General features: G+C 57.3%; 224 protein-coding genes and 2 tRNA genes (1 of these 226 running past the window's edge). 115 read left to right on the top strand and 111 right to left on the bottom strand.

From position 1 onward, the window contains the following. On the top strand, window positions 1-972 hold the 3' portion of the coding sequence (locus ACR0DK_RS15030) for a quinone oxidoreductase family protein (RefSeq protein WP_170423639.1). 12 nt of this gene lie to the left of the window's left edge; only the last 972 of its 984 coding nucleotides appear in the window; its start codon lies off the left edge, out of view; it ends in the stop codon at window positions 970-972. Between the two features lie 41 nt (window positions 973-1013). On the opposite strand, the gene ACR0DK_RS15035 is transcribed toward ACR0DK_RS15030, so the two are convergent. The 8 genes from ACR0DK_RS15035 to ACR0DK_RS15070 form a co-directional block, all read right to left on the bottom strand. Continuing rightward, window positions 1014-1547 carry an outer membrane protein gene (locus tag ACR0DK_RS15035; protein WP_170465891.1) on the bottom strand — a complete coding sequence of 178 codons (534 nt, stop codon included), beginning with the start codon at window positions 1545-1547 and terminating at the stop codon, window positions 1014-1016. A 261-nt stretch (window positions 1548-1808) separates the two neighbouring features. Further along, entirely contained in the window at window positions 1809-2282 is a 474-nt protein-coding gene (locus ACR0DK_RS15040; RefSeq protein WP_170395661.1) for a YHS domain-containing (seleno)protein, read from the bottom strand. Between the two features lie 172 nt (window positions 2283-2454). After that, the gene (locus ACR0DK_RS15045; RefSeq protein WP_223117515.1) at window positions 2455-2730 is read right to left on the bottom strand and encodes a hypothetical protein; all 276 of its coding nucleotides are present in this window, start codon (window positions 2728-2730) and stop codon (window positions 2455-2457) included. Continuing rightward, window positions 2727-3332, bottom strand: coding sequence for a glycerol-3-phosphate 1-O-acyltransferase PlsY (gene plsY, locus ACR0DK_RS15050; RefSeq protein ID WP_480736864.1), 606 nt, complete (start codon window positions 3330-3332; stop codon window positions 2727-2729). The genes ACR0DK_RS15045 and plsY overlap by 4 nt, the downstream gene beginning before the upstream one ends. Further along, window positions 3332-4612, bottom strand: a complete 1281-nt coding sequence (gene pyrC, locus ACR0DK_RS15055) for a dihydroorotase (protein WP_480736866.1) — start codon at window positions 4610-4612, stop codon at window positions 3332-3334. The genes plsY and pyrC overlap by 1 nt, the downstream gene beginning before the upstream one ends. Next, on the bottom strand, window positions 4609-4995 hold the full coding sequence (locus tag ACR0DK_RS15060; protein ID WP_480454241.1) for a hypothetical protein: 387 nt from the start codon (window positions 4993-4995) through the stop codon (window positions 4609-4611). The genes pyrC and ACR0DK_RS15060 overlap by 4 nt, the downstream gene beginning before the upstream one ends. Then, window positions 4980-5498 carry a hypothetical protein gene (locus tag ACR0DK_RS15065; RefSeq protein WP_480736869.1) on the bottom strand — a complete coding sequence of 173 codons (519 nt, stop codon included), beginning with the start codon at window positions 5496-5498 and terminating at the stop codon, window positions 4980-4982. The genes ACR0DK_RS15060 and ACR0DK_RS15065 overlap by 16 nt, the downstream gene beginning before the upstream one ends. Further along, window positions 5495-6430: an aspartate carbamoyltransferase catalytic subunit gene (locus tag ACR0DK_RS15070; protein ID WP_170566212.1), complete on the bottom strand. Its 936-nt coding sequence runs from the start codon at window positions 6428-6430 to the stop codon at window positions 5495-5497. Before ACR0DK_RS15070 ends, ACR0DK_RS15065 begins: the two co-directional genes overlap by 4 nt. Before the next feature lie 758 nt (window positions 6431-7188). Here ACR0DK_RS15070 and ACR0DK_RS15075 point away from each other — a divergent pair. The 6 genes from ACR0DK_RS15075 (at window position 7189) to ACR0DK_RS15100 (ending at window position 14685) form a co-directional block, all read left to right on the top strand. Beyond that, on the top strand, window positions 7189-7953 hold the full coding sequence (locus tag ACR0DK_RS15075; RefSeq protein WP_480736871.1) for a uracil-DNA glycosylase: 765 nt from the start codon (window positions 7189-7191) through the stop codon (window positions 7951-7953). Further along, window positions 7950-8549 carry a metallophosphoesterase family protein gene (locus ACR0DK_RS15080; protein WP_170395679.1) on the top strand — a complete coding sequence of 200 codons (600 nt, stop codon included), beginning with the start codon at window positions 7950-7952 and terminating at the stop codon, window positions 8547-8549. The genes ACR0DK_RS15075 and ACR0DK_RS15080 overlap by 4 nt, the downstream gene beginning before the upstream one ends. Continuing rightward, the gene (locus tag ACR0DK_RS15085) at window positions 8546-9166 is read left to right on the top strand and encodes a LysE family translocator (protein WP_170423650.1); all 621 of its coding nucleotides are present in this window, start codon (window positions 8546-8548) and stop codon (window positions 9164-9166) included. Before ACR0DK_RS15080 ends, ACR0DK_RS15085 begins: the two co-directional genes overlap by 4 nt. 6 nt (window positions 9167-9172) lie before the next feature. After that, window positions 9173-9715 (top strand): molybdenum cofactor biosynthesis protein B, encoded by a 543-nt coding sequence (gene moaB / locus ACR0DK_RS15090; protein WP_170408382.1) that lies wholly within the window; start codon window positions 9173-9175, stop codon window positions 9713-9715. Window positions 9716-9820: 105 nt separating this feature from the next. Beyond that, the gene (locus ACR0DK_RS15095; RefSeq protein WP_170566222.1) at window positions 9821-11278 is read left to right on the top strand and encodes an RND family efflux transporter; all 1458 of its coding nucleotides are present in this window, start codon (window positions 9821-9823) and stop codon (window positions 11276-11278) included. Between the two features lie 5 nt (window positions 11279-11283). Then, a complete protein-coding gene (locus ACR0DK_RS15100; protein WP_223117519.1) occupies window positions 11284-14685 on the top strand; it encodes an efflux RND transporter permease subunit in 3402 nt (1133 codons plus the stop codon). Here the strand turns inward: ACR0DK_RS15100 and ACR0DK_RS15105 are convergent. Both ACR0DK_RS15105 and ACR0DK_RS15110 read right to left on the bottom strand, forming a co-directional pair. Beyond that, window positions 14652-15101, bottom strand: coding sequence for an NUDIX hydrolase (locus tag ACR0DK_RS15105; RefSeq protein WP_170612826.1), 450 nt, complete (start codon window positions 15099-15101; stop codon window positions 14652-14654). The genes ACR0DK_RS15100 and ACR0DK_RS15105 overlap by 34 nt on opposite strands. Before the next feature lie 4 nt (window positions 15102-15105). Beyond that, a complete protein-coding gene (locus ACR0DK_RS15110; RefSeq protein WP_480736878.1) occupies window positions 15106-15918 on the bottom strand; it encodes a protein-disulfide reductase DsbD domain-containing protein in 813 nt (270 codons plus the stop codon). 148 nt (window positions 15919-16066) lie between these two features. Here ACR0DK_RS15110 and ACR0DK_RS15115 point away from each other — a divergent pair, with 148 nt between their 5' ends. Then, the gene (locus tag ACR0DK_RS15115; RefSeq protein ID WP_170395693.1) at window positions 16067-16621 is read left to right on the top strand and encodes a YqgE/AlgH family protein; all 555 of its coding nucleotides are present in this window, start codon (window positions 16067-16069) and stop codon (window positions 16619-16621) included. On the opposite strand, the gene ACR0DK_RS15120 is transcribed toward ACR0DK_RS15115, so the two are convergent. Then, entirely contained in the window at window positions 16618-17565 is a 948-nt protein-coding gene (locus tag ACR0DK_RS15120) for an L-threonylcarbamoyladenylate synthase (protein ID WP_223117521.1), read from the bottom strand. The two genes, ACR0DK_RS15115 and ACR0DK_RS15120, sit on opposite strands and share 4 nt — an antisense overlap. Window positions 17566-17697: 132 nt before the next feature. Between ACR0DK_RS15120 and ACR0DK_RS15125 the strand changes: the two genes are divergently transcribed. From ACR0DK_RS15125 to ACR0DK_RS15155, 7 genes are all read left to right on the top strand, one after another. Next, a complete protein-coding gene (locus ACR0DK_RS15125; RefSeq protein WP_480736879.1) occupies window positions 17698-19401 on the top strand; it encodes an acyl-CoA dehydrogenase family protein in 1704 nt (567 codons plus the stop codon). Then, window positions 19401-20447 (top strand): MBL fold metallo-hydrolase, encoded by a 1047-nt coding sequence (locus tag ACR0DK_RS15130; protein ID WP_480736883.1) that lies wholly within the window; start codon window positions 19401-19403, stop codon window positions 20445-20447. The genes ACR0DK_RS15125 and ACR0DK_RS15130 overlap by 1 nt, the downstream gene beginning before the upstream one ends. Before the next feature lie 4 nt (window positions 20448-20451). Beyond that, window positions 20452-20901, top strand: a complete 450-nt coding sequence (locus tag ACR0DK_RS15135) for a DUF6173 family protein (RefSeq protein ID WP_480736885.1) — start codon at window positions 20452-20454, stop codon at window positions 20899-20901. Window positions 20902-20965: 64 nt separating this feature from the next. Next, the gene (locus ACR0DK_RS15140; RefSeq protein ID WP_480736886.1) at window positions 20966-22804 is read left to right on the top strand and encodes a glycerophosphodiester phosphodiesterase family protein; all 1839 of its coding nucleotides are present in this window, start codon (window positions 20966-20968) and stop codon (window positions 22802-22804) included. Beyond that, on the top strand, window positions 22791-23345 hold the full coding sequence (locus ACR0DK_RS15145; RefSeq protein ID WP_170423670.1) for a hypothetical protein: 555 nt from the start codon (window positions 22791-22793) through the stop codon (window positions 23343-23345). Before ACR0DK_RS15140 ends, ACR0DK_RS15145 begins: the two co-directional genes overlap by 14 nt. A 68-nt stretch (window positions 23346-23413) precedes the next feature. Continuing rightward, window positions 23414-23548, top strand: coding sequence for an aa3-type cytochrome c oxidase subunit IV (locus ACR0DK_RS15150; RefSeq protein ID WP_170395707.1), 135 nt, complete (start codon window positions 23414-23416; stop codon window positions 23546-23548). Window positions 23549-23569: 21 nt separating this feature from the next. Further along, a complete protein-coding gene (locus ACR0DK_RS15155) occupies window positions 23570-24202 on the top strand; it encodes a hypothetical protein (RefSeq protein WP_170395709.1) in 633 nt (210 codons plus the stop codon). Here ACR0DK_RS15155 and ACR0DK_RS15160 read toward each other — a convergent pair. Together ACR0DK_RS15160 and ACR0DK_RS15165 are read right to left on the bottom strand one after the other, a co-directional pair. Further along, window positions 24191-24523 (bottom strand): AzlD domain-containing protein, encoded by a 333-nt coding sequence (locus ACR0DK_RS15160; RefSeq protein ID WP_170395711.1) that lies wholly within the window; start codon window positions 24521-24523, stop codon window positions 24191-24193. The two genes, ACR0DK_RS15155 and ACR0DK_RS15160, sit on opposite strands and share 12 nt — an antisense overlap. Then, window positions 24520-25230, bottom strand: coding sequence for an AzlC family ABC transporter permease (locus tag ACR0DK_RS15165; protein ID WP_170408370.1), 711 nt, complete (start codon window positions 25228-25230; stop codon window positions 24520-24522). The genes ACR0DK_RS15160 and ACR0DK_RS15165 overlap by 4 nt, the downstream gene beginning before the upstream one ends. On the opposite strand from ACR0DK_RS15165, the gene ACR0DK_RS15170 reads away from it, so the two are divergent. The 4 genes from ACR0DK_RS15170 to ACR0DK_RS15185 all read left to right on the top strand — a co-directional run bounded on the left by ACR0DK_RS15170 (window position 25229) and on the right by ACR0DK_RS15185 (window position 29006). Continuing rightward, window positions 25229-26170 (top strand): formate dehydrogenase accessory sulfurtransferase FdhD, encoded by a 942-nt coding sequence (locus ACR0DK_RS15170; RefSeq protein ID WP_480736890.1) that lies wholly within the window; start codon window positions 25229-25231, stop codon window positions 26168-26170. The genes ACR0DK_RS15165 and ACR0DK_RS15170 overlap by 2 nt on opposite strands. Window positions 26171-26605: 435 nt before the next feature. Then, window positions 26606-27256 carry a molybdenum cofactor guanylyltransferase MobA gene (mobA, locus tag ACR0DK_RS15175; RefSeq protein WP_480736892.1) on the top strand — a complete coding sequence of 217 codons (651 nt, stop codon included), beginning with the start codon at window positions 26606-26608 and terminating at the stop codon, window positions 27254-27256. After that, window positions 27253-27744, top strand: a complete 492-nt coding sequence (mobB, locus tag ACR0DK_RS15180) for a molybdopterin-guanine dinucleotide biosynthesis protein B (RefSeq protein WP_480736894.1) — start codon at window positions 27253-27255, stop codon at window positions 27742-27744. Before mobA ends, mobB begins: the two co-directional genes overlap by 4 nt. Then, window positions 27741-29006: a molybdenum cofactor synthesis domain-containing protein gene (locus ACR0DK_RS15185; RefSeq protein ID WP_480736897.1), complete on the top strand. Its 1266-nt coding sequence runs from the start codon at window positions 27741-27743 to the stop codon at window positions 29004-29006. Before mobB ends, ACR0DK_RS15185 begins: the two co-directional genes overlap by 4 nt. Here the strand turns inward: ACR0DK_RS15185 and ACR0DK_RS15190 are convergent. From ACR0DK_RS15190 to ACR0DK_RS15200, 3 genes are all read right to left on the bottom strand, one after another. Next, window positions 29003-29995, bottom strand: coding sequence for a hypothetical protein (locus tag ACR0DK_RS15190; RefSeq protein ID WP_170513856.1), 993 nt, complete (start codon window positions 29993-29995; stop codon window positions 29003-29005). The two genes, ACR0DK_RS15185 and ACR0DK_RS15190, sit on opposite strands and share 4 nt — an antisense overlap. 14 nt (window positions 29996-30009) lie before the next feature. Beyond that, window positions 30010-30480, bottom strand: coding sequence for a transcription elongation factor GreA (greA, locus tag ACR0DK_RS15195; protein WP_170395722.1), 471 nt, complete (start codon window positions 30478-30480; stop codon window positions 30010-30012). A 234-nt stretch (window positions 30481-30714) separates the two neighbouring features. Beyond that, the gene (locus ACR0DK_RS15200; protein WP_170408363.1) at window positions 30715-31095 is read right to left on the bottom strand and encodes a VOC family protein; all 381 of its coding nucleotides are present in this window, start codon (window positions 31093-31095) and stop codon (window positions 30715-30717) included. A gap of 89 nt (window positions 31096-31184) precedes the next feature. Here ACR0DK_RS15200 and soxR point away from each other — a divergent pair, with 89 nt between their 5' ends. From soxR to ACR0DK_RS15220, 4 genes are all read left to right on the top strand, one after another. Continuing rightward, complete coding sequence (gene soxR, locus ACR0DK_RS15205; protein ID WP_170395726.1) at window positions 31185-31640, top strand: redox-sensitive transcriptional activator SoxR; 456 nt, start codon at window positions 31185-31187, stop codon at window positions 31638-31640. Between the two features lie 136 nt (window positions 31641-31776). Next, window positions 31777-33423 (top strand): electron transfer flavoprotein-ubiquinone oxidoreductase, encoded by a 1647-nt coding sequence (locus ACR0DK_RS15210; protein WP_170395728.1) that lies wholly within the window; start codon window positions 31777-31779, stop codon window positions 33421-33423. A 104-nt stretch (window positions 33424-33527) separates the two neighbouring features. Beyond that, window positions 33528-35240 carry a tetratricopeptide repeat protein gene (locus ACR0DK_RS15215; RefSeq protein WP_170395730.1) on the top strand — a complete coding sequence of 571 codons (1713 nt, stop codon included), beginning with the start codon at window positions 33528-33530 and terminating at the stop codon, window positions 35238-35240. After that, window positions 35230-36048, top strand: coding sequence for a 4-(cytidine 5'-diphospho)-2-C-methyl-D-erythritol kinase (locus ACR0DK_RS15220; RefSeq protein WP_480736903.1), 819 nt, complete (start codon window positions 35230-35232; stop codon window positions 36046-36048). The genes ACR0DK_RS15215 and ACR0DK_RS15220 overlap by 11 nt, the downstream gene beginning before the upstream one ends. Here ACR0DK_RS15220 and ACR0DK_RS15225 read toward each other — a convergent pair. After that, window positions 36041-37039 carry a polyprenyl synthetase family protein gene (locus tag ACR0DK_RS15225; protein ID WP_170513874.1) on the bottom strand — a complete coding sequence of 333 codons (999 nt, stop codon included), beginning with the start codon at window positions 37037-37039 and terminating at the stop codon, window positions 36041-36043. The two genes, ACR0DK_RS15220 and ACR0DK_RS15225, sit on opposite strands and share 8 nt — an antisense overlap. A 56-nt stretch (window positions 37040-37095) precedes the next feature. Between ACR0DK_RS15225 and ACR0DK_RS15230 the strand changes: the two genes are divergently transcribed. From ACR0DK_RS15230 to ACR0DK_RS15240, 3 genes are all read left to right on the top strand, one after another. Further along, complete coding sequence (locus ACR0DK_RS15230) at window positions 37096-37311, top strand: putative signal transducing protein (RefSeq protein ID WP_008755664.1); 216 nt, start codon at window positions 37096-37098, stop codon at window positions 37309-37311. Next, complete coding sequence (locus ACR0DK_RS15235; RefSeq protein ID WP_170395736.1) at window positions 37308-38075, top strand: methyltransferase; 768 nt, start codon at window positions 37308-37310, stop codon at window positions 38073-38075. Before ACR0DK_RS15230 ends, ACR0DK_RS15235 begins: the two co-directional genes overlap by 4 nt. Before the next feature lie 124 nt (window positions 38076-38199). Continuing rightward, window positions 38200-38364 carry a YdcH family protein gene (locus tag ACR0DK_RS15240; RefSeq protein WP_170395738.1) on the top strand — a complete coding sequence of 55 codons (165 nt, stop codon included), beginning with the start codon at window positions 38200-38202 and terminating at the stop codon, window positions 38362-38364. A gap of 4 nt (window positions 38365-38368) precedes the next feature. Here ACR0DK_RS15240 and yddG read toward each other — a convergent pair whose 3' ends face one another. From yddG to ACR0DK_RS15290, 10 genes are all read right to left on the bottom strand, one after another. Further along, window positions 38369-39235 (bottom strand): aromatic amino acid exporter YddG, encoded by an 867-nt coding sequence (gene yddG, locus ACR0DK_RS15245; RefSeq protein ID WP_480736908.1) that lies wholly within the window; start codon window positions 39233-39235, stop codon window positions 38369-38371. Beyond that, window positions 39232-40179 (bottom strand): transcriptional regulator GcvA, encoded by a 948-nt coding sequence (locus tag ACR0DK_RS15250; protein ID WP_170513880.1) that lies wholly within the window; start codon window positions 40177-40179, stop codon window positions 39232-39234. Before ACR0DK_RS15250 ends, yddG begins: the two co-directional genes overlap by 4 nt. Before the next feature lie 303 nt (window positions 40180-40482). Further along, complete coding sequence (gene phbB, locus ACR0DK_RS15255; RefSeq protein WP_170513883.1) at window positions 40483-41205, bottom strand: acetoacetyl-CoA reductase; 723 nt, start codon at window positions 41203-41205, stop codon at window positions 40483-40485. Between the two features lie 187 nt (window positions 41206-41392). Then, window positions 41393-42568 carry an acetyl-CoA C-acetyltransferase gene (locus ACR0DK_RS15260; protein WP_170395746.1) on the bottom strand — a complete coding sequence of 392 codons (1176 nt, stop codon included), beginning with the start codon at window positions 42566-42568 and terminating at the stop codon, window positions 41393-41395. A gap of 194 nt (window positions 42569-42762) precedes the next feature. Further along, the gene (locus tag ACR0DK_RS15265) at window positions 42763-43596 is read right to left on the bottom strand and encodes an EAL domain-containing protein (protein WP_480736913.1); all 834 of its coding nucleotides are present in this window, start codon (window positions 43594-43596) and stop codon (window positions 42763-42765) included. Between the two features lie 110 nt (window positions 43597-43706). Next, the gene (locus ACR0DK_RS15270) at window positions 43707-43895 is read right to left on the bottom strand and encodes a hypothetical protein (RefSeq protein WP_223117534.1); all 189 of its coding nucleotides are present in this window, start codon (window positions 43893-43895) and stop codon (window positions 43707-43709) included. A 90-nt stretch (window positions 43896-43985) separates the two neighbouring features. Then, window positions 43986-44957 (bottom strand): sterol desaturase family protein, encoded by a 972-nt coding sequence (locus ACR0DK_RS15275; protein ID WP_480736916.1) that lies wholly within the window; start codon window positions 44955-44957, stop codon window positions 43986-43988. Next, window positions 44954-45340, bottom strand: coding sequence for a hypothetical protein (locus ACR0DK_RS15280; RefSeq protein ID WP_170395754.1), 387 nt, complete (start codon window positions 45338-45340; stop codon window positions 44954-44956). The genes ACR0DK_RS15275 and ACR0DK_RS15280 overlap by 4 nt, the downstream gene beginning before the upstream one ends. Before the next feature lie 59 nt (window positions 45341-45399). Then, window positions 45400-45729 (bottom strand): hypothetical protein, encoded by a 330-nt coding sequence (locus ACR0DK_RS15285; protein WP_170395756.1) that lies wholly within the window; start codon window positions 45727-45729, stop codon window positions 45400-45402. A gap of 93 nt (window positions 45730-45822) precedes the next feature. Next, window positions 45823-46389, bottom strand: a complete 567-nt coding sequence (locus tag ACR0DK_RS15290) for a TlpA disulfide reductase family protein (RefSeq protein ID WP_170395758.1) — start codon at window positions 46387-46389, stop codon at window positions 45823-45825. Window positions 46390-46410: 21 nt separating this feature from the next. Between ACR0DK_RS15290 and argH the strand changes: the two genes are divergently transcribed. The 4 genes from argH to ACR0DK_RS15310 all read left to right on the top strand — a co-directional run bounded on the left by argH (window position 46411) and on the right by ACR0DK_RS15310 (window position 52124). Further along, window positions 46411-47799 carry an argininosuccinate lyase gene (gene argH, locus ACR0DK_RS15295; RefSeq protein ID WP_170395760.1) on the top strand — a complete coding sequence of 463 codons (1389 nt, stop codon included), beginning with the start codon at window positions 46411-46413 and terminating at the stop codon, window positions 47797-47799. Continuing rightward, on the top strand, window positions 47799-47981 hold the full coding sequence (locus ACR0DK_RS15300) for an argininosuccinate lyase (protein ID WP_170395762.1): 183 nt from the start codon (window positions 47799-47801) through the stop codon (window positions 47979-47981). Before argH ends, ACR0DK_RS15300 begins: the two co-directional genes overlap by 1 nt. A gap of 294 nt (window positions 47982-48275) precedes the next feature. Then, the gene (gene lysA / locus ACR0DK_RS15305; protein WP_170395764.1) at window positions 48276-49541 is read left to right on the top strand and encodes a diaminopimelate decarboxylase; all 1266 of its coding nucleotides are present in this window, start codon (window positions 48276-48278) and stop codon (window positions 49539-49541) included. 36 nt (window positions 49542-49577) lie between these two features. Beyond that, window positions 49578-52124, top strand: coding sequence for a TIGR02302 family protein (locus ACR0DK_RS15310; protein WP_480736919.1), 2547 nt, complete (start codon window positions 49578-49580; stop codon window positions 52122-52124). Here ACR0DK_RS15310 and ACR0DK_RS15315 read toward each other — a convergent pair. Further along, a complete protein-coding gene (locus ACR0DK_RS15315) occupies window positions 52121-52888 on the bottom strand; it encodes a zinc-ribbon domain-containing protein (RefSeq protein ID WP_170636708.1) in 768 nt (255 codons plus the stop codon). The two genes, ACR0DK_RS15310 and ACR0DK_RS15315, sit on opposite strands and share 4 nt — an antisense overlap. 182 nt (window positions 52889-53070) lie before the next feature. Between ACR0DK_RS15315 and ACR0DK_RS15320 the strand changes: the two genes are divergently transcribed. From ACR0DK_RS15320 to ACR0DK_RS15335, 4 genes are read left to right on the top strand one after another with little or no spacing between them, the layout of a single operon-like run. Continuing rightward, window positions 53071-53748 carry a cell division ATP-binding protein FtsE gene (locus ACR0DK_RS15320; protein WP_480737094.1) on the top strand — a complete coding sequence of 226 codons (678 nt, stop codon included), beginning with the start codon at window positions 53071-53073 and terminating at the stop codon, window positions 53746-53748. Next, window positions 53745-54644, top strand: coding sequence for an FtsX-like permease family protein (locus ACR0DK_RS15325; RefSeq protein ID WP_170408348.1), 900 nt, complete (start codon window positions 53745-53747; stop codon window positions 54642-54644). Before ACR0DK_RS15320 ends, ACR0DK_RS15325 begins: the two co-directional genes overlap by 4 nt. After that, entirely contained in the window at window positions 54644-55384 is a 741-nt protein-coding gene (locus tag ACR0DK_RS15330) for a lysophospholipid acyltransferase family protein (protein WP_170395772.1), read from the top strand. Before ACR0DK_RS15325 ends, ACR0DK_RS15330 begins: the two co-directional genes overlap by 1 nt. Further along, entirely contained in the window at window positions 55371-55976 is a 606-nt protein-coding gene (locus ACR0DK_RS15335) for a pyridoxamine 5'-phosphate oxidase family protein (protein WP_170513907.1), read from the top strand. Before ACR0DK_RS15330 ends, ACR0DK_RS15335 begins: the two co-directional genes overlap by 14 nt. 17 nt (window positions 55977-55993) lie before the next feature. Here ACR0DK_RS15335 and ACR0DK_RS15340 read toward each other — a convergent pair whose 3' ends face one another. From ACR0DK_RS15340 to mdh, 9 genes are all read right to left on the bottom strand, one after another. Next, window positions 55994-56302 (bottom strand): EthD family reductase, encoded by a 309-nt coding sequence (locus tag ACR0DK_RS15340; protein ID WP_480736923.1) that lies wholly within the window; start codon window positions 56300-56302, stop codon window positions 55994-55996. 121 nt (window positions 56303-56423) lie between these two features. Continuing rightward, the gene (gene lpdA, locus ACR0DK_RS15345; RefSeq protein ID WP_170423709.1) at window positions 56424-57812 is read right to left on the bottom strand and encodes a dihydrolipoyl dehydrogenase; all 1389 of its coding nucleotides are present in this window, start codon (window positions 57810-57812) and stop codon (window positions 56424-56426) included. Window positions 57813-57883: 71 nt separating this feature from the next. Further along, window positions 57884-58153, bottom strand: coding sequence for a hypothetical protein (locus ACR0DK_RS15350; protein WP_170395780.1), 270 nt, complete (start codon window positions 58151-58153; stop codon window positions 57884-57886). A 1-nt stretch (window position 58154) separates the two neighbouring features. Further along, window positions 58155-59669, bottom strand: coding sequence for a 2-oxoglutarate dehydrogenase complex dihydrolipoyllysine-residue succinyltransferase (odhB, locus tag ACR0DK_RS15355; RefSeq protein ID WP_480736926.1), 1515 nt, complete (start codon window positions 59667-59669; stop codon window positions 58155-58157). A gap of 3 nt (window positions 59670-59672) precedes the next feature. Continuing rightward, window positions 59673-62630 carry a 2-oxoglutarate dehydrogenase E1 component gene (locus ACR0DK_RS15360; protein ID WP_170513076.1) on the bottom strand — a complete coding sequence of 986 codons (2958 nt, stop codon included), beginning with the start codon at window positions 62628-62630 and terminating at the stop codon, window positions 59673-59675. Beyond that, window positions 62627-63166 carry a DUF805 domain-containing protein gene (locus ACR0DK_RS15365; RefSeq protein ID WP_170408341.1) on the bottom strand — a complete coding sequence of 180 codons (540 nt, stop codon included), beginning with the start codon at window positions 63164-63166 and terminating at the stop codon, window positions 62627-62629. The genes ACR0DK_RS15360 and ACR0DK_RS15365 overlap by 4 nt, the downstream gene beginning before the upstream one ends. Before the next feature lie 34 nt (window positions 63167-63200). Beyond that, on the bottom strand, window positions 63201-64082 hold the full coding sequence (gene sucD, locus ACR0DK_RS15370) for a succinate--CoA ligase subunit alpha (RefSeq protein WP_010443702.1): 882 nt from the start codon (window positions 64080-64082) through the stop codon (window positions 63201-63203). Window positions 64083-64165: 83 nt separating this feature from the next. Further along, window positions 64166-65359 carry an ADP-forming succinate--CoA ligase subunit beta gene (sucC, locus tag ACR0DK_RS15375; protein ID WP_170395786.1) on the bottom strand — a complete coding sequence of 398 codons (1194 nt, stop codon included), beginning with the start codon at window positions 65357-65359 and terminating at the stop codon, window positions 64166-64168. Between the two features lie 309 nt (window positions 65360-65668). Then, window positions 65669-66631, bottom strand: a complete 963-nt coding sequence (gene mdh / locus ACR0DK_RS15380) for a malate dehydrogenase (RefSeq protein WP_480736930.1) — start codon at window positions 66629-66631, stop codon at window positions 65669-65671. Window positions 66632-66792: 161 nt separating this feature from the next. Here mdh and ACR0DK_RS15385 point away from each other — a divergent pair, with 161 nt between their 5' ends. Next, the gene (locus ACR0DK_RS15385) at window positions 66793-67548 is read left to right on the top strand and encodes a sulfite exporter TauE/SafE family protein (RefSeq protein ID WP_480736932.1); all 756 of its coding nucleotides are present in this window, start codon (window positions 66793-66795) and stop codon (window positions 67546-67548) included. Here ACR0DK_RS15385 and ACR0DK_RS15390 read toward each other — a convergent pair. After that, a complete protein-coding gene (locus tag ACR0DK_RS15390) occupies window positions 67545-67844 on the bottom strand; it encodes a hypothetical protein (protein WP_170513929.1) in 300 nt (99 codons plus the stop codon). The two genes, ACR0DK_RS15385 and ACR0DK_RS15390, sit on opposite strands and share 4 nt — an antisense overlap. Window positions 67845-68019: 175 nt before the next feature. Between ACR0DK_RS15390 and ACR0DK_RS15395 the strand changes: the two genes are divergently transcribed. The 11 genes from ACR0DK_RS15395 (at window position 68020) to ACR0DK_RS15445 (ending at window position 76452) form a co-directional block, all read left to right on the top strand. Beyond that, on the top strand, window positions 68020-68877 hold the full coding sequence (locus tag ACR0DK_RS15395) for an HpcH/HpaI aldolase/citrate lyase family protein (protein WP_480736934.1): 858 nt from the start codon (window positions 68020-68022) through the stop codon (window positions 68875-68877). Window positions 68878-68883: 6 nt separating this feature from the next. Further along, window positions 68884-69438, top strand: a complete 555-nt coding sequence (locus ACR0DK_RS15400) for an NnrU family protein (RefSeq protein WP_480736936.1) — start codon at window positions 68884-68886, stop codon at window positions 69436-69438. A gap of 12 nt (window positions 69439-69450) precedes the next feature. Further along, window positions 69451-69657 (top strand): DUF1737 domain-containing protein, encoded by a 207-nt coding sequence (locus ACR0DK_RS15405; protein ID WP_170408336.1) that lies wholly within the window; start codon window positions 69451-69453, stop codon window positions 69655-69657. After that, on the top strand, window positions 69657-70685 hold the full coding sequence (locus ACR0DK_RS15410; RefSeq protein ID WP_480736938.1) for a MaoC family dehydratase: 1029 nt from the start codon (window positions 69657-69659) through the stop codon (window positions 70683-70685). Before ACR0DK_RS15405 ends, ACR0DK_RS15410 begins: the two co-directional genes overlap by 1 nt. 66 nt (window positions 70686-70751) lie before the next feature. Further along, on the top strand, window positions 70752-71423 hold the full coding sequence (locus ACR0DK_RS15415) for a DUF1194 domain-containing protein (protein ID WP_480571519.1): 672 nt from the start codon (window positions 70752-70754) through the stop codon (window positions 71421-71423). Between the two features lie 207 nt (window positions 71424-71630). After that, window positions 71631-72014, top strand: coding sequence for a succinate dehydrogenase, cytochrome b556 subunit (sdhC, locus tag ACR0DK_RS15420; protein WP_170395798.1), 384 nt, complete (start codon window positions 71631-71633; stop codon window positions 72012-72014). A gap of 13 nt (window positions 72015-72027) precedes the next feature. After that, window positions 72028-72411: a succinate dehydrogenase, hydrophobic membrane anchor protein gene (locus ACR0DK_RS15425; protein ID WP_170395800.1), complete on the top strand. Its 384-nt coding sequence runs from the start codon at window positions 72028-72030 to the stop codon at window positions 72409-72411. A 12-nt stretch (window positions 72412-72423) separates the two neighbouring features. Beyond that, window positions 72424-74232 carry a succinate dehydrogenase flavoprotein subunit gene (gene sdhA / locus ACR0DK_RS15430; protein WP_480736941.1) on the top strand — a complete coding sequence of 603 codons (1809 nt, stop codon included), beginning with the start codon at window positions 72424-72426 and terminating at the stop codon, window positions 74230-74232. Window positions 74233-74244: 12 nt separating this feature from the next. Further along, entirely contained in the window at window positions 74245-75024 is a 780-nt protein-coding gene (locus tag ACR0DK_RS15435; protein ID WP_170408332.1) for a succinate dehydrogenase iron-sulfur subunit, read from the top strand. Between the two features lie 137 nt (window positions 75025-75161). Continuing rightward, entirely contained in the window at window positions 75162-75302 is a 141-nt protein-coding gene (locus ACR0DK_RS15440; RefSeq protein ID WP_170395806.1) for a hypothetical protein, read from the top strand. A 286-nt stretch (window positions 75303-75588) separates the two neighbouring features. Further along, complete coding sequence (locus tag ACR0DK_RS15445; protein ID WP_170636871.1) at window positions 75589-76452, top strand: DUF1989 domain-containing protein; 864 nt, start codon at window positions 75589-75591, stop codon at window positions 76450-76452. A gap of 12 nt (window positions 76453-76464) precedes the next feature. On the opposite strand, the gene deoD is transcribed toward ACR0DK_RS15445, so the two are convergent. The 3 genes from deoD to ACR0DK_RS15460 all read right to left on the bottom strand — a co-directional run bounded on the left by deoD (window position 76465) and on the right by ACR0DK_RS15460 (window position 79588). After that, window positions 76465-77175, bottom strand: coding sequence for a purine-nucleoside phosphorylase (gene deoD, locus ACR0DK_RS15450; RefSeq protein ID WP_170395810.1), 711 nt, complete (start codon window positions 77173-77175; stop codon window positions 76465-76467). 18 nt (window positions 77176-77193) lie between these two features. After that, window positions 77194-77505, bottom strand: coding sequence for an H-NS histone family protein (locus tag ACR0DK_RS15455; RefSeq protein WP_170395811.1), 312 nt, complete (start codon window positions 77503-77505; stop codon window positions 77194-77196). A gap of 115 nt (window positions 77506-77620) precedes the next feature. Further along, the gene (locus ACR0DK_RS15460; RefSeq protein ID WP_170626168.1) at window positions 77621-79588 is read right to left on the bottom strand and encodes a protein meaA; all 1968 of its coding nucleotides are present in this window, start codon (window positions 79586-79588) and stop codon (window positions 77621-77623) included. Window positions 79589-79733: 145 nt separating this feature from the next. On the opposite strand from ACR0DK_RS15460, the gene ACR0DK_RS15465 reads away from it, so the two are divergent. From ACR0DK_RS15465 to ACR0DK_RS15495, 7 genes are all read left to right on the top strand, one after another. Then, window positions 79734-81116: a 1-acyl-sn-glycerol-3-phosphate acyltransferase gene (locus tag ACR0DK_RS15465; protein ID WP_223117550.1), complete on the top strand. Its 1383-nt coding sequence runs from the start codon at window positions 79734-79736 to the stop codon at window positions 81114-81116. Window positions 81117-81227: 111 nt separating this feature from the next. Next, a complete protein-coding gene (gene ccrA / locus ACR0DK_RS15470) occupies window positions 81228-82514 on the top strand; it encodes a crotonyl-CoA carboxylase/reductase (protein ID WP_170395824.1) in 1287 nt (428 codons plus the stop codon). Window positions 82515-82724: 210 nt separating this feature from the next. Next, on the top strand, window positions 82725-82943 hold the full coding sequence (locus tag ACR0DK_RS15475) for a hypothetical protein (protein ID WP_152610760.1): 219 nt from the start codon (window positions 82725-82727) through the stop codon (window positions 82941-82943). Beyond that, a complete protein-coding gene (locus ACR0DK_RS15480) occupies window positions 82882-83601 on the top strand; it encodes a helix-turn-helix transcriptional regulator (RefSeq protein WP_170395826.1) in 720 nt (239 codons plus the stop codon). Before ACR0DK_RS15475 ends, ACR0DK_RS15480 begins: the two co-directional genes overlap by 62 nt. 83 nt (window positions 83602-83684) lie before the next feature. Continuing rightward, a complete protein-coding gene (locus ACR0DK_RS15485; protein ID WP_170423735.1) occupies window positions 83685-84323 on the top strand; it encodes an acyl-homoserine-lactone synthase in 639 nt (212 codons plus the stop codon). A gap of 60 nt (window positions 84324-84383) precedes the next feature. Beyond that, on the top strand, window positions 84384-85916 hold the full coding sequence (locus ACR0DK_RS15490; protein ID WP_170513040.1) for an AAA family ATPase: 1533 nt from the start codon (window positions 84384-84386) through the stop codon (window positions 85914-85916). After that, window positions 85913-86641, top strand: a complete 729-nt coding sequence (locus ACR0DK_RS15495; protein WP_480736946.1) for an SDR family oxidoreductase — start codon at window positions 85913-85915, stop codon at window positions 86639-86641. The genes ACR0DK_RS15490 and ACR0DK_RS15495 overlap by 4 nt, the downstream gene beginning before the upstream one ends. A gap of 3 nt (window positions 86642-86644) precedes the next feature. Here the strand turns inward: ACR0DK_RS15495 and ACR0DK_RS15500 are convergent, their stop codons facing one another. The 13 genes from ACR0DK_RS15500 to ACR0DK_RS15560 form a co-directional block, all read right to left on the bottom strand. Beyond that, window positions 86645-87409, bottom strand: a complete 765-nt coding sequence (locus ACR0DK_RS15500; protein ID WP_170597281.1) for a TIGR02186 family protein — start codon at window positions 87407-87409, stop codon at window positions 86645-86647. Between the two features lies 1 nt (window position 87410). Next, window positions 87411-88331 (bottom strand): sulfite exporter TauE/SafE family protein, encoded by a 921-nt coding sequence (locus ACR0DK_RS15505; protein ID WP_170395834.1) that lies wholly within the window; start codon window positions 88329-88331, stop codon window positions 87411-87413. 260 nt (window positions 88332-88591) lie between these two features. Then, on the bottom strand, window positions 88592-89602 hold the full coding sequence (locus ACR0DK_RS15510; protein WP_480736950.1) for an ABC transporter permease: 1011 nt from the start codon (window positions 89600-89602) through the stop codon (window positions 88592-88594). Continuing rightward, the gene (locus ACR0DK_RS15515; RefSeq protein ID WP_170513031.1) at window positions 89602-90696 is read right to left on the bottom strand and encodes an ABC transporter permease; all 1095 of its coding nucleotides are present in this window, start codon (window positions 90694-90696) and stop codon (window positions 89602-89604) included. The genes ACR0DK_RS15510 and ACR0DK_RS15515 overlap by 1 nt, the downstream gene beginning before the upstream one ends. Window positions 90697-90699: 3 nt before the next feature. Further along, window positions 90700-92229, bottom strand: coding sequence for an ABC transporter ATP-binding protein (locus ACR0DK_RS15520; protein WP_480736952.1), 1530 nt, complete (start codon window positions 92227-92229; stop codon window positions 90700-90702). Between the two features lie 81 nt (window positions 92230-92310). Continuing rightward, window positions 92311-93309: a BMP family lipoprotein gene (locus ACR0DK_RS15525; protein WP_170395841.1), complete on the bottom strand. Its 999-nt coding sequence runs from the start codon at window positions 93307-93309 to the stop codon at window positions 92311-92313. A gap of 135 nt (window positions 93310-93444) precedes the next feature. After that, the gene (locus ACR0DK_RS15530) at window positions 93445-93861 is read right to left on the bottom strand and encodes a GNAT family N-acetyltransferase (RefSeq protein ID WP_255612006.1); all 417 of its coding nucleotides are present in this window, start codon (window positions 93859-93861) and stop codon (window positions 93445-93447) included. 11 nt (window positions 93862-93872) lie between these two features. After that, on the bottom strand, window positions 93873-94463 hold the full coding sequence (gene tsaB, locus ACR0DK_RS15535) for a tRNA (adenosine(37)-N6)-threonylcarbamoyltransferase complex dimerization subunit type 1 TsaB (RefSeq protein WP_170423745.1): 591 nt from the start codon (window positions 94461-94463) through the stop codon (window positions 93873-93875). Continuing rightward, window positions 94453-95016 (bottom strand): NifU family protein, encoded by a 564-nt coding sequence (locus ACR0DK_RS15540; RefSeq protein WP_170733587.1) that lies wholly within the window; start codon window positions 95014-95016, stop codon window positions 94453-94455. The genes tsaB and ACR0DK_RS15540 overlap by 11 nt, the downstream gene beginning before the upstream one ends. A 69-nt stretch (window positions 95017-95085) precedes the next feature. Next, the gene (locus ACR0DK_RS15545; RefSeq protein WP_223117553.1) at window positions 95086-95679 is read right to left on the bottom strand and encodes a 2-hydroxychromene-2-carboxylate isomerase; all 594 of its coding nucleotides are present in this window, start codon (window positions 95677-95679) and stop codon (window positions 95086-95088) included. 9 nt (window positions 95680-95688) lie between these two features. Further along, window positions 95689-96144 (bottom strand): universal stress protein, encoded by a 456-nt coding sequence (locus tag ACR0DK_RS15550; RefSeq protein ID WP_074736907.1) that lies wholly within the window; start codon window positions 96142-96144, stop codon window positions 95689-95691. Window positions 96145-96217: 73 nt separating this feature from the next. Then, on the bottom strand, window positions 96218-97081 hold the full coding sequence (locus tag ACR0DK_RS15555; RefSeq protein ID WP_480736957.1) for a branched-chain amino acid aminotransferase: 864 nt from the start codon (window positions 97079-97081) through the stop codon (window positions 96218-96220). 59 nt (window positions 97082-97140) lie between these two features. Then, window positions 97141-97602 (bottom strand): Lrp/AsnC family transcriptional regulator, encoded by a 462-nt coding sequence (locus ACR0DK_RS15560; RefSeq protein ID WP_170395853.1) that lies wholly within the window; start codon window positions 97600-97602, stop codon window positions 97141-97143. 129 nt (window positions 97603-97731) lie between these two features. Here ACR0DK_RS15560 and ACR0DK_RS15565 point away from each other — a divergent pair, with 129 nt between their 5' ends. Beyond that, entirely contained in the window at window positions 97732-98781 is a 1050-nt protein-coding gene (locus ACR0DK_RS15565; protein WP_170395855.1) for a Glu/Leu/Phe/Val dehydrogenase dimerization domain-containing protein, read from the top strand. 67 nt (window positions 98782-98848) lie between these two features. Here ACR0DK_RS15565 and trpS read toward each other — a convergent pair whose 3' ends face one another. Then, window positions 98849-99877 carry a tryptophan--tRNA ligase gene (trpS, locus tag ACR0DK_RS15570; RefSeq protein ID WP_480736959.1) on the bottom strand — a complete coding sequence of 343 codons (1029 nt, stop codon included), beginning with the start codon at window positions 99875-99877 and terminating at the stop codon, window positions 98849-98851. An 86-nt stretch (window positions 99878-99963) separates the two neighbouring features. Here trpS and ACR0DK_RS15575 point away from each other — a divergent pair, with 86 nt between their 5' ends. Beyond that, window positions 99964-100650: a rhomboid family intramembrane serine protease gene (locus ACR0DK_RS15575; RefSeq protein ID WP_170691154.1), complete on the top strand. Its 687-nt coding sequence runs from the start codon at window positions 99964-99966 to the stop codon at window positions 100648-100650. Between the two features lie 6 nt (window positions 100651-100656). Here ACR0DK_RS15575 and murJ read toward each other — a convergent pair whose 3' ends face one another. From murJ to ACR0DK_RS15590, 3 genes are read right to left on the bottom strand one after another with little or no spacing between them, the layout of a single operon-like run. Beyond that, window positions 100657-102198 carry a murein biosynthesis integral membrane protein MurJ gene (gene murJ, locus ACR0DK_RS15580; RefSeq protein WP_480736962.1) on the bottom strand — a complete coding sequence of 514 codons (1542 nt, stop codon included), beginning with the start codon at window positions 102196-102198 and terminating at the stop codon, window positions 100657-100659. Next, window positions 102195-105014 carry a [protein-PII] uridylyltransferase gene (locus tag ACR0DK_RS15585; RefSeq protein ID WP_480736964.1) on the bottom strand — a complete coding sequence of 940 codons (2820 nt, stop codon included), beginning with the start codon at window positions 105012-105014 and terminating at the stop codon, window positions 102195-102197. The genes murJ and ACR0DK_RS15585 overlap by 4 nt, the downstream gene beginning before the upstream one ends. Then, window positions 104974-106146: a penicillin-binding protein activator gene (locus ACR0DK_RS15590; protein ID WP_480736965.1), complete on the bottom strand. Its 1173-nt coding sequence runs from the start codon at window positions 106144-106146 to the stop codon at window positions 104974-104976. Before ACR0DK_RS15590 ends, ACR0DK_RS15585 begins: the two co-directional genes overlap by 41 nt. 87 nt (window positions 106147-106233) lie before the next feature. Here ACR0DK_RS15590 and rsmI point away from each other — a divergent pair, with 87 nt between their 5' ends. From rsmI to gshB, 3 genes are all read left to right on the top strand, one after another. Continuing rightward, on the top strand, window positions 106234-107091 hold the full coding sequence (gene rsmI / locus ACR0DK_RS15595; protein ID WP_170395867.1) for a 16S rRNA (cytidine(1402)-2'-O)-methyltransferase: 858 nt from the start codon (window positions 106234-106236) through the stop codon (window positions 107089-107091). A gap of 1 nt (window position 107092) precedes the next feature. Further along, window positions 107093-107464 (top strand): YraN family protein, encoded by a 372-nt coding sequence (locus ACR0DK_RS15600; RefSeq protein ID WP_223117558.1) that lies wholly within the window; start codon window positions 107093-107095, stop codon window positions 107462-107464. Between the two features lie 61 nt (window positions 107465-107525). Then, a complete protein-coding gene (gene gshB, locus ACR0DK_RS15605) occupies window positions 107526-108458 on the top strand; it encodes a glutathione synthase (protein WP_480707143.1) in 933 nt (310 codons plus the stop codon). Here gshB and ACR0DK_RS15610 read toward each other — a convergent pair. Genes ACR0DK_RS15610 through cobU form a run of 4 tightly spaced genes read right to left on the bottom strand, consistent with a single transcriptional unit; the run spans window position 108455 to window position 112056 of the window. Next, window positions 108455-109969: a YifB family Mg chelatase-like AAA ATPase gene (locus ACR0DK_RS15610; RefSeq protein WP_170513000.1), complete on the bottom strand. Its 1515-nt coding sequence runs from the start codon at window positions 109967-109969 to the stop codon at window positions 108455-108457. The genes gshB and ACR0DK_RS15610 overlap by 4 nt on opposite strands. Window positions 109970-110016: 47 nt before the next feature. After that, window positions 110017-110901, bottom strand: coding sequence for a glutathione S-transferase N-terminal domain-containing protein (locus ACR0DK_RS15615; protein WP_480736970.1), 885 nt, complete (start codon window positions 110899-110901; stop codon window positions 110017-110019). A 58-nt stretch (window positions 110902-110959) separates the two neighbouring features. Then, window positions 110960-111538: a histidine phosphatase family protein gene (locus ACR0DK_RS15620; protein WP_480736972.1), complete on the bottom strand. Its 579-nt coding sequence runs from the start codon at window positions 111536-111538 to the stop codon at window positions 110960-110962. Next, window positions 111535-112056, bottom strand: a complete 522-nt coding sequence (cobU, locus tag ACR0DK_RS15625) for a bifunctional adenosylcobinamide kinase/adenosylcobinamide-phosphate guanylyltransferase (RefSeq protein ID WP_223118247.1) — start codon at window positions 112054-112056, stop codon at window positions 111535-111537. The genes ACR0DK_RS15620 and cobU overlap by 4 nt, the downstream gene beginning before the upstream one ends. A 103-nt stretch (window positions 112057-112159) precedes the next feature. On the opposite strand from cobU, the gene ACR0DK_RS15630 reads away from it, so the two are divergent. The 6 genes from ACR0DK_RS15630 (at window position 112160) to ACR0DK_RS15655 (ending at window position 118735) form a co-directional block, all read left to right on the top strand. Continuing rightward, window positions 112160-113038, top strand: a complete 879-nt coding sequence (locus ACR0DK_RS15630) for an RNA polymerase factor sigma-32 (RefSeq protein ID WP_170423772.1) — start codon at window positions 112160-112162, stop codon at window positions 113036-113038. Further along, window positions 113035-113856 (top strand): ChaN family lipoprotein, encoded by an 822-nt coding sequence (locus tag ACR0DK_RS15635; protein WP_170395880.1) that lies wholly within the window; start codon window positions 113035-113037, stop codon window positions 113854-113856. The genes ACR0DK_RS15630 and ACR0DK_RS15635 overlap by 4 nt, the downstream gene beginning before the upstream one ends. A gap of 63 nt (window positions 113857-113919) precedes the next feature. Then, window positions 113920-115116 (top strand): bifunctional phosphopantothenoylcysteine decarboxylase/phosphopantothenate--cysteine ligase CoaBC, encoded by a 1197-nt coding sequence (gene coaBC / locus ACR0DK_RS15640; protein WP_480736975.1) that lies wholly within the window; start codon window positions 113920-113922, stop codon window positions 115114-115116. A gap of 26 nt (window positions 115117-115142) precedes the next feature. Next, window positions 115143-115598, top strand: coding sequence for a dUTP diphosphatase (dut, locus tag ACR0DK_RS15645; RefSeq protein ID WP_480736977.1), 456 nt, complete (start codon window positions 115143-115145; stop codon window positions 115596-115598). After that, entirely contained in the window at window positions 115598-116644 is a 1047-nt protein-coding gene (locus tag ACR0DK_RS15650; protein WP_223117562.1) for a HesA/MoeB/ThiF family protein, read from the top strand. The genes dut and ACR0DK_RS15650 overlap by 1 nt, the downstream gene beginning before the upstream one ends. A 75-nt stretch (window positions 116645-116719) precedes the next feature. Next, entirely contained in the window at window positions 116720-118735 is a 2016-nt protein-coding gene (locus tag ACR0DK_RS15655) for a M3 family metallopeptidase (RefSeq protein ID WP_480736979.1), read from the top strand. Here the strand turns inward: ACR0DK_RS15655 and ACR0DK_RS15660 are convergent. Genes ACR0DK_RS15660 through ACR0DK_RS15685 form a run of 6 tightly spaced genes read right to left on the bottom strand, consistent with a single transcriptional unit; the run spans window position 118732 to window position 125291 of the window. After that, window positions 118732-119664, bottom strand: a complete 933-nt coding sequence (locus tag ACR0DK_RS15660) for a 2-hydroxyacid dehydrogenase (protein ID WP_480736981.1) — start codon at window positions 119662-119664, stop codon at window positions 118732-118734. The two genes, ACR0DK_RS15655 and ACR0DK_RS15660, sit on opposite strands and share 4 nt — an antisense overlap. A gap of 10 nt (window positions 119665-119674) precedes the next feature. After that, a complete protein-coding gene (gene rodA / locus ACR0DK_RS15665; protein ID WP_170395892.1) occupies window positions 119675-120814 on the bottom strand; it encodes a rod shape-determining protein RodA in 1140 nt (379 codons plus the stop codon). Then, window positions 120811-122760 carry a penicillin-binding protein 2 gene (mrdA, locus tag ACR0DK_RS15670; RefSeq protein WP_480736983.1) on the bottom strand — a complete coding sequence of 650 codons (1950 nt, stop codon included), beginning with the start codon at window positions 122758-122760 and terminating at the stop codon, window positions 120811-120813. The genes rodA and mrdA overlap by 4 nt, the downstream gene beginning before the upstream one ends. After that, on the bottom strand, window positions 122757-123293 hold the full coding sequence (locus ACR0DK_RS15675) for a rod shape-determining protein MreD (protein ID WP_170566373.1): 537 nt from the start codon (window positions 123291-123293) through the stop codon (window positions 122757-122759). The genes mrdA and ACR0DK_RS15675 overlap by 4 nt, the downstream gene beginning before the upstream one ends. Then, window positions 123286-124188 carry a rod shape-determining protein MreC gene (gene mreC, locus ACR0DK_RS15680; protein WP_170395896.1) on the bottom strand — a complete coding sequence of 301 codons (903 nt, stop codon included), beginning with the start codon at window positions 124186-124188 and terminating at the stop codon, window positions 123286-123288. Before mreC ends, ACR0DK_RS15675 begins: the two co-directional genes overlap by 8 nt. 56 nt (window positions 124189-124244) lie before the next feature. Further along, the gene (locus ACR0DK_RS15685) at window positions 124245-125291 is read right to left on the bottom strand and encodes a rod shape-determining protein (protein WP_039523195.1); all 1047 of its coding nucleotides are present in this window, start codon (window positions 125289-125291) and stop codon (window positions 124245-124247) included. Window positions 125292-125445: 154 nt separating this feature from the next. Between ACR0DK_RS15685 and ACR0DK_RS15690 the strand changes: the two genes are divergently transcribed. Then, window positions 125446-126231: a 23S rRNA (adenine(2030)-N(6))-methyltransferase RlmJ gene (locus tag ACR0DK_RS15690; RefSeq protein WP_170408295.1), complete on the top strand. Its 786-nt coding sequence runs from the start codon at window positions 125446-125448 to the stop codon at window positions 126229-126231. Window positions 126232-126403: 172 nt separating this feature from the next. On the opposite strand, the gene ACR0DK_RS15695 is transcribed toward ACR0DK_RS15690, so the two are convergent. Together ACR0DK_RS15695 and ACR0DK_RS15700 are read right to left on the bottom strand one after the other, a co-directional pair. Next, window positions 126404-127975 carry a 2-isopropylmalate synthase gene (locus tag ACR0DK_RS15695; RefSeq protein ID WP_480736986.1) on the bottom strand — a complete coding sequence of 524 codons (1572 nt, stop codon included), beginning with the start codon at window positions 127973-127975 and terminating at the stop codon, window positions 126404-126406. Between the two features lie 80 nt (window positions 127976-128055). Then, window positions 128056-128271 (bottom strand): hypothetical protein, encoded by a 216-nt coding sequence (locus tag ACR0DK_RS15700; protein ID WP_170423793.1) that lies wholly within the window; start codon window positions 128269-128271, stop codon window positions 128056-128058. On the opposite strand from ACR0DK_RS15700, the gene ACR0DK_RS15705 reads away from it, so the two are divergent. Beyond that, the gene (locus ACR0DK_RS15705) at window positions 128252-128917 is read left to right on the top strand and encodes an SDR family NAD(P)-dependent oxidoreductase (protein ID WP_170514164.1); all 666 of its coding nucleotides are present in this window, start codon (window positions 128252-128254) and stop codon (window positions 128915-128917) included. The two genes, ACR0DK_RS15700 and ACR0DK_RS15705, sit on opposite strands and share 20 nt — an antisense overlap. A gap of 7 nt (window positions 128918-128924) precedes the next feature. Here the strand turns inward: ACR0DK_RS15705 and ACR0DK_RS15710 are convergent, their stop codons facing one another. After that, window positions 128925-130430 carry an MORN repeat-containing protein gene (locus ACR0DK_RS15710; protein WP_480736989.1) on the bottom strand — a complete coding sequence of 502 codons (1506 nt, stop codon included), beginning with the start codon at window positions 130428-130430 and terminating at the stop codon, window positions 128925-128927. A 141-nt stretch (window positions 130431-130571) separates the two neighbouring features. On the opposite strand from ACR0DK_RS15710, the gene ACR0DK_RS15715 reads away from it, so the two are divergent. From ACR0DK_RS15715 to ACR0DK_RS15725, 3 genes are all read left to right on the top strand, one after another. Then, window positions 130572-132230: an NAD+ synthase gene (locus tag ACR0DK_RS15715; protein ID WP_170818624.1), complete on the top strand. Its 1659-nt coding sequence runs from the start codon at window positions 130572-130574 to the stop codon at window positions 132228-132230. A gap of 218 nt (window positions 132231-132448) precedes the next feature. Further along, window positions 132449-132790, top strand: coding sequence for a hypothetical protein (locus tag ACR0DK_RS15720; protein ID WP_170423801.1), 342 nt, complete (start codon window positions 132449-132451; stop codon window positions 132788-132790). Between the two features lie 149 nt (window positions 132791-132939). Further along, window positions 132940-134271: an NAD(P)/FAD-dependent oxidoreductase gene (locus ACR0DK_RS15725; protein WP_480736991.1), complete on the top strand. Its 1332-nt coding sequence runs from the start codon at window positions 132940-132942 to the stop codon at window positions 134269-134271. Window positions 134272-134274: 3 nt separating this feature from the next. Here the strand turns inward: ACR0DK_RS15725 and ACR0DK_RS15730 are convergent, their stop codons facing one another. Further along, a complete protein-coding gene (locus ACR0DK_RS15730; RefSeq protein ID WP_170395914.1) occupies window positions 134275-135207 on the bottom strand; it encodes an MBL fold metallo-hydrolase in 933 nt (310 codons plus the stop codon). Between the two features lie 212 nt (window positions 135208-135419). Here ACR0DK_RS15730 and ACR0DK_RS15735 point away from each other — a divergent pair, with 212 nt between their 5' ends. Both ACR0DK_RS15735 and gltX read left to right on the top strand, forming a co-directional pair. Further along, on the top strand, window positions 135420-135758 hold the full coding sequence (locus tag ACR0DK_RS15735; protein ID WP_480437718.1) for a DUF1801 domain-containing protein: 339 nt from the start codon (window positions 135420-135422) through the stop codon (window positions 135756-135758). Window positions 135759-135818: 60 nt separating this feature from the next. Continuing rightward, window positions 135819-137144: a glutamate--tRNA ligase gene (gene gltX / locus ACR0DK_RS15740; protein ID WP_170395918.1), complete on the top strand. Its 1326-nt coding sequence runs from the start codon at window positions 135819-135821 to the stop codon at window positions 137142-137144. Window positions 137145-137159: 15 nt separating this feature from the next. Here gltX and ACR0DK_RS15745 read toward each other — a convergent pair whose 3' ends face one another. Then, window positions 137160-137771: a gamma-glutamylcyclotransferase family protein gene (locus ACR0DK_RS15745; protein WP_480736994.1), complete on the bottom strand. Its 612-nt coding sequence runs from the start codon at window positions 137769-137771 to the stop codon at window positions 137160-137162. A 94-nt stretch (window positions 137772-137865) separates the two neighbouring features. Between ACR0DK_RS15745 and ACR0DK_RS15750 the strand changes: the two genes are divergently transcribed. Continuing rightward, window positions 137866-138312 (top strand): RrF2 family transcriptional regulator, encoded by a 447-nt coding sequence (locus ACR0DK_RS15750; protein ID WP_170395922.1) that lies wholly within the window; start codon window positions 137866-137868, stop codon window positions 138310-138312. A gap of 2 nt (window positions 138313-138314) precedes the next feature. Here ACR0DK_RS15750 and ACR0DK_RS15755 read toward each other — a convergent pair whose 3' ends face one another. Both ACR0DK_RS15755 and ACR0DK_RS15760 read right to left on the bottom strand, forming a co-directional pair. After that, entirely contained in the window at window positions 138315-140843 is a 2529-nt protein-coding gene (locus tag ACR0DK_RS15755) for an ABC transporter permease (RefSeq protein ID WP_480736997.1), read from the bottom strand. Beyond that, on the bottom strand, window positions 140840-141535 hold the full coding sequence (locus ACR0DK_RS15760; protein ID WP_170395925.1) for an ATP-binding cassette domain-containing protein: 696 nt from the start codon (window positions 141533-141535) through the stop codon (window positions 140840-140842). The genes ACR0DK_RS15755 and ACR0DK_RS15760 overlap by 4 nt, the downstream gene beginning before the upstream one ends. A 69-nt stretch (window positions 141536-141604) precedes the next feature. Between ACR0DK_RS15760 and ACR0DK_RS15765 the strand changes: the two genes are divergently transcribed. Continuing rightward, a complete protein-coding gene (locus ACR0DK_RS15765) occupies window positions 141605-142225 on the top strand; it encodes an arylesterase (protein ID WP_223117571.1) in 621 nt (206 codons plus the stop codon). Between the two features lie 9 nt (window positions 142226-142234). Continuing rightward, entirely contained in the window at window positions 142235-142849 is a 615-nt protein-coding gene (locus ACR0DK_RS15770; protein ID WP_170423818.1) for an SOS response-associated peptidase, read from the top strand. Here ACR0DK_RS15770 and ACR0DK_RS15775 read toward each other — a convergent pair. Together ACR0DK_RS15775 and ACR0DK_RS15780 are read right to left on the bottom strand one after the other, a co-directional pair. Then, on the bottom strand, window positions 142846-143400 hold the full coding sequence (locus tag ACR0DK_RS15775; protein WP_170395928.1) for a L,D-transpeptidase: 555 nt from the start codon (window positions 143398-143400) through the stop codon (window positions 142846-142848). The genes ACR0DK_RS15770 and ACR0DK_RS15775 overlap by 4 nt on opposite strands. Before the next feature lie 167 nt (window positions 143401-143567). After that, a complete protein-coding gene (locus tag ACR0DK_RS15780; protein WP_010442474.1) occupies window positions 143568-143774 on the bottom strand; it encodes a cold-shock protein in 207 nt (68 codons plus the stop codon). A gap of 327 nt (window positions 143775-144101) precedes the next feature. Between ACR0DK_RS15780 and ACR0DK_RS15785 the strand changes: the two genes are divergently transcribed. Further along, window positions 144102-144650 carry an REP-associated tyrosine transposase gene (locus tag ACR0DK_RS15785; RefSeq protein ID WP_480737003.1) on the top strand — a complete coding sequence of 183 codons (549 nt, stop codon included), beginning with the start codon at window positions 144102-144104 and terminating at the stop codon, window positions 144648-144650. Between the two features lie 217 nt (window positions 144651-144867). Here ACR0DK_RS15785 and ACR0DK_RS15790 read toward each other — a convergent pair whose 3' ends face one another. Beyond that, the gene (locus ACR0DK_RS15790; protein WP_480737005.1) at window positions 144868-145443 is read right to left on the bottom strand and encodes a hypothetical protein; all 576 of its coding nucleotides are present in this window, start codon (window positions 145441-145443) and stop codon (window positions 144868-144870) included. 3 nt (window positions 145444-145446) lie between these two features. Further along, the gene (gene ettA, locus ACR0DK_RS15795) at window positions 145447-147114 is read right to left on the bottom strand and encodes an energy-dependent translational throttle protein EttA (RefSeq protein WP_010442471.1); all 1668 of its coding nucleotides are present in this window, start codon (window positions 147112-147114) and stop codon (window positions 145447-145449) included. A 138-nt stretch (window positions 147115-147252) separates the two neighbouring features. Here ettA and ACR0DK_RS15800 point away from each other — a divergent pair, with 138 nt between their 5' ends. The 3 genes from ACR0DK_RS15800 (at window position 147253) to dacB (ending at window position 149922) form a co-directional block, all read left to right on the top strand. Next, a complete protein-coding gene (locus ACR0DK_RS15800) occupies window positions 147253-147723 on the top strand; it encodes an MOSC domain-containing protein (RefSeq protein WP_480737007.1) in 471 nt (156 codons plus the stop codon). Window positions 147724-147755: 32 nt separating this feature from the next. Next, complete coding sequence (locus ACR0DK_RS15805; RefSeq protein ID WP_480737009.1) at window positions 147756-148376, top strand: nicotinate-nucleotide adenylyltransferase; 621 nt, start codon at window positions 147756-147758, stop codon at window positions 148374-148376. A 67-nt stretch (window positions 148377-148443) separates the two neighbouring features. Beyond that, entirely contained in the window at window positions 148444-149922 is a 1479-nt protein-coding gene (gene dacB / locus ACR0DK_RS15810; RefSeq protein WP_480737011.1) for a D-alanyl-D-alanine carboxypeptidase/D-alanyl-D-alanine endopeptidase, read from the top strand. Here dacB and ACR0DK_RS15815 read toward each other — a convergent pair. Both ACR0DK_RS15815 and ACR0DK_RS15820 read right to left on the bottom strand, forming a co-directional pair. Continuing rightward, complete coding sequence (locus ACR0DK_RS15815) at window positions 149919-150341, bottom strand: tellurite resistance TerB family protein (protein ID WP_170395941.1); 423 nt, start codon at window positions 150339-150341, stop codon at window positions 149919-149921. The genes dacB and ACR0DK_RS15815 overlap by 4 nt on opposite strands. Before the next feature lie 325 nt (window positions 150342-150666). Then, a complete protein-coding gene (locus ACR0DK_RS15820; RefSeq protein ID WP_480737016.1) occupies window positions 150667-151566 on the bottom strand; it encodes a LysR family transcriptional regulator in 900 nt (299 codons plus the stop codon). A gap of 157 nt (window positions 151567-151723) precedes the next feature. Here ACR0DK_RS15820 and ACR0DK_RS15825 point away from each other — a divergent pair, with 157 nt between their 5' ends. Further along, window positions 151724-153298 carry an arylsulfatase gene (locus ACR0DK_RS15825; protein ID WP_480737019.1) on the top strand — a complete coding sequence of 525 codons (1575 nt, stop codon included), beginning with the start codon at window positions 151724-151726 and terminating at the stop codon, window positions 153296-153298. Between the two features lie 93 nt (window positions 153299-153391). Here ACR0DK_RS15825 and ACR0DK_RS15830 read toward each other — a convergent pair whose 3' ends face one another. Then, complete coding sequence (locus tag ACR0DK_RS15830; RefSeq protein ID WP_480563042.1) at window positions 153392-154141, bottom strand: SDR family oxidoreductase; 750 nt, start codon at window positions 154139-154141, stop codon at window positions 153392-153394. Window positions 154142-154259: 118 nt separating this feature from the next. Between ACR0DK_RS15830 and ACR0DK_RS15835 the strand changes: the two genes are divergently transcribed. The 4 genes from ACR0DK_RS15835 to ACR0DK_RS15850 all read left to right on the top strand — a co-directional run bounded on the left by ACR0DK_RS15835 (window position 154260) and on the right by ACR0DK_RS15850 (window position 159902). Continuing rightward, entirely contained in the window at window positions 154260-155138 is an 879-nt protein-coding gene (locus tag ACR0DK_RS15835) for a LysR substrate-binding domain-containing protein (protein ID WP_480563041.1), read from the top strand. A 236-nt stretch (window positions 155139-155374) separates the two neighbouring features. Next, complete coding sequence (locus ACR0DK_RS15840) at window positions 155375-156997, top strand: lysine--tRNA ligase (protein ID WP_480737022.1); 1623 nt, start codon at window positions 155375-155377, stop codon at window positions 156995-156997. An 81-nt stretch (window positions 156998-157078) separates the two neighbouring features. Beyond that, entirely contained in the window at window positions 157079-157480 is a 402-nt protein-coding gene (locus ACR0DK_RS15845; RefSeq protein WP_170514055.1) for a DUF4864 domain-containing protein, read from the top strand. Between the two features lie 136 nt (window positions 157481-157616). Further along, window positions 157617-159902, top strand: coding sequence for a glycosyl hydrolase family 28-related protein (locus tag ACR0DK_RS15850; RefSeq protein ID WP_480737024.1), 2286 nt, complete (start codon window positions 157617-157619; stop codon window positions 159900-159902). A gap of 38 nt (window positions 159903-159940) precedes the next feature. Here ACR0DK_RS15850 and ACR0DK_RS15855 read toward each other — a convergent pair whose 3' ends face one another. After that, window positions 159941-160624: a hypothetical protein gene (locus ACR0DK_RS15855; RefSeq protein WP_480737026.1), complete on the bottom strand. Its 684-nt coding sequence runs from the start codon at window positions 160622-160624 to the stop codon at window positions 159941-159943. Between the two features lie 134 nt (window positions 160625-160758). Between ACR0DK_RS15855 and ACR0DK_RS15860 the strand changes: the two genes are divergently transcribed. The 3 genes from ACR0DK_RS15860 (at window position 160759) to ACR0DK_RS15870 (ending at window position 162074) form a co-directional block, all read left to right on the top strand. Next, window positions 160759-161085, top strand: coding sequence for an antibiotic biosynthesis monooxygenase family protein (locus ACR0DK_RS15860; RefSeq protein ID WP_170395957.1), 327 nt, complete (start codon window positions 160759-160761; stop codon window positions 161083-161085). 65 nt (window positions 161086-161150) lie between these two features. Continuing rightward, complete coding sequence (locus ACR0DK_RS15865; protein ID WP_170395959.1) at window positions 161151-161558, top strand: universal stress protein; 408 nt, start codon at window positions 161151-161153, stop codon at window positions 161556-161558. Between the two features lie 72 nt (window positions 161559-161630). After that, the gene (locus ACR0DK_RS15870) at window positions 161631-162074 is read left to right on the top strand and encodes an excalibur calcium-binding domain-containing protein (protein ID WP_255612008.1); all 444 of its coding nucleotides are present in this window, start codon (window positions 161631-161633) and stop codon (window positions 162072-162074) included. 66 nt (window positions 162075-162140) lie between these two features. On the opposite strand, the gene ACR0DK_RS15875 is transcribed toward ACR0DK_RS15870, so the two are convergent. Beyond that, window positions 162141-162371, bottom strand: coding sequence for an aspartate aminotransferase (locus ACR0DK_RS15875; protein ID WP_170396104.1), 231 nt, complete (start codon window positions 162369-162371; stop codon window positions 162141-162143). A 100-nt stretch (window positions 162372-162471) separates the two neighbouring features. Here ACR0DK_RS15875 and ACR0DK_RS15880 point away from each other — a divergent pair, with 100 nt between their 5' ends. Beyond that, window positions 162472-162825 (top strand): MmcQ/YjbR family DNA-binding protein, encoded by a 354-nt coding sequence (locus tag ACR0DK_RS15880; RefSeq protein ID WP_170423840.1) that lies wholly within the window; start codon window positions 162472-162474, stop codon window positions 162823-162825. A gap of 5 nt (window positions 162826-162830) precedes the next feature. Here the strand turns inward: ACR0DK_RS15880 and ACR0DK_RS15885 are convergent, their stop codons facing one another. Then, entirely contained in the window at window positions 162831-163538 is a 708-nt protein-coding gene (locus ACR0DK_RS15885; RefSeq protein WP_170514072.1) for an ORF6N domain-containing protein, read from the bottom strand. 214 nt (window positions 163539-163752) lie between these two features. Between ACR0DK_RS15885 and ACR0DK_RS15890 the strand changes: the two genes are divergently transcribed. Then, window positions 163753-163830: transfer RNA gene (locus ACR0DK_RS15890), tRNA-Arg, on the top strand. Window positions 163831-163932: 102 nt separating this feature from the next. Here the strand turns inward: ACR0DK_RS15890 and ACR0DK_RS15895 are convergent. Both ACR0DK_RS15895 and ACR0DK_RS15900 read right to left on the bottom strand, forming a co-directional pair. Next, the gene (locus tag ACR0DK_RS15895; protein WP_170408263.1) at window positions 163933-164415 is read right to left on the bottom strand and encodes a GNAT family N-acetyltransferase; all 483 of its coding nucleotides are present in this window, start codon (window positions 164413-164415) and stop codon (window positions 163933-163935) included. A 13-nt stretch (window positions 164416-164428) separates the two neighbouring features. Beyond that, window positions 164429-164740, bottom strand: a complete 312-nt coding sequence (locus ACR0DK_RS15900; RefSeq protein ID WP_480737031.1) for an ETC complex I subunit — start codon at window positions 164738-164740, stop codon at window positions 164429-164431. 154 nt (window positions 164741-164894) lie between these two features. Here ACR0DK_RS15900 and ACR0DK_RS15905 point away from each other — a divergent pair, with 154 nt between their 5' ends. After that, window positions 164895-165365, top strand: a complete 471-nt coding sequence (locus ACR0DK_RS15905; protein WP_480737033.1) for an SRPBCC family protein — start codon at window positions 164895-164897, stop codon at window positions 165363-165365. A gap of 77 nt (window positions 165366-165442) precedes the next feature. Then, window positions 165443-167629 (top strand): excinuclease ABC subunit UvrB, encoded by a 2187-nt coding sequence (gene uvrB / locus ACR0DK_RS15910; RefSeq protein WP_480737035.1) that lies wholly within the window; start codon window positions 165443-165445, stop codon window positions 167627-167629. A 7-nt stretch (window positions 167630-167636) separates the two neighbouring features. Here the strand turns inward: uvrB and ACR0DK_RS15915 are convergent, their stop codons facing one another. Then, window positions 167637-168602 carry a hypothetical protein gene (locus ACR0DK_RS15915; RefSeq protein WP_480737037.1) on the bottom strand — a complete coding sequence of 322 codons (966 nt, stop codon included), beginning with the start codon at window positions 168600-168602 and terminating at the stop codon, window positions 167637-167639. A gap of 105 nt (window positions 168603-168707) precedes the next feature. Next, window positions 168708-168950, bottom strand: coding sequence for a TFIIB-type zinc ribbon-containing protein (locus ACR0DK_RS15920; protein ID WP_170408258.1), 243 nt, complete (start codon window positions 168948-168950; stop codon window positions 168708-168710). Window positions 168951-169390: 440 nt separating this feature from the next. Here ACR0DK_RS15920 and ACR0DK_RS15925 point away from each other — a divergent pair, with 440 nt between their 5' ends. Continuing rightward, a complete protein-coding gene (locus ACR0DK_RS15925; RefSeq protein WP_170514092.1) occupies window positions 169391-169726 on the top strand; it encodes a hypothetical protein in 336 nt (111 codons plus the stop codon). Window positions 169727-169837: 111 nt separating this feature from the next. On the opposite strand, the gene ACR0DK_RS15930 is transcribed toward ACR0DK_RS15925, so the two are convergent. Continuing rightward, window positions 169838-170905, bottom strand: coding sequence for a helix-turn-helix domain-containing protein (locus tag ACR0DK_RS15930; protein WP_480737040.1), 1068 nt, complete (start codon window positions 170903-170905; stop codon window positions 169838-169840). Between the two features lie 76 nt (window positions 170906-170981). Between ACR0DK_RS15930 and ACR0DK_RS15935 the strand changes: the two genes are divergently transcribed. The 4 genes from ACR0DK_RS15935 to ACR0DK_RS15950 all read left to right on the top strand — a co-directional run bounded on the left by ACR0DK_RS15935 (window position 170982) and on the right by ACR0DK_RS15950 (window position 175638). Further along, window positions 170982-172379, top strand: coding sequence for an amidohydrolase family protein (locus ACR0DK_RS15935; protein WP_480737042.1), 1398 nt, complete (start codon window positions 170982-170984; stop codon window positions 172377-172379). 86 nt (window positions 172380-172465) lie between these two features. Continuing rightward, window positions 172466-173170: a DUF3299 domain-containing protein gene (locus ACR0DK_RS15940; RefSeq protein ID WP_480737043.1), complete on the top strand. Its 705-nt coding sequence runs from the start codon at window positions 172466-172468 to the stop codon at window positions 173168-173170. Continuing rightward, complete coding sequence (locus ACR0DK_RS15945; protein ID WP_223117587.1) at window positions 173167-174345, top strand: carbohydrate porin; 1179 nt, start codon at window positions 173167-173169, stop codon at window positions 174343-174345. Before ACR0DK_RS15940 ends, ACR0DK_RS15945 begins: the two co-directional genes overlap by 4 nt. A gap of 51 nt (window positions 174346-174396) precedes the next feature. Beyond that, the gene (locus ACR0DK_RS15950; protein ID WP_170626120.1) at window positions 174397-175638 is read left to right on the top strand and encodes a dipeptidase; all 1242 of its coding nucleotides are present in this window, start codon (window positions 174397-174399) and stop codon (window positions 175636-175638) included. A gap of 197 nt (window positions 175639-175835) precedes the next feature. On the opposite strand, the gene ACR0DK_RS15955 is transcribed toward ACR0DK_RS15950, so the two are convergent. Beyond that, window positions 175836-177782: a DUF3604 domain-containing protein gene (locus tag ACR0DK_RS15955; protein ID WP_480737047.1), complete on the bottom strand. Its 1947-nt coding sequence runs from the start codon at window positions 177780-177782 to the stop codon at window positions 175836-175838. A gap of 252 nt (window positions 177783-178034) precedes the next feature. On the opposite strand from ACR0DK_RS15955, the gene ACR0DK_RS15960 reads away from it, so the two are divergent. Beyond that, complete coding sequence (locus ACR0DK_RS15960) at window positions 178035-179471, top strand: arylsulfatase (RefSeq protein WP_170626119.1); 1437 nt, start codon at window positions 178035-178037, stop codon at window positions 179469-179471. Between the two features lie 238 nt (window positions 179472-179709). Here the strand turns inward: ACR0DK_RS15960 and ACR0DK_RS15965 are convergent, their stop codons facing one another. Continuing rightward, window positions 179710-180096, bottom strand: a complete 387-nt coding sequence (locus tag ACR0DK_RS15965; protein ID WP_255612012.1) for an excinuclease ABC subunit A — start codon at window positions 180094-180096, stop codon at window positions 179710-179712. A gap of 329 nt (window positions 180097-180425) precedes the next feature. Between ACR0DK_RS15965 and ACR0DK_RS15970 the strand changes: the two genes are divergently transcribed. Beyond that, window positions 180426-180614 carry a hypothetical protein gene (locus ACR0DK_RS15970; RefSeq protein WP_170395992.1) on the top strand — a complete coding sequence of 63 codons (189 nt, stop codon included), beginning with the start codon at window positions 180426-180428 and terminating at the stop codon, window positions 180612-180614. Window positions 180615-180867: 253 nt separating this feature from the next. On the opposite strand, the gene ACR0DK_RS15975 is transcribed toward ACR0DK_RS15970, so the two are convergent. After that, entirely contained in the window at window positions 180868-181431 is a 564-nt protein-coding gene (locus ACR0DK_RS15975; RefSeq protein ID WP_223117591.1) for a hypothetical protein, read from the bottom strand. Between the two features lie 31 nt (window positions 181432-181462). Here ACR0DK_RS15975 and ACR0DK_RS15980 point away from each other — a divergent pair, with 31 nt between their 5' ends. The 9 genes from ACR0DK_RS15980 (at window position 181463) to ACR0DK_RS16020 (ending at window position 190276) form a co-directional block, all read left to right on the top strand. After that, complete coding sequence (locus ACR0DK_RS15980; protein ID WP_480737051.1) at window positions 181463-182038, top strand: hypothetical protein; 576 nt, start codon at window positions 181463-181465, stop codon at window positions 182036-182038. Between the two features lie 134 nt (window positions 182039-182172). Next, entirely contained in the window at window positions 182173-182817 is a 645-nt protein-coding gene (locus ACR0DK_RS15985; RefSeq protein WP_480707300.1) for a PepSY domain-containing protein, read from the top strand. Window positions 182818-182855: 38 nt separating this feature from the next. Then, the gene (locus ACR0DK_RS15990; protein WP_170395997.1) at window positions 182856-183515 is read left to right on the top strand and encodes a response regulator transcription factor; all 660 of its coding nucleotides are present in this window, start codon (window positions 182856-182858) and stop codon (window positions 183513-183515) included. Further along, window positions 183515-184843, top strand: coding sequence for an ATP-binding protein (locus ACR0DK_RS15995; RefSeq protein ID WP_480737053.1), 1329 nt, complete (start codon window positions 183515-183517; stop codon window positions 184841-184843). Before ACR0DK_RS15990 ends, ACR0DK_RS15995 begins: the two co-directional genes overlap by 1 nt. A gap of 421 nt (window positions 184844-185264) precedes the next feature. Next, the gene (locus ACR0DK_RS16000; RefSeq protein ID WP_480737056.1) at window positions 185265-186779 is read left to right on the top strand and encodes a cryptochrome/deoxyribodipyrimidine photo-lyase family protein; all 1515 of its coding nucleotides are present in this window, start codon (window positions 185265-185267) and stop codon (window positions 186777-186779) included. A gap of 2 nt (window positions 186780-186781) precedes the next feature. Further along, window positions 186782-186913, top strand: coding sequence for a DUF2256 domain-containing protein (locus tag ACR0DK_RS16005; protein WP_480537249.1), 132 nt, complete (start codon window positions 186782-186784; stop codon window positions 186911-186913). Then, window positions 186910-188151, top strand: a complete 1242-nt coding sequence (locus ACR0DK_RS16010; protein WP_480737058.1) for an FAD-binding domain-containing protein — start codon at window positions 186910-186912, stop codon at window positions 188149-188151. The genes ACR0DK_RS16005 and ACR0DK_RS16010 overlap by 4 nt, the downstream gene beginning before the upstream one ends. A gap of 9 nt (window positions 188152-188160) precedes the next feature. Continuing rightward, window positions 188161-189654: a cryptochrome/photolyase family protein gene (locus ACR0DK_RS16015; protein ID WP_480737060.1), complete on the top strand. Its 1494-nt coding sequence runs from the start codon at window positions 188161-188163 to the stop codon at window positions 189652-189654. A gap of 187 nt (window positions 189655-189841) precedes the next feature. Continuing rightward, entirely contained in the window at window positions 189842-190276 is a 435-nt protein-coding gene (locus tag ACR0DK_RS16020; protein WP_223117598.1) for a DUF2306 domain-containing protein, read from the top strand. Here ACR0DK_RS16020 and ACR0DK_RS16025 read toward each other — a convergent pair. Genes ACR0DK_RS16025 through ACR0DK_RS16035 form a run of 3 tightly spaced genes read right to left on the bottom strand, consistent with a single transcriptional unit; the run spans window position 190267 to window position 196339 of the window. Continuing rightward, window positions 190267-191586 carry an aspartate aminotransferase family protein gene (locus ACR0DK_RS16025; RefSeq protein ID WP_480737064.1) on the bottom strand — a complete coding sequence of 440 codons (1320 nt, stop codon included), beginning with the start codon at window positions 191584-191586 and terminating at the stop codon, window positions 190267-190269. The two genes, ACR0DK_RS16020 and ACR0DK_RS16025, sit on opposite strands and share 10 nt — an antisense overlap. Continuing rightward, on the bottom strand, window positions 191583-193964 hold the full coding sequence (locus ACR0DK_RS16030; RefSeq protein WP_480737066.1) for a GcvT family protein: 2382 nt from the start codon (window positions 193962-193964) through the stop codon (window positions 191583-191585). Before ACR0DK_RS16030 ends, ACR0DK_RS16025 begins: the two co-directional genes overlap by 4 nt. Continuing rightward, window positions 193961-196339, bottom strand: a complete 2379-nt coding sequence (locus ACR0DK_RS16035; RefSeq protein WP_480737068.1) for a GcvT family protein — start codon at window positions 196337-196339, stop codon at window positions 193961-193963. The genes ACR0DK_RS16030 and ACR0DK_RS16035 overlap by 4 nt, the downstream gene beginning before the upstream one ends. A gap of 47 nt (window positions 196340-196386) precedes the next feature. Here ACR0DK_RS16035 and ACR0DK_RS16040 point away from each other — a divergent pair, with 47 nt between their 5' ends. Beyond that, window positions 196387-197139 (top strand): sulfotransferase-like domain-containing protein, encoded by a 753-nt coding sequence (locus ACR0DK_RS16040; RefSeq protein WP_170396015.1) that lies wholly within the window; start codon window positions 196387-196389, stop codon window positions 197137-197139. On the opposite strand, the gene ACR0DK_RS16045 is transcribed toward ACR0DK_RS16040, so the two are convergent. After that, a complete protein-coding gene (locus ACR0DK_RS16045) occupies window positions 197124-198647 on the bottom strand; it encodes a trimethylamine methyltransferase family protein (protein ID WP_170566487.1) in 1524 nt (507 codons plus the stop codon). The two genes, ACR0DK_RS16040 and ACR0DK_RS16045, sit on opposite strands and share 16 nt — an antisense overlap. Window positions 198648-198726: 79 nt before the next feature. Between ACR0DK_RS16045 and ACR0DK_RS16050 the strand changes: the two genes are divergently transcribed. Beyond that, on the top strand, window positions 198727-199713 hold the full coding sequence (locus ACR0DK_RS16050) for a LysR family transcriptional regulator (RefSeq protein ID WP_480437742.1): 987 nt from the start codon (window positions 198727-198729) through the stop codon (window positions 199711-199713). Window positions 199714-199942: 229 nt separating this feature from the next. Here ACR0DK_RS16050 and ACR0DK_RS16055 read toward each other — a convergent pair whose 3' ends face one another. Continuing rightward, window positions 199943-200827 (bottom strand): hypothetical protein, encoded by an 885-nt coding sequence (locus ACR0DK_RS16055; protein WP_480615532.1) that lies wholly within the window; start codon window positions 200825-200827, stop codon window positions 199943-199945. Between the two features lie 447 nt (window positions 200828-201274). Beyond that, window positions 201275-202219: an alpha/beta hydrolase gene (locus ACR0DK_RS16060; RefSeq protein ID WP_170566494.1), complete on the bottom strand. Its 945-nt coding sequence runs from the start codon at window positions 202217-202219 to the stop codon at window positions 201275-201277. 119 nt (window positions 202220-202338) lie between these two features. Here ACR0DK_RS16060 and ACR0DK_RS16065 point away from each other — a divergent pair, with 119 nt between their 5' ends. Then, complete coding sequence (locus ACR0DK_RS16065; RefSeq protein WP_223117602.1) at window positions 202339-202929, top strand: TetR/AcrR family transcriptional regulator; 591 nt, start codon at window positions 202339-202341, stop codon at window positions 202927-202929. A gap of 536 nt (window positions 202930-203465) precedes the next feature. Here ACR0DK_RS16065 and ACR0DK_RS16070 read toward each other — a convergent pair. After that, window positions 203466-203541: transfer RNA gene (locus ACR0DK_RS16070), tRNA-Val, on the bottom strand. 408 nt (window positions 203542-203949) lie between these two features. Here ACR0DK_RS16070 and modA point away from each other — a divergent pair. From modA to modC, 3 genes are read left to right on the top strand one after another with little or no spacing between them, the layout of a single operon-like run. Further along, complete coding sequence (gene modA / locus ACR0DK_RS16075) at window positions 203950-204714, top strand: molybdate ABC transporter substrate-binding protein (RefSeq protein WP_480737071.1); 765 nt, start codon at window positions 203950-203952, stop codon at window positions 204712-204714. 4 nt (window positions 204715-204718) lie between these two features. Further along, a complete protein-coding gene (gene modB, locus ACR0DK_RS16080) occupies window positions 204719-205411 on the top strand; it encodes a molybdate ABC transporter permease subunit (RefSeq protein WP_480737074.1) in 693 nt (230 codons plus the stop codon). Continuing rightward, window positions 205408-206499: a molybdenum ABC transporter ATP-binding protein gene (gene modC, locus ACR0DK_RS16085; RefSeq protein WP_480737075.1), complete on the top strand. Its 1092-nt coding sequence runs from the start codon at window positions 205408-205410 to the stop codon at window positions 206497-206499. Before modB ends, modC begins: the two co-directional genes overlap by 4 nt. A gap of 3 nt (window positions 206500-206502) precedes the next feature. On the opposite strand, the gene ACR0DK_RS16090 is transcribed toward modC, so the two are convergent. Both ACR0DK_RS16090 and ACR0DK_RS16095 read right to left on the bottom strand, forming a co-directional pair. Beyond that, on the bottom strand, window positions 206503-207426 hold the full coding sequence (locus tag ACR0DK_RS16090) for a Hint domain-containing protein (RefSeq protein WP_223117604.1): 924 nt from the start codon (window positions 207424-207426) through the stop codon (window positions 206503-206505). Continuing rightward, window positions 207423-207935: a toxin-activating lysine-acyltransferase gene (locus ACR0DK_RS16095; protein ID WP_170408881.1), complete on the bottom strand. Its 513-nt coding sequence runs from the start codon at window positions 207933-207935 to the stop codon at window positions 207423-207425. Before ACR0DK_RS16095 ends, ACR0DK_RS16090 begins: the two co-directional genes overlap by 4 nt. Window positions 207936-208123: 188 nt before the next feature. Here ACR0DK_RS16095 and ACR0DK_RS16100 point away from each other — a divergent pair, with 188 nt between their 5' ends. Beyond that, window positions 208124-208540 (top strand): hypothetical protein, encoded by a 417-nt coding sequence (locus ACR0DK_RS16100; RefSeq protein WP_170396038.1) that lies wholly within the window; start codon window positions 208124-208126, stop codon window positions 208538-208540. 3 nt (window positions 208541-208543) lie between these two features. On the opposite strand, the gene hemF is transcribed toward ACR0DK_RS16100, so the two are convergent. Genes hemF through clpS form a run of 4 tightly spaced genes read right to left on the bottom strand, consistent with a single transcriptional unit; the run spans window position 208544 to window position 211585 of the window. After that, the gene (gene hemF, locus ACR0DK_RS16105; protein ID WP_480737079.1) at window positions 208544-209428 is read right to left on the bottom strand and encodes an oxygen-dependent coproporphyrinogen oxidase; all 885 of its coding nucleotides are present in this window, start codon (window positions 209426-209428) and stop codon (window positions 208544-208546) included. A 5-nt stretch (window positions 209429-209433) separates the two neighbouring features. Beyond that, window positions 209434-210234: an SDR family NAD(P)-dependent oxidoreductase gene (locus tag ACR0DK_RS16110; RefSeq protein ID WP_170408883.1), complete on the bottom strand. Its 801-nt coding sequence runs from the start codon at window positions 210232-210234 to the stop codon at window positions 209434-209436. Between the two features lie 37 nt (window positions 210235-210271). Next, on the bottom strand, window positions 210272-211234 hold the full coding sequence (locus ACR0DK_RS16115) for a class I SAM-dependent methyltransferase (protein ID WP_480737081.1): 963 nt from the start codon (window positions 211232-211234) through the stop codon (window positions 210272-210274). A 9-nt stretch (window positions 211235-211243) separates the two neighbouring features. Beyond that, complete coding sequence (clpS, locus tag ACR0DK_RS16120) at window positions 211244-211585, bottom strand: ATP-dependent Clp protease adapter ClpS (protein WP_170396046.1); 342 nt, start codon at window positions 211583-211585, stop codon at window positions 211244-211246. 94 nt (window positions 211586-211679) lie between these two features. Here clpS and ACR0DK_RS16125 point away from each other — a divergent pair, with 94 nt between their 5' ends. Then, window positions 211680-212381 (top strand): HAD family hydrolase, encoded by a 702-nt coding sequence (locus tag ACR0DK_RS16125; protein WP_170423897.1) that lies wholly within the window; start codon window positions 211680-211682, stop codon window positions 212379-212381. A gap of 281 nt (window positions 212382-212662) precedes the next feature. Continuing rightward, window positions 212663-214033, top strand: coding sequence for a D-alanyl-D-alanine carboxypeptidase family protein (locus ACR0DK_RS16130; RefSeq protein ID WP_170396050.1), 1371 nt, complete (start codon window positions 212663-212665; stop codon window positions 214031-214033). 66 nt (window positions 214034-214099) lie between these two features. Here the strand turns inward: ACR0DK_RS16130 and ACR0DK_RS16135 are convergent, their stop codons facing one another. The 5 genes from ACR0DK_RS16135 to ACR0DK_RS16155 form a co-directional block, all read right to left on the bottom strand. Then, window positions 214100-215347, bottom strand: a complete 1248-nt coding sequence (locus ACR0DK_RS16135) for a hypothetical protein (RefSeq protein ID WP_480737084.1) — start codon at window positions 215345-215347, stop codon at window positions 214100-214102. 164 nt (window positions 215348-215511) lie between these two features. Beyond that, window positions 215512-216297, bottom strand: a complete 786-nt coding sequence (locus ACR0DK_RS16140) for a hypothetical protein (RefSeq protein ID WP_480737086.1) — start codon at window positions 216295-216297, stop codon at window positions 215512-215514. 206 nt (window positions 216298-216503) lie between these two features. Next, window positions 216504-217265: a LamB/YcsF family protein gene (locus tag ACR0DK_RS16145; protein WP_480737087.1), complete on the bottom strand. Its 762-nt coding sequence runs from the start codon at window positions 217263-217265 to the stop codon at window positions 216504-216506. 12 nt (window positions 217266-217277) lie between these two features. Continuing rightward, entirely contained in the window at window positions 217278-218273 is a 996-nt protein-coding gene (locus ACR0DK_RS16150) for a 5-oxoprolinase subunit C family protein (protein ID WP_480737089.1), read from the bottom strand. After that, on the bottom strand, window positions 218270-219019 hold the full coding sequence (locus ACR0DK_RS16155) for a 5-oxoprolinase subunit B family protein (protein ID WP_480563013.1): 750 nt from the start codon (window positions 219017-219019) through the stop codon (window positions 218270-218272). Before ACR0DK_RS16155 ends, ACR0DK_RS16150 begins: the two co-directional genes overlap by 4 nt. Between the last annotated feature and the right edge of the window lie 499 nt (window positions 219020-219518).

Here is a 219518-nt window from a genome sequence, read left to right on the forward strand (position 1 = left end):
GCACGCACAGTCGTCATACACGAATCCGGCGGCCCCGAGGTTCTTCGGATTGAGGATCGCCCGCTTGGCGATCCCGGCCCGGGTGAGGTGCGCATTCGCCATCATGCCTGCGGATTGAATTTCATCGATGTGTACCAGCGTACCGGCCTTTATCCGCTGGAGTTGCCTCATGCGTTGGGAATGGAAGCGGCCGGAGTCGTTGAGGCGGTAGGCGAAGGCGTTACGCATCTTGCTCCCGGCCAACGCGCGGCCTATGCCGCAGGACCATCGGGAGCATATTCCGAAGCGCGCGTGATGCCTGCAGCACAGGTTTGTCCGCTGCCCGAGAGTATCTCGTTCCGCACCGCAGCGGCCATGATGCTAAAGGGCATGACGGTTGAATACCTGTTTCACCGCACAACGCCGCTGCGGCGCGGAGATACCGTGTTGTTCCACGCGGCTGCCGGAGGTGTGGGACTGATCGCCTGCCAATGGGCGAAATCCGAAGGCATCAAACTGATCGGGACAGCGGGAACGGATGAGAAATGCAGCCTGGCGCAGTTCAATGGCGCGTCACATTGCATCAACTACCGGACCGAGAATTTTGTCGAGCGTGTGGCCGAGATCACCGGAGGCAAAGGGGTTGATGTGGTGATGGACTCCATCGGTGCGGACACGTTTGAGGGATCGCTGGATTGCCTGAAACCCTTGGGCATGATGATTTCATTCGGAAACGCTTCGGGGCCAGTGCCGCCTGTCGATTTGGGAATGCTTGCGCAGCGGGGATCTCTGAAGGTGACACGGCCAACCTTGTTCACGCATATCTCGGATCACGCCACCTGTCAGGCGATGGCGCGACGCTTGTTTGGCAAAGTGGACGGGCGCGAGGTCAAGATCCATGTCGATCAGGAGTTTCCGTTGGATCAAGTTGCTGATGCGCATCGTGCTTTGGAAGCACGACAAACCACCGGCAGCACAGTCTTGGTGCCCTAGCGGCACGGGCCCGGCGCAAATAGCCGGGCCCTACTTTCTCATCAAAACCGATATGCGACGCGCAGTTGAACTGTAGTTGCGTCAACATCGACGCCCGATGAGTTGAAGTCGTCGAACTCATGATACAGAATCTCGCCTCCAACGCTGATATTGGGGGCTACGATCTGCTCATAGCCTGCGCCGATGAACCAGCCATCGTCACTGCCCAGATTATCGGTATCCGCATCGGCATAACCGGCGGTGCCATAAAGCAGGCCCTGCGGGTTCAACTTGTAGCCCGCGCGCGCTTTGAGCCGCCAGACATTCTCGACCGTGGCGGCGCCGGAAAGGTCTACGTCGCTCCAGTCATAGTCGAAGCCACCTCCGACGACCCAATCGCCCAGATCGTAATCATATCCAAGGATGATACCGCCGATCGCACCATCGCCGTCGACGCCTGATACGTTTGTGTCGATGTCCGCATAACCAAACTGCGCACCGCCGTAGAATCCAGTCCAGTTGCCTGAGGATTGCGCCATGGCGGATCCCGCAGCCAATACGGCGACCGAGGTGATCAGTGCCAATCTTCCTGTCATCGTCTCATTCCTTTCGCTCGAAACCTGCTGCCAATCAAATCTAATGGCAGCGTTATGATTGAATCTACGTTCCGGCCCTTAGGCCGGATCAGTGATGTTTTGACTGTCCCGAACAACTTTATTCTGGCCGGTGCCCCGGCGTGGGCCCACTCAGGTTGGGCTCTTTTCTCATATGCTAGATAGGGTGAAACATGATGCCTTCAAACGAAGATCGGCGGCAGATACGATCTGCCGCCGATGCACAAAGGTCTTGTCAGCGAATTATTGCTGTAGTTCAGCCGGGTCTTTGTCGGCGATGTCTTCCCAGTTCGCGCTGGCTTTCTCAACAAAGCCCGGAATGTCGCCTTCCCAACGCTCCTGAATGTCTTGTGACAGGTTCAGATACAGCTTGTTGTCGACGATTTTCCAGTAGTTCGGGTCACCATCGAACTTGAAGCCCATTGCGGTGCCAAATGCGCAGTAGCCGCCGTAAGCAGGCAGATAGGCCTCTGGGTTCGCCTCAAAAGCGGCTTTGTTCTCTTCCGATGCAAAACGGTACAGGGCGTCGTTGTGCAGCGTGGTGATTTTGTAATCACCCTTGGTTGCTTCGCCAACGGTGAAATAGGCAACCGGGTCATAGCCCTGCATTGCCAATCCGGTCGAGCTTGCGTTGATTTCGACGCCAGCCGCCATTGCTGAGCTTGCGATCGCAACAGACAGCGCGACTCCGCTGATGATGGATTTGAACGTGTTCATGACTTCACCTTTCGTGAATAGGCTCGCTGGAGAGCACTGTAATTTTGCCCGGGCGAACCGGATTTGATTGTCGCGACGCCTGTAATTGGCCGTCACAAAATCCCAGTTGGGGAATGGCCCGATCACGTTCAAAGCAATCAATTGTGATTGTGCAATCACAAAGACCGGTTGTTTATTCCTGCACGTCAGGCGCCAGCGCCAGGACAAAATCCACCACCTTTTCCGCAGGCATTTCGCAGGGGCGAAGCAATGCGCCGCTTTTCTGTGTGAGATAAAGGTTCAGGCTGATGTAATCCGGCCCGCCCAATTGATGAGCCACCAGTTTGTGAGATTTCCCGCAGGCCATGATCTGATGCGATACCAAATATCGATGCGGCCCAACGGAACCGGTGAACGTGCCGACCGGCAGATCATGGAACGCTTTCAGAAACGCGCTGGGCGCTGTCACGATTTCCCGATTTTCGGTTCTGTCCCCGCCTTGATCCGCGCTAGGTTGGCGCTGTGCCGCCAGTAGAGCAGCAAGGTCAGAGCAATTCCAAGAACGAAGGTACTGCCATCTGTCAGCACCATGATCCAGGTGGTGGATAGGGCGGCGGCGGCCAGCGCACCAACGGATGAAATACGCCAGATCAGCGCCGCGACCAGCCATGTCAAGCAGCAGGCGACACCCACGCGCCAGTCAAGTGCCAGCCAAAGGCCCAGAAAAGTCGCAACGCCTTTGCCGCCTTTGAAACCCAGCCAGACCGGAAAGCAATGCCCTAGGAACGCGGCCAATGCGGCGATCTGCGCGGCATCTTCACCAGCCAAAGCGCGTGCCAGCAGAACAGCAACGGCACCCTTGGCTGCATCAAACAGCAATGTCAGCGCTGCCGCTACCTTATTGCCGGTTCGCAGGACGTTGGTTGCGCCGATATTGCCCGACCCGATTTGCCGCAGATTTCCCAGACCCATCACGCGCGCGACGATCATGCCAAAGGGTATGGACCCAAGCAGGTATCCTAACGCGGCCCACAGGATGAGCTGAGTCATTGTGCTGTCGATCAGGGGCATCAGGCTCTCCGGTACACTTCTTGTCCAGCGACAAAGGTTGCGGTGACCTTACCCTGCATCCGCTGACCGTCAAACGGTGTGTTCTGCGATTTCGATTTCAGCGTAAATCGGTCCAGAACAAAGGGAACATCCGGGTCGAACTGCACCAGATCGGCAGGCGCGCCTAGGGACAGGCGACCGCTCTCCAACCCCAGCCGTTTGGCCGGATTGAGGGCCATGGCGCGGAACAGGGTCGGCAAGTCCAGCTGTTCGGAATGATACAGCCGAAGCGCAGCAGGCAGCAGTGTTTCCAGCGCTACCGCGCCCGAGGCCGCCTCTTCAAACGGCAGACGCTTGCTTTCCTCATCCTGCGGCGTGTGCATGGAACTGATCGTGTCTATCAGACCGGTTCGCACTGCTTCGATCACGGCTTGCCGGTCATCTTCGGATCGCAGCGGGGGCTTGATCTTGAAGAAGGTGCGATAATCGGACACGTCCAATTCGTTCAACGTCAGATGGTGGATTGACGTGCCTGCTGTGATGTCCAGCCCGTTGCGCTTGGCGCGCTCCAGTGCAGGCAGGGCGCGGGCGGTGGTGATCTGATCGGCGTGATAGGCGGCCCCGGTCATTTCAAGCAGGGCGATGTCGCGGTCCAACCCCATACGCTCGGCCATAGGCGATACGGCAGGCAAGCCTCGCAGTGCGGCGAATTTGCCGCTGGTGGCCGCGGCACCACTGCTCAGACCCGGCTCTTGCGGGTGGGCAATCACAAGCGCGCTGCAGGATTTGGCGTAGGTCAGCGCGCGTGAGAACACCTTGGTATTGGTGATGACATGATCGCAATCGGTGAAGGCCACAGCTCCCGCGTCTTGCAGGAACCCGATCTCGGTCATCTCACGCCCTTCGCGTTCTTTGGTCAGGGCGGCCATTGGCAAAACGTTGACCGGAGCGTCCGCTTGCGCGCGGCGGGTGGCGAACTCCAGCGTCTCGGGTGTGTCGACGGCAGGCAGAGTATCGGGACGGGTGACGATGGTTGTCACACCCCCTGCAGCCGCAGCCAGACCTGCGGATTTATAGCTTTCTTTGTGCCGCTCACCGGGCTCACAGACCTTGACGCCAATGTCGACAATGCCGGGAGCGAGGCACTGCCCACCGCAATCGACCACCCGCGTGTCAGCGTCTGGGGCCGTGCCTTCATCAAGCGCTGCGATCCGACCATCGGCAATCTGCAGCCAGCCGATGCTATCTGTGCCAGCTTCGGGGTCGATCAGGCGAGCGTTAGTAAAAATCAGATTGCTCATGCCATGGCCCTTTCGATTGCAGCTTTGGTGGCGGCAGGGTCCGCCTGGTATTTGATAAGGTGCTTGTCGCCGCCTTTTGTGACGATCTGGACAAAGCTGCCAATGGTATTGACCGCCTGAATTTGGTTCAGCGCCACCTTACGCGGACCAGGACCAGTGAGAGTGGTGCCCGTCATTTCCCACTTGGCGACCAGTTCTTCCGAAGCCAAATACCAAGCGCGGATGGTGATGGCGGCCAACCCTGCGGGTGCGCCGGTCCAGACGTAAGGATTGCCGATCAACCATAGCACGACCATTGCGGCCGCCATTGCAAAGGCGGCGAGCCATGCGTTGGTGCGGACATAAGCGCCCTTGTCTGAGGAGAAGGTCACAGGATCAGCCACAAGGCACCTCCGACGGCGATCAGAATCAGCAAGGCAATGACGGCTGAACCGATGCGGCTTGGTTTATTATCCACTGGCGGGCATTGCGCGGCCGAGAACGGTTTTGCGCTTTCGGTCTCAATCGTGCCGCCGGACCAGTTGGTAGCCTCTTCGGTGAACAGGTCAATCAGATGCAGGCGGGGATCGAGGGAAAGGGTTGCAGATCGACCACCCAGCGCCGCACTGCGCAGGACCATCACCCAGCCTTCGATGGCCTCCAATTTCGTGCTGTCCAACTGGTCTTCCGAGACACCGCAGCCTTCGCTGAGATAGCCATAAAGCCCGAGATCTTCGAGGTCGGATACCGGAAAAATGTCGATCTGTTCTGGATCCAGCCCCTCGACACCCAACACCTGATCAACAGCACCCGGTTCGCGCAGGAATTTCGCCTCTTCCGGGCGCATGTCCAGCGAGAACAGGCGGATCACGCCGCGCTCATGGGGGGCGATGGCCAGATCGTTCATGCGGCTTCTCGCACGTTGCGCGCCAGCAGGTCCATGGCGGCCATGCGGACGGCAACGCCCATCTCGACCTGTTCCTGAATGACGGACCGGTTGATGTCATCGGCCAGAGTGCCGTCGATCTCGACCCCGCGGTTCATTGGACCGGGGTGCATCACGATGGCGTCTGGCTTGGCCAGCGCCAGCTTTTCAGCGTTCAGACCGTAGCGGTGATAATATTCGCGTTCCGAGGGGATAAAACCGCCGTCCATCCGTTCCTTCTGAAGGCGCAGCATCATCACAACGTCGACGTCTTTCAGACCCTCATTTATATCATCATAGATCTCGGCCCCGAATTCCGCGAATTGCGACGGCACCAGCGTCGGCGGGCCGATCAGACGGATGCGGTTTTCCATCTTGCCCAGCAGGATCAGGTTCGATCGCGCCACGCGCGAATGCGCCACGTCTCCGCAAATCGCGATGTTCAGCCGGTGTAGGCGGCCTTTGGCACGGCGGATGGTCAGCGCGTCCAGCAGGGCTTGCGTCGGGTGCTCATGCCGCCCGTCACCTGCGTTCAGCACGGCGCAGTTTACCTTCTGCGCCAGCAGGTCCACGGCGCCGGAATGAGGATGCCGCACCACCAGCAGATCGGGATGCATTGCGTTCAGCGTCATTGCTGTATCAATCAGCGTCTCGCCCTTTTTGATCGAACTGGCCTGCATCGCCATGTTCATCACATCCGCGCCCAATCGCTTGCCCGCAATTTCGAAACTCGCCTGCGTACGGGTCGAGTTTTCAAAGAACATGTTGATTTGAGTCAGGCCCGACAGCACATCGGAATGCTTAGCCGATTGCCGGTTCAGATCGACATAGGTTTCGGCCAGATCAAGGATAGCGGTGATATCGGATTGCGACAGATGCTCGATGCCAAGAAGGTGACGATGGGCGAAACGCATGGGCGGGCTCCTGTCTGACAATCGGACCGCTTATAGGAAGCCATGCAGGCCAAGGCAACCTAAGGTTCCGACCCTTCGGTTAGTTTCTCACATCCGCCTTCGGGCAGGCATTGTTCCCCTGGTTTGCACCACTTGCCATAGCCACAATCAATGGCCTTGATCGGAACACAGCCCTGATAAGCCGAGCATTTAAAGCCGGGTCGGCATTGCGAACCGGTTTCTTCACACAGAAACCAGCCGGGGCGCGAACATCCGCCGCCCGGCAAGCAGGATGAACCGGCTCCGCAACTCCTGCCATCGGCGCAGGTTGTGGATGGAGCGGGGACCAAATCCGGTCTGCTGCGCTCGCATTCACCGCGTCCGTTGCAGAAGCTACCACCGGGGCAATCCAAGCGCGAGGTGCACTTATTCGCCCCAGCAGGGGCGCAACGGGTTCCTCCTGCCACGCAGCGCTCGAACGGGCCGCAGGTGCGCCCACCTCCACAATAGGTGTGTCCCGGCGGGATACAGCGGCCATCAAAGCTGCAGCGCTGGCCTGCGGGGCAACAACCGCGCCCGCATTGCAACTGTCCGGCGCGGCATTGTGTATCCCGATCAAACAGCTGCGCACTCACCGAACCGCCAGAGGTTGCCAGCAATAGAGCAATCAGAAGGAATCGCAGAAATGACAGCATGACCCTGCCATGGTCGGTGCGACCCTGTGCCATGGCAAGGTCTATTCGCTTTCCCTCGGTCAAAAGCTGGTTAGATTGAGGGTTATGGAATCGGGTTTGGACCATCATACCGCGCGGGCGCTGCTGGAATGGCAGATCGAGCTGGGCGCAACCGAGGCGATCGGCGACGCGCCGGTGGATCGCTATGCGTTGCCGGACAAAGCGGCCAAGGCTAAGAAACCAGCTGCGGTTGAACCTGCGAAAAAACCAGAACCGGTCGATACCGCAGCTGTTGCAAAACAGGCGGCGAAAACCGCTGGATCGCTCGTCGAGTTGCGTGCGGCGATGGAGGCGTTTGATCTTTGCGACCTCAAACGCGGCGCGCGGCAGTTGGTGTTTTCCGATGGCAACCCCGGCGCACGGGTAATGATCATCGGCGAAGCGCCCGGCCGTGATGAGGATCGCGAAGGTAAGCCCTTTGTCGGGCGCGCTGGGCAATTGCTGGACCGGATGCTGGCCGCGATTGATCTGGATCGGCGCGAGAATGTCTACATTACCAACGTGTTGCCGTGGCGGCCCCCGCAGAATCGCGATCCCAAGCCGGAAGAGATTGGCATGATGAAGCCGTTTCTGGAGCGGCATGTGGCGTTGGCCAAGCCCGAGGTGCTGGTGGTGATGGGCAATATTAGCTGTCAGGCCTTGCTGGGCAAACGCGGTATCACGCGGCTGCGCGGGAAATGGGATCAGGCGCTGAACCTGCCGGTCATCCCGATGTTCCACCCGGCCTACCTGCTGCGTCAACCGCAGATGAAGCGACAGGCCTGGGCCGATCTGCTGGACCTGCAAGCACGGCTGAGGGGCGCGGGATGAGAGTTCTGGCGTTTTCCGATCTTCATATGGCGCGCAACCGGGCCGCTGATCTGGTGGTCGCTAGCGCCGAGGCTGATCTTGTCATCGGTGCGGGGGACTTTTGCAATGCGCGGCGGGGCCTGAAAGAAGCGATGCAGATGCTGTCGGGCATTGCAGCGCCGCTGATCCTGGTGCCGGGCAACGCTGAGAGCGCCGAGGAACTGACAGCCGCTGCGCCCGAAGGCGCGCATGTTCTGCACGGGACGGGCATGACATTGGATGGTCTGCGCCTGTTCGGGCTGGGTTACGGTGTGCCGGTGACGCCTTTCGGAGACTGGTCCTGCGATCTTACTGAAGCTGAAGCATCGGAACTGCTGGACCGGTGCGAGGCTGCGGATGTTCTGATCGCGCACTCTCCGCCAAAAGGATATGGGGATGTGACATCGCAAGATGTGTCGGTCGGCTCGACCGCAGTTCGGGACGCGGTTGAACGCATCCAGCCCGATTTTGTCTTTTGCGGTCATATCCACGACAGCTGGGGATATCGCGGCATGCTGGGGCGGTCTCAGATTGCCAATCTGGGTCCGAAACCACATTGGTTCGAGGTAACAACGTGATCGAGACAGTGACATTGATGGCCTTCATCCCAGCCGCACTGGTGCTGAATTTTACACCCGGCGCTGATATGATGTTCTGTTTCGGGCAAGGGTTACGGTCCGGGTCACGCCCAGCGATGATGGCCAGCCTCGGTGTTTCGACGGGTCTGATGGTGCAAGTTTTGCTGGCGGGGCTTGGACTTGGGGCGTTGGTATCAGCCGTGCCTTGGCTGTTTGACGTTATCCGGTGGATGGGTGTTGCTTATCTGTTGGTTCTTGCATGGGGCGCAATCCGGAAAGGGGCAGTGTCGGACGATGCAGCAATCAAGCCTGCTCATTTCGCGTTTCGCGAGGGGTTGCTGGTGAACCTGACCAATCCCAAGGTCATTCTGTTTGTTTTGGCCTTTATCCCTCAGTTCGTGGACCCAGCAAACGGCCCGGTTCTGCTGCAATTCCTAACCTTTGGTGCAATTATCACCTTGGGCAGCATTCTGGTGAACGGGGTGGTCGGTATCTTTGCGGGCGGAGCAGGGCGCATTTTGATCTCAAACCCACGCGCTTCACGTATCATTGGATGGGTCACGGGCGGGATATTCGCGGCTCTTGCCATCCGGCTTGCCATTATGGAAAGGGCTTGACGACATATGTCGCGCATTGATGAAAGCATTGAGTTCATCCCCGTCCGCATTGCGGTTCTGACTGTGTCGGATACTCGCTCGCTGGACGACGACCGCTCGGGCCAGACGCTTGTCGACCGGATCGAAACGGCTGGACATTCAGTGGCGGACCGCAAGATCATTCAGGACGAACGCGCCCAGATTGCCGAGCAATTGCGCAGTTGGATCGCGGATCCTGAAATCGACGTCGTGATCTCGACCGGCGGCACAGGTCTGACGGGTCGCGATGTTACAGTCGAGGCGCACCGGGACGTTTATGAAAAAGAGATCGAAGCGTTTGGCACCGTTTTCACCATCGTGTCTATGGAAAAGATAGGTACTTCTGCCGTGCAGTCCCGCGCTACAGGCGGAGTTGCAGGCGGAACCTATCTGTTTGCGTTGCCGGGCAGCCCGGGTGCCTGCAAAGACGCTTGGGATGCGATTCTGGAGAAACAGTTCGATTATCGCCACCGGCCCTGTAATTTCGTTGAAATAATGCCCAGATTGGACGAACACCTGCGACGGAAGTAGACTGGTTCTGCGTTTAACGGATCATAACCGCTTTGTGGCTTGGCATTTTTTGCGACCCGGCTACCTTTGCGGAAGGCAGCATGTGCGACCAAAGGTGAGTGACCGATGCGATTTCTGCGGCAAAGCCTTGTTGGGGTGTTCCTGGCGTTTCTGACGCTGGGCCTGCTGATCGTTGCCGCACAGATGATCTCGGGCGCGGTGCAGGATGTGCTGACGCGGGACAATCAGGCACCTGAGGCGCGGGAACGCATATTCGCCGTTACCGTACGAACCGCCGAGCCGGAAACCATTACTCCTTATCTGGAAGCGTTTGGCCAGATTCAAAGCCGCCGCCGGTTAGAGCTGCGCGCGGCCTTGGGTGGGCGCGTTGTATCACTGGCCGAAGATTTTGAAGATGGCGGTACTGTAACGGCGGGAGAATTGCTGGTCGAACTGGACCCAGCCGATATGCAATCTGCTCTGGACCGTGCCAAATCCGATCTTCTGGATGCCCAGTTTGAAGAGCGGGACGCCGAACGCTCGCTGCTGTTGGCGCAGGATGAGTTGAAATCAGCCGAGGCACAGGCCGAACTGCGTGACCGGGCGCTGCAGCGCCAGCAGGACCTGCAGACGCGAGGTGTCGGGGCTGCTGCAAGCGTCGAAGAAGCGGAACTGGCCGCAACATCGGCTCATCAGGCAGTTCTCGCGCGCAGGATCGCTTTGGCGCAGGCCGAATCCCGGGTGGATCAGGCAACAACCCTGTTTGCGCGGGCTCGTATCGCGTTGGAAGGGGCCGAGCGTGACCTGGAGGATATGACGATCCATGCCGGGTTCGATGGTACGCTGACCGAGGTCACTTTGGTTGAAGGCAGGTTGGTCGCGGCCAACGAAAAGCTGGCCGAACTCGTCGACCCCAATGCGCTTGAGGTCGCGTTTCGGGTTTCCACCGCGCAATTCGTGCGGTTGCTGGACGCGCAGGGTGATCTGATCTCAGCCCCGGTGACTGTATCGCTTGAGGTCACGGGGACCGATCTCACTGCCACCGGCCGGATCAGTCGCGATAGCGGCGCGGCGGGTGAAGGGCAAACCGGGCGTCTGATCTATGCGCGTCTCGACGACGCGCCGGGATTCAAGCCGGGGGATTTTGTCACCGTTTCGATTGAAGAACAGCCGCTCGATAATGTGGTCCGTCTGCCATCCTCGGTTCTGGACGCCACGGGCAACGTGCTTGTTCTCGGCCCCGATGACCGGCTGGAACCGTTGGCTGTGCAATTGATCCGTCGTCAGGGCGATGAGGTGCTTTTGCGTGGTGAAGGCCTGGAAGGCCGCGAGGTTGTGATTGGCCGGACGCCTCTGCTGGGTTCGGGTGTACGTGTGCGGCCCCTACGGATTGAGGCGAACGCTGAAACTGATCCGGGCATGGTCGAGCTTTCGGACGAAAAGCGCGCTCAGCTTGTGGCTCAGGTCGAGGCCAGTGATGCAATGTCTCAGGAAGACAAAGCCCAAGTATTGGGCCAGTTGAGCGAGGCCAAAGTGCCCGCCACCCTAATACGCCGTCTTGATGACAATCGGGCCGGGGGCTAAGCGCGATGATCCGCGACATTCCCAACGCGGCGGGCGGTATCCTCAGCTATTTCACCCGGCACCGGACTGCGGCCAATCTGTTGCTGCTGATCATGCTGGTGCTGGGGGCCGCCGCGATCCCCAACATGCGTGCACAGTTCTTTCCTGATGTGATTCTCGAACGCGTCGATGTGAACGTTCAATGGGACGGCGCAGGCCCCGAGGATGTCGACAATGGCATCGTCCAATTGCTGGAACCTGCGTTACTGGCGGTTGAGGGTGTTGCCAGTACTGAATCGACCTCACGTGAGGGAACTGCGCAGGTCCGGCTGGAGTTTGAGCCGAACTGGGACATGTCTCGCGCGGTTGAGGAGGTCCGGACCGCCGTCGATAGCGTCACCAACCTGCCCGAAGACGCCGAGGAACCAACCATCAGGCGCGGCGCTTGGCGGGATCGTGTCACGGATGTTGTCATAACAGGGCCCATAGAAGCTGAACAACTGGCCAAATTCACCGATGAATTGATCAGCCGCCTATTCGCGGTTGGTGTCACGCGCACCACGATCCGGGGACTGGCCGCGCCGCGTGTGGTGGTCGAAGTCCCCACCGCACAGTTGATCGCCAATGATATCTCGCTTTCGGACATTGCCGAGGCCATCGCGGCAGAAGTCACCGCGAACCCTGCGGGCGATGTCACAGGTGCCAATGCGCGTATTCGGACAGGCGTTGAGAAACGCACCCCGGAAGAGATCGAGGGTATCGCCCTGCGCAACTTTGCCGATGGTTCAAAGCTGGTTGTGGGCGATGTGGCTGAAATTCGGGTCGAGGGGGTCACGCGCAACCGCAGCTATTTCGTGGGTGACAATCCGGCGATGTCGATCCGCGTCGACCGGTCCAATTTGGGCGATGCCATCGGAATTCAGCGCGATGTCGAGGATGTCGTGGCCGAGATGCAGGCCAGCCTGCCCGAAGGTATCACGATTGAGCTGATCCGCACCCGCGCACAAGCGATCACCGACCGGCTGGATATTCTGGTCGACAATGGGCTGGTCGGGCTTGGGCTGGTGGTTTGTCTACTCTTCTTGTTTCTGAACGCCCGCATCGCTTTCTGGGTGGCTGCCGGTATTCCGGTGGCAATGTCTGCGGCGATTGCGCTGATGTATCTGGGCGGGTTGTCGCTGAACATGGTGTCTCTGTTCGGTTTGATTATTACCTTGGGCATCGTGGTTGATGACGCCATCGTCGTGGGAGAGCACGCCGATTTCCGTGCCCGCCGTTTGGGCGAAGCGCCAATCGTCGCCGCAGAACGCGCTGCCCGCCGAATGGCGATGCCGGTGTTTGCTGCAACAGTGACCACGGTCATCGCCTTCTTTGGTCTCACCGCCATCGGTGGCCGCTTCGGAGAGCTGATCCGAGACATCCCGTTCACCGTTATCGCTGTCCTGATTGCCTCACTGATCGAATGCTTCCTGATCCTGCCGAACCATATGGCCCATGCCATCGCGCATTCGGCTAAGGAGCATTGGTATGACTGGCCCAACCGGGTTGTGAACAAGGGCTTCCGCTGGGTGCGCGACCACCTGTTCCGCCCATTGGTCGCGTGGGTGGTCTGGGCACGGTATGTGGTTGTTGCACTGATGGTGGTGATACTGGCCAGTCAGATCGCTCTGTTCATTCGGGGTGATGTGAATTGGCGGTTCTTCAACGCACCGGAACGCGGCTCGGTCACGGGCAATTTCATCATGGTCGAAGGGGCGACGCGCGCTGAGACGCTGGAAATGATGCGCATGGTCCAGGAAGCCACGGAAGAACTGGGTCAGGTTTACGAAGAACGCCATGGCCGCAATCCAATCGAATACGTTCTAGCCGAGGTTGGCGGTTCGGCCGGATGGGGGCTGCGCGCGGCGGATGGCAAGGATGACGATTTGCTGGGCGGCATCTCGATCGAGCTGATCGATGCCGACTTGCGCCCCTATTCCAGCTTTGAATTTGTGGGCGAGCTGCAGGATTTCGTGCCGCGCCACCCGAAGGTCGAGCTGCTTAGCTTCCGTGGTTGGCGTTCAGGGCCCGGTGGCGACGCGATTGACGTGCAGTTCTATGGTGCGGATGTGAACACGTTGAAATCTGCATCCGAGGACCTCCAGGCGGAACTTGCGAAATACCCGGAAGTTTCAGCGCTCGAGGATAACCTCGCCTATGACAAGGAAGAGTTCATTCTGGACCTCACCGCGCAGGGTCAGGCGCTGGGTTTCCGCATCGAAACACTGGGCCGCGTGTTGCGAAACCGGCTGAACGGGATTGAGGCCGCGACCTTCCCGGATGGTCCGCGTAGCACCGAGATTCGGATCGAACTGCCTGAGGGCGAACTGACTGCTGATTTCCTCGAACGCACATTGATGCGGACTCCGGATGGCGTTTATGTCCCGCTCGCCGATATCGTCTCGGTCGAGCGTAAATCGGGTTTCTCGACCGTCCGGCGCGAAAATGGTCTGCGGGTCATCTCGGTGAATGGTGATATTTCCGAGGACGACCCGGCGCAGGCTGCCGAAATCGCCCGCGCCATGCGCGAAGAGATATTGCCAAACATCGCCGCCGAACGGCAGGTCGAATGGCGCATGGCTGGCCTGAGTGAGCAAGAGGATGAATTCCTGTCCGAGGCCCGCACAGGCCTGATCCTGTGTCTGACCGGAATTTATCTGGTATTGGCTTGGGTCTTTGCCAGTTGGACAAGGCCCTTGGTGGTCATGGCGATCATTCCCTTTGGCCTCGTGGGCGCGATCTGGGGGCATTACCTGTGGGGCGTGCCGTTAAGCATGTTCACCGTCGTCGGCCTGTTGGGCATGACCGGGATCATAATCAACGACTCGATTGTTCTGGTGACCACAATCGACGGATACCGGAAAGAGCGCGGGTTGGTGCCGTCAATCGTCGAAGGCACGGCAGATCGATTGCGGCCTGTGATGCTGACCACGCTGACCACGGTACTCGGGCTGACGCCCTTGATGTACGAAAGCTCGCAGCAGGCGCAGTTTTTGAAACCGACCGTGATCACACTGGTCTATGGGCTGGGCTTTGGCATGGCCCTGATCCTGCTGCTAGTGCCTGCATTGCTGGCCATCCTAAACGACATCTCACGCCCGATGACATCGATGAGACGGGCCTTGCGAGCGCCGGACAGGGTGGTGCGCAATGCCGTGCGCGCAACGGGCGCAGCGTTGGCGATCTGGCTGGGGGCCTCGATGATCTGGCCCGTAGTGACAGGTGCGCCGTTGGCGCTGCTCTCGGGTCTCTACCCAGCCGCCGAAGGTCCAAGTGTGTTGCAAATGGGTTTTGGCGTTTTCGTAGCGGGTGCGACCGTGATCCTGCTGGTAGGTGTCGTGCTGTCCAGCGTGCTTTATGCACGCTTGTCGGATCGGGTCGAGGCTTGATCCATCTCTAAAGCACGCCGCAAAAGATCGGGAACGCGGTCGCTCATTGGCAGGTCGCCGCTGGTGATCTGGTCCACCGGAAACCACTGAGCGTCCTGCGCGTCGTCTGCAGCGACAGGCGTGCCGGTTACATAGCGACACGCAACTCCGACCAGCAGGTAGTGCGCCCGGGTCTGCCCGCTATCATCGCGCAGCAAAAGGTCGAGATTGTCGAGATAGACCAAAGGCTCAGCAATCACACCGGTCTCTTCCCGCAGCTCGCGGGTGGCGGCGTCCAGAACCGTTTCACCCCATTCCACATGGCCGCCTGGAAAGCCCCACAACCCCTGATCGGGTTGCTTGCTGCGTTGCACCAAAAGTACCTGGCCATCGTGCAGCACGACAGCCAAGGCACCGATCTTTGGGGTCTGGCTCATCCGGTCAGCCTGCGCTGCATCCTTGGATATCGACAGCGTGGTTTGCCCCCAGAACCGTGATGCGCACTTCGGACCGATCCAGCGCAAATGGCCCGCCGGAGGCACCGATAATCTCCGAGCTTGCGATCAGGGTGTTGCCCTGACGGCGTGTATCGGGCTGCGATGCCCAGAGTGCCGGGTTTCCTGGTTCAATGACGGCGAATTCGGACCCGCCCGCTGAAGGCATGGTGATACGCGCCTCGATCCGCATTCCGTCTGCAGTGGGAGTCAATTGGCACGTCGCATCCGCCACGCCTGCTTCGCGTTCGGAAAACGGGCGCTGGGCGAGGGCTGCGGCGATGGCCGGATTGCGTGCAGCGTCGGCATCCATTGTGTGATCGAATTGCAACCGACCCGGCACGCAGACATCCTTACACACGCCCAAGTCCATCTCGCCGCGCAAACGCACGGGTTTGGCAGGGTTCTTAGGCGTGATTTCGACGGGCAGTACAAGTTGATCCTCATACCCGACCGAGCGCAGCCCGTTCTGATCAAACACATGCGGCGCGGGCCACGTGAAGGCTATGTCTGCAATATTGTGAGAGCCTTTCCAATCAAACTGTGGCGGAATGCCCGCATCGCCGGGTGCGCGCCAATAGGTCTTCCACCCGTCCTTGAGCTTTAGACGCAAGGCCCCCTGATAGGTACCTTCGGCGGTTTTGCCGCCGTCCAACACCTCAATCTGAACCAGATTATCAACCCCCTGCGCAATGGCGGGGGCACCAAAACAAAGGCTAACGGCCAACACGGCTGCAGCAGATTTGCAAAGCGCATTCATATGCAGAACATGCGCATTCCGGTCGTGATTGCCAAGTCACGTTCCGGTCACTTCTGTGAAATGCACGGAAATCCCGGCTGATCCCTTGCCATTCCCCGGTTCACAGGGTCATTCTAGGGATATCCTATGGCGCAAGAGATATCTGCTGATGGACCTTACGGGAAAACTGTTGATTGCGATGCCCGGAATGGGCGACCCGCGATTCGAGCATTCGGTCGTCTATATCTGCAGCCATGGTGATGACGGCGCGATGGGATTGATCGTGAATAAGCCTTCGGACTTGCGGATCAAGACCTTGCTGGAACAGCTCAACATCCCGTGTCGGATACCCGTAATTGGCGAACGGCTGGTGCAGTTTGGCGGCCCGGTCGAGATGTCGCGTGGCTTTGTCCTGCATAGCGCAGATTACGAGGCGAATCTGCATTCAATGCAGATTTCCGAAGATTTCAGCATGACCGCAACGCTGGATGTGCTCGAGGATCTGGCCTCGGGCAAGGGGCCGCTGAATTCGATGCTGACTTTAGGTTATTCCGGCTGGGGGCCGGGTCAGTTGGAAGATGAGATCGCGATGAATGGTTGGTTAACGACTGATGCGTCGTCGAAACTGGTCTTTGATGTCCCTGATGACGAGAAATGGGAGGCGGCTTTGGCTACGCTTGGTGTTGATCCGCTGACCCTATCAGCCAGTGCAGGCCGCGCCTAATCGCGAGGGGCTGCTGCGCGGCGTAGACGGTCGTTGATGGCCGCACCTAATCCGTGATGGGGAATTGGTGATACGGCGATTGGCCGACCGGTATCGTTAAGTTTGTGAAGGGCGGCAAACAGGCTGGCGGCGGCCTCGGGCAGGTTGCAGGTGCTGGAGAGGTTCAGATCACAATCAACAGGGCCAAAACCCAGCAACACCTCGTCCCCCTGCCGTGACCGGGCGTTCAGCCGCACCGGCGCGTCCGGCGCGTAATGGGATTGCAACTGCCCCGGCGCAGTAAGCAGATCGCCGGGTTGGTGGTGATGCAGTTCTGCCTTTAGAACCTCTTCGATTTGTTCCAATGCGACACCACCTGGACGCAACAAGGCAGGGGTGCCGGCCAGACCCACAATAGTGGACTCAAGCCCGACACCGCACGGCCCATCGTCCAGAACTGCGGCTATGCGTCCCTCCAGCCCCGCTCGGACATGGGCCGCCGTCGTTGGGCTGATCTGACCAGAGGGGTTGGCCGATGGCGCTGCCACAGGACCGTCAAAAGCGGTCAGTAAAGCCTGCGCTGTGGGATGCGCAGGCACGCGAACGGCCAGAGTATCCAAGCCAGCTGTGACCAGCGACGAAATCCCGTGATCGGGGCACAGAGGAAGAACCAGAGTTAACGGTCCGGGCCAGAAGGCATCAGCCAACAAATCAGCCTGATCGGTCCATTGGACAAACCGTTTGGCGGTCTCGGTTGAGGCGACATGGGCGATCAGTGGGTTAAAACTGGGTCGCCCCTTGGCTTCATAGATCGCGGCCACAGCCTTGCCGTTCCGTGCATCGCCACCCAGTCCATAGACGGTCTCGGTCGGGAAAGCGACCAGCAGCCCCTGTCGCAACAGGTCAGCGGCCTTGGCGAGCCCGTCGGCGTTTGCTGGTAAGTCTTGAGTGCCGAGAAGGGTCATGGATCGTGACGCCGCGTTTTGGTTGCTTGCAGTTCAGGTAACGGTAGGTAATCGTGCCAGCCCAGATGAATACCGGCGTGGGGCCGGGATTCCAACCCCACGCTGACAACTTGCCAGAACCAGAGGGAAACCATGCCCTATCGCGCCCCGATCTCAGACTATGAATTCCTGTTCCGCAACGTGATCGGCTTTGACCAGATCGCCGCGACCGAAAAGTTCTCGGAAGCCAGCGAGGATGTGGTCAGCGCCATTCTGACCGAAGCCGGAAAGCTGTGCGAAGAGGTCATGGCCCCGCTGCAGCGCCCCGGCGATCTGGAACCGGCCCGATTGGAAAACGGCGTGCTGCGAACGTCTCCAGGCTATGCCGAAGGTTGGAAAGCAATTGCCGAAGGCGGCTGGATCGGGATGAGCGGCGATCCCGAATATGGCGGTATGGGTCTGCCCATGACCATGACCACTGCCGTGAATGAGATGATGAGCGCGGCCTGCCTGTCGCTGCAACTGGCCCCGCTGATGACCCAAGGCCAGATCGAGGCGCTGGAGCATCACGCAAGCGATGCGTTGAAGGCGCTCTATCTGCCCAAGATGATGGCGGGTGAATGGTCAGGCACCATGAACCTAACCGAACCGCAGGCCGGATCGGATGTGGGCGCGCTGACCTCGAAGGCCGAAGACAATGGCGACGGCACCTATTCGGTGACCGGGCAGAAGATCTATATCTCTTGGGGCGACAACGACTTTGCCGAGAATGTCTGCCATCTTGTTCTGGCCCGCCTGCCAGACGGTGTTCCGGGAACCAAAGGGATTTCGCTGTTTCTGGTGCCGAAATACATACCCGACGAGAACGGCAACCCCGGCGTGGCCAATGACCTCAAGGTGGTCTCGCTGGAACACAAGATGGGTCTGCACGGCTCGCCCACCTGCGTGATGCAGTATGACGGGGCCAAGGGTTGGCTGGTCGGCAAGGAACATGGCGGCATGGCCGCGATGTTCACCATGATGAACAACGCGCGTTTGGGCGTTGGTGGCGAAGGTGTGGGCGTCGCCGAGGGCGCTTATCAACACGCGTTGGCCTATGCGTTGGAGCGTAAGCAGGGCAAGACGCCCTCGGGCACGATCATCGACCATGCGGATGTGCGGCGGATGCTGATGTCGATGCGCGCGGATGTGTTTGCGGCGCGGGCGATCATGCTGGCCAATGCAGCTGCAATCGACATGGCGCAGGCCACGGGTGAGGCCGATTGGGCGGCACGTGCGGCGCTGCTGACGCCGATCTGCAAGGCTTTTGGCACCGAGACCGGCATGCGCGTTTCCGAGACCGGCGTTCAAGTGCATGGTGGCATGGGCTTCATCGAAGAAACTGGTGCTGCACAATATTATCGCGATGTCCGTGTGACCGCGATCTACGAGGGCACCAATGGTATTCAGGCCATGGACCTCGTAGCGCGCAAGATGATGGATGGGGGTGAGGCGGCCTCGAACCTTCTGGATGAGATCGAGGATCAAGCTGAGAAGGCGCGCGCCACGATGCCTGAACTTGCTGGTCCTGTTTGGGAAGCTTCCGAGTCGCTGCGGGAAGCGACGGAGTGGCTCGTTGCTCAATCGGATATGAACAACCGGTTTGCTGGCGCGGCTTCGTATCTAAAAGCGTTCGCGCGGGTTCTGGGCGGGCATTACCATCTGTCAGCGGCGCTAGCCGATCCCGATGGACCGCGCGCCAAGTTGGCACGTTATTATATTAATGTGCTGCTGCCTGAACATACGGGCTTGCTTGCGCAGGCGCAGAACGGGGCGGATGACCTCTATGCCCTCAGCCCAGAGGAACTGGCGGTTTGATGGATGGCGAGGCTCCGCAAGTGATGCGATATCCGTGGGAGGAACCACCCGCTCCTGGCGAATGGGTCGAAGTTGCAGAAAGAGTTCTGTGGATTAGGCTGCCTTTGCCGATGGCGCTGGATCATGTGAATGTCTATGCACTTGATGATGGCGACGGCTGGACCATAGTCGACACAGGGCTTTCTTCAAAGAAAACACGGGGAATCTGGCAGGCCCTGATGGAAGGGCCATTGGCTGGCAAACCCGTCCGTCGCGTTGTCGTGACTCATCACCATCCTGACCATGTCGGCAATGCGGGCTGGTTCCAGTCCGAGCATGGTGCAGAACTGGTCACCAGTCGTACCGCATGGTTGTTCGCACGTATGCTGACGCTGGATGTGCAAGAGAATTGGCCGAAGGAAACGTTGGATTATTACCGCAGCGCGGGGATGGATCCGGACGTGCTGGCCGGTCGGATGGCCGAGCGTCCGTTCAACTTTGCCGACGCCGTGTACCCTATGCCGCTGGGATTTACCCGTGTCAAACAGGGCGACGTGATCCGCATGGGTGGCCGCGACTGGGATGTTCACATGGGCAACGGCCATGCGCCCGAGCATTGCACCTTCTGGAGCCGCGAGGACAATCTGGTGCTGACCGGTGATCAGATCCTCAGTTCGATCAGTTCCAACTTGGGCGTCTATGCCACCGAGCCGATGGCCGATCCGGTGGCCGACTGGTTGGAGGCGTGCGAACGCCTGCAACCGCTGGCCCGGCCCGATCATTTGGTTTTGGGCGGGCACAAACTGCCGTTCACCGGGTTGCCGATCCGCATGCGGCAGTTGATCGATAACCACCACGGCGCGCTTGAGCGTCTGCTGAACGATCTCGATCAACCCAAAACCGCCGCCGAGTGCTTTGCCCCGCTGTTCAAGCGCCAGATCAGGGGCGGGGAATACGGCCTCGCGCTGGTCGAGGCGGTTGCACATATGAACCATCTCTACCACATTGGAGCGGTCACCCGGACGCGGCGCGCGGACGGAGCTTGGGAATATCAGCGCAAAGGGTAGAGCAATGGACAAGATCGAAACCTCAGCCGAGGCAGCGGAATCTGCGGCGTTGCCGCGGTGCTATGAGGTACACGCCAACCCTGAAGCGTCATCGGGGAACAAGGATTTGCCCAAGCCATTGCAAAAGCCGGTCGAAAGCAAAAGCCCTGCTCAATGGGCCTATGAGCGGCTGATCATGTATATTCAGAATTTCGAGAAGACTCTGGATGGCGATCACGAGGTTGCCATGGGATTCACCGGTGGTGATGCCGGTGTAATGCGGATCGAGGGCATGGGCTATTTCGATCCGGATGTGATCACCTTCTATGGCTCGGACGGAGGCGGCGCCAAAACGCAGCTCGTCCAGCATGTCAGCCAGTTGAATGTGATGCTGCGTGCCTTGCCGAAATCGATCGAGGATAAACCAGCCAACCGCATTGGTTTCCGGCTGGCGGCTGATCTGGAAGAAAGCTGACGCCGACTCTTGCAATTCACACTTACGCAGCCTTGAATGGATAGACTATTCAGGAGGCAACCGCGTGACCAATTTCTCAGCCGTTACAACTGCCTACCGGGGCGCATGGGCGCGGCGGCGCGTGTTTGTGCCTGTTTATGTCGCTGTCCGGTTGCTGCTGGTTGCACTGATCGCTCCGGGCGTTGCCATCGCCGTCAATCTTGCTGTTTCATTGTCTGATCAATCGGCGCTGACGGATCAGGACATTGCGATGTTCCTGCTGTCACCAGCGGGCTTCATCGCTGCGGTTGTAGTTCTCAGCCTGTTCTTACTGGCCGAGGTCTTTGTCTTCTCGGTCATGGCCGGATCATTGCGGATGGGTGAGCGTGACCCTTGGCGCGCGGGCAGTGCTTCCATCCGGTTGATCCTGACGCGTTTACCTGCGCTTTTCGGCTTTGCCGCACGGTTCATTTTGCGTGTGCTGGTACTTGCGCTGCCTTTTGTCGCCGTGGCTGGCCTGATCGCCTGGTGGATGCTGACTGAATACGACATCAACTATTACCTCACCTTCCACCCGCCTTCATTCTGGGTCGCAGTGGTGCTGATCGGATTTGTGGTGCTGTGTCTGGCTTGGGTTCTGATCCGCAGGCTCTCGGCCTGGGCGCTGTCGCTGCATCTTGTATTATTTGAGGGCTGCAAACCCGCCGAGGCCTTCTCCGCCAGCACGGATCGAATGGAAGGCAAACGCGGTCGCCTCAAGATCGAGCTTGGCCTTTGGCTTGCGATGCGTCTCGTGATCGCCGCACTGATTGCCTTTGTGGCCGGACTGTTGTTCGATCTGGTACCGTTGCAGGAAAGCACGAACCTGCGCTTTGCGCTGATCTTCAGTATGATCGTAGCGGGCCTCTGGTCGCTGGCTGGGCTTGTGCTTGCAGCCGTCGCTCTGGGAGCATTGGCGGTTCTGCTGGATGGGTTCTTCGACACACAAGGCCGAGAGGTCCCTCATCCCGAACCAGGCAACCTGCGCGCGCCGCTTTACGCTGTGGTCGGTGGCGCGGCAATCGCCCTGCTGATCGGGCTCTGGTCCGGGCAGGAGTTGCTGGTCCGCATTCAGGCCCCCGATCATGCGGATGTCATTGGTCATAGAGGTGCGGCGGCGATAAGGCCGGAAAATACCATGGCGGCAGTGTTGAAGGCTATCGAAGATGGCGCCGATTGGGTTGAGATCGACGTTCAGGAGACCGCGGATGGTGTGGTCATCATCGCGCATGACAGCGATTTCATGAAACTGGCTGGTGTGCCGCTCAAGGTCTGGGACGCGACCATGGAGGATGTGGCCGAGATCGATATCGGCAGTTGGTTCGGCCCCGAATATGCCTCGGAACGGACGCCCACGCTGCGCGATGTTCTGGAAGCTGCGAAGGGCAAATCCAAGGTCATCATCGAGCTGAAATACTATGGCCATGACGTCGACCTGGAAAACCGAGTTGCCACGATTGTCGAGGAGCTGGATATGCAGGATGACATCGCCACCATGTCATTGAAATATCCGGCCGTGCAGAAGATGAAAGCGCTGCGCCCCGATTGGCGGGCAGGCGTTCTGGCCGCGACCGCCATCGGCAATCTGTCGGGGCTTGAGGGCGATTTTGTGGCCGTAAATGCGGCGACGGTGTCTCCGGGTCTGATCCGCTCGGTCCATGAGGCGGGCAAAGACATCTATGTCTGGACGGTGAATGACCCGTTGCAGATGTCGGCGATGGCATCGATGGGGGTCGACGGGCTGATCACTGACCGCCCGGCCATGGCCCGTGAAGTGCTGCGTGTTCGTGCCGAGATGGGACCGGGCGAACGCCTGATGCTTTGGTTGGCGACGACGTTCGGATTGTCTATCGATACTGCCGAGATGCGCGATGCGAACCCGTGAACTCACCCTCATTCTGGCCTGTTGCGCGCTGCCTGCAGCCGCGCAGGACCTGATGCGTAGCGTGGAAATGCCCGCTCACCGGGCGTTGGCCGACACGATAGAAGGCGCTGAACTGACCCCCTTTGAAACGGACGGCTGTTCGGGCGGATTATCTTCCAGCTGGCGTATGGTTGCCGAGACCTTTCCGAAGTTCAGTCTGCTTTATGAAGAACACCCGCCATGGGAGTACTGCTGCGTTACCCACGATCGCGCCTATTACAACGCAGGCGGCGCATCGCAGGCCGAGGCCAGCTTTGACGCCCGGCTCGCTGCCGATGACGCGTTGCGCACCTGTGTCAAAACCCACGGCGAAAGCCACGCTGATGAATACGCCGAACGTTATGACATGACGCCGGATCAGATCCGCTCGGTTCATTCGATCACCTCCGAGGCGATGTTTCTGGCCGTGCGTTTTGGGGGTGGTCCCTGCAGCGGGTTGCCCTGGCGCTGGGGGTTTGGTTATCCAGGCTGCACGATTTTTGGACCAACTGCGCGCGAATGACGTCGTGACAGGCCCTGAATTTTGCATTATCCAACATTTCAAATACGCGAATTGGGATTCTAATAAACATGGCTGATCACAAGCACGGCGAGATGGACATCACCGTTCAAACAAAAACCTTTGACGGTTTCATCAAATTCACCACGTGGTGCGTGGTAGCAATTGTACTCCTTTGCCTGTTCCTGGCGGTCTTTGCGGCCTAAACGGTACACGAGGCGCATCTCTTGTTCAGGATTCTGATTGCCTGCCTGCTGGCAGTGACAGTTGCGGGTTGCGCGGGATCGCAGCGCCCGCAGGCTGATCCCTCGGAAATCGTGGCCCGGTCCTATCGTGATCCGGGGCCATCGACACTGACGCTCTATACGATGATCAGCACGCGCACCGGGTCGGGGGCACACACGTCGCTGATGATCAGCGGCAGCGAGCGGGTCATATTTGACCCTGCCGGATCGTTCCGGGCGGATGTGGTGCCGATCAAGAATGATGTCCTTTATGGCATCACGCCAAATGTCGAACGCGCTTATCGTAGCAGTCATGCGCGCGAGACGCATTATGCCCGTATTCAGACGATCGAAGTGACGCCACAGCAGGCCGAGATCGCGCTGCAATTGGCCAAGCAGATGGGCCCGGTTTCGCAGGCTTTTTGTGCAAATTCGACCTCGCAATTGCTGCAACAGGTCCCGGGGTTCGAGCAAATCAAAACAACATTCTACCCGGTGAAGCTATCCGATCAGTTTGGTCAGATTCCAGGCGTTGTCACCACGGACTATCGTGAGAATGACTCGGCTGATCTTCAGCAGGGGCTGGCGGAAAACAATGCGCGCCTCAATCAGCTTGAAGCGGTCTCAACCAACTAGGTACAGCAGACCGTAAAGCGTGGCGGCCCCTGAAAAGATGGCCGCTATGACGTTTTTCGTTACAATTCCCACCGTCAACGCAACTGCCGCAGCCGCCATGCGCGGCATATCCGGTTGTCCTTCGGTGGCCGTGGGCCAGACTACCAAAGGTGCGATCAGGGCAGGCAGAATCGCCACTGCTGTGTACCTCAGGTGCCGCAGAAGCCAGGGCGGCATCGGGCGGTCGCCAACCAGCCCGATAAAGGTAAAGCGCAGAAGGTAGCTGCCTATCGCCAGACCTACGATGATGATCCACATGGTTGTCGGGTCGATCTGCGTCATGACTTTTTCCGCTCTAACATCAATTCAGCCCGTGCACCTGCCATCATCCCGGCTATCCCTGCGATCAACAGTCCAAGATTGAACGGCACTGCCACGCAGAGCAGGGCGACAACAATCGCCACCAGCGCGGCTACAACATGCGCCATGGTGCGCATCATCGGTCCGATCATGGACAAGAACGTGATCGGCAGCGCAAAATCCAGAGCCCAGCTTTCCGGAATCTGCGCCCCCAGAACAGCACCCAGATAAGTGGCGAGTATCCAAAGCGGCGTGATCGGCGTGACCGAGCCGACAAAGTACGCCATGCGCTGAGGCACGGACATATCCGGTTCTTTCTCGAACCGGACAATCGAACAGGCGTAAGACTGATCAACAATAAGATAGGCTCCAAGTGCCCGTTGCCACAGCGGAGCCGCCCCCAGATATGGGGTCAGTGAAGCCGAATACATGGCCACCCGCAGGTTCACAGCCAGGGCCGAGATCAGAACGATAACCGTTGGTGTATTGTCCTGCAGCAATTGCAATGCGGTGAACTGAGCGGCGCCGGCAAACACCGTGGCGGAAAAGGCCATCGTCTGGATGATATCCAGCCCTGCTTCTGTGGCAAAAACACCAAACAGAAGGCCAAAGGGCATGGCGACGAAGATAAACGGCGTCCCGTCGCGAAAACCTTTCCAGAAGTATGACTTGGATGTGGCGGAGGCCATGGCTAGATCCTATGGTGACGCGAGCAGCAGTAGCCGTCTTGTGAAAGGGTTGCAATTGGCCACGGAAGTCGACCTGTCAGAGTACATCATCGCACCTGATCCAGGTGCTGCCCGGCTGACTCGTGCAGTTGAGGGCGTGGATCAGAATGGTGAGGTCAGCCAGATCTCGGTGGTCGAGGAGCGTCCGCTGACCATTTTCCTCAACTCGCAGGAAATCGTCACGGCAATGACCATCGGCGATTATCCCGAATACCTTGCGCTGGGGTTTCTGCGCAATCAGGGCATGCTGTTGGCCGACGATGAGATTACGCGGGTCGACTATGACGACGATCTGGAAACCGTGATCGTGCGTACCGCGCGTGAAACCTCATACGAGGACAAGCTGAAGAAAAAGACCCGTACCAGCGGTTGCGCTGTCGGCACTGTATTCGGCGACATGATGGAGGGGCTAGAGGACGTGCGCCTGCCGCAGGTCTCGGTGCGCACCTCGTGGCTGTATGAGTTGGCGTCCAAGATCAACCGCACCCCGTCCCTGTACCTTGAGGCGGGTGCGATCCACGGCACAGTCCTTTGCCATGAAAGCCGCCCGCTGGTCTATATGGAGGACGTGGGCCGCCATAACGCAGTCGACAAGATCGCAGGCTGGATGCTGTCCGAGGGTGCGAGCGCCGCGGACAAGATCTTGTATACGACCGGTCGTTTGACTTCGGAAATGGTGATCAAAACGGCGATGATGGGCATCCCGGTTCTCGCTTCGCGATCAGGTTTCACAGCATGGGGTGTTGAGATCGCCCGCGAGGTCGGCCTGACCCTGATTGGTCGCATGCGTGGACAGCGGTTTGTGTGTCTGTCAGGTGAGGACCGACTGGTGCGAGATATTGATCCGGCGACCGTGGTTGCCGAGGATAAAAAGCATCGCAGGAAGAGTGCAGAACATTGATTGATCCTTGGTGGATCGTGCTTGGTGTTTCTGGGTGGATTGGTTTGGGTATCTTTGGGTTGACGGTGTTTTGGAAGACATGGACGGGGCTAAGTCGGTACTTCGGGCTGATGTATGCCAACCATTTGGTGGAGTTGCGAAAGCTTGGGTTTCCCGCCGAAAACCCCATGCCCGTTCCAATGAGGTTGTCAAAAGACTACGGACGGGCGCGAGTTTTTCTCAGACTTCTGATTTGGGGCGCGCCTCCAATTTCTGAAACGCCGAAAGAGGCGTATATGGCGATCAGGTCAGCCCAAATCTGGTCGGCTATTGGCATGGCTTTCTGGGTTTTGGCTTTTATTGGGCTGAGTTTCTTAGCCATCGAGTTCCTATATCTATTCATTGCAGGTAACGTATTCTATCTGGTAATTCTGAGGCCTTCCCCATGGAGATGATATGTCTACAACCAAACCTCTCGGAGTGATCCTTGCAGGTGGCCTAGCAACCCGCATGGGGGGAGGCGATAAGGGGCTGCTGCAGATCGGTGGGGCAAGCCTGCTGGATCGCGTGATAGAAAGGCTGCGCTCTCAGGTTAATGGCCTTGCGCTGAATGCCAACGGGGATGCTGCGCGATTTTCTGAATTGAAACTGCCGGTCATTCCGGACTCGATTGAGGGGTTCGCTGGTCCTCTTGCGGGCGTATTAGCAGGGCTTGATTGGGCCGCTGAACAGGGCGCGGATGCTATCGTTACTGCCGCAGCAGATACGCCGTTCTTTCCGCGCGATCTTGTGAAACAATTGGTGCTGGCCTCTGAGGGGCAGAAACACCCACTTGTTATGGCGACCACGCCGCACACCGGGGATGAAGCGCTGAAATCAGGCGGAGGCAAGCGCGTGAATCGGCACCCGACCTTCGGTCTCTGGCCGGTCGCTTTGCGTGATGATCTTCGGGCTGCGCTCAACGATGGGCTGCGAAAGGTCGTTTTGTGGACTGATCAGCATGACGGGCGTGAGGCGCTTTTCTCCGCTGATCCTTTTGATCCGTTCTTCAACGTGAATACGCCCGATGATCTGGCGCGCGCCGAAACCCTGTTGGAGCAAGCATGAGGGTTTACGGCGTCACAGGCTGGAAGAATGCAGGCAAAACCGGACTGATGGAACGGCTGGTGGCCGAAATCACCGCGCGCGGTTTCACCGTTTCCACCATCAAACACGCCCATCACAGCGTCGATGTTGACCAGCCCGGTACCGACAGCTACCGGCATCGCGTGGCCGGTGCATCCGAAGTGGTGCTGGCGTCAGGCCAACGCGTCGCCATCATGCAGGAGTTGCGCGGCGCGCCGGAACCATCTTTAGACACCTTGCTGGCCCGTTTGACGCCCGTCGATCTGGTGTTGATCGAAGGATTCAAGCGTGAGCGCCATCCGAAGGTTGAGGCTTTTCGCGCCGAAACCGGCAATCCGTTGATTGCCACAGAAGATGACTCGATCCGATGCATTGCCAGCGATACGCCGTTGAACCTGAACCGCCCAGTTTTCGATCTGGATGATACGGTCGCGATTGCTGATTTTATCCTCGGTGAGGTAGGGCTATGAGCAAACCGGATATCGCACCTCCACCGCTACGTGATGATTGCTTTGCCCTGCCCGCAGGTGTGAACTGGACGCCCGTCGACGACGCATTGGCGCTCTTGCGGGATAGATTGAGGGTGGTGACCGGTGTTGAAAGCGTGCCGTTGATGCAAGCATCGGGCCGTATTTTGGCTACGGATGTATTTGCCCGGCGCTCAAGCCCACCACAGCCAAATACGGCGGTAGATGGGTACGGCTTTGCCGGGCCGGTGCCCGAAGGGCCATGCGTGTTGCCATTGGTCGAGGGCCGGGCTGCTGCGGGTGTTCCGTTCGACGGTGAGGTTCCACAGGGGCACGCCATTCGTGTTCTGACCGGGGCTGCCCTGCCACAAGGCGTCGAAACGGTCATACTGGAAGAGGATGTGACCCTTGAGCAAGGGCACATCGCGTTCCATGGGCCGTTGAAAAATGGGGCAAATACGCGAAAAGCAGGTGAAGACGTGGTTAAGGGCGCGCCGGCGTTGCTTGCTGGCCGGCGATTGACACCTGCGGACTTGGCGCTTTTATCCGCGGTTGGTGTCGCCGAAGTCTCTGTGCGTAAGGCCTTGCGCGTTGGGGTGTTGTCGACCGGGGATGAATTGGTTGAACCGGGTGAGATTGCCGGGTCTGGTCAAATCTATGATGCCAATCGTCCGATGCTGTTGTCTTTGCTCGAACGGACCGGGTTTGGGGCTCTTGATCTGGGTCGCGCAGAGGATGACCGCGCGACATTGAAACAGCATCTGGATCATGCGGCGCAGCATGTAGATGTGATCCTGACCAGTGGCGGTGCTTCTGCAGGTGATGAAGATCACGTCTCGGCCTTGTTGCGAGAGACCGGGGCGATGCACGAATGGCGCATTGCTTTAAAGCCCGGCCGGCCTTTGGCGCTGGGCATGTGGGATCGAACGCCCGTATTCGGGTTGCCGGGCAATCCGGTGGCAGCGATGGTCTGCACTTTGATCTTTGCCCGCCCTGCGCTGAGCCTGATGGCCGGTGCAGGCTGGCAAGAGCCGCAAGGCTTCGACGTGCCCGCCGCTTTCGAAAAGCGCAAGAAACCGGGGCGTCGCGAATATCTGCGGGCACGAATCCGTGAAGGACGGGCCGAGGTGTTCCATTCGGAAGGATCAGGCCGGATCAGCGGGCTGAGCTGGGCCGAAGGCTTGGTCGAAATCGAGGACGGTGCCCGCGATATCAAGCCCGGCGATCTGGTGAGGTTCATACCCTACGGGAGTTTTGGGCTTTAATCGAACGTCCCTGCGACACGCCCCACCAGCATGAAGGCACGCGCTGTGCGGGTTTCGCCCAGGGCTGTAAGCTCGGCATCGCTGGCATTAGGTTCGAACTCGACGATCATATGGTCAAAGCGGCGCAGGAAATGGTGTGCGGCATCGCGAAAGATCGGATCCTGTTTCATCCGTGCCGCAGTCAGCGCCAGTGACGAACGGTCCCGAATGCCACCCAAGGCTGCCACCGACCGCCCGCGCGCGCCTTGGGCAAATTGCCGCCAGACTTCGGGTCGCGCCATATCGGGGCGCAGGTCATCCATATAGATGCCTTCCTGGCTGAGAAGGGTCAGAACATCTTGTGAGGCCTGCACAAGTTTCGAGGTCTTGCGATCTTTCAATGCGAGACGCAGCGCGTTAAATCCCTCGGCATCGCTTTGCGTCTCGGGGAAGTTCAGGGCGCGGATAAAGATGTCGGTGGGCAATGGGGGCGCAATTTCTTCCGCTGAGGTGCCAAGTTCCAACGAAGTCTGATTGGCCATGTCCGGCGCGGGCCTTTGGGTGCGCCCGGGTTCACCGCGATTGGTCGAGAATGTCGCCAGCGCGCTCTCGGTCTTTTTTGCGCTTTCGGCGATTTCATCCAGTTTCTTGCCGACCGTCGGTTCATACGTGCTGGCCGCGCGTTGTTGCTGAACGACATAGCTGTTGCGGATCGCATCGATGGCTGTCTGCAGGCGGGCGCTTTCTTCGCGCATCACCCGGCTGGCGCGCATCGCGAGGGCTGCGACCCAGATCATTGCAACCGGCATGAACACCGCCAGGAAGGTGACGATGAACCCTCCTTGTTGCCCGCCGGGCAGTACCAGAAACACGACCGACACCACCAGCCAGATTAGGCTGAGAACAACTGCTGCAATCTCGATCTCGGTGACCGAACGGTGCGCCGGACGGTCGTAGATACCCAGCGAGGTGGGTTTCTCGGGTTCTTGCTCAGGTTCAGACCCTGACATGACAAACGCTCCGGTCAGGCGTATTCGATACTCAGAACTTCATAAGAGCGCACGCCTCCGGGGGTGCGGACCTCGACACTGTCGCCTTCTTCTTTGCCAATCAGGGCGCGGGCGATGGGGGATTTGATGTTCAGAAGGCCCGCTTCGATATTGGCCTCATACTCACCCACGATCTGCCAGGTCTTTTCTTCGTCGGTATCTTCATCCACCAACGTGACCTTCGCGCCGAACTTGATGGCCCCTGACAGTTTGGCCGGATCAATGACATCTGCCAGCGACAGGATGCCTTCAAGCTCTTTGATGCGGCCTTCGATAAAGCCCTGCTTTTCGCGCGCCGAGTGGTATTCGGCGTTTTCTTTCAGGTCGCCCAGTTCGCGGGCTGAGGCAATCGCCTCGATGATCGCCGGGCGCTCGACGGATTTCAGATTCTTCAGCTCTGCCTCGAGCGCGGCATTGCCCGAAGGCGTCATGGGGATCTTTTCCATTGTTTTGTCGTCCACGCAGAAATTGTTACGCCCCGCCGCACAATAGCGTCGGGGCGAAGGATGGGTTGGCATTTACCTGACCCAAATGAGGCGTGAATTGCAAGAGGGGAGGTGTGCGTTGTCAGTAAACTCGCAACTTAGCGCCGCCGTTCCGGGGGGCGGGTGCGCCTGTGGCGCTGTCCCAACAATTCTCCACTTCGCCAACGGCTGGCTTCGTGCCCCAGCCACAGCATCTCAATCATACTGAACCACTTCGAATTCGATGCCATTGTCATCTTCGAAATAGAACCGCTTGCCTGGCTCATAGTCTGCGTGGTTGTGCGGTTCAAATCCCGCTTTGCGGACCTTTTCCTCGGTGGCGTCGATATCCTCGACCAGCACACCTACATGGTTCAAGCCGCCCACGAAATCATAGCTGTTTTCGCCTGATGGCTTGGGATCGCCGGGGGCGTAGAGTGCCAGATAGGTATGTGGGCTGCCCACATGCACCGTATAGCCACCGGCAATGGCAGGGCCTTCCCAGCGTGTTTTCCAGTCGAAGACTTTCTGCATCCACGCCGCAGATGCCTTTGGGTCGCGGACCGTGAAATTAGTATGTTCCAGCGTCGCCATCATGGGATTCTCCTTCCAATTTGAGGCTTGTCCCGACTCACTGTAATTTCTAAACCTAACTTTAGGTCAAGAGATTTCTTTGGGAGGATGTAATGGTTGTTTCGGAAGGTCTGGCGATTGGAGCATTGGCCCGGCGCACCGGGTTGGCGGTGTCGGCGATCCGATACTACGAGGCGCAAGGTTTGATATCTCCATGGCGTAACGCGGGTGGGCAGCGGCGTTATCAGCGCGCCGATATCCGACGGCTAAGCTTTGTGATGATCGCGCAGCAATTCGGTCTGACTTTGCCCGAGATCCGCGAGGTATTGTCGGGCTTGCCAGGAAACCGCACACCGACGCCTCAGGACTGGAAGAGTATCAGCGAACGGCTGCGCACGCATCTGGATCAGCGAATCGATACGCTGATGCGACTGCGCGACAATCTGGATGGATGTATTGGTTGCGGCTGCCTCAGCCTGCCGAAATGCAAGCTTTACAACCCCGATGACAGGGCCAAATCCCATGGTAGCGGTCCCAGATACCTTATGGGGGACGCACCCGAAGCCTGAAGTGTCGAATAGCGGCGTTGTTACGCCGTGTTTCGATTGACCAAAGTCTTTATGACCATGTAATCAGCCGTGAAACAATATTGCGCCGACCGCATGAAGAAAGCGCCAATTCGGAAAGTTAGCTAAGGAGCCCGCGATGGCCGAGATTGAACGCGAAGCGATGGAATATGACGTGGTGATCGTGGGTGCTGGCCCTGCGGGCCTGTCTGCGGCCATCCGTCTGAAACAGCTGGATGCCGACCTGAACGTCGTGGTTCTGGAGAAGGGTTCGGAAGTGGGTGCGCATATCCTGTCGGGTGCGGTGCTGGACCCTTGTGGTCTGGATGCTCTGATCCCCGATTGGAAGGAAAAGGGTGCCCCGCTGAACGTGCCGGTGCATGAAGACAATTTCTACATGCTGGGCGAGGCTGGCAAGATTCGCATCCCCAATTTCCCGATGCCGCCGCTGATGAACAACCACGGCAACTACATCGTCTCGATGGGCAATGTCTGCCGCTGGATGGCAGAGCAGGCCGAAGAACTGGGCGTCGAAATCTTCCCCGGCATGGCCTGTTCCGAGCTGGTCTACGGTGAGAACGGCGAAGTCAAAGGCGTTGTTGCCGGTGTATTTGGTCTGGAGCCAGACGGATCCTACGGTCCCAACACCGAACCGGGCATGGAACTGCATGGTAAATATGTCTTTCTGTCGGAAGGCGTGCGCGGCTCACTGTCCAAGGAAGTCATCGCCAAATACGACCTGTCTGCCGGTAAAGAGCCGCAGAAATACGGCGTTGGCATGAAAGAGATCTGGGAGATCGACCCGGCCAAGCACAAAGAAGGCAGCGTCACGCACACCATGGGCTGGCCGCTGGGCAGCAACGCGGGTGGCGGGTCGTTCATCTATCACCTTGAAAATAATCAGGTCTATGTCGGTTTTGTGGTCCACCTTAACTACAAGAACCCGCACCTGTACCCCTACATGGAATTCCAGCGTTTCAAGCACCACCCGATGGTGGCCGAGCTGCTGAAAGGCGGCAAGCGTGTGGCTTACGGCGCCCGCGCGATCACCGAGGGTGGCTACCAGTCGATGCCGAAACTGGTCGCACCGGGTGTTGCGCTGTTGGGTTGCTCGGCCGGCATGGTCAACGTGCCGCGCATCAAGGGCAACCACAACGCGATGCTGTCAGGCAAGGCCGCGGCCGAGGCCGCCTATGACGCCATCAAGGCCGAGCGTTCGGGTGATGAGCTGACCGCTTATGAGGCCAACGTTCGCGATGGTGCAATCGGCTCGGATCTGAAGAAGGTGCGCAACGTCAAACCGCTGTGGTCGAAATACGGCCTGACCGCCAGCCTGGTACTGGGCGGTATGGACATGTGGACCAACACGCTGGGCTTCTCGCTGCTGGGCACGCTGGGCCACGGCAAGAACGACGCGGAATCGACCGAAGATGCCAGCAAGCATCAACCCATCGACTATCCGAAACCCGATGGCACACTGTCCTTTGACCGCCTGACGAACGTATCGTTTGCGGCCACCAACCACGAGGAAAGCCAGCCTTGCCATCTGAAACTGGCCGACCCGGACATCCCGGTTAAGGTCAACCTGCCCAAATTCGACGAGCCGGCACAGCGTTACTGCCCCGCAGGCGTCTATGAGATGGTCGAGGATGAAGACGGGCCGCGATTCGTGATCAACTTCCAGAACTGTGTTCACTGCAAAACCTGTGACATCAAGGATCCCAGCCAGAACATCACCTGGACTACACCGCAGGGCGGCGACGGGCCGAACTACCCCAATATGTAGGCAAGAACACGGGCGTTGGCAGGGTCGTGAAGGCTCTGCCATTGCCTCTCGCCCAGCAAAGCCCTAGCTTGTCGGTCAGTCAACGACAGCAAGGCAGATTATCAGTGGTTTCCCTGGTTCGACGCGCGGCTCTGGCCGTGATCCTCAGTTCTTCAATCGCGTTTCCTGCGGTATCGGATACCGGATCGGGGTCGTATCTGGCCGGGCGTCAGGCGATTTATGAGAGCGACTATCCCGCTGCCGAGCGTTACTATGCGCAGGCGCTTCGCGCTGATCCCCAAAATCCGAAACTGCTGGAAAACGTGGTCGTCGCCCGGCTCGCCTTGGGTGAGATTGAGCGGGCCCTGACCGTCGCCGAAGTTATCGAGGAAAATGAACTGCCCAGCCAGGCCGCTCGGATGGTGATCGCCGCCAATCTGGTGGCAGATGGCAAGCTGGATGAATTTCTGGCCCGCGATCCTGAAACGCAAGGGGTTGGACCGCTGGTTGATGGCCTGATGATTGCTTGGGCTCATATGGGGCAAGGCGCCATGACCAAAGCGATGGAACAATTTGACGTTGTTACCACGCAGGAAGGGCTGAAAGAATTTGCACTTTATCACAAGGCCATGGCGTTGGCGTCAGTCGGAGACTTTGAGGGGGCCGAGGCGATCCTTGCCGCAGATGATGGCCTGGTCGCCCGTTTTTCACGCCGGGCTGCGCTGGCGCGTGCCGAAGTGCTGTCGCAGCTGGATCGCAACGACGATGCGCTGGAATTTCTGGATAACGTCTTTGCCGCCGGCAGTGATCCGACCATCGAAGGTTACGTCACCCGGCTGTCTGATGGCGAAACGCTGCCCTTTACCCATGTCCGTTCTGCACAGGATGGCATGGCCGAGGTTTTCTTCACCGTTGGCGCTGCGCTGAGTGCCGAGGCCGCGCAGGATTATGTTCTGCTATATGCCCGCGTCGCGGCCTTTCTGCGGCCTGACCATATTGATGCGCTTTTGCTAAGCGCTGAGTTGTTGGATGGGCTGGAACAATATGATCTGGCGGTTGATGTCTATCGGCAGGTGCCTCCGGACAGCAGCGATTATCACGCCGCCGAGCTGGGGCGCGCCGAGGTGCTAAGTCGCTCTGACAGAAAAGAAGCTGCCGCCGAGGTCCTGCAAAACCTTGCCGCTCAAAGCCCTGATTTGCCCGGTGTGCATGTAGCTTTGGCCGACCTGCGGCGCCAGCAAGAGGATTACGCGGCAGCGGTCACCTCTTACGACAAGGCGATTGGCCTGACGGAAGAGGGTGCAGGCGGAAACTGGTTCCTGCATTATGCCCGCGGGATATCGCATGAACGTCTGAAGAACTGGGACGAGGCCGAGGCCGATTTCCGCCGCGCGCTTGAGTTGAACCCGGACCAACCACAGGTGCTGAACTATCTCGGGTATTCGCTGGTCGAGCGGCGCGAGAAATTGGACGAAGCGTTGAATATGATCGAACGCGCCGTCGCAGCGCGCCCTGACAGCGGCTATATCGTTGACAGCTTGGGCTGGGTGTTGTTCCGCCTGGGCCGGTACGACGAAGCAGTCGACCACATGGAGCGCGCCGTTGAACTGATGCCGGTCGATCCGGTGGTAAATGATCATCTGGGCGATGTTTACTGGGCCGTAGGTCGCGGGCGTGAAGCCGAGTTCCAGTGGAAACGAGCCCTGTCTTTCATTGATCCTGAAGATACCGACGGCGAAGCCGATCCTGAACGCATTCGCCGCAAGATTGAAGTCGGATTGGATGCGGTTCTGGCCGAGGAAGGCGCCGAACCCCTGAAGGTCGCCAATGAAGGCTGAGGCATTTGCCCCCGCCAAGATCAACCTGACCCTGCATGTGACCGGCCAACGCGCGGATGGCTATCATCTGCTTGATTCGTTGGTTGCCTTTGCCGATGTTGGGGATCAGTTGAGCCTCAGTTCCGGCCCCGAGCTGTCTCTGTCGGTCACGGGTGAGTTTTCGGATGGCGTACCGACCGATGATCGCAATCTGGTCTGGCAGGCCGCCGAGGCCGCAGGCTGGACCGGTCGCATTCATCTGAACAAACAACTGCCGCACGGTGGCGGTGTCGGGGGCGGCTCCTCGGATGCTGCGGCGCTATTGCGCACTGCGACGAAGGGGGGAGAGTGGCCCGATAGCGTGCCGCTGTCGCTTGGCGCGGATGTCCCGGTATGCATACATGCTGCTGCAGCGCGTATGCGCGGGATTGGTGAACAGATTGAGCCGATGGCGTTGCCGCCCCTCCCGGCGCTTTTGGTCAATCCGGGTATTGAAGTTCCCACCGGCCCGGTGTTTTCCGCTTTGCACAGCAGAGACAACGCACCGATGCCTGCTGAGATCCCTGCATTCAAAACTCCGGAAGACTGCGCCACGTGGTTGCAGGTTCAGCGGAATGATTTAGAGGCACCTGCAATATCTGTAGCGCCGGATATTGCGGAGGTCATAGCGGCGTTGGAAGACACCCGAGACGCGTTGATGGTTCGTATGTCGGGTTCAGGCTCAACCTGTTTCGCACTTTATCCAACGCTCAAAGCAGCCCATTTTGCCGCCTATGAGATCGGCGCGGTCCAACCCGGCTGGTGGTGCCGCGCAACGACGCTCAGTTAAGGCGCGATACGACGTAATCGGCCAGATCGCCTAACAGGGTGCGGATTTCGTGATCCGGAAGAGGCGCCAGCGCAGCCTTGGCCTTGGCCGCCCAACCAAACGCATCCGTGCGGGTTGCGTCCAGCGTGCTGTATTTGGCCATCAGTGACAAAGCGTGATCCAGATCGCCCTCTTCCTGCCGTCCGCGACCGATCGTCCGTTCCCAAAACGCGTGTTCCTCGGCAGTTGCCTGAGCCACGGCTTTGATCACTGGCAGGGTCAATTTGCGTTCACGGAAGTCGTCGCCGACGTTTTTGCCTGTGGCCGCACTATCGCCTTGATAATCCAAAAGATCATCTGCGATCTGGAACGCGATTCCAAGCGCATCGCCATAGTCATACAGCGCCTTGACCTGAGCCTCAGTCGCGCCTGCGATCACACCACCCACTTCGGTTGCAGCAGAAAACAGCGCCGCTGTCTTGCCGCGCACAACCTGCAGGTAGACACTTTCATCCGTGCCCAGATCGGTGGCCGCTGTCATCTGCAGCACCTCGCCTTCGGCGATTGTGGCCGACGCATTTGCAAGGATATCCAGAACCCGCAACGAACCGGTTTCGACCATCAACTGGAAGCTGCGGGAAAACAGGTAATCGCCAACCAGAACACTGGATTTATTGTCCCATAGCAGGTTTGCCGTGGGTCGCCCGCGCCGCTGCCCGCTTTCATCGACGACATCGTCATGCAGCAGGGTTGCGGTATGAATGAACTCGACCGTTGCAGCCAGCTTGACGTGATGGTCGCCTGAATAGCCGAACAGCTGCGCCGCCGCCAGGGTCAGCATCGGGCGCAGACGCTTACCGCCCGCCTCGACCAGGTGCGCGGTCACTTCGGGAATGCGCGGGGCATGTTCCGACGCCATACGCGTCCGAATCAGCGTATTTACTGCTGCCATTTCGCCCGCAAGCATCTCTGCCAGACGCTCATGCGGTTTCGAGATCGTGCTGACGTTCATCACTCTCCTGATACAAGGCTCGACATCCCTGTCACCTTGCCCTTACATCCATCCCCATGAAAGAACTATTGCGCAGCACCGATCCGACAATCCTAGCCTTTGCAACGGCTCTCCTTGAGGGCGAGGATATAGACTGCTTTCAGATGGACGTAAATATGAGCATCCTAGAAGGCGGCATCGGAATCTTTCCCCGTCGCCTGATGGTGCGGGCAGATGATCTGACTCGCGCCGAACGGGTCATGCGCGATAACGAGATCCCGCTGGGGCGATGAGCAGCTTTTCCGACAGTGATCTGACCTGCAATGATTTTCTGGGCGGGCGTGTGCGTCTGTGGCAGCCGCGCTCAGGATATCGTGCAGGGGTCGATCCGGTCTTACTGGCGGCATCGGTCCCGGCACAAGCTGGCCAGTCGGTGCTGGAATTGGGCTGCGGGGCAGGGGCTGCTATTCAGTGCCTAATGGCGCGAGTGCCGCACCTGAAGGCAACTGGGGTTGAACTGCAGGCTGGCTATGCAGATCTGGCCCGCCGCAATTCGGAACAAAACGCAGCGATCACCGTGGTTGAGGCGGATTTGAACGCACTACCGAATGATCTGCGACAAGAACAGTTCGATCATGTGATCGCCAATCCGCCCTACTACCGGGCAGGCGCGCATAGCCCTGCCACCGACGCGGGTCGGCAGATCGCACTGGGTGAAGACACGCCGCTTGAGGACTGGATCAATGTCGCCGCCCGACGTCTGGCGCCGCGCGGTTATCTTCACATGATCCAGAGGGCAGACCGGCTGCCCGATATGCTTGCGGGGTGCGCGGGCCGCTTGGGCTCGATTCAGGTGCTACCTCTGGCCCCCCGTGTGGATCGCGGGGCTGAGCTAGTGGTTTTGCGCGCCAGAAAGGGCGGACGCGCCGCATTTCGGCTGCACGCTCCGCTGATTCTGCACCTCGGTGAACAGCACGTAGAAGACGGTGAAAGCTATACTCCTGTGGTTTCGGCGGTGTTGCGCGATGCGGCGGATTTGACAGGGCACTTTGCCTGATCGGCAATGACCAGCCGAATTTGTCGGATTTATTATAGATTTCGTGCGTCTGCAGCGTGACAGGCTGGAAATGATGTGATCAACTTCTTACGTGACACTTACAAACCAGAGAAGGAGGACCGCCATGAGCGTGAGCGCACATCTGACGGAGTTGAAGAAAAAACACGAAATTCTCGGTCTTGAAGTGGAAGAAGCGCAACGCTCACCTGGTATTGACGATCTCCATATCGCACAGCTGAAGAAGCAAAAGCTGAAGCTAAAAGAAGAGATCGAGCGCCTGTCGACCTAAGGTTCTAGGCCTTCAGGCTGGCGCGGGCCGCGATGGCAGCGCCACCGGTGACAAACAAGGCCGCGATCGCCAGACCCCAGGACGGGGCGGCGATCCCGGCCAGAACCAACACAAGCGTCGATAACAAAGGTGCCGCGTATGAGGCGGTGCCCAGGATTTGAATGTCTCCGCGCTTGACCCCGATATCCCAGACATAGAATGCCAGCCCCACAGGCCCGAGGCCGAGCGCAAGGGTCGAGGCCCAGCCGAATGCGCCTTGCGGCCAGATCGTTTCTTCCACCGCGAAATGCAGGCCCCATGAGGCGATGGCCGTCAGGACGCAGAACACCGCGACCGAGCTTGTGGGCACATCGCCCAGCCGACGCGACAGTACTGAATAGCTGGACCATGTCAGCGCGCAGAGCAAAGCCAGCCCGTAACCGGGCAAGTGTTGAATCTGGAAGCCAGCGCTGCCTCCACCGGTGATGATGACGGCGGCTCCGGCAAAACCAAGGCAGGCTCCGATAAGGTGGCCCGGTTTCAGATGCTCTCCGGGCAGCAGGCCTGACAGAAGAACGATCAGTAAGGGCCAGAGATAGGCGATCAGCCCGGCCTCGGCCGCGGGGGCCATGCGTAAGGCGGAAAAATACAGCGCGTGGTAGCCGAAAAGACCAATCGCGCCAAACAAATATGTCGTCCACGCGACTTGGCGCAGTTGCCCCAGCCCACCGCTCGACATGGTCCAGATCAGGCCCAACGTGCCGCCGATGGTAAAACAGATCGCGTTCAACAACAAAGGCGGCGTCGGGGCCGAGCCCACAGTGAACAGCGCCAGAAGAGACCACAGCAAAACCGCGACAAAGCCGACTGCGGTCGCGCCCATTCTGCTCATTCACCAGCTACCTTCTCAACAGGGATGATTTCAAACTCATCCGATATATGCGCGGTCTTTTCAATCTCGGATATGAACCAGTCGCGGAACGCTGCGATCTGCGGTCGCTTCTCTGCCCCTTGCAGGCAGAGGAAACGAAATCGCCCGGCGGTCTCCAGTGCCACTTTGAACGGCGCGACCAGTCGCCCTTCGGTCAGGTCTTTCAGGATCATGGCGCGCCGCCCCAGAACCACGCCCACCCCGGCCACGGCAGCGTCGATGGCGTGATCGGCGTTCGAAAAATGCGCCCCATGGGTCGGAGTGAAATCCAATCCAACCGCACGGAACCACGCGGGCCAGTCGCAACGCGGCTTGAGGAAACTGATCGAATCGTCATGGATCAGGGGGGCGTCGCGCAACGACGCTGGCGTGGGGAATTGTTCGGCCAGCTCCGGGGTCATAACCGGTGTCAGCCATTCCTTGCGGACGGGAACGGAATAGAGCCCCTCATCCGGCCCATAGCCAAAGCGGATCGCCACGTCCACGTCATCCCGTTCAAGGTCCATGTTGCGCAGAGTGGCCGAGAATTTCAGGTCAATCCCCGGATTTGCACGGGCGAATTCATAAAGGCGCGGTGCCAGCCATTTCGCCGTCAGGGCAGGACCTGCTGTAACCGTGAGGCTTGTTTCATCCTGCAGCCTCCGCGTCGCTTGCCACGCGGCTTGCAGGGCGGCAAAGCCATCTGCGGTTCCGGGTGCCAATGTGCGCCCGGCTTCGGTCAGTTCGACGGCGCGATTGAGCCGGCGAAACACGGGGTGGCCCAGATGCTCTTCTAACGACTTGATTTGAAAGGACAGGGCCGCAGGTGTCACATTCAGCTCCTCCGCCGCCTTGGCAAACGACATATGTCGTGCGGCGGCATCGAAGGCGCGCAAAGCAGTCAGCGGAGGCAGGCGGTCGGTCATGGCGGTTAAGTTTTTCTGAACTGAAGGATCGAAAACTCTCGTTTGTGTAATTTAAAATCAAAGGCCATGTTGATGGCAAGACAAATCCAACTTGATTGAGAAGGGTTCAGCATGATCGAGATGACAACAAACCCAGCCATTCAGAACGCCATTCACCGCGCGCATGAAGAGCGCGGCAAGGCGGTTGTAGGATTCTGGTCCTGGCTATTCGGTTCCCGCTGATCGCAGCGCGCGTGATCTTACGGGATAAAAGAAGGGCCGGTCCTTGATGGACCGGCCCGTTTTCATTCTCAGATCGTCGGTTTAGACGAAGAACTGTGCACCGTTTGCGGAAATGGTCGAGCCGTTGATGAACTGCGAATCGTCCGACGCCAGGAAGGCCACGCAACGCGCGATTTCTTCCGGTTCACCCAGACGACCAGCCGGGATTTGACCGATGATCGATTCGCGCACTTTTTCCGGCACGGCCATGACCATTTCGGTCGCGATGTAGCCGGGGCAGATCGCGTTGGCCGTGATACCGGCCCGCGCACCTTCCTGCGCCAGAGATTTCACGATGCCCAGATCGCCCGCTTTGGTTGCGGCATAGTTGACCTGCGCAAACTGGCCTTTCTGACCGTTGATCGAGCTGATCACGATGATACGACCAAATTTACGCTCGCGCATACCCGGCCATACCGGGTGCACGGTGTTGAAAACACCAGTCAGATTGGTGTCGATGACCTGATGCCACTGTTCAGGTGTCATCTTGTGGAACGGTGCGTCGCGGGTGATACCGGCGTTGGCGACCACGATGTCGATCGGGCCAACCTCGGTCTCGACTTTTTCGATGCCCGCTTTGGATTCGTCGTAATCCGCAACATTCCATTTATAAGTTTTGATACCGGTTTCGTCGGTGAACTTTGCGGCGGCTTCGTCATTGCCTGCATAAGTGGCGGCAACATTGTATCCTTCGGCCTTCAGCGCCTTGGAAATTGCTGCGCCGATGCCGCGGGAACCGCCGGTTACGAGTGCTGTACGTGCCATTTAGGACTCCTCCAAATTTAGTCGCCTTGGTAATTCTGTTACTCTGAGCGTTAAGGGTGCGCAATATCGTTTCGTGATCGATCTTGTCTTTCTGTCCGGCGATATTGTCGCATCTAAGGGGTATGATCCGATTGTAACAAAAAAGGGCGCCCAGTGGACGCCCTTTTGTATTTAGTTTTCAGCGCACTTAGTCACGCTCCACACACAGGGCGACACCCATGCCGCCGCCGATGCAGAGGGTCGCGAGACCTTTCTTGGCATCCCGGCGCTTCATTTCGAACAGCAGGGTGTTCAGAACCCGGCAGCCGGACGCGCCGATTGGGTGTCCGATGGCAATTGCACCACCGTTGACGTTTACGATCGACGGATCCCAACCCATGTCTTTGTTTACAGCGCAGGCTTGCGCTGCGAAGGCTTCGTTTGCTTCGACAAGATCCAGATCATCGACCGACCATCCAGCTTTCTCCAGAGCCTTGCGCGAAGCGTAGATCGGGCCAACGCCCATGATCGACGGGTCAAGTCCGGCGGTCGCGTAGGATGCAATTCGGGCCAAGGGCTCAATCCCACGCTTTTCGGCATTCTCAGCCGACATCAGCAGGGTGGCTGCGGCACCGTCATTCAGGCCCGAAGCGTTTGCGGCCGTGACAGAACCGTCCTTGGCGAAGGCGGGGCGCAGTTTGCCCATGGCTTCGATTGTCGCGCCGTGGCGGATGTATTCGTCCTTGTCCATCACGATGTCGCCCTTGCGGGTCTTGATGGTGAAGGGCACGATTTCATCGGCGAACTTGCCAGCGTTTTGGGCCGCTTCGGCTTTGTTTTGCGAGGCGACCGCAAATTCATCCTGCATATCGCGGCTGATCTGCCATTTCTCGGCGACGTTCTCAGCCGTTTGACCCATGTGATAGCCGTTGAAGGCATCCCACAGACCATCGCGGATCATCGTGTCGATGTATTTCATGTCACCCATTTTATGACCGGCGCGCAGGGCGGCGGCATGGGGCGACAGGGTCATGTTTTCTTGTCCACCAGCCGCAACGATGTCGGCATCGCCCAATTGGATATGCTGTGCACCCAGAGCAACAGCACGCAGACCCGAACCGCAGACCTGGTTGATGCCCCAAGCCGCGCTTTCCTGCGGCAGGCCCGCATTTATATGCGCCTGGCGCGCTGGGTTCTGACCTTGGGCGGCAGTCAGGACCTGGCCCATGATGGTTTCGCTTACTTCGCCCTTGTCGATCCCGGCACGTTCGACAACTGCTTCAAGGACGGCAGCGCCCAGATCATGTGCGGGGGTGTTCGCAAACGAACCGCTAAAGCTACCGACGCCCGTACGTGCGGCGGATGCGATTACTACGTTGGTCATAAAGTCAATCCTTTACCGTCATGGTCCTGTGGGAAATCTGACGGCGCGGTTTGAGGAGAAGTCTTCTCCGGGTGCAAGAGCGCCTCGTGATCCCCCGCTCAAGCATCTTCTGCAATAGCGCAATGCTGCATCTGCAGCAACGGACAGCTTGTCTCAGAGTGAGCCTTGGCGGTGTTCCGCGCGACAAGCTGCTATCAACTGCCCGTTTTTGCAGCTTTTTCCGAGCTCCAGGGCGGAGTGACTGAAGGCGCTCCATACAGAAAGCCCTGCAGACAATCGACACCATTTGCGATCAGGAAATGAGCATCTTCGTCACTTTCGACCGATTCGGCGGTGACAAGAATTTCGAATTCCCGCGCAACTGCAATCAGTGCGCGCGCCAGCGATTGATTGTCGGGATTGCTGCTGATGCCCCTGATGAACTGCCCATCGATCTTGGCGGCATCGAACAGAAATTCACGAAAGTGGCGAAAGCCAAAGTTACTGGCCCCAAAATCATCCAGCGCAAAGGCGATACCGCGGGCTTGTTGGCGATCCATGAAATCTACCACCAGTTCGGGCACCTGCATCGCCGAAGATTCTGAGATTTCCAGAATCAACCTTTCGCCCAAGCTTGTGTCTTTTTTCAGAAACCTATCCAGCACACGCGACCAGTTGGAATAACCGATGGACCGCGCGGACATGTTGATCGACAGGCGGATGCCAGGGTTGCGGATCAGAGTGCGCAGCCCCATTTCAAGCGCGACGCAATCAAGGTCCCGGCCAATTGGCGTGTTCTCAACCTGTGGCATGAACTCGCGCGCGGGGATGACGCGGCCGGTTTCATCCAATACACGGATGAACCCTTCGTAGAACGCGATTCCCTGAGGAGGATGTGCTTGAACGACAGGCTGGAACGCCAGCCTGCATTGTCTATGCTTTACGGCTTCGGTCGCCATCTGTACCACCGATCGATCCCGTGAAGTGACGGCGGCGCTCAAAGGGTCGTCCGATCCCTCGGGCAGGTCTGCGCGTTTCCTGTTTCCCATGACGTACCGTTCCCCTGATCCCGATGATTTTGGCCGGGGCCAGTTTCAGGGAAGACAGGTAAAACCGGGGTTAACGCTCAAAATTTTATCGCAGGTGGTGGGGCGGAAGATCAGTGTGTTGATTGCCATGCATGACGCAGCGAAGCAGCTGCACCGATAAGCGCTCCTAAAAGTCCCAGCGCGGCCATGACAAATCCCAACCCCAATAGCGCGGGCATTGCTCCGTTGAGTGCGACGGTCATTGTGATGACGAGGCCCAGCAAACCTGTGATCGTAGAAATTCTCATCAGCTTTGACATGCGGACCTCCGGAAATGCACTCTTAAAACATCTCAGGGGATATGGAGCGCTTGTGCCAAATTTCAAGCAAAGAAAAGGTCTTTTTGAGACCTAGACCCGCTTGGCTGTGGAAGCAGGTGATTTGGTGCCGAACTGCTCGAATCCCGGTGTGCCGTGATCTTGCGGATGGCGGACAAGGTGCTTGGCCTTGATCTGTTGGGAATTGTCGCGGCTGCCATCGTGGCTATAGCCCGGAGGGGCAAAACAATAAGCCAGACGTTGGCGCAAGGTCAGGCCCGGTTGGGTGGCGTCCCGCCAGATTCCAACCCATTCATGAAACGCCACGCGCAGCGGATTGAACGTGCCGATATTGTGGACAAGCCCATAGTCGACCTTGTCATCTTCTTGCTCGGGGACAAATGTGCCGAACATCTTGTCCCAGATGATAAAGACACCCGCATAGTTGCAATCAAGATATCGCGCATTTCGCCCATGATGGGCGCGGTGGTGACTGGGCGTATTCATGACGGCTTCGAACCAGCGCGGCATTTTGCCGATCGCTTCGGTATGGATCCAGAATTGGTAGATCAGGTTCAGACCTCCGACGAACAGCACCATCGCCGGGTGAAAGCCTAGTAAGATTAGCGGCGCACGTACCACCATCATAAAGGTGAATGTATAGGTCCAGGTCTGCCGCAGCGCCGTTGTCAGGTTGTAATGCTGTGAGCTGTGGTGGTTCACATGACTGGCCCAGACCCAGCGAATGCGGTGCCCAAAGCGGTGCACCCAGTAATACCGCAGATCGTCCAGTACAAAGCACAAGATGATGACCGGGATCGAGGTCCCTAGGTTGAGCGGTGTTATCTGCCACAGCCACATGAAAAACGCATATGCGATGAAGCCCAGCAAAAAGCCCGAGGCGATATTGCCTGCCCCCATGATCAGCGAGGTCAAGGCATCGCGGGTTTCGTACCTACCGCCCCGGCCTTTGATCGCGATCCAAAGGAATTCGGCCAGAATGGCCGCGATGAAGAAGGGCACGGCCCATTGCACCGCGTCGGGAAAGCTCACGTGATCGGTCATGCGGGATCCATCAGATATTGCCAGTGCTGGCGTTCGGTCTCATCAAGGTGGACGATGACCCGAGGAGTGCTGAAATCGTGGAACAGGACTTCAAAGCCTTCGGGATGATCCAGCCAATCGAAATCCCGTAAATGGCGGGCCACGGTATCGGCACCAAAGGACCACAGCAGACCGGCTCCGGTTTCGGTTCGGATAAGGGCGGCGTGACTATCATGGGCAACGGTTACGTCAATGATTGAATCATCTGGAAAGTGACGCAGCCACTGTTCCTGTGCTGTCTTGGGCGTCAGCACTTGCAAGCGTGATTTGCCCGTCAGATGCAGCAGCAAGGCGACCCCGGCAATGCCGCCGACGACGAGGATCAATAGTATTTCCAGCGGCATTCCATCCTCCTGCAGATAACCTGCAAGCGGGCGATTTGTCTGTCAAAGGTGGCGTGGCGTCAGCCGCTTTCCAGGCTTTCCAGAATCTCATGCTGGACGATGCGTGCGACAAACGGCATTAACCCGTCAGGGCCAGAGGCCCGATCTTTGAGATGGATGCAGATATCGGGCCTTCGCGCGGCGATGATGCCAACCATTTCTCCGCGTATCTTGTCATCAAGACCCGCGCCCATGATCGCACAGGCGATGCGCGGTTCCGCGTCCAGCTGCCGCCGCACCTCATCCTGATCATGCGCGCCCAGCCACTGAATCGGCAGGTGATCCAGTTGTTGTGCCACGTTGCCGATTACATTCGGCAACCGCCCAATCAACAGAACTACCGGTTTCATCGGAGTCTCCCTTTCTTCCGGTCGCAAACGAAAACCGGCCCGTTGGGGCCGGTCTCATTCTAACACAGATTTTCTGCAAGAGCGCGCGGGACCTCAGCTATTGCCTTCGACAAGCGCTGAAATTATCGCCTTGGCACTGTCCGAGTTCCATTCTGCATCACCGATCAGGCGTGCGATCTCATTGCCATCGGGGTCGATGATCACAGTGATCGGCAGGCCAATCACTCCCATTTCGCGTGCAACCGCCTGTTTCGGATCCTGATGGCGCGGCAAGTTGTCGATGCCGTTTTCGTCAAAGAACTTCTTGATCCCGGCAGGTGTGTTGCGACCGGTCGCCAGGGTCAGAACCTCGAATTTGTCACCGCCAAACTCCTGTTGCAGTTCAGCGATCTGAGGCATTTCTTTGCGGCACGGCGCACACCATGTGGCCCAGAAGTTCAGCAGCACATACTTGCCTTTGTAGTCGGCCAGCGATCCGGTGCCACCATCATCTTCTAGTTCAAAATCGACCACTTTGACCGGCTTGGGCTCACTATGCAGTATCAGCCGCTTCAGGCTGCCCTCACGCAATGGGCCAAGCGTTGCCGCATCTGTTGCCAAAGCGGCGTTTGCACCCAGCGCTAGGGCCATATAAAGGGGGATCAGACGTAACAGGCGCATATCAACTCCGGGTTTTCTTTCATGACCGATCAATCTTCGAACCAGATGTGGGGCGGCCGCTTTGCCGCTGGTCCAGACGCGATCATGGAGGCGATAAATGCCTCGATCGGGTTCGATCAGCGGATGGCAGCCCAGGACATCGCAGGCTCGCGCGCCCATGCCGCCATGCTGGCTGCCACAGGCGTTATTACTGATAGTGATGCGCACGCCATTCGGGAAGGCCTGCTCACCGTTTTGTCAGAAATTCAGAACGGAGAATTTCAGTTCTCGACTGCGCTGGAAGACATTCACATGAATGTCGAGGCGCGACTGAAAGAGGTGATCGGAGAACCCGCAGGCCGTCTGCACACTGGCCGGTCGCGAAACGACCAGGTGGCGACCGATTTCAAACTCTGGGTTCGCGACCAGCTAGATGCCGCAGAATCCGGTCTTCTGGCCCTGATCCGCGCGCTTTTGGCGCAGGCCGAGGCCGGGGCAGACTGGGTCATGCCCGGTTTCACCCACCTGCAAACCGCGCAGCCGGTAACCTGGGGTCACCACATGATGGCCTATGTCGAGATGTTTGGCCGCGATCTGTCCCGCGTGCGCGACGCCCGTGCCCGGATGAACGAATCCCCCTTGGGCGCAGCCGCGTTGGCCGGGACCTCTTTCCCAATCGACCGCCAGATGACAGCCGAGGCGCTGGGCTTCGACCGCCCCGCAGCCAACTCACTGGACGCTGTCAGCGACCGCGACTTCGCATTGGAGTTCCTGTCGACCGCCTCGATTTGCGCCATGCACTTGTCGCGCTTTGCCGAGGAACTGGTAATCTGGTCCTCGGCCCAATTCCGGTTTGTATCACTGTCTGATCGCTTCTCGACTGGTTCATCAATCATGCCGCAAAAGAAGAACCCCGATGCAGCTGAGCTCATCCGCGCCAAGGTTGGCCGCATATTTGGTGCGAATACTGGCCTGATGATGGTGATGAAGGGGCTGCCGCTGACCTATTCCAAGGACATGCAGGAAGACAAAGAACAGGTATTTGATGCGGCAGATAACTGGATGCTGGCACTTGCCGCGATGGAAGGCATGATCAAGGACATGACCGCCAATCGCGAAAGCCTGGCTGCCGCTGCAGGGTCTGGCTTTTCAACTGCGACCGACCTGGCCGACTGGTTGGTCCGCGTGCTGGGCCTGCCCTTCCGCGACGCGCACCATGTCACTGGATCGCTGGTGGCCATGGCTGAAAGCAAGGGCTGCGACCTACCGGATCTGACGCTGGAGGACATGCAATCGGTCCACGCGGACATCACCGACGACGTCTATTCTGTTCTTACCGTCGAAAATTCGGTAAACTCTCGCCAATCCTATGGCGGCACCGCACCGGATCAGGTGCGGGCCCAGATCAAGCGATGGAAGGCGCTGGTGTAATGCAGATACGACGGGTGGTGCTATTGATTGCGGTCGCAGCGGCCTTGGCCGGGTGTGGTGCAGATGGCGAACCCATACAGCCCACCATGAGCGCAAGCGTCGGCGTAGGCAGCAGCGGCACCTATGGCGGTGTTGGCGTTGGTCTCAGACGCGGTGGGCTGGGCGTTTATCTGGGGCTCTGAACTCCAAAATTGCAATTTACTGATCGCACACCCATCTGCATCTGACACGTCCTGAATGACAAAGAGAAAATGCATGAGACCTGTCGGCCTGATCCTCTGCCTCGCCGTACTTGCAGCTTGCGACCCGACAGGCGCACCCCGAACGGAACCAACGGCCGCACCCAGCGGGTCCGGGGTCTCGGTTTCAGGATATGCGAGGGTTGGCGCGTCAAAGACGTTCTGAACCGCGACGGTGACCACAACCCTACCGGAATCATTTGATCCACATACCTCTTTTGGTCTAAGCGCGCAGGCATGGATCATTTTCTCTACCGCGACGGCGCGCTTTTCGCCGAGGATGTGCCAATCTCCGAAATCGCAGCCGCGGTCGGAACCCCGTTCTATGTCTATTCGACGGCGACGCTGCAGCGGCATTTCAAGCTGTTCGATGACGCGCTTGAGGGCACTGATCACCTGGTCTGCTATGCGATGAAAGCGGCCAGCAATCAGGCGATCCTGAAGACGCTGGCGCAGGCAGGTGCGGGAATGGATGTGGTTTCGGGCGGGGAATATCTGCGCGCCAAAGCCGCGGGCGTGCCCGGAGACAAGATTGTCTTTTCGGGCGTCGGCAAGACAGCGGATGAGATTCGTACCGCTCTGACCGGTGGAATTCGTCAGTTCAACGTCGAATCCGAGCCCGAAATGCAGGTGATCAATGCGGTTGCACTGGAATTGGGCAAGGTTGCGCCGATCACTGTTCGGGTGAATCCGGACGTGGATGCAAAAACCCACGCCAAGATCGCCACCGGCAAGTCCGAGAACAAGTTCGGCATCCCAATCTCGCGTGCGTCCGAGGTTTATGCACTGGCCGCAAGCCTTCCGGGACTGGAGGTGATTGGGATCGACGTTCATATCGGCTCACAACTGACCGAGTTGGAACCGTTTGAGCTGGCTTATAACAAGGTTGCGGAACTGACAGAGCGCCTACGCGCAGAGGGGCATAACATCCGCCGCCTCGATCTGGGCGGTGGTTTGGGTATTCCTTATGCCCGTTCCAACGACGCGCCTCCGCTGCCGGTTGAATATGGTGCGATGGTCAAGAAAACACTGGGCCATCTGGGCTGCGAGATCGAGATTGAGCCTGGTCGGCTGATCGCTGGCAATGCGGGTCTGATGGTGTCCAAGGTCATCTATGTCAAATCCGGCGAAGACCGCGATTTCCTGATCCTCGATGGCGCGATGAACGACCTGATCCGCCCCGCGATGTATGAGGCGTATCATGATATTGTGGCGGTCGAAGAACCTGCCGCCGGGGTCGAACAACGCCCTTATGACATCGTTGGTCCGGTCTGTGAATCCGGGGATACCTTTGCAAAACAACGCAACATGCCCCCTCTGAAATCGGGCGATCTTATCGCATTCCGCAGTGCAGGTGCCTACGGTGCAGTCATGTCTAGCGAATACAATACGCGGCCCCTGATCCCTGAGGTTCTGGTGAACGGGGATCAATTTGCCGTAATTCGTGAACGCCCAAGCTTTGACGAAATCATAAACCGCGATACCATACCAGAGTGGCTTTGACGCGATAGGCGCGTCGGGCCGATCAGGAGGCCCGCCTTGCGCGACAACCAGACCTTGCCAATTCCAAGACTGTCCCTGTGGCTGACGCACGCGGGTATGCTGGCTGAGCAGGTGATGCGCGCCTTCTGGCCGTTCTTTTCTATTCTCATGGCGCTGCTGGCCGCCCTGATGCTGGGTCTGCACGATCTTGTGCGCATTGAAGCCGTTTGGATTTCTGCAGCGGTCGGATTGATTGCTTTGATTGCGACAGCGGTTTTCGGAATAAAACGGTTCCATCTGCCAACCCGGGCCGAGGCGTTGGTTCGGCTGGATGAAACCCTGCCCGGACGCCCGATACAAGCACTGATGGACGATCAGGCAATCGGTGCGATGGATGCGGATTCGGTGGCACTGTGGCATGCGCACCAGACGCGCATGGCAGATCGTGCATCAAAGGCCGATCCGGTGAAACCCGACTTGCGGCTGGCGTCTCGCGATCCCTATGCGCTTCGCTATGCTGCCTTATTGGCACTCGTCGTTGCGGCTCTGTTCGGCTCGTTCTGGCGGATAGGCTCGGTCGCTGACATGACGCCGGGGACCGCTCAGGCGGGGCAGGGCCCGACTTGGGAGGGTTGGGTTGAACCGCCGCGCTACACCGGACTGCCAACGCTCTATCTGGCCGATCAGACCGATCCAACATTGACAGTGCCCAAAGGCAGCCGCATCACGCTTCGATTTTATGGCGAGGTCGGCGCACATAGTCTGACGGAAACTTCGACGCCTCTGGGCACCGAAGCCGCGACGGACCCGGAACAGGAATTTGTTGCCGAACGCTCGGGTCAGATGCGGATTGATGGCCCGGCAGGGCGCGATTGGGCGCTTGAGATCCTTCCAGACACTGCCCCCAGGATCGCGACGGCAGGAGTGGCGCAATCAGAGGCTGGCGGACAGATGAAGCTGCCCTTCGCTGCTGCGGATGACTATGGAATCGTCTCCGGCACAGCCCGGATCGAATTGGACCTGCCAGCGGTCAACCGTCAATTCGGTCTTGCGACCGAGCCAGAACCGCGCGAGATCATTACGGTCGAGTTGCCAATGCCGATTACGGGCGATCGGACCGATTTCACCGAAGACTTGATCGAGGATTTCTCGCAGCACCCTTGGGCACATTTGCCGGTGAAAATAACCCTCATGGCCATCGACGCGGCGGATCAAGAGACGGTGGCAGAACCTTATCTGACAGAACTGCCGGCCCGTAGGTTCTTTGACCCATTGGCTGCTGCGGTGATCGAACAGCGGCGCGATCTGCTCTGGTCGCGCGAAAACGCGCTGCGTGTATCGCAATTGCTGCGTGCGGTTTCGCACCTACCCGAGGACCTGTTCCGCTCAGATACAGCGTATCTGCGTCTGCGTGTGATCCTGCGGCGGCTGGAGACCTTCGACAAATACGGCGCACTGAACGTCAAACAGCAGGAAGAAATTGCGCAAGCGCTGTGGGATCTGGCGGTTCTGATCGAGGATGGCACGCTGGCCGACGCATTGGAACGGATGCGCCGTGCGCAAGAGCGTCTGACCGAAGCGATGCAGAACGGTGCCAGCGACGAAGAGATTGCCGAACTGATGCAGGAGCTGCGCGAAGCGACACAGGATTACATGCGGCAACTCCAGCGTCTGGCGCAGGAAAACGGTGAGACGCAGCAAGGACAGCAGGGCCAGAACGGCGAAACCCTGCAGATGACGCAGGATGACCTGCAGCGAATGATGGACCGCATTCAGGAGCTCATGGAACAAGGCCGCATGGCCGAAGCGCAGCAGGCATTGGAAGAGTTCCAGCAAATGATGGAAAACATGCGCGTCACACAAGGGCAGGGCCAAGGTGGCCAGTCCGAAGGACAGCAGGCCATGGAAGGGCTGGCAGAAACCCTGCGCGAACAACAGGGCCTCAGCGATCAGGCATTCCGCGACCTGCAGGAACAGTTCAACCCCGGAGCGCAAGCGGGCGAAAGTCAGGGCAATGAGGGCCGCAACGGTGGTCTGGGACGCGGCCAGAGCCATGAAGGCCAGGGCGGTCAGGGCCAGGGTCAGGATGAGGCTGGTGAAGGCCAGCAAGGTCAGGGGACACTGGCGGATCGGCAGCAGGCGCTGAGGGATGAGTTGAGACGGCAACAACAAGGTCTGCCCGGCGGTGGTACACCCGAAGGCGACGCTGCGCGCGAAGCATTGGGCCGTGCGGGCCGGGCCATGGACGACGCCGAAGAAGCCTTGCGCAGCGATGATCTGGCCGAGGCGATTGACCGTCAATCCGAGGCGATGGAAGCCTTGCGCGAAGGCATGCGTTCACTGGGCGAAGCCCTGGCGCAGAACCAGCAGAACCAGCCGGGTCAAGGGACCGAGGCCGGCGACATGCAGGCCAATAACCGCGATCCATTGGGTCGTACGCCAGGTTCCGCGGGATCAATCTCGACCGACGACAACCTGCTGCAAGGCGAAGATGTATATCGCCGTGCGCGCGAGTTGCTGGATGAAATCCGCCGTAGGACCGGTGAACAGGATCGGCCTCAGATCGAGTTGGAATACCTCAAGCGATTGCTCGAAAGGTTCTAGTTCTGCCCTGCGCCCCCGGTCTGTGTCTCAAGCCAAAGGCGCGCTTGATCGACCAGTGAGACATATGATTTCAACATCGGATCAGCCTGAGGAACCGCCTCGCTGATCTGATTGGCATTGCCATATATCAGAAACAGAATGACGCCGATGATAATGATCAAGGCAAAGCCACGCAGAAACCCACCGGATTTGCGGGCCGGAGCAACGGCTTCAGCTTCGTCCGATGTCAAGTCGCTGCGCAGACCCGAGTTGATCGCCTCAACATCCGGCAGCTCATCTTTCTGACCTGCGTCAGCGGCGGTTTCAGTGGCCGAGGGCCGTTTCGGTTTGACCTTGGGCTCTTCAGGCGGATCCAATGCCAGATCAGGTTGGCTTTCCAGATTGCTGCCTTCACGCTCGCGCAGCTCTGCCTCGCGTGCAGCCTCTTCCTTGAGGATGCTGGATACCGCCGGGTCAACGTTTCCAACACTCAATTCCTCGGGCGCATCGGGTTCTGGTGTGTCTTCTGCCTTAATCTTTTCTGGCTCGGCCTTGGCCGCATCGGGTTCTGGCGCATCCTCTGACTTAACATCTTCCGGTTCGGCAAAGGCTGCCTGGATTGCAGTTGCAGATTTCGCTTCCGGCTCTGCTTTGCTGGCGACTGGATACTTTTCCTGAAACCAGGTCTCTTCGCAAGCCGAGCATTGAACTTCGCGCCCGTCCTCGGGGATCACTTCGTCCGGGACTTCGTACTGGGCGCTGCAATTCGGACACGTTAAACGCATTCTGCCTCCTGGCCTTCAAGGCTGGCCTGATAATAGTTTTTTCAGGGATGATATTCCGTTAAGACCCAACAGCAAAGCGTGTTTTCGGTTTCGCGGGCCAAGTGTCGCCAATTGGCCCCGCCCGAGGCATTGAATCCACCGCTGCGCTCGGGCAAGAGGTGAGCAGAACAAAGGGGGCAGGCGTGATCGAGCTGGAGAATATCAGCTATACCTACGGCGGTGGTGAGTTGCTGAGCGATGTTTCGCTGCAATTGCAGCCCGGATCGTTCCACTTTCTGACCGGGCCTTCGGGTGTGGGCAAGACCACATTGCTGAAACTCTGTTATGGCGCGTTGTTGCCAACCTCGGGCAGGTTGATGGCCTTTGGCGAGGATATCGCCCGCATGGACCGTGATCAGATGGCGCTGCTGCGCCGCCGAATTGGCGTGGTGCATCAGGATTGCCGATTTTTGGATCACATGACGCTGGCCGAGAATGTCGCGTTGCCGCTGATGGTCTCGGGGCGCTCTGAAAATGGGCAGCAGGACGATCTGACCGAACTGCTTGGCTGGGTCGGGCTTGGCAGCAGGCTTGAGGCGCACCCGCCTGAACTATCGGGGGGCGAACGCCAGCGTGCCGCATTGGCCCGCGCAGTCATCCTATCGCCCGATGTGGTGCTTGCGGATGAACCCACCGGCAATGTGGACTGGGAGATGTCGCAACGACTTCTGCGCCTGTTGGTCGAATTGAACAGGATGGGAAAAACCGTGCTGATCGCCACCCATGACCTAAGCCTGATCCGCGCCGCCAAAAGCCAGGTTCAGGCTCGCGTACTGCGTATCGCGCAGCGCCGGGTGCAGCTTGCGGGGGCGGATCTATGAGCAAGGGCACGATCCGCAATTTGCTGCGCCGTGACAGCCGCGCCGACCGGGTGGTGCCACCCACGGGCTTTACGGCGCAATTGACCCTGTTCGTGTCTGGCGCAATGGCCTTTCTGGCGGTGTTTGCGCTGGCTCTTTCGTTAGCCTCGGGCCGTGTGGCGGATCGTTGGGCTTCAGAGTTGGCGGGGGCAGCGACCTTGCGGATCAATGCCCCTGCAGATCAACGTGCGGCGCAAACCGAGGCTGCTTTGAATGTCCTCCAGCAAACGCCGGGTGTGGCTTCGGCTCGCGCGTTGACGAGCGAAGAGCAGGCCACACTGCTGTCACCCTGGTTCGGACCGGACTTGCCTCTGGACACTTTACCAATCCCGCAGCTGATAGAGATTATCGAAGGTGAGCCGGGTCTTGATGCGGCTGGCCTGCGGCTGCGGCTAGGGGCTGAGGTGCCGGGCGCAGTGCTGGATGATCACACTCGCTGGCGCGAGCCATTGGTTGATGCGGCCAATTCACTGCGGCGTCTGGGCTGGATTTCGATCCTGCTGATCGGTGGCGCCACTGCCGCTATGATCACGCTTGCCGCCAACGCCTCGCTTGCCGCCAACGCGCAGATAATCGAGGTTCTGCGTCAGGTCGGCGCGCGGGACCGGTTCATCGCCGGAGCGTTCGTGCGCCGCTTTACGTTCCGGGCGCTGTTTGGAGCAGCAGTTGGCACTTTGCTGGGTATGACGGGTGTATTGTTGCTCCCCGAAGCCTCGGATGCGGGTGGTTTTCTCACTGGCCTTGGGTTTCAGGGTATCGGTTGGATCCTGCCCGTGCTGATCCCGGTATTGGGCGCGGCCGTTGCGTTTCTGGCCACATGGTCAGCCGCGCAGCGCAAGTTGAAGGAGCTTTCGTGATGTTCATGGCTATTCAATGGGTCCGGTCGCTGATCTTTATGATCACCATCTATGCCTGGATGCTGGTGCTGGGGCTTGTCTTTGCCCCCTATGCGCTGTTCGCCAAGCGTGGCGCATTGCGAGCATGCAAAACCTATGCGCGCACAACCAAGTGGTTGGCCCGCTGGATGGTTGGTATTCGCTGCGAAGTGCGCGGGGAAGTCCCACATGGCGAGGTTGTGATCGGCGCCAAGCACCAGTCGTTTCTGGACATCATCATAATCTTCGACGCCATCCCGCACGGCAAGTTCATCATGAAGCGAGAGCTTCTGTGGACGCCGGTCATTGGCATGTATGCGCGCCGTCTGGGATGTATCCCGGTCAATCGCGGAAAACGAGGGGCGGCGGTTGCCAAAATGGTCAAGGATGTTGCGCGCGAGTTCAGCGAACCCGGTCAGTTGGTGATCTACCCGCAAGGTACGCGCGTCGCGCCAGGGGTACACAAGCCTTACAAGGTTGGAACGGCGGTTCTGTATGAAGGGCTCGGGTTCCCGTGCGTGCCAGTTGCCACCAATGCGGGCGTCTTCTGGCCCAGAACCGGTGTCATGCGCAAGCCAGGCACCGCGATTGTCGATTTCCTTAATCCGATTGAACCCGGCGTTGCGCGGAATGCCTTTCTTGAGCAGCTGGAAAACGTGATTGAGACACGCTCGAACGAATTGATGAGAGAAGTGGGGTTTGACCCGGATGGAATTCGTTAAGGATATCACTGCCCTTGAGGCTCTGTATGGCACGCCCGGAGCAGCCTCGATCCGCAAAGTGGCGCGGCGGCTAACACCGCTCTACCGCAAATGGATTATGGCCTCACGCTTGTGTATCCTCAGCACCGTCGGCTCCGAAGGTGTCGATGGCAGCCCGCGTGGAGATGAAGGGCCAGTTGTGTTGGAACTGGACCAAGGCACCCTGGCACTGCCGGATTGGCGGGGAAACAACCGCTTGGATTCCCTGCGAAATATCGTACTCGATCCACGCGTCTCATTGTTGTTCATGGTGCCCGGTTCGAACAATGTGGTTCGGGTAAATGGGAACGCTCAACTGACTGCTGATGAAGCCCTGCGCGCCCGGTTCGAGAAAAACGGGAAGCGCCCCGCGACCGTCATCGTGATCGAAATTTCCGAAATCTACACCCAATGTGCCCGCGCCTTGATGCGCGCGCAAACATGGAGCGGGCGGGATGAATCCGATGGGCTGCCAACCGTCGGCGAGATCCTCTCGGAGATGACGTCAGGAGAAGAAGGCGGCGCACAATATGATCAGGAATGGGGTGCCCGCGCCGCTAAAACCATGTGGTAGTCAAGGATGGCTCTGATTCAGCCGATCACCTCACCGATCAGCATCTGCGGATTGACATTGGTGAAATTTGGCAGATCGGCCAGGACAGGTCCCGCCTTGGACATAGCGTCGTTCATGGCGTCCTGATCTTCAAATATGATCGTTGCGATCGCGTAGTGACCCGCCGCCTCATCCGGGCCTCCCGCAATGCCTTTGGTTACGACCGTACGTTCGATATGTGACCCCATGTGCTCGCCGACAAGCGGAAGATGTGTGTCGACATAATAGTCGAAATCGAAATGTGTTTCTGTACCTATGGGATAGATCACCTGTAAACTGACGCTCATCTGACTTCCTTTCCAAAAGCAATGGAGTCAGTAAACCGCGTCTGATCACCTGCCGCAAATGGTTTTGAGCGACACGGGGTGCCGCTCAAGGGGACTAGGTAGCGGACCTGCTCAGGTTGGGTCAGCTATGAATTGGCCCGTCACCACAGGCGAGCGCCGCCTCGCGCACTGCTTCGGAATAGGTCGGGTGAGCGTGACAGGTCAGGGCCAGATCTTCGGCTGATGCGCCGAATTCCATGGCGACGCAAACCTCGTGGATCAGGTCTCCGGCCGCGGGGCCGATGATATGCGCGCCCAGAATGCGATCGGTTTCTTTGTCTGCCAGAATCTTAACGAACCCGTCGGCTGCGAAATTCGCCTTGGCCCGGCCATTGCCCATGAACATGAACTTGCCGACCTTGTAGGCGCGGCCCTGTTCTTTGAGTGTCGCTTCGGTCTCACCCACATTGGCCACTTCGGGCCAAGTGTAGATGACCCCAGGAATGACACCATAGTTCACATGACCATGCTTGCCTGCAACCTGCTCGGCTGCGGCCATGCCCTCGTCTTCAGCCTTGTGGGCCAGCATCGGGCCTTCGGTCACGTCGCCGATGGCGTAGATGCCCGGCACGTTGGTCTGCCAATCACTACCGACCTTGATCTGGCCGCGCGGGGTCATCTCGACGCCCAAAGCGTCCAGCCCCAGCCCATCCGAATATGGCTTGCGCCCGGTGGCCACCAGTACGGTATCAGCATCGATGACGTGCTCGCTGTCATCCTTGAGCAGCTTGTACGTTACCTTGGCTTTGGTCTTGGTGGCTTCGGTCTTTTGCACCGCAGCGCCCATGACGAATTTCAAACCCTGTTTCTTCAGGATGCGCTGGAAAGTCTTCTGAACCTCGGGGTCCATACCCGGCGTGATTTCCTTGAGGAATTCGATCACCGTCACCTCTGCGCCCAAACGGCTGTAGACCGAGCCCAATTCAAGCCCGATCACACCGGCACCGATCACAATCATTTTCTTGGGAACTTTGCCCAGAGACAACGCGCCGGTCGAAGTCACCACGACCTTTTCGTCAACCTCGACGCCAGGCAGCGCCGACGGCTCAGAGCCCGATGCGATGATGATGTTCTTGGCCTCATGTACCTCATCGCCAACCTTGACCTTGCCCGCAGCGGGGATCGAGCCCCAGCCTTTAAGCCAGTCGATCTTGTTCTTCTTGAACAGAAACTCGATGCCCTTGGTGTTGCCATCGATCACCTCGTCCTTGTAGGCCTGCATCTGCTTCCAATCGACCGAAGGTGACTTCCCCTTCAGACCCATCTTTGCAAAGTTGTGTTCGGCCTCGTGCAACTGATGGCTGGCATGTAACAATGCTTTCGAGGGGATGCAGCCCACGTTCAGGCAAGTCCCACCCAGCGTCTCGCGCCCCTCGACAACTGCGGTTTTAAGGCCCAGTTGGGCGCAACGGATGGCGCAGACATAGCCGCCGGGTCCGGCGCCGATTACGATGACGTCATAATTTGCCATTACATTCTCCTAAATCGACCGGGTGATCCGGCAGCGTCCCGATCCGGTATGGCGGGTCGGGTACCTATATTTCAAACGGGTTCCAGCAGCTTGATTGATATATGCGCAATGCCGCCGCGTTCATGGTGCATCGCCAGTTCTTCGGACCCAAAAAAGGCTTTGGCCTTATCCAGATTCATAACCTCGAACATCGCTATCGCATGATCCCGCTGATCTGGATCGCGCCAGACATGCAGGTCGCGGATACCCGCGGCCTTGCGCATCGGTTGATCCTCGCGGAACACTTTCAGCCAGGCATCGAAATCGGCCACATCGGCTTGCCACAGTACATGAGTCGCCATCTTAAAGATCCATCAGCAGACGGCGCGGGTCTTCCAGCGCCTCTTTTACGCGGACAAGGAATGTCACAGCACCCTTGCCGTCCACAATACGGTGATCATAGGACAGCGCCAGATACATCATCGGGCGGATTTTGATCTCACCATTGATGACCATGGGACGATCCTGGATCTTGTGCATGCCCAGAATGCCCGATTGCGGCGGGTTCAGGATCGGTGAAGACATCAGCGAGCCGTAGACGCCTCCGTTCGAGATCGTGAACGTGCCGCCCTGCATTTCCGCCATCGAGAGTTTACCATCACGGGCGCGCTTGCCCTTTTCGGCGATGGCTTTCTCGATCGCTGCGAAAGACATCGAGTCCGCATCCCGGATGACTGGAACCACCAGCCCTTGCGGCGTACCTGCGGCCACACCCATATGCACGAAGTTCTTGTAGACGATGTCATTGCCGTCGATCTCGGCATTCACTTCGGGCACTTCTTTCAGCGCATGACAGCAGGCCTTGGTGAAAAAGGACATAAAGCCCAGACGTACGCCATGCTTCTTCTCGAACTGGTCCTTGTACTGGTTGCGCAGGGCCATCACCTCAGTCATGTCCACCTCGTTATAGGTGGTCAGGATCGCGGCGGTGTTCTGCGCGTCTTTCAGGCGCTTGGCGATGGTCTGGCGCAGACGGGTCATGCGCACGCGCTCTTCGCGGCTCGCATCCTCGGCAGCCACAGGCGCGCGCGGAGCTTGGGCAGCGGGGGCGGGCACAGCTGCCGCAGGCGCTGGGGCCGTAGCTGCTGCAACTGCCTTTGCCACGTCTTCTTTCATGATACGACCATCGCGTCCGGTGCCAGTGACCTGATCCGCAGACAGACCAGCTTCGGCCATCGCTTTCTCAGCCGATGGAGCGTTGGACACGTCTTTACCTGTGCTGGCTGCAGCCGGAGCGGCGACGGCCGCCACCGGAGCCGCTGCCGCACCTGCGGCTGCGCCCGAGATCACCGCCAATTTGGCAGAAGCATCGACCGTGCTGCCTTCAGGCGCAACGATTTCAGCCAGAACGCCTGCCGCCGGGGCAGGGACCTCGACCGAGACCTTGTCGGTTTCCAGTTCGCACAGCATTTCATCCTGTGCAACGCTGTCGCCGACCTGTTTGAACCATGTCGAGACTGTAGCCTCGGTGACGGATTCACCCAATGTCGGCACCATCACATCTACACTGCCGTCTGATGCTGCGGGTGCCGCTGCCGCCGGGGCCGGGGCCGCCGCTGCCGGAGCAGGCGCAGCCCCTTCGCCCGCCGCTATCGTGGCAAGCAGGGCATCGACGCCCACGGTCTCACCTTCGGCTGCAACGATCTCGCCCATCACGCCAGCAGCGGGTGAGGGCACCTCGACCGTGACCTTGTCGGTCTCAAGTTCACATAGCATCTCATCTACGGCGACTGCATCGCCGGGTTTTTTGAACCAAGTCGCAACGGTGGCTTCGGTGACAGACTCGCCCAGCGTGGGAACACGAACTTCAATCGTCATCGTTTACTTTCCTTCAATGCTCAGCGCTTCGTTCACCAGCGCTTCTTGTTGGGCTTTGTGTTGGCTGGCCAGACCCGTCGCGGGCGAGGCCGAAGTTGCGCGACCGGCATAGACCGGACGAGTGTGTTTTGCGCCAATGCGGGTCAGAACCCATTCGATATTGGGCTCAATAAAGGTCCAAGCCCCCTGGTTCTTGGGTTCTTCCTGACACCAGACCATCTCGGCCCCCTTGAAGCGCTCAAGCTCGTTGATCAGCGAATGCGCGGGGAAAGGATAGTATTGCTCGATCCGCATTAAGTAGATGTCGTCGATGCCGCGCGCATCGCGTTCCTCAAGCAGATCAAAATAGACCTTGCCCGAGCACATGACGACCCGCTTGATCTTGTCATCTGCCACCAGTTTAGTGTCCGAGTTGCCCTGTTGAGCATCATCCCACAGCACCCTATGGAAGCTCGAGCCTGTGGTGAATTCCTCGGCCTTGCTGACCGCCAGCTTATGGCGCAGCAGCGACTTTGGCGTCACCAGGATAAGCGGCTTGCGGAAGGTCCGGTGCAATTGACGGCGCAGGATGTGGAAATAGTTCGCAGGCGTTGTGCAGTTCGCCACGATCCAGTTGTCCTGACCGCACATTTGCAGAAACCGCTCAAGCCGTGCAGATGAGTGTTCTGGGCCTTGCCCTTCGAACCCATGTGGCAGCAGCGTGACCAGACCAGACATCCGCAGCCACTTCGATTCACCCGAACTGATGAACTGATCGAACATGATCTGCGCCCCGTTGGCGAAATCGCCAAACTGTGCCTCCCAGAGAACAAGCGCGTTGGGCTCGGCCAGTGAATAGCCATATTCGAACCCAAGCACCGCGTATTCGGACAGCATCGAGTCAATCACGTCATAATGTGATTGGCCTTTGCGGATATTGTTCAGCGGGTAATACCGTTCCTCGGTTTCCTGATGGACAAATCCGGAATGGCGTTGGCTGAATGTGCCACGCGTCGCGTCCTGTCCGGCCAAACGTACGGGGTAGCCTTCAGTCAGCAGAGAGCCAAACGCCAGAGCCTCGCCCGTTGCCCAGTCAAAGCCGGTTCCGTTTTCGAACATCTGTTTCTTGTGGTCCAGCAACCGGCCCACGGTTTTGTGCATCGCAAAACCTTCGGGGGCGCTGGTCAGAGCGGTGCCGATCTCGGCCAGCGTCTCTGGTGTAATTGCGGTTTCACCGCGCATGTATTCGTCTTTGTGCTTGTCCAGATGCGACCAGCGCCCATCCAGCCAGTCGGCTTTGTTTGGCTTGTAGTCTTTCCCGGCATCGAACTCTTCATTCAGATGTGCCTGAAAGGCCGCCTTCATGTCTTCAATCTCGCCTTCGGGGATAAGCCCGTCCCTGACAAGGCGCTCGGTATACAACGACAACGTGGTCTTATGCGTCTTGATCTTCTTGTACATGATCGGGTTGGTGAACATGGGTTCGTCACCCTCGTTATGACCAAACCGGCGGTAGCAGAAGATATCCAGCACCACGTCCTTGTGGAACTTCTGGCGGAACTCGGTCGCCACCTTGGCGGCATGCACCACCGCCTCGGGGTCGTCGCCATTCACGTGGAAGATGGGAGCTTCAACCATCAGCGCGATATCCGTTGGATAAGGGCTGGAACGGCTGAAATGTGGCGCGGTGGTAAAGCCGATCTGGTTGTTTACCACGATATGCATGGTGCCGCCGGTCTTGTGCCCTTTCAGACCCGACAGGCCGAAGCCTTCGGCGACAACACCCTGACCGGCAAAGGCCGCATCACCGTGCAGGAGGATGCCCATCACCTTGGTGCGGTCTTCGTCGTTCAACTGGTCCTGCTTGGCGCGGACCTTACCCAGAACCACCGGGTTCACTGCCTCAAGGTGCGAGGGGTTTGCGGTCAGCGACAGGTGAACGCTATTGCCATCGAACTCTCGGTCGCTTGACGCGCCGAGGTGATATTTCACGTCGCCTGATCCATCCACGTCTTCGGGCTTGAAGCTGCCGCCCTGAAACTCGTTGAAGATCGCGCGATAGGGCTTGCCCATCACATTGGCCAGAATGTTCAGACGACCCCGGTGTGGCATACCGATGACGATATCGCTGAGGCCCAAGGCGCCGCCGCGCTTGATGATCTGTTCCATCGCGGGGATCAGTGCCTCGCCACCGTCCAGACCAAACCGCTTGGTGCCCATGTATTTCACATGCAGGAATTTCTCGAAACCCTCGGCCTCGACCATCTTGTTCAGGATCGCCTTGCGGCCTTCCTTGGTGAAGGCGATTTCCTTACCGAACCCCTCGATGCGTTCCTTCAGCCACGCGGCCTCTTCCGGGTTCGAGATATGCATGTATTGCAGCGCGAAGGTGCCGCAATAGGTCCTCTTCACGATCTCGACGATTTGGCGCATGCTGGCCATCTGCAGGCCCAGCACGTTGTCAATAAAGATCGGTCGATCCATGTCAGCATCGGTGAACCCGTAAGTCTTCGGGTCCAGCTCGGGATGCGTACTGGCGGCGCGCATGCCCAGCGGGTCCAGATCAGCTGCCAGATGGCCCCGGATACGATAGGCCCTGATCAGCATCAGCGCCCGCAGGCTGTCCAGCACCGCGCGCTTGATCTGGTCATCACTGACCTCAACACCCTTGGCCGCCGCCTTGTCCTTGATTTTGTTGCCCGCTGCTTTGGCGTCGATCTCGGCCCACTCGCCAGTCAACGCACCGGTCAGATCATCCGCAGGCATCGGAGGCCAATCGCTGCGTGCCCACGAAGGCCCCTCGGCCTCGCGCTGCACATCCGGCGCGTCATCGCCCATGGCCTTGAAGAACTCGACCCAGGCTGCGTCGACCGCACCGGGGTTCTTGGTGTACTGGGCATAAAGCTGCTCCAGATATTCGGCATTATGCCCCTGCATGAAGCTTGAGGCATGAAAGGCGGTGTTGGGCGAGTGTTCGGTCATTGGGCTACCTCATATGGGTTGGGACCGTATTGGTTGGTGCCTGGTTCGCTGGGGCGGGTCAGCCACCACAGAACTAGGAGGGGCGACACAAACAGGACAAGAAGTGTCGGAATGACAATAAGAAGAGTTGCGCGGGTGAACAGGATATCCAACGTGCCGCCATGGAACTGGCTGGCAAGGCCGATGCCAAAGATCAGGACGGCAAGCGCACCAAGTATCAGCAGGATCGGCAGCAGAGCATAAAGCCCGCTGCGCCCGGTATCATGCATCCGCCGCCATGCAACGGCCAGATGCGGGAAGAAGACAATCAGGCTGACGATGCTTTGGACCGGGCCTGTTGAGGTGGCCGTGACGGATTTGGATGTTTCGGTTTCAGTCACTGCGACCTGAGTGAAGAACTGCCAGTCGATGATCCCGGCGATGATGCTCCAGATCACGATGAACAGGAAAAAAAACCAGTATTCGGGCCGCGAGGCACGGCCCGAAAAGGTGAAAAACTTGGAGAAACAGGTTTTAATGGCTTCGCCGAAAGTCATGTTTACCGCTCCTCCCAAAGCAGTCAAATTCTGGTCAACCGATGGCTTCCAGCACAGCCTCACCCAGCTGCGCCGGGCTTTCGGCCACGACGATACCAGCCGAGCGCATGGCTTCGATCTTGTCCTCGGCGCCGCCTTTGCCGCCGGCGACGATGGCGCCCGCGTGGCCCATGCGGCGGCCAGGAGGGGCCGTGCGGCCCGCGATGAACCCTGCCGTGGGCTTCTTGCGGCCTTTCTTGGCCTCATCCGCCAGGAACTGTGCAGCTTCTTCCTCGGCCGAGCCACCGATTTCACCGATCATGATGATCGACTCGGTTTCGTCATCCGCCAGGAACCATTCCAGCACGTCGATATGCTCGGTCCCTTTGATCGGGTCGCCGCCGATGCCCACGCAGGTGGACTGGCCCAGACCCACATCGGTGGTCTGTTTGACGGCCTCATAAGTCAGGGTACCCGAACGAGACACAACACCGACCGAGCCGCGCTTGTGGATGTGGCCGGGCATGATGCCGATCTTGCAGGCGTCGGGCGTGATGACACCGGGGCAGTTCGGGCCGATCAGGCGCGAGTTCGACCCTTCCAGCGCACGCTTCACCTTCATCATGTCCAGAACGGGGATGCCTTCAGTGATGCAGACGATCACTTCCATCTCGGCATCAATCGCCTCGAGGATCGAATCCGCTGCAAACGGCGGCGGCACGTAGATCACGCTGGCATTGGCTTCGGTCACATGCTTGGCCTCGTGGACCGAGTTGAACACGGGCAGGTCAAGATGTGTCATCCCGCCTTTGCCGGGGGTCACGCCGCCGACCATCTTGGTGCCATAGGCGATGGCCTGTTCGCTGTGGAATGTGCCCTGCGAGCCGGTAAAGCCCTGACAGATCACTTTGGTATTTTCGTCGATGAGGACTGCCATCTGGCGTTCTCCTTTATACGGCAGGCTTCTGCCCGCCAAAATCTTGGGAAAGGCGGGCTGAAGCCCACCCTACGGGATGACACTCAGCCTTTGACGGCCTTCACGATTTTCTCGGCACCGTCTTTCAGATTGTCCGCTGCGATCACATCGAGGCCCGAGGTGTTGATGATCTCTTTGCCCTTCTCGACATTCGTGCCTTCCAGACGCACGACCAGCGGGACCTGCAGGCCCACCTCTTTCACCGCGGCAACGACGCCCTCGGCAATCACATCACAGCGCATGATGCCGCCGAAGATGTTGACCAGAATGCCTTTGACGTTGGGGTCCGAGGTGATGATCTTGAACGCCTCGGTTACTTTCTCTTTGGTCGCGCCACCGCCCACATCCAGGAAGTTGGCAGGCTCGGCACCGTAAAGCTTGATGATGTCCATCGTGGCCATCGCAAGACCGGCACCGTTGACCATGCAGCCGATCTCACCGTCCAGCGCGATGTAGTTCAGGTCGTATTTGGACGCTTCCAGTTCCTTGGGGTCTTCCTCGGTCGTGTCGCGCAACTCGGCAATATCCGGGTGGCGGTATACCGCGTTACCATCAAAGCCGACTTTTGCGTCCAGTACTTTCAGGTCGCCCTTGTCCGAGACGATCAGCGGGTTGATCTCCAGCATCTCCATGTCCTTCTCGACGAAGGCATTGTAGAGCTGGTTCATCAGCTTGACGCATTGTTTGACCTGCGCGCCTTCCAGTCCCAACGAGAACGCGATGCGGCGGCCGTGATAGGGCTGATAACCAGTGGCGGGATCAACCGAGAAGGACAGGATTTTCTCAGGCGTCGCAGCGGCCACCTCTTCGATGTCCATGCCGCCTTCGGTCGAGCATACGAATGAGATACGGCTGGTCTGGCGGTCCACCAGCAGGGCCAGGTAAAGTTCACGTTCGATGCCCGAACCGGCTTCGATGTAGATGCGGTTCACCTGCTTGCCTGCGGGGCCGGTCTGATGGGTGACCAGCGTGCGGCCCAGCATCTTTTTGGCTTCTTCGGCGGCTTCTTCCACCGATTTGGTCAGACGGACACCGCCTTTTTCACCGGCGTCGGCCTCTTTAAAGGAACCCTTGCCGCGACCACCCGCGTGGATTTGCGCCTTGACGACCCAAAGCGGCCCGTCCAATTCACCGGCTGCGGTTTTGGCTTCCTCGGCGCGCAGAACTGCGCGACCATCGGAGACCGGAGCGCCATAGCTGCGAAGAAGCGCTTTGGCTTGATATTCGTGAATGTTCATCGAAATTGTCCCGTCTGACTACGATTACACCGTTATAGGGGTGTCTAAGCGCCAAAATTAAAGAGTTTTTTGACGGGTCACGGGAAATTGTCGAAGATTTTCAGTATTTGTGATCACAGGTTTTTGGGGTGTGATCACAAAAATTGCGGGGCGTGGAAATTGATTCGATGATCCGGGATCATGCCCACAAAACACATTCATAGATGAGTTTTGCGACGTTTGCGCGAACATCTTTTAGCCAGCTTGGCACCGTGTAAAAGAAAACCGGCCCGTGAAGAGGGCCGGTTCATTGGTTCTAGGGTTCGTGACTTAGGCCAGCGAGCGGTCGATGCCCTTGCATGCTTCGATCAGGCCCTTAACGGCATTGACCGAATTGTCGAAACCGGCCTGTTCTTCTTCGTTCAGCTTGATGTCGACGACGCGCTCGATGCCACCTGCACCGATTACGGTAGGCACGCCGACATACATGCCGTCGACACCCAGTTCGCCGTTGCAATAGGCAGCACAGGGCAGAACGCGTTTCTGGTCTTTCAGGTAGGCTTCGGCCATTTCGATCGCCGAAGTCGCTGGTGCATAGAAAGCCGAGCCGGTCTTCAGCAGGCCAACGATTTCTGCGCCGCCGTCACGGGTGCGCTGAACGATGGCGTCCAGTTTTTCCTGCGTGGTCCAGCCCATCTCAACCAGATCGGGCAGCGGGATACCGGCAACGGTCGAGTAGCGCACCGAAGGCACCATCGTGTCGCCATGGCCGCCCAGAACAAAGGCGGTGACGTCGCGCATGGACACATTGAACTCTTCCGACAAGAAGTGTGCGAAACGGCCCGAGTCCAGAACGCCCGCCATGCCGCAGACTTTGTTGTGCGGCAGGCCCGAGAATTCACGCAGCGCCCAAACCATCGCGTCCAGCGGGTTGGTGATGCAGATGACGAACGCATCCGGAGCGTTTGCGGCGATGCCTTCACCGACCGATTTCATGACCTTCAGGTTGATGCCCAGCAGGTCGTCGCGGCTCATGCCCGGCTTGCGCGGCACACCAGCGGTGACGATGCAGACGTCGGCACCGGCGATATCCTCATAGGACTGGGTGCCCTTCAGTTTGGCGTCGAAGCCTTCCGAGGGGCCGGATTCGGCGATGTCCAGCGCCTTTCCTTCCGGGGTGCCTTCGGCGATGTCGAACAGCACGACGTCACCAAGTTCTTTCATTGCAGCGAGGTGGGCGAGCGTGCCGCCGATCTGACCTGCGCCGATCAGCGCGATCTTGGGTCTGGCCATTTGGAATATCTCCGGTCGGTTTTGAAATCGCGGTTGTGCTAGTCGCAAAAGCGGCGTCACGCAAGCCTTCTGCGGCGCGGCATGCCACCGCATACCGTTTGCACCCACCCCGCCGATTGCGCTAAACCGCCTGTGAATCATGCATATTTCCGGGGTGCCTGATGTTCGAGATGAACCTGATGTTTTTTACAGTGGCGATCCCGGCGGTGATCTTCGCGGGCATCTCGAAAGGTGGGTTCGGCTCGGGAGTGGCGTTTGCATCTTCGTCGATTCTGGCTCTGATACTGACGCCAGGACAGGCGCTAGCGCTAATGCTGCCGATCCTGATGGTGATCGATCTGGCGACGTTAAAGCCGTATTGGAAACGCTGGAGCTGGCCGGATTCGCGCCTTCTGATGTTGGGCGCAGTACCCGGTATCGCGCTGGGCGCGTGGCTTTATCGTGCGACGGATGACGATCTGCTACGTCTGTTGATTGGCGGAATATCGGTCGGTTTTGTGATCTGGCACGTTGCCCAGACCAGAGGCTGGGTGCGGGGCTTTGCCAACCGGTTGCCTCCATCGGCGGGCCTGTTTGCCGGGCTGATCGCCGGATTCACCAGCTTTGTCAGCCATGCGGGCGGCCCACCCGCCGCCGTGTACCTGCTGTCACAACGCCTGACGAAAACCGAATTTCAAGCCTCGACCGTGCTGGTCTTCTGGGTAATCAACGCCGTCAAATTCGTGCCCTTCGCCTATCTGGGCCTCTTCACTTGGCACACAGCCTTGGCAGACCTGTTGCTGACCCCGTTTGCGATCCTCGGGGCCTGGCTGGGCGTCCGGGCGCATTTCATGCTCTCCGAGCGATTGTTTTTCAACATTGCCTATGTCTTGCTGACCCTGACGGGAAGCAAACTGATCTGGGATGCGCTGATTTAGGTGTTGGGCGGCAGCGTTTCGGCCAGTGTTTCATAAGACTGGCCCGAGGCGATCAGGCAGGTCACACCTTCCGGCAAGGTCACAACAATGGTCCAGCTGCCGGTTTGGTCCGAGGCAAAAACCTCCATCACCGCTCCCTGACGCGCAATGCCGATGCCTCGTCGGGTTTCGCCATATGACTTTGTTAATCGCTTGATCACGTCTTCGCGTGGCGCACAATTCTGTGCGCTGACTTGTTGCGCTGCCAGTACCATGATGCCCAAGCCAATCGTCATTTTCAGCATAATCGTTTTCATTGGTCACCCCTTTCAAGCTCTGCCTCAAAGCAGCGTGCCGTAGGCAAAAGGACATCGCGTTAAGGCAACGCACGTTGCGCAGCGCAGGAAATGCTGCGCTGCGGCGATTTTGTTCTTGAACTTTCCGTCAAAAAATGCCCCATTCCGCGCAACATTATTTCAATGGGAGAGTCCAGTGGACCCGCGCCAACGCCCCTATCGCTCGGTACTATACATCCCCGGCTCGCGTGAACGCGCGCTTGATAAGGCCCGCACATTGCCGGTGGACGCCATCATCTTTGATCTTGAAGACGCGGTTGCGGCTGATGAGAAAGAGAACGCGCGCGAGACCCTCAAGGCGGCTTTGGCCGCCGGAGGCTATGGCGCTCGGGTCAAGATCGTGCGGATCAACGGGCTTGATACCGAATGGGGGCGCGCGGATGCCAAAGCCGTGCGCGAGATGGATGCAGATGCCGTTCTGTTGCCAAAGGTGAGTTCTGCTGCGGATGTGGATGCGCTGACCTCAATCACCGGAGACCTGCCGATCTGGGCGATGATGGAGACGCCGCGCGGGATGCTGAACGCAGCCGAAATTGCCGCACATCCGCTGATGGCAGGCTTTGTCATGGGGACCAACGATCTTGCGAAAGAGCTGCAGACGCGCTTCCGCCCCGACCGTTTGCCGATGATGACCTCGCTTGGCCTGTGCCTGTTGGCGGCCAAGGCAGAGGGGCTGATCATCGTCGATGGCGTCTACAATGCCTTCAAGGACACCGACGGTCTGGCCACCGAGTGTGCCCAGGGCCGCGACATGGGCTTTGATGGCAAAACCCTGATCCACCCGGCCCAGGTCGACATCGCAAACTCCGCCTTTGCCCCTTCCGAGGATGAGATTGATCTGGCTCGCCGTCAGATTGCCGCTTTCGAGGAAACCGAGTCGCAGGGGCAGGGGGTCGCCGTTGTCGATGGCAAGATTGTTGAAAACCTACACGTTGTAACTGCCCGCGAAACTCTGGCAAAAGCAGAGGCGATAGTAGCTTTGCAAGCGGGGTAAGCCAGTATGGGCTTTGTTCTTCTGATCCTTGGTGTGGCACTTTGGTGGGCCGCACATCTTTTTAAGCGCGCGATGCCGGAACCACGTGCCGCCATGGGCGACGCGGGCAAGGGCGTCGTGGCGCTCGCCTTGGTGGCCTCGGTATTGTTGATGATCTTCGGTTATCGCATGACCGATTTCATATATGTCTGGGCGCCGCCAACCTTTCTGATTCACGTCAACAACCTGCTGGTGTTGATCGCGTTCTATCTGGCCAGCCCTGCGGGAACCAAAGGTCGCCTGTTGAACAAGGTCCGTCACCCCATGCTGGTTGGCTTTAAACTCTGGGCATTTGCGCACCTGTTGGTGAACGGTGATCTGGCCTCGATCATCCTGTTTGGTGGCTTGCTGGCCTGGGCAATTGTCGAAGTGATCGTGATCAACAAATCCGAACCAGACTGGGCGCCGGGCGAACCCGGCACATACGGCAAAGATGCCATGTTCTTTGTGGGCTCCATCGTTCTGCTGGGCGTTGTGGGCTATATTCACGGGCTGGTTGGTCCGTCTCCGTTTGGTGGATAAGGGGCCTAATCAATGGCGAAACTTTATCGTTTGTTGACCGAGGAAGACACATCAGCCTTCTGCCACAAGGTCTCGGACGCGTTGGCAAAGGGATGGGAGCTTTATGGCGACCCGTCCTATGCCTTTGACGCCGCAAATAACGTGATGCGTTGCGCGCAGGCTGTGACCAAAGAGGTCGCCGCTGATTACACCCCCGACATGAAACTGGGACAGCAATAATGGCAAAAACCAATCCGGGTAACTTTTTCGAGGATTATTCAGTCGGGCAGGTCCTGCATCACGCCGTGCCGCGCACGGTGACCGAAGGCGAGCGCGCGTTGTACCACGCGCTCTACCCTGCACGACATGCGCTCTATTCCTCGGATGAGTTCGCCCGGAATTGTGGCCTGCCGCAAAGCCCGATTGATGATCTGGCGGCGTTCCATGTGGTATTCGGCAAAACGGTTCCCGATATCTCGCTGAACGCGGTCGCCAATCTGGGCTATGCCGAGGGTCGCTGGCTGAAACCGGTCTATCCCGGCGATACCTTGCGCGCCGAATCCGAGGTGATCGGCCTCAAGCAAAACTCAAACGGCAAAACCGGTGTCGTCTGGGTCCGCACCCGCGGGCTGAACCAACGCGACGAAGTGGTGATCGAGTATGTTCGCTGGGTCATGGTGCGCAAATCAAACCTCGATGCGCCTGCACCTGAGACGGTGGTGCCCAATCTGAAAAAGGCGCTTGATGTCAGCGATCTGGCGGTACCGCAGGGGCTCGATTTCTCGAAATATAATTTTGTACAATCCGGCGAAAACCACCGCTGGGATGCGTACAACACGGAAGAAACGATCGATCACGTCGATGGCGTGACCGTCGAAGAGGCCGAGCACATGCTGGCCACCCGCCTGTGGCAGAACACCGCCAAAGTGCATTTCGACCTCACCTTCCGTCCAGAGGGGCGGCTGATCTATGGCGGCCACGTTATCTCAATGGCGCGTGCCTTGTCGTTTAATGGCCTGGCGAATGCGCAGATGATCGTTGGTCTGAACGGCGGTGCCCACGCCAACCCTTGTTTCTCGGGCGATACGATCAAAGCCTGGTCCGAGGTTTTGGACAAGGCCGAGACTGGAACTCCCGGAATCGGTGCCATCCGCTTGCGCTTGGTTGCGACCAAAGGCGGCGAGCCCTTCGTTCTGCGCAATGACGAGGGGAGATATCTTCCTAACGTTCTGCTAGATTTGGATTATTGGGCTCTTATGCCGATGTAGCCAATGCCTTCTGGCGGCTGACATTCAAGTGATCACGGTCCGCGAAATCCATGCTACGCTTGGCGCATGATGATGTTTCGTGCGCTCGCCGCCAGCCTGTATCTGGCATCTCAGGCCTATGCTTGTGATTTGGCTCTGGCCTTGGCCGTAGACGTTTCAGGCTCGGTTGATTCCGAGGAATATCGTATCCAAATGGACGGTCTTGCCGCAGGTCTGCGGGACCCTATCGTATCCGAGGCCTTGGTGCGCGGACAGGCTCGGCTGATGCTTGTGCAATGGACAGGCAGTTCTCGCCAGAGGATCACGATCCCCTGGACCCGGATCGATAGTTTTAGCACCCTGGACAGTTTTGCTGATCTGGTCGCAGCTGACCCTCGTGTCTGGCGTAACTTCTCAACTGCGATAGGTGAGGCGCTCGATATGACGGTTGCCAGCTTTGACGACGTGCCCGAATGCGAAAGGCATCTTATTGATCTTTCGGGCGACGGAATTTCGAATGAAGGAATCGAGCCGTCGACCATCCACGCCAAACTGCGGGATCGCGGCATCACGGTGAACGCGATCGCGATTGAAGAAAGTGAACCCGATCTGACAGCCTATTTCTTCGAGAACGTCATCGTTGGCGAGGGGGCCTTTGTCGTCTCTGCAGCAGGCTTCGCGGATTATCCCGAACGTATTCGCAAGAAGCTTTTACGCGAGGTGACACAGCAGACTGCAGGGCTGACGCCGCTCCAATAATAGATTCGTGATCACATTGCTTTTTCATTGAAAACGCTAACATTGGCGGTATCGAATGTGATTTGTGATCACGAGAATATTTTGTGTGATCACAAACGCGGCTTATCAGCGATTTTGCGTTAAATTTACTGGATTTTGCACCTGCAGCGCGTGACAGAGTCGTAAAAAACAGTAAAACGTTCGGTAGCCAACCGAAAAGGAGCCAACATGGCCGATGTAAATCGAGGCAACCGCCCGCTTTCTCCACATTTGACGATCTATCGTCCACAGATGACGTCCATATCTTCGATTATGGTGCGCATCACGGGTCTTGCGTCTTTTGGTTTGGCTTTGTTGGTCGTCTGGTGGTTACTTGCTGCGGCCACATCGGAAAGCGCCTTTGAGCTGATCAATGGATTGATGACCAGTTTCCTGGGTGATCTGATCATGTTTGGCGCGGCTTGGGCCATTTTCTATCACATGCTGGGCCGTTTGCGGCACGTCATCTGGGATCTGGGATATTGCGTGAATGTTGAAGTGTCCGAGAAGATGGGCATTGGCATGTTCGTGCTGGCAACTGTTCTGGCTCTGATCACAGCCGTAGCGCTTTAAGGGGAGGTTCGCGATGCAGTTTCTCACAGACCGTAAACGCGCGCAGGGCATGGGGGCCGGACGTGCAGGTACACATCACCACTGGCAAATGATGCTCAGCTCGGCGGCATTGGTCATCCTTGTTCCGCTGTTTGTATTTACCTTCGGGCACGCTTTGGGTGGAACCTACGAAGAGGCTCTGGCCTATTACAGCCGCCCGTTCCCGGCGATTATCATGGGTCTGACACTGGTTGTTGTCGTCCCGCATTTGTTGCGCGAAGCCCAGGAAGCGATTGAGGACTACGTGCATGGCGTCGCGGAAAAGCTGGCGCTGATGGCAGCGCAGGCTTTTGCATACACACTGATTGCTGCGGGTCTCTTTGCGCTCGCGCGTCTGGCTCTCGGATATGCGCAGTGAGGAACAAGAACAATGACAGCAGCATATGAATACGAAACCCACGAATATGACGTGGTGGTTGTCGGTGCCGGTGGCGCGGGTCTGCGTGCAACATTGGGCATGGCCGAGCAGGGTTTGCGCACCGCTTGCGTGACGAAGGTATTCCCGACCCGGTCACACACAGTGGCCGCCCAAGGCGGCATTGCGGCGTCCTTGTCGAATATGGGGCCAGACCATTGGCAGTGGCACATGTATGACACCGTCAAGGGCTCGGACTGGCTGGGTGACACCGATGCGATGGAATACCTCGCGCGTGAAGCACCCAAAGCTGTATATGAGCTAGAACACTACGGAGTGCCATTCAGCCGGACCGAAGAAGGCAAGATCTATCAGCGCCCATTTGGTGGCCACACCACCGAATTTGGCGAAGGCCCCGCTGTGCAGCGGACCTGTGCGGCCGCCGACCGGACCGGTCATGCGATCCTGCACACGCTGTATGGTCAGTCGCTGAAGAACAACGCTGAGTTCTACATCGAGTATTTCGCCATTGATCTGATAATGTCTGAGGACGGACAGTGTCAGGGTGTCGTGTGCTGGAAGTTGGACGACGGCACGATGCACGTCTTCAACGCCAAGATGGTTGTTCTGGCGACCGGCGGCTATGGCCGCGCCTATTTCAGTGCAACCTCGGCACATACCTGCACCGGCGACGGTGGTGGTATGGTGGCCCGCGCGGGTCTTGCACTGCAGGATATGGAATTTGTTCAGTTCCACCCAACCGGCATCTACGGATCGGGGTGCCTGATCACTGAAGGTGCACGTGGTGAAGGCGGATACCTGACCAACTCGGAAGGCGAGCGGTTCATGGAGCGCTATGCGCCCCAGTACAAAGACCTCGCGCCGCGCGACTACGTTAGCCGTTCAATGACCATGGAAATTCGCGAAGGGCGTGGACATGGTGACAACGGCGATCACATCCATCTGAACCTCAGCCATTTGCCAGCCGAAGCTTTGGCGGAACGCCTACCGGGCATTTCAGAATCTGCGCGCGTCTTTGCCGGTGTTGACGTTACCAAGGAAGCGATTCCGGTTCTGCCGACCGTGCACTATAACATGGGCGGTATCCCGACGAACTATTGGGGTGAAGTTCTGAACCCGACAGCCGACAACCCGACCGCCGTGGTCCCTGGCCTGATGGCTGTGGGCGAGGCCGGGTGTGCCTCGGTTCACGGGGCAAACCGTCTTGGTTCAAACTCGCTGATCGACCTCGTGGTCTTTGGCCGCGCAGCGGCGATCCGGGCGGGCAAAGTTGTGGATGCCGACGCATCGAACCCGGTTCTGAACCAGGCCTCTGTCGATAAGGCGTTTGACAGATTCGATGCGGCGCGCAACGCCAGCGGCGCAATTCCAACCGCAGATCTGCGGCTTGAGATGCAGCGCACCATGCAAGAGGACGCGGCGGTTTTCCGCACCTCGAAGACCATGGCTGAGGGCGTCGAGAAGATGACCGCGATCGCTGCCAAGATGGACGACCTGAAGGTTTCTGACAGATCGTTGGTCTGGAACAGCGATCTGATGGAGACGCTCGAGCTTACCAACCTGATGCCAAGCGCGCTCGCCACCATCGTTGGTGCCGAAGCGCGTAAGGAATCCCGCGGTGCACACGCCCATGAAGATTTCACCGAGCGTGACGATGAGAACTGGCGCGTCCACACGGTCAGCCGTGTCGATGGCAATAAAGTAGAGCTTAGCTACCGTCCGGTTATCGTTGATCCGCTGACGACCGAAGACGAGGGCGGCATCAGCATGAAAAGAATCGCGCCCAAGGCGCGGACGTTCTAAGGAGAGGAACCCATGGTACAACTGACCCTCCCCAAGAATTCCCGGATCACCACCGGTAAAACCTGGCCCAAGCCCGACGGCGCGACCAATGTGCGCAAATTCCAGATCTATCGCTGGAACCCGGATGATGGCCAGAACCCGCGCGTCGATACTTATTTCGTCGATATGGATACTTGCGGCCCGATGGTTCTGGACGCTCTGATCAAGATCAAGAATGAGATCGATCCGACTCTGACCTTCCGCCGTTCGTGCCGCGAAGGCATCTGCGGGTCCTGCGCGATGAACATCGACGGGATTAACACGCTGGCCTGTATCTATGGGATGGATGAGATCAAGGGCGACGTGAAGATCTACCCGCTGCCCCATATGCCGGTGGTCAAGGACCTGATCCCTGATCTGACTCATTTCTACGCCCAACACGCCTCGATCATGCCGTGGTTGGAGACTAAGACCAATCGTCCGGCAAAAGAGTGGAAGCAATCCATCGAAGACCGCAAGAAATTGGATGGTCTCTATGAATGTGTGATGTGTGCCAGTTGCTCGACCTCGTGCCCCAGCTACTGGTGGAACGGCGACCGCTATCTCGGCCCTGCCGCGCTGTTGCATGCTTACCGCTGGATCATCGACAGTCGGGATGAGGCCACCGGTGAGCGTTTGGACGAGCTGGAAGATCCTTTCAAGCTGTATCGCTGCCACACCATCATGAACTGCGCCAAGACCTGTCCCAAGGGTCTGAATCCGGCCAAAGCGATTGCAGAAATCAAGAAGATGATGGTGGACCGCGCGGTCTGATCACGCACCAAAACAAAGCACTTGCCGGGTTGCGGCAAGTGCATGCCGCCTCTGCAAAACTATGCGATGCGCTTGTACGAGCGCGGATCTAAAGTTGGCGCAGGGAGGAGTGATGAGTTCGAAAAGAGGTCACTCCGATGAACATGCAAAACCAAAAACACGACGCGGCCAAAGCGTTGGAATTTCTGGAGCAAGCCTGGGCCTATTATACGCCCGAGCCCAAAGTTCCGGCCAAAGACGAAACACCAGAATTGTTTGAATATGCGAACGCGGCCTGACCGTGTCGCGCGGGCTTGAAAATTACGACACAATAGGCAATGCAGAGCTATGCCCGTTCTATTGCTTCTGCTCGCCGCTGGCGTTTTTGCCTATTTTTTCTGGCGGTCCCGCACGTCGTCTCTGACGCGCGACTGCAGGTGGCGGCAACATCGAAGCGAGGGCCAGTGGCGCTGTGCTTACTGTGGCGCGGTGTCAAAATCTGATGTTGAGCCCACACAGTGTCTGAAAGGACAATAGCTGCTGTTGGGGGTTTCCCACCGGGCCGAACTGCGCCACTCTCGGCCCATGTCAGAATCTCGGAATACTCCCCGCCCACCCATGGATGCAGATGCGCGCCGCGCGATTGCGCCCGTTATTTGCTACCCGAATGAAGGGCTACCAAAACCCGATCTAGGGCTCTATCAAACTGGGCGTGATACAGCGCACAAAACGGGTGAGGTGTTGGTGCCACCGCGAGATGCGCGATGCTTTGAGGTGCCTGCAGGGCATTTCTTTAGGATCACTTCTGTTGAAGGATCGCAAGTTGGCGATCTAAACCTGTGGAACCTCAACGACCTTTCCGAGCGGTTCTATTCCGGCAAGACGCGCGCGTTGCATGGCACACATATCACCGTGGGTGAGCGCATGTGGTCGAGCTTTCCACATATGCGACCGATGGCGACAATCATTGCAGATACGCTGGGGTGGTACGGAATCGATGATTTCGGCGGGTCGGTGCACGATGTGATCGGGACCCGATGTGATCCCTATACCGGTAATCTGCTAGCTGGATCCCAGTACCATCACTGTTGCCATTCGAATCTGACACGCGCGCTGGCGGATCATTTGGGCGTCTCTTTGGCCGAAGCCGAGCCTGCGGTACATGATGTATTGAACGTGTTCATGTGCACCGGTTTCACGCGTGATACCGGGCAGTATTTCATGAAAGCCTCACCTGTCCGTCCGGGAGACTATCTTGAGTTTTTCGCCGAGATTGACCTGCTGGGAAATCTAAGCGCGTGCCCGGGCGGTGATTGCTCGTCCGAGCATTCATCGGATACCGCAGCCTGTTATCCCCTGCTGGTAGAAACCTTTGCCCCGGCTGAAGGTGCGCTTGAGGGATGGCGCAGCCCCGCGCGCAACGGATATGACCGCACGCACGGGCGCTAGATATCGCGCAATTCAGCTGTCCGGGAACGCCGCCTGCAGCGCGATTTCGACCATGTCGCCAAAACTGCTTTCTCGGTCCGAGGAGGGCAGGGCTTCGCCGGTCAACAGGTGGTCCGAGACTGTCAGTACCGCCAATGCGCGGCATTTGTGACGCGCGGCAAGGATGTAAAGCTCTGCCGCTTCCATCTCGACACCCAAAATACCGTGCCGAACCATTTGTTCGTTCAGGTCCGGGCGTTCGTCATAAAAGACATCGGATGAATAGATGCCGCCAACATGGGTTGGCGTACCTTTGGCTTGTGCAGCCAATGCTGCAGACTGCAAAAGACCCCAATCCGCGCAAGGGGCGAAGTTCATTTCTCTCATGATCCCGCGCGAAGGGGTGCTGAGTGTGGTCGACGTCATCGCCAGAATAACATCACGCACATTCACACTGTCTTGCATCCCGCCACAGGACCCGATCCGGATCAAAGTTTTGGCGCCGTAGTCACGGATCAATTCGTTCACGTAGATCGACAGAGACGGCATCCCCATGCCACTACCCTGAATGGTAACACGATTTCCTTTCCAGGTGCCGGTGAACCCCAGCATGCCACGCACTTCGTTTACCAGCTTTACGTCTTCAAGAAACGTTTCGGCCGCCCATTTTGCACGATACGGGTCGCCGGGCAAAAGAACGGTTTCGGCAATCTCGCCTTTTTGGGCTCCAATATGGATAGTCATTTTGCCACTTGCCCCCGATCAGATTTCCAGATCAGTAATATCGGTACCGGCTTTTATGGCGTCATGAACCCACTGCGGTTTGCGGCCCCGCCCGGTCCAGGTTTGCGACGGATTGTTCGGATTTTGATACTTCGCTTTAGATGATTTTACCGATTTAGCGCTGTCTCCTGACAATTCAGACAACGAAAACCCATATTCCGCCGCCGCCTTTTCGGCGGCTTTCAACGCTTCTTTTCGCTCACGCACTTCGGCGGTTTTTAGCGCCTTTTCGACCCGATTGCGCAATTCGAGCAGTTCTTTGCGCGACATTTTTTCAAGATCGATTGCCATAATCTTCTCCATTTCGGCTATTCCCCTACTTATTGCAGGGGAAATTGAATAAACCCGAACCTATCTATTCCCATTTTACCGGAAATAGAAATGGAGATTTCTGTAATATGCTTTTCTATTCAGCCGCAATTTCCGTTGGGTCAACCAATGTGACGATATCGCCCATGATTGCATTCAATTCGAAATTTTTCGGCGTATAGATTTTCGATACACCCATGGAACGCAATTGATCCGCGTCCTCATCGGGGATGATCCCACCTACAATGACGGGAATATCGCTTAGCCCTGCTGCTTTCAGCCGCGTCATCACGTCCTTCACCAAAGGCAGGTGGCTGCCAGAGAGGATCGATAGACCAATCACATGCGCTTTGTCTTCTTGTGCCGCAGTTACGATTTCTTCGGGCGTAAGACGAATACCTTCGTAACTGATGTCCATGCCACAGTCGCGTGCGCGGAAGGCGATCTGTTCGGCTCCGTTCGAGTGTCCGTCCAGACCAGGTTTGCCAACAAGAAACTTCAGCCTGCGCCCCAGACGGTCGCTTACCGCATCTACGGCTGCGCGCAAGTCTTCCAGACCTTCGGTTTTGTTCGAAACAGATCCCGAGACGCCGGTTGGTCCACGATATGTACCGTAGGCCTTGCGCATTTCCTCGGCCCATTCGCCAGTTGTGACACCGGCCTTGGCCGCAGCGATTGAAGGTGCCATCACGTTGGCACCGGATCGCGCTGCTTCGCGCAATGCTTGCAGCGCCGCGGCCACTGCTGCGTCATCCCGATCCGCACGCCAGTCGTTCAAGCGCCCGATTTGTTCCTGTTCAACCGCCGGGTCGACGACCATGATGCCGCCATCCTCGGTCTGCAAAGGTGAGGCTTCGCCCTCGGTCCATTTGTTTACGCCAACGACAACGGTTTCATTGCGTTCAATACGGTTCAGGCGCTCGGCATTGGACTCGACCAGCCGCGATTTCATGTATTCGATCGAGGCTACCGCGCCGCCCATCGATTCGAGATTAGCCAATTCGGCTCGTGCGCCATTTTTAAGTTCTTCGACTTTGGCGTCGACAACCGGATTGCCGTCGAACAAATCGCCATATTCCAGCAGATCGGTTTCATAGGCGAGGATTTGTTGCATCCTCATCGACCATTGCTGATCCCAGGGACGAGGCAGGCCGAGCGCTTCGTTCCATGCAGGCAACTGCACCGCACGTGCGCGGGCACGTTTGGATAGCGTCACCGCAAGCATTTCAATCAGTATGCGATAAACGTTGTTTTCCGGCTGCTGTTCGGTCAGCCCCAGCGAGTTTACCTGAACGCCATAACGGAATCGGCGGAACTTGGGGTCTTCAATGCCATAGCGCTGCTGCAGAATTTCGTCCCAAAGATCCACAAAGGCGCGCATTTTGCACATTTCGGTGACAAACCGGATGCCCGCATTCACAAAAAACGAAATCCGCCCGCAGAGTGCCGGGAAGTCTTCAGCCGGAACGCGCGGGCGAAGTTCGTCCAGCACTGCAATGGCAGTCGCCAGAGCATAGGCCAGCTCTTGCTCAGGCGTCGCGCCTGCTTCTTGCAGGTGGTACGAACACACATTCATCGGGTTCCATTTGGGCACGTTATCGTAGCAATATTCGGCCACGTCCGCGATCATCTTCAGCGATGGCTTTGGTGGGCACACATAAGTGCCGCGGCTCAGGTATTCCTTGATCAGGTCGTTCTGGACGGTCCCCTGCAATTTCGAGACATCCGCGCCCTGTTCCTCGGCAACTGCGATATAAAGCGCCAAAAGCCAAGGAGCAGTCGCATTGATCGTCATCGAGGTATTCATCTGTTCCAGCGGAATTTGATCGAACAGAACCCGCATGTCCCCCAGATGGCAGATCGGAACCCCAACTTTTCCAACTTCGCCGCGCGCCAAAGTGTGATCGCTGTCATACCCTGTTTGGGTTGGCAGATCGAAGGCCACGGACAGGCCGGTCTGACCTTTGGCTAGGTTCGCACGATAAAGCGCATTTGACGCTTTGGCCGTTGAGTGACCGGCATATGTACGGATGAGCCAGGGGCGATCTTTCTGCAACTGCGTCATGGGTCGGGCCTCGCGGATCGGTGGGTAACAAAATTACGTTCTATGGTGGTAAATAGTAATTTTCAGTACATGTCAATTCGCTGCGTTGCGGCATCGACGGTTTCTGCAGATTGTGGGTGGTCGCGTTTGATGGCACTGTGCCCGAATGATGCAGACTGTGGAAATCCCGCTTTGGCTGTTTGTGCTGATCGTGCTGTTTGCCGCGGTCACATTTGCCTCGCATTTTTTGTTTCCGTCGGTGCGCTGGTTTTTCCGCCGCCGCCTTGAGCGCGCCGTCGCACGGTTGAACAAGCGCCTTCAGCGCCCGATCCAACCGTTCAAGTTGGCGGGGCGGCATGACATGATTCAACGGCTTATCTATGACCCGCAAGTAAGCCGGGCGGTGCAGCAGCATGCCAAAGAAGAAGGTGTGCCTGACGCTGTTGCCTCAGAATTGGCACGGCGTTATGCGCGCGAGATTGCGCCCTCATTCTCGACAGTGGCGTATTTCAGCATCGCGATCCGTTTTGCCCGCATGCTGAGCAACGCCTTTTACAAGGTGCAGTTGGGTTACGAGGACAAAGCCGCGCTGGACAATATCGATCCCGATGCGACGGTCGTTTATGTCATGAACCACCGCAGCAATATGGATTACGTGCTGGTCACCTATCTGGCGGCAGACCATTCGACCTTATCCTATGCTGTGGGCGAATGGGCCCGTGTCTGGCCTCTAAGTCGATTGATTCGCGCGATGGGGGCCTATTTCATTCGCCGCAAGTCGGGTAGCGACCTATATCGACAGGTCCTTGCAAGCTATGTAAGACACGCGACCGAAGCGGGCGTGACGCAGGCCATGTTCCCTGAGGGCGGGCTGAGTCTGACTGGCAAACTGGGGCGCCCCAAGCTGGGATTGTTGAAGTATATCCTTGACGGAGTCGAACCGCAGGGGCGGGATGTGGTGTTTGTTCCGGTTGCTTTGAACTATGATCGGGTGCTTGAAGATACCGTATTGACGGCAGCAGCGAAGGATAGTGAACGCCGCTTCCGCGCGCGGATCGGGGTTATCACCCGTTGGTCGCTCAAGCAGATCTGGCGCAGGCTAGTCGGGCGCTACAAGAGATTCGGGATTGCCTCGGTGCGGTATGCGACACCGATTTCTCTGAAGGAATTTCGAGTCGCGCACGAACGGGACCTAACGACCGATCTGGCCCGCGAGTTGATGCGCAGGATCGGCGCCGCAATTCCCTTTGTTCCAGTGCCTGCTGCGTGTCGGCTAGTTCAGGAAGAAGGTGAGATGTCAGAGCAGGACTTGAAGGCGCGTTTGCTGACGTTGGGCGGCGACGCGGTTGCCCAGGATGATGGAGAGGCTGTTGACGATGCCATCAATCAGTTGGTCGAGCGACGGATTCTGCGTCGCGAGGCTGGAGTGTTGCGCCCATCAGGCGAGCGATCAGAGCTGCTTGCTTATTACGCGGCAGCATCAGAACCCGTTGTTCGGGCTGAGAATGATGCAAGCGCAGAAAGTATTTCTGCAACTGCTGGGTCATAAAATTACAAAATAGATACCAAAAACGGTTGCAATATTACTCAGGGGCTAATATTTCGTCTTTGGAAAGCCGCGATTCTGCGGCGCGGCAACAGTTGGAAAAAGGAGGCCAGCATGGCTTTGGATGTCGACAGCGGTATCGCGTCGTATGAGGCGCCGGAAAAGGACCTCTACGAGATGGGTGAAATCCCCCCGATGGGGTATGTTCCCAAGCAAATGTATGCCTGGGCCATCCGGAAAGAGCGCCACGGTGAGCCAGACACAGCGATGCAGTTGGAAGTCGTTGATGTCCCGAAGCTGGACAGCCACGAAGTGCTGGTTCTCGTTATGGCGGCGGGTGTGAACTACAACGGCGTCTGGGCATCGCTTGGCAAGCCGATCAGCCCGTTTGATGGCCACGGCCAACCCTTTCACATCGCAGGTTCAGATGCGTCGGGCATCGTCTGGGCGGTTGGTGACAAAGTGAAGCGCTGGAAAGTCGGCGATGAAGTCGTGATTCACTGCAACCAGGACGATGGCGATGACGAACACTGCAACGGTGGTGATCCGATGTATTCGCCCAGCCAGCGCATCTGGGGATATGAGACACCTGATGGCTCGTTCGCGCAGTTTACAAATGTTCAGGCACAGCAGCTGATGCCGCGTCCCAAGCACCTGACCTGGGAAGAAAGCGCCTGCTACACGCTGACCTTGGCAACAGCCTATCGGATGCTTTTTGGGCACGAACCGCACGATCTAAAGCCGGGCCAGAACGTCCTGGTTTGGGGCGCATCGGGCGGTCTGGGCTCTTACGCGATACAGTTGATCAACACTGCGGGCGCCAATGCGATCGGTGTGATATCGGATGAAAGCAAGCGTGAGTTTGTGATGGACCTTGGCGCCAAAGGCGTCATCAACCGCAAGGATTTCAACTGCTGGGGCCAGCTGCCCACGGTGAATACTCCGGAATATGCTGAATGGTTCAAAGAAGCCCGCAAGTTTGGCAAGGCCATCTGGGATATTACCGGAAAAGGTGTGAACGTCGACATGGTGTTCGAGCACCCCGGCGAAAGCACATTCCCGGTGTCTACTTTTGTCGTAAAAAAGGGAGGTATGGTTGTGATCTGCGCCGGGACCACTGGCTACAACCTGACCTTCGACGTGCGTTACATGTGGATGCACCAGAAACGCTTGCAGGGCTCGCATTTTGCGCACCTCAAACAGGCATCGGCTGCAAACCAGCTTATGGTCGAGCGTCGCTTGGATCCGTGCATGTCCGAAGTGTTCACTTGGCAGGATCTGCCTGAGGCGCACATGAAGATGATGCGCAACGAACACAAGCCGGGCAACATGTCGGTGCTGGTTCAGGCTCCGCATACAGGCATGCGCACCCTTGAAGAAGTATTGGCTGCCCGCGACTAACGGTCTCAGGCAAACAGCAGCTGCAACACCCGCAGGGCGCAAACACGCCTTGCGGGTGTTCATCGTTTCTATCGATGATTATGCATTTTCAATGCTTTAAGAAATCGCACCCCGCTATTTCTGGGGAGTAGAAAGCAGCGAGTAGGCCGAATTAGTCTGCACATGTTATGGTTGTGTTAACCCTTCGTTAACTATTTCGGGGACACCCTGATGGCGCAAAATGAGTGGATTTTGGACGTTCTGTCGGACCTCAACGCCTTTGCAGTGGCGAATGGGTTGAGCGCGCTGGCCGAGCAGCTTGACGACACAAGACTGATCGCCGCGGCCGAGATTGCGTCCTCAAAGGATGAGGCTTGCGCGCCCGCGAATGGGAAGAAAATTCGATTTGAGCCAGATCCTAGGGGATTTGGAAAGCACCAGCACGCTTGACGAGCTGACCAGCGTAGCAGTCCAGTTGCGGGACAAGCTGCAAATTGACCACATGACATATCACTGGGTTGATGGGGCCGGGGATCAATACGGGTTCACGACTTATTCGGATGCCTGGGATGAACGGTATCGAGACAGGAATTATCATCGTATTGATCCGGTTATTCTGGGTTGTTTTCAGCGATTTCACGCTGTGGACTGGAAACAGTTGAACTGGTCGGGCAAAGCAGTAAAGGCCTTCCTGCAGGACGCGCAGGAACATGGCGTCGGCAATCAGGGCTATTCGATCCCGCTGCGGGGGCCAGGCGGGCAATTCGCGCTGTTTACGGTCAACAACAGCTGCGATGACATCGCATGGCAGGCATTTGTCGAAACGTATGGCCGCGATCTCATATTGGTGGCGCATTTCCTCAATCGAAAAGCGCTGGAATTTGCAAAAGAACGGCAGCCGGACAACATGCGGGGGCTCTCGCCCCGCGAAATCGATGCAATGACATTGCTGGCGCTGGGGTATAGCCGAGCGCAGGTGGCGCACTCGCTTTCCATTTCTGAGCATACGCTCAGGGCCTATATCGAAAGCGCACGCTCAAAACTCGGTGCGCAAAATACGACTCATGCAATCGCCACTGCACTCAGTAGAGGATTAATAGTCGTTTAACGACCGTACGGTGGTCTCACCTTAAATTAACCACGTGTTCGTACCCCCTTTGTTCCAACTATGGACGACAAGGGGAACACGTCATGTTGCGTTATTTGTATGCCGATGAGCTGCATAACTTTCCGGAATTGGCCAGGGGGATGTTCAGGGATCGCGCGGATCAGTTCAAAACCCGCCTTGGCTGGGATGTTAAGGTTAATGAAAAGGGGGAAGAGCGGGATCAGTACGATGACCTGAACCCGCTCTATGTGATTTGGGAAGAGGCAGATGGCAGCCATGGCGGGTCCATGCGGATCCTACCGACGACCGGTCCGGTCATGGTGAACGACATATTCGGACATCTCACCGGGGGCAGTCCGATCCGAAGCCCACTAATCTGGGAGGTCACTCGCTTTTGCCTCTCGCGCAACGCCAGCGCTCATACCGCCGGGGCCATCATGCTGAGCGGCGGTGAGGTGATGGAAGGGTTTGGCCTGACCCACATAGCGGGCGTTTTTGATGCCCGCATGATCCGGATCTACCGTATGATCGGATCGTCTCCGGTGGTTTTGGGCACCGAAGGGAAAGGGCGCGATCAGATCTCGGTCGGCCTGTGGCCTTATTCAGCGGATGATTGCAACCGTGTAGCAGCCCGCGCAGGCATCCCGCGAGAGTTGTCGCGCCTGTGGTTCAAGACAGCATTTGGCCATGGCGCACAGCACCGGTTCGCTTTGTCGGCATAAGCATACGGAAAAACCAATCGGCATCTGGCAGCGCGCGGCGCGTCCCTGTAGGGTCGCGCCATGTCCTTGCCCCAAGTCACATTTTCCGAAGATCAGGCTGCCGCTTTTGACAACATTGCCGAGATGTTGCGAGGTGCCGGAGTAGACCTTGAAGACGACGCTCTGCTGAAACTGCCCGGCAGCGGAAAGTCTGGTGTTATGGCCGTTATTGGCAAGGCTGGATCGGGCAAAACCCTGTTGCTGGCAGAGCTTTACAAAGCTTTGGCCGAGACGGGGGTCAACCTGATCTCGGGCGATTTTGAAAGCCGCAAATCCCGCGACAAGCGCAGCCTTGCGATCCTCGCGCCGACGAACAAGGCCGCCAGCGTATTGCGGCTGCGTGGGGTGCCCGCGACGACGATCCATCGCATCCTTTATACGCCTGTTTACGACCCTGAATACGAGCGGATCGCCGAATGGCTCGCGGGCAATGACGAACGGCCCGAGATCGAAGGGCTGACAGACGAAGCGCTGGACCGCGCAGCCGCGTTCTATGCCAACAACAAATCCATCCCTGGTGCGCTGGCCGCTGCTGGGTTGCGCGGTTCGGATTTCATCACCGGCTGGAAACGTCGGGAAGAGCCGCTGGATATCGGTTTTGTGGATGAAGCCTCGATGCTAGACGACCGACAATTCGAGGATCTAAAGGAAATCTTCCCAACATTGTTGCTATTTGGTGATCCGGCGCAGTTGGCGCCGGTCAACCAATCGGGCTCGATGGTGTTTGACGGGTTGCCAGAGCCGCGCAAGCAAATCCTGCATCGCGTGCATCGGCAAACTGCGGATAACCCGATCCTAGACCTCGCCCATGCTCTATCCGATCCGGCCATGGGGTTTGAGGATTTCGAACGTCTGATCGAGGACACTGCCCGAAAGGATGACCGCGTTGTCTGGGGACAGCGGGTAGAAGTTGATCTGATGGCGCGCAGCCCGGTTCTTGTCTGGCGCAATGCGACCCGAATCCGGCTGATTCAGGCGTTCCGCACCGTACATGGCGCGCCGGAAACTGAACTACTGGAAGGGGAACCGTTGATTTGTGACGGCATTGAGCTGCCGTTGAAGCACCGCAAAAAGCGGCTGGACCTTGAGGCGCGCGGGCTGATTAAAGGCGCGCAGGTCATCTATCTTGGCCCTGGTCGCAAGCCGGGTTTTTCGCGGTTGCATGTGATGGGGGCCGAAGACCCTCAGGTCTCGGCGGCGTCGATCGTGCAGATTGAAAAGCCCGATGAGGAGGAGCCGTTCATTCCCTATGCTGCCCGTATGGGGGCAACGTTCCTGCATGGTGCCGCTGTGACGATCCATAAGGCGCAAGGGTCGCAATGGGACACGGTTCAGGTCTTTGCGCCAGACATCTACGCAGCCGCCCGCATGGGCCGTACTGAGGCCGGGCAACCGTTGTGGAAGCGCCTAGCTTATGTCGCCATAACCCGCGCACAGGAGAGGCTAATCTGGGTAGTGCGGAACCGCTTGTCGAAACCGACCCACCCGCTGCGTGTGGATGACCTGCGTGCGGTTGCGGCACCATCCCTGACATTGGAGGCGGAAGAGACATGAAGACGATCATCGTGACCGGTGCAAGCTCGGGCATAGGCCGCGCCACCGCCGAGCTGTTTCTGTCAGAAGGATGGACTGTCGGGCTTCTGGCCCGCAGCGCTGACAAACTTCATGCTATGGCACAGCATAACGCCTCGGCGATCCCGCTGGTTGCCGATGTGACTGACCCTGATGCCGTTGCAAACGCCTTTACTGCATTCACCCGACAGACCAGGCGACTGGACGTGCTGTTCAACAATGCCGGGATTTTTGCCCCTAGTGGCACCATCGACGAGATCGCGCTTGAGGATTGGTACAGCTCGGTCAATGTGAACCTGAACGGCATGTTCCTGTGTGCACGGGCTGCATTTGCTGCGATGCGGGCTCAGGCGCCGCAGGGGGGGCGTATCATAAACAACGGTTCAATCGCTGCTCATGTGCCGCGCCCGAACTCGGTGCATTATTCTGCGACGAAACACGCGATTACCGGTCTGACGCGCAGCCTGTCTCTGGACGGGCGGAGTTTTGGAATTGCCTGTGGTCAGATCGACATCGGAAATGCGCGCACCCCGATGGTGCAAGGGTTGGTCGATGAGGCGCTTGCCGAAGGCCGCGACCCTGATCCCACCATGGATGTCGGGGATGCCGCCCGCTCGGTACTGCATATGGCCGAACTGCCGCTTGAGGCGAATGTGCAGTTCATGACCGTTATGGCCACGACCATGCCCTATATCGGTCGCGGGTGACGATCAGTTCTCGCGCAGCAGGCGGAAGGCTGTCGAAGCGCCCCAACCGGCGGCAATCGCGATGGCCAGTGACATAAGCCCGTACCAAATGGGTTGTTCACGCGACATCGCGTACAAGAAACGCTCAAGCCCGACTTTGCGTACTCCGATCGAGGTTTCAAAGGTTGAGACCACCTTTCCGTCTCGCGTCAGGAAGATTCGGGCGCTGTAGTCGCCTTCGGTCAGGTCCGACGGCATGTCGATTGATGTGCGGAACAACGTCTGTTCGTCCACAGCCACTGTGTTTTCCCGGATCGAGTACAGCCCTTCATCTTCGCGGATGCGGATGACCGCCTCGGAAAAATCCTGTGCGCCCTGAATGCTCATGTCCGCACCGACCGACCGGATGGCACGCTCGATCGAAACCTTATAGCGTAGGTCTTCGGTTTGAGTCAGAACCTCGGAAAACGGGGCGCTGGTGGCAACGGCGTAGAAGCTTGGTGCCAGATCAACAACAAGGCTGTCGGTGTTCACCCAGATACCGAACCGTTTCTCTTTGCGGCGTACGGTGACAGGTTCGGATGGGCCGACCACCGATACGATGACCTCAAGCGGTGGACCGTCCGGGATTGGGGCTTCGCGCTTTACCGCGCCGAAAACCAATATTTCGGACCCGTCAAAATTGGCGGTAATCGAGACGCGATCCTGACTTAGGCCCAGAACAACCTGTTCTTCGGCTGCGTAGGCTGGCAGACAGATCAGACAAAGAAGAGCAATCACACGCAGCATCTTAGTGCCCTCCCGCATCGCCAAGCGAATACAACTCGGCGGGTTGAAGCAGAAGATCAAGCGCCAGCTTGCCGCAGACGACAAGTACAAGAGCCGCCAACAAAACGCGCAGTTGTTCAGCCGGCATTCGGGCGCCGATGACTGTTCCGATTTGGGCACCAACTACGCCACCGACGAGCAGAAGAACCGCCAACACGACATCAACGGTATAGTTGGTGGTGGCGTGCAGCATCGTGGTGAAGGCGGTTACAAAGATGATCTGAAACAGCGAAGTTCCGACAACAACCTTTGTCGGCATGCCCAATAGATAGATCATCGCGGGCACCATGATAAACCCGCCGCCGACACCCATGATAGCAGACAGGACACCGACAAACAGGCCTACGACAAGCGGTGGAATGACTGAGATGTACAGGCCCGACGTCCGAAACCGCATCTTGAACGGCATGGCGTGCACCCAACCGCGCTGGCGTCGTTTCGGAGGCGGCGTGCCGCCTTTCCGCGTTTTTCTAATCGCGTTCAGGCTTTCGACAAACATCAGACTGCCAATGATGCCCAGAAATACGACATAGCAAAGTTTGACCAGCAGATCGACCTGTCCGAGGCTCTTGAGATAGTTGAAGACAACAACACCCAACGCAGCGCCTGTCAGCCCTCCGACCAAAAGGACTGTGCCCATTTTAAGGTCCACGGTTCGGCGCCTGAAATGCGCCAGCACCCCAGAAAATGATGAAGCAACAATCTGGTTTGCCTCGGTTGCGACCGCAACCGCAGGCGGAATGCCGATGAAGAACAGCAGTGGAGTCATCAAAAACCCACCGCCAACGCCAAACATTCCAGACAGAATGCCCACCATTCCACCCAGTCCAAACAGTAGAAACGCGTTTACGGATACTTCGGCAATCGGGAGGTAAATCTGCATGGCTTCTTCTAGACAGGAGAGGCCGTACCACGCGGTGTGGCAAAGCCATTTGTAACATAAATCTCAACAGACGAAGCGCGCGTGCCAGGTGGGGCCATCTAGTTGTTTCCGTGGCTCAACCTGAAAATAGTCGATAGCATGGCTGCGGAACTGATGCGGGACACGTCCATACCCCCTTAGAGCGGTTGCGGCATACAAAATCAACTCTGTATGCCGCTTTGCAGCAAACAGGACTGAGGGGCAGTCCTGAACTGGCTCTATCAGCGTTCCTTTACATATGGTTCGCCGCCTGCACGTGGCGGTATGGCCTTGCCGACGAACCCGGCAAGAATCACCACGGTCAGGATATAGGGCAGGGCGTCCATGACCTGCACCGGGATCACGACCCCGCCCAAATCGATGTTCTGGAACCGCAAGGCAATGGCCTGCAACAGCCCGAACAACAGGCATGCCCACATCGCGTGCCACGGACGCCATTTTGCAAAGATCAGAGCAGCCAGTGCGATAAATCCGCGCCCAGCAGTCATCTCTTTCACAAAGCCTGCTTGCAGCGCGGTGGCCAGGTAGGCACCTGCGATGCCGCAAAGTACGCCGCAAATCGCAACCGCTGCGTAGCGGAGACCTACAACCGAAACTCCAGCAGTATCCACCGCCGCAGGATTCTCTCCGACCGCGCGCAGACGCAGCCCGAACCGGGTGCGGAACAGAATCCACCAGGTCAGTGGCACCATAAGGAAAGCCAAATAGACCAGAATGGAATGGCCAGACAGAAGCTCGGAATAGGCCATATGCAGGGGATTGGTTTCAGACATCAGCTCGGAAACCGGACGGCCTGTCAGTTCGGCGTCAGCTGGTCCGATCGCATAAGGGAATTCTGCAGATTCAAACCGCCCTTCACCGAACAATGATGGCGTACGACCACCCTGCTTGAACCAGCTTTGGGCGACAAGAACGGTCATACCTGAGGCGAGAAAGTTGATCGCAACCCCCGAGATCAGCTGATTGCCCCGGAACGTGATCGACGCAAACCCGTGTAGCGCCGAAAGGACTAAAGATGCCGCGATCCCGGCCAGCAATCCCAGCCACACCGAACCGGTTACGGCGGCGACGGCCGCCGAGAAGAATGCTGACATCAGCATCTTGCCTTCAAGGCCGATGTCGAAGATGCCCGCGCGCTCGGAGTATAGACCAGCCAGACAGGCAAGCAGCAAAGGCGTAGCCAGTCGGATGGTCGAATCCAGAACCTGGATGAGTGTCAGGAAGAAATCCATCAGGCCGACCCCTTCCGAAGCGCCATGAACAGCTTTTCAAGCGGCATGCGCACCATGTTGTCCAGTGCTCCGGTAAACAGAATGACCAGCGCTTGGATGACCACGATCAGTTCGCGCGGAATCGATGTCCAAAGCGCCAGTTCGGCCCCGCCCTGATACAGAAACCCAAACAGAATAGCGGCTAGAAATACCCCGAATGGATGCGACCGACCCATCAGTGCCACGGCAATTCCAATGAAACCCGCGCCTTCGGTTGCGTTCAGCACCAACCGCTCGGCTTCGCCCATCACGTTGTTGACTGCCATCAGGCCCGCCAGAGCGCCCGAGATCAGCATGGCAATAATCGTGATGCGTACAGGCGAGATACCGGCGTAGACGGCACCGGTTTCCGAATGGCCGTAGGCGCGGATTTCATAGCCCAACCGAGTTCGCCAGATCAGCGCCCAGACAACAAAACACGCAAGGATTGCGACGAAGAACGAGATGTTGGCAGGCGCACCTCGGAAAACGATGTTTTCGGCGCTCGAGAACATCGACTGGAAAGTCGGGAGATGCACTGCCTCGGGGAAACGAGCCGTTGCTGGGTCTTGCGACCCTTGCGGGCGCATGACGTTGACCAGCATGTAATTCAGGAAAGCGGCAGCGATGAAATTGAACATGATCGTGGTGATCACGATATGGCTGCCCCGCTTCGCCTGCAGATAGGCCGGGATCGCGGCCCAGGCTGCACCGAAGATCATCGAAGCAGCACAGGCGGCCAGCAAAGCTATTGTCCAATGCGGCCAAGGAACCGATAGGCAGACGATGGCAACGCCCAGTCCGCCCAGCATGGCCTGACCCTCGCCGCCGATATTGAACAAGCGCGCGTGAAAGGCAACTGCAACCGCGAGTCCGGTGAAGATGAAGTTCGTTGCATAATAAAGTGTATAGCCCCAGCCGTAGGTTGACCCTAGGGCCCCAGTGACCATCAGATTTACCGCCTCAAGCGGATCTTCCCCGATGGCCAGGATCACGATTGCCGAAAGGATTGTGGCTAGAAGCAGACTGATTAGCGGGATCAGTACAACATCGGCCCATTTGGGCATTTTTTCCATGGTTCAGGCGGCCTCTCCTGCAACACCGGCCATCAGCAGGCCTAGTTCTTTTTCATCCGTCTCGGCGGGCAGACGCTCGCCCATGATATGTCCGTCAAACATGACCGCGATCCGGTCCGAGAGTGAGAAGATCTCTTCCAGCTCGACCGAGACCAGCAAGATTGCTTTGCCCTGATCCCTCAAGGCGACGATCTGTTTATGAATGAACTCGATGGCACCGATATCCACGCCGCGTGTGGGCTGGCCCACCAGCAGCAGATCGGGATTGCGCTCGATTTCTCGTGCAACGACGATTTTCTGTTGATTGCCGCCCGAGAAGCTTTTTGCCGTCAGCCAGCCATTGGGCGGGCGCACATCGAACTTCTCGATCTTGGCTTCGGTGTCGGCACGCAGGGCAGCGTTGTCCATGAACAGCCCGCGTTTGTAAGCAGGGTCGCGGTGGTAGCCGAACGCCACGTTCTCCCACGCGTGAAAATCCATGATCAGACCTTCGCGCTGTCGATCCTCGGGAACATGAGCGATATGTCGGGCGCGCCGCGCTTGCCCGTCCGATCCGGGGCCGTGCAACGCCAGAGGTTCGCCGTTCAGTTTGATCGAGCCTACCCCGGGTCGCATACCGCCCAAAACTTCAAGCAGTTCGGACTGCCCGTTGCCAGCAACGCCCGCGATGCCAACGATCTCACCCGCGCGAACGGTTAGGTCGATGCCTTTGACACGCTTGACACCGGCCGAATCGGTGACACTGAGGTTTTCGATTTCCAGAACCGGTTTGCCCGGCTGTGCAGGCACCTTATCAACCTGTAGCAAGACCTTGCGGCCAACCATCAATTCGGCCAGTGCCTGCGGATTGGTGTCAGCTGTTTTGACGGTGGCGGTCATCTCACCACGGCGCATAACCGAAACCGTATCAGTGTTCTCCATGATTTCGCGCAGCTTGTGCGTGATCACGATGATTGTTTTACCCTCGGACCGCAGCCGGTCGAGAATGCGAAACAGCTGGTCCGCCTCGGCAGGGGTAAGAACGCCCGTGGGTTCGTCCAGAATCAGAATTTCGGCCTTGCGGTAGAGCGCCTTGAGAATCTCAACCCGCTGCTGCATGCCCACACCGATCTCATCGATGCGTTTGTCAGGGTCGACGAACAGTTCGTATTCTTCCTCTAGGTCTTTCAGCTCTTTCCGGGCTTTCGCCAGCGACGGAGCCAACAGCCTACCGTCTTCCGCACCCAGAACGATGTTTTCCAGGACGGTGAAATTCTCGACCAGTTTGAAATGCTGAAACACCATCCCGATGCCCGAGGCGATCGCCGCCTGGCTGTCAGGGATGTCGGTCTTGGTGCCGTTGATCCAGATTTCGCCTTTGTCGGCTTTGTAAAATCCGTAGAGGATGCTCATCAGCGTGGATTTGCCCGCTCCGTTTTCACCGATGATCCCGTGGATCGCTCCGCGGGCGACGCTGATGGAAATATCTTTATTAGCCTGAACCGGCCCAAAGGCTTTGGAAATCCCTTTGAGTTCAATGGCGGGGACGGTCATATCTTGTCCTTGGGTTGCCGAAAGGGCCGCATGCGGCAGAGTGGTGCAGGGCGGAGGCCATGGCCCCCGCCCCCAGTTACATCAGAACTGCAGTGCAGGGCAGCTGTCGTTCTCGTAGTAGCTGACAACGCTTACGTTGCCATCGATGATGTCGCGACGGGCACTTTCAATGGCCGAGCTCATTTCTTCGCTCACCAGTTCCGCGTTGTTTTCATCCATCGCAACGCCAACGCCATCTTGTGCAAGACCCATGGTGTAAACACCGGTCTGGACGTCTTCGCCAGCTTTCATGGCGTCATATACAGCAACGTCCACACGCTTAAGCATCGAGGTCAGGACCTTGCCCGGGTGCAGGTGGTTCTGGTTGCTATCGACACCGATTGACAGGATGCCTTCGTCGGCTGCGGTTTGCAGAACGCCAACACCGGTACCGCCCGCAGCGGCGTAAATCACGTCAGCACCCTGGCTGATCTGTGCTTTCGTCAACTCCGAGCCCTTCACCGGGTCGTTCCATGCTGCAGGGGTGGTGCCTGTCATATTGGCAACAACGTTGATGTCCGGGTTTACGGACTTCGCGCCTTGTGCATAACCACAACCAAAGTGACGGATCAGAGGGATATCCATACCACCGATAAAGCCCACTGTGCCGGATTGGGACGCCATCGCCGCCATCATGCCGACCAGGTATGATCCTTCATGTTCGGCAAATCCGATCTGGCGAATGTTCGGGGCTTCCAGCCAGGTCACGTCGACCGCAACGAATTTGGTATCCGGATAGTCACCTGCCACTGCAGCCAATGGATCGGCCATGGCGAAGCCCATTGTGATAATCGGGTTTGCGCCCGCTTCGGCAAAGCGGCGAAGCGCTTGTTCGCGCTGCGCTTCCGACTGAAGCTCGATCTCGCGATAGCTTTTGCCGGTCTGTTCCGCCCAACGCTGAGCGCCATTATGCGCGGCTTCGTTGAACGATTTGTCGAACTTGCCACCCAGATCAAAGATAAGGGCCGGTTCTGCCATAGCAGCACCTGCTGTTAGTGCAACCGCAGCGGCTGCGCCCATCAAGGATTTCATAAATGTCATTTGTTACTCCCGTTGGCTGTTATCGGTCCGGGGCTTAATCGCCCGGTACCCACTCAGAGCGAGCATACCTGTTGTGATGGCGGGAATTGAAGCTGTTTGCAACAGCTTCGGTCAACACATTTTTGACCATATGGTCTAAAAAAGCGAATATTTTTCGCTCAGGGGGCGTTCCATGACGATCGCATCGGCGTTTGGGCCACTTTTGCGATGATAATAGGCTGCGCGATTGCCGCATGGCGTGTATCCGCAGGTTTGGTACAGAGAGATCGCCGAATGGTTATCTGAGGCAACGTCCAGAAATGCACGGATTGCACCGAGTTCTCGTGCCTTGGCGTGCCAGTCTGCCATGATGCGCCGCGCCAGCCCGCGTCTTTGATAGTCTGGACGTGTCGCGATCGTGAGCAGCTCGGCCTCTTCGCCGATCACTTGAATGAGAGCGAAAGACCGTTTGTCACCAACTACATGGGTAAAGCGATTGGCGATCAGATTGCTGAATTCTTCAGCGCTCCACGGGCGTGACTGTGTGAAGGCTGCGGCGTGGGTTTCTGCCATGTCCTGTGGTGTCATTCGTCCAAAAGCACCGGTGGTACATCGCTGGAGGGAGCCGCATCTGCAGGGCGGACATAAAGCGGAGCAGGTGGCGCTTGAACTGTCGTCCAACGACCAGCAGCCACCTGGGCGATCGCACGGGCCTGCTGTTCTGGGTCCTCGCAGAAATACAAGGGACCAATATCGTCAGCGGCATGACGTAAGGTCAGGTAAGGCGCGCGCCCCTTAGGCTGCACATAAACCTGATCGCGCGGTGCAGCTATCGCCGGGAGATGCCCGTCGGGCGCAATTTCCGCAACTGCATCAAACCCCGACACCCCAACCGCCGGCACACCAAGCCCAAGCGCCAACCCGCGCGCTGCGGATACCGAGATTCGGATGCCGGTGAAATTCCCGGGGCCGATTCCGACGGCGATCGCATCAAGGTGCCGCCATGTGCAATTGTTCCGGGTCAGGATTTCTTCAAGCAAGGGCATCAACCGTTCCGCCTGCCCACGAGTCATCGCCTCGGCGTGCGATGCGATAATCTTGCCCTCTCGCAGCAAAGCGGCCGCGCAATGCGCGGCCGATGTATCGAATGCCAAAATCGTCGGTTCAGACGGCAACAGGGCGAACCTCGGTCACTTCGGGGATATAGTGACGCAACAGGTTCTCGATCCCCATTTTCAGCGTTAGGGTCGAGGACGGACAGCCCGCGCAGGCTCCCTGCATGTGCAGATAAACAACGCCGCGGTCGAAGCCGTGGAAGGTGATGTCACCGCCGTCCTGAGCCACAGCAGGACGCACGCGGCTATCCAGCAGATCTTTGATCTGGTTGACAATCTCTGCATCTTCGCCGGTGTGTTCAGCGTGGCCCGAGGCGGTCTCTGCGCCTGCGCCCATAACCGGTTGGCCGGACTGGTAATGCTCCATCACAGCGCCGAGAATTGCGGGCTTGATGTGATCCCACTGCACGTCATCAGATTTGGTTACCGTGACAAAATCGTTGCCGAAGAACACGCCTGTTACGCCGTTTACACCGAATATGCGTTTGGCGAGCGGAGATTTTTCTGCAGCGTCGACGCTTGGAAAATCAGCGGTGCCTGCTTCCAGAACCGTCTGGCCGGGTAGGAATTTTAGTGTGGCCGGGTTGGGTGTGGATTCGGTTTGAATGAACATGGCGCGGCTCCGTCTAAGATGCACTTGATATGCGCGTCCGTGCGGGGGAAGTCAAGATTTGGAACCGTTCTAAATTGCGGCGGAGTAAGAAATCGCATCATCCAGACGATCATCACCCCAGAATAGCTCGTCCCCAATAACGAAACTCGGCGCACCAAAGATGTGTTTAGCCTTGGCCTGAGTAACTTGCTCGAACAAGGCAGCCTTGATCGCGGGGTCGCTTATCCGATCCATCAGATCAGTCGAAACGCCAGATTTGGTAAGGCACTCAACCAGAACCGCCGGATTCGATATATCACGACCGGAACCAAACTGCGCAGAATAGACAGTGCGTACAAAGGCTGCCCGTTGATCAGCTGGTTCGATCGCCAGCGCTAGCCTTGCTGCTTTCAAGCTGTTTTGCGGAAATGGCTCGGGACGCCGAAATGGTAAATCGCGCGCGGCGCAAAGCCGTTCCATGTCTCGCCACATGTACCGACCTTTTGCCGGGTAGAGGTTGAACGGCGAGTTGTTCCATCCCTGTTCAGCAAAGATCGGCCCCAGAAGGAATGGGTGCCATTCTATGGCAACTCCATATTCCGAAGCCGCCTGCTGGATACGCATCGCGCTGAGATAAGAATAGGTCGATGCGAAGTCGAACCAGAACTGCAGCTTCGCGGACATAAATTCACCTCAGGTGATGGCTTCCAGCTTCTCTTTGCTCAGATCGCCGGGCACGATAGTAATAGGAATGGGCAAACTTCCAGAGTTCCGGGTCAGTTGTGTCACCAACGGTCCGGGGCCTTTTTTGTCAGTACCTGCACCCAGAACCAATACGCCGATCTCGGGATCGGATTGGACATGTTCAATGATTTCGGCCACCGGATCGCCTTCACGGATTGCCAATTCGGGCTCGACACCCTGTTTGTCGCGCATCCATTTGGCGAACACCTCGAAATGGGCGTGAATACGTTCACGCGCTTCTTCGCGCATCACCTCGGCAACACCGATCCAGTGGTTGAATTCGTCCGGTGGAATTACCGAAAGAACCGTAACCCCGCCGCCAGTATGTGCCGCACGCATAGCGGCAAAGCGCATGGCGTTCAGGCATTCACGGCTGTCGTCCAGAACGACTAGGAACTTGCGCATGTTTGTCCTCGTTTGTTTTCGGGATCATGCCTCACAGGGTAAGCAGTGGCAACTGAAACAGAAAAGGAGCAGATCAGCAATTGCTTGCAGCCCAATCCCAGTACATCTCGCGTGTGCGACGGGCGATTGGGCCCACCTGATACTGGGTGTCATCCAGCGCGGTGATTGGCGTCACTTTGCTCATGTTACCGCTCATGAACACTTCGTCCGCGTCGTGAAAGTCATCGAAAGTCAGCACGGTTTCATGCACGGTTACCCCGTCGGCGCGCAGGTTTTTAATATGCCGCGCGCGTGTAATCCCGGCCAAGAATGTCCCATTGGGGATTGGAGTAAAAACCTCACCATCGCGCGCCATGAAGATATTTGCGGTCGCAGTCTCGGCCACATGCCCCATCGCGTCGGCCACAAGGGCGTTTGAAAAGCCCTTGCTGCGTGCCTCCTGCAACATCCGGGCATTGTTCGGATACAGGCACCCTGCCTTTGCGTTGACCACAGCGGATTCCAGAACAGGGCGGCGGAACCGAGTGGTTGTCAGCGTCGCCGAGGCGGTTTTGGGTGCCATTGGGATTTCTTCAAGACAGATGGCAAAGCCAGTGCTGTTTTCCTGAGGGACGATGGCGGTGTGATCCCCGTCGATGCCCCAATACATGGGGCGAATGTAAACGGCGGTGTCAGGTGCGTAACTCTGTAACCCTTCGTGAACCAGATCGACCATCTGTTCGGTTGTTACAGAAGGTGTCAGCATCAGCGCCTCGGCTGAACGGTTCACGCGGGCACAATGGGCATCCAGATCCGGGGTCATTCCATCAAAGTACCGGGCACCGTCAAACACCGATGAGCCCAGCCATGCGCCATGGTCAGCAGCGCGCATGATCGGTGCGTCCCCGTCATGCCATTGGCCGTTGAAATAGGTGCGGATGTTTTTGCCGACTGCCATTGCGCCCTCCCTCAAGCTTCGGGGAAACCTAGGTTGGGGCTGACGCAAGGTCCAGCAGATTATCCGTGGTGCTGAGGCAGCGCTTCGCGTTTGACCATGGTGCGCAAAGCGAAGTTTGATCGTAGGTTTCGAATGCCCGAAATTTTCATAAGCCGGTTTTCCAGAAATGCATCAAACGCATTGAGGTCTTTGGCAACCACGCGCAGCAGAATGTCGCGTGATCCGGTCATGAGGTAGCAATCCATCACCTCATCACAGCGGCGAATGGCCTTTTCGAAGGAATCGATGGCGTTGCGATCCTGTTTCTCCAACTCGACAGACACAAAGATTGTAACGCCGAATCCAAGCCGCTCGGGGTCGACCTGTGCGGCGTAGCCGGTGATAATCCCGTCCCGTTGCAGCCGATCCAAACGCCGTGCGCAGGGTGTCGGGGACAGCCCGACATGCTCCGCCAAATCGATGACAGTCATACGGCCATCGTTTTGAAGGGCGCGGATTATCTTGGAATCGATATCATCCATGGCGAAAAATTCCACAAAAGTTTCCAATTTTAGAGGTTAGCACCAAAAATTTCCCTGATATAGTGACAAAAGGGTGAAAATCACTCGACGATAGGTGGCAAACTCTCGGAAGCATTCCGGAGGAGAAGAATGGACATCACCATCGTAGACGCGCCAGAGCACGAGCGCGTGGTCGAATTCAAAGATAACTCACTTGGTCTATTGGGCTACATCGCGATCCACTCAACGCAACGTGGCCCCGCTGCGGGCGGTGTGCGCATGCGTCCTTATGGCCACCCAGCCGAGGCCCTGGACGATGCTTTGCGACTGGCGAGGGGCATGACGTTCAAGAACGCCGCGGCAGATCTGCCGCTCGGGGGAGGCAAGGCTGTCATTATCGGGGATCCTCATGAGGATAAATCACCTGAACTTTTGCAGGCCTTTGGGCGCGTGATTCAAGGTTTGAACGGTCTGTACTGGACGGCAGAAGATATGGGTATGACGCCTGCAGATATGGCGCATATCGGGTCTGAAACCGAATTTGTGGCTGGGCTGGCGGAAGGTGAGTTCGCCAGCGGTGATCCGTCTCCGATAACGGCGCGCGGGATATTCAATGCTATCCGGGTGACAGCGCAGCACCGGTTCAGGCTTTCTGGCCTTAAAGGCCTGACGGTATCGGTTCAGGGTCTTGGCCATGTAGGCGAGCATTTGTGCCAGTTGTTGCACGATTCTGGTGCGCAGTTAATCGTAACTGACATCGACACCCGGCAAGCGGCCCGCGTGGCCGAACGGTTTGCGGCACGGGTCGTTGCACCCGATGCGATCTACGGCGTTGAAGCGGATATCTTTGCGCCTTGTGCGATCGGCGGCATCCTGAACGAAACGAGTATTCCATTACTGAAAGTCGGCGCTGTGGCCGGAGGGGCAAATAATCAGTTGTCCAGCGATCGGGACGCGCAGTTGCTCCACGAGCGTGGCATTCTTTACGCCCCTGACTTCGTCGCCAATGGCGGTGGTATCGTGAATGTGGCGACGGAAATCCTCCGTGTCGCAGAGCGTGAAGCTTGGGTCGCCGGTAGGTTGCAGGCGCTGGAGCAGACGATGGATCGCATCCTGACACGGGCCAAAGCCGAAGCGGTCAGCCCGCACGAAGTTGCGGAATCCATCGTGCACGAGATGCTGAGCCTGCAGGCGGCATAAGAGCCGACGGAACGAAAAACGCCGCCCGAGAAAGGGCGGCGTTCTTTTTTGGATTGCGATCGCGTGGTCAGGACTTGCCCGCGCCGACCATCCCTACAATCTCGTAGGTCTGCTGCAGAATCGGGGCCGCGATTGCACGTGCCCGTTCAGCACCTCGGGCGAGAATCTGATCAATCTCGGCCTCTTCGCCCATCAGGCGCGCCATTTCGGTTGAAATGGGTGTGAGTTTCGAGACCGCAAGTTCTGCCAACATTGGCTTGAATTCACCGAATTGCTTCCCGCCAACCTCAGCCAGCACTTGTGCGGCCGTCTGGTCGCTAAGCGCGGCATAGATATTCACCAGATTGCGCGCCTCGGGACGGTCTTCAAGGCCATCGACCTCCGACGGCAAAGCGTCCGGATCGGTCTTGGCTTTACGGATCTTCTTGGCGATGGCATCGGCATCATCGGTCATGTTGATCCGCGTCATATCAGACGGGTCTGACGACGACATCTTCCGGGACCCGTCACGCAGGTTCATCACACGGGGCGCAGGCCCACCGATGACCGGTTCGGTCACCGGAAAGAAATCGACGCCATAGTCATGGTTGAACTTGATTGCGATGTCGCGCGTCAGTTCCAGATGTTGCTTCTGGTCTTCACCAACAGGCACATGGGTCGCGTGATAGACCAGAATGTCTGCCGCCATCAGGGCAGGATAGGCGAACAGACCCAAAGAGGCGTTCTGCGCATTCCTACCGGCCTTGTCCTTGAACTGTGTCATTCGCTGCATCCAGCCGATACGGGCGATGCAGTTGAAGATCCATGCCAGCTGAGTATGCTCGGGCACCTGGCTTTGATTGAACAGGATGGATTTCTCGGGATCCAGACCAGCGGCAATGAACCCCGCGCAAACTTCGCGGGTCTTTTCACGCAGACGATCCGGATCTTGCCAGACAGTAATCGCGTGGAGGTCGACCATGCAGTAGACGGTCTCGTATTCCGGTCCCTGCATATCCACGAAACGTTTGAGTGCACCCAGGTAATTACCCAAGTGCAGGTTTCCTGAAGGCTGGATGCCGGAAAACACGCGCGGCGTGAATTGGGTCTCGGTCATCGAAGGAAACTCCTGTCTGGAAAAATCAGCCCCCGTCGCTTACCCATGAGGCCAAGGGACGTCAACAGCCGCGAAAGGCCAGCCCAATGAGCAGTGAGCATTATACACCGCCCGTGAACCCTCTGCCGCCGGTCGTGGTGGCGCTGGTTCTGTTCATCATCGGGATTGAACTGGTCTTCATGCTGGGCAGCCGAGGGTTGGTCGGTGGCCCGACTGCAGTTGGTTGGCGGCTAGACGCGCTGCAGCAATATACGTTTTCGCCCGATATTTTTGATTGGATGATTCAGAACGGACGCTGGCCGTTCGAACATGTGATCCGCTTTGTCACCTATCCCTTTGTTCAGGCCAATTTCACGCAAGCAGTGTTTGTCTGCGTGTTTGTGCTGGCGATGGGTAAGATGGTTGCCGAGGTCTTTGGCAGTGTCGCCATGCTGATCATATTCGTCTTGTCCGGTGTCGGCGGAGCGTTGGCCTATGCGGTGCTGTTGAACCCGCCATATCCACTGGTTGGCGGGTTTCCTCCGGTTTATGGGCTAATCGGTGCGTTCACTTGGCTGCTATGGCGCAAGCTTTCTCTGGTGGGTGAAAACCAATCGCGCGCATTCAGCCTGATCGCGGTTCTTATGGGCATTCAGTTGCTGTTCGGTCTGATCTTCGGTGGGACCTCGGATTGGGTCGCCGATCTGGGCGGTTTTGCCACCGGGTTTGGTTTGTCTTTCTTTCTGGCTCCGGGTGGATGGGCGCGTATTCTTAGCAAAACCCGGCGGGATTGATGCGCCTTAGCTACGGCGCAGCGCTGTTCGGAATTCCGAAATCCTGAAGGCCCCCAAGAGGTGCCCCAATAGGAAGTAGGCCACCGCCGCAGTTACAATGAGCACGATCAGCGCAAGGTAACGCCAGCCTGGTACGCCGAACGTCGAGCCGAAGAGGTTAATGGCCGTAAACAACACCACCCCCATGCCAGCCGATGCCGCCACGACCCGCCAGATCCGCTGTTTGAACCGGTCATCAAATCGGGCTTCGTCGCCCATTCTGCGCGCGCCGATTGCAAGCAGCGCAACCATGGCCCAGCCAGCAGTCGACGCTGCGATTGCGGGCGCAATCCACCCGAAAATGGGATAAAGCCCAAAGGCAAGCCCGGCATTCACCACCATCGCAACCACAGCGTATCGAAACGGTGATTTGGTATCCTCGCGGGCGAAGAACAACGGTTGCAGCAGCTTCTGCAGCATGAATGCGGGCAGCCCGATACCATAGATGGCCACGGCCAAGGCGGTCGCCGCTGTATCTTCGGCGCTGAACTGGCCACGTTGGAACAGGACCGAGACCAACGGGCCGGGGATGATCATAAAGGCGACTGTCGAAGGCAAGGTCAGCAGCAGAGTAAACTCTCCGGCCCGTGAAAAGGCATTGCGTGCTCCATCTTTGTCGTCTGCACGCAGGCGGCGTGACAGGTCGGGTAACAGCACGATGCCGACGGCGATGCCAACCACTCCGAGCGGCAGTTGATACAAACGATCTGCGGCAAACAGCCAACTGACTGCCTTTTCGGTTTTTGATGCCACAAGCTGTCCGACCACAAGATTGACTTGCGTTACGCCCATGGCCAACGCCGCAGGAACCGCGATCCGCACCATGCGGCGCATTTCCGGGCTGAGCTTTGGCCAACCGGGCCGAATGCGAATTCCCGCGCGTTCAGTCGCAATCCAGACAAGCGCTAATTGCGCGATGCCTGCGACTGGGATGACCGCGATGAGCAAGCGTATGATTTCTCCACCAGATATCGCGCCAAAGATTAACGCGGAGCAGGCGAATATGTTCAGCAGCACAGGAGCGGCGGCTGCAGCGGCGAAGCGCCCGGTAGCGTTCAATACTCCGGAAAACAGCGCAGCGAGGGACATAAACAGGATGTAGGGGAACACGACGTAACCATAATCCACCGCCAGATCGAAGCGTTCATCACCATAGAATCCTTCGGCGGTTATCCAAACCAACGCGGGCATGAAGACCATCGCCAGACCGACTAGCGCGAGCACCGCCACTGCCAACAGGTTAAACGCATCCTGTGCGAAACCTTCGGCGTCTTCACCGCCTTCAAGGCGTTTTGAAAACATTGGAACAAAGGCTGCGTTGAATGCGCCCTCGGCAAAGAAGCGGCGGAACATATTGGGTAGTCGGAAGGCTGCGACGAAAGCGTCCATCACCGGTCCGGGCCCGATATAAGCGGTCAGCAGGATTTCCCGCAAGAAGCCCAGAATGCGGCTTGCCAAGGTCCAGAACCCAACGGTGAAAAAGCCCGAAATCAGGCGGATCGGCTTCATGATGCGGCCCGCTCGGCACCTTCGGTGATGGCCGCGCGCAGCTTGGCTTCCAACCCGCGTTGCTTGGCCTCAGAGTGGTATTTCAGGCCGAACATATCCTTGACATAGAACGTGTCGACCACCTGTTCGCCATAGGTGGCGATCACCGCGTTCGCGATATAGACATTGGCGGCTGCCATCGTGCGCGTCAAATCATATAGCAGTCCGGGCCGGTCGCGGGTGTCGACTTCGATGATCGTGTAAATCTCTGAACCTTCGTTGTCGAAGGTGATATGGGTCGGGACGTTGAAGGCGCGTTCGCGCTTCTTGATCTTGTCGCGGGATTTCAATGCGTCCCGTGCGACCACCTCACCCCTGAGTGTCTTGTGAATCATCTGGGCCAGCCGAGGCAGGCGCGTGGCCTCGAAGGGATGGCCCTCGGCGTCCTGAACCCAGAACGCATCAGTTACATACCCGTCTTTCGTCGTATAGCTGCGGGCATCAACCACATTGGCTCCGACAAGGGCAAGTGCCCCCGCAATGCGAGAAAAAATACCCGGATGATCACCCATGGCAAAACACGCGCGGGTGGCGTCGCGATCCTCATCCGGATGCAGACGGATTTCTACGTCACCAGGATCGCCGCTGTCCTCCAGCGATTTCAACATTTCCGCGAATTCGACATGTGTCGAAAGGTTCAATCCCTGCCAATATGGATCATAATGCCGCCCGGTTTCGGTTTTCAGGTCAGATTTGGACCAGTTTTCCAATTCGGCCCGCAACTGCTTTTTCGCACCATCTCCACGATTGGCTCGGTTAAGCGCCTCCATCCCGGATTCCAGTGCGTGTTTGGTGTCAGCATGCAAAGCGCGCAGCAATGTAGCCTTCCAGTTGTTCCAGGTCGTTGGTCCGACACCGCGGATGTCACAGACTGTCAGCACCGTCAGCAAGTCCAGCCGTTTGACGGTTGCAACAGCTTTCGCGAAATCGCGGATTGTGCGCGGGTCTGAGATGTCGCGTTTTTGCGCCATATCGGACATCAGCAAGTGATAGCGTACAAGCCATTCGACGGTTTCAGAATCCGCCTTGCTCAGCCCTAATCGTGGTGCCACTTTGCGCGCGATTTGCGCACCCAGAATCGAATGATCTTCGGGGCGTCCTTTGCCGATGTCGTGCAGCAACAGAGCCACGTATAGAACCTTTCGGCTAACACCACCCTCCAGGATGGATGACGCCAAGGGCAGTTCCTCGATTAACTCTCCTCGCTCGATCTGCGCCAAATTGACGATGCACTGGATCGTATGCTCGTCCACCGTATAGCTGTGATACATATTGAACTGCATCATCGCCACGATGTGCTCAAACTCGGGCAAAAAGGCTGACAGAACCCCCAACTCGTTCATTCGTCGCAGGGCACGTTCGGGGTTGCCGTGTTTCAGCATCAGATCAAGAAAGATGCGCCGCGCCTCTTTGTCGTTGCGCATCTCATCGTCGATCAGGTTCAGGTTGGCCGTTACCAACCGCATTGCGTCGGGATGGATCAGCATTCCCGTGCGCAAACCCTCTTCGAACAACCGTAACAGGTTGACCTTGTCTGACAGGAACGTGTCAGGGTCCGCGATATCCAGACGGCCATGGACCACGCGGTAACCGGCCTTGACGCGGGGGCGACGGCGGAAAATACGTTCCAGCAAGGCCGCGCCCTTCATGTGCGAGGCTTCCAGTTTGGTCAGGAAAATCCGTGTCAATTCGCCCACACGGGTGGCTTCGCGGAAATAGCGTTGCATGAACACCTCGACGGCGCGCCGACCGGCGCGGTCTTGATATCCCATACGATCGGCCACCTCGACCTGCAGATCGAAGGTCAGTTGTTCCGTCGCGCGGCCTGTCACCAGATGCAAATGAGACCTGACGGCCCAGAGGAATTCTTCGGCTTGCGCGAACTCGTCAAACTCTTCGGGCGTAAAGAGGCCCATAGGGACCAGTTCGGCCACATCCGTTACGCCATAGATATATTTTGCGATCCAGTAGAGCGATTGCAGGTCGCGCAAGCCGCCCTTGCCCTCTTTGACATTGGGTTCGACCATATAGCGTTCACCCTGCTTCAGGTGCCGCTCATCGCGCTCTTTCAGCTTGGCTTCGATAAATTCCCGCTCGGTGCCTTTGAAAAGATCGATCTTCAGGCGCGCTTCAAGTTCTTGCGCAAGGGGCTGATCCCCGACGAGATACCGTTGTTCCAGCATGGCGGTACGGATGGTGAAGTCATCGGCCCCCAGACGCAGGCAATCTTTGATCGTGCGTGAAGAGTGACCGACCTTCAGCCGCAGATCCCAGAGAATATAGAGCATGGATTCGATCACGCTCTCGGCCCAGGCGGTGATTTTGTACGGCGTCAGAAAAAGCAGATCTACATCGGATGACGGGGCCATCTCGCCCCGGCCATAACCTCCCACTGCCAGCACGGCGATTTTCTCGCCTTGCGTGGGATTTGCCAGCGGATGCAGATGCTCGCTGGCGATGCGCATCGCTGTGCCGACCATCTGGTCCGTCAGATAGGTATAGGAATGCGTCAGCGGCAGTGCATCAAATGGGCGCTCGGCAAAGGCGTCCGCAATCGCCTTGCGGCCTGTCTTTTGCGCCTCTCGCAGTATGCGCACCGTCTCGGCGCGCAAGGCTGCGTTGTCCGAACTGTTTTCAACAGCGGCGGACAGGTTGGCATTGACCTCGGCGTTGTTAAAAATCTCGTCAGCCGCGCAGATCAGATTGACATCGGGCGCAGAGCCCTGCGCCGGTCGATTAGAATCCGGCGCCAGAGAAGCTTTGTGGGGCAGGGTCAATCACAACCACCTGTTTGTTCTGGATCGTGGCAACAGCCAGACCGCGTTCGTTCGTACCGTTCGGCTGCAGGCGGAAAATACCGCCGACACCCTGAAAACCGGCGTTCTGGGTTAATGCTGCACCTGTCAACGCGTTCGATTTGCCCTGGCTAACCAAGGCTCCGATCGCAGCGATTCCGTCATAGGCAAGCCCGCTGATCGGGTGTGGTGCCTCACCGTAGGTGTTGTTGTAACGCTGGCGATACGCCTGTGCCTTTGCCGGATCGGGAAGTGCGAACCAGCCACCTTGTACGCCAGGCAATTCCAGCGTTTGAGCTGGAATGTCCCAACGTGTCAGGCCGATATACTGAGTTGTCGCAGGAGACACACCAGCCTCGGGCAACAACTGGCTGTAAAGCGGCAGCGCGCCTGCGGTTGTCGCGGTCAGGAAAATCGAATCTGCGCCGGTCGAATCGACCGTTGCTTTAATCGCCGAAACAGAATCGATCACGCCCTGCTGAGACCGGTCATATCCAACTGTGCCCGCATTGTTGACGCGGCTGTTGCTGAGCGCGGCAGCGATGGCAGACTGGCCTAGCTGGCCCGCTGAGTCATTGCTGTGCACAATGACAGTACTGTTTTTACCCTGCTGCCCGGCGTAGTTCACCAGCCTGTTGGCCGTGTTCTGGAAAGTGGGGCCAAGCACATAGACATTGCCGCCCGCAATGCTGGTGTTGTTCGAGAAGGACAGCACGTTCACATTGTTGTTTAGCACCGCAAGTCCTGCCGCGTTTGCGGCTTGTGCGTACACTGGCCCAAGAATGATCTTGGCCCCGTCCGCTACAGCTTGCTGTGCAACCGCCGAGGCCGTTCCGGCATTGCCGGCCGTGTCGTAGACGCGCAGATCAATCTTGACGTTCGGCAAATCCGCTATAGCCAGCCGCGCTGCGTTCTCAAGGCTACGGGCAAGGGCCGCATCGCCAGACTGAGGTGATCCGCTTGGGACCAACAGGGCCACCGGAACCGGGTCAGAGGTGTCGATCGAGGGGCCTCCGCTGATGCCGCCGACTTCACAGGCGGCCAGAAAAGCGGCCGTGGCCAGTACTATGGCGGATTTCGCCAGTTTGCGCGCGGGCTTGCAAACGGTAAACATCTAAAAGAAAACTCCCTGATCCGGCGTCTGAGGGCACCTTGGTCTATTGAACCGCGATAATAAACGTCACGCTGTGAGGGTCCAGCTTTGAATTTCCAAAAGATCAGATTGGCCGCTGGGCTGTACTTTATTGCCACCCCAATCGGGACGGCACGCGATATTACGCTCAGGGCGCTCGATGTTTTGGCCTCGGCGGACATGATTGCTGCCGAAGATACACGCAGCTTGCGACGTTTGATGGAAATCCATGGCGTGCCGCTCGAAGGGCGCCGTATATTGGCCTATCACGATCACAGCGGCGCGGGCGCGCGGGGCAAAATACTTGAGGCGCTGGAACAAGGGCAATCGGTGGCTTACGCGTCCGAGGCGGGAATGCCGCTGATCGCCGATCCCGGCTATGATTTGGGCCGTCAGGCGGCTGAGGCTGGGCACAACGTGACATGTGCTCCGGGACCGTCTGCTGTTTTGACGGCGCTGACATTGGCGGGGCTTCCCACGGATGCATTTTTCTTTGCCGGGTTCTTGCCCAATGCCTCTGGCGCACGGCGTTCACGAATCGAATCCCTGCGCAGCGTCCCCGGAACGCTTGTCTTCTATGAATCGCCGAAGCGCGTGGCTGCCTGCCTCTCTGATCTCGCGGATATTTTGGGTGGAGACCGACAGGCGGCCCTGTGCCGTGAACTCACCAAAAAGTTTGAAGAAACTCGCCGAGGGACGCTCGCTGATCTGGCAACAGAGTACGAGGGCTTATCGGTTAAGGGCGAGGTGGTTCTGCTTGTGGATCGCGCCCATTCGCAATCTGTTAAGGACTCTGACGTAGAAGAGGCATTGATAAAAGCATTGCAAACGCATTCGGTGCGTGATGCGGCAGATCTGGTGTCAGAGATGTTCAGCCTGCCGCGCCGTCCGATCTATCAGATGGCTCTGAAGCTGGGAAAGGGATGATATGGCACAGAGATCCGTTCGGGGTTCTGTATCTTATCACGCTGGACAATCCGCCGAACTTTGCGTGGCCGCCGAATACGTGCGACGGGGTTATTCAATCGCAAGACGCAGGTGGTGCGGTGCTGGCGGTGAAATAGATCTGATCGCGCGCAACGCAGATGGGTTGGTCTTCATTGAGGTTAAGAAAAGCCGTAGTTTTGACCGTGCAGCCGCTCGGATTAGTCGCCGACAGATGGATCGAATTTGCGCATCCGCTGCCCAGTTTCTTGAACAGGAGCCTGCTGGTCAGCTGACGAATACTCGGTTTGATGCGGCACTGGTTGATGACACTGGAACTGTTCAAATCATCGAAAACGCCTTTGGTTTGGACTGACCCCCATTGAACCCGTCAAGCCTCTGCGCCATGTATCGAGCGTGGAATTGAGGGATACACCATGAAGATCGCCTTTCAGATGGACCCAATCGGGGCCGTGGATATCAACGCCGACAGCTCTTTCCGTCTGGCAGAAGAGGCTCAGGTGCGCGGCCACCAGCTGTTTTTTTATGGCCCGGATCAACTGGCTTACCAGGAAGGCAAGATCACGGCGCGCGGCCATGACATGACGGTGCAACGAGTCGCTGGCAACCCGGCAGTGTTGGGCCCTGAGCGTGAAGTGGACCTTGCTGAATTTGATGTCGTCTGGCTGCGCCAAGACCCCCCGTTTGACATGCACTACATCACCTCGACCCATTTGCTTGACCGGCTAAAGGGGCAGGCCCTGGTGGTTAACGATCCGTTTTGGGTGCGAAACTATCCCGAAAAGCTGCTGGTTCTGGATTTCCCTGAACTGACTCCGCCCACCACGATTGCGCGGGATTTGCGAACCATCAAGGCGTTCAAGGAAAAGCATGGCGATATCATCCTCAAGCCGCTTTACGGCAACGGAGGTGCTGGCGTATTCCGTCTTGATGCGAATGACCGCAACCTGACATCGCTACATGAGCTGTTCACCGGCTTTTCTCGTGAGCCTCTGATCGCGCAGAAATTCCTGCCCGATGTGCGCAATGGCGACAAGCGGGTCATACTTGTCGATGGGGAGCCAGTGGGCGCCATCAACCGGGTTCCGGCTGAGGGCGAGACCCGCTCGAACATGCATGTGGGCGGGCGCCCCGAGAAAATCGGCCTGTCCGAGCGAGATATGGAAATCTGCGCTGCGATCGGACCGTTATTGAAGGAACGTGGTCAGATCTTTGTGGGGATCGATGTAATTGGCGACTACCTGACCGAGATCAACGTGACCTCACCCACTGGTATTCAGGAGCTTGAGCGGTTCAATAGCGTGAACATCGCCGAGAAAATCTGGCAAGCGATTGAGGCGAAACTTTAAGCTCCTGCTTTGGCGCTGATGCGAAAGCTCAGCGCCTCGGCGACATGGGGGCGGCGCACATCCGGCTCACCTTCGAGATCGGCAATGGTGCGGGCCACGCGTAGGATGCGGTGAAAGGCGCGGGCCGACAGGCCAAAGCGTTCCGCGGCTTTCAGTAATAGTTCTTTGCCCTGGGCATCAGGGGCGGCGATTTCTTCCAGCACATTGCCTTCGACATCTGCGTTTTGACGGGTATTTGGCGTGTCGCGAAAGCGATCTGCTTGTATGGCGCGCGCCGCTTCAACCCGCTCTGCGACGGTCGCAGAGCTGTCGCCGGTAGGCGGCAGGTCGAGATCGGTAAATCCGACCGGAGGGACTTCGATGCGCAAATCGAACCGGTCCATCAACGGCCCTGAGATACGCCCCAAGTAATCCTCACCACAGACCGGCGCGCGTGAACAGGCGCGGGACGGGTCCGTAAGGTATCCGCATTTACACGGGTTCGCGGCGGCTACCAGCATAAAGCGGCATGGGTATTTCACATGGGCGTTGGCGCGGGCGACCATTACCTCGCCGGTTTCAATAGGTTGGCGCAGGGTTTCCAAAACGGTACGCGGAAATTCGGGGAATTCGTCCATGAACAGGACGCCGTTATGCGCCAATGATATCTCTCCGGGTTTCGCGCCTTTGCCACCGCCCACGATCGCGGCCATCGAAGCGGTATGGTGCGGCTCGCGAAACGGTCTGGCGCGGCTGATGCCACCTTCGTCCAGTAAGCCGCAAAGCGACTGGATCATCGATGTCTCTAAAGCTTCGACCGGGCTCAGAGGCGGCAAAATACTCGGCAGACGCGCCGCCAGCATGGATTTGCCGGAACCCGGTGTCCCGATCATGATCAAATGATGCCGCCCGGCGGCGGCGATTTCCAAGGCGCGTTTGGCGCGCTCTTGCCCCTTCACGTCCCGCAGGTCCCGTGCATTGGGTGATAGTTTCACTTCGCCCGGTGTCGCAGCGGGCAGCGCAGACTGACCGGTAAAGTGCCGCACCACATCCCCAAGCGAGCCCGCTCCGATCACCTGAGTGGCGTCAACCCACGCGGCTTCGGCGCTAGAGGCGCTGGGACAAAGCAAGCTGCGATCATCGGCGGCTGCAGTCATGGCAGCGGGCAGCGCGCCGACGACGGGTACCAGAGAACCATCCAAAGACAACTCGCCCAACGCGACAGCGCCCTCAGCAGCATCCGCTGGAATGATTTCCAACGCAGTCAACAAAGCGACGGCGATAGGCAGGTCGAAATGGCTGCCCTCTTTGGGCAGATCGGCAGGCGAAAGGTTAATCGTGATCCGTTTCGACGGCAGCGCGATCGCCATCGAACTTAGCGCACTACGAACACGGTCCCGTGCTTCGGAGACTGCCTTGTCCGGCAATCCCACGATGGAAAAGGCCGGAAGGCCCGGTGAGACGGCGCATTGCACCTCGACCGGGCGGGCATCGACCCCTTGAAAGGCAACGGTGTGGGCGCGGGCGACCATGGCAATCCTGTTCTTGGTTAACAGGACGTTGCTGCCATGGCTGCAGTTTAAGAATCGTTAACGTCAGCAACCATCGCCGTAAATTTTGGCCACGCCTCAGGGTCGGCAATGGTCTTGTCTCGGCAAAACGGATTACAAAAGCCCCAAATCTTGCCATCGAGTTCCAGATAGTCTTGTACAGGCTTGCCGGAATAGGGGCAGGCTGTGTTGACCGAGGGGCCGTTGCTGACCGCCAATGCCCCTGAATCCCCGCCAATTGGCCAGCTGTGTGCGGGAAGGACTTGCGTATACGGGAAGGGCTCATACGCGACCGTCATGCCCATGGCGCGCCATTGCCGAACTGCGATATCAGAGAGCAGGTGCATGCAGTATGCACGATTGACCTCGGACACGGGCAGGCCATAGCCGACAATTCGCGCAGCGACCGGCGTGTAGAAAACATCAGCCAGAGAATAGGCACCAAACAGCGGGCCCGACGCGGCGCCAGAGACCTTCCGTGCATGGGCCCAGAGGGTTTCAATCCGCTGCAAATCAGTCATCGTTTCAGGTGAAGGTTTGAACCCTTCCCAGCAATGTTTCAACTGCATGGGGCATTGCCCCCGCAGCGCTGTGAAACCGGCAACCATTTCAGCACAAAGCCACCGGGCTGTGGCGCGCGCGGCGGGGTTTGACGGCCAAAGCCCTGCTTCGGGGTGGCGTTCGGCCAATGTCTCTGCCATCGCGAGGCTTTCGCCGATCACGGTTCCATCTGGAAGACGCAGCGCAGGAACAAGGCGCGCCGGGGCCAGTGGTTCCATATCCGCCGCCATTGTGCCGGAATAAAGGCCAATCATGTGGGTGCGGTATGGCAGGCCGAATTTCTCAAGCATCAGCCATCCGCGCATGGACCAGCTCGAGAACAACCGGTCACCGATAAAGAGATCATATGTCATACGGCAACGATGTCGGACAGAGACGCGTCGGTAAATCAGAGATTTGTGCGCAACCTTATCACGGTCGGTGATTAATCCGACCTACAGTCCAACCATCGTTATGGCGCGTGATCTCGGTGACGGACAGGTTGTCGATGCGGTGACCAAACGCGTGTTGGGCGTCCACGTCCATAGCGCGTTGGACCTGAGTCAGGATCACTCCGAAATGGGCGACTAGGATTAGGTCACATCCGGTATGGGCCGCGATCAGGGTGTCGACGACCCTATCGACACGCGCGCGGACCTCATTCCAGCTTTCCCCGTTTGGAGGCCTGGCCTCGCCCGGATTATCCCAGTAGGCAAAGCAAAGCTCGGGGTCTTCCGCCTCGATCTCGGCGAAGGGGCGCATCTCCCAGTTGCCGAAATTGATTTCGCGCAGATCGCGGTGGTGCGGAAGGCGGAGGCGCGTGCCTTGAATGGCGCTGGCCGTATCGCTGGCGCGTGACAAGTCTGATGAGATTACGACGGCATTGGAAGGCAGATGCGCATCAAGCCGTGCAATCGCGGCCTCATCACTCAAGTCGGCAGGAAGGTCGGACCAGCCTACCATAGTTTTAGCATGGGTGGGGCCGTGCCGTACCAAATGCAGGCGCGTCATAGGGGTTGCCCTTTGAGAACCAGCGGCAGCCCGGCCGTAACCTGCACCACCCGATCTGCCTGCGCAGCCAGAGCGATGTTCAGCCGTCCCTGAGCCTCGCGAAACCGGCGGGAAAGCGCGTTGTCGGGGACGATCCCGTGGCCGACTTCGTTTGATACCACGACGATCTGGGCGGTACAGGTCTTCATCGCCTCAAGCAGCCCGGCCTGTGCTTCCTCTAGGTTATTCTCTGCCAGCAGGTGATTTGTCAGCCACATGGTTGCACAATCGATCAGGCAAATCTGATCATTTGTCAGCTTGGCGAGTTCCGGCGATAGATCAAATGGCGCTTCGATCGTCGTCCACCCGCTGCCGCGTTGTGCAATATGTTGCCTGATTTTTAGGCGCATCTCGTCATCAAACACTTGTGATGTCGCAAGGTAAACGCGACTTTTCCCAGTTGAAACAGCAAGTTGCTCCGCAAAAGCAGATTTTCCGGATGCAGCGCCGCCTAGGATAAAGGTTAAATCGGCATGCACTTTTATTACCTTTCTGGTGATCCACCCGGTTTTGTCCTGCGTATCGACCACAAGTCGGCAAGGCAAGCCCGGCCCATCGCCTGTGATAAAAGGGGAGAATTGCATGGCACTCGACAACGCACATGATTTTTCGATGTCCCGGCAGGCAATGAAGGCCGAGCTGCTGGATGCGGAGACTGAATTGAAACTGGCCTATGCCTGGCGCGACGAACGCGATGAGCAGGCGCTGCATCGCCTCATTACAGCTTATATGCGGCTGGCGATATCAATGGCGGCGAAATTCAAACGCTACGGCGCGCCGATGAATGATCTGATTCAGGAGGCGGGACTGGGCTTGATGAAAGCCGCCGACAAGTTCGATCCGGATCGGGGTGTGCGGTTTTCAACGTATGCAGTGTGGTGGATCAAGGCCAGCATTCAGGATTACGTGATGCGCAATTGGTCGATGGTGCGCACTGGTTCGACCTCTTCCCAGAAATCGCTGTTCTTCAACATGCGTCGGGTACAGGCGCGTCTGGAGCGCGAAGCCGCGACTGAGGGGCTGGAGCTGGATCGCCATCAGTTGCATCAGAAGATTGCCGCCGAAATCGGAGTCCCGCTGCGTGATGTCGAGATGATGGAAGGCCGTCTGGCAGGGTCCGATTTCTCGCTGAATGCGGTGCAGTCTGCAGATGAGGACGGGCGCGAGTGGATTGATGCGCTGGAAGATGACAGCGAACAAGCCGCCGAGGTAGTAGAGAACAGCCACGACAACCAGCAACTGCGCGAATGGCTGGTGGCGGCGATGCAAGCTTTGAACGATCGCGAGCGGTTTATCGTTCGCGAAAGAAAACTGCGTGAGCCTGCCCGGACGCTGGAAAGTCTTGGGAAAGAGCTTGGCCTGTCGAAAGAGCGTGTGCGCCAGCTCGAGGCGGCAGCGTTCACAAAGATGCGCAAGAACCTTGAAGCGCAATCGCGCGAGGTGCAACACTTCTTCGCATGAAACCTCTTGCGATTCTTACAGCTTTTGTGTTGCTCGCCACTTTGCCTCAAACGGTTCGAGCTGCTGAATTTATCCCTCAGGACGTGTTGGCCGACATGCGGGCCGCGGATGTCGTCATTCTGGGCGAGATACATGACAACCCTCAGCATCATCTGGTCCAAGCCGAAGCAGTTGAAGCAATCACGCCCACGGCGGTTGTCTGGGAGATGGTGACCGAAGAAGGTGCTCAGCGGTTGGCTCAAAAAGCGGCAACCAATCCCGAGGAGCTGTCCCGAATTCTGCGCTGGGCAGAATCCGGTTGGCCGCCTCTCAGAATGTACTACCCCATTTTTCAGGCCGCGGATGTGCCGGTGTATGGCGCGATGGTTCCGCGTGAAGCGGCCCGCGCTGCTATGGAACGCGGGGCGGCCACAGCGTTGGGGGCTGATGCGGCCAGATATGGATTGACTGTACCTCTGTCGGATGAAGATCAAGCCGCACGCGAGGCTGATCAACTGGCGGCACATTGCGACGCATTGCCCGCTGAAGTTCTACCGCAGATGGTAGCCATTCAACGTCTGAGGGACGCTGTGTTGACCCGAGCCATTCTGCGCGCCACCGACGAAACTGGTGGGCCTGTCGCGGTCATCACTGGCAATGGCCATGCCCGTAAGGATCGCGGAATTCCGACTTTTCTGTCGCGACTGCGCCCCGGTTTGAAGGTCTTTGTACTTGGACAATCCGAAGATGGGGTCGTGAGCGGGGATTTTGATGCTGTTATCGATAGCCCCACAGTCGAGCGAGAAGACCCCTGCAAAGCCTTTGAGGTGCAGAATTAACTGCTGGAACTGCCCGCCAGCGTTGCCTAATGTCAGGGCCGACCGGGACGGGAAGGGCGAGCCATGCTGTCATCGAAACGTATTCTGCTGATTATCGGCGGTGGGATTGCGGCCTACAAGTCGCTGGACCTGATCCGGCGGTTGCGGGAACGTGGTGCGGCGGTCACGCCGGTTTTGACGCGTGCTGCCGAAGAATTCGTAACTCCGTTATCCGTGTCTGCCCTCGCCGGTGAAAAGGTCTATCGAGATATCTTTGATCTGACCGATGAAGCTGAGATGGGTCATATTCAGCTTTCCCGTTCGGCTGATCTGATCGTGGTTGCTCCGGCAACGGCCGATCTGATGGGTAAGATGGCAGGCGGGTTAGCTAATGATCTGGCCTCGACCCTTTTGATGGCGACCGATACGCCGGTTCTGTGTGCGCCTGCGATGAATGTCCGCATGTGGGAGCATCCCGCAACCCGGCGCAACCATGCGCAACTGGAAGCAGACGGCGTGCGTTTTGTCGGCCCGAACGAAGGCGATATGGCTTGCGGTGAATACGGTCCGGGCCGCATGTCGGAGCCACTTGAAATTGTCGCGGCGATCAAGGCGCAGTTCGGGGATGGGCCTTTGGCTGGCAAACGTATTCTGGTGACATCGGGTCCGACACATGAACCAATTGATCCGGTACGATACATCGCCAACCGATCGTCGGGCGCTCAGGGAACAGCCGTTGCACGCGCGCTATCTGCGCTGGGGGCCGATGTTACATTTATCACGGGTCCGGCTGACGTGCCTCCTCCAGACGGCGTGAAGGTCGTGCGTGTAGAGACCGCGCTGCAAATGTCGGATGCGGTCGACGCAGCGCTTCCGGTGGATGCGGGGGTATTTGCAGCTGCAGTGGCCGATTGGCGGGTATCCAGTGCCTCGGACCGGAAGCTGAAGAAAAGCCGCGACGGGGTGCCCGCGCTAGAGTTTGCCGAGAATCCTGACATTTTGAAGCGCATCGCGCGAATGGGAAATGGCAGGCCCGTTTTGGTGGTGGGTTTTGCCGCCGAAACAGACAACGTGATCGAACATGCTACGGCCAAACGTGCCCGCAAGGGCTGTGACTGGATAGTTGCGAATGATGTCAGTCCCGCGACAGGTATCATGGGCGGTTCTGAGAATGCGGTGATCCTGATCTCAGAGCAAGGTGCCGAAGAATGGCCGCGTATGGGCAAGGATGATGTGGCAAAGCGGTTGGCAGCCAAGATCGCTGGCGCGTTGACCAGATAGCAGCCATAAAGACAAGAGGTACAGGTATGGTGGCAATTCGCGTGATCCGAGAGGAGGGGGCTGACCCGTTGGTGCCATTGCCTTCATACGAAACCGCGGGTGCTGCCGGGGCGGATGTGCGCGCCAATCTGCCGGATGGTACGTCTATTATTCTGGAACCGGGCCGTCGTGCGCTGATACCGACAGGCCTTAGGATCGAAATTCCGCAGGGGTTCGAGGTTCAGGTGCGTCCACGATCGGGCCTTGCCTTGAAACACGGGATCACCTTGCCCAACACTCCGGGTACAATCGACAGCGACTATCGCGGGCCATTGGGCGTGATCGTGATGAATGCGGGTCAGGAACCGTTCGAGATTACGCATGGCGAACGTATCGCGCAACTGATCGTCGCACCGGTGGTGCAGGCCATGTTCCAGGACGTTGAGGCTCTGACCGAGACTGATCGCGGCGCGGGCGGGTTCGGTTCAACCGGGCGGGGCTGATGCTGCTGGTTCTGATCCTTGCTGCCGGGCTTTGGGGTGTTGGCTATATTGCCGGGGTGTCGCGCAGCGCGCGGCTGGTTTCTGTTGGCGCGCTCTTGACGGGCGTGATTATTGCTCAACTTCTGCTGCCCGAGGGTAACCCGTTGCGTCAGGCGACCGGTGGGTCGGCAGCGATGTGGCTGATCCTCGCTGGAGCGGCTGTGCTGGTGCTGCTTTATGGGCGGGGTTTGAAGGCGTTGCGAAATCGCGCCGCGTCCGGCCAGACGTCGGAGCCCGCCAAGCCATCCGAACAGTTCAGCGAGACCGAGCTTGAACGCTATGCCCGCCACATCGTTCTGCGTGAACTGGGCGGTCCCGGCCAAAAGCGAATGAAACAGGCGCGCGTGCTGGTAATCGGTGCGGGGGGGCTCGGCGCGCCCGCCCTGCAATATTTGGCTGCCGCCGGAGTGGGAACAATCGGCGTAATCGACGATGACGAGGTCGAGAACGCGAACCTGCAGCGGCAGGTTATTCACCGCGATGCTGATATCGGTATGCCCAAGGTGTTTTCAGCCCAGCAGTCTATGTTGGCGCAGAATCCCAATGTGATTGTCTTGCCTTATCATCGCCGTCTGACCGAAGAGATTGCAACAGATCTGTTCGCTGATTTCGATTTGATCCTTGACGGCACTGACAATTTCGATACCCGCTACCTAGCCAACCGAACGGCCGTTGCGTTGGGCAAACCGCTGATCTCGGGGGCGCTTTCGCAATGGGAAGGGCAGCTGAGTGTGTTCGATCCCGCCACAACCGGCCCGTGCTATCAGTGCATTTTCCCCGAAGCGCCTGCCGCCGGCCTTGCACCTTCTTGCGCCGAAGCTGGAGTAATCGGCCCACTGCCGGGTGTGGTCGGCTCGATGATGGCGGTTGAGGCGATCAAGGTGATCACCGGCGCCGGGCAGGCATTGCGAGGTGAGATGTTGATCTACGATGCGCTATACGGCGAAAGCCGCAAGATCACCCTGGCGCGTCGCACCGATTGCCCGATCTGCGGGGCATCTCATTAAGGTGGGCTCAAATTTTCGGCTAGCTCTGGATCATTTCGACGGACGGTCTTAGCTATGAGGTCAAAGGAGACCTCAATGACCAATCCGATCCTTTCTGACTGGAACACGCCTTTCGAAATCGCACCGTTTGACACAATCTCGGATGATGATTTTTCCCCCGCGCTGAAACAGGCGATGCACGCACATGATGCCGAGATTGAGGCGATAGCAGCGAGCCCGGACACGCCCACATTCGCCAATACGATCGAAGCGCTGGAGGCTGCAGGCGAGCAGATGGATAAGGTTCTGTCGGTCTTTTTCACCGTTGCAGGTGCGGACAGCAACCCCAAGCGTGAAGAACTGCAACGCGAATTTTCGCCCAAGCTGGCGGCACACTACTCGCGCATCTCATCAAACAAAGCACTGTTTAAGCGCGTGGCGGATTTATGGGACCGGCGCGATAATCTGGACCTGACCGATGAACAGGCGCGCGTTTTGATGCTGTCTCATCGCGGGTTCGTGCGGGCGGGGGCGGCGTTGACCGGCGACGACGATGCGAGAATGCAAGAGATCAAGGCCCGTTTGGCGTCTCTGGGCACGTCCTTCACGCAGAACTTGCTGGCGGATGAACGCGACTGGTTCATGGATTTGACCGAAGAAGACCTGCAAGGCTTGCCGGATTTTGTTATCGATGCAGCGCGCGCAGCGGGTCAGGAAAAGGGAGCGGATGGCCCGGTGGTAACCCTTTCTCGGTCGATTATCGTGCCCTTTCTGCAATTCTCGCCCCGCCGGGATTTGCGTGCAAAGGCTTATCGCGCGTGGACTGCACGGGGGGCAAATGGAGGTGAGACCGACAACCGCGAGATTGCGGCGGACATCCTGCGCCTGCGCGAAGAACGCGCCAAGCTGCTGGGGTATGCCAGCTTCGCCGCCTACAAGCTTGAGACCGAGATGGCCCGCACACCAGATCGCGTGCGAGAGCTGCTGCTGGATGTGTGGGAGCCCGCCAAATCCCGCGCCGACGCAGATGCCGAGGTGCTGACGGCAATGATGCAAGAGGATGGCGTAAATGGCCCGCTGGAGGCGTGGGATTGGCGCTACTATGCCGAGAAACGCCGCAAGGCCGAACATGATCTCGATGAAGCGGCGCTGAAGCCGTACCTGCAACTGGACCGAATGATCGAGGCGTCTTTCGCCTGCGCCACACGGCTGTTCGGGCTGGAGTTCGCGCCGCTTGATGTGCCGCTCTATCATCCCGATTGCCGTGCATGGGAGGTGTCCCGTGACGGGCAGCATATTGCGGTGTTCATCGGTGACTACTTTGCACGCGGATCGAAACGGTCGGGTGCATGGTGCAGCGCAATGCGCGGGCAGGCGAAATACCCGAAAGAACAGGCTCCGGTCGTGATCAACGTCTGTAACTTTGCCAAAGGTGAACCAGTGCTTTTGTCCTATGATGACGCCCGAACGTTGTTTCACGAGTTCGGCCATGCCCTGCACCAGATGCTGTCCAATGTGACCTATGAGAGCATCTCGGGCACCTCGGTGGCGCGTGATTTCGTTGAACTGCCCAGCCAGCTTTACGAACACTGGCTGGAAGTGCCTGATGTACTGGCCGAGTTCGCGACCCACGCCGAAACCGGCGCACCGATGCCGCAAGAGATGTTGCAGAAGGTGCTACAGGCCGCCAATTTCGATCAGGGGTTCCAGACGGTGGAATATGTCGCCTCGGCCCTGGTCGATCTGGCGTTTCATGAGGGGGCTGCCCCCGCTGATCCGATGGAGAAACAGGCCGAGGTGCTGGCCGAAATCGGCATGCCTCGGGCCATTGGAATGCGCCACGCCACCCCGCATTTCGCCCATGTCTTTGCGGGCGACGGTTATAGCGCAGGTTACTACAGTTATATGTGGTCCGAAGTCATGGATGCCGACGCCTTTGCGGCCTTTGAAGAAGCAGACGGTGCGTTTGATCCCGAACGCGCCAAGGCACTGGAGGAACACATCCTGTCAACTGGCGGATCCCGCGAGGCGGAAGAGCTGTATCTGGCCTTCCGTGGACGTCTGCCTGGCGTCGAAGCCTTGCTGAAAGGCCGCGGGCTGATCGCGGCCTAGTACCCAAGCTTTCGGTCGACGAGGTGGAGAAAGGGTTCACCCGCTTCACCTCGGCGAATGTTCTCGCAGATCACCTGAGCCGCGGTAACAGGTCTGGTTTCCGAGGCGATATGCGGCGTCACCGTCACATTGGGATGTGCCCAATAGGGATGCTCGGTCGGCAGGGGTTCGGTGCGGAAGACATCCAGCGTGGCGTGCCCGACCTGCCCTGAATTCAGCGCGGCCAGCAGGGCCTCATCATCGATAAGCGGCCCGCGACCCGGGTTGATGATCTTGGCCCCTTCCGGCAACAGCGCCAGTGTTTCGGCGTTGAGCGTGTTTTCGGTCGCCGGAGTATCTGGCAGCAGCAAAACCACTATCTCGGCCTGGGACAGTGCATCGCGCAGCCCGTTCTTACCATGCAGACAGGTCACGCCGGGAATAGTCTTGGCGGTACGGCTCCAACCGATGACATGGAAATTCAACGCTGCCAACGCGTGGGCCGATGCTTCACCCAATGCGCCCAAACCCAAGATGCAGACGGTGCGTTGCTGGGCCAGTGGTGGCGCATCAGGTGTCCAGACCCCATCCTGTAGCGTAATGTGTTGGTCCATCCCAAGGTGATAGCGCAGCACATGGCCCACCACCCATTCCGTCATGCCTTGCGTTAACCCCCCGTCAACCATACGCGCCAGTGGAACGGTCAAGGTTTCATTGCCCGAGATTTTCTCAACCCCCGCCCAGAGGCTCAGCACCGCCTTGAGCCGTGTGAAGGGCGTGAAATCCTGTACCCCTCCGTTCGGGGCGTAAACGATGTAGTCGACCTGATCTGCTGGGATGTCCGTGGCCAGATGAAAATCTAGCCCTGCGTCCGACAAATATTGATGCATCAGAGCTTCATACTCGGGCCACAACTCAGGGCGCGCGGAAAACAGGACATTCACGGGCATGGGAAACCTTTCAGCGGGGACGATGTATATGGGCGCTTTGAACGATGCCAAAGGCGGCCATCAGGACCAGCATGGCCGAGCCGCCATAACTGACCATCGGCAGCGGTACTCCGACCACTGGGGCCAGCCCCATCACCATCGACATATTGACGGCAAAGAACAGGAAGAAATTCAGCGCGATCCCAAGTGTCACCAGAGACGAGAAACGATCCTTGGTCGACAGCGCCGTGACCATGCAGAAGATCAGGATCAGACCGTAAAGGATCAACAGTGTGATGCCGCCGACAAAGCCGAACTCTTCGGCCAAGGTGGTGAAGATGAAATCGGTGTGTTTTTCGGGCAGGAAGTTAAGACGTGATTGCGTTCCCTGCATGAAACCGCGCCCATTCCAGCCCCCCGAACCCAGAGCGATCTTCGATTGCGTGATGTGATATCCCGCTCCCAACGGATCGGTTGAAGGATCCAGAAACGTATCGATGCGTCGGAACTGGTAATCTTTGAGCAACTGCCATTCAGTCCCTCGGCTGTTGAACACCGCAGCAATCAGGCCAACCCCCGCTGCAATCACGGCAGCGAAATAGGCCCAATGCACCCCGGCAAGGAACATCAGACCACCACCAGCAGCCAATAACAGGATCGATGTGCCTAAGTCGGGCTGGCGCAGCACCATGAATGTAGGGATCAGGATCAGAATGACCGGGATAATCACCCAGAGCGGGCGCGAGGTTTTGTGCGCCGGCAGCCAGTCGTAATAGGCGGCCAGCACCATCACCAACGCCACTTTCATTACTTCTGAGGGTTGCAGCCGCATGAAGCCCAGATCAATCCAGCGCTGCGCCCCCATGCCGATCGTTCCAAACAGTTCGACCACGATCAGTAGACCGATCGCGCCCAGATAGGCCACAACCGACATGTTCCGCCAGAACCAGATAGGCACAAGCGCGATGATAAACATGGCTGCCAAGCCCAGACCGAACCGTTCCATTTGCGGTTCCGCCCACGGCATCCAGGATCCACCCGCGACCGAGTAGAGCATCAGGAACCCCGCGCTTGCCACGCTGATCAGCAACAGGGTGAGCGGCCAGTTCATATAAAGGAACTTGCGAAACCCCGACGGCGTGGATTTGACGGCATATTCAAGATAGCTCATGCGCGGTCCTTCTCGTCAGGACGCGCTTTGGGGCGACGGTCACCCTCCAGCCGTTTCTGTTGTTCTTTGATGCGCTCTCGGTCTCCGGCCGGATACGCCTCGAGCGGTGGCGTGCCATCGTAGAGTGCCTGCAGCATGATATCGCGCGCCACTGGGGCCGCGGCTTTGGAGCCGCCGCCGCCGTGTTCCACCACCACAGCCACAGCGTATTTCGGATTGTCATAGGGGGCGAAGCTGACGAACAGGGCATGGTCTCGGCGCTCCCATGGCAGGTCTTCGTTTCGGATCACACCTGCGGCGCGTTCTGCCTTGGTAATATTGCGCACCTGACTGGTGCCGGTTTTGCCTGCCATGCGGAACTCATCGGCGATGATGCGACTGCGATACGCGGTGCCACGCCTGTTATTCGAGACTGTGAACATGGCTTTGCGCACTTGCTCAAGGTTGTTGCGGTTCACCTGCAGCGGTTCACCCGCGCCCGAGGGCTGCTCAACCCCATTGATTGATCGAACAAGGCGTGGTTGCACGGCGCGACCTGTCGCCAAACGCGCGGTCATCACGGCCAATTGAAGCGGTGAGGCAAGCATGAACCCCTGACCGATCGACGCGTTTGCGGTGTCGCCTACCAGCCAGTCCTGTCCGTGAACCCGCTGCTTCCATTCCTGATTGGGGGCAAGCCCGGCGGCAACGGCAGACATCGGAATGTCATGTTTGATACCCAGTCCGAAGGTGCGTGCCATCTCGGAAATCCTGTCGATCCCGACACGTATTGCCACGTCGTAATAGTAGACGTCGCAACTGCGCTTCAGCGAGGTTTCAAGGTCAACCGTCCCGTGCCCGCCGCGTTTCCAGCAGTGAAAGCGGCGGCTGCCCACTTTCATGTGACCCGGACAGTACACTGTACTGGATGGGCCGATCACCCCGGCTTCGAGCGCAGCCATGGCGGTGATCATTTTGAAAGTCGATCCAGGAGGGTAGGTGCCCTGTACTGTCTTATTGGCAAGCGGGCGATACTTGTCCTGCGTCAGCATCTGGTAGTCCGCCACCGAGATCCCACGCACGAACAGGTTCGGATCGAAGCTGGGGGCCGAGCTTATGGCGCGGATGTCGCCGGTTTCGCAATCGATCACGACCGCAGCGGCGCTTTCCCCAGCCAATCGCGCCTGCGCGTATTGCTGCAGATTGGCGTCGACTGACAATTGCAAATCTGCCCCGGCTTCGCCGACCTGGCGGTCCAGCTCGCGCATCACCCGGCCTGTGGCGTTGACCTCAACTCGCTTGGCGCCCGCCTTACCGCGCAATGTGATCTCTTGCTTGGCTTCCAGCCCGACCTTACCGATCTGAAACCTTGGAATACGTAGTACCGGTTCAGGGTCTTCAATTTGGCTTAGATCGTAATCGCTGACCGGGCCGACATAGCCAACAACGTGGGCAAAATCCTCGTAACGTGGATACTGGCGCGTCATGCCGACCTCGGGCGTGACGCCAGGCAATGCAGGGGCATTGACTGCGACTTTTGAAATATCCTCCCAAGTTACCTGATCAGCCAGTGTGACCGGCAGAAACGGGGCCGATCGACGCATCTCGGTTTTGGCACGTTCGATCTCATCCTCGGTCAATGGGATCAGTTCCGAAAGCTTGGCGATAACCTTGTCGATATCGCCTGCATCCTCGCGCACGATGACGATGCGATAGGACTGAGAGTTTAATCCTATGATCTGCCCGTTCCGGTCATATATCCGGCCCCGGGTTGGTGGGATCAGACGGATGTTGATCCGGTTTTCTTCGGCCAGCAGACGGTATTCATCCGCTTGATCCACCTGCATGAACCGCATCCGGGCTGCCAGCCCCCCGATAAAGGCCGCTTGTAGCCCACCGAGGATCAAGGCGCGGCGCGGCAAACGTTTGTAAGCAAGGCCCTTGGGCTTTGGTTTGCGCTGCTTCATGGCCGCACCCGTGGCATCGTGCTGTCGGCAACAGATTTGCGCCTTACGCCAAACACAGTTTGGCTCATCAAAACCATCACAGGATAGATTGCGATTGTCAGAATAACTTGCACCACTACCGGTCCCAGAGTTGCCTGTTGCACCGAGAGGATAGCAAGAATGAGGCGATTGAGCACAAACACAACCGTGATCACGGCCCCGACGGTTGCCCATTCGCCCACAAACCCGCTGTCTTTCATGCCAGCTGCAGTGGAATGAAGATAGGCTGCACCCAGAACCACTAACGCAGCAAGCAACCCGGGTGGGCGTTGCAAAAGCAGATCGGCCATGAACATGACGATGGCAATGATCAGGATCGGAATATATTCCGGCCGCCGCAAAACCCAAGCGTAAGTAAGAGCGATCAGTATGTCAGGAAAGGGCAGGCGATCAGGTTTTGTATCCAGCGGCAACAGGTGAAGAAACACCACAAATACCGCCAGAGCGACATAGAGACCGCGCTTGGCCCACAGATCTGAGACCGACCTATCCATCATTGACCTCGGATGGGGTCAAGGATGCTTCGGGTTGACGGGGGCCGACGATATCACCGGATTCCGTGATCGGTGGGGCCGACTGATAGCGTAGTACGCGCAGAAACTCGAGCCGCTCGAAATCTGCCGACAGCCGCACACGCAGCCTGCCGCCGGGATCAACCGTAATTTGACCGATCAGCAAGCCACCGGGGAACACACCGCCATCGCCCGACGTGACAACCCGGTCACCAGGGCGCACGAGTTCCCGGTTTTCCAGAAACTCCACTGCAGGGGCCGAAGTATTGTCACCTGCGATCAGCGCCGTCTGCCCCGAAGGCTGGATCGTCGCCGGGATCGCGCTTGAGGCATCGGTCATCAGGATCACGCGCGCGGTATCCGGGCCAACACCCGATATGCGCCCGACCACTCCGATCCCGTCCATTGTTGCCCAACCATCCACGATCCCGTCACGCTCCCCCACGTTCAGCAGCACAGATTGCCGGAAGGGTGAGCCGCTATCCGCCATCACCACCCCGGTGACATAGGTCAGGCGCGGATCGAGCCGAACATTGTTAAGGTCCAGCAGGCGGGCGTTTTCCTGTTCCAGCTGCAGCGCGGCCTCTTTCCAGGCGCGCATCAGGCGCAGCTCGCTGCGCAATTCCTGGTTCTGCTCGCTGAGTCGCTGATAGCTTTGGAAATCACGAGACAGGTTCACCAGCGCAGTGACCGGGACCATTGCCCACTCCATCGAGGGGACAACCTTGTCCACCACCTGTGCGCGGAACCTTTCGACGCGCGGGCTGTCGATGCGCCAGACCAGAAAGATACCAAGCAGGCACAGTACAACAATCCCCAGCAACAGTCGACGCAGAGGTGTCGTGTATTCATCGCGCTGTGATCGGTCCTTTGCCACAGGTTACCTTCCCGTGCTGCTCGTGCCCGAGTTTTCACCCCATAAGGGTGCGCGCCTTAGCTTTCGTAGTCAATCGCGTGGCGCAGTTGTTTTTCGTATTCGAGTGCTTTGCCCGTGCCCAAAGCCACACAATTCAGGCTTTCATCAGCAATAGAAACTGCCAAACCGGTTTGCTCGCGCAGCGCCAGATCCAGATCACCCAGCAGCGCACCGCCACCGGTCAGCATCACGCCCCGGTCCACGATGTCCGCCGCCAGATCGGGCGGCGTGGTTTCCAGCGCGGTCATCACCGCCTCGCAAATCTGCTGCACGGGTTCAGACAGCGCTTCGGCCACCTGAGCCTGGCTGATCTCGATTTCCTTGGGCACACCGTTCAGCAGGTCGCGACCCCGGATATGCATCGACTGGCCACGGCCATCGTCCGGCATCCGTGCGGTACCGATGGTGGTCTTGATCCGTTCCGCAGTTGATTCACCCACCAGCAGGTTCTGTTGACGCCGCAGATACGATATGATCGCTTCATCCATCCGGTCGCCACCAACGCGGACCGAGCGGGCATAGACGATATCGCCCAGCGACAGAACCGCAACCTCGGTGGTCCCGCCGCCGATATCGACAACCATGTTGCCGGTCGGATCGGTTATCGGCATCCCCGCGCCAATCGCAGCCGCAATTGGTTCGGCAATCAGGCCCGCGCGGCGCGCGCCTGCGGACAGAACCGACTGGCGGATTGCGCGTTTTTCAACCGGGGTTGCGCCATGAGGGACGCAAACGATGATCTTGGGTTTCGAGAATGTCGAGCGTTTATGCACCTTGCGGATAAAATGCTTGATCATCTCTTCGGCGGTGTCGAAGTCCGCGATGACACCCTCGCGCATCGGACGGATGGCTTCAATGGAGCCCGGGGTCCGGCCCAACATCAGCTTGGCGTCCTCGCCAACAGCAAGGACTTTCTTGACCCCATCCTTGACGTGGTAGGCAACGACCGAGGGCTCAGACAGGATCACTCCGCGCCCTTTGACATAAACCAGCGTGTTCGCTGTTCCAAGGTCGATAGCCATGTCCGCTGTGAACAGGCCGCCCAGATTGCCAAAGATGCCCATATTTCCCTGATCCCGTTTGTCAGAATTTCCACTGCCCGCGACTCGACGGTTCCGGGACGGATGCCTTATAGGGTGCCAACTCGCCCGGTTAAAGGGCTGATTCCGCGACAATCAGCACCTTTCCGCCTTATTGATGGAGACTTTAGAAGGCATAATGCTCTCATATCAACACATTTACCACGCAGGAAATCTGGCTGATGTACAAAAGCACGCTTTATTGGCGTGGACGCTGCGTTATTTGACCCAAAAGGACAAACCCCTCAGCTATATCGAAACGCACTCCGGGCGTGGACTATATCACCTTGACGCGGCTGAGGCGGTTCGAACGGGTGAAGCTGTCGCCGGGATCGGGCGCGTCAGGCGCGAAGGTTGGTTTGATTCCGATCATCCAATGGCGCGGGTGCTGGATACCATACAGGCCAGTCACGGCGTGCAAGCGTATCCCGGTTCACCTCTGATTGCGGCCAACCTGCTGCGAAAACAGGATAGCCTGCATTTCGCCGAGCTGCATCCGCAGGAACATACGGCACTTTCACTGGCGCTGTCTCCTTTCGGGGCGAAGGTCTATCGGCAGGATGGGTTTGAGTTGGCCCAATCGTTGCTGCCTCCGACCCCGAGGCGGGGCATGATGCTGATCGATCCCAGTTATGAAGTGAAAGCCGAGTATGACCGTTTGCCTGGGGTGATCGCGAAGCTGCACCGCAAATGGAATGTGGGTGTGATCGCACTTTGGTATCCAATCCTGACGGATGCACGTCACAAGGCTATGATTTCGTCTCTGAAATCCGCTGGATATCCCAAAACGATTTGCCATGAGGCCACGTTCCCTCCGGCGCGGGAAGGTCATCGCATGGTCGGATCAGGTATGTTCATGTTGAATGCACCCTTCGGGATCGAAGACGAAACGCGCCGCTTGTCGGAGCTGTTCGCTCAGCTTTGATAAGCAAGAATTACACAGGAAAAGCTCCCGTCCGGTTTGCCCGCATCAACGATGCCGTCAAACGCGTTGGGCCCGGCAGCGCGCCAGTGGCGCGCTGCCGGGCCCAAAACCCAAGAAGGGTCGGCGAAGCCGGGCCGCCGCGGGCGCGGGAGCCATTCGCCTTACCCTTCGATCAGGTCAGGTCTTTGTAGCTGATCTCGCGTGTATCTGCCCCCGGACCGGCCTTTTCACGACGCATGATCAGGCGGTTCAGCGCGTGGATATAGGCTTTGGCCGACGCAACCACCGTATCTGTATTTGCAGACTGACCGGTGGCGATCATACCATCCTCTTCCAGACGGACCGAAACCGTGGCTTGCGCGTCCGTACCTTCGGTTACCGCATGCACCTGATACAGTTGCAGCCGCGCAGTGTTGGGATAGATCGCCCGGATCGCCCGGAAGGTTGCGTCGACTGGGCCGTCACCGTTTTCCGTGGCGATCCTGTCTGCACCCTCTATCTCCAGTTCGACCGTCGCTTCGGCCTGACCTCCGGTACCGCAGGTCACTTTCATCGACACCAGCTGAAGATGATCGTCCGCTTCGTCGTCGACGCTCATTAACGCGATGAGGTCATCGTCAAAGACTTCTTTCTTGCGGTCGGCCAGATCCTTGAAGCGCACAAAAATGTCTTTGAGCTGGTTGTCACCAACCTCATACCCGAGCGTTTCGAGCTTATCGCGCAGTGCAGCGCGGCCCGAATGCTTGCCCAGCGGCAAAGAGGTGCCAGAGAGCCCAATGTCTTCAGGGCGCATGATCTCGAAGTTTTCGCGGTTCTTCAGCATGCCATCCTGATGGATGCCGCTTTCATGGGCAAATGCGTTCTTTCCAACGATGGCCTTGTTGAACTGCACCGGAAATCCGGCCACGGTCGCGACCCGGCGCGAAATATGCATGATCTTGGTGGTGTCGATGCCAGTATGCCACGGCATGATGTCGTTGCGTGTGCGCAACGCCATCACAACTTCTTCCAGCGCGGTGTTGCCTGCGCGTTCACCCAACCCGTTTATGGTGCATTCGATCTGACGCGCACCACCTGCGACCGCTGCCAGAGAGTTCGCTGTCGCCATGCCAAGGTCGTTGTGGCAGTGGGTGGCAAAGATTACCTCATCCGCGCCGGGAACCGTCTCGATCAGGCGCTTGATCAGATCTGCAGACTCGACCGGGGCAGTATAACCGACAGTATCGGGGATATTGATCGTGGTGGCGCCAGCCTTGATTGCAATCTCGATCACACGGCACAAATAATCCCATTCGGTCCGGGTCGCATCCATCGGCGACCACTGCACGTTTTCGCAAAGGTTGCGCGCGTGGCTGACCGTTTCGTGGATCTTGTCGGCCATCTCGTCTTGCGTCAGATTTGGTATCGCCCGGTGCAGCGGAGAGGTGCCTATGAAGGTGTGAATACGGTTCTTCTCGGCGTTTTTCACGGCCTCCCAACATCGGTCGATATCGGCGAAATTGGCGCGGGCCAGACCACAGATGCGGCTGTTCTTCGACCGCTCGGCAATCTCGGACACCGCTTTGAAGTCGCCTTCCGATGCAATGGGGAATCCGGCTTCGATGATGTCGACGCCCATCTCATCCAGAAGCTCGGCAATTTCGAGCTTTTCGTTGTGGGTCATGGTCGCGCCGGGGCTCTGCTCGCCGTCGCGCAAGGTGGTGTCGAAGATCACGACGCGGTCTTGGTCGGTCACGTTTGTCATGGGGTTCTCTTTCTTCTTCTGTCCTAAAGCCTCTTGGCGCGCGGGCGTCCTCCTCTGAGCGGGCGCGCCGGATGGCACGCTCAGAGGCGGATTAGGATCAGTAGACCGCGCAGCAACGCGCCGCTGGGTGCGGCGTTTGCAAAAGCGATATCTGCGCGGTTGATCATGGGGATCAGCTTATACAGGGCGCGCGGCGAATGAAAAGCGGGAAATTTACGGGGGAACAAAATTGACGGTGGAGTTGAAGCGATGAAGCTTTCGGCTAACTTCTCGAGCATGAAAACTGCATTAATCATCGGAGCTTCTGGCGGTATCGGGCGCGCTTTGAACGATCACCTGACAACGGATGGTGTCAAAGTCACCCGACTGGCCAGATCAACGGATGGGTTTGACCTGACTGACCCGGATGGCGCAGAGCGTATGCTGGCGTCCCTTTCTGATCCGTTTGATCTGATCATGGTGGCCTCAGGGGCGCTTGAGATTAACGGTATGGGTCCGGAAAAATCTATGCGCACCTTGTCCGCGAAGGCGATGATGGACCAGTTCGCGCTGAACGCAGTTGGTCCGGCCTTGGTGTTAAAGCACGTGCACCGCCTGCTGCCACGCGACCGCAGATCGGTGATCGCCGTGCTGTCGGCCCGAGTTGGTTCAATCGGGGACAACCGGCTGGGTGGGTGGGTCAGTTATCGTGCGGCCAAGGCGGCTGTCAATCAGATAGTACATACGGCTGCCATCGAATTGGCGCGCACGCACAAACAGGCCGTTTGTGTCGCTTTGCACCCCGGAACAGTCAAAACGGCCTTTACCGAAAAGTACCTTGCCCGCCACCCGGCTGTTGAACCCAATGAGGCCGCAGCCAATCTGCTGTCCGTCATCAATGGACTCACCCCAGCTGACTCGGGCAGTTTTTACGATTGGGCTGGTAAGCGCGTGCCTTGGTAGGGCTGATTTAGCCGTCGTTTATATCCGGGTCTGTCGCGTCAGGGGCGGGCGCGTCGGGGCTAGAGTCTGGCTCAGTGGTTTCAGCACCCGCAGCGGGGGTTTCGGGGGCAGTCTCTGTTTCGGTCGCCAGCGTGTCATTTTCCCAGACGCCGGTCTCAACCTCGCCGCCCGCGAAACGCATCGTGCCGTCACCATGGCGTTTGTTTTCCAGGAAATTGCCCTCATAGACATCCCCGGTCTCATAGGTGGCGGTTCCAAAGCCAGTGATCTTGCCGTCGGCCCAGTCGCCTGTGTAGCTGTACCCGCCCGGTCGGGTCAGTGTTCCCTTGCCGTGACGCTTGCCATTCAGAAAATCGCCTTCGTAAATGATCCCGTCCGGAAACGTAGCCTTGCCCTTACCCTGCCGGACGCCGTCTTCCCAATCGCCATCATAGCGATAGCCATTTGCAAAGGTCAGAATACCTTTGCCGTCGAAGCGCGCGTTTTTGAACTGGCCCGTATAAGCCGTTCCGTTGGGATAGGTTGCCGTGCCGGTGCCCTCAAAAATCCCGGCGATCCAGTTGCCGTCGTAAACTGATCCGTCGGGGTATGTCGTTTGCCCCTTGCCATGAGGCAGGTCATCCAGAAAGTCGCCGATATAGACCGAACCATCGGGATAGAGCATCTCACCCAGGCCCTCAATCTGGCCCTTTTGCCAGGCACCTGTGTACGCAAACCCGTCGCTGCCCTTGTAGGTGCCCTGACCATGGCGCTGGTCGTCAGAATAGTCGCCTTCATAGGTCGCACCGTTGGCATAGATGGACTTGCCTTTGCCCTGTCGGCGATTTTCGACCATTTCGCCTTCGTAGACATCTCCGTTTGGTTGAACCAAACGGCCTGTTCCGGCCATCTGGTCGTTGGCCCAGGACCCAGCATAAGTCATGCCGTCGACCCAGACCTGACTGCCCTGACCATGCCGTTGCCCGCCATTCAAGTCGCCCTCATAGGTACTTCCATCGGCGTAGGTGATCTTGGCGCTGCCGGTTTTCTGGCCGTTTACCCAGTCGCCCTCATAAACCGAGCCATCCGGGCCGGTCAGCACGCCGTGACCGTGATATCTGGCGTCCTTGAAGCCGCCCTCGTATCGCGAGCCGTTGGAATATGTCGCGATACCGGTACCGTTTATCGTGCCGTTGGCCCACTCGCCCTCATAGGACTGGCCATCAGAATAGACGATTTTGCCGCGCCCTTCTGGTTGGCCCTTGGTGAATGTCCCTTCATAGACAGAGCCATTGGCGTAGCGCGCGGTGCCTTGTCCTTGAATCTCGCCCTCGACCCATTGACCGGAATATTCAAAACCGTTCGGCAGGCGGTAAGTGCCGGTACCATGGCGCAGCCCGTTTTCGAACGTGCCCTCGTAGACACCTCCGACATCATCATCAGCGATGACAATCTGACCGTCCTGTTGGGCGATAGCAAAAGACGCCAGCATTGTAAGCGTTGCAGCGGTAAGGGATGTGCGGATCGCTTTCATTTTTGTACCTGCCTGCGGTGTTTGTGTTGGCGCAAAACTAAGATACCGCCGAGGGCAGAGCAACGGCTTTTGGCGCATTTGCCTTTCACTCGCGGTGTGATCTGCTAAATCCCTGAAAGACATGAGGGCAAGAGGGCAAAAATGGCCGATCGTTTCCGCATCACTCTGGCGCAATTGAACCCAACGGTTGGGGATATCGACGGTAATGCCGCCAAGGCTGCTGCAGCCTGGCAGCAAGGGCGCGCGGCGCAGGCTGATCTTGTGGCGCTGCCCGAGATGTTCATAACCGGCTACAATACCCAGGATCTGGTGATGAAGCCCGCGTTTCATCGGGCCGCGATGAATGCGGTGCAGGCGTTGGCTGAAGACTGTGCCGACGGCCCGGCGTTGGCCATCGGCGGTCCTTGGGTTGAAGATGGGAAGCTTTATAACGCCTACCTGATCCTCAAAGGTGGGCGGATTGTCAGCAAAGTTCTTAAACATCATTTGCCCAATGAGACCGTCTTTGATGAAGTACGCCTTTATGACGCGGGTCCTATGGGCGGCCCTTATGCGGTTGGAAATGTCCGTATTGGTAGCCCGATTTGCGAGGATGGCTGGCACGAGGATGTCGCCGAGACACTGGAAGAAACCGGGGCCGAGTTTCTGCTGATCCCCAACGGCTCGCCCTATTTTCGAAACAAATACGATATCCGGTTGAACCACATGGTGGCTCGCACGGTCGAAACGGGTCTGCCGGTAATCTACCTGAACATGGTCGGCGGGCAGGATGATCAGGTTTTCGACGGTGCTACGTTTGGATTGAACCCGGGTGGAGAGCTTGCGTTCCGCATGCCCGTCTTCGATGAGGCCGTCAGCCATATCGATCTGTCGCGCCAAGATGACGGATGGCGTATTGTGGCTGGTGAAGTCGTGCCGCAACCCGACGAATGGGAGCAGGATTATCGCGCGATGGTGCAATCTCTGCGCGATTACATGGGTAAGACGGGGTTTGGCAAAGCTGTGCTGGGGTTGTCGGGTGGCGTCGACTCGGCGCTGGTGGCCGCAATAGCCGTGGATGCGATCGGTGCGGAAAATGTACGCTGCGTAATGCTGCCTTCGGAATATACAAGCCAAAGTTCTTTGGATGATGCCGAAGCCGTCGCCAAGGCGCTGGGCGTGCACTACGACTTTGTGCCGATCTCTGAGGGACGCGCAGCGGTAACCAACACTTTGGCTCCGCTTTTTGCGGGGCTGAATGAGGACCTGACCGAAGAAAATGTCCAGTCTCGCCTGCGCGGTCTTCTGCTAATGGCGATTTCGAACAAGTTTGGCGAGATGCTGCTGACCACCGGCAACAAGTCCGAGGTCGCAGTTGGCTACGCCACTATCTATGGTGACATGAACGGTGGCTATAACCCGATCAAAGATCTGTACAAAACTCGCGTGTTCGAGACCTGCCGCTGGCGCAACGCCAATCATCGCGACTGGATGATGGGTCCCGAGGGTGAGGTCATACGCCCTTCGGTGATCGACAAGCCGCCAAGTGCTGAATTGCGTGAAGACCAGAAAGACAGCGACAGCCTGCCGGACTACCCCGTTCTCGATGCGATTCTTGATATTTTGGTGGATCAGGATGGCTCAATCGCCGACTGCGTTGCAGCCGGATTTGATGAGGCCGAGGCCCGGCGGGTCGAACATCTGATTTACATTAGTGAATACAAGCGCTTCCAGTCCGCGCCTGGCACACGGTTGTCGCCGCGGGCCTTCTGGCTGGATCGCCGCTATCCGATTGTAAATCGCTGGCGGGATAGAACGTAAGCACCGCTCTGGTTGAAGAATTTACCATTGTTTCGAAAGTGCATGGTAATGCGGATTTCTGCGGCAGTTTGTTTATCCATTTCAGCCAGTTGTGCGGTGAAAAGACTATGTTTCGCTTGTACGCGCGTCCTTTTTTTGCCACATTTACGACAGGGGTTCGCCTCATATGGGGCGGATGTGACGCAATCCGGTAGGTTGGCCTGCCATTTTCAGAGCCGATGACCGGGATTGTGGAACTGGGAAAAGGCATCCGTGTTTGGGATGTCAGTAAAGGTATTGGTGGTCAAATGACGAATGGATACGATAAGCCGCTTCATTCTCCGTTGCAGTTGAAGCCCATGGAATCAGCGCCGCGCAAGTTGGATGAACAGGCGCTGGATGCTGCGATTGCAGACATTATGAGCCAGGAAGAGCCGACGCCCGACGCGTTGGCAGGCCCGGTTCCGTTGCGATCGGAATTTCCGGTGTTGCAGCCACAGGAATCGCTTGCATCAAAGTCCGATCCCAAGCTCAGCACGGTACTGCGCCAGAAATGGGCGCAACTTTCCGGGGCGGCGTAATCTGAACGCATCTGCGCGGCTTAATTCGCCGCGCATTGGCCAATTGGCCACAGGTTCCGGCAATTGCCCGGGACCAATCGTTTTCTACATTGCCAGTGAAATCGCCTTCAGGCTGGATGTCGCTCCGATGAACGAGCACCGAGCGGTTAATGCCAGGCCCCACACCGACACCCGTCGAATCTGATCTCACACTTCCCAAACACGTAGATGTTGTCGTCATAGGTGGTGGAATCATCGGGGCTTCGGCAGCCTTCGAGCTTGCTGAGCGAGGTGTTTCCGTTCTGTTGTGCGAGAAAGGCCGGATTGCGGGCGAGCAAAGCTCGCGCAATTGGGGCTGGGTGCGCCTTGGGACACGTGATCCGCGCGAGATCCCCCTGATGCAAGAGGCGCTTAGAATCTGGCAAGGGCTGGATGCGCGATTGGGACGCGCCACAGGCTATGTTCAATCAGGAATCGTGTTTGGCGCGTCTGGCGCACGAGACGATGAAAACCTGACGCGATGGCTGGACCATGTTGAAGGGCTGCAAACAGGTGCTCGCATGGTATCCGGCCCTAAACTGGACGGGTTGCTGTCGGATAACAGTATGAAACTGCGCTCAGCGCTTTACATGCCGCAGGACGGGCGCGCCGAGCCGCAATGGGCGGCCCCCGCAATCGCCGAGGCGGCGCGCGACCGTGGTGCCGCGATCATGACGCAATGCGCGGTGCGAAGTGTCGATGTTGCTGCGGGCCGGATCGCAGGTGTTTTCACCGAACGCGGCCGCGTAAGGTGTAGTCAAGTCGTACTTGCAGGCGGAGCCTGGTCTCGGCTGTTTGCTGGGAACGCTGGAATCGCTCTGCCACAGCTCAAAGTGCTCAATACGGTCATGCGGACTTCTCCGGTTGCAGCAGGGCCAGAGGTGTCGCTTTGGAGTGATGATTTTGCCATTCGAAAGCGCTCGGACGGGGGATACACTATAGCTTCGGGTCACGAGAATACAGTGGATATCGTTCCTGACAGTTTCCGACTCGGGTTGCAGTTTCTGCCCGCATTCCGGCAAGAGTGGCGGTCCTTAAGGTTTCGCTTTTCGAGACGCTGGATGGTCGAGGCGAATGAGGATCGAAGCTGGCTGCCGACCGATGTGACACCGTTTGAACATTGCCGAGTACTCGACCCGGAACCTTCCCAGAAAGTGTTGCGAAGGGCGTGGGCCAACGCCCGCAAGGCGTTGCCTGCGCTTGATAGTGCGGAGATCGTGCAAAGCTGGGCCGGCCTGATCGATGTGACCCCGGATGCGATCCCGGTCATCTCGAAAGTGGACGCGGTGCTGGGCCTGCATATTGCCACCGGTTTCTCTGGCCACGGTTTTGGCATCGGTCCTGCCGCAGGTCGATTAGTGGCGGACCTTGTTACGGAAAGCACGCCTTGCGTTGATCCGACCGCCTTTCGCCTGCCCCGTTTCACGGATGGGTCAAAAGTGCGGCCGGATGCTGGTTTTTAGCTCCTAGCCCATCATTTGATAGCTGACCGGCACGAACCGGAACCCGTCGCCACGGGATTCGACATACCCAGCGGCTGGGAAAGGCATGTGATAGCCGATCATAGGCACTTTGTCCGCAGCCAGCATGCCCAGCACATTCCTGCGCGATTCCGTGGCAGCGGCTTTGTCCATGTCGAATCGCACTTCCCATTCAGGATGTGCAAAAGACCAGACATAGTGATTTGCAAGATCCGCCGTCAGGACCAGACGCTGACCGTTGCTTTCTAGGTGATAGACCATATGGCCCGGAGTATGCCCAAACGCTGCCATACCGGTGACGCCGGATGCGACTTCACCACCATCCCCGATAAAAGTCATCTTCTCTGCCATCGGGGTGACTTTGGCTGCAACCATATCACCCACTCGGTTGCCCGCGTCTTGCGCTGACCAAAAGTCGTATTCGGGTGCTGCTGTTACATAACGCGCATTGGCAAAAGTTGCGGCATCATTGGTTGTCATACCACCGATATGATCGGGATGCATGTGGGTAATGACCACCACATCGATCTGATCAGGCGTTACGCCGGCGTCGGCCAACGCGGCCTGAATTCCACCTTGGCCAAGCCCAGTATCAAACAGGATCATCTCGGACCCCGTATTAACCAGCGTTGGTGTGAAGAAGAACTGTGCAACATCTGGCGAGATGAAGTTGTCAGCCGATACACGGGCGAAATCTTCATCCGAGGCGCCGCCGCCGAAAATGTCTTGCGCACCATCACGAGGCAGGCTGCCATCCAACAAGGTGGTGACGGTGAAATCGCCCAGTTGAAACGATTTTGCTATTGTAGAGTTGGCTTTGGTTTCGGTACCCGCGGCCAGAACAGGCGAAGTAGCTGCCGCAAGCGGCAGAGCCGCAACCGTTCCAAGCGCCGCCCGGCGAGTCAATCTGATGGTCATGGTCGTTCTCCCTGTCAGAGCATGTTTGACTGAATTAGGTCAGTCTGGGCCTGTGGCCATACTATGGCACTGTTATATGGGCTGCGCGGTTGAACATTACGTGTTAATTTTTGTTCATGCCGCGATCTGCGAATAAAACCGTACCCACCGAGCAAAACGTTGCTGATTTTCTGGCGAGTATTCAGCCGACCCGCAAGGCGGAGGAGGCGCACGTGCTGGACAGGCTGTTTCGTGAAACCACAGGTTATGCGCCAGTAATGTGGGGGCCGTCGATCATTGGCTATGGTCGATATCACTATCGCTATGCGTCAGGGCGCGAGGGCGACTTTCTCGCAACTGGGTTCTCTCCGCGCAAGGCGGCGCATTCCATCTATATCATGCCCGGGTATGCTGACTTCGGAGATGTCTTATCAAGACTGGGCAAGCACAAGCTGGGTAAATCCTGCCTCTATATGAATAAGCTACCGGATATCGATCTCGACGTGCTTAGTGAACTCATCAAAGCCGGGCTCGAACGCTTAGATGGCATTTGGCCGGTTGAGCCAACCTGAAAGCCCCTGCTGGACAAAAACGCGCCCATGTGAGATGAGCCGCGCCAACAGGAGACTTCCATGACCACGACCCGTTTTGCCCCGTCGCCCACCGGTTACATCCATGTGGGCAACCTGCGCACCGCCCTGATGAACTATTTGATCGCCCGCAAAGCCGGCGGTACGTTCATCTTGCGTATCGATGACACCGATCCTGAGCGGTCGAAGGAAGAATATGTCGACGCGATCAAGCAGGATCTGGAGTGGTTGGGCCTGCATTGGGACCGGGTTGAGCGACAGTCGGAGCGTCTGGACCGCTACGCCGAGGCCGCCGACAAGCTGCGCGAGATGGGCCGGTTTTATGAGGCGTTCGAAACGCCGACCGAGCTGGACCTGAAGCGCAAGAAACAGCTGAACATGGGCAAGCCGCCGGTCTATGATCGTGCGGCGTTGAATCTGTCGGATGCCGAGAAAGAAGCCCTGCGTGCCGAACGCGGCAACGGCGTCTGGCGGTTCAAGCTGAACCACGAGCGGATCGAATGGAACGATGGCATTCTGGGCGATATCTCGATTGATGCGGCCTCGGTCTCTGATCCGGTGCTGATCCGAGGAGATGGTCAGGTTCTCTACACGATAGCCTCTGTGGTCGATGACACCGAAATGGGCGTAACCGATGTCGTGCGCGGCTCGGACCATGTCACCAACACCGCAACGCAGATTCAGATCATCGAGGCCTTGGGCGGGACCTGTCCGCGTTTTGCGCACCACTCGTTGCTGACTGGCCCGCAGGGAGAGGCGTTGTCGAAACGCTTGGGCACTCTGGCCTTGCGCGATCTGCGAGAGCAGGGTGTGCAGCCAATGGCCTTACTGAGTCTGATGGCGCGTCTGGGGTCGTCAGATCCGGTTGAGCTGCGCTCGGATATGGCAGAGTTGATCGACGGCTTTGATGTTACACGCTTCGGTGCAGCCCCAACCAAGTTCGACGTGCAGGACCTGTTCCCGCTGACTGCGAAGCATCTACAATCGCTGCCGCTGACCGATGTGGCCGATGCCGTTGCTAAAGCAGGTGTACCTGCTGAACTGGCCGAGCCTTTCTGGACCATGGCGCGCGAAAACATCACCACGCTGAGCGATCTCGAGGGATGGTGGGAATTGTGTCGTGATGGGGCCGAACCCCTGATCGCTGACGAGGACCGTGAGTTCATCGCTCAGGCTGTCTCATTGCTGCCCGAAGGCCCATTCGATGGGGAAACTTGGGGCACATGGACCAAGGCCGTGAAAGAGGCCACAGGCCGCAAGGGCAAAGGCCTGTTCATGCCGCTGCGCAAAGCGCTAACGGGGATGGAGCGCGGGCCCGAAATGGCGACCTTGCTGCCGCTGTTGCAGGTGATCCGCGCTCGCGGCTGACTTCAGGGTCAGTGCTTAGAATACGAAGGAGGTAGGTAAATCACCTGCCTTTCTTTGTTCTCCGGGTCGCAAAACTTGCGCCGAAACGCGTTGCAGGCGGTCATCCACGAATTCGGTCTCGGCCTGCTTCAATTGTTGGTGACGGGGATAACGGGGCTCGGCGCGGTCGTTCAAAATCGGAGCATCCCAACCATCGGTTGTTGCAAAGAAGCGATCGGCGCCCTCTGGTCCAAAAGCCCGCAGATACCCTTGCACGACAACATCAATATAGCTGAGCAATAGGGGATGGTGATTGCTGGGCGCGGTGTGTCGATCATGCGGGACTGCGTAGACAGCGATTTCCACCTCTTGCGTCAGAGTGTGCGTGACCGACCGTGTGGCTGGAACGCGGTCATAAGCCCATTCTCTTTCATCCAACGCGGCCCAGTCGTTTTTAGGAACATGGGCGATCATACCATCGATCTCGGAATCAGCATCCGGCACAGCGGTCAAAAACGCCACCGGGCGCAGATCCGTGTGCCGCCATGCGCGTCGCCAACCTTTCAGTCGCGCTGGGCGCGGGTCGGGGAAATCATGCGTCGACAGGTTCACGAGGCTGCCATAGCCGAAGAAATAAGGGTCTGCCATGCGGGTCGCGTCCTTCTTTGACGATTGATGTATGTCAAACAGTCTTTTTACGAGACATGCAATAAAGCTTCACCTTGAGATTCGGGAGGCCCTAATGCGGATTACCAAACGGACGAATATCGCGGTGCGTGTTTTGATGTATTGCGCCGCACATCAGGAACGGCTGGTCACGAAGGCCGAGATCGCCGATGTCTGTAATATTTCAGAAAACCATCTGGCACAGGTGATCAACCAACTGAGCCAGCTAGACTATCTCAGCACACAACGCGGCCGCAATGGCGGCATGACGCTGGCACGCCCGGCGGATCAGATCCGGGTCGGGTCCGTGTTTCGCCATGTCGAAGGCGGGTTGCCGATTGCCGAGTGTTTTGCGGATGCTGACAACACCTGCCCACTGACCGATGCCTGCCGCCTCCGGTTGGCGCTGCAAGATGCGGCTGAGGTGTTTTATGCGTCGCTGGACGAAATCACGCTCGATGCGTTGGTTTGCGACAATGACCAATTGCTGAAAATATTGCAGCCTGTCGCTTGTATGCGCTGAACTCAGTCGCTGGCGCGCAGTATACGCGCAGGGCGTACTGAAAGCGGGCGCAGGGCAAAGACCATCCCCGCGCCTAAGGTAACGCCAACACCGGCGATGACGATCCCAAGCGCGGATGGCCAGATGACCGCGAACTCTGTGTCGAATATATAAGTAGCCACGGCCCAACCGCCCAGAATTCCGGTCAGCAAAGCAACGCAACCTGCGGCTGCTCCCAAAAGGATTGCCCGCAGGGCAAAGCTGCGCAATATGCGCCCACGGTTGGCACCCAGAGTCTTGAGGATCGCTGCCTCGTACCTACGCGCCGGTTCGCCCGCTGCCGCCGCACCGACCAACACTAAAAACCCGGTCAACAGAGAAACCCCTGCGCCATATGACGTGGCTGCTGCAAGCCCTGCCAGCAGGCCTGATACCCGGTCGATGGCGTCTCTGACCCGGACTGCCGTGATGTTGGGGAATTGACTGGCCAAATCACGCAGAATGGCGGCCTCGGCCTGTTCTTCGGCATAGACGGTAGCGATGAAGCTATGCGGGGCACCAGCCAAGGCAGAGGGGTTCATCGACATGACAAAACCCATTCCTGCAGTGGAGAAATCAACTTCGCGCAGCGATGTGAGTTCAGCTGTGATATCGCGGCCCAGGATATTAACGGTCAACTCATCGCCAAGTTTCAGGCCCATCTCGTCGGCCTCTTCTGCGGCAAAGCTGACTTGCGGTGGGCCGCTGTAGTCCTCTGGCCACCAAACCCCGTCAGTCACGCGGGCATTCCGTGGGGGGCGGGCAGAGTAGGTTACGCCTCGGTCGCCGTCCAGAACCCAGTGATCGCCTGCAATCTCGCGCGCGGGTCGGCCATTGATTTTGGTAATGATCCCACGCAGCATCGGAGCGCTTTCTACCCGACTGACGGCAGGGTCGGTGTCGAGACGTTCGCTGAACCCGGGCATCTGATCCTTCTGGATATCGACGAAGAAATACGAGGGTGCGACCTCAGGCAAGTTGCCCGAAATCGCATTGCGTAGCGTGCCGTCGATCTGCCCCACCGCCGCAAGGACCGAAAGGCCGAGCCCAAGGGACAGGACCACCGATGCTGCGCCTTCGCGTGGGTCAGAGATGGCGGACAACGCCCACCGCAGGGCTGGACGCCCTCTGGCCCAAGGAGCGCCCGCGCGGGCCAATTTGCGAATGGCAAAGGCAGAAAGGGTCAGCAAAGTGAGTGCCCCCGCCAGACCTGCGCTTGTCCAGAGAGTCAACCGGGTTGAACCGCTGAACCAAGCGGCGGCTCCGATCAGTACGGCCAGGCCAATTGCAGTCGCAATTACATAAATCAAGCGCGGGAAGCTGCTTGCCGAAGTCAGCGCATCCCGGAACAATGTTGCCGCACGCACCTCCTCGGTTCTGGCCAGAGGCCAAAGCGTAAACAGGAACGCGGTTAGCACACCATAAAGTGCGGCCTCGAACAGGGGCTGCGGATATAGCGAGAATACAGCAGGGATCGGCAGTTGGGTTTCGATAACCGGTGCCAGCAGCATTGGAAGCGCCGCGCCCAGGGTCAAACCCATGACGATACCAACGCCTGAAAGAACGGCGATCTGGATCATGTATGTCTGAAAGATTGTGGCCCGATCAGCGCCCAAAGTCCGCAATGTCGCAATGGTTTCCGTTTTCTGGGATAGATAGGCGCGCACGGCAGCCGATACTCCGATCCCCCCAACCGCCAATCCGGATAGACCAACCAGCACCAGAAACGCGCTGAGGCGCCCTACAAACTCGGATATCCCCGGCGCACCATTGCGGGCATCAGTCCAGCGCATGCCGGTTCCCTCGAAGGCCTGCCTGGCCTGCTGCGACAGCGCCTCCAACTCGACGGTTTGCGGCAAGTTCATCCTGTATTTGGTGGAAAACAAAGTACCCGGAGCCAGCAGGCCCGATGATTGCAAATCCTCGGTTCGAACCAAGGTGCGCGGTCCCAGCGAGAACCCATCTGCCGCACCATCCGGTTCGTGTTCCAGCGAGGCCATCAAAACGAACCTCTGCGTACCGAGATCAAATTGGTCCCCAATCGCAAGGTTCAGGCGGTCAATCAGGGACGGAGCCATCACGGCGCCGGGCAGCCCATCGGCGCCCGCCAAGGCCTCGGGCAAAGAAACTGCGGGTTCCAGAGCCACCGATCCCAACAACGGATAGGCCCCGTCCACGGCCTTCACCTGAGTTAACGCCCGTTGCGCGCCTGCGCCATCACCCGTGACGGCCATGGACCTGAAATCGACGACCTCCGACACTGCTTGCGCGGTGTCCGCCATCCAGTCACGTTCCTCATCGTTTGCAAAGCGATAGGTGAACTCCAGCTGGGCATCGCCGCCTAAGAGCGACGCGCCCTCTTGTTGCAATCCGGTCTGAATGGCTTGGCGCACCATGCCAACCGCAGCAATTGCTGCAACACCCAAAGCTAGGCAGGCCAGAAACACCCGAAACCCGCGCAACCCACCGCGCAGTTCGCGCCGGGCCAGGCGACCGGCCAGTCGCAGGCTCATTCGGCGGCCTCACGCTGGGATTCCTCGGCGATACGCCCATCGCGCAAGCGCACAACGCGGTCGCATTTCTGAGCCAGTGTATGGCTGTGCGTGACCAGAACCAGAGTTGCCCCGTGACGGTCCCGCAGTCCGAATAACAGATCAATGATTGCTGAACCGTTGGTTTCATCCAGATTTCCCGTTGGTTCATCCGCCAGTAATATATGCGGGCGCGGGGCCGAAGCGCGGGCCAGCGCCACACGCTGTTGCTCGCCGCCTGACAACTGCGCCGGGTAGTGATCGATACGATGTGAAAGGCCCACGGCCTCCAACTCGGCCGCGGCGCGCTGGAATGCATCTTTGTGTCCCGCGAGTTCTAACGGGGTCGCCACGTTCTCAAGCGCGGTCATCGTCGGAATCAAGTGGAAATTCTGAAACACTACGCCCATGGCATCTCTTCTGAACCGTGCCAGCGCATCCTCGCTCATTTTCGTCAAATCTTGGCCCAATGCGGTAACGCGTCCACCAGTTGCCTGTTCTAAGCCGCCCATTAGCATCAGTAGCGAAGACTTTCCGGAACCAGAGGGACCGATCAGCCCCAGAGTTTCACCCTTGCTCACAGTCAAAGTGATGTCGTGCAGGATATCCACTCTTCCGGCATTGCCATCCAGCGATAATGCGGCATCTTGGAGGGTGAGAACGGGTGTCGTCATCGATCAGGCCATCAAGAGGGGTACAGTCCATTGGGATATGGCGCGATACAGAAGCTGCGCAAGGGTTTGATGTCAGGCGTGTTCATCTGTTGCGGATTTGCCGCGACGGCTGAGCCGGTGGTGATTGCGGCGCTCGGAGATTCCCTGACACAAGGATATGGACTTCCGCAACAAGACGGGTTTGTGCCGCAACTGCAACGCTGGTTGCAGGAGGAAGGGGCGGATATTCAGCTTATCAACGCCGGTGTTTCCGGGGATACGACCGCAGGAGGAGCCTCCCGCGTTGATTGGACTCTGACGCCAGAGGTCGATGGCATGATTGTAGCCCTCGGCGGCAATGATCTGTTACGCGGTATCGATCCGGATGTGTCGCGCGCCAATCTTGAGGCAATCCTGAACACCGCTGAAGCTGCGAATGTCGAAGTTCTGCTGATCGGCATGCAAGCCCCCGGGAACTATGGGATGGATTACAAGCAAAGTTTCGATGCCATGTATCCGGAACTGGCGCAGCAGTATGGCGCGATCTATGCGGAAAGCTTCTTTGACGGGCTCACGACCGAGGGCGATCCTGCAGTCGCGCGCCAGTTCATGCAATCTGATGGCATCCATCCAAATGCCCAAGGCGTTGCGCTGATCGTTGACGCGCTAGGACCTTTTGTACTGGCTTTAGCGGAGCGCGCTGCCGATTAGGAGGGTCCTATGCCAGGCCGGTTTTTTCTCACACGACCAATTGGCGAGATTGCTAAGTTCCTGAACGTGAAAGATAACGTAGGGCCTCAACCCCCGCGCAGGAACATTCAACCGGGTCAGGAGGTGACGGTATTGACCGGTGAAGGCTTGAAGATGATGCGTTGGGGGATGATCCCGGTCGGCAGGGTCAATGCGCGCGGACGTCCGGTGATGGAGACCATTATCAACGCTCGCTCTGAAACGGTTTTTGACAAAAGCGCATTCGAAGGTGTTGGGCGCGCAGTTATACCAGTTGATGGCTGGTACGAGTGGACCGGAGAGAAACGGCGCAAAACTGCATGGCGTATCGCAGCGAAGGATGGCATTCCGCTATTATTTGCTGCAATTACGGATTGTTGGGAGGCCCCTGGTGGGCAGCGTGTGGATCAGGTCGCCGCAGTCACCTGCGAGCCAAATGCCGATGTAAAGCCGATCCACCACCGTATGGGTGTGTTGCTGGGGTCGCAGGATGTGGATTGCTGGTTACATGGATCCGAAGAAGAGGCGCAGAAGCTGATGCGCCCATGGCCAGAAGGTCGCCTGAGGATTGAACAAGCCGACGATGTGGATTGGTCGGCGGCTTAGACCACGGTCACCACGGTTCCAATCGGCACCCGGTTGTACAGATCGATTACATGCTCATTCAGCATCCGTATGCAGCCGTTCGAGGCCGCGCGACCGATGGTTTGCGGTTGTGTGGTGCCATGGATGCGGAAATAGGTGTCGACTCCGTTTTGGAACAGATACAAAGCGCGCGCGCCCAGTGGATTATCGCTCCCTCCCGGTTGGACATAGTCGTTGTCCTTAAACCGACCATAGGCCACCGGGTCGCGTTCGATCATCTCATCGGTCGGTCGCCAGGTGGGCCATTCCTTCTTGACGTCGATAGTTGCGGTTCCTGTAAACTCCAGTCCGGCTTTGCCGACGCCGCAGCCATAGCGGATCGCTTTGCGGGGTTCGGTTATGTAATAAAGGTAGAAGGAACGGGGAACGACCAGCAGCTGACCGGGTAGGAATTGCTTTTTGACCCGCACGAATTGTGGCGTGGGATCATACTCGACCGCTTTCTTGGCGCTGACAACGCCCGGAAGCAGGCTGACGGCAGTACCGGCCAGAAATACGCGGCGTGTGAACATGGTGACATCCCTCAAATGACCAAAGAAATCATAACGCTAGTTTTGAAATGATAGCGGATTTGGTCAATCACCGGGGAGGAATAACCCGATTGTGATGTATTCCCTATGCCACACACGGGGCGCGGGCATAGCGGAGAGGGCGGGAAAAATCCCGCCCTTTGAATGGCTTAGGCCAGTTCGATATTGTCGGCGCTTTCGCGGCCGTCACGACCAGCGCGCAGCTCGTACGTGACCTTCTGGTTGTCGGCCAGACCGGTGAGGCCCGAACGCTCGACAGCCGAGATGTGTACGAAGATGTCTTTGCCGCCATCTTCAGGTGCGATAAAGCCGTAGCCTTTGGTGGTGTTGAACCATTTTACGGTGCCTGCGGGCATATCCGTTGTCTCCTGTTTAGTGCTGCCCACGTGGATGCGGCAGCCCGGCGTCGTTGTCTGTATCGATAGACTGAGCGCCGTAGAAGGAGACAGTAGGTCGAAATAGAAAAACGTAAGCCTCTTGGATATGGCATCGGTCAGACGGTGTGGCAAGGGCGGATTGTATGGATTGTACAAGGGTTTGAGGCGGAATCGTCCGTCTTGTACAAAAATCCGCCGATGGGTTTGGTTATTAGTTGGCAGAGCTTTGATAAGGTCCGGTTATTTATCTGGCGCGTCGGAGTGGCATTCAGAATCCGTTAACCCTCGTCATGATCAAGTTACAGCATGAGCGATTATCGACGCGTCTGCATTCCCGGGGCCAAGTATTTTTTCACCGTGTCTTTGGCCGACCGGTCGTCGGATTTGTTAGTGCGAGAGGTGGCGCATTTGCGGGCCGCCTTTGCGGTGACCCAGAGGGAGCGGCCGTTCTGGTGCGATGCGTTTGTTGTGTTGCCGGATCATTTGCACGCGGTGTGGACCTTGCCGCCGGGGGATGCGGATTATTCGACACGGTGGGGTGCGATTAAGGCGCGGTTTACGCGTGGGGTGAAGGCGTCGGGAGTGGTGGGGTGGAACCCCACCCTACGCACAGATTCGGAAATTGCGAAAGGGGATGCCGGGATTTGGCAGCGCCGGTTTTGGGAGCACACCATTCGGGACGAACAGGATTACCGCAATCATATGGCGTATTGTTGGCGGAATCCGGTGAAGCACGGGTTGGTCGATCGCCCGACCGATTGGCCGTATTCGTCAATCCATCGCGATATTCGTGCGGGTCGGGTTGATCCGGAGTGGTGCGGTGTGGTCACAGAGGGACCGTTCGGAGAGCCGTAGGATGGGGTTTCACCCCATCATTTGAGAGGTTGGAGTTTGCAAGTGGTTTTGTGCGCGGGAACAGATCGTGCGGGTTTTCGGGTAGGGTCGTTGAGTGAGTGATGGGGTGAAACCCCATCCTACGCTTGCTCGGAACTGAGCGGAGAGATGATCGAGCGCGCGTTCCGATAGCCATAGAATAGAAATCCGCATTTTGTAGGCCGGGCTGCAGCCCGGCCTACTTGCTATCATCATCGCTGGCAAAAGGTTCGTCAGGGTTCCAGAGTATAGCGCCAAAAGAGCCAAAATCTCCAGCTAACAAACCGTGTCTCACCATGATCCTTGAAAAAACACTGTTGGCGTAGCCAACGTGGCGAGCAACGTATCGAGTGTATTCGGAAAACTGTTCTAAACCATAACCGAATCGAGCCCAATCTCCGGGAAGCGGGGTTTGATCCATGAACCGATGGACAAAATCGTTCCTGAGATTGGTGATTGCTCGAAGGTAATTGATGTCTCTACCTTCGATGCCGCTTTTTTCAAGTACTGTAACTAAGCGCCCAAGCGTCGATTGAGAAGCCACTCGATGTTTTTCGAGAAACAAGTCGGCTCGTTCGATCTCCGCTTGGTTCAGGCTTTTGAGCAATTGGGCCCTTGATGAGGCCACTAAAGTAGTAACGAGGTCTTCGAAGGTGCAGATTGCGCAAAATGCACTACCAATGCACGCCAATGCTAGTATGTTGTCGCGTGCATCAGGATCATTGTTCATTTCTCTCAAAATGAAATCTCGATCTTCTTTCGCGGAGAAAATCACCAGTTACCGCGCAAACTTCTTATGCTTCAACCGCTTGGGCTCCAGCGCGTCCGGTCCCAGTCGGCGTTTTTTGTCTTCTTCGTAATCCTCGAAGTTGCCCTCGAACCATTCCACATGGGCGTCGCCCTCGAAGGCCAGAATATGCGTGCAAATCCGGTCAAGGAAGAAGCGGTCGTGGGAGATCACCACGGCGCAGCCAGCGAAATCGACCAGCGCGTCTTCCAGTGCGCGCAGGGTTTCAACGTCAAGGTCGTTGGTCGGTTCGTCGAGCAGCAGGACGTTGCCGCCCTCTTTCAGCAGGCGGGCCATGTGGACGCGGTTGCGCTCACCGCCCGACAGCAGCGAGACCTTTTTCTGCTGGTCGCCGCCCTTGAAATTGAACGACGAGCAATAGGCGCGGGAATTGACCTGCGCGTCGCCCAGTTGGATGATCTCGGCGCCGCCGGTGATCGCCTCCCACACGGTGTCGTTGTCTTTCAGGTCGTCGCGGGACTGGTCGACATAGGACAGCTCGACCGTGTCGCCCAGCGTGATGGTGCCGCTGTCGGGCTGTTCCTGACCGGTGAGCATCTTGAACAGGGTCGATTTACCCGCACCGTTGGGGCCGATGACGCCGACGATGCCGCCGGGTGGCAGGGCAAAGTCCAGCCCTTCGATCAGTTGCTTGTCGCCCATGTGTTTTGACAGGCCCTCGACCTCGATCACCTTGCCACCAAGGCGCTGGCCATTGGGGATGACGATCTGGGCGCGGGTCAGCTTTTCGCGTTCGGACTGTTCGGCCAGCTCGTTATAGGCGTTGATCCGGGCCTTGGATTTGGCCTGACGGGCCTTTTGGCCCTGACGCATCCACTCCAACTCGCGTTGCAGGGTTTTCTGCTTGGACTTGTCCTCACGGGCTTCCTGCTCCAGCCGTTTGGCTTTTTGTTCCAGCCATGCGGAATAGTTGCCCTCGTACGGAATGCCGCGGCCGCGGTCGAGTTCGAGGATCCAGCCTGTGATGTCATCCAGGAAATAACGGTCGTGGGTGACGATCAGGATGGTGCCTTTGTAGTCGATCAGGTGCTGTTGCAGCCACGCGATGGTCTCGGCGTCCAGGTGGTTGGTCGGTTCGTCGAGCAGCAGCATGTCGGGCGCTTCCAGCAGCAGCTTGCAAAGCGCCACACGGCGTTTCTCACCGCCCGAAAGGTTGGCGATGTTTGCATCGTCTGGCGGGCAGCGCAGCGCTTCCATCGAGACATCGATCTGACTGTCGAGGTCCCACAGGTTTTCCGCGTCGATCGCGTCCTGCAGGGTGGTCATTTCCTCCATCAGCTCATCCGAGTAGTTCTCGGCGATCTCCATGGCGATTTCGTTGAAGCGGTCGACCTTGGCCTTTTTCGCGGCCACGCCCAGCATGACGTTTTCGCGGACGGTCAGCGATTCATCCAGCTGAGGTTCCTGCGGCAGATAGCCGACCTTGGCGCCCTCGGCCGCCCATGCCTCACCGGTGAAGTCCGTGTCGAGGCCCGCCATGATCTTCATCAGCGTCGATTTACCTGCGCCGTTGACGCCGACGACACCGATTTTCACGCCGGGCAGAAAGCTGAGGTGGATGTTTTCAAAGCACTTTTTGCCACCGGGATAGGTCTTGGAGACACCCTGCATGTGGTAGACATATTGATAGGCGGCCATGTCGCGTCCTCTGGGTCGGGGAAATTGAGTTGGAACGCTGGATATCCGAGGCGAGCGGGCGGGGCAAGCTAGTGGTTTTGTGATTTTTGTATGGTCGTTTGATGCGCTAGAACCGACACGACAAGGAGTGGTGGGGTTTTGGCAGAACTTGCAGAACTGATTGCTGGTTGGGCGCAGCCGGGACGGGTGACATGGATCGGTTTACGTCCCGGCCGCAGAGCGGAAATGGATGGGCGCAACGATGTTTGGGTCTCAGCCGATGGGCTCGACGGCGACCGCAGCCGGGCGGGCAAGCGGGTGGTGACTTTGATCCAGCAGGAACATCTGGCGGCGATTGGCTCTTATCTGGGGCAGGGATCGGTTATGCCTGAGATCCTGCGGCGCAATCTGGTGGTTTCTGGGATCAATCTGGCGGCGCTTAAGGGGCGTGAGGTGCAAGTGGGAGAGGCCATTTTACGCTTTACCGTGATCTGCGCTCCATGCAGTCGGATGGAGGAGGCGTTGGGCAAAGGCGGCTATTCTGCTGTGCGGGGGCATGGGGGTTGGTGTGCCGAAGTAGTGCAGCCGGGGCAAGTCAGGCTTGGCGATGTGGTGCAGCCGATTGATTGACAACACCTCTCAGTTCTGAACATCAGCAGAGGATGGAACGCAGTACCATTCCATATGCGGGGGCCGGGCAGGTCGTGGGGTTGTTCGGAGGGTCATTTGATCCTCCGCATCAAGGTCATGTGCATGTGACGCGTGAGGCGATGAAGGCGTTTGGGCTGGATCGGGTGTGGTGGCTGGTGTCTCCGGGGAACCCTCTTAAGGAGCGGGGGCCTGCGCCTTTGGCCCGGCGGATGGCGGCGGCGCTGGATGTGATGCAGCATCCGCGCGTTGAGGTCACGGATATCGAGGCTCTGACGGGCACGCGGGCGACGGCAGACACTCTGGCAGCGCTGCGGAGGCTTTATCCTCAGGTTCGGTTCGTCTGGCTGATGGGCGCGGACAATCTGGCGCAGTTTCACCGCTGGAAGGACTGGCGGCAGATCATGGACAGCGTGCCTGTGGGCGTTGTGGCGCGGCCGGGGGATCGGATCTCGGCGCGGATGTCTCCGGCGGCTCGGCTTTATGCCAAGTACCGTATCGACGGGCAGGCGCGGCATTTGCTGGGGCGGGCGGATGCTCCGGCGTGGTGTTTTGTGAACGTGCCGATGGTTGACGTCAGTTCGACCGAGTTGCGCAATCGCGGGAATTGGAGCGATGGGGTGTTGCCCGAATGACTCCACTTGGCGCATAATCTTAATCAAGTGATTGTCTGCATTTAAGCTCTGGGATTCTAATAGACCCATGGTCGATCGAATTTCGCGTCGTTTGTTTCTGGGTGGATTAGGGGCGTCTCTGGTTCCGGGCGCAGGTCTGGCCGAGGCGCCTTCGGTGTCTCTGCGCCCTGTGCTGCGTGGCCCGCAGCCCAGCGGGGCCGAGCGACTGGTTCAGGCAGCGGGGCTGAAGGGCGAGGTTGTTTTCGCCGTGGCCGACGTGGAAACCGGAACGCCGCTGGAGGTGTTCGGCGAGGGCCAAAGCCTACCACCAGCCAGCGTCGCCAAGGCGCTGACCGCGCTTTATGCGCTGGATGTGCTGGGTCCGGAGTATCGGTTCGAAACGCGCTTGATCGCGGATGGACCGGTAGAGAATGGCATTCTGAAAGGCGACCTGATCCTTGCGGGTGGCGGTGATCCGCTGCTGGATACAGACGCGCTGGCCACAATGGCAGCCAATCTGCGCAAGGCCGGGATCACCGAGGTGAAGGGCGCGTTCAAGGTCTATGATGGTGCGCTGCCCTACGTCTTCAGCATTGATCCGGGGCAGCCGGATCATCTGGGCTATAGCCCGTCGATCAGCGGGATTTCCCTGAATTTCAACCGTGTGCATTTCGAGTGGAAACGCGAGGGCACCGGCTATGACGTGACCATGGATGCGCGCAGCGCAAGTTACAGGCCGTCGGTGGATATGGCATCAATGCGGGTCGAGAACCGCAGCCTGCCGATCTACACCTATCAGCCAAGCGCGCGGCAGGATCGCTGGACCGTGGCCAAAGGCGCGCTAGGCAATGGCGGGGCACGCTGGCTGCCGGTACGCAAGCCTGCGCTTTATGCCGGAGATGTGTTCCGCACGCTGGCACGCGTGAATGGGATCGTGCTGGGCCGGGTGCAGGTGACGCGGCAAGCACCGCAAGGGACCGAACTGGTGGTGCATCAGAGCGATCCGTTGGAAAGCATCCTGAAGGGGATGCTGAGATATTCGACCAATATAACCGCCGAAATGGTGGGTTTGGCGGCCACCAAGGCGCGCGGGGTTGCGCCGCAGAGCCTTGAGGACTCGGCCGCAGAAATGAACCTGTGGGCGGCAGAGCGTTTTGGCGCAGATGGGATCGCGATGGTCGATCATTCCGGACTTAGCGGTTCCTCACGTATGGCCCCCTTCAGTCTGGTCAATACGCTGGTGGCGGCGGGGCAATCAGAGGAGCTGCGGCCGTTGCTTCGGTCCTTCACGCTGGCCGACAAAAATGGGCAGCCGGTCAAGGATCATCCGATCAAGGTCGACGCAAAGACGGGGACGTTGAACTTCGTCTCGGGTCTTGGCGGTTATATGACAACGGCAGATGGGGTGGATCTGGCGTTTGCGATCTTCACCGCCGATACCGCGCACCGTGCCACGATCCCGCGTGCATCGCGCGAGCGCCCGGACGGCGCGCGGGCCTGGAACCGACGGTCCCGCAAATTGCAACGCAATCTGATTGAGCGTTGGGGTGCGCTCTACGGTAGCTAGGTTGTATGCCGCGCCCGTGCCCCGCGTTCGATAGCGGCAGCGTGCAGGCGGTCGATGCTGAGCTCGTACCGGATTTCTTCCAGCAGACGCAGTTCGGTTTCGGCCAGAGTGCCGTCAGCGGCGGCGACATCACAGGCCAGCGCGTAGGCGGTTTCGTTCAGGCGTTCGGGCAGGTTGTCACGGATCAGTCCGAACAGGGCATCCAGCCCGTCAACCTGCTCAAACAAATCAAACACGATCTGCGAGACGCGGCGGGTTCGGTCGATGTCGTAGCCTGCAAACACCGGCAGCATGTTGACCGCGCCTTCAATCTTGACCAGCTCTGCAGTTCGGATGTTCTCGTCCGAGGCGGAAATCGCCACCATGATCGCCACAAGGCAATCCTGCGGGGACATCGGATGTGGGGTTTGCTCGGTCATGGTGTCGTCCTGAATGAAACGTTTGTTGCCGCACGATAGGAGCGGGTGCAAGGAGGTTCAACTGGTAGTTTTGGGGTGCAATGAATGCGATCGATGAAGGTGGGTGATTTCGGCTGTGATGTAAACGTCCGTTGAGAGCTTATACCTGCCGTCGACCAGGCTTCTATTCTTTGCATGTGCTGCGCGTCGCGAACCAAGCATTTCGGACTTTCACCGCCAGCATTCCAAAGCAGAACTTCGCCAAGTTAATTGGCCATACGGAAACGACCAGGCACTAGCTAAGATGCGTTTCAGTTGGGCGTTTTTCTATGCCTTGCACCGCCGGTCATGCCCGATATTTAGCAAGCTCACTCCAGAATAATTCTACAGCATCCGAAGTGTTCTGTGACTTACGCGCTGCGCAGATGTTCCACGTAAGGTTCTGTGCCATAGACACGGGTTTCACCGTCTTTGCATGGATCAGATCCGCAAATGTGTCCGCCATCCCTCCCACGATGTAGTCCGGTTCTGCCAACAATCCGGTCAGGAGGTTGTAGTCGTCGCATTCGATATGCGGCTGTGCATTCACCTTTTCGACGGCTTCAGCACCGCCACCAAGTGCTTTTGTCAAAGCGGCTTTCCAGTGTTTGTGGAGATGCGGAGATGCAAAGGGAAAATCGAATATGCCTGCCATCGTTTGCGGGCCACGCTGATGAATCTTATGGTCGCGATGTGCCACAAACTGGATTTGTTGTTTCTCCATCACCATAATCTCGACGTTGTCAGCTTCGGGTGTGTAGGTCAGGTCACCCAGGAACATGTCGAACTTTCCCGCCTGCAACAAATCAAGCGGTCGTGCGTAGGCGCTTACCAGAATTCGGAAACGAAGATCAGGCATCACTTGCCGCACTGATCGCAGGGCGGGCAGGATCAGGGTTCTCGTGGTCAGAGGCCCGCAACCGATCAGCAAAGTGCCCGGCCCGGTTTCGCGCAAAGCGGCCACGCGCGTTGCATACTGGTTCAGGTCTTCGCGCAGCGCCTGGGCGATTGGCAAGAACTCCTGCCCTGCGCGTGTCAGAGTGCTGTTGTTTCGGCTTCGATGAAACAAAACAAGCCCCGTATAGTCCTCGGCCTGCCCGACATAGCGGGACAATGATGCGTTGGACACACCCATCGCACGGGCAGCATTTTGGAAACTGCCGATTTCAGCCAATGTAAGAAAAGCGGTCAAAGAGTTTTCGTTCATCATGCCGTCAAACACATTTCAGGTTTTGCTCTTTAGATTTCACAATATGAAATTCCGGTAAAGCTCTGTTGCGACGCGAAAGTTTCGACCGCTATCCCTGATCGGACTTTCGATATTCCCTTCACCGGTATCGTCTTCTACGTTCGCAGAGGTAAAAATGTTCATTTTTCGATCTATTGTGGTTTCCGCCACGCTGGCTACAGCTTCGGTCTGTGCCCTGCCAGTTTTGGCCGAAACCGACCAGCCCAATATCCTTGTCATCATGGCCGACGATGTCGGCTGGGCCAGTCTGGGCAGCTATCATCAGGGTGTGAAAAGTATCAAAACCCCCAACCTTGACCAGCTTGCTGCGGATGGTTTGCGCCTTACGGACTACTATGCACAGCCAAGCTGCACCGCAGGGCGATCTGCCTTTATCACCGGACAATTGCCTGTTCGGACGGGGATGCACACAGTCGGGCTGCCCGGAGATCCGGAAAAAGGTCTGAATGAAAAAGACCCTACTCTGGCCAACATCCTTAAATCTCTAGGCTACACCACCGGGCAATTTGGCAAAAATCACTTGGGCGATATGAACAAGTTTCTGCCAACTGTGAAAGGTTTCGATGAATATTGGGGCTGGCTCTACCACCTGAATGCGATGGAATACACCTCTGACCCCGATTGGCCCAAAGATCAGAAATTCAACGACACATTTGGCCCACGGAACATCATCCACGCTTATGCCACGGATACAATTGATGAAACCGTAGATCCACGCTGGGGGCTGGTTGGAAAGCAGCGTATAATAGACGATGGCCCAGCTCCGCCCGAACGGCAAAAAACGCTCGACGATGAGGTGACGGCCCATACTCTGGACTTCATCAACCGCGCGGTCGATAGCGACACGCCCTTCTTTGTCTGGATGGCCCCGGCCCGAGCGCATGTCTGGACACATTTGAGCCCCGAATACGAGGCGATGCTGGGCGACGGGCGCGGTTTGCAGGATGTCGTAATGAAAGAGCTTGACGACAACGTGGGCAAGGTCATGGCCCGTCTGGACGAACTTGGCATCTCGGACAACACTATTGTAGTCTTCACCTCGGATAACGGCCCCGAAACCATGACTTGGCCTGACGGTGGAACAACACCGTTCCGAGGCGAAAAAGGTACGACATGGGAAGGCGGCTTCCGCGTTCCTGCTATCATTCGCTGGCCCGGAAGAGTTTCCGCCGGGACCGTAAGCAACGGTATTTTTGCTGGTCTTGACTGGATGCCTACCCTCGTCGCCGCCGCCGGAGGACCTGACGATCTGCCTGGATCACTACTGAAGGGCTATGAGGGCTATCAGGTGCATCTGGATGGTTACAACCAACTGCCTTTCCTGACTGGCGAGGGTGAGAGCAACCGGGACGAGATTATCTACTACGAAGGTCCGGACCTGCAAGCTGTACGCCATGGTGATTGGAAAGCACATTTCACGATACAAACCGAAGGATGGGCAGGTCCAAAAGAGGAACTGAACGCGCCCCTGCTGTTCAACCTGCGCCGCGATCCCTATGAAAAGGCAGCTGAGGAATCGGGGATGTATACCCGTTGGATGGGCAACAAAATGTGGGCCTTTGGCCCTGCTGCCAAAATCGTCCAAAACCACCTGTCTACCTTCAAGGACTATCCTCCGCGGGGGTCGGACATAACCAACCAGGGCCATGTCGAAGAGCAGATATCGACCGAAGGTGGGATGTCGCAGTAGAAATCAAACCTCGGGGGGCATCACCTGTTGCCTCCCGATCTGTGTCAAGGATTTCATCGAGGGCCGCGAAAATCACGCTTCACCGCCTCTTTGCTATCGCACTGCCCTGTTCATCCCGCCGTCGGACAGTATACTCTGACCGTTGATATACCGGGCTGCATCGCTGGCGAGAAACACGCAAGCCTGCCCAATTTCTTCGAACGTTGCGGGCCGCTGAGCGGGGATTTCCCGGCGAGCTTGTTCGGACAGGTTCACGTTCTCGCAGAACCCCGGCAGCAGGTTGTTCATGCGAATATTGTGCCGTGCATATCGGTCCCCGTAAAGCTTTGAGAAACTATGCAATGCTCCACGCAGCATGCTCATGGGATAGGGCGCACGTGGCTCGATTGTGTTCATGGATGAGATATTAACGAATGCACCACCGCCTTGTTCGATCAGAATGGGCGTGACGATACGGGCGATCTTGACGACATTTAGCACATACATGTCCAGACTTTCGTGCCATAACTCGTCGCTGAGTTCCAAAAGCGGTCCGTCAAAGTCAGGATCGAAACCGACGGTTTTGATGGCTTCAGGCACCGTTCCACCGTGACCCATATTACTGACGATTGCATCAATCCGTCCATATTTGCTCATGGTGTCGTCGACCATCGCTTGCAAATCATCGACATCTAATACAGAGCCGCGACGGCCAATGCCCTCAAGTTCCTCAGCCAATTCAACCGAGCGGTTGGACGGAGACATAAGCGAAACCTTATAGCCGGCTTTCGCCATTTCAATGGCACAACCCCGGCCAATTCCCTGTCCTGCACCTGTCATCAAAGCAACTTTGGTATCAGGCATGGTGTGTCCTTTCTTTGGGCGCACAGTGTGTGAGGTTTATTGATCTGTGGTCAGTGTAACTGCCGGAAACAAAGCAGACCTATCGAGTTTTTGGGGCAATGCTGTTAGGTTTTCTCACATGCCGGAGAACCTTAGACATCTACGTGCCCTTCAGGCCTTTGATGAAACCGCAACCCACTCCAGCCTGACCAAGGCAGCGGATGTTCTGAACGTCACCCACGGGGCGATCAGTCGGCAAATTAAGCTGCTGGAACTGCATCTTGGCGTAACGCTTTTTCATCGCCGCCCAAATGGGGTTGAACTGACCAGTGCCGGGGAGCTTCTGCATCAATCGACGCGCGGGGCATTTTCGGCGTTGCAACTGGGCGTGATGGAGGTGAAGCGGCTGCATCACCGCCAGTCGATTACGGTGTCGTTGTCAACATCGCTGGCGCTTAAATGGCTTGTCCCGTTGCTCAGTTCATTTCAGCAAGAACATCCGGGTATCGCGTTGCTGCTGGACACAAATGATCGATTTGCGGATTTTGATGCGTCTGAGGTCGATGTCGCCCTGCGGTTCGGGGAACCCGGTTGGGACGGGCTCTATCATGAGCAGATAAGACAAGAGGACCTGATTGTTGTAGCAGCGCCATCCCTTGTTGGTAAAACCCGACTGCCGATGCCTGCCGAGAATGTGGCTGATCTTCCACTCTTGCATGATGCCTACAACGTCGGGTGGGAAAGCTGGGCTGCGCAGGTCGGGCTGGGCGCTGACCGGATCAATTCGCAGAGCATCAAGTACGTGGACAGCGCGGTTCTGTTGGAGGCTGCGATTGACGGGCAAGGTGTAGCGTTGGCAAGACATCTCTTGGCGGAGAGGGATTTGGAACTTGGTCGCTTGATCCGCCTCGATGAAAGCCGGGTTCCATTGGATCGGGGGCTCTACTTCGTCTGCCGCCCCGGCGATCAGGAACGGGTCACCGTGAGAATTTTCAGGAAATGGCTTATGTCGATTTAATCTTTTGCCTTGCTTGCAAATCCGCGAGAGCGATCAACAGACTACGTTTTTCAGAATGCCGCAATGCCCCGTGCTGCGGACACTTGTAACCAAGACCAGATATGGATTGCACGCTGTTCATGCTCATAGAGGCATGAAAATCACCACCCTTTATTGACTCATACTGCACCTGCACAATAACAGGGGCCGGTCCGGGCGCATGGGGTGTCTGGCACGTTTCCCGATGGAGTATCCAAATGTCTGACCTGCGTGAAACCGCGATGACGTCCAAGGCGTGGCCGTTTGAAGAGGCGCGGCGGTTGCTCAAACGGTATAAGCAGGGCGCTCCGGAGAAGGGATATGTGCTGTTTGAGACGGGCTATGGCCCATCAGGTCTGCCGCATATCGGCACCTTTGGTGAGGTGGCGAGGACCACGATGGTCAAGCGCGCGTTTGAGGCGCTGTCGGATATCCCGACCAAGCTGATCTGTTTCTCGGACGATCTGGATGGGATGCGGAAAGTGCCCAGCAATGTGCCGAACCCCGAGGCGCTGCAGGATTATCTGCAATGTCCGCTGACCTCGGTGCCGGACCCGTTTGGTGAATATGACAGCTTTGGTGAGCATAACAATGCGATGCTGCGCCGGTTCCTCGATACTTTCGGGTTCGAGTATGAGTTCTATTCGGCGCGTGAGTTTTACCGCTCGGGCCAGTTCGACGAGATCCTGAAGCGCGCCGTTGAGAAGTATGACGACGTGATGGCCATCATGCTGAAAAGCCTGCGGGAAGAACGTCAGCAGACCTACTCGATCTTCCTGCCGATCCATCCCGAGACCGGGCGGGTTCTGTATGTGCCGATGAAGAAGGTTTGCGCCGATACCTACACTGTCACCTTCGATGACGAGGATGGCAAGGAATGGACGCTGCCCGTGACTGGCGGCAATGTGAAGCTGCAGTGGAAGCCTGATTTTGGCGCGCGCTGGGCGGCGTTGGGCGTGGATTTCGAGATGTATGGCAAGGAACATGCCACTAACGAAAAGATCTATGACGCGATCTGCCGGGCTTTGGGCGGTCGTGCGCCGGAACATTTCAGCTATGAACTGTTTCTGGATGAGAACGGCCAGAAGATTTCGAAGTCGTCGGGCAATGGTGTTTCGATCGATGAATGGCTGACCTATGCGCCCACCGAGTCGCTGGCCTATTTCATGTATCAAAAGCCCAAGACCGCGAAGCGGATGCATTTCGATGTGATCCCGAAGGCGTATGATGAATATCATCAACAGTTGCGGGCCTATCCGGGACAGGACCTGAAGGCTCAGCTGAATAATCCCGTCTGGCATATCCATGGTGGCGACGTTCCGGAATCCACCCTGATGGTTCCGTTTGCGATGCTGTTGAACCTGGCGTCCGTGTCTGGGGCCGAGGACAAGGAGGCGCTGTGGGGCTTTATCCGCCGTTATGCGCCCGAGGCCACTGCCGAGACCCATCCCGATCTGGATCAGGCGGCGGGCTTTGCAGTGAGGTACTTCAACGATTTCGTCAAGCCGACGCGCCAGCATCGCGCGCCGACGGATCAGGAACGTGAGGCGCTGGAAGCATTGAAGGCGGCCTTGGAGGCCTATGACGGGCCGATCGAAGATGAAGCGCTGCAATCGGTGGTCTATTCCATCGGGCGCGAGCGGTTTGATCCGATGCGCGGCTGGTTCACGGCGCTTTATGAGGTGCTGCTGGGGGCATCGCAGGGCCCGCGCTTCGGTGGGTTCATCGCGCTTTATGGATTAGACGAGACCATAGAGCTAATTGACCGGGCACTGAACAACGAACTTACGATGGATGAAGCCCCGGGCTACGATGCTCCATCACCCGGGATGGGGATGTAATCCATCATCCGATCTGGTGTTGCGCCGATCTGATTTGACCTGATCCAGTGTGGGGCTACCCTTGCATCAGGAGGTGGCCCCATGCGTCGACTATTGCTTGCTGTATCCCTGAGTGCCGGACTAGCATCCGGAGTTTTTGCTCAGAGTGACGAGATTGAGGCCAATATCTCGGCGCAGATTCAGGCCTTCAAGGCGGATGACTTTGCCACCGCCTTCACCTTTGCCAGCCCCAATATCCAGCGGCTGTTCGGCGATCCCGAGAATTTCGGGACCATGGTGCGCCGCGGCTATCCTATGGTCTGGCGGCCTGCGGATGTGAGGTTTCTGGAGCTGCGCGAGATTAGCGGAGCCCTGTGGCAGAAGGTCATGATCACTGATGGTGACGGACGGGTGCATCTGCTGGACTACCAGATGATCCAGCAGGAAAACGGCTGGAAGATCAACGGTGTACAGTTGCTGGGCAACTCCGACCCGGCGGCCTGAGGCAACACCACCGTCACGGTGATAAGAGTCGCGATTAATCCCTTTTCGATACTCAGACCCATGCGCTTGGGCTCAGGGCCCGGGCTGTATCGGGTTTTGGCGCGCGTGCTTGGCGCGATTGGGAAAGGGATTTTATATGAACAAGGCAATCACCGACGGCATCGTGTTCATGCCGCCCGCCTATGCGGCTGGTCTTGGGGTTTGGTCCAGTGGCGACGGCACGCCGGGCTCTCCGACCTATGAGGGGTCGGGGACGGGGGTGTTCGTTCCGGCGGATGCGGATTTCGCAGGCTGTCTGGAGATTTACAAAACGGCAGAGCCTCAGCGGCTGCGCTATATGGGGCAGACACCTTTGTTGCCGGGCTGCTATCTGCAGATCAAGGCGCGCGTGAAGGCGATCAGCGGGCCGCTTCCCGAGGTGCGGATTGCCGGCTGGGCCGGAGGAGCCGGAGATGCGCATGTGGATGGATTGGCCGAGCAGGGTCCGGCGGTGCAGCTGACCGGCTATGGCACTGTGCATGAGGTGACGGCCATCGTGGGCACAGGCCTGCGGCCCGGCGTGGACATGCCCTGGGGCAATGCGGTGCTTTATGGCCATTTTGGATTGGATATCGAAGGCACCAACGGTGCGGTGGTGCGGGTGGATGATATCGAGATCACTGATGTGACCTCGGTCTTCCTGCGCGATTTGATTGGTCTGGTCGACGTGCGCGATTTCGGCGCTGTGGGTGACGGGGTCACCGATGACTCGGCAGCGTTTGAGGCGGCGGATCAGGCAGCGAACGGGCGCAAGGTTTATATTCCGCAAGGTGAGTTCCGGCTGGAAGAGAACACTAACATGGCGTCCGAGGTCGCATTTGACGGCACCGTCACGATGCCGGTCGACAAGATGTTGCTGCTGACCAAGAATTTCGATCTGCCCACCTATATCACCGCCTTTGGTGATGAAATGCTGGCGTTTAAAAAAGCGTTTCAGGCGTTGCTGAACAGCTCGGACCATGAATCGCTGGATCTGGGCGGGCGCAAGATTGCGGTGACCGAACCCATCGATATGGCGGCGGCAGTGCCGAACCGGACAGGCTATGCCACCCGTCGCGTGGTGCGCAACGGGCAGTTTGACGTCAAAAGCAGCTCGGCCTGGGATACCGAAACCTTCACTTCGATCGCGACTTACAGCCCGTCTGATCCCGATACGCTGACCAATGTGGCCAATGTGGCCAATATCCCTGTGGGCTCGCTGGTCACCGGCAGTGGTGTTGGGCGCGAGGTTTATGTGCGGTCGAAAAACGAAAGCACGGGTGAGATCACGCTGAGCGCGCCGACCTATGATGCTGCGGGGACGCAGACCTTCACCTTCACATCGTTCAAGTACCTGCTGGATTTCAGCGGTTTCAGTGCGCTGCAGAAGTTCAACATGGAAGGGATCGAGTTTCAGTGTAACGGTCGGTGCAGCGCGATCCGGCTGTCTCCGGGCGGGAACACTTTTGTACTGAAAGACTGTTTCATCAGTCGCCCGAAGGACCGGGGTATCACATCAATCGGGCGCGGATGTCAGGGGATGCTGATCGATGGCTGTCAGTTCCTATCGACCGAGGAAAGTCTGGACGTGCCGGACCGAAGCTCAATCGCGCTGAACGCCAATGCCAACGACGTCAAGCTGCGCCACAACCGGGCCACGCGGTTCCATCATTTCGCGGTGCTAAGTGGCGACAACAATCTGGTGCTGGGCAACCACTTCTTCCAGGGCGACAACGTCGCGAACGGGGTGCGCAACGCCGGGTTGGTGATCATCGGCGGCTATAACAGTTCGTCCATCGCCGAGAACTATGTCGATAACTGTTTTATCGAATGGACCAACGAGCACGATGCCAACCCGGATTACTTCACCAGCTTCTCGTTCAGCGCGCTGAGCATCACGGATAACATCTTTTATGCCAGCGATGTTGCCCCCTGGTTCAGCTATCTGGTGATCCGCCCCCATGGCACAGGGCATTTTTTGAACGGGCTGACCGTCACCGGCAACAAGTTCCGCGTCAACAACGTGCGGATCGACCGAGTGGACCGGGTCGATACCAGTTTTGCCGATCTTGATCCGGAAAGGCACAAGAGGGTGTGTTTCGAGAACAATACGTTCCACGGCATCGAAACGCCTTGCGCCAATCCATTGCGGCTGCAGCACACGCAAAGCTCACCGTCATCAGCCTGGACCGTCAGTTCGCAGGGCCAATTGCCGTTCGGGGGCAGGGCGCGCGGGTGTGATGCGGTTGTTGCCCTGGGAAGCCTCAGGACATCGTTGAATGCGGTGCGCTATACCGCGCCATATGTCGAGTTGCGACAGGGATCGGGCCAGAGCGATATCCGCCTGCGCTGGTCCGAAAGCTTGCGTGGTGCGGTTTCGACCATTCTGCGGATTGATACCTGATTGATGTGGTGGGCCGCCTGAATGTAGGTGGCCCATCTTTAATAGCTGCGCCACAATCCAAATTTGATCCCGATGTTATCATCAGCCGAATTGCGCTCGGCACCCAGAATCCAGGTGAGTTTGCCCGTCTTTGGGCGATACATCAGCGAAGGTCGCACCCTCCAGTACCATGGTCGGTCCGAAACATAAGAAGTTTCGATCTGCAGGAGCGGGTCAAACCGTCGACCCGAGGACAGACCGGCCGTGAAATCCAATTTGCGGATCACTGCCTCATGGGTGCGGTTTTCGAGCGCGGCGTCGACATTGATCCATCCGCCTCCCAATCCGGTTTGAATGCTTTTGCCGTATGAAAGTGTTGCTTTGTACATTGCCCAACTACTGTACTGGCGATGGTGCGCGCCAACGCCGAACTCAGCCGCCAGACGCCCTGCTGACCCCATGTCTGCAACCGGCACGCGGGCAAAGACCAGCGCGTGCCCATACAAATCCTGATGCTCCTCGGCATCCAGTCCGATCGTGAGTTTCGGCCGCAATCCCCACTCGGTATAAAGCGAGGATTTGTACTTGTAGACGTCTTCCTCTTTGAAAGCGGTCACAGATAACGCGGTGAAGCTTGACCCCTTCTTGCGGAGCCACGCACCGGACCATGCCGGAGTGCACACCATAAAAAGCAGCGGAATGACGAGAACCAGACGAGCCATGGGGGCAGCATCGGCAGACATGGTTAACGGATGGTTAGTTTCTTGTTCATCTTCGAGAAAGATTTTTTGATCCAAAAACATTGTCTATGTGCAGGAAAAGGGTGGCGTTTTCAAAAGCTGTGCTAGGCTCGGGTCAGCTATAAAGGAGGAGCCTTATGCCGCAGATTTCCAAAACCAACAGCTATCAGACTGTCATCACCACCTTCGAGATGACCCCCGGAACCTGCCAGGACCTTCTTGAGGCGCTGACCGATGCTTATGCCGAGTTCATTTCGAAACAGCCGGGTTTCATTTCAGCCGGATTGCATGTGAATGATGCCCAGACGCGGATTGCCAATTATTCACAATGGGAGCGCCGCGAGGATTTCCTGGCGATGTTGCGCACACCGGAAATGCGAGAGCGGAATCGCAGGGTTAACGAGCTGTGCAAGAGCTTTGAACCCGTGATGTACGACGTCGCCGAGACATTCGGTGAGACCTGATCTGAGTCAATGCACGGCCACCACCGGTCGCGCAGTATAGCGGCACAACTACGGAGGCGCGAGCCATGTATCATAACATTCTTGTTCCCATTTCCTTTGATGCCGAACGGGACAGCTCGGCAGCGTTGAAGCTGGCAGAACTACTGTCGACGCCCGAGGCTGCGGTTACGCTGCTGCATGTGGTAGAGCACATTCCGGATTATGCGATCTCGTACATGCCTGCCGAGTATCTGTCCGAAGCCCGCAAGGCCATTCAGACCGAGCTTGATGCTCTGGCGGCGCGCGTCCCGAATGCGAAGGGGCTGGTGGTTGAAGGCCATTCCGGGCGAACGATTCTTGACTGGGCCGAAGTGAATAAGCCCGACCTGATCATCCTGGCTTCGCACCGCCCGGGGATGCAGGACCTGTTGTTGGGTTCAACCGCGACCCATGTGGTGCGCCACGCCAAATGTGCCGTGCATGTGGTGCGATAAGGTCGAGCTTTTTCCAAGCCGACCCCGATTGCGGCCATGGCTTTGCCACATACCGCGTGTAAGACCTATGGCATGACAACCGGGAAACAAACGAAAGACACCGATCCGAACCCTCGTCTTACACGGCGGCAACGGCGGGCAGACGCGTTGCGCAGGCAGGCTCTGTCTCCGGTGCGTATTCTACTGATGGTGCTGGCCTTGCCCTTAACCACAGGAATGATCGCAATCGGTGTCTACCTGCGCGTTTCAGACTACGAACGTCATGAAGCGGTGATCCATCTGGTGGCGCTGGCTGGGTGTGATGCGGTGGAGATGCTGGGTTTCGGGCCTTTTCGCGAAGGGAGGCCCGGATATCATAAGCGCAATGATCCCGATGGCGATGGTGTCGCCTGTGGCTCGTTTGCCTTGCAGAAACCACGCAATGTCGCGATGCCGGGAGATATCCAAGCCAATCCCCGGAATCTTCAGACCCCGAAACAGCGCACTGTCGGAACGGCAAAGTTTTTGAAGCCTTGAATCGGTGGGGGGCGAAATCTTGAAAAGATTTCGGGGCGCTTTCTTTTCAAGAAAGCGTTGCGTGGCTCAGGTGAGCCAACGCACGGGTGCGCGGTTGCAGAAGATTACGATCTGGCCCGAGTTTTCCGCCACTTGATAACCGCGACGATTGATTTCGGCCATAAAACGCTCCATCCCGGCAAATCGCTCTATATCGCGCGCCTTGCGACGGATTACGCCACCTTGCTGCACCGCCTTGGAGGCGAATAGATCACTGAGCCAAACCTCAGGCGAGAGGGGAGAATTACAGTTATACATCACCTATGATTTGGCGCAGCTAGCTTAATGCTGGGTAAAGAAAGTTGCGCCCGCAAAGCGGGTCTTGCCTTGTCCTGACCAGAGCGCCACAGTCGCCGCGATGACTCGTGATGAATTCAATGCCTTTTGCTCGGACCTCAAAGCCACCAGCCATGTCGTGCAGTGGGGCAACGCAGATGTCTGGAAAGTAGGCGGCAAAGTCTTTGCCATCTGTGGTTGGAACGACGGAAAGGATGCGTTTACCTTCAAGGCCACCGATCTTGCCTTTGAGGTCCTCGGAGATGAGCCAGGTATCCGCCCAGCGCCCTATCTGGCATCGCGAGGTATGAAATGGCTGCAGGTTTACGATGAACGTGGCATGAGCGACGCGTCGCTGCGAGATCATATTGTAATCTCATACGATCTGGTCGTAGCTAAGCTGACCAGAAAGGCGCGGGCAGAGCTGGGCCTTTAAGGCGGTCAGTCTTTCATGGCGTGCAGCAGCTCAAGCAGTTTTTTCCGGTCATCATCGTCGGCATAGTCTCCGCTGGCCAGCCGTTCGGCGATGCTCAGGCGCAGACGGTCATGTTGTGTGCGAACCTCTTCGCCCGCCGTTTCCGCGAGGGTCTTCATGATCACTGCCACCGCCTGCTGCCGTTTGGTGGTGGGATTGGCGATGTAGTCCACAAGGCTTTGCTGTCCGGAATCAAGGATGTTTTCGGCCAGATCACGCAGTTGATCCCCATTTGGAAGCAACGGCGTAGGGGCATTTTGCGGTGGCAGAATCTCAGGCGGGTTGCGCGGGGTTTCCGCTAGCGCATTGGTGCCGTCAACAAAGGCTTCGGTGATCATCCGCGTGATCCTGATCGCGCGCGGATCTTTAAACAAAGTCGAGGCAATAGCTACGCCGTAGTCGGTATAGACCCAGGGATTGACCCGTCGGCCACCGCGGCCTTCGGGTTTTGAGATCACATTCTGTGATTGCAAATCCGCGACCTCAGCGTCGGAAAGCTGAAAGCGGTAGCCTTCGAACAGATCCTTATTGCGCGAGACGGCCTGATTGAAGGCGCTGACGGATTTTCCGTAAAACTGCGCCAGATCTTCTGCCAGAACCACGCGTACACCGCGCACCCGATGAATGGCGTTTTGGACCTCTTGAGGGCTGGGCAGGTTTTCCGGGTTCGTCATCATATCCGTTTGGAATCACAATTTGTGATTTCAAACGTGACGCAGGGCGCGCTGGGCTGCAAGTTTGAACTGCAGGTAGGTTCGATGTCTCTTGCCGAGAGGTCTGCCAGATTCGGCCAATACCCTGATGGAAATAACCTTTTTGAAAGAACAAGCTTGCCCCCTATCAAGTTGACAATCTTAATGGATTGACTGATACAAACGGAACAAGACCGGGCCGTTAGCTCAGCTGGATTAGAGCAGGGAACTTCTAATTCTCAGGTCGGGGGTTCGAGTCCTCCACGGCTCGCCATTTTTTCAGATGTTTTTCGAAACGGGGCAAGGGTACGGCCCTTATATCTGAATTCAAAGCGGTCGGTCAGACTGCACCAAGCGGGTGCATACAGCTTTTCCCTCAGCGTTTTGGGCTGGACGTAAGGTCCAACCGCATAAACGCGCTGTTTGGATCGGCGTCATAGCCGTAGATCGGACCGCAATAGGAATATCCCAATGTTTCATATAGCTTGCGTGCTGCGTCATATTCCGAGAGATGATTTGCGCCAGTTTCCAGGACAAGTGCGGAAACGCCCTCGGCTCGGGCCAGATCGGCAAGATGGTTCATGATCACACGCGCCAATCCTCGGCCGCGCGCAGCAGCAACCACGTGCACCGATTTAACTTCGGCAGTGCCATCCGGCAGCGCCTTAAGCGCACCACAACCCAAGGGCTTACCCGCCTCATAAATAGCCCAAAAGCGAATGCCCGGCTCGCGCAGGGCATCAATGTCCAGCGTATGATTTGAGGTTTGCGGTGTCGCGTCCCAGCTATGGGCGAGATGCGCTTGAATGATCGGGCGCAGATCCTTGGCGCCGGGGTCTGCTTGGCGGATGTCGATCATTCACTGGGCCTTGTCAGTGGGTCCAGGGAGCGCGCCGGTCAGTGGCGAAATTCTCACCATAGCCGCGCGCCCGCAGGTTCGGCTTGCGCTTGTGCGGCTCGCATACCTGCGCGTCGATACCGTTGTCTTTGACATAGTCCAGCGCCTCTTCCTTGGTATCGAACTTCAGACGCACCTGCGTTTGGGTGTCATTGGACGAGGTCCAGCCCATCAGCGGATCGACCTCACGCGCAGAAGCCGGGGCGTATTCCAGAACCCATTTGCGGGTTTTGGCCATCCCCGAGGTCATCGCGTTTCGCGAAGGCTGGTAAATCCGTGCGCGCATGTCGCCTCTCCGTACTCACTTGGCTGAAGCTGTTTATGCGTCAGAGCGCGCGCCGGGACAAGATGACAATTGTCGCGGGTCGCATGGACTGCCTAATGACAGGTATTGTCATTAGTTCGGGGTAGAAAGCGCGCAGACATAAAAGGACAGCAGGATGCTTCACCAAGAACGCCACCTCGACATCAACGCCCGACCCAATGAGATTTGGGCTATCCTCCGCCGCTTTATGCATATCGATGAGTTTGCCCCGCAGGTGACATCGGTTGATGCTTTGACTGCCGGATCGGATGGTGTTGGATCACAGCGCCGGTGTCACTTCGCGAACGGCACATCATTGGTCGAAGAGGTGACGGATTGGCAGGTCGACCGCGGCTACACTGTGCGGTTGTCGCAGGTGGCGATGCCTCTGCGCGAAGCACAGGCGGCGATTGCCATCACACCGCTGTCCGACACGCGCAGCCGTGTTATCTGGAGTATGGATTTTCGTATGAAATATGGACCGTTGGGCTGGCTAATGGGACAAACCCTGTTGAAGATGATGATGGGTCGCGTACTGGCCGAGAACCTGTCGACCTTGGCGGCGAAGGTTCAAACGCACCCCGACGCCCAACCCCGGACCGCTTAGCTGAAAATGAATCCAGATCAGCCCTTGCAGATGGACAAAATAAGAACAAATGTAGGGGCCTGACCCGGAGCCCGCCCATGCCCTATGCCCATTCCGACAAGACTCAACTGACCGCAGACGACGTGCGCGCGCGTCTGAAACTGGAGGGCGGCAAGCAGTTCGTCATGCACACCGAGTTCGCACCGGCTGGCGACCAGCCGACGGCGATTAAAGAGCTGGCAGGCGGTGTGAATGATGGTGAGCGAGATCAGGTCCTGCTGGGTGCGACCGGGACGGGCAAGACCTTCACCATGGCCAAGGTGATTGAAGAAACGCAGCGGCCTGCGATCATCCTGGCGCCAAATAAGACGCTGGCAGCGCAGCTGTACGGGGAATTCAAGGGCTTCTTCCCAGAGAACTCGGTCGAGTATTTCGTTTCCTATTACGACTATTACCAGCCAGAAGCCTATGTGCCGCGGTCGGACACGTACATCGAGAAAGAATCGCAGATCAACGAACAGATCGACCGGATGCGCCACTCGGCCACGCGGGCGCTGCTGGAACGCGATGACGTGATCATCGTCGCCTCGGTCTCGTGCATCTACGGTATCGGTTCGGTCGAGACCTATGGAGCGATGACACAGGATCTGAAGGTGGGTCATGAGTATGACCAGAGGCAGGTGATGGCTGATCTGGTTGCCCAACAGTACCGCCGCAACGATCAGGCTTTCCAGCGCGGGTCCTTCCGGGTGCGTGGCGATTCCCTGGAAATCTGGCCGGCCCACCTTGAGGACCGTGCTTGGAAATTCTCGTTCTTCGGCGAGGAACTGGAAACCATCACCGAGTTCGACCCGCTGACCGGCGAACGCGCGGCAACGATGGAGCAGGTGCGGGTCTATGCGAATTCGCACTACGTCACGCCGAAGCCAACAATGAACCAAGCGATTATCGGGATCAAAAAGGAACTCCGCATCCGGTTGGACCAGCTGGTTGGCGAGGGCAAGCTGCTGGAAGCTCAAAGGCTGGAACAGCGTACGAACTTCGATCTGGAAATGCTTGAGGCCACCGGCGTTTGTAACGGGATCGAGAACTACTCACGCTACCTCACGGGCCGTGCGCCGGGCGAACCGCCGCCAACCCTGTTCGAATTCATTCCGGACAACGCGATTGTCTTCGCCGACGAGTCCCATGTCAGTGTCCCGCAGATCGGCGGCATGTACCGTGGCGACTATCGGCGCAAGTTCACGCTGGCGGAACACGGGTTCCGCCTGCCATCCTGCATGGACAATCGCCCGCTGAAGTTCGAGGAATGGGACGCCATGCGCCCGCAATCCGTCTTTGTCTCGGCCACCCCGGCGAAGTGGGAGATCGAACAGACCGGCGGTGTCTTCACCGAACAAGTGATCCGCCCCACGGGTCTACTGGACCCAGAGGTTGAAATCCGCCCGGTGTCGATGCAGGTGGACGACCTGCTGGACGAGGTGCGCAAGGTGGCCGCCAACGGATTCCGCACGCTGGTGACAACGCTGACCAAACGCATGGCCGAGGACCTGACCGAATACCTGCACGAACAGGGCATCAAGGTCCGCTATATGCACTCGGACATCGATACGCTGGAACGCATCGAAATCCTGCGCGACCTGCGGCTGGGGGCCTTCGACGTGCTGGTCGGGATCAACCTGCTGCGCGAAGGGCTCGACATCCCAGAATGCGGACTGGTCGCCATTCTGGACGCGGATAAAGAGGGTTTCCTGCGCTCGGAAACCTCACTGATCCAGACCATCGGTCGCGCCGCGCGCAACGCCGATGGGCGGGTGATCATGTATGCCGACAAGATCACCGGCTCGATGGAGCGCGCCTTGGGCGAAACCAACCGCCGCCGCGCCAAACAGCTCGCCTATAACGAAGAACACGGCATCACGCCTGAGACCGTGAAGAAGAACGTCGAGGACGTTCTGGCCGGTCTCTACGAAGGCGATGTCGACATGAACCGCGTCACCGCCACGATCGACAAACCGATGCACGGCGCGAATCTCGAGGCGCATCTGGACGGATTGCGTGACCAAATGCGCAAAGCCGCCGAGAACCTGGAATTCGAAGAGGCCGCCAATATCCGGGATGAGATCAAACGTCTGGAAGCGGTCGATCTGGCCGTCGCCGACGACCCCATGGCGCGCCAATGGGCGGTCGAGAAAGCCTCGGAAGACGCAGTGAAATCGCGGGGGCGGTCAACGGCTGGCAGGCCGGGGCAGCGGGGTGGGAATGTGAAGCGGAGGAAGCGGTGATATGCCCTTAGTCAGCCGCAACTGGGTATCGTGCGTCTCCACCGCCTTTTGCTGCCAAGGCGTCTAAAATTGCAATGGATTTTTTAACCTCGGCGCTGGAGGAATGTTCCCCTTGGATTGATCGCCTGAGCTCGATAACCAAAGCCTGCTTTATCTCCTGAAGGAAAATCGTACTGCTAACATCTGGGAATTTTTCGAAAGTAGGTTCTTGATGGGGGAGCGCTTCCAATATGGCTTTCTTCAAGCCCGAATTGATTTCTGGGCCTGTTAGCGGAGCACCTATTGCCAGTGTTTTTAATCGAATGGCACCAGTCATCAGTATTGAATGGTACGCCGAATAGAAGGCCCAAGCGCTTTCATTGACGAACAGCCTCGCCCAGTCGCAGCGCAAGTCCTTTGCAAACTCAGGAGTAAATGTCTTAGTCAGCATTTCAGCTAACTCTTCGAACTTTTTTCGATCGCTAGATGAAGCGGCTTCAATTTCATCAAATTTTAGAATTTCTGCAATTTGCGCCGGCGCGAACAACTCGTCAAGCTTACCCACTGACGACCAAATAGCTTCGGCGGCTTCAATTTCGCGCTTTGACACTTCTTTTGCCCGATCAGATGATACGTCTAAAACAGATGATAGAATTTGGTCTTGCTTGGAATTCAACCGCTCAAAATCCAATTGAACCTGTTTAATTTGAAGCTCAAACGCATGTTGTCTTTCTTGCAGAACTTTCTGTGAAGAAAGTGCCACACGCTCCCCAACGACTTTCAATATGCTTTCACGGAATAGCAACCCAATTCCGACTATCAATGCCGCTGCAAAACCTGAAGAAACTAGCCAACCTATGAAGCTCTCCAAATCCCTTCTCCCACTCAATCGTTGGTGTTTGACTAGAGAAGATTCTACCTGAAGGAAAGCACGGCAATGTGCTTGGTTGGTGTTCGCACTTATCTCACACCATTGCTTTTCAATTTGCCACATCCCACACTTCCAACTTGCAGCAAGCGTAGGATGGGTGCTCGCACCCATCTCACCCGTGACTATACAACAAGCGATAAAACCCTCTCAGATCACGGTGCCAACGTCTTAGAAGTCAAACAGCTCATCCAGAAAGCCGCCGCGTTTCTTCTTTTTACGGTATCCGTGATCAGATCGGTCATCATAACCCCGCTGCGGCGGTGGGGGCGGCGTATGGTCGGCAGAGCGATCGATGATCTTGTCCAGTTCTCCACGGTCCAGCCACACGCCACGACATTGCGGACAATAATCAATCTCGACCCCGCTCCGCTCGGTGATTACCAGCTGAGTTCCATCAATCGGACATTGCATCAGACGCTCTCCTTTTTCTGTCCTGAACAGATGGGAGCGCGCGCAGGGTTTTTCACCCTACTGCGACCGCACGTCCCGCTATGGGCAAAGCTGTAGGGCAGAGTTGGCCCGGTCCCGCGCTGCCCCCTTCAGCATTGGAATTCACAAATTGAGGTTCCAAATGGTTGCCATGACGAACCCTAAGAAATTTTTCAGCAGCTGATGGGTGCATAGACCCATTGTCTCTGTCTTCGAGCCCTCAATGCTGGGTTGGATACTCCCCAAAACGCGATGGAAATGTGCTTAGGGCTCACCTCAAAACGCAGGCGAAACCCAAACGTGAATTGGTCTAACGAGATGCGTGCAACGAGACCGCAGAACGACCCGAGTTTGGACAAAATTCCGCCCAAAATCGTCAATAGCCGCCGCAGTGCAACAGATCGAATACAGATTGGAAATCAATGAAAAAGGCAGCTCTTCTTCTTGCCCTATTGCCCGCAGCCGCAGTCGCTGAGGAGCGGGTGTTTGAATGTGAGGCACCGGATGCGGAACACCCGGAAATGGCCGCTCGGCTTGTGAAGTATGATGGCCAGCAGAAGGGCCACATCACGATCGGGGATATCGACAAGGATGTGGATGTGTTTCCCGGTCTCGACACCCTGACCTATCTGTATGTCGGTGAGGATTACACGCTGAATTATAACGTTCACCCTGAGAAGGGCACGTTCGATTACTCTGCCTCTGGCAGCAAGTCAGGATGGGGCAAGGGAACGTGCGTAGAGACCACGGGCCAATAATGGCGTTCGAATAGAATGATTTAAGGCGCGGTCGAGACGGCAGTCTGGTCGCGCCTTTGCTTTTGTTCCGAGATCAAGTTCGCACAGCTGATCCAAGCATTTGCAACATAATTACGAACCCAGGCGGAACTTGGTCGGTGTCATTCCGGTCTGGCCCCTGAAAAAGCGTGTGAAATGGGATTTGTCGGAGTAGCCGAGCATCAGACCGATCTCAGCTATTGTCATTTTGTCTTCTCCGAGGTGTTCCTTGGCGACATCGACACGCAGCCGTTTGATTTCGCGGGGCAGCGTTGTGCCTTGCTGCTGAAGCGCCTTAAGAAACCGTTCCGGCTGTATTCCCAACAATCCAGCCACCACCTCTGGTCCCAAATCGGTTTCATCCAGCTTATCGCGTAAAACAGATCGCAAAGCAGCTACTACGGTTACTTCTTCATCTTGTCGCGGTGAGGCGATGGGCTTGGCAGAGCCCTCAGAGACATGGTGCAAAAACAACCATTCTACAGGGAAACTAATCTGCATTCCGGGATCGGTCCCAAGGCCGACCTCGATCCCTTTGTAATCGATAGGTAGTCCGTTGATGTATCTGCTTTCCCATCGCACACGAGAAGAATCCCAGGCATCTCCGACGACGGTCTGCAATAGGCGTACATAGATTGCGGCACCAAAACCGGTCACCTGAATCGGCGGTACAGTAGGCTCTTGTTGCCTTTCGATTCGATAAGTCGCTTGGTCCGCTTCTACGACAAGGCTGTGTCGCACAGAATTGGATTCCTGCGGTACAAGCCCCACGAAACGGGTAAAGAACTCGAACAGCGTCTTTGTCGATTGCAGGGCCTGAGCGAACGGAGGCCACTCTTGCAGGTCAAACGTCTCCCCTACTTTCAGTCCAAGGTATCGATCCCCTGATACTTCTGAGAAGGCATTTACCAAACCATAGACCAACTCTGAGTGCACGAACACGGCTGGGTCAGACAACAGTTCGGCTTTCAGGCCGACCTGATCCAATGCTGGTTGCGGATTGATCTTACGTTCGGTGAGATATTGCAGGAACGGAGCAGCTAAGGAGAGGCGAATAAAGCCCTCGCTATGCTCTTGAGAGGTGGAGTTGAAAGGCAAGCTCGTCACCCTCGTTTGGATTAGTTTTACAATGTGGCCATTTTTACGATCACATTCGAACATTCTAATTCAGAAATGGCAACCGAGCCAAGATTTTCCGGACTACAGTTTGCAAAACACGAATATGAAGGGAGTGCTTATGTCCGGTCTACGAATGTCCCTTTGCTCGGCGGTAATTGTCGCTGCAGCTCTTTCTTTTTCAACGTCCGCGCATGCTCAGGATCAAGAAGAACCCCAAACGCTGTTTACTAACGTGCATATCTTCGATGGCGTGAAGGAACAGCGTATCGAGAATGCCAGCGTATTGGTCGAGGGTAATCTGATTAAGGCCGTATCAACCGATGCGATCGATGCCCCCAATGCTACGGTCATTGATGGAGAGGGACGGACACTGACCCCCGGGTTTATTGAACTGCACGCGCACCTCATGCTGATGGGGCCGACGTTACCTGCGATGGAGGCCAACACAACCTGGGAGGACTTTGCCATACACGGTGCACGGATGGCCGAGATGTATTTGATGCAGGGCTTCACCACAGTCAGGGATGCGGGTGGCGCCAATGGCGGGTTACGTCGCGCAATTGACGCAGGCCAAATTGACGGCCCGCGTTACTTTCCATCTGGTGCATTTATCGGAACGCGAGGTGGTCACGCTGACTTCGCGAATTTCACCGCACCGCCCGGGTCTGAAACAAACATGAGCAGGCTGAACTTGGCGCAGGAAATTAGCGGTGTTGATGACGTTTACAAGTTCGCACGCAACAATTTCCGCATGGGCGCGACGCAGTTGAAGTTCATGCAATCTGGTGGCGTCGTATCGGCCTTCGATCCGTGGCAGTTGCTGGCTGGATCGCCTGAGGAAATCAAAGCTGCGGTACAGGTGGCAAACGAGTATGGCAGCTATGTCATGGCGCATTCCTATCGGAAGGAAGCAATCCTGAGCGCGCTAGATGCGGGTGTGATGTCGATCGAACATGGCTTCTCGTTTGACTGTGAAATTGCCCAAGTCATGAACGAAAAAGGGGCATACATTACCACCAACCTGACGGCCTTCGATCCCGGATTGCTCGATATCCCGGCAGTGGCAAACGTCCCGTCGAGCCTTGCTAAGGCAAAGTCCGCCTCGGCTACATTTGCAGGCTACATCGACAATATGAAGGAATGCCCGGTGAAGCGAGGGTTCCAGACCGACTGTGTTGGTTCGGTCGAGGCATGCAATATCCAGATTGCCTACGAGAAGCACCTGAACAATGAGTTTTTTGGACCCTACACGTCGATGGTGACGCTGACATCGACGGGTGGTGAGGTGGTCGCTTTGTCAGGTGACTTTATGAACCCGTATACCGCCGGAAAACTGGGCGTTATCGAGGAAGGAGCTTATGCGGATATCCTGCTCATCGATGGTAACCCACTTGAAGACTTCACGGTTGTTGGCACGGGTGATCAATGGTTCGGTGCCGACCCGAGGCCTGAAAGCCCAGATACGATCCGCCTGATCATGAAGGACGGCGTCATCTACAAAAACACACTGGATTGACCTGTCTGAACAGCCGGAGAGTATTTATGCGACATTGCTTCCGCTCCGTAGTATTCGCAGGGTTGGTTTGGTGTGCTCTTCCTGTCATGGCGACGCCAGGAACCGCGTTAGACTGGTCTGACCTGCCTGACCCGTCCGCGCAGGTCTTTGAAGACCCCTATCGCGAACTTAGCGCCGAACAATTCGACGATGTCCTTTACGTCGTACGACTGCGCGGCAGATTGCAGCGGGACTTTGGTAGCAATGAAGAAAGGCAGAAATGGCAAGAGCTTCTGACCGAGACTGAGGATGCCTTGGTGGCAGATGGGATTGATGTCGACTGGCTGCTGGATCAGCGAGAGGTCGTGACGGAACGTCGAAGAAAAGCAGGTACAAACGGAAATCCGCAATTCGACGGTCAAACAATCACACTCGCGGGCTTTGCCATTCCCGCTCCGAGTGATCCGGACGGGCGACCTGTCGCGTATCTGGTGCCGGAACGCGGGATGTGCAGTCACATGCCTCCACCTCCGCCCAACCAAATGATCCGTGTGCGGTTGAATGGCGACTGGACGCCCAGCTATTTCCACGAACCTGTTCGGCTAACGGGCACTTTGACCATCAATCCTTCTGTTCAGAACATGATGGTTGTGGACGGCCTTATGCCTATGAATGCGACGTTCCAGTTGGAGACGGAACGTGTCGAAACTCTGGAGACTGAAGCAGACAGGCTTGAATGGAGGCAGCGCGCCTCCGATCGCATCCGGGCGGCGGGAGCTCGCAAGACCGGTAGGGCAAGGGCGTCTGAATGATAAGACTTCTGGTTGCCGCTTTGAGCATTGCCTTCGCTGGCGCAGCGTCGGCTCAGGGACTGTCCGGGCCATCTTCGGTTGAAGCTGATCTAGAGCCCGGAGATGGGCTAACCGACCCGCAATACCGTTCCGATTTTCCACGCAATATCGCACCAGGTTGGTTTCAGTGGAAAGACCGACTGGCCGAGGAAGGTTTTCGCTTCAATATTGACTACTTGGCATTGGGCCAATCCACGAATGCTGATCTGGGAACCGGCGAAGCGGCAAGCGGAATTGCGCGTTTTTACGGTAGTTGGCAGGCAACTGAACGCGGCTCTTTGACATTCAAGATCGAAGACCGGCACAGTTACACCGATGTTGCCCCGCAATTCCTTGGGCTGGATGGCGGAGCACTTTCGATCACTGGGACCGCCTTCAACGATAATGGTTTTCTGCTGACCAATCTATTCTGGACGCAAAGGGCCGAGAACGGCGCGTGGACGCTGCAAGTCGGGCAGATTGATGTAACGGACTTTGTGGACATTTATGGGTTGGTCAGCCCATACAGTGGTTTCCAAAACCTGTCTTTCAATACCAACCCGACTATTAACACACCCAATCAAGGCCTTGGCATTGCCGGTGGAGTAAAGCTGAGCGAAAACTTCTACGCTGTTGCGAGCATCTCAGACGCAAACGCCGACCCGTCTGATCCAAACTTTGATGTGTTTAGCGATGGCAATCTCTTCAAGTCACTCGAGCTTGGTTACACCTCTGGCTTTGATCGCATCTACTTTGACAATATCCACCTGACCCTTTGGCACGCGGATGCAGCCGACGATGGCAGCCGCCCAGAAGACTACGGGGCCGCGTTTTCAGCGGCGTGGTTTGTTGGCAATAAATGGATGCCATTCTTCAGGGCAGGGGCCTCAAAAGGGACAGCGGCGCTTTATGATCGGTCCGTTTCTGCAGGTCTGGGATATTACGGTCGCAATACCGATCTGGCCGGGCTGGGACTGAACTGGGCCGAGGCAAGGGGCATAGACGGTGATCAGTTCACGCTCGAAGCATTCTATCGTTTTTCAATATCACCCGGGCTGCAGATCACGCCATCACTGCAGTTCATATCTAACCCGCTGCTGAACCCCACGCAGGATAGCATTACGCTGTTCGGTCTAAGAACCCGGATCGTTTTCTGAGGTGGTTCGAGAGTGGCAACCAAAAAGCAAAGTAGATTGGGAGGTTCGGACATGAAGACCTTGTTAGCCCTAGGTGCCATAGCGATTGCTATTGGGGGCGCATTGAACGCCAGCGAGGAAAGCAAGACTTGGGAAGCGTCAGATGAGGCGAAGCAATTTGTGCAGGACGCAATTGTCCTTGGCATGTTGGCCAGCCCCCACGGCACCGGCTGGACCGAAGACGAGCAGCTTCACACATACTTTGAGCGTGCTCGCGAGAACGGTATCACAGGGCACGAAATGACGCTGGCTGCTGCAGATATGTCTTTCGAAACCTTTCTGGATCAGCATTACCACTTCCGTGCGGCCATGGCGCAGCAACCGGAAAACTACCTGATTGTGAATGAAACCCGCGATATCGAAGCTGCCCATTTACAAGGCAAAACGGCGGTCATCTGGAACAGCCAAACGGCTACGATCCTGGACGGCGACCTTAAGAAGATGGCGGTGCTCAAGGATATGGGGATCAAGAGTATGATCCTGGCCTACAATGACATCTTCCGCACAGGTTCAGGACAATTGGCGGCCTACAACGGGCGCGATATTGGTCTGACCCCTTGGGGGAAGTCGGTCATCGATGAAATGGTGAGGTTCGGTATCCTGCTGGACCTGAGCCATACTGGCTCAAAAACGGCCAATGACGCAATGGACTACATGGATGAGACCTATCCCGGTGTGCCTTATGTTTACACGCACTCTGTCCCTGCTGGTCTTTACGCGAATGAACCGAATGCGACGCTGCGCGGGTGTTATCGTGCCATTCCCGACGACGAGGCGCTGCGCGCGGCCAAATCGGGCGGCTACATTTCTCCGACCTTCACTGAATGGATGATGGACGGCGTCTGGCCTGAAGATATCTCACCCAAGCAGGCCGCTGACATGATCGACTATTACGTCCGACTTGTAGGAGTTGACCATGTCGGAATCGCAACGGATGACATGTTCTCACTTGAACTCGTCGTGCAGTGGGCGACTGACAATGCGAGTATGTACGATGATGGCGGCTACATGATCGACGCGTTCAACAAAGGGGCTACCGGCAACGGCGAACTCGCCAAAATCCTTGCGGCGATAACCGATGACCTTTGGGCGCGGGGCTATTCAAACGAGGACCTTGCAAAGATCTATGGCGGCAACAAAATGCGGGTTTATGCGCAAGTTTGGGAAGGCAAACCACCCGAGCAATTCATGAAAGAATACCCTGAGCGTTTGCGTCTGAGGCAAGAACTTCGTGATGGATTCTATTCGCGGTAACCGTATGGAGCTTGCCTCTACCCTCCCAAAAAATGTGCCGTAAATTCTCGTCCGGTCCCAAAGCGGACGTTTTTACGATCGGTTGCGAATGACCGAGTTTAGCTCTTAGCGGACGGTCGCATGAACGGATTAGCCTAGTGTTGCGGCGACCTGAACTGCCGGGCTTTTACAGCAACGACGTAGGTATTTGGTATATTTCACCCCCCGGGAGTATACCAAATTGGCGAAGTGTAAGCGCGTTCCTGTGTTGAGGTCGGCACTTCAGCAGGCAATTCGTCTCCGAACCGAACGGCATCGTAAATTGTCCACCTCGGCGTGGGAATTTCAAGGACGCGGGCGTAGTAGAAAGCCCGCACAGAAGGATCGAATTCAGGGTCCGTCCAAACAGTGATCAGCTCCGGGGATCCTATCGAATTGGTAAACGTACCCGTTGCAACATCCACGGTATTCCCTACCGCCGGTAGGTTGCCGTCCGCATCAGGTTCGCGGTCTCCCGACCATGCCACGTCATAAACCCGCTCTTCAGTGTCGCCGTTGGCATTTAACCAGCCTTTCACAATCTGAATACGGTCGAGATTGCCGGAAAACGGGTCTTTCAGGGCAGCAACCAGGAATGTAGGGGCGTCCGCGCCTTCTGTAGCGGTTGCGAGGTCCCCACCCATCGGAACGCCTTTTTCATATCCGACGTCGGCGGGCAAACGAGATTTTGCATCAGCTTCAGTAAAGTCCCAGCCACCAAAGAAGCGAACCGCGATGCGACTACCAGTCGTCCCATATACTTCTTTCCTCTCCATGGCATCGAATATCGCTTCGCGCGTGTTATCTTCTGCCCAGACTGCAGCGTAACCTGAGGCTGCCATTTCCCACCCAAGAATCCTTGTCGTATCGAACTCGCCAACGACATGCTGCCAACGGCCAGGTTCCGGTTCGACACCGGAGTGTTTGCCAAAGAAATTGTCTTCTTCCGCCGTTGCCAAAGCCGTATGGCTGTCGGTCGAGCCCACTACTCCGAACTTGTATGGATTGGTGCCGAGTTGAGCCTCTAGTTTAAGACCATTCTTCAAAGCCTCACGCGCGTATTCGTACTGAAGCATCCAGTCTTCTTTGGGTGTCGGACCCAGATTTGACTTATCCCAGGTTTCATAGTCCGCGAACTCATCATTCGGGCTGAGAAACGGGTGGGTTTCTCCATCGCCCTTGATCTGGGTGATCTCATACATCGGCTCCCACTTGGCGCGCCGCTCTGCGTAATCTTCTGTCAATGGTTCACCCGTTTCAGGGTTGGTCTCGACAGGAAACATCAGGCCATTGGAGACGTTACCGTTGTGGGCAAGGGCCAGCACACGGCCGCCGGTCTCTAGTTCATAAGCTTCCATCCAGTCCCACAAACGTTCGGGATTAAAAGTTTCTGCGGTTGTGAATGGCAGCATCTGCCGTGCGCGAATGGCATCATCTCGGTAGATCACGTTGCGGTGGAGGTTGTTGCCTCCTTCTGTGGACGTCCATTCGTACCCGATGAACGCAGTGAATGCGCCGGGGTCGTTGTGATGATCCGCAGTTTGCGTGAATTCGTCCCAAACGGATTGTACGAACCTGCGATCTGAAACAGCCTCGGGAAGAGCGTCTCCGGTGATGCCCGCAAAGGTTTCAATAACTTCCATTGTTGCACCAAGCGCAACGTCCCCACCAGCGTTGAGGCGCTCGTTCCAGTCTCGAAGCGTTGGGTCTCGCATCAGAGTGGAGTTCCCTGCTACGATTTCATTCATGGCGCCCATGGCGTCCGAGTGATCGGATACGACAAGCCAGTCGAGGGGACGCGATAACTGCACCCGAAGGCCGTGCGACGTAGTGACTTCCTCACCGCGTGCAAATCTATAAGCATCGTCTGGGCTCAGGATGACGCCAAACCCCCGCGCGTCGAGCGAATTTGACGTGTGCAGGTGAGTGTCACCCCACAGAGGTCGTGTAGGAAAGTTTCGACCTGCATAAGGTGAGAAATCAGCAGGCGCGGGTTCACGCATATCATCAACTGATATGGTCATCTCTCCAACTTGCCCACCTTGAGCGGCCTCTTGAGCATGTGAAGAGCTTGTTATGAATGCTGCGGAAACTATTGCTGTTGATGTCGTCAGAAAAAACTTCATTTGAACCTCCCAGCCGAGCTGAATGCCAGCCCATGGCAACATCTGAGCCGGCTGTTCGTCAAGGAAAACAACAGTTTTTCTTAGTTTTGCACAAGGACCCCGGGGGAAGTTCGACCAAAATCGGACCGCAGCTTCGCCCAATTCTTTAACGCTCAGCCGTTGTGAGAAAATACCGCAACGAGTGGGTGTTCTTGACGACTTGTGGCCTGGATCGTCAGACTTGAACCTGTGATCTTGATTGGAGGCGTTGTTATGAAATGGTTGTCGCGAACATTCCTACTGGCCTTATCCCTTCAATTTGCCACGGGAGCTTCAGCTCAAGATAAACCAAACATCGTATTCATATTTCTAGATAATTTTGGTTGGGGTGAACCCGGGTTCAATGGAGGTGGCATAATCCGAGGTACAGCGACCCCCGAGATGGATGCCCTCGCCGCGGAGGGACTGCGACTCACGAACTTCAACGTGGAAAGCCAGTGCACGCCGTCCCGCGCAGCGACCATGACGGGACGATATGGCATCCGGAGCGGCAACCACACGGTCCCACTAGGCGGCGGTGTCTACGGCCTAACTCAGTGGGAAATCACGATGGCCGAGATGCTAAAGGATGTGGGATACAACACGGCCATGTACGGCAAGTGGCACCTTGGCTGGACCGAAGGACGATATCCAACGAATCAAGGATTCGACGAATTTTTCGGAGTTGAGACCACTGACGTTACAGTCTGGCGCACGCTTCCGGGATTTGCTGAAGCCAACTTGGAAGAGCCTGTTGTGATGCAGGGTGTTGCAGGTGAGCCAGCAACCATCGCGCGGGACTACGATCTCGACTATCGCGGCGAGATAGACGGCGACCTGACGAAAAAGGCTATCGAGTTTATCAAAGCGAAGAGTGCCGAAGAAGCGCCGTTTTTTATCTATCTTGCCTATACTCAGACTCACTATCCAAATATCGCGTCCGAGGAATTTGATGGTGCCACCGGTAATGGTGTTTGGGCCGATATTCTGCTTCAAACAGATACCTATGTCGGGCGCATCGTGGATGCGATCGAGGCGGCAGGTGTTTCCGACGACACTGTGGTGATATTTACTGCTGACAATGGCCCCGAAGCTCTTCCGGTTGGAAACGCAAATGTCTCGCCCGTGCCAGCGGTACATGGCACCGCCGGGCCCTGGCGTGGCACTCTGTTCACCAGCCTCGAAGGAAGCATGCGCGTGCCTTTTGCGATCAAGTGGCCGGGTAAGATTCCCGCGGGTTCAGCAAGCAACGATGTTGTCCATTCGATGGACCTCTATCCGACACTTGCGGCATTTGCAGGCGGCAAGCTGCCTGATGACAGGGCGTTTGATGGCATCGACCAGTCGAAGTTCTTTCTTGGTGTCCAGCCAAATTCAAACCGAGAAGGCGTGATCGTTTACATGGGCGAGCAAATATTCGGCGTAAAATGGAAGGATTGGAAAGTTCTTTTCAAAGAGAATACGACGGCTTTTGGTGCAACGGAGTCTTTCGACACACCAAGGGTCTACAATCTATTGAACGATCCACACGAGCGCGAAAGTGTACTTTTCCCTTACACGTGGGCGGTCGAAAAGGCGCTTCCGCAGCTGCAAGAGCACATCGCTACCTTCGAGGAATACCCTCCGATTCCACCGGGAACGCCCGATCCCTACGAACCACCCAAAAACTGAACGGCGTCTTTGTCTGCACACTCGCCTTTAGTCGTCATTAGGTCTAACGACCTTTTTTTGCAGTTCGCGACTTGCTGCAAGAGCGAAGCCCTAAACGGCGATCAAGGTCCGCTCAGGGCTCTCACCACCAGTCCAAGCGCACCACAGTGAATGGCCGTAGCGAGTCCATACTTTCGACTGCCGCAATCCAACCGAATGGCCGCAAACAGTGCTTCAAGGTGGTGAGCGATACCAGCTCTCAATTCAGAATGTCGGCGATTGCCCCTATCAGGTTCAGCACTTCATGTGTTTCACGGTTTACTTCGTAAACATAATCTCCGGCACGCACGTAATATCCGTTGCGCCGTAGTCCCCAACGGCTGGGATCATCAATGCGGACATACCCATCATAGATGTAATCGCCACGTCGATATTTCTTTGCCTGTCCAGGCGGTACGCACGGGATTGCCTTTTTTGCCAAGCCCGGCGGACAATGTCCGGATTTGGATTTCACATGGATCGGCGAGGTGGCGCCGGTTCCGCTAACGTGCCCCGTGCTAAGGCTCCACAAGCTGACACTGGCGTTCGCAAATGACGCGCCTTGCACGGTAAGTGCCACCGCTAGAATCCCAACAATCTTTTTCATTCCCAGCGCCTTTTTCAGCTTCTTAGCCTAGATATGATCTTGAATGGGCCTTAGCGAGTTCATAAGCGAAGAGTCGCTTTCCGATGCAGCAGTTTGTTCACGAGCTGAAATCATCGGCTGCGATTGTCATCGCAAATTCAACTAAAGCATCAAAACGGGATGTTCTTCCTCCATCTGGTCGCCCGCCTATTCGTTTGTCTTTATTTCGCGAACAACATTAACTGAACGTGAACAATGTATTCTCAGAGTGTTCAAACAGTCTCAGGCATAGTGACGGTGTTGGATCAATAGGGACGTTGTTCCGTTTGATCGCTGACAAGGGGAAACGCATGATCAAGTCTGCCTTTGTGACTGAAGAGTCCAGCACAACAGCTGTGATGCAAACCTCCGGCAAAATCGCCGGAGAACGTTTGTCAACCACCACCAAATCGAGCAGTGGTCGCTTCCCTCCTATCGAAAATGCATTAACACAGATCGTCAAAAACAAGCGGCTTTCCGAGGCACATAACAACGTCTGAAGGCAGTTCAGCAGACCCCCAAACAATTCCCGGTATTCGTCCTAGATATTGGAATTGAAAACTAAATCCCGCTCCAGTTATGGGGCGGGATTTCTTTCTTATGCCTTTGGGAAAAAGGGCGTAGCCCTTGATTTGCAAAAGTATCCGGCCAGCCGCTACCCATCCTGTGAAGCCTTTGGCTGACCCGGGCTTTAGTACTTCCGTGAGTGGTCAGTACTGAGGGTTGATTGACGCAGAGAGCCGTTGTCTTTCGTTACAGACCCAACAGCGCCTTTACCTCATGTTCAACGGCGTCGGTCACGGGCTTGTTTGCGGCGGCTTCTAGGGCTTCCCGTTCGGTCAATTCCTGTTCCTCGACCTGGTCAGCCAGTTCTTGCACCTGTTCAGCCGCTTCTTCGTATTCGACGGCAGCCTGACGTTCATCGTTCAGGTCCTGCGCTGCTTCGATCGAAGAGTCCAAATCAGCGCGGGCTTCATCCAATTGCTCCTCAATCTCTGGGTCTGTTCCCCCTGCGTCTTCCAGAGCTTGTTCGAGATCCTCGACGCGTTCCTGGTTTTCCTGGACTTCACTCAACGCGGCTTCCAGGTCTTCTTCAATCTCAGGAACAGTCCGCTCCGGCGGCTCCAAGCCAGCGAGCTCTTCCAATTGTTCCTCAAGCTCTTCGCGCAAGGGTTCTCCGGCCAACACGGTATCTCGATAATTGGCAATTCGGCCTACGCGGGAATTGGGTGCTGCATTTTCTAATGCAGTTGCGCTGGCGTTGGCGGCATTGAGCGCCCCTAACTCAGACGGGTGGGCACCAAGAAGTGCCGCCATCTTGTTCCCCTTTTCCCTGACCGCTGGGCGAATGGACTCTTCGACAATTACTGTTTTCGAAGGCTTCTTGTACGTCCTGGGCTTTTGTTTGCTACCGCTGGTGGTCGAGCGTTTTCCAGATGTGGCAACCGTTCTCGACTTGCCTTTGCCGCTAAAGATATCCTTCAAGGAAAAACGACCGCCCTTGCCCAAAGCAGAGCGCGAAGATTTTGTCTTGGATTTCCCGGTGTTTCGGCCACCAAAACTTTTGTCGGCACCTTTCTTTCCGCCTTTGTTACCGGCGAAACTGTGGTCACCACGATCTCCGCTGGCGGAGTTCCCTTTGCCATCGCTATTGCCTTTTCCGCCGCCGTTGCCTCTACCGTTTCCTTTATCGCCGCCTTTGCCGTTGCCTCCACCGTTACCCTTTCCACCGCTATTGCCTTTGCCCTCCTTTGCAAATGCAATATCCGGCACCGCAACGGTAGCTACGATGGCTGTAGATCCCAACAACGCGATTGCCAGGGTCGATGCTTTTAGCAGTCTCAAACTGGTGATTTTCATATCGACCTCCTCGGTTGAAATCAGCGGGTATCAGTTTTCTGAAACAACTCGCTATGTTCAATAGTCTCGATTCACGCACGAATCCCCAATGCTTCTTGCCATTTAACTTGAGGGTGCTTGAACGCAGGGCTAACTGCTTGTTCATCATCGGTTCATGTCGAAAGACGTAGTCTCTAGCCGCGAAATACGAGGACTTTCATGCGCGCGAAAGTGATCTTGGTGGTAGCAAGCCTGATTGTTGCTTTGCCTGTTGGGGAAGCGGCTGCCCAGACACGCGAGCTCAAGCAAGGTGAACTGCGCAAAGCGACCCTGACCGGGGACACCATTCGTTTGAAACGGGTTATCAAAGGTGTCGAAAAAGCCTATGGCGGCACCCCTGTCGATGCGCGCGCGTTTCAGGCTGATCAAATTTACTATCGTATTCTAGTCAAAAAGCCCGATGGAAAAATTGTCAGTGTCATTGTGGATGCACAGACCGGTACAGTCGTTTCCAATCGATCCAGTGTTGGGCGTCAAATATCGAAAGCAGCCCGTTCGAACCCCGCCAACGCCAACAACAGCCGCGACACCAACAGCAATCGTGGAGCTTCTGCGAGCCGTGGAAACAACGGCAAAAGCGGTGGCAATAGCAATGCTGGTGGAAACGGCGGCGGCAATGGCAACGGCGGTGGCAATGGCAACGGCGGCGGCAATGGCAACGGCGGCGGCAATGGAGGTGGAAATGGTGGTGGAAACGGAGGAGGTAATAGCGGTGGTAACGGCAGCGGCAATGGTGGCGGAAACAGCGGTGGAAACGGCGACGGCAACTCTGGCGGGAACGGCAAGGGCAACGGTAAAAAATAGGGCTTAAACCAAAGCAGTTGTGACTGTAGTTTTTGAATATGAGAGTACTTCTGGCCGAAGATGAACCGCAGCTATGCGAGCAGATTAAGAAACTTCTTAGCGCAGAAGGCCGCGTGGTAGATGTGGCCAAGAATGGTACTGACGCCCTGCACCTAGGTGCGACCGAACCTTACGACATGATCATCCTCGACATCGGGTTGCCGGAACGCGACGGTATTTCTGTCCTGCGCGAATGGCGCAGCGCGGGCGTCAAGACACCCGTGTTGATCCTCACCGCCCGCGATGGGTGGAGCGAGCGGGTGGATGGTCTTGATGCAGGTGCTGATGACTATATGACCAAGCCATTTCACATGCCCGAGCTGGCCGCTCGTGTACGGGCCATCCTGCGCCGACAAAGCGGTCAGTTAAACCCGGTTATCGAAATGGGGGACGTTATGCTCGATACGCGAAACGGTCGCGTCAGCGTGGGCGGCATTCCTGTTGATCTGACGGCGCAAGAGATCGCAGTTCTGACATACCTTGCCCACAACATCGGACGCATGGTGTCACGTACCGAGTTGTCAGAGCATATCTATGAATATGACGGTGACAGGGATTCGAACACCATTGCCGTCTTCATAACCCGGCTGCGAAAGAAACTGGGCTCTGACCTTATTACAACGGTCAGAGGACGCGGCTATATGATCGATACGGCCTGATGTTATCGCTGCGCCAACGCGCTTTGCTTGGCGGCCTTGCGACAGGCGCGCTTTCTGTCGGCGTCGGAACGTTGATTGTGTTTTCGTACATCAACACACGTGTTCTGGAACAATTCGACCAGACGCTACGTGACCGGCACACCCAACTCGTTGTCGGTTTGAGCGCAACGACGCATAACCCTGAGGCATTGCGCGAACTGATATTCGATCCAGCCTATGGAACGCCGTATTCAGGCAGATACTGGCAGGTTACCGATGGAAACGGGGCTACATTCACATCAGCCTCGCTCTTTGACGAGACAATTTCCGAACCTGTACGTGTGAGCGAAGAGGCAATCGTTTGGAACACCACAGGTCCGGACAGCGAAGCCGTTCGTAGCGCATATCAGAGAATCACATTCGAAGACGGAACTGAGTGGGGCGTAACGGTCGCCGAAAGCAGGCGAGAGCTGATAAGCGAACGCAGAGCCGCGCAAAACAACTTGCTACCGGTTTTTGGATTGGTTGGTTTGATTGGAGTTGCCGGTTCGTTGTTGTTGATGTCAGCAATTATTGGCCCACTCAAAAAACTGCGCGCAGATGTGGTGCATCGCTGGGACAAGGGAGATGACTTGAATCCGGAAGATTACCCAGAAGAGGTTTCGCCGCTTGTTGAGGACCTAAATAAATTGCTGCACAGGAATCGTGAAATTGTGTCTGGTTCTCGGCGACAAGCTGCGGATCTGGCACATGCGCTCAAAACACCGACGGCAATTCTCAGAAATGAACTGGCGACTTTGTCGGACGCGGGTGCAGATATCGAATCTGCAGATGACGCGTTAAATCGAATTGATGCTCAGCTAAAGCGCTCACTTGCGCGTATGCGAGCGTCGAACACCGCAGAACTTACGCATTCACGAACTGACCTTACCAATTCCGTCAACAGGTTATCCAGACTGTTTTCGGTCATGGCAGAACGCGAAGGAAAATCTCTGACGACAGATTGTGAGGATGGGATTCAGGTTCGAATGGATACTCAGGACATCGAAGAGGTGATGGGAAACCTCCTCGACAACGCGCTCAAGTGGTGTCGGACAACAATTCACATCGCCGCAAAGCGTGTAGACGGCGGCATTGAGATTTGCGTTGAGGATGACGGACAAGGTATTCCGAAGGATGCACGTGAGGGAGTAGTTCGATCCGGAGGTCGGTTGGATACCTCTGTCAGCGGCACAGGATTGGGTTTGGCAATCTGTGTTGATCTGATGAACGCTTACGGCGGCAAACTAAAACTGGAGAAATCAGCGGATCTTGGCGGCTTGGCCTGCCGAATACTTATATTAAGCTAAAGGTGGCCGCATCTGGTTAGAAATAGTCGTTGATCGCAAGCAATCAAAAGGCGGCTTTGTCCGTAGAGCAGACATTGAGTTGAGTTCAAACAACGACTGCTTCGTGCCCAATCTCCCAAATGCTGCGCCTCACCCCAAACGCACCGATGCGCCCAGAGCTGACATTGAGCCATAAACGAACGACCCAAACTTGCTTTCCAGTTACCTTTAGATACCCGGCTACGTAGCTCCTAAGAATGGAAATTCGGTGCAAACGCGAATTCGGAGCAGTATCGAACCGAAAAATTTGTGGACATTCGAGTTCTTGTTTGAGTGCGGTTTGCCAGAGTTCATTGTGCTCAAGTCTGACACTGGTAGGTGACTTGTCGGACGGCAGATCCAACGTAAGAGCTTTCACGTATTCTATCAAAAGGGAGATTACGTGCAGGTTGTATGGTTCAAACGCGATCTCCGGGTCGATGATCATGAGGCGCTGGCGCAGGCGTCTCGTATCGGTCAGGTTTTGCCGCTTTATGTGGTTGAGCCCGAGCTTTGGCAGCAACCCGATGCCGCGGCGCGACATTGGGACTTTGTTACCGAAACACTTGCTGAATTGCGTGGAGATTTAGCGGACTTGGGCCAACTGCTCATCTTACGTATGGGTCGGGTGACACAGGTGCTGTCTGATTTGGCGACCAGCCGACTGATCGAAGCCCTTTGGTCACATGATGAAAAGGGAAATGATTGGACCTATCGGCGGGATCGTGAATTTAGCGCGTGGTGCAGGCAGATAGGTATTCCTTGGACCCAGGTTCGGAACCATGGTGTGTTTCTTCCGCTTAAATCCCGCGATGGCTGGGCGGCCCGTTGGACAGAGTTTATGGAGCGACTCGTGTCTTCGTCAACGCAACTTACCCCTTTAGACATAGAGCTCGGCCCCACGCCGATCCGGTGTGACCTTAACCTGGCGGATGATCCATGCGCCCACCGCCAATTTGGTGGCCGCCGTGCGGGACTTGATTCCTTGGATAGTTATCTGATCAGCCGCGGCAAACGATATCGGCACGAAGTGTCGAGCCCTATTGAGGGCCCAGTCGCGTGCTCGCGCATTTCGCCTTATCTTGCATGGGGTGCGTTTTCGATGCGTGAAGTGAAGCAAGCGACGGATCGACAGCGTCGTTCATTGCCTGCGAATGCCAGAAATTGGCGCAAATCTCTCCGATCATATTCCAGCCGGCTCCATTGGCATTGCCACTTTATTCAAAAGCTTGAGGACGAACCGCGGATGGAGTCGGAGAATTTAAATCCGCTCTACGATAGTCTTCGTCCTCGGGAGCCCCACGCGGATTTACGTTCCACATGGTCAAGGGGGGAAACGGGGTATCCGTTTTTTGATGCTTGCATGCGGTCATTTTCAGCGACTGGGTGGCTGAATTTTCGGATGCGGGCAATGGTAACGGCCACGGCTAGCTATCACCTCTGGCTTGATTGGTGGGCTCGAGGTTTGCATTTGACGCGGATGTTTTCGGATTACGAGCCGGGTATTCATTGTAGCCAAGTGCAGATGCAATCGGGAACCACGGGCATCAATACGGTGCGCACCTACAATCCAGTGAAACAGGGGTGTGATCAGGACCCGCATGAGCAGTTCATTCGAAAATGGGTGCCCGAATTGGCACCGATCTCTGACCCGTACATCCATGAACCTTGGACGGCACCGAACGCAGGGCAGATCATAGGCTTTGCCTATCCTGCACGCGTCTTTGATCATTTGGCGGCCGTCAAAGCCGCGCGCGAAAGGGTCTGGAGGGTCCGCCGAGGCGATGAATTCCGTGATGGATCCAAAAAGATCATGTCAAAACATACCAGCAGAAAATCCGGTAAAAGAACACGTAAACGCACAGGATCGACAGAGGATCTAGCACAGCTCAGTCTACCACTCGGAGACGCCGAATGAAGATGCGAAAAAAAGCGAATCTACCGCAGAAAATCTGCTCAGTCTGTCAGCGTCCGTTTGTTTGGCGCAAGAAATGGGAAAAGGTCTGGGATGAGGTTAAGTACTGCTCAAAAAAATGCAGATCCGCCGCATGACTGAACTGTTCCCGGAACTTATTACTTTACCCGAGACCGTCGATTTCAGCCCTACGCGCGCGGGTGGCCTTAAACGGCTGGAGAAATTCGTGACGCGTGCTGGACAGGACTATGCTCGTACGCGGAACTACGACTTTGGGACCGAGCGGCGCAACAATGTATCAGTCTTGTCACCATGGCTCCGCCATCGCTTGTTGACCGAAGAGGAGGTGCTTACACGGGTATTGGCGTCGCACAGCCCCGACACTGCTGAGAAGTTTGTGCAAGAAGTTTTTTGGCGGGCTTACTTCAAAGGTTGGCTGGAACAAAGACCAAGCGTCTGGTCACACTATCAACGCGACCTGATGGACGCGCTTAACTCACTTGATAACGACACGTCATTGGCAAGCCGCCATACTGATGCAGTGTCAGGCAATACCGGCATAGACTGCTTTGATCATTGGGCAAAAGAACTCGTGGGCACCGGTTATCTGCATAACCATGCGCGGATTTGGTTTGCCTCAATCTGGATATTCACCTTGCGTCTGCCTTGGCAGTTGGGCGCTGACTTGTTTTTGCGACATCTGATTGATGGTGATCCGGCGTCGAACACATTGAGCTGGCGATGGGTCGCGGGCTTGCACACGAAAGGCAAGACCTACCTCGCCCGACCTGACAACATCGCCAAATATACCGAAGGCCGATTTCGCCCCACTGGATTGGCCAAGTTCGCAGAACCGCTGACCGAACCGGTAGAACACCCACGTGTTTCTTTTCCAATCCTTCAAATGCAGCCGAAAGAGCCATTTCTATTGCTAGTAAGCGAGGATGACATGACCGGTGCATCCATCATGCCCGTACCGCCCGTTGCAGTGGTAGGACTTTTGGCAACCCACGGTCGCTCCCCTAATCCGGTTGGATTTATCCCGGTGAATTTTGCAAAAGAAGCAATGAACAGCGTTTTGTCAGACCATGAAGTGCGTGCGCAATCTGCCGATGATTGGAGTCTGCCAATAATTGAAGCTGCGCAAAGTGCAGGAGTAAGAAGAATTGCGACTGCTTATGCGCCAATAGGTCCGGTACGGTCCAGGTTAGATCGTGCTGAGCCTATTTTGCGTGAAGCAGGCCTGACGCTGGAACGGTTAATTCGCCCTTATGACGCTGTCTCATGGCCCCACGCGAAGGCGGGATTTTTCGGACTAAAGAAAAAGATACCGAACGTTCTGAGCCAGTTGAATTTTATCGCTGTAACGAAGTGAGATCTCAGTTTGTCAACCGCTGCCCTGCTGCTCCCTAACCAACTGTTTGCCCAACATCCCAGTCTGACTCCCCAGCCGGACAAAGTGGTGCTCTTTGAAGACCCTCTATTCTTTGGCGACCCGATCTATCCCGCCAACATGCACAAGCAAAAGCTTTGGCTGCACCGGTCATCGATGGCCCGATATCGCGACGATCTGATTAGGCAGGGTTTCGACGCGACGATCTGGCCCTATGAACGGGAGGCGGGTTCGTGTTTGCGGTTATTTCAGAACCTGCAAGAACTCGGCGTCGATCAAGTGAACATGGTCGATCCTGTCGATTTTATCGCCGAAAAACGCCTAAGTGCGGCGGCGGGTATTACAAACATCACAATCAACTTACAGCCGTCCCCAGGCTTCTTGAACACACAAGACTATAACCTGGCTTGGTCGACCGGCAGAAAGCGCTGGTTCATGGCGGAGTTCTACAAAAGCCAACGCCGCCGTTTGAACGTGCTGATGAATGGCGATCAACCGGTGGGCGGGCAGTGGAGCTATGACGCAGACAATCGAAAGAAAGTCCCCAAAGCGCTGCTCAAAAGCCTGCCTTGGATTGATTGGCCGACCCATGATGCAATTGATCAAACGGCAAAAGACAGCGTTCTTGCCGAGTTTCCGGACGCTCTGGGGACACTGGATCGTCTTTATTACCCAACATTCCACAAAGAAGCGGCCAACTGGCTAAATCAGTTTTTGGAACGGCGCTTTGATCGGTTTGGCGATTATGAGGATGCCATTGTCGAAGGCGAAAGCTGGCTTTGGCACGCTGTCCTGACGCCCGCATTGAACATTGGACTTTTGACGCCGAAACAAGTCTTGAATACCACGCTCGCCCATGCCTATCGCAGAAATGTTCCGCTGAATTCGGTGGAAGGGTTCATCCGCCAGATCATCGGATGGCGTGAATTTATGCGGGCGACCTATGATGACCTAGGCGTAAAGATGCGGACCACAAATCACTGGAACCATCGCCGCACTATGCCAGTCGCATTCTACGACGCCAGCACAGGGATCGATCCGCTGGACGACACGATCCGCAGGGTGCTTAAAACCGGGTATTGCCACCACATCGAGCGGCTTATGGTTCTGGGTGGCTTCATGTTCCTTTGCGAGATCGATCCTGACGATGTTTACCGCTGGTTCATGGAGATGTTCGTGGACAGCTATGATTGGGTCATGGTTCCCAACGCCTATGCCATGAGCCAGCACGCTGACGGCGGGCTGATCACAACGAAGCCCTATTTTTCCGGCTCAAACTACATCCGCAAAATGAGCCATTGGGGCAAAGGGCCGTGGGCCGACATATGGGACGGTCTGTATTGGCGCTTCATCCTGAAACACGCGGGCACGCTTGCCAGCAATCCAAGATGGGCAATGATGTGCCGCACGGCTGAGCGCATGTCCTCGGATGTCAAAGACAAGCACGTCACGACCGCCGAAGCCTTTCTGCAGCGGATAACCTGAACATGATCTACCTGGGGCACCATGGACGAGATCGTGATCACATCCAAAGATCAGCTTTGGCACTGGTTGGCAAAGAACAATGCCCAAAACGAAAGCGCCCGATTGATCACCTGGAAAGCAGCACATCCCGATAAATATATCAGCTGCGAAGAGGTATCGGGTGCGCTGGTTGTACATGGGCGGATCGATGGCCGAAGGCTCAAAGTCGACGAAAAAAGGAGGGCACAACTCATCAGCCCGCGCTGGCAGCAAGCTTGGTCCAAAAGCTACAAAGATCGTGCCGCGCGTCTCAGTCATTAAGGCATCATGCACCTATCAGGTGAACCACTGTCATCGGCTGTTCGGATATGCTTGGGCCTTACTTATGGCGGGAACGGCGTTTACCGCAGTTTTCATGCACCAGACACGGTTATGGGGGAGCTACTCTCCCATCCACCTGTTGATTCCGGTTACACTTGTTAGCCTTTTTCTGGCGAGCAAGGCGGCACGTCAGGGAGACATCAACCGTCACAAGGTGCTTATGATATCCCTATTTGCTTTGGCGCTTGTGGTAACGGGCTTGTTCACGCTGTTACCTGGCCGCGTCATGAACACTACACTTTTTGGTGCTGTTCATATCTGAATCGCCGCATCGCCTAGCGCCTGATCTAGACTCGTTGTGACTTGATCCACATCCTCCATAGACAGGCAAAGCGGGGGCACCATGCGTAGGCATTGCTGGAACGGACCGGATTTCGATAAGATAATTCCTTGTGCGCGGCAAGCCTCGAAGACCTCGGACGTCATCGTCTTGTCAGGTGTTTTGCTGTCGCGGTCGATCACGAATTCCAGTGCCAGCATCAGACCGTGGCCTCGAACATCTCCGATGGCCTTATGCTTAGCTTTCAGATCGTTCAGGCGCTCCAACAGCTTTGCACCAACGGTCTTTGCGTTCTCTTGCAAACCCTCATCGCGCATTACCGCAAGGACGGCACGCGCGGCGGCAGCAGAGGTCGGGTTCGCTCCATAGGTGTGGAACATGAACTTCTCGGCCATTGGCTCTGCGATATGTTTCTTGGCCACAACGGCGCCGATAGGAAAGCCATTGCCCAAACCTTTAGCCATAACAATTATATCGGGAACCACGCCGTCCGCCTCAAACCCCCAGAAGTGATCGCCAGTGCGGCCGAAACCGGATTGAACCTCATCCGCGATATAGAGCCCACCTGCTGTGCGTACTCGTTCTGCCGCCCCCGACATGTATCCCGGCGGCATCTGGTGGATACCGCCATAACCTTGCACACTCTCAACCAAAATCCCGGCCACCTGGCCGGATGTAGCGGCATTGATCGTGTGTGTGATCTCATCAAGATAAGGCGCAGTGCCGGGGCCAAAAATGCCGCGATACTGGTTCGGATCAGCGACAAAGGCCACGTTGCCGGGCATGCCCGGGTGCCGCCACCCAGAAATACCCGTGACTGATTGCGCTGCAGCGGTCGGTCCATGATAGGCGGTCCTCAAAGCGAGCAAATCAAGATTGCCGGTGAAGGTCCGCGCCATCGTCATGGCCAGGTCGATGGCCTCAGACCCCGAATTGGTAAGATGCACCACCCAGTCATGACCTTTTGGCATTGTGGCAGCAAGTTCCTCTGCCAAATGCGCAGGCGTCGGGTGATAGAACATGGTCGTACAATGGGTGAGTTCTTGCGCCTGTTCCATCGCTGCGGCGACGACCCGGGGATGCGAATGGCCGACAGAGATGCAGACGTTCATTCCCAGAAGGTCCGTGTATTTCCGCCCGTCCGTATCCCACAGATACTGACCTTGCCCCTTCTGAAATACGATTGGTTCCCGGAACGGTGTGAAACGGGTCAGTGAGGCCGCATAGAACCGATCACGCCGCGCCGCGGTGCTGTCAAAGTTCCACTCGGTATGCAGGGGATGTTCGATCATTTGGCGGCTCCAGCTTTCAAACGGGTATTGTCAGGGTCATATGGAGGACGCGGCAGAATGGTTGCCCGCCTGTGCTGCCCTAGGATGGAAACGGTCAAGTTTTCGCGTGCGGTTGGGTCGCGCAGGTACGCCAGTGCGAGCACCTTGCCGGTGCGATGGCCATAAGCACCGGAGGTGATGATCCCAACCGGGTGCTCCCGATGCCAAATCGTGTGGGCATAGAACGGATCGACTTCGCCTGCCTCAATCTCCAGCAGAACCATGTCCCATTCTTGACGCCGGGTGTTGCGCAAGTCTTTGCGGACAAAGGGTGTAAGTCCGGCTTCTAGCGGGCTGCGTTCCGTTGTCAGGTCGCTTCCCCAAGCGCGATAGCCCTTTTCCAGCCGCATCGAGTTGGCGGCATAGGCGCCATAAAAGCCAAGGCCATGGGGTTGGGCGGTCTCTTCCAGTTTGGTGAAAAGCGCAACGGCCTGATCGCGCGTAACATGCAGCTCCCACCCGCATTCCCCAAGGTAGGACACGCGCAGGGCTCGCACGGGGATACCAGCGATCTCGGTTGCCTGCGCGGTGAGCCACGGCATGCTGGTGAGTTCGGGCAACACATCGGGTGATTTCGGGCCCATGACACCGATCACGGCCAGATCTTCGCAGCGGTTGGTAACGGTGACCTCGAACGCCGCCGCTGCCTTGATCAACTGATCCAAGTCGATTTCCTCGGCCGCAGCCGCGCAGGTCAGGTAGGCATGATCCTCGGCCAATCTGGTGACGGTGAGCTCTGACAATACCCCACCTGCTGGTGTTAGCATATGGGTCAGGCAGATGCGCCCCGGTTCTGGCGCGCGGTTGGATCCGAGCGCCTCAAGGAACGCCGCCACATCCGGCCCGGTGACATCGAATTTCGAGAACACCGAAAGATCGGCCATCGCAACGCGATTGGTGGCGGCATCGACCTCGGCGGCCACTGCATCGAACCAATTGGCGCGGCGGAAGGTTTCAATCGCCTCTGCGCCGGGTGTATCGGTGAACCAGTTTGGCCGTTCCCAGCCATGGGCCGCTCCCATTACCGCGCCCCGTTCGACCATCAGCTCATGCAATTGAGACAGACGCAGGCCACGACCTGCAGGTCGTTCCTCGTGGGGATAGTGGACACCAAATTGTAAGCCGAAACACTCAATGGCTTTGGCCACGCGATAGTCGCGATCTGCCCAGGACCCGAAGCGGCGACTATCCACTGCCAGCGCATCCATAGGCGGCGCGCCATGGGTCATCCAATGCGCGAGGAACCAGCCTGCGCCGCCGCCCTCCATCACACCCATGGACGAGCCGGTCAGCAACCACGCGTTTTGCAACCCATGCGCCGGACCAATCAGCGGGTTGGCGTCGGGGGTAAAGGTGATGGGGCCGTTGATGACCGATTTGATGCCCCCAGTTTCCAGCGCTGGAATGCTTGCCATGGCCGCCTCGATGATATCTTCTACCCGGTCTAGGTCAGGCGGCAGCAAGTCCGCACCAAATTCGGGCGGGACGCCATCCACGGACCAGACCTGTGCCTCTTTTTCGTAAGGTCCAAGGATCAGCCCATCGCGTTCTTGCCGGACATACCAGCTTTCTTCGGGGTCGCGGATGATCGGCAGTTCAGGCAGCCCCTGAGTAATCCGGTCTTCCACGACCTGTACAGTATCGGTTACCAGATATTGGTGTAGCACCGGGACAGAGGGGATGTTCAGCCCCATCATTTGGCCGATTTCCCATCCCCAAGTGCCAGCCGCGTTGACTGCATGTACCGCCTCAACCGTGCCTTTGGGCGTGTCGATCAACCAATGGTCGCCATCGCGCCGGATCGCGGTTACTGGGCAGTTGCGCCAGATCTGCGCGCCGCCCTGGCGTGCCACCTCAGCCATGGCGTTGGTGGCAAGCGTGGGATCGACGTGGCCGTCATCGGGTTCATAGATTCCGCCCAACAGACCGTCGAGTCTTGCCAGCGGATGCAACTCGGCGATGCGTTCGGGTGCCAGGACTTCCAGCGGATAGCCCGTGAAATCCGACAGGCCTGCGACATGGCGAAACTCATCCATCCGGTCCGGGTTGCGCGTGATCCGCATTGCGCCAGTGGTGTGAAACCCGCAGTCACGGCCCGTCTCCTGTGGCAAAATATCCCGATAGAGTCGCACGGACGTGGCACGCAGTTCCTGAATCGTCGGATTGTGCGCGAAATGGGTACACAGGCCCGCTGCATGCCAGGTTGAGCCATGGGTGAGGTCGTTCTTCTCCACCAGCAGCACATCCGTCCAACCCACTTTGACCAGATGATACATCAGCGAGACGCCCATCGCGCCGCCGCCGATGATGACAACCTGTGCCTTGGTCACGGTGCTCATTGTCCACGCATCCTTTCATTTTTCGGGTCAAAGGGCGGGCGCTGCAACGGGGTGGCAGCATAGTTTTTGCCAGCGACCTTTACCGTGAAACTACGTGCGCAAGTTTGAGCTTTCGCCTCACTTGGGTCGGTGGACACAAGAGCAAAGCAAAGGTTCAGCCCGGTGCGAGGTCCACGCGCGCCGGAGGTTGTGAACCCGACATGTCGACCCTCTTCAAAGATGGGTTCATCGTGCAGCATCAACGCCGAACCTTCGATTTGCATCAGGACAAGACGTTTGCGGGTGCCCTGTTCCTTTTGTTCCTGCAAAGCTGCCTTGCCGGTGAAGTCCTTATTCCAGTCGATGGTAAAGCCAAGCCCCGCTTCCAAAGGTGTGACGGTCGGATCAATGTCATGGCCCCAGTGTTTGAAGCCCTTTTCGATCCGGCAGCCATCAAGCGCATAGTGCCCAAGCGGCGCAGCGCCTGCAGCGATGAGCGCGTCGAAAACGCGCACTGCGACAGCATTGGGAAGGGTTAATTCCCAGCCGTATTCACCGACAAAGCTTACGCGGGTGGCGCGCGCATTTTGGCCTTCGACCTTAAATTCGCACACCTGACCCATTGGCGCATTTGCCCATGCGACCCCGGCATCCAGTTTCTGCAGCACCGGGCCACTGCCTGCGCCCATGACACCAAGTGTGCAAAACTCCTCGGTCACATCCGTCAGCGTCACGCCATCGGCCAGATTGCGTCGCAGGAACGCAAAGTCACGAGCACGGGTCGCGGCACCCGATGTGATATGGAAACGGCTGTCGGCGAGACGAGAGACGGTGATATCCATCTCGATCCCGCCACGGTCGTTCAGGATTTGGGTGTAAACTGCTTTGCCGATAGCGACGTCCATCTGCGCGGTACAAAGCTGGTTCAGCGCGTCAAGAACACGCGGCCCCGTGACGTCTATCTTGGTAAAGGGGCTGAGGTCGATCAGGGCCGTGCCCTTGGCCATAGACGCAGCTTCGTTTTGGGTAATCGGCCACCATCCTTGAGCGCCAATAGAATACGCCTGCGCCTCGCCATACCAAAGCCCTCGCTCCCACCCGGCGGTTTGTCCAAACTGCGCCCCAAGGGCAGCCCATCGATCATGCAGTGCGGACCTAAGCATCCCGCGCCCGGCCTTGGGCTGTTTGTAAGGCCAATGCAGGTTGAAGAGGTCCGCGACGGCCTCTTCCATCCGTGCTTCCAAATGCGCGGGCGTTGCCGTAAGTGGGTCGACCCGGGCGACATCCACCTCCCACATGTTCATTGGCGGTTGGCCATCGACCATCCAATCGGCCAAGGCGCGTCCGATCCCGGCCGAGGACATAACACCCACCGAGTTCATGCCTGCGCCGACAAACAGACGATCAACGTCAGTTTCCCCGACTAGTGGGCGTGTGTCGGCGGTAAAGCTCTCGGGGCCGTTCATGAAATGCTGCACGCCTAAGTGCTCCAACGCGGGGCAAAGCTCCAAAGCCGCCTCCATAAAAGGGGCAAACTGATCCCAGTCTTCTGCCATCTCAAGGAAAGGTCGGTTGCCTTCTGGCCCGTATGGGTTCCAGCATTTGGCATTGGGTTCAAATCCGCCAATCACCAATTTTCCGGCATCGCCCTTGATATAGATGCCTCGATCCAGATCGCGGATCACTGGGAAAGGGTCGGGCAGATCGGGGAAGGGTTCGGTCACAACGTACATATGCTCAACCGCCTGGAGCGGTAGCGCGACCCCGGCAGTCGCAGCCAGCTCTCGCGACCAGGCTCCTGTCGCGATGACCACCTGGTCCGCTTCCATAGTGGTGCCGTCAGCAAGTGCCACGCCCTTTGCTTTCCTGTTTTCGGTGATCAGCCTTTCGACCTCGACGCCTTCACGGATCGTTACACCGAGGGTCTTGGCGGCACGAGCATAGGCCATACATAGGTCGACCGGGTTCACATTGGCGTCTTCCGGCACATGCAATGCGCCGACATGTTTTGAAAGATCGAGCACGGGCAGCGGAACATCGCGCGCAGCGATCACCGCTGGCGTTAACCCTTGCGTCGCGCCGAGGTCAGCAATCCGGTGAAATTCGTCCATGCGCGCCGGTTCGCGCGCCAGCCAATAACCCCCGGTGCGTCGATATCCGGTGGACATGCCTGTCTCTTGCTCCAGCGCCGGAAAGACCTCAAGCGCGGCAGAGGCAAGTACCGTCATATTGGGCGTCGCGCGCAAGGGGCCAACAATCCCCGCCGCATGCCAGGAGGTGCCCGACGTCAACTGGTTGCGCTCCAGCAACGTGACATCATCTGCGCCGCGTTTCCCAAGATGATAGGCTACGCTAAGGCCAATTGCGCCGCCGCCAATGATCAAAATGCGGCTCATGCAAACCCCTGTTGACGCAAGCTTTTCAGCACCACTAGGCTAACCACATGACTATACATGCTTTGTGGTGCCACCCACGCTCGGTTTCGACGGCGTTTGAACGGATCATGCGCGAGCGTGGTGATCTGTCGGTCCTGCACGAACCGTTCATGTACCACCACTACCTTACGACCAAGGATCGGCTTTTCCCGGGTTTCACTCCGGAACCGGGACATCCGGTGACCTACGATGAAATCCGCGCCATGATCCGCAAGACCGCGCAGGGTGGTCTGGTTTTCTTCAAGGACATGGCGTACTACGTCGCCGACAGACTGCCCCGCGATGCAGGGTTTGCGGGCGAAATGACCCACGCCTTTTTGGTGCGCAATCCCATCGAAGCCGCGCTTTCCTACGCAAAGCGCGATCCTGAGTTTACGCAGTTGGAGTTGGGGCATGAGGCGCAATGCAGGCTTTACAGCGCGTTGACCGAGCTGGGCCATAGCCCGTTGGTGATTACTGCAGATCAGTTGCGCAATGATCCGCAGACCACGTTGCGCCGCTACTGGGCACATGTGGGGCTTACGTTTCTGGACCATGCGTTCACGTGGAACGATGCTGTGCCGGATGGATGGGGTTCGGTTCAAAGCTGGCATACCGAAGTGCTGCAAAGCGGGGCGATCAAGGCGCCTGAAGCGGTCGACTTCCAAGCAGAGCTTCACCAGCTCGGAGAACCCTATACCGACATAGCTGCGCATCACGTACCGTTCTACGAGCGGATGTGTGAGATTGCAGAAAGCCAGGCCCATCAGAAGTATTCCTGATCTGGTTTTTCGGCTTTGCGGGCGGCGATGTAGTCCTTGAGAGCTGCATCAATGTCTCGGTCGAGGCCAGGGTCCTCATACCCTGCTAGTCGTTCCTTCCAAATGACGTTGGCCCGCACGGCCGCATCCTGTTCACCTGCCGCGTGCCATTGCTCGAACGAGTTATCGTCGGGTGTCCACGGGCGAAAGAGCGCAGTCATGAAGTTGGCTTGCGTATGTTCAGACCCAAGGAAATGTTGCCCCGGCCCTGTTGTGGCAATAGCCTCCATCGCCTGAGCATTTTCGCTCATATCGATCCCGTCAAAAAAGCGTCCGATCTTGCCGCACAGATCATGATCAATCACGGTTTTTTCGAACGAGGTCACCAACCCCCCTTCGAGCCAGCCGGTCGCATGGTTGATCAAGTTGGCACCGGCAAACATCGACATCATCAGACCCCACGCGGCCTCTTGCTGGCTTTGTGCATCGGACAGTTTGGACGAACTTAGTGTGCCAACAGTGTGCAGGGGCACCCCGAGCCTGCGCGCAAGTTGCCCCGCGGCGAGAACCATCAACCCGGCCTCAGGTGTGCCAAAAGTTGGCGCGCCGGATTTCATCGACATGGTCGAGGCGAAGCTGCCCATCAGACAAGGCGCGCCGGGGTTCACCAGTTGGGTTAACGTCATTGTCGCCATGGATTCGGCCAGCACTTGCGCAAGCGTGCCGGCCACGGTTGCGGGTGACATCGCCCCAGTCAGCACCCAGGGCGTGCAGGCGACGGGCTGGCCCGCGCGGGCATAGGTTTTCAGCGCGCCAGACATATGGCTGTCCATCACCAAAGGCGCATTGGTGTTAGACACGCAGTATAACGCGGGCTTCTCTGAGATGTCGCCAAAAACAATGCGCGCCATGTCAATTGCATGACCTGCCCGTTCAGCGCCGATAAAGGCCCCCATAAACGCGCGGTCAGAGTGGCGGATATGAGCGTAGAGCATATCCAGATGGCGCTTGTTGGCGGGCAGATCAACAGGTTCACAAACCACACCGCCCGAATGATGCAGCCATGGCAGCGTGTGGTGTAGCTTTACCAGATTGTTGAAGTCTTCATGGCTCGCATAACGCCGGCCGCGATCCAGATCATGCACAAAAGGCGGACCCCAGGACGGGCACAAAACCGTCGCATCGCCGCCAAGCTGGACAGTGTTTTTGGGGTTGCGGGCATGCTGTATGAACTGGCTTGGCGCGGTTGCCATGATGGTCCGGCGGCAAAAGCCGGGCGCGAACCGTACCCGTGTGCCGTCTACATCGCACCCTGCATCCGCAAAAATCAGGAGGATCTCAGGATCGTCTTGAAATTCCATACCCGTCTCAGAAAGGATGGTGTCGGCATTTGCCTCAATCTGCTCAAGCCCGGCATCGCTGAGGACACCGAAGGTTGAAAGCTTGCGCAAAATGAATGGCGCACGCGCGTCGTTCGGTGAGCGTTGCTTTGCCGTTTTTTTGCGGCGAGAGGTGCGTATGCGAGACATGTGATAACGATGCCGCAGCGATTGACCAAACCCAAGAAAATCTAAATAGTATTAGAAATTCTTATACTAAGGATGAGCCGTGCTTGATCGCTATAAAATGTCACCCAGTCTTATGCGCTCGCTTGAGGTGTTCCTTGCGGTAGCAGAAACAGGTCAAATGCGGGCTGGAGCGAGCCTGCTGAGTCTGTCACAACCCGCCGCATCTCAGCACATTTCCGCGTTGGAAAAGGCGTTCGGCACGACGCTACTGGACCGCAGCACGCGACCCGCAAAACTGACATACGCTGGTGCACGACTGCACGGCAAAGCGCAAAAGATACTTGATGCTTTGTCGGATATGGAAACCGAGTTGCGCCATGTCGGTGGCCAGTCCCTGACGCTGCTAAGGGTGGGCATTCAAGCCTCCGTTGCAACAACCCTTACACCGCCATTGATCGATCTTGCGCAAAAGATGTTCAACGTCGAAGATATCACATTGCACGCCGGGCAAAGCGGTAACCATGAGCATCTCTTGCGCACCAAGCAGGCGGACCTGGCAATTACATCAAACCCTTTTTTGGACATGGACGGGCTAGAGCGGCATCACATTTTGACTGAAAAATACCTCTTGGTTCTTCCTGAAGCATACAACGGACCAACTGAAAGCCTGGAAGCAATCCAGACGCGGCTGCCTCTTGTACGTTTCGGAGATACGACCAATGCAGGACGCCAGATTGCCCAGCACCTGCGACGATTGCGCTTCGAGCCTGACAAAGTCATACAGGCAGATCGCTCCAGCATGGTGACTTCCTGCGTTTCGACAGGACAGGGTTTTAGCCTTTTGACCCCGACGCTGTTGATCGATGGTCTCGTTGAAAACATGGCTTTGCGATTGCAAGAATTGCCTGTTTCGGGTTTGTCGCGCACGTTGACGGTCGTTGCGAGGAAAGAGGAGTTGCAAGGCTTGCCAGCGGCCGTAGCGGAGTTGTGCAAACAAAGGCTAGCAGAGCGAATAACTCTCCACATGGGTAATATCGGAGTTAACAGTGTGGAGCTCGAGCGGTCTAGTAGCTCAGTCTATAGTTGAATGGCGGTTGGCTAAATCGCCTGACTTCAAGACAAAATAACAGAAGCCGACATTCCGTCCGCAAAGTTGGAGATCGGGTTTGTCCGCATTGCGGTCGTTTTCGGCGACTTGCTTGTACGTCCACTTTGCGGACATTGCTGCCGTTCACTGTTTTGGACCCAGCAGGAGCGAAGGCCCAAACCGGACCAAGATGCGCGTGAACGGCGTAAGCCGACCTACACAGGGCTCATTAGGGGCCGCCTGATGTTTCTGCGTATTCGTTAAGCACGTCCCAGACAATTTCTTGCATCCATGCCGCCTGCACCTTGTCCGGCCCGCCCTGCGTCAGCATCGTTGGCGGCAAGCCACGCGGATCGCCGTCGTAGATCACCGCGAAATGTGCCAGTGCGATGAGATAGTTACCCATCTTGTTGGGGTGAATGCTATCTGAAAAAAGGTCGTGAATATCATTGAGCCCCGGGGCTGTGCCTGATGCAATTTCGTCATAAGCGCGAGCCATAATCAGAGGGCCAGGGATCATGTCCATTTCAGGCATCCCATCGGGCCGGTTTGCGTTGACGTGATCAAGAATGCTTTGCCACCGCACCATCTCCAACGGCAGTCGTTCGCGAAATGTCAAATGACCTTCAGGGTCGTTGTGGCGATTTTCAAAACCCGGACCGCTTTCGATATCGACCCAGCTTGCATAGAGCACGGACCGAGCGCCATCACCATTCGCGCCATGCTCCCACGCATGGCTCGCCCAATGCAAAGCCCAGTGTTTGCTGTCATGATGGTCCATTGTGTTTGTCAGTGCGACACGTTCGGTGATTGCTAGAACGTCGTAACGGGCCATCACCTCAGGCTGACGGATATCCGGGTTACTCGCATTTTCCCATCGCCACTCCATCGGACTGCCCGGAATTGTAGCCTTGTCCAGTTTGCCGCCACGCATACTGGTTACACGTACCATGATCTCAAGCGGACCGATGACGCCATCGGTGAGGCTATGACCTGATTGTACGACGCGTAGCGCCGGTAGCCGCTCAGAGGCCGCAGCGCCAATCCCGAACGCCATACTTGCAAAGCTTGCCAGCACTAGTGCCTTGACCCGGTTGCTTCGATGTAAATTCATGTCAATCCTGAAAGGTTATTCCTAGGAGTGTACAAAATATATGGCTGTGTGCACAAACGCGTTAGGCTCTGAGCGCATCACAAGTGAGAGTCTTGAGGGTTTTCGGATCAAAATCATGCGGCCTGACTGCGTGAGTGCGCGGGCTCAAATTGGCCATTTCTGACAACTTTCGAAATGTGTAAAGTTGGCCTAGTTTTTGCTGTCCCTGCTTAGGTGCATCTAGCTAACCAAGGTTGGCTTGAAGAGTATAGCAGCTGCCAAAACACTGCGACTAGCCGACGTAGGCTCATTTCGCTGCGAAAGACCGCTTTTCTGCCTTTAACAGCCAATGCCGCGTCTTAGCCTGATGTCTGCTTTGAGCCCTAAGCGACCATTGCTGAACCTCAGGTCAACTTCCGCTTGTCGGCAAGGAGGCAGAGACCACTGTATGACCTCTGCCTCATCACTTCATCTATTGAAGAACTCTGCTACAGCGTCCGTCGACGCCTTTACTGCCTCGGGCTTGTAGTAGAAGTCCACATGAGAGAACTCATCAAACGCTAACTCCTCATGTTCATTCGTCAGCTTCGCGACAAACTGCGTGGAGCACGGCGCTGTAAAGGCCGTGCTGCTGTAGATGGTTAGGGACGGCTGCACGATCTTATCGGCATAAGCCTCTCCAATGGAAATCAGAGACTGCATGCCCTGATCGCCGATATGCATGTTGGTATAGGTCGGAACCGCAACCGGGCCTTTGACTCCATCGCGTCCGTAGTAGTCATAGGATTCTCCGGCCATCGGGTTGACACCCGATCCAACAAATTCTTCTCGGGTTTGCTCATCATTTAGCCCAAATGGTTCGACATAATCCGGCTCGCCGGTTTCATACATCTTCTGCATCGAGGCGTTCGAGGCCGCGATTTGCTGATTGACCATATCGCGGTCGGTCCATTGAAAACCATCAGCCGCCATCATGCCCGACACCATGGCGATCTTCTTGATGCGATGATCGGTCACGGCGGCGGATGCGATGATCGAGCCGCCTTGGCAAACACCCAGACCGTAAATCTCGTCAACGAACGGTAGAGTGCCGAGGTAAGACACGGCGTCCCAGGTGTTTTCGATCAGCCGGAACATGTAGCGGGATTGCTTGTACTCTCCGGGCAGCGCAGGGGACGAGCCCATGCCGAGGTAATCGAAACCGAGGTAGATGAAACCCCGCGCGGCCATTTCCGGCCCGTAAGTAGCCGGGATCTGATCTTTGACCTGCGGGAACGGGCTGGCCCCCACGATGGCCTTGTAGGTCTTGGTCTCATCAAAGCCTTCGGGCAGGTAGAGATCGCCCGCCAAATCCACGCCAAAGGATTTGAAGGTGACTTCGTTTTTGCCCGCTGTGAGATTTTGAGTTGTCATGGTCTTGGTCCTTTCGGGATCAGGCAGCATTGCGCCTTGCTAAAGTAAATCGTTGAGTTTACTTATGGTGAGGCAAGTGTTTTTGTAAACACTTCTTTTTACTTTTTGAGGTAGAAATCTTGAAACGTACTGAAAAAAAACGAAAAGATATCATCGATGCGGCCATCGATGAGTTCAAAGAGCAGGGGTTTCTGGGGGCAAAGACCACTTCAATCGCCAAAAAAGCGAACGTATCGAGTCGCACGCTCTACAATCACTTCGAGAGCAAGGAGGCTCTCTTTGAGGCGATCTCACAGATCATGCTGGAGCAGAACCGGAGCATGGAGCCAGTGCCGTATGATCCGGATCGAGAATTCGTTGAGCAACTGAAGAACGCCTTGTGGCGCTACATTGGGGTGATCACCGATGAGACCGCCATCGGATTGAACCGGATGGTCATCTCAGAATTGATCCGTGACCTTGACCGTTCCCGGCAATTCTTCACTGAAACAGCAACACATGATTACCCAATAACGAGGCTGATCAGCGAAGCCATGGATGCAGGCGTGATCCGAAAGGCTGATCCGGTTCTTGCGACCAACCAGCTTCTGGCGCTTGTAAAAAACTTCTTCTTCTGGCCAGAGTTCTTCCTTGGCGAGAACCCAACGCCGAAAGACGTACTGGACGATTGTGTCGCGATGTTCCTAAAGCACTACAAAGCGGACGTTTAAACGGCCATCACGAAGAGCAGGAAAGTCCGCAGGACTGACGTTCGGCATAAGCTAAGGGAATGTCGGCTTCGCCTTTTTCCTTGAATACTCGATATCGGTGCGGGTTGAGCAAATTCGCAACCAGCCTTGTGCAAAGAAAACAGGTTCTAGCCCGCACGGGCGAGGCTTACGCCCCGCCATTTGCTAGGGTGTCCCGCTTCCAAAGAGGTTGCAGGTTGCTGTAACCGCAAAGTTCGGTGAGGTGCTCCAAAGACCGAGCAGCCGAAAGCCCATAGATCGGTCGGTGTGATCAATCCAGTATAGCCTAATCTCATTCCCAAAGGTCTCTCCCGAGGAAATCATTTTGATTTTCCATTGGACCGATCCAAAGAAGCTGTTTCCTCCAAGGCAGTTAAGTGCGTACCCTTTACCTCTAAGGAACAATCCTCTGGGTAGTCCAACACGGTTTTGAAGTTTCGATTCCCGTGCATTCATCCTCAAATAGTCTCCAAGTTCTCGTTACAAGACCCTGAGTAAACCATTGAAAATGAAGGGAATGGTGGGTGATGAGAGACTCGAACTCCCGACATCTTCGGTGTAAACGAAGCGCTCTACCAACTGAGCTAATCACCCGTGAGGGCTCATGTAGCTAAGCCCGTGCGTGGGTGCAAGAGGGTATGGCACAATTTCTTTTGCAAAATTGCGCAAGGTTTCAGATCAGCGTTTAGGCAACTGGGCGCGGTTACCAATCGAGCAAACTCATGTGTCATATCGTGGTTGAATAGCGAAATGCGGATATCGCTGTTCAGGCGAGGCGGATCAGACACGTTGTTTAGCGATTGAGCGCTCTACCTCGGGAGTTTCCGGTTTTAGAGAAGCGCGACAGCATATTGATCTTGGGTTGGGCGATTCTCGTTTTCCACCGAATTCTGAGTTCAATATGGGCCGTAGCTTTGGTTGTAAGGCCAAAGGGCCTTGCCTGCCACGTGTTGCCTCCGATATGCCCAGAGGGATTGCAACCCTCTGATCCGGAGGCAAAGAATGACGGGCGCCTGTCGCTGTCTGATCGCAGCTTTGGCCTTCTGCGCGATACTCGCTGCCCCGGTTCGGGCCGAGGGCGTGCTGGTTTTTGCCGCCGCCAGCCTCAAGACCGCACTGGACGTGATTGCCAGAAGTTATGAGGCTGAGACCGGGCAAGAGGTGACGGTGTCTTACGCGGCCTCCTCGGTGCTGGCACGGCAGATACAAGCGGGGGCGCCCGCCGATCTGTTCATTTCCGCCAACGAGGATTGGATGGACGTGCTGCAGGATCAGGGCCTGATCGATGCCGCTTCACGTATTGAGTTGCTGGGTAACGGGCTGGTTTTGGTTGGTGCGCCGGGGGCTGACACGGCCGAGATTGAGGCGGGGTTTGACCTGAGCACCCGTCTAGGCAGTGGGTATCTGGCCATGGCTTTGGTCGATGCGGTGCCTGCGGGCATCTATGGCAAGGCCGCGTTACAGGGTCTGGGACTTTGGGGCGATGTTCAGGACCAGATCGCCCAGACGGATAATGTACGCGCCGCGCTGGCGCTGGTTGCGACGGGGGCGGCACCTTTGGGGATCGTCTATCGCTCGGACGCTGTGGCTGATGAGCGGGTCGGGGTCATCGGTGTCATCCCGGCAGATATCCACCCGAAAATTGTGTATCCAGCAGCCCTGACTTCTACTGCAGGACCTACGGCGCACGCGCTTTTGACCTATTTGCAAGGCAATTCCGCACGGGCCGAATTTGTGAGGCAGGGGTTCTCCCTGCCCGAAGGGTAGTACGATGGGATGGTTGGGCCCGGCAGAGATGGAGGCATTGCGCCTGTCGCTGCGCGTATCGTTCTGGGCAACGCTGATCACGTTGCCCTTTGGGATTTTCATTGCCTATGCGCTTGCGCGCTGGCGGTTTCCGGGGCGCCAGTTGCTGAATGGTCTGGTTCATCTGCCTCTGATCCTGCCGCCGGTGGTGACCGGCTATCTGCTGCTGCTGACCTTTGGGATTCAGGGGCCGTTGGGCGCGCCTTTGGCCGAGCTTGGGATCGTTTTTGCTTTCCGATGGACTGGCGCTGCGCTGGCTGCCGGGATCATGGCTTTTCCGCTGATGGTGCGCGCGATCCGGTTGTCGATCGAGGCGGTAGAACCAAAACTGGAACAGGCAGGCGCCACTTTGGGGGCGTCGCGTCTGCTGGTCTTTGGAACGGTAACGCTGCCAATGATCCTGCCTGGGGTCATTGCGGGCGCGATCCTGGCGTTTGCCAAGGCGATGGGAGAGTTCGGGGCCACGATCACCTTTGTTTCGAACATACCCGGTCAGACGCAGACGTTGCCCTCGGCAGTCTATGCGTTTTTGCAGGTTCCAGGGGGTGAGGCGGCGGCGACTCGGTTGGTGATCATCTCGATCATCGTCGCCATGGGCGCGCTTTTACTGTCGGAGTATGTCGGCCGTCGTGTGGCCAAACGCGTGGCCGGATCATGAGCCTGTCCGTTCGCCTGCAACACCAGCTGCCCGGGATGAAGCTGGACCTCGATTTCGACGCACCTTCCGGTGTAACGGTGCTGTTTGGGCGTTCTGGTTCGGGAAAGACGACGGTAGTGAATGCAGTCGCTGGGCTATTGAGGCCCGAGGCCGGGCGGGTCGCGGTCGGCGATTGGGTGTTGTTCGACACGGATCGTGGGGCATGGCTGCCGCCGCATCGGCGGCGTCTGGGCTATATCTTTCAGGAAGGCCGTCTGTTCCCGCATATGACCGTGCGCCAAAACCTGAATTATGGTCGCTGGTTTGCACCGCGCGGGGCACGACGCGAAAACCCGGATCGGGTGATCGAGATGTTGGGTGTTGGCCATCTGCTGGACCGCCGCCCAGCGATGCTATCGGGGGGTGAGAAACAGCGCGTCGCCATTGGCCGCGCCCTGCTGGCCAGCCCGCGCCTGATCCTTGCGGATGAGCCTCTGGCCGCGCTCGACGACGCGCGCAAGGCCGAAATCCTGCCCTATTTCGAACGGTTGCGGGACGAGGTCTCGGTCCCGATACTCTATGTGACCCATTCGGCGGCCGAGGTTGCCCGGCTTGCAACGTCCGTGGTTGCGCTGCAGGACGGGCGTGTCGTGCGGCATGGTCCCGCGTCCGATGTTCTGTCGGACCCATCCGTGGCCCCTGCAGGCGTGCGCGCGGTGGGGGCCGTTCTGCGGGTCCGTGTTACGGCGCATCACGACGATGGCCTGTCCGAACTTGATGCCGGTGGCGCTCGTCTTTACCTGCCTCGGATTGCCCATCAAATCGGCGAAGAGCTGCGTATTCGTATTCCGGCGCAAGAGGTGATCCTGTCCAATAGACCACCCGAGGGTCTTTCAGCCTTGAATGTGTTGTCGGGGCAGGTCGAGGCGATCCGGGCAGGTGAGGGGCCCGGTGCAATCGTGTCGGTCAAAACAACTGCGGGTGTTGTGCTGGCGCGCGTGACCCGACGCTCGGTCGCGGCGCTGGGTTTGCAGCAGGGCAGTACATGCTATGCGGTGATCAAGACCGTCGCGCTGGCTCCACAGGATGTCGGGGGGCGGGTTGTCTAGGACCTAGGCAAGCGCACGCGCCTCATGTTCGCGCAGGATCAGCCGCGCAGCAAGGCCGAAGCCGATATGTTCGTCCGAGGCGCGCTCGGGGAATATCTCGGCGAGTTCCTGCAGCGCGTCAGAAGACAGCGTGTGGAGGGTTTCTTCACCCAGAAACAGGCTTTCGGCCTGAGCCCCTTCGGCAAACAAAATCTCGTGCCTGTCCAGCAGAATATGCAGGTATTCGACCGGCTCATCACCGGTATCAATATCTATTCCCGGCCACGAGCACAGATGTTTGGCGGCGACCAACACTTCGGGCGCGCCAAACAGAATCTCGACCTTGGGGCCGCGGATCAGGAGGCGATGCTGTTGAGACACCAGTAAGTCGCAGGATGGGACACCAGGTCCCAGACTACCTGCGGTCACTCGCACCGGGCGCATCGCAGGATTTGCGCGCAACCGCTCGGGCGACAAGGTGCTGCTTTCGATCCAGCGGATCGGCTGTATTCCGTGATCGGCAGTCAACACGTCGTCATCGACGCGCAGGGTCTCAATCGCGCGCTGGCCTTCCGCCGTTTCAATTAGAGTGCCTGCTGTGAAGCATACGCCTTCGATAGTGATATCAATGATCTGGGTCTGGGTTCCACTGAAGGTGAAGAAACCATTGGCGAAATTGGCGGTGACCGTCACCTCGAACGAGTCCAATTGGATTTCTCCGTCATCGAGGCTATCGAAGAAGGCCGGGTCGACGGTATAGGTCCATGTACCGTTCGCATCTATTGAGGCGGTGCCGAAATCCGGTTGATCGGAGATTGCCCAGGTGGCCCCGGTGAAGGTTCCGAAATCCGATGTTGCGGTGACATCGAGGTCACCCGAAGCGACATTCGGAGGAAAGCCGGTCACGTCGCCCGTGATATCGCCCGATATGGTTACAACCGAAGTCATCCGTTTTCCTGCTCGAGCGTTCTGGCAAATTCGGCATCGCGGTAAAGGCGCATATGCACCTGTTGCTGGTCATCGCGTGTCCATTCGACGATACGTTTTGTGGATAGGTCGCTGCTGAGGCGATTGGTGCGCACGCGTGGGTGCGGGATGTCCCGTTTCAGCATGTCGACGATCTGACGAGTTTGGCCGAAGGGTGCCACCATATCGATGATCCAGAAGGATGAGCCACTGGCGAAATCGACATCTCTCAGCGGCTCTTCCTTCACCGCATAGCGATATTCGGCTTCCGGGCTGAGACCGGCAAATGTCACGAATCCGCGCGGAAAGCCGTTTTGGCGGAAGATGTGATACTGGCCCAATCTCAGCGGCGTTTCGAACGCATAGAGAACCTGTGCCAAACTGCGGTTACGATGCGTTTTGGTCAGGGCAGCCAGATAAAATAACGCACCGAAGTCGGCGTATTTTTCACCTGAAAGATCGAACCAGTCTTTGGGAAATGACTTTTCCACGGGCCACTCTGGAAACTGCTGATGCTGAGATCATAGCGCACCACATATTCAAAGAAAGAATTTTCACTCAAGCTGATGTGTTACGGGTTGAGTTAGACCTGAGGCCCGGTTTGACTATATTGATTCGTATAGGCTGGTTGGTCCCACGTCGTCTCAGCCGTGATCGCGTTTTTCATAGGGTGTTTTATATGCGTTTTCTTACATGCCTCTCTTTGACAGCCATCATACTGGCCCCCACCATTGCGCAGTCTCAGGGCGTTGGTTTTGGCTATAAACTTAGACCGCAGTTCAGAACCCAGATCACGCCGCTTAAGGATGGAACCTATGAAGTGAAGCCTGTCGGTGGATCCTCGGCCGCGGTCACCTATTGGTGTGGAATTGGGGATTATGCAGTTCGCACATTGGGAGTTTCAAACTCGCAGCGGATTTATGTTTCCAAAGCTTACGAGAAAGGTGTTCGCACAGTGCAGTTTTCGCTAACTCCACCGCCCGGCGCGGATACCAATCCGGGATATTCTTTGACCGTCAACAGGGTGGGTGAGAACCTGTCCGCCGCTTCGGCGCAAAACTACTGCTTTGATAATTCCATCGATATGGGGTTTTAGCGGTCAGACCCATTTGGCCAAGGGCGGCAGACTCATCAGAACAGCATCGGGGTCGTGCCCGGTTTCCAGACCAAACTTGGTGCCCCGGTCATAGACCAGATTGTATTCGGCATAGAGCCCACGATGCACCAGCTGGGTGTTTTTGGCCGCGTCGTCAAAGCTTTGCACCCGGCGTTTTTCGACCAGAGGCAGAAAGGCGGGCAGGAAGGCGCGACCGATGTCCTGCGTCAGCGCAAAATCCGCCTGCCAGTCGCCGGTGCAATAGTCATCCATGAAGATCCCGCCGACACCCCGAGCGCGCTTTCGGTGGGGGATATAAAAATACTCGTCAGCCCAATCTTTGAGGCGCGGGTAGTGGCCGGGTCCGTGCGGGTCGAGATGCGCTTTTTGGGTGGCGTGGAAATGGGCGGTGTCGTCGTCATATTCGATGCAGGGATTCAGGTCGGAGCCGCCGCCGAACCACCAGGCATGTGGGGTCCAGAACATCCGGGTGTTCATATGGACCGCAGGCACATGCGGGTTCTGCGTATGGGCCACAAGGCTGATGCCCGAAGCCCAGAACCGGGGGTCGTCCTTCATCCCCGGAATACCCTTGCGCGCAGCCATCGCGTTTTGCGCGCGCTCACCCAGCGTACCAAAGACGGTTGAGACATTAACGCCCACCTTCTCGAACACGCGGCCCCCGCGCATCACCGACATCAGCCCGCCGCCCGCGTCGGAGCCATCGTCAGACTGCCGTTTAGTTTCTTTGACTTCGAACCTTCCCGGCTGAGAATCCGAGAAGGGGCCTGAGATGTGGCTGTCTTCCAACGCTTCGAAGGCGGTTACGATGTCATCTCGCAACTGGCGGAACCAGGCAGAGGCGGTGGCTTTTTCTTTATCGAACATTGGGATCAGTGGGCCGGGGCTGCGACAGGGTCCAGCAGGGTGCGGCCTCCGTCAATGGTTAGAATTTGGCCTGTCATGAAGCCCGCAGCGTCCGACGCGAGAAATTGCGCGGTTTCGACCAGTTCGTTCGGAGCGGCAATCCGGGAAAGCGGAGTATGTTTTTCGATGTCGTCCCGGAAATCTCGGTTTTCTTTCAGCGTTGACTGCAATGAAGCGCTCATGACTGATCCCAGTGCGATGGAGTTTACGCGAATGCGGCTGGGCGCAAGTGCAACCGCCAACGAACGGGTCATCTGATCCAGCGCAGCGGTCGAAACGGAATAGGCCATCAGATCGGGATGGGTGCGGCGTGCGGCAATCGAGGACAGGTTGATGATTGACCCGGCAGGGTTCTCATCGTCTCCATCAGCCTGTTTGATAAATCGCTTAGCCACTAGTTGGCTCAGTCGCAGCGCGGGCATCAGGTTCTGGTTCAGCAATGTGCGCACGGAATCGTCATCGGTGTCCAGCGGGTCCGACGGGATCACCTGCCGTGCACCATTGATCAGGATATCAACCTGATCAAACGCATCCAGCGTGGCCGAAAGCAGATTGGCGATGGTCAGCTTTTCACGCAGGTCACCGGCGAAATAACGGATGTTGCTGTCATCCGCCTGTTCGCCCAGCTCATCGGACAGGCGCTTTTCATCCATATCGGCGAACATGACATTGGCGCCTGCATCGGCAAAGTGCCGTCCGATGGCCAGTCCGATGCCGTTGGCACCCCCGGTGACGATTGCGGTCTTGCCCGCGATGGAAAAGGACATGCGAATCCTCCTGAGTTCTGGCGCAGGTTAGCGGGCCTCAGCCCCGAGGGCGAGAGGCATGGAACACCTTGAAGCGGTTGTCTCCTGCCACTTCGTCAACACGGGCGAAAGCCTCGGCCAGCGTTGCCTCGTAAGGCAGGTGGCGATTGGCGACCATCCAGAGTTGACCATTGCGGGTGAGGTTGCGTGCAGCACTGGCGATAAAGCCCTGGCCCAATGTCGGGTCGGCGCTGCGCGAGGTGTGAAAGGGCGGATTCATGATCACCATGTCCAGCGGCTCGGGCGCGCTCCATTTGGTGGCGTCGGCCCAGTGGAACTGCGCACGGGGGTCGGTGACATTGGCGCGGGCACAAGTAAGGGCGGTGTGGTCGGCCTCAACCAGATGCAGGCTGCGCAAGGTGTCGTCGATCAGCATGGCGGACAGAAAGCCCCAACCTGCACCGAGATCAGCAATGCGCGTGCCGCGCTTGGTTGGCAGAGACTTCAGCAGCAGGGCCGAGGCAGGATCGATACCATCGGCGGAAAACACACCGGGCGCGGTATGGAAGCTGTCAACCATTTGGTTTTCAGGCGCAGCCCAGTCGGCAAAGGCGTCCGCATCAGACTGAAACCAGAAAATCTTGCCATGTGCCTTCGAGATTGGACCCTCGATCGCGACCCGCTTGCGGATGTCTTTCAGCAAACTGTCGACGCCATCGGTTTTGGCCCCGTCCACCACGATGACCCCGTTGGCGCGGCTGCAGGCCTGATGGATCAGCGCCCGGGCCAGCGCCTTGGCGCGCGGTAGAAACACGACCGCATCCTGGCAAGGCGCGTCACTATTGGGCGTAGCGACAAAGCCCTGCGTGGCAAAGTGATCGTGGAACGGTTTGAACGGCTGCACCATCTGCGCCTCGCGCGGAAGGTCCGACAAATCGTGGTCCGGGGTAGGCGCCAAAACAGTCAGCGGTTGCGACAGGCTGAGCCCGCTGTTCAAGGCTAGATCAAGGCGAGAGGACATGGCCGCGCGTTATTCTTCGCGTTCCATGGTGCATTGCAGCGGGTGCTGATGCCTGCGCGCGAAATCCATGACTTGCCCGACCTTGGTCTCGGCAATCTCATGGCTGAACACGCCAACCACGGCGACACCTTTCTTGTGGACGGTCAGCATGATTTCAAACGCTTGCGCATGGGTCATGCCGAAGAACCGTTCCAGCACATGCACCACGAACTCCATCGGCGTGTAATCGTCATTCAGCAACAACACCTTATACAGCGGCGGCCGCTTGGTCTTGGGGCGCGTTTGCACCAGGACCGACGTGTCGTCGTCTTCGTCGTCCTTTTCAGACATGATCCACTGGTGTTTGCGCATTGCTGTAAGAGAATCTCGATTAACACTACGAATTGTTTCCCGGCTTATATAACGTCACGGTGGCCAGAGAAAAGAGCAACCGGACGGAAATGCGATGCGGGACAAGCTGACAACAATCGGGTTCGATGCAGACGATACCCTTTGGCATAACGAGCGTTTCTTCCAGCTGACTCAGGCATATTTTGCCGAATTGCTGGCCGATCACGCCGATCACGATCACCTGATGGAACGTCTACTTGCTGCCGAAAAGCGCAACATCCAGCACTATGGGTATGGCATCAAGGGCTTTACCCTGTCGATGATCGAGACAGCGATTGAGGTGACGGAAGATCGCGTACCGGCGCGCGTCATCCGCCAACTTGTTGAAGCGGGGCAGGAGATGCTGGCACATCCCATCGAACTGCTCCCCCATGCGCGCGAGGCCATCGAGGCGGTGGCCGAGACGCATAAGGTTCTGCTGATCACCAAGGGCGACCTGATCGACCAGGAGCGTAAGCTGGCGCAATCCGGATTGGGTGAGCTGTTCGATGGCGTCGAGATCGTGAGCGAAAAAACGGCGGCGACCTATGCGATGATTTTTGACCAGTACGGTGATGGACCCGACGCTTCGATGATGATCGGAAACTCGATGCGTTCTGACGTGGTGGCCCCAATCGAAGCCGGGTGCTGGGGCGTGCATGTCCCGCACGGGTTGGTATGGGAGGTCGAGCAGGCCGAGGTCCCAACTTCCAACCCACGGTTCCGCGAGTTGAAGGATTTGGGTGATCTTTCAGCTTTGATTGATCAGATTTCCTGACCTGTTGCCGTTTGACATCAGTCACAAAAAATTCGATGACACGGCTTGCCTGAAATTCGGCACAATCGCCGGTATGGTGTCCGGGCGCGCATGAAGCACCATATGTAGCGTGAATCTGATTGTGTATATGATCCACTCAAACGCAGCTTTCAGTTTCTTTAAACCCGTCCCTGTGTTAGCCTGAAGAATATCAAAATAAAAATTGCTGACCGGGAAAACCCGGCGGCGCGAGGCAGACAGAGGCAAAGATCGTGCAGATTCGGCGGACAGTTCCGGCCCGAATGGGCTTATTACTTATAGCATTTCTGTGGCTGCTTTCATTTGCACCACTTCAGGGCATGGCGGCCCCTTACGCGGCCATGGTGATCGACGCACGCACCGGAGAAGTGCTGCATTCCCGCAATGCCGACACGCGGTTGCATCCGGCATCTCTGACCAAGATGATGACGCTGTATATTGCGTTTGAGGCCGTGCGGAATGGTGAGATCACGTTGGACACTCAGGTGCGCATCACCAAGGCGGCAGCGGCTGAGCCGCCCTCGAAGCTGGGTTTGCGCACTGGGCAGCGAATCGCGTTTCGCTATCTGATCCGGGCGGCGGCGGTGAAATCCGCCAATGACGCGGCAACCGCGATCGGCATCGCCCTCAGCGGGTCCGAGGCGGCGTTTGCTCGTCGCATGACCCGCACCGCCAAGGCGATGGGGATGAGCCGGACCACCTTCAAGAATGCCCATGGTCTGACCGAGTCGGGGCATTTGTCGACCGCGCGGGATATGACCACGCTGGGCCGTCACCTGCTGTATGATTACCCGCAGTACTACAACCTGTTCTCGCGCCAATCGACGAATGCCGGGATCAAGACTGTACCGAACACCAACCGCCGCCTTTTGGCAGCCTATCGGGGCGCCGATGGGATCAAGACCGGCTATACCCGCGCTGCAGGGTTTAATCTGGTTGCTTCGGCCAAGCGCAAGGATGAACGTATCATCGCGACCGTCTTCGGTGGCAAATCAGGTGCATCGCGCAACGCCCGGGTGGCCGAGCTTTTGGATATGGGTTTCCGCCGTGCCCCCTCGCGTGCGCCAATCCGTAAGCCCGCCCGCCCGGCCTATGCAGGGAATGCAGGTCTGGGTAGCGCACAAGTGGTCGCCCAAGCGGGCCCGCCGAAAAAGAGCCTGCGCCCGGTGTTGCGCCCGGTGGCGAGCGAAACGGTTCAGGTCGCGGGGTCGGTCGCCGCAACGGCTGAAAAAGACAACACCCGGATTCAGGACGGTATCGCTGCTGCGATTGCAGCAGCAGACATAGCACCGTCGGATGGCGCCAAGCCTTCCGAAAACGTGGTGCTGGCCTCGGTCGAACCGGCCAAACAGCCCGAGCCTGAACCCGAAGTTGTGACCCGCTTGTCCACTTCCGGCGGTCACCTTTGGGGCGTCAATGTTGGCCGCTACACCACACGGTATGAGGCCGAGAAGGTTCTGTTGAAAACTGCGCTGTCGGAAATGACCACTTTGGAAGGCACTTTGCGTAAGGTGAACCAAAGCTCGCGTGGGTTTGACGCGACATTTCAGGGTATGACCCGCGAACAGGCTGATCTGGCCTGTCGTCGGTTACAGGCGCGGAATGTCACGTGTTTCATGATCGGGCCGTCATAAGACCCGGCATTCTCTCCTGGATGGGCCTGGGCTGCGATGACCTCGCAGCCCATTTTTTATGGCAAATCAATCGAAGACGTGGCCGTGCTTGTACTGTTCATCTTGCCCGGCCGCCGCAGTTAAGGCTGCAACGTTATCCTTGGTGAAGAAACCGTCGTAGTGATGACAACGTTCGATGTATTCGGTGATCAGCAGCGTGTGTTTCGAGTGCTTTGAGAAGATCTGTTTCAGGTTCGGATCATCTTTGCATTCCCCGACCACATGGGCCAGGAACGGAACGCCCTTGTCTTTAAGAGTGTTGACCACGAAATCGACATTTTTCTCACCCGCGCCATGGTCACCGTCCTGAATTTCAACCGCCATGTGGTGCAAGCGTCGTCCGAAATTACGCACGAAATCCTCGGTTGGCATCGGCAATTGCTCGAAAGAGTTCACGAATGAGGGCGTGTTGTTTGCAGTAAAGACCTTGGCAGGGGATTTCTTGTCGTCATCCACATTGGCATTGCGATTCACATTGGTCGACGAGTTCATGTCGAAGATGTTGTACGCCCCCCAGAAGTAATAAGGCACCATGGTCAGAAATTCGAGGATCGCGTCCTCACGTTCCCCGGCCAGAATGCGTGTCGCCAGATGGTCGATCCCCAGCATCAGTGGTGAGATATTGCTTTCGGTCCCAAAAGCGGCGGCCTGATCCAGCTTGACCTGTTCCGCATCACTCAACAGCACACGGTCACCCAGTCCCAGACTGTCTGTGTCGTTGAAATCCAGCGTGGAATAGCCGACGCGATTGCACGTGAAATCCGATGGCGTCGTAAAGCGGTATCCTTCCAGCGTGTAGAACGGATTTTCGGTGTCCCCAGAATATTCGAACCGAATGTTCTGATCCTCCAGCGTTCCAGTCAGCGCCTTCAGGTCGGTGGCACCGTAAATCTCACCTACATATCGCGTCTGCGGCTTACCGCGCGCCAGCGGGTACATACGATTGATACGCGGGATGAAATCCTCGAATGCCGGGCTGAGCGGAGCCATCAGGATCAGCGCCGGATAATCGGCATGCGAATGCATCACCGAGAACTTGTGTGTCTGTCCCAAATAGCTGGCGGTGTGGCGATAGGGGGTCATCACATAAAGCTCGACCAGCGTGTCAAACAGCGCATTTGTCTCGACCTGAATGACAATGGCCCGCATCGCACCGACTTGATCCGCAATGCCCGAGCTGATGCGGCGCTCGTAAATCCTGGGAAGATATTCGGTGAAGAAGTCCGAGTTCTTCTTGTCGCCCCTTGGCTGGTAGGACATCAGATCAAAAGACATAGGCTCACCTCCTTGCGGCGCGTTGCTTGGATTTGTGGTAGTCAGATCATGCACTTGCCGCGATGCTAGGCGCAAAGCTTTGCTTGGGCAACAGCCTGTTCAGAGAAGCATCAGATGGAATGCTTGGTTTACACGTGCGAATGTGAACTTCGGGTCGGGCACACCTAATCGGCAGTAATCCCGTACTTGAAGGCTAAGTCGCCAAGAACTGTGCCTTTCTGTGGTCCGTTTGCGTGAAAGAAACGTCTCACATTGGCCTGATAGAAATGCGTCACACAGGTTTTGGGAGTCGATACGTCGCCTATCGATATCCCTTCAGAGAAAAGCATGTAGCCTTTGGTGTTCCCAATCGGATTGAAAACCTCGTGGCTGAAGGCTTTATCGATACTATCGGATTTCTGGAAAACATGATTAAGAAGATCGGGCCCGAATGTAGTCTGTCTGCTGGTCACAATTTCGCGGCGTTCGCGGCCAGAGAATTGTCTTGCTTTTTTGGCGCGGCGCGGTGGAACCCAATCGGGAATAGCCTCGGGGTCCAGAGCAATCTCAAGCAGTTCTGACAATTCCTGAGACTCCGAGGGGACTCGCAGAACATTGTTGTTCAATAGCTTCGATTCCGCGTCCGTCCTGGCAAGAATGATATCCGTATCCGGCAGGGGCTGAAGCGCCACGCAATCGCAATCTGCCCAGATATAATTAGTGTCCCGCATTAGAATGAGCCTGAATATGTCGGATGCCACACGAGGAGTCGTGCCAAGCTTGGTCAGAATCTGCGAATCCAAAACCTCCCGATAGTCTCGGAGCGGAAGGTCGCTCTCGGTTTCGCGCAGCGACTCCTCGCAGAACAGTTCTACGGGATGCCCGATTTCCTGAAATGTTTTGATCGCGACTTTGTTGAACCATGGCAGTTCATTGCCAAGCCACAGAAATCCAACTGTTTTCACCGCCACCTCGATCGAAGATTTAATGCATCCGGGACATTCAGGGAATGTTGGTCAACATTAGTAGCCATGTTCGCGGGGGCAAGTAAGAACGCACTTTCTGAATGAAAAAGCATGCTTGTGCATCTAAACACGGCCATTGAAGCTGAGATATATCCGAGCAGGCGAATGATCGATCAAGGATAAGCGCAGTTTCAGGTAAATAACATGACGCTCTAACGGATGAATTTTGTGACCTCGACTCCGCCCTCGATCAGGTTCTCGCGCACCGAGTGCGCGATCTGAACTGCCGTTGGGCCATCACCATGCAGGCAGATCGTATCGATTGAGGTCTCAAGGCGTTTGCCGGATTTGGTGATGATGGCGCCTTCCTTCACCATTTCCAGAATACGTGGTCCGGCCAGCGCCGGATCATGGATCACGGCTCCCGGCAGTGACCGATCCACCAAAGTGCCATCGTCGTTATAGGCACGGTCGGCAAAAATCTCGCCCACCCATTTGCAGCCCAGCTCGCGCACCGCTTCTTCTTGTTTGGTGACCGCCAGCACCATGATGATGATGTCCGGGTCCACGTCCAATGCACCCTGATAACAGGCCCGCGCCATATCGATATCGACCGAACACATGTTGGCCAGCGCCCCGTGCAATTTCAGGTGCCGTACTTCAGTGCCCACCGCCTTGGCCATGCCGATTGCCGATCCCAGTTGATAGCGTACCAGATTGCGCAAACTGTCATGGGGCACTTTCATGTTTCGACGCCCAAATCCCTGCAGATCAGGAAAACCGGGATGCGCACCGATGCCCACACCGTTCTGGGCTGCCAGAGCCATGGTCTTGGCCATCACATCAGGGTCACCCGCATGAAAGCCACAGGCAATATTGGCCGAGGTGATGATCTTCAGAAGGCTTTCATCATCACCCATCTTCCACGGGCCAAAGCTTTCGCCCATATCGGCATTCAGATCGACGCTCGGCATCGCAATAACTCCTTATTCGGTGGCAGAGATCATTCCGCTGATCAGTTGGTAGGACAGGAGGTCCGGGATGTCATGCGGATCGCGGACCAATGGTTCAACACGGGCGGGCAGGCGGGCAAGGTCGGCCTTAAATGCGGCTTGCAGCGTGATGGCTTGTTCCAGTGTTACGAATTCGAAGCGCACCTCGCCTCCCGCCGGGGTCTGTGCAGCGCGGGGCAGATCACAGGGCAGAACGGTTGCGATGCGCGGGTAACCTCCGGTGGTCTGGCACTCGGGCAGTAGGATGAAGGGCGCACCGGTGCCGGTCATCTGTATATCGCCGGGGGTTATGACTTCGGACAGTATGTTCAACTGACCCTTGGCCGCGAAGCCGTCACCTTCACTATCCAGCTGCATGCCCATCCGGTTGGCTCGGGCGCCGCGGCGGAATGTCGTTTGCGTAAACCGTGCCAGCGTCTCGTCATCGAACAGTGCAGTTTGAAAGCTGGCCACAACCCGCAACGTCCCACCTGAAAACCGATCCTCCGAACGCAGCTTCAGGCCGGTCTTGCCGGTTTCCGTCGAAGGCAGGTGATCACCCGCTTGAACGGCGCGCCCGATCCTTGCGGTCAGATGGGCCGCGCGTGAGCCGAGCGTCATGTCGGTCCCGATCCCGCCACCCAGATTCAGATACCCGTAACTGCCCTGCAGCACCGACCCGACTACCAGCCGCTGCCCAGCCTCCATCTGATGCGAGGCATTCCACAAGACGGGGCTGCCATCGATACTGGCCTGCATCGGTGCGCCGGTCAGCGCGATGGCGGTTGGTGCGGTTGCCTCAAACTCACCACCCATCCCCGCCATTTCGAGGGCGGCGCTCGTTGGGGTGTTACCAAGCAACGCGGCCCCTTCATAAAGTGCCACTATATCTGCGGCACCCGAACACGACAGGCCTTGATCCAGATACCCGGTGCGCCCTTGATCCTGAACCGTGCAAGCTGGGCCGATGCGGTGGACGATCAGCGTCATGTCGCGATCTCCTCGCAACTCGCACCACCAGAGCCATCAGTGCAGGTTGTACGGATATCCTCAAGCTCTTCGCGCGTGACTGAGATGAACTGCATCTCATCACCGGGGTTGAGGGCAAAACTTCGCCCCATGTCCGGACGAAAGCAACGAAACGCGGTTTGTCCAACATGACGCCATCCGGTTGGGGTTGGCCCCGAGAACAGGACAAATTGAGAAATTGCCAAAACCAACGCCCCTTCAGGCACCATCGGCGTCAGCTCTTTCAGGCGTGGAATGTTGAATTCGGGTCCGAGTGGCCCGAGATAAGGTTGGCCCGGCGCAAATCCGATGGTTAAAACCCGCACACGCGATTGGCTGAGACGATCAATGGCGTCCGCTGGTGACAACCCTGCTGCCAATGCCGCGTCTTCTAGCTGTGGCGCAAGATCGGAACCGTAGACCGTCGGCACTTTCCAGAATCGTCGCCCCGCAGGCAAAGGTGCAGCGTACCAATCGCGACTGACCAGCATAGCCCGCAGCAACTCTTCGATGTCATGATGCGACAGGCTTAATGGATCAAACCTTATAAATGCAGATGCCAGCGAGGCCGAAGTCTCAAGCACGCCATCAATCTGCTGCGCCTCGACTGCGCCCCGAAACGCCAGGGCGGCGCGGTTCGACGGCTCGGACATGGTTTGCGCAAAGGTCACCAACAGACCGTCAAACCCAACGGTTCGCAGCAAGGGAAACTTAATGTCATTCGTCATATCAAGGTCACAGGCGTATCGGGTTTGCTTTGAAAAGACCTGAGCCTATCCATAGACAATGCGCAAGGCCCTGTAAGGCCAACTTGCATTGCGCCTGGCGGCGCCGATATCGGGTGCGATTCCGGGATTGGAAATGAATCGCTGATTGCCGTCGAGTCGGTATGGTCTTGTGGGTGACTGTAGTGTTCTCACTATATGTTGGGTTTGAACCAACAAGCACTGAAACCTAGGCGGTATATCTGATGTGCTTGAAGGATGATTTTCGCCGATTTCCATGAGGTGAGTTCCACTCAAATATTTGAAATTATTGTATAAAAAATGAATTTGAAGTTTTTTGCGATATTCTTGAATTTTCCACTTGCGCGTTGAATGCGTAAGGCATAGAACGCCCTTCACCGGCGCTGCTGAGGTGCTGGGACGCGGTGGAAGCTGCGGAGACGCTCGGGAGAGACTGGGGGCATCTGAGGTTTTTGATTGGGCGGTGGCGCTGAGAGATTGG

This window comes from Ruegeria sp. CE6, from assembly GCF_056537485.1.

What these genes read in the sequence shown, in the direction of transcription:
- ACR0DK_RS15035 (WP_170465891.1), bottom strand. Translation starts at nt 1,547, where the DNA reads ATGACAGGAAGATTGGCACTGATCACCTCGGTCGCCGTATTGGCTGCG.
- ACR0DK_RS15040 (WP_170395661.1), bottom strand. Translation starts at nt 2,282, where the DNA reads ATGAACACGTTCAAATCCATCATCAGCGGAGTCGCGCTGTCTGTTGCG.
- plsY (WP_480736864.1), bottom strand. Translation starts at nt 3,332, where the DNA reads ATGCCCCTGATCGACAGCACAATGACTCAGCTCATCCTGTGGGCCGCG.
- pyrC (WP_480736866.1), bottom strand. Translation starts at nt 4,612, where the DNA reads ATGAGCAATCTGATTTTTACTAACGCTCGCCTGATCGACCCCGAAGCT.
- ACR0DK_RS15065 (WP_480736869.1), bottom strand. Translation starts at nt 5,498, where the DNA reads ATGAACGATCTGGCCATCGCCCCCCATGAGCGCGGCGTGATCCGCCTG.
- ACR0DK_RS15070 (WP_170566212.1), bottom strand. Translation starts at nt 6,430, where the DNA reads ATGCGTTTCGCCCATCGTCACCTTCTTGGCATCGAGCATCTGTCGCAA.
- ACR0DK_RS15075 (WP_480736871.1), top strand. Translation starts at nt 7,189, where the DNA reads ATGGAATCGGGTTTGGACCATCATACCGCGCGGGCGCTGCTGGAATGG.
- ACR0DK_RS15080 (WP_170395679.1), top strand. Translation starts at nt 7,950, where the DNA reads ATGAGAGTTCTGGCGTTTTCCGATCTTCATATGGCGCGCAACCGGGCC.
- moaB (WP_170408382.1), top strand. Translation starts at nt 9,173, where the DNA reads ATGTCGCGCATTGATGAAAGCATTGAGTTCATCCCCGTCCGCATTGCG.
- ACR0DK_RS15095 (WP_170566222.1), top strand. Translation starts at nt 9,821, where the DNA reads ATGCGATTTCTGCGGCAAAGCCTTGTTGGGGTGTTCCTGGCGTTTCTG.
- ACR0DK_RS15100 (WP_223117519.1), top strand. Translation starts at nt 11,284, where the DNA reads ATGATCCGCGACATTCCCAACGCGGCGGGCGGTATCCTCAGCTATTTC.
- ACR0DK_RS15105 (WP_170612826.1), bottom strand. Translation starts at nt 15,101, where the DNA reads ATGAGCCAGACCCCAAAGATCGGTGCCTTGGCTGTCGTGCTGCACGAT.
- ACR0DK_RS15110 (WP_480736878.1), bottom strand. Translation starts at nt 15,918, where the DNA reads ATGAATGCGCTTTGCAAATCTGCTGCAGCCGTGTTGGCCGTTAGCCTT.
- ACR0DK_RS15115 (WP_170395693.1), top strand. Translation starts at nt 16,067, where the DNA reads ATGGACCTTACGGGAAAACTGTTGATTGCGATGCCCGGAATGGGCGAC.
- ACR0DK_RS15120 (WP_223117521.1), bottom strand. Translation starts at nt 17,565, where the DNA reads ATGACCCTTCTCGGCACTCAAGACTTACCAGCAAACGCCGACGGGCTC.
- ACR0DK_RS15125 (WP_480736879.1), top strand. Translation starts at nt 17,698, where the DNA reads ATGCCCTATCGCGCCCCGATCTCAGACTATGAATTCCTGTTCCGCAAC.
- ACR0DK_RS15130 (WP_480736883.1), top strand. Translation starts at nt 19,401, where the DNA reads ATGGATGGCGAGGCTCCGCAAGTGATGCGATATCCGTGGGAGGAACCA.
- ACR0DK_RS15135 (WP_480736885.1), top strand. Translation starts at nt 20,452, where the DNA reads ATGGACAAGATCGAAACCTCAGCCGAGGCAGCGGAATCTGCGGCGTTG.
- ACR0DK_RS15145 (WP_170423670.1), top strand. Translation starts at nt 22,791, where the DNA reads ATGCGAACCCGTGAACTCACCCTCATTCTGGCCTGTTGCGCGCTGCCT.
- ACR0DK_RS15150 (WP_170395707.1), top strand. Translation starts at nt 23,414, where the DNA reads ATGGCTGATCACAAGCACGGCGAGATGGACATCACCGTTCAAACAAAA.
- ACR0DK_RS15160 (WP_170395711.1), bottom strand. Translation starts at nt 24,523, where the DNA reads ATGACGCAGATCGACCCGACAACCATGTGGATCATCATCGTAGGTCTG.
- ACR0DK_RS15170 (WP_480736890.1), top strand. Translation starts at nt 25,229, where the DNA reads ATGGCTAGATCCTATGGTGACGCGAGCAGCAGTAGCCGTCTTGTGAAA.
- ACR0DK_RS15165 (WP_170408370.1), bottom strand. Translation starts at nt 25,230, where the DNA reads ATGGCCTCCGCCACATCCAAGTCATACTTCTGGAAAGGTTTTCGCGAC.
- mobA (WP_480736892.1), top strand. Translation starts at nt 26,606, where the DNA reads ATGTCTACAACCAAACCTCTCGGAGTGATCCTTGCAGGTGGCCTAGCA.
- mobB (WP_480736894.1), top strand. Translation starts at nt 27,253, where the DNA reads ATGAGGGTTTACGGCGTCACAGGCTGGAAGAATGCAGGCAAAACCGGA.
- ACR0DK_RS15185 (WP_480736897.1), top strand. Translation starts at nt 27,741, where the DNA reads ATGAGCAAACCGGATATCGCACCTCCACCGCTACGTGATGATTGCTTT.
- ACR0DK_RS15190 (WP_170513856.1), bottom strand. Translation starts at nt 29,995, where the DNA reads ATGTCAGGGTCTGAACCTGAGCAAGAACCCGAGAAACCCACCTCGCTG.
- greA (WP_170395722.1), bottom strand. Translation starts at nt 30,480, where the DNA reads ATGGAAAAGATCCCCATGACGCCTTCGGGCAATGCCGCGCTCGAGGCA.
- ACR0DK_RS15200 (WP_170408363.1), bottom strand. Translation starts at nt 31,095, where the DNA reads ATGATGGCGACGCTGGAACATACTAATTTCACGGTCCGCGACCCAAAG.
- soxR (WP_170395726.1), top strand. Translation starts at nt 31,185, where the DNA reads ATGGTTGTTTCGGAAGGTCTGGCGATTGGAGCATTGGCCCGGCGCACC.
- ACR0DK_RS15210 (WP_170395728.1), top strand. Translation starts at nt 31,777, where the DNA reads ATGGCCGAGATTGAACGCGAAGCGATGGAATATGACGTGGTGATCGTG.
- ACR0DK_RS15220 (WP_480736903.1), top strand. Translation starts at nt 35,230, where the DNA reads ATGAAGGCTGAGGCATTTGCCCCCGCCAAGATCAACCTGACCCTGCAT.
- ACR0DK_RS15225 (WP_170513874.1), bottom strand. Translation starts at nt 37,039, where the DNA reads ATGAACGTCAGCACGATCTCGAAACCGCATGAGCGTCTGGCAGAGATG.
- ACR0DK_RS15230 (WP_008755664.1), top strand. Translation starts at nt 37,096, where the DNA reads ATGAAAGAACTATTGCGCAGCACCGATCCGACAATCCTAGCCTTTGCA.
- ACR0DK_RS15235 (WP_170395736.1), top strand. Translation starts at nt 37,308, where the DNA reads ATGAGCAGCTTTTCCGACAGTGATCTGACCTGCAATGATTTTCTGGGC.
- ACR0DK_RS15240 (WP_170395738.1), top strand. Translation starts at nt 38,200, where the DNA reads ATGAGCGTGAGCGCACATCTGACGGAGTTGAAGAAAAAACACGAAATT.
- yddG (WP_480736908.1), bottom strand. Translation starts at nt 39,235, where the DNA reads ATGAGCAGAATGGGCGCGACCGCAGTCGGCTTTGTCGCGGTTTTGCTG.
- ACR0DK_RS15250 (WP_170513880.1), bottom strand. Translation starts at nt 40,179, where the DNA reads ATGACCGACCGCCTGCCTCCGCTGACTGCTTTGCGCGCCTTCGATGCC.
- phbB (WP_170513883.1), bottom strand. Translation starts at nt 41,205, where the DNA reads ATGGCACGTACAGCACTCGTAACCGGCGGTTCCCGCGGCATCGGCGCA.
- ACR0DK_RS15260 (WP_170395746.1), bottom strand. Translation starts at nt 42,568, where the DNA reads ATGACCAACGTAGTAATCGCATCCGCCGCACGTACGGGCGTCGGTAGC.
- ACR0DK_RS15265 (WP_480736913.1), bottom strand. Translation starts at nt 43,596, where the DNA reads ATGGGAAACAGGAAACGCGCAGACCTGCCCGAGGGATCGGACGACCCT.
- ACR0DK_RS15270 (WP_223117534.1), bottom strand. Translation starts at nt 43,895, where the DNA reads ATGTCAAAGCTGATGAGAATTTCTACGATCACAGGTTTGCTGGGCCTC.
- ACR0DK_RS15275 (WP_480736916.1), bottom strand. Translation starts at nt 44,957, where the DNA reads ATGACCGATCACGTGAGCTTTCCCGACGCGGTGCAATGGGCCGTGCCC.
- ACR0DK_RS15280 (WP_170395754.1), bottom strand. Translation starts at nt 45,340, where the DNA reads ATGCCGCTGGAAATACTATTGATCCTCGTCGTCGGCGGCATTGCCGGG.
- ACR0DK_RS15285 (WP_170395756.1), bottom strand. Translation starts at nt 45,729, where the DNA reads ATGAAACCGGTAGTTCTGTTGATTGGGCGGTTGCCGAATGTAATCGGC.
- ACR0DK_RS15290 (WP_170395758.1), bottom strand. Translation starts at nt 46,389, where the DNA reads ATGCGCCTGTTACGTCTGATCCCCCTTTATATGGCCCTAGCGCTGGGT.
- argH (WP_170395760.1), top strand. Translation starts at nt 46,411, where the DNA reads ATGACCGATCAATCTTCGAACCAGATGTGGGGCGGCCGCTTTGCCGCT.
- ACR0DK_RS15300 (WP_170395762.1), top strand. Translation starts at nt 47,799, where the DNA reads ATGCAGATACGACGGGTGGTGCTATTGATTGCGGTCGCAGCGGCCTTG.
- lysA (WP_170395764.1), top strand. Translation starts at nt 48,276, where the DNA reads ATGGATCATTTTCTCTACCGCGACGGCGCGCTTTTCGCCGAGGATGTG.
- ACR0DK_RS15315 (WP_170636708.1), bottom strand. Translation starts at nt 52,888, where the DNA reads ATGCGTTTAACGTGTCCGAATTGCAGCGCCCAGTACGAAGTCCCGGAC.
- ACR0DK_RS15325 (WP_170408348.1), top strand. Translation starts at nt 53,745, where the DNA reads ATGAGCAAGGGCACGATCCGCAATTTGCTGCGCCGTGACAGCCGCGCC.
- ACR0DK_RS15330 (WP_170395772.1), top strand. Translation starts at nt 54,644, where the DNA reads ATGTTCATGGCTATTCAATGGGTCCGGTCGCTGATCTTTATGATCACC.
- ACR0DK_RS15335 (WP_170513907.1), top strand. Translation starts at nt 55,371, where the DNA reads ATGGAATTCGTTAAGGATATCACTGCCCTTGAGGCTCTGTATGGCACG.
- ACR0DK_RS15340 (WP_480736923.1), bottom strand. Translation starts at nt 56,302, where the DNA reads ATGAGCGTCAGTTTACAGGTGATCTATCCCATAGGTACAGAAACACAT.
- lpdA (WP_170423709.1), bottom strand. Translation starts at nt 57,812, where the DNA reads ATGGCAAATTATGACGTCATCGTAATCGGCGCCGGACCCGGCGGCTAT.
- ACR0DK_RS15350 (WP_170395780.1), bottom strand. Translation starts at nt 58,153, where the DNA reads ATGGCGACTCATGTACTGTGGCAAGCCGATGTGGCCGATTTCGATGCC.
- odhB (WP_480736926.1), bottom strand. Translation starts at nt 59,669, where the DNA reads ATGACGATTGAAGTTCGTGTTCCCACGCTGGGCGAGTCTGTCACCGAA.
- ACR0DK_RS15360 (WP_170513076.1), bottom strand. Translation starts at nt 62,630, where the DNA reads ATGACCGAACACTCGCCCAACACCGCCTTTCATGCCTCAAGCTTCATG.
- ACR0DK_RS15365 (WP_170408341.1), bottom strand. Translation starts at nt 63,166, where the DNA reads ATGACTTTCGGCGAAGCCATTAAAACCTGTTTCTCCAAGTTTTTCACC.
- sucD (WP_010443702.1), bottom strand. Translation starts at nt 64,082, where the DNA reads ATGGCAGTCCTCATCGACGAAAATACCAAAGTGATCTGTCAGGGCTTT.
- sucC (WP_170395786.1), bottom strand. Translation starts at nt 65,359, where the DNA reads ATGAACATTCACGAATATCAAGCCAAAGCGCTTCTTCGCAGCTATGGC.
- mdh (WP_480736930.1), bottom strand. Translation starts at nt 66,631, where the DNA reads ATGGCCAGACCCAAGATCGCGCTGATCGGCGCAGGTCAGATCGGCGGC.
- ACR0DK_RS15385 (WP_480736932.1), top strand. Translation starts at nt 66,793, where the DNA reads ATGTTCGAGATGAACCTGATGTTTTTTACAGTGGCGATCCCGGCGGTG.
- ACR0DK_RS15390 (WP_170513929.1), bottom strand. Translation starts at nt 67,844, where the DNA reads ATGAAAACGATTATGCTGAAAATGACGATTGGCTTGGGCATCATGGTA.
- ACR0DK_RS15400 (WP_480736936.1), top strand. Translation starts at nt 68,884, where the DNA reads ATGGGCTTTGTTCTTCTGATCCTTGGTGTGGCACTTTGGTGGGCCGCA.
- ACR0DK_RS15405 (WP_170408336.1), top strand. Translation starts at nt 69,451, where the DNA reads ATGGCGAAACTTTATCGTTTGTTGACCGAGGAAGACACATCAGCCTTC.
- ACR0DK_RS15410 (WP_480736938.1), top strand. Translation starts at nt 69,657, where the DNA reads ATGGCAAAAACCAATCCGGGTAACTTTTTCGAGGATTATTCAGTCGGG.
- ACR0DK_RS15415 (WP_480571519.1), top strand. Translation starts at nt 70,752, where the DNA reads ATGATGATGTTTCGTGCGCTCGCCGCCAGCCTGTATCTGGCATCTCAG.
- sdhC (WP_170395798.1), top strand. Translation starts at nt 71,631, where the DNA reads ATGGCCGATGTAAATCGAGGCAACCGCCCGCTTTCTCCACATTTGACG.
- ACR0DK_RS15425 (WP_170395800.1), top strand. Translation starts at nt 72,028, where the DNA reads ATGCAGTTTCTCACAGACCGTAAACGCGCGCAGGGCATGGGGGCCGGA.
- sdhA (WP_480736941.1), top strand. Translation starts at nt 72,424, where the DNA reads ATGACAGCAGCATATGAATACGAAACCCACGAATATGACGTGGTGGTT.
- ACR0DK_RS15435 (WP_170408332.1), top strand. Translation starts at nt 74,245, where the DNA reads ATGGTACAACTGACCCTCCCCAAGAATTCCCGGATCACCACCGGTAAA.
- ACR0DK_RS15440 (WP_170395806.1), top strand. Translation starts at nt 75,162, where the DNA reads ATGAACATGCAAAACCAAAAACACGACGCGGCCAAAGCGTTGGAATTT.
- ACR0DK_RS15445 (WP_170636871.1), top strand. Translation starts at nt 75,589, where the DNA reads ATGTCAGAATCTCGGAATACTCCCCGCCCACCCATGGATGCAGATGCG.
- deoD (WP_170395810.1), bottom strand. Translation starts at nt 77,175, where the DNA reads ATGACTATCCATATTGGAGCCCAAAAAGGCGAGATTGCCGAAACCGTT.
- ACR0DK_RS15455 (WP_170395811.1), bottom strand. Translation starts at nt 77,505, where the DNA reads ATGGCAATCGATCTTGAAAAAATGTCGCGCAAAGAACTGCTCGAATTG.
- ACR0DK_RS15460 (WP_170626168.1), bottom strand. Translation starts at nt 79,588, where the DNA reads ATGACGCAGTTGCAGAAAGATCGCCCCTGGCTCATCCGTACATATGCC.
- ACR0DK_RS15465 (WP_223117550.1), top strand. Translation starts at nt 79,734, where the DNA reads ATGATGCAGACTGTGGAAATCCCGCTTTGGCTGTTTGTGCTGATCGTG.
- ccrA (WP_170395824.1), top strand. Translation starts at nt 81,228, where the DNA reads ATGGCTTTGGATGTCGACAGCGGTATCGCGTCGTATGAGGCGCCGGAA.
- ACR0DK_RS15475 (WP_152610760.1), top strand. Translation starts at nt 82,725, where the DNA reads ATGGCGCAAAATGAGTGGATTTTGGACGTTCTGTCGGACCTCAACGCC.
- ACR0DK_RS15480 (WP_170395826.1), top strand. Translation starts at nt 82,882, where the DNA reads ATGGGAAGAAAATTCGATTTGAGCCAGATCCTAGGGGATTTGGAAAGC.
- ACR0DK_RS15485 (WP_170423735.1), top strand. Translation starts at nt 83,685, where the DNA reads ATGTTGCGTTATTTGTATGCCGATGAGCTGCATAACTTTCCGGAATTG.
- ACR0DK_RS15490 (WP_170513040.1), top strand. Translation starts at nt 84,384, where the DNA reads ATGTCCTTGCCCCAAGTCACATTTTCCGAAGATCAGGCTGCCGCTTTT.
- ACR0DK_RS15495 (WP_480736946.1), top strand. Translation starts at nt 85,913, where the DNA reads ATGAAGACGATCATCGTGACCGGTGCAAGCTCGGGCATAGGCCGCGCC.
- ACR0DK_RS15500 (WP_170597281.1), bottom strand. Translation starts at nt 87,409, where the DNA reads ATGCTGCGTGTGATTGCTCTTCTTTGTCTGATCTGTCTGCCAGCCTAC.
- ACR0DK_RS15505 (WP_170395834.1), bottom strand. Translation starts at nt 88,331, where the DNA reads ATGCAGATTTACCTCCCGATTGCCGAAGTATCCGTAAACGCGTTTCTA.
- ACR0DK_RS15510 (WP_480736950.1), bottom strand. Translation starts at nt 89,602, where the DNA reads ATGGATTTCTTCCTGACACTCATCCAGGTTCTGGATTCGACCATCCGA.
- ACR0DK_RS15515 (WP_170513031.1), bottom strand. Translation starts at nt 90,696, where the DNA reads ATGGAAAAAATGCCCAAATGGGCCGATGTTGTACTGATCCCGCTAATC.
- ACR0DK_RS15520 (WP_480736952.1), bottom strand. Translation starts at nt 92,229, where the DNA reads ATGACCGTCCCCGCCATTGAACTCAAAGGGATTTCCAAAGCCTTTGGG.
- ACR0DK_RS15525 (WP_170395841.1), bottom strand. Translation starts at nt 93,309, where the DNA reads ATGACATTTATGAAATCCTTGATGGGCGCAGCCGCTGCGGTTGCACTA.
- ACR0DK_RS15530 (WP_255612006.1), bottom strand. Translation starts at nt 93,861, where the DNA reads ATGGCAGAAACCCACGCCGCAGCCTTCACACAGTCACGCCCGTGGAGC.
- ACR0DK_RS15540 (WP_170733587.1), bottom strand. Translation starts at nt 95,016, where the DNA reads ATGTTCATTCAAACCGAATCCACACCCAACCCGGCCACACTAAAATTC.
- ACR0DK_RS15545 (WP_223117553.1), bottom strand. Translation starts at nt 95,679, where the DNA reads ATGTCCGCGAAGCTGCAGTTCTGGTTCGACTTCGCATCGACCTATTCT.
- ACR0DK_RS15550 (WP_074736907.1), bottom strand. Translation starts at nt 96,144, where the DNA reads ATGCGCAAGTTCCTAGTCGTTCTGGACGACAGCCGTGAATGCCTGAAC.
- ACR0DK_RS15555 (WP_480736957.1), bottom strand. Translation starts at nt 97,081, where the DNA reads ATGGCAGTCGGCAAAAACATCCGCACCTATTTCAACGGCCAATGGCAT.
- ACR0DK_RS15560 (WP_170395853.1), bottom strand. Translation starts at nt 97,602, where the DNA reads ATGGATGATATCGATTCCAAGATAATCCGCGCCCTTCAAAACGATGGC.
- ACR0DK_RS15565 (WP_170395855.1), top strand. Translation starts at nt 97,732, where the DNA reads ATGGACATCACCATCGTAGACGCGCCAGAGCACGAGCGCGTGGTCGAA.
- trpS (WP_480736959.1), bottom strand. Translation starts at nt 99,877, where the DNA reads ATGACCGAGACCCAATTCACGCCGCGCGTGTTTTCCGGCATCCAGCCT.
- ACR0DK_RS15575 (WP_170691154.1), top strand. Translation starts at nt 99,964, where the DNA reads ATGAGCAGTGAGCATTATACACCGCCCGTGAACCCTCTGCCGCCGGTC.
- murJ (WP_480736962.1), bottom strand. Translation starts at nt 102,198, where the DNA reads ATGAAGCCGATCCGCCTGATTTCGGGCTTTTTCACCGTTGGGTTCTGG.
- ACR0DK_RS15590 (WP_480736965.1), bottom strand. Translation starts at nt 106,146, where the DNA reads ATGTTTACCGTTTGCAAGCCCGCGCGCAAACTGGCGAAATCCGCCATA.
- ACR0DK_RS15600 (WP_223117558.1), top strand. Translation starts at nt 107,093, where the DNA reads ATGGCACAGAGATCCGTTCGGGGTTCTGTATCTTATCACGCTGGACAA.
- gshB (WP_480707143.1), top strand. Translation starts at nt 107,526, where the DNA reads ATGAAGATCGCCTTTCAGATGGACCCAATCGGGGCCGTGGATATCAAC.
- ACR0DK_RS15610 (WP_170513000.1), bottom strand. Translation starts at nt 109,969, where the DNA reads ATGGTCGCCCGCGCCCACACCGTTGCCTTTCAAGGGGTCGATGCCCGC.
- ACR0DK_RS15615 (WP_480736970.1), bottom strand. Translation starts at nt 110,901, where the DNA reads ATGACATATGATCTCTTTATCGGTGACCGGTTGTTCTCGAGCTGGTCC.
- ACR0DK_RS15620 (WP_480736972.1), bottom strand. Translation starts at nt 111,538, where the DNA reads ATGACGCGCCTGCATTTGGTACGGCACGGCCCCACCCATGCTAAAACT.
- ACR0DK_RS15630 (WP_170423772.1), top strand. Translation starts at nt 112,160, where the DNA reads ATGGCACTCGACAACGCACATGATTTTTCGATGTCCCGGCAGGCAATG.
- ACR0DK_RS15635 (WP_170395880.1), top strand. Translation starts at nt 113,035, where the DNA reads ATGAAACCTCTTGCGATTCTTACAGCTTTTGTGTTGCTCGCCACTTTG.
- coaBC (WP_480736975.1), top strand. Translation starts at nt 113,920, where the DNA reads ATGCTGTCATCGAAACGTATTCTGCTGATTATCGGCGGTGGGATTGCG.
- dut (WP_480736977.1), top strand. Translation starts at nt 115,143, where the DNA reads ATGGTGGCAATTCGCGTGATCCGAGAGGAGGGGGCTGACCCGTTGGTG.
- ACR0DK_RS15650 (WP_223117562.1), top strand. Translation starts at nt 115,598, where the DNA reads ATGCTGCTGGTTCTGATCCTTGCTGCCGGGCTTTGGGGTGTTGGCTAT.
- ACR0DK_RS15655 (WP_480736979.1), top strand. Translation starts at nt 116,720, where the DNA reads ATGACCAATCCGATCCTTTCTGACTGGAACACGCCTTTCGAAATCGCA.
- ACR0DK_RS15660 (WP_480736981.1), bottom strand. Translation starts at nt 119,664, where the DNA reads ATGCCCGTGAATGTCCTGTTTTCCGCGCGCCCTGAGTTGTGGCCCGAG.
- rodA (WP_170395892.1), bottom strand. Translation starts at nt 120,814, where the DNA reads ATGAGCTATCTTGAATATGCCGTCAAATCCACGCCGTCGGGGTTTCGC.
- mrdA (WP_480736983.1), bottom strand. Translation starts at nt 122,760, where the DNA reads ATGAAGCAGCGCAAACCAAAGCCCAAGGGCCTTGCTTACAAACGTTTG.
- ACR0DK_RS15675 (WP_170566373.1), bottom strand. Translation starts at nt 123,293, where the DNA reads ATGGATAGGTCGGTCTCAGATCTGTGGGCCAAGCGCGGTCTCTATGTC.
- ACR0DK_RS15685 (WP_039523195.1), bottom strand. Translation starts at nt 125,291, where the DNA reads ATGGGCATCTTTGGCAATCTGGGCGGCCTGTTCACAGCGGACATGGCT.
- ACR0DK_RS15690 (WP_170408295.1), top strand. Translation starts at nt 125,446, where the DNA reads ATGCTCTCATATCAACACATTTACCACGCAGGAAATCTGGCTGATGTA.
- ACR0DK_RS15695 (WP_480736986.1), bottom strand. Translation starts at nt 127,975, where the DNA reads ATGACAAACGTGACCGACCAAGACCGCGTCGTGATCTTCGACACCACC.
- ACR0DK_RS15705 (WP_170514164.1), top strand. Translation starts at nt 128,252, where the DNA reads ATGAAAACTGCATTAATCATCGGAGCTTCTGGCGGTATCGGGCGCGCT.
- ACR0DK_RS15700 (WP_170423793.1), bottom strand. Translation starts at nt 128,271, where the DNA reads ATGATTAATGCAGTTTTCATGCTCGAGAAGTTAGCCGAAAGCTTCATC.
- ACR0DK_RS15710 (WP_480736989.1), bottom strand. Translation starts at nt 130,430, where the DNA reads ATGAAAGCGATCCGCACATCCCTTACCGCTGCAACGCTTACAATGCTG.
- ACR0DK_RS15715 (WP_170818624.1), top strand. Translation starts at nt 130,572, where the DNA reads ATGGCCGATCGTTTCCGCATCACTCTGGCGCAATTGAACCCAACGGTT.
- ACR0DK_RS15720 (WP_170423801.1), top strand. Translation starts at nt 132,449, where the DNA reads ATGACCGGGATTGTGGAACTGGGAAAAGGCATCCGTGTTTGGGATGTC.
- ACR0DK_RS15725 (WP_480736991.1), top strand. Translation starts at nt 132,940, where the DNA reads ATGCCAGGCCCCACACCGACACCCGTCGAATCTGATCTCACACTTCCC.
- ACR0DK_RS15730 (WP_170395914.1), bottom strand. Translation starts at nt 135,207, where the DNA reads ATGACCATCAGATTGACTCGCCGGGCGGCGCTTGGAACGGTTGCGGCT.
- gltX (WP_170395918.1), top strand. Translation starts at nt 135,819, where the DNA reads ATGACCACGACCCGTTTTGCCCCGTCGCCCACCGGTTACATCCATGTG.
- ACR0DK_RS15745 (WP_480736994.1), bottom strand. Translation starts at nt 137,771, where the DNA reads ATGGCAGACCCTTATTTCTTCGGCTATGGCAGCCTCGTGAACCTGTCG.
- ACR0DK_RS15750 (WP_170395922.1), top strand. Translation starts at nt 137,866, where the DNA reads ATGCGGATTACCAAACGGACGAATATCGCGGTGCGTGTTTTGATGTAT.
- ACR0DK_RS15755 (WP_480736997.1), bottom strand. Translation starts at nt 140,843, where the DNA reads ATGAGCCTGCGACTGGCCGGTCGCCTGGCCCGGCGCGAACTGCGCGGT.
- ACR0DK_RS15760 (WP_170395925.1), bottom strand. Translation starts at nt 141,535, where the DNA reads ATGACGACACCCGTTCTCACCCTCCAAGATGCCGCATTATCGCTGGAT.
- ACR0DK_RS15765 (WP_223117571.1), top strand. Translation starts at nt 141,605, where the DNA reads ATGTCAGGCGTGTTCATCTGTTGCGGATTTGCCGCGACGGCTGAGCCG.
- ACR0DK_RS15770 (WP_170423818.1), top strand. Translation starts at nt 142,235, where the DNA reads ATGCCAGGCCGGTTTTTTCTCACACGACCAATTGGCGAGATTGCTAAG.
- ACR0DK_RS15775 (WP_170395928.1), bottom strand. Translation starts at nt 143,400, where the DNA reads ATGTTCACACGCCGCGTATTTCTGGCCGGTACTGCCGTCAGCCTGCTT.
- ACR0DK_RS15780 (WP_010442474.1), bottom strand. Translation starts at nt 143,774, where the DNA reads ATGCCCGCAGGCACCGTAAAATGGTTCAACACCACCAAAGGCTACGGC.
- ACR0DK_RS15785 (WP_480737003.1), top strand. Translation starts at nt 144,102, where the DNA reads ATGAGCGATTATCGACGCGTCTGCATTCCCGGGGCCAAGTATTTTTTC.
- ettA (WP_010442471.1), bottom strand. Translation starts at nt 147,114, where the DNA reads ATGGCCGCCTATCAATATGTCTACCACATGCAGGGTGTCTCCAAGACC.
- ACR0DK_RS15805 (WP_480737009.1), top strand. Translation starts at nt 147,756, where the DNA reads ATGGAACGCAGTACCATTCCATATGCGGGGGCCGGGCAGGTCGTGGGG.
- dacB (WP_480737011.1), top strand. Translation starts at nt 148,444, where the DNA reads ATGGTCGATCGAATTTCGCGTCGTTTGTTTCTGGGTGGATTAGGGGCG.
- ACR0DK_RS15815 (WP_170395941.1), bottom strand. Translation starts at nt 150,341, where the DNA reads ATGACCGAGCAAACCCCACATCCGATGTCCCCGCAGGATTGCCTTGTG.
- ACR0DK_RS15820 (WP_480737016.1), bottom strand. Translation starts at nt 151,566, where the DNA reads ATGAACGAAAACTCTTTGACCGCTTTTCTTACATTGGCTGAAATCGGC.
- ACR0DK_RS15825 (WP_480737019.1), top strand. Translation starts at nt 151,724, where the DNA reads ATGTTCATTTTTCGATCTATTGTGGTTTCCGCCACGCTGGCTACAGCT.
- ACR0DK_RS15830 (WP_480563042.1), bottom strand. Translation starts at nt 154,141, where the DNA reads ATGCCTGATACCAAAGTTGCTTTGATGACAGGTGCAGGACAGGGAATT.
- ACR0DK_RS15835 (WP_480563041.1), top strand. Translation starts at nt 154,260, where the DNA reads ATGCCGGAGAACCTTAGACATCTACGTGCCCTTCAGGCCTTTGATGAA.
- ACR0DK_RS15840 (WP_480737022.1), top strand. Translation starts at nt 155,375, where the DNA reads ATGTCTGACCTGCGTGAAACCGCGATGACGTCCAAGGCGTGGCCGTTT.
- ACR0DK_RS15845 (WP_170514055.1), top strand. Translation starts at nt 157,079, where the DNA reads ATGCGTCGACTATTGCTTGCTGTATCCCTGAGTGCCGGACTAGCATCC.
- ACR0DK_RS15850 (WP_480737024.1), top strand. Translation starts at nt 157,617, where the DNA reads ATGAACAAGGCAATCACCGACGGCATCGTGTTCATGCCGCCCGCCTAT.
- ACR0DK_RS15855 (WP_480737026.1), bottom strand. Translation starts at nt 160,624, where the DNA reads ATGTCTGCCGATGCTGCCCCCATGGCTCGTCTGGTTCTCGTCATTCCG.
- ACR0DK_RS15860 (WP_170395957.1), top strand. Translation starts at nt 160,759, where the DNA reads ATGCCGCAGATTTCCAAAACCAACAGCTATCAGACTGTCATCACCACC.
- ACR0DK_RS15865 (WP_170395959.1), top strand. Translation starts at nt 161,151, where the DNA reads ATGTATCATAACATTCTTGTTCCCATTTCCTTTGATGCCGAACGGGAC.
- ACR0DK_RS15870 (WP_255612008.1), top strand. Translation starts at nt 161,631, where the DNA reads ATGACAACCGGGAAACAAACGAAAGACACCGATCCGAACCCTCGTCTT.
- ACR0DK_RS15875 (WP_170396104.1), bottom strand. Translation starts at nt 162,371, where the DNA reads ATGTATAACTGTAATTCTCCCCTCTCGCCTGAGGTTTGGCTCAGTGAT.
- ACR0DK_RS15880 (WP_170423840.1), top strand. Translation starts at nt 162,472, where the DNA reads ATGACTCGTGATGAATTCAATGCCTTTTGCTCGGACCTCAAAGCCACC.
- ACR0DK_RS15885 (WP_170514072.1), bottom strand. Translation starts at nt 163,538, where the DNA reads ATGACGAACCCGGAAAACCTGCCCAGCCCTCAAGAGGTCCAAAACGCC.
- ACR0DK_RS15895 (WP_170408263.1), bottom strand. Translation starts at nt 164,415, where the DNA reads ATGATCGACATCCGCCAAGCAGACCCCGGCGCCAAGGATCTGCGCCCG.
- ACR0DK_RS15900 (WP_480737031.1), bottom strand. Translation starts at nt 164,740, where the DNA reads ATGCGCGCACGGATTTACCAGCCTTCGCGAAACGCGATGACCTCGGGG.
- ACR0DK_RS15905 (WP_480737033.1), top strand. Translation starts at nt 164,895, where the DNA reads ATGCTTCACCAAGAACGCCACCTCGACATCAACGCCCGACCCAATGAG.
- uvrB (WP_480737035.1), top strand. Translation starts at nt 165,443, where the DNA reads ATGCCCTATGCCCATTCCGACAAGACTCAACTGACCGCAGACGACGTG.
- ACR0DK_RS15915 (WP_480737037.1), bottom strand. Translation starts at nt 168,602, where the DNA reads ATGTGGCAAATTGAAAAGCAATGGTGTGAGATAAGTGCGAACACCAAC.
- ACR0DK_RS15920 (WP_170408258.1), bottom strand. Translation starts at nt 168,950, where the DNA reads ATGCAATGTCCGATTGATGGAACTCAGCTGGTAATCACCGAGCGGAGC.
- ACR0DK_RS15925 (WP_170514092.1), top strand. Translation starts at nt 169,391, where the DNA reads ATGAAAAAGGCAGCTCTTCTTCTTGCCCTATTGCCCGCAGCCGCAGTC.
- ACR0DK_RS15930 (WP_480737040.1), bottom strand. Translation starts at nt 170,905, where the DNA reads ATGTTCGAATGTGATCGTAAAAATGGCCACATTGTAAAACTAATCCAA.
- ACR0DK_RS15935 (WP_480737042.1), top strand. Translation starts at nt 170,982, where the DNA reads ATGTCCGGTCTACGAATGTCCCTTTGCTCGGCGGTAATTGTCGCTGCA.
- ACR0DK_RS15940 (WP_480737043.1), top strand. Translation starts at nt 172,466, where the DNA reads ATGGCGACGCCAGGAACCGCGTTAGACTGGTCTGACCTGCCTGACCCG.
- ACR0DK_RS15945 (WP_223117587.1), top strand. Translation starts at nt 173,167, where the DNA reads ATGATAAGACTTCTGGTTGCCGCTTTGAGCATTGCCTTCGCTGGCGCA.
- ACR0DK_RS15950 (WP_170626120.1), top strand. Translation starts at nt 174,397, where the DNA reads ATGAAGACCTTGTTAGCCCTAGGTGCCATAGCGATTGCTATTGGGGGC.
- ACR0DK_RS15955 (WP_480737047.1), bottom strand. Translation starts at nt 177,782, where the DNA reads ATGAAGTTTTTTCTGACGACATCAACAGCAATAGTTTCCGCAGCATTC.
- ACR0DK_RS15960 (WP_170626119.1), top strand. Translation starts at nt 178,035, where the DNA reads ATGAAATGGTTGTCGCGAACATTCCTACTGGCCTTATCCCTTCAATTT.
- ACR0DK_RS15965 (WP_255612012.1), bottom strand. Translation starts at nt 180,096, where the DNA reads ATGAAAAAGATTGTTGGGATTCTAGCGGTGGCACTTACCGTGCAAGGC.
- ACR0DK_RS15970 (WP_170395992.1), top strand. Translation starts at nt 180,426, where the DNA reads ATGATCAAGTCTGCCTTTGTGACTGAAGAGTCCAGCACAACAGCTGTG.
- ACR0DK_RS15975 (WP_223117591.1), bottom strand. Translation starts at nt 181,431, where the DNA reads ATGGCGGCACTTCTTGGTGCCCACCCGTCTGAGTTAGGGGCGCTCAAT.
- ACR0DK_RS15980 (WP_480737051.1), top strand. Translation starts at nt 181,463, where the DNA reads ATGGACTCTTCGACAATTACTGTTTTCGAAGGCTTCTTGTACGTCCTG.
- ACR0DK_RS15985 (WP_480707300.1), top strand. Translation starts at nt 182,173, where the DNA reads ATGCGCGCGAAAGTGATCTTGGTGGTAGCAAGCCTGATTGTTGCTTTG.
- ACR0DK_RS15990 (WP_170395997.1), top strand. Translation starts at nt 182,856, where the DNA reads ATGAGAGTACTTCTGGCCGAAGATGAACCGCAGCTATGCGAGCAGATT.
- ACR0DK_RS15995 (WP_480737053.1), top strand. Translation starts at nt 183,515, where the DNA reads ATGTTATCGCTGCGCCAACGCGCTTTGCTTGGCGGCCTTGCGACAGGC.
- ACR0DK_RS16005 (WP_480537249.1), top strand. Translation starts at nt 186,782, where the DNA reads ATGCGAAAAAAAGCGAATCTACCGCAGAAAATCTGCTCAGTCTGTCAG.
- ACR0DK_RS16010 (WP_480737058.1), top strand. Translation starts at nt 186,910, where the DNA reads ATGACTGAACTGTTCCCGGAACTTATTACTTTACCCGAGACCGTCGAT.
- ACR0DK_RS16020 (WP_223117598.1), top strand. Translation starts at nt 189,842, where the DNA reads ATGGCCGAAGGCTCAAAGTCGACGAAAAAAGGAGGGCACAACTCATCA.
- ACR0DK_RS16025 (WP_480737064.1), bottom strand. Translation starts at nt 191,586, where the DNA reads ATGATCGAACATCCCCTGCATACCGAGTGGAACTTTGACAGCACCGCG.
- ACR0DK_RS16030 (WP_480737066.1), bottom strand. Translation starts at nt 193,964, where the DNA reads ATGAGCACCGTGACCAAGGCACAGGTTGTCATCATCGGCGGCGGCGCG.
- ACR0DK_RS16035 (WP_480737068.1), bottom strand. Translation starts at nt 196,339, where the DNA reads ATGAGCCGCATTTTGATCATTGGCGGCGGCGCAATTGGCCTTAGCGTA.
- ACR0DK_RS16040 (WP_170396015.1), top strand. Translation starts at nt 196,387, where the DNA reads ATGACTATACATGCTTTGTGGTGCCACCCACGCTCGGTTTCGACGGCG.
- ACR0DK_RS16045 (WP_170566487.1), bottom strand. Translation starts at nt 198,647, where the DNA reads ATGTCTCGCATACGCACCTCTCGCCGCAAAAAAACGGCAAAGCAACGC.
- ACR0DK_RS16055 (WP_480615532.1), bottom strand. Translation starts at nt 200,827, where the DNA reads ATGAATTTACATCGAAGCAACCGGGTCAAGGCACTAGTGCTGGCAAGC.
- ACR0DK_RS16060 (WP_170566494.1), bottom strand. Translation starts at nt 202,219, where the DNA reads ATGACAACTCAAAATCTCACAGCGGGCAAAAACGAAGTCACCTTCAAA.
- modA (WP_480737071.1), top strand. Translation starts at nt 203,950, where the DNA reads ATGACGGGCGCCTGTCGCTGTCTGATCGCAGCTTTGGCCTTCTGCGCG.
- modB (WP_480737074.1), top strand. Translation starts at nt 204,719, where the DNA reads ATGGGATGGTTGGGCCCGGCAGAGATGGAGGCATTGCGCCTGTCGCTG.
- modC (WP_480737075.1), top strand. Translation starts at nt 205,408, where the DNA reads ATGAGCCTGTCCGTTCGCCTGCAACACCAGCTGCCCGGGATGAAGCTG.
- ACR0DK_RS16090 (WP_223117604.1), bottom strand. Translation starts at nt 207,426, where the DNA reads ATGACTTCGGTTGTAACCATATCGGGCGATATCACGGGCGACGTGACC.
- ACR0DK_RS16100 (WP_170396038.1), top strand. Translation starts at nt 208,124, where the DNA reads ATGCGTTTTCTTACATGCCTCTCTTTGACAGCCATCATACTGGCCCCC.
- hemF (WP_480737079.1), bottom strand. Translation starts at nt 209,428, where the DNA reads ATGTTCGATAAAGAAAAAGCCACCGCCTCTGCCTGGTTCCGCCAGTTG.
- ACR0DK_RS16110 (WP_170408883.1), bottom strand. Translation starts at nt 210,234, where the DNA reads ATGTCCTTTTCCATCGCGGGCAAGACCGCAATCGTCACCGGGGGTGCC.
- ACR0DK_RS16115 (WP_480737081.1), bottom strand. Translation starts at nt 211,234, where the DNA reads ATGTCCTCTCGCCTTGATCTAGCCTTGAACAGCGGGCTCAGCCTGTCG.
- clpS (WP_170396046.1), bottom strand. Translation starts at nt 211,585, where the DNA reads ATGCGCAAACACCAGTGGATCATGTCTGAAAAGGACGACGAAGACGAC.
- ACR0DK_RS16125 (WP_170423897.1), top strand. Translation starts at nt 211,680, where the DNA reads ATGCGGGACAAGCTGACAACAATCGGGTTCGATGCAGACGATACCCTT.
- ACR0DK_RS16130 (WP_170396050.1), top strand. Translation starts at nt 212,663, where the DNA reads ATGGGCTTATTACTTATAGCATTTCTGTGGCTGCTTTCATTTGCACCA.
- ACR0DK_RS16135 (WP_480737084.1), bottom strand. Translation starts at nt 215,347, where the DNA reads ATGTCTTTTGATCTGATGTCCTACCAGCCAAGGGGCGACAAGAAGAAC.
- ACR0DK_RS16145 (WP_480737087.1), bottom strand. Translation starts at nt 217,265, where the DNA reads ATGCCGAGCGTCGATCTGAATGCCGATATGGGCGAAAGCTTTGGCCCG.
- ACR0DK_RS16150 (WP_480737089.1), bottom strand. Translation starts at nt 218,273, where the DNA reads ATGACGCTGATCGTCCACCGCATCGGCCCAGCTTGCACGGTTCAGGAT.
- ACR0DK_RS16155 (WP_480563013.1), bottom strand. Translation starts at nt 219,019, where the DNA reads ATGACGAATGACATTAAGTTTCCCTTGCTGCGAACCGTTGGGTTTGAC.